At 71.6% G+C, this 228,874-nt stretch carries 201 protein-coding genes, 1 tRNA gene, 7 pseudogenes and 1 riboswitch (1 of these 210 cut by a window edge); of the genes and pseudogenes, 84 read left to right on the top strand and 125 right to left on the bottom strand.

Features of this window, described 5'->3' with window-relative positions:
- Positions 1-16: 16 nt before the first annotated feature.
- Positions 17-1,210, top strand: a complete 1,194-nt coding sequence (locus SXIM_RS20730; protein ID WP_046724851.1) for a GDSL-type esterase/lipase family protein — start codon at positions 17-19, stop codon at positions 1,208-1,210.
- A 56-nt stretch (positions 1,211-1,266) separates the two neighbouring features.
- Here SXIM_RS20730 and SXIM_RS20725 read toward each other — a convergent pair whose 3' ends face one another.
- From SXIM_RS20725 to SXIM_RS20715, 3 genes are read right to left on the bottom strand one after another with little or no spacing between them, the layout of a single operon-like run.
- Positions 1,267-2,460 (bottom strand): M24 family metallopeptidase, encoded by a 1,194-nt coding sequence (locus tag SXIM_RS20725; protein WP_053116268.1) that lies wholly within the window; start codon positions 2,458-2,460, stop codon positions 1,267-1,269.
- Positions 2,457-3,434, bottom strand: a complete 978-nt coding sequence (meaB, locus tag SXIM_RS20720) for a methylmalonyl Co-A mutase-associated GTPase MeaB (RefSeq protein ID WP_030733637.1) — start codon at positions 3,432-3,434, stop codon at positions 2,457-2,459. Before meaB ends, SXIM_RS20725 begins: the two co-directional genes overlap by 4 nt.
- Positions 3,431-4,639, bottom strand: coding sequence for an acetyl-CoA C-acetyltransferase (locus SXIM_RS20715; protein ID WP_174864331.1), 1,209 nt, complete (start codon positions 4,637-4,639; stop codon positions 3,431-3,433). Before SXIM_RS20715 ends, meaB begins: the two co-directional genes overlap by 4 nt.
- Before the next feature lie 166 nt (positions 4,640-4,805).
- Between SXIM_RS20715 and mce the strand changes: the two genes are divergently transcribed.
- The 7 genes from mce to SXIM_RS20680 all read left to right on the top strand — a co-directional run bounded on the left by mce (position 4,806) and on the right by SXIM_RS20680 (position 14,277).
- A complete protein-coding gene (mce, locus tag SXIM_RS20710) occupies positions 4,806-5,258 on the top strand; it encodes a methylmalonyl-CoA epimerase (RefSeq protein ID WP_046724850.1) in 453 nt (150 codons plus the stop codon).
- Between the two features lie 184 nt (positions 5,259-5,442).
- The gene (locus SXIM_RS20705; RefSeq protein WP_046724849.1) at positions 5,443-8,940 is read left to right on the top strand and encodes a large Ala/Glu-rich protein; all 3,498 of its coding nucleotides are present in this window, start codon (positions 5,443-5,445) and stop codon (positions 8,938-8,940) included.
- 324 nt (positions 8,941-9,264) lie between these two features.
- Positions 9,265-10,206: a coiled-coil domain-containing protein gene (locus SXIM_RS20700; protein ID WP_030733631.1), complete on the top strand. Its 942-nt coding sequence runs from the start codon at positions 9,265-9,267 to the stop codon at positions 10,204-10,206.
- A gap of 94 nt (positions 10,207-10,300) precedes the next feature.
- Positions 10,301-11,308, top strand: coding sequence for an ABC transporter ATP-binding protein (locus SXIM_RS20695; protein WP_046724848.1), 1,008 nt, complete (start codon positions 10,301-10,303; stop codon positions 11,306-11,308).
- Between the two features lie 3 nt (positions 11,309-11,311).
- Positions 11,312-12,079, top strand: a complete 768-nt coding sequence (locus SXIM_RS20690) for an ABC transporter permease (protein WP_046724847.1) — start codon at positions 11,312-11,314, stop codon at positions 12,077-12,079.
- A 72-nt stretch (positions 12,080-12,151) separates the two neighbouring features.
- Complete coding sequence (locus tag SXIM_RS20685; protein ID WP_046724846.1) at positions 12,152-13,192, top strand: ABC transporter ATP-binding protein; 1,041 nt, start codon at positions 12,152-12,154, stop codon at positions 13,190-13,192.
- Positions 13,189-14,277 (top strand): ABC transporter permease, encoded by a 1,089-nt coding sequence (locus SXIM_RS20680; RefSeq protein WP_174864330.1) that lies wholly within the window; start codon positions 13,189-13,191, stop codon positions 14,275-14,277. Before SXIM_RS20685 ends, SXIM_RS20680 begins: the two co-directional genes overlap by 4 nt.
- 18 nt (positions 14,278-14,295) lie before the next feature.
- On the opposite strand, the gene SXIM_RS20675 is transcribed toward SXIM_RS20680, so the two are convergent.
- Positions 14,296-14,625: a hypothetical protein gene (locus SXIM_RS20675; protein ID WP_030733627.1), complete on the bottom strand. Its 330-nt coding sequence runs from the start codon at positions 14,623-14,625 to the stop codon at positions 14,296-14,298.
- A 162-nt stretch (positions 14,626-14,787) separates the two neighbouring features.
- Here SXIM_RS20675 and SXIM_RS20670 point away from each other — a divergent pair, with 162 nt between their 5' ends.
- The gene (locus SXIM_RS20670; RefSeq protein WP_046724845.1) at positions 14,788-15,903 is read left to right on the top strand and encodes an LLM class flavin-dependent oxidoreductase; all 1,116 of its coding nucleotides are present in this window, start codon (positions 14,788-14,790) and stop codon (positions 15,901-15,903) included.
- Here SXIM_RS20670 and SXIM_RS20665 read toward each other — a convergent pair.
- Positions 15,872-16,264 (bottom strand): SCO5389 family protein, encoded by a 393-nt coding sequence (locus tag SXIM_RS20665; protein WP_030733625.1) that lies wholly within the window; start codon positions 16,262-16,264, stop codon positions 15,872-15,874. The two genes, SXIM_RS20670 and SXIM_RS20665, sit on opposite strands and share 32 nt — an antisense overlap.
- 268 nt (positions 16,265-16,532) lie before the next feature.
- On the opposite strand from SXIM_RS20665, the gene nucS reads away from it, so the two are divergent.
- Positions 16,533-17,204: an endonuclease NucS gene (nucS, locus tag SXIM_RS20660; protein WP_030733623.1), complete on the top strand. Its 672-nt coding sequence runs from the start codon at positions 16,533-16,535 to the stop codon at positions 17,202-17,204.
- 61 nt (positions 17,205-17,265) lie between these two features.
- On the opposite strand, the gene SXIM_RS20655 is transcribed toward nucS, so the two are convergent.
- The 12 genes from SXIM_RS20655 to SXIM_RS20600 form a co-directional block, all read right to left on the bottom strand.
- The gene (locus SXIM_RS20655) at positions 17,266-19,698 is read right to left on the bottom strand and encodes an ATP-binding protein (RefSeq protein WP_046724844.1); all 2,433 of its coding nucleotides are present in this window, start codon (positions 19,696-19,698) and stop codon (positions 17,266-17,268) included.
- 308 nt (positions 19,699-20,006) lie between these two features.
- Positions 20,007-20,300, bottom strand: coding sequence for an STAS domain-containing protein (locus tag SXIM_RS20650; protein ID WP_030733620.1), 294 nt, complete (start codon positions 20,298-20,300; stop codon positions 20,007-20,009).
- 164 nt (positions 20,301-20,464) lie between these two features.
- On the bottom strand, positions 20,465-21,313 hold the full coding sequence (locus tag SXIM_RS20645) for a 3-hydroxyacyl-CoA dehydrogenase family protein (RefSeq protein ID WP_030733619.1): 849 nt from the start codon (positions 21,311-21,313) through the stop codon (positions 20,465-20,467).
- A 203-nt stretch (positions 21,314-21,516) separates the two neighbouring features.
- Complete coding sequence (locus SXIM_RS20640; RefSeq protein ID WP_046724843.1) at positions 21,517-23,502, bottom strand: cellulase family glycosylhydrolase; 1,986 nt, start codon at positions 23,500-23,502, stop codon at positions 21,517-21,519.
- Between the two features lie 44 nt (positions 23,503-23,546).
- Positions 23,547-26,048: a beta-glucosidase family protein gene (locus SXIM_RS20635; RefSeq protein WP_046724842.1), complete on the bottom strand. Its 2,502-nt coding sequence runs from the start codon at positions 26,046-26,048 to the stop codon at positions 23,547-23,549.
- Positions 26,045-27,088 (bottom strand): ABC transporter ATP-binding protein, encoded by a 1,044-nt coding sequence (locus tag SXIM_RS20630; protein WP_046724841.1) that lies wholly within the window; start codon positions 27,086-27,088, stop codon positions 26,045-26,047. Before SXIM_RS20630 ends, SXIM_RS20635 begins: the two co-directional genes overlap by 4 nt.
- The gene (locus SXIM_RS20625) at positions 27,085-28,122 is read right to left on the bottom strand and encodes an ABC transporter ATP-binding protein (protein ID WP_030733614.1); all 1,038 of its coding nucleotides are present in this window, start codon (positions 28,120-28,122) and stop codon (positions 27,085-27,087) included. The genes SXIM_RS20630 and SXIM_RS20625 overlap by 4 nt, the downstream gene beginning before the upstream one ends.
- Positions 28,123-28,134: 12 nt before the next feature.
- Entirely contained in the window at positions 28,135-29,256 is a 1,122-nt protein-coding gene (locus SXIM_RS20620; protein WP_030733613.1) for an ABC transporter permease, read from the bottom strand.
- Positions 29,257-29,266: 10 nt separating this feature from the next.
- On the bottom strand, positions 29,267-30,247 hold the full coding sequence (locus tag SXIM_RS20615) for an ABC transporter permease (protein WP_262833888.1): 981 nt from the start codon (positions 30,245-30,247) through the stop codon (positions 29,267-29,269).
- Between the two features lie 49 nt (positions 30,248-30,296).
- Complete coding sequence (locus SXIM_RS20610) at positions 30,297-32,291, bottom strand: ABC transporter substrate-binding protein (protein ID WP_078846992.1); 1,995 nt, start codon at positions 32,289-32,291, stop codon at positions 30,297-30,299.
- A gap of 32 nt (positions 32,292-32,323) precedes the next feature.
- Positions 32,324-33,922 carry an FAD-dependent oxidoreductase gene (locus SXIM_RS20605; protein ID WP_030733609.1) on the bottom strand — a complete coding sequence of 533 codons (1,599 nt, stop codon included), beginning with the start codon at positions 33,920-33,922 and terminating at the stop codon, positions 32,324-32,326.
- Positions 33,919-34,938, bottom strand: coding sequence for a LacI family DNA-binding transcriptional regulator (locus SXIM_RS20600; protein WP_046724840.1), 1,020 nt, complete (start codon positions 34,936-34,938; stop codon positions 33,919-33,921). The genes SXIM_RS20605 and SXIM_RS20600 overlap by 4 nt, the downstream gene beginning before the upstream one ends.
- Before the next feature lie 254 nt (positions 34,939-35,192).
- Here SXIM_RS20600 and SXIM_RS20595 point away from each other — a divergent pair, with 254 nt between their 5' ends.
- Complete coding sequence (locus SXIM_RS20595) at positions 35,193-36,203, top strand: acetylxylan esterase (protein ID WP_046724839.1); 1,011 nt, start codon at positions 35,193-35,195, stop codon at positions 36,201-36,203.
- Between the two features lie 123 nt (positions 36,204-36,326).
- Positions 36,327-36,713: a hypothetical protein gene (locus tag SXIM_RS20590; protein ID WP_046724838.1), complete on the top strand. Its 387-nt coding sequence runs from the start codon at positions 36,327-36,329 to the stop codon at positions 36,711-36,713.
- Positions 36,714-36,768: 55 nt separating this feature from the next.
- On the opposite strand, the gene SXIM_RS20585 is transcribed toward SXIM_RS20590, so the two are convergent.
- The 3 genes from SXIM_RS20585 to SXIM_RS20575 form a co-directional block, all read right to left on the bottom strand.
- Positions 36,769-37,269 (bottom strand): GNAT family N-acetyltransferase, encoded by a 501-nt coding sequence (locus SXIM_RS20585; RefSeq protein WP_030733604.1) that lies wholly within the window; start codon positions 37,267-37,269, stop codon positions 36,769-36,771.
- 59 nt (positions 37,270-37,328) lie between these two features.
- The gene (locus SXIM_RS20580; protein WP_030733603.1) at positions 37,329-38,102 is read right to left on the bottom strand and encodes a putative protein N(5)-glutamine methyltransferase; all 774 of its coding nucleotides are present in this window, start codon (positions 38,100-38,102) and stop codon (positions 37,329-37,331) included.
- A gap of 131 nt (positions 38,103-38,233) precedes the next feature.
- Positions 38,234-38,908, bottom strand: a complete 675-nt coding sequence (locus SXIM_RS20575; protein ID WP_030733602.1) for a TetR/AcrR family transcriptional regulator — start codon at positions 38,906-38,908, stop codon at positions 38,234-38,236.
- An 81-nt stretch (positions 38,909-38,989) separates the two neighbouring features.
- Between SXIM_RS20575 and SXIM_RS20570 the strand changes: the two genes are divergently transcribed.
- From SXIM_RS20570 to SXIM_RS20560, 3 genes are all read left to right on the top strand, one after another.
- Positions 38,990-39,778: an ABC transporter ATP-binding protein gene (locus SXIM_RS20570; protein ID WP_030733600.1), complete on the top strand. Its 789-nt coding sequence runs from the start codon at positions 38,990-38,992 to the stop codon at positions 39,776-39,778.
- A 93-nt stretch (positions 39,779-39,871) separates the two neighbouring features.
- Positions 39,872-40,627, top strand: coding sequence for an ABC transporter permease (locus tag SXIM_RS20565; RefSeq protein ID WP_046724837.1), 756 nt, complete (start codon positions 39,872-39,874; stop codon positions 40,625-40,627).
- 17 nt (positions 40,628-40,644) lie between these two features.
- A complete protein-coding gene (locus SXIM_RS20560) occupies positions 40,645-41,217 on the top strand; it encodes a cob(I)yrinic acid a,c-diamide adenosyltransferase (RefSeq protein WP_030733598.1) in 573 nt (190 codons plus the stop codon).
- A 55-nt stretch (positions 41,218-41,272) separates the two neighbouring features.
- On the opposite strand, the gene SXIM_RS20555 is transcribed toward SXIM_RS20560, so the two are convergent.
- Positions 41,273-41,851, bottom strand: a complete 579-nt coding sequence (locus SXIM_RS20555) for a hypothetical protein (RefSeq protein ID WP_046724836.1) — start codon at positions 41,849-41,851, stop codon at positions 41,273-41,275.
- 231 nt (positions 41,852-42,082) lie between these two features.
- Here SXIM_RS20555 and SXIM_RS20550 point away from each other — a divergent pair, with 231 nt between their 5' ends.
- The 4 genes from SXIM_RS20550 (at position 42,083) to SXIM_RS20535 (ending at position 46,147) form a co-directional block, all read left to right on the top strand.
- Entirely contained in the window at positions 42,083-42,700 is a 618-nt protein-coding gene (locus SXIM_RS20550; protein WP_199811811.1) for a sugar O-acetyltransferase, read from the top strand.
- Positions 42,701-42,875: 175 nt separating this feature from the next.
- Positions 42,876-44,075, top strand: coding sequence for a sensor histidine kinase (locus tag SXIM_RS20545; protein ID WP_030733594.1), 1,200 nt, complete (start codon positions 42,876-42,878; stop codon positions 44,073-44,075).
- On the top strand, positions 44,072-44,761 hold the full coding sequence (locus SXIM_RS20540; RefSeq protein WP_030733593.1) for a response regulator: 690 nt from the start codon (positions 44,072-44,074) through the stop codon (positions 44,759-44,761). The genes SXIM_RS20545 and SXIM_RS20540 overlap by 4 nt, the downstream gene beginning before the upstream one ends.
- Positions 44,762-44,872: 111 nt before the next feature.
- A complete protein-coding gene (locus tag SXIM_RS20535; RefSeq protein WP_484422089.1) occupies positions 44,873-46,147 on the top strand; it encodes a glycoside hydrolase family 18 protein in 1,275 nt (424 codons plus the stop codon).
- A gap of 71 nt (positions 46,148-46,218) precedes the next feature.
- Here SXIM_RS20535 and SXIM_RS20530 read toward each other — a convergent pair whose 3' ends face one another.
- The 24 genes from SXIM_RS20530 to SXIM_RS20415 form a co-directional block, all read right to left on the bottom strand.
- Positions 46,219-46,665, bottom strand: coding sequence for a DUF2550 domain-containing protein (locus tag SXIM_RS20530; RefSeq protein ID WP_030733591.1), 447 nt, complete (start codon positions 46,663-46,665; stop codon positions 46,219-46,221).
- Between the two features lie 42 nt (positions 46,666-46,707).
- Complete coding sequence (locus tag SXIM_RS20525; RefSeq protein WP_030733589.1) at positions 46,708-47,091, bottom strand: F0F1 ATP synthase subunit epsilon; 384 nt, start codon at positions 47,089-47,091, stop codon at positions 46,708-46,710.
- Positions 47,092-47,187: 96 nt separating this feature from the next.
- The gene (atpD, locus tag SXIM_RS20520; RefSeq protein ID WP_030733588.1) at positions 47,188-48,642 is read right to left on the bottom strand and encodes a F0F1 ATP synthase subunit beta; all 1,455 of its coding nucleotides are present in this window, start codon (positions 48,640-48,642) and stop codon (positions 47,188-47,190) included.
- Positions 48,643-48,644: 2 nt separating this feature from the next.
- Positions 48,645-49,574, bottom strand: a complete 930-nt coding sequence (locus SXIM_RS20515; protein WP_030733587.1) for a F0F1 ATP synthase subunit gamma — start codon at positions 49,572-49,574, stop codon at positions 48,645-48,647.
- 2 nt (positions 49,575-49,576) lie between these two features.
- Positions 49,577-51,148 carry a F0F1 ATP synthase subunit alpha gene (gene atpA, locus SXIM_RS20510; protein ID WP_046724835.1) on the bottom strand — a complete coding sequence of 524 codons (1,572 nt, stop codon included), beginning with the start codon at positions 51,146-51,148 and terminating at the stop codon, positions 49,577-49,579.
- Between the two features lie 119 nt (positions 51,149-51,267).
- Positions 51,268-52,086 (bottom strand): F0F1 ATP synthase subunit delta, encoded by an 819-nt coding sequence (locus SXIM_RS20505; RefSeq protein WP_030733584.1) that lies wholly within the window; start codon positions 52,084-52,086, stop codon positions 51,268-51,270.
- Entirely contained in the window at positions 52,083-52,646 is a 564-nt protein-coding gene (locus SXIM_RS20500; protein ID WP_030733583.1) for a F0F1 ATP synthase subunit B, read from the bottom strand. Before SXIM_RS20500 ends, SXIM_RS20505 begins: the two co-directional genes overlap by 4 nt.
- 40 nt (positions 52,647-52,686) lie before the next feature.
- Positions 52,687-52,923 (bottom strand): ATP synthase F0 subunit C, encoded by a 237-nt coding sequence (atpE, locus tag SXIM_RS20495; RefSeq protein ID WP_019435880.1) that lies wholly within the window; start codon positions 52,921-52,923, stop codon positions 52,687-52,689.
- An 83-nt stretch (positions 52,924-53,006) separates the two neighbouring features.
- On the bottom strand, positions 53,007-53,813 hold the full coding sequence (gene atpB, locus SXIM_RS20490) for a F0F1 ATP synthase subunit A (protein ID WP_030733581.1): 807 nt from the start codon (positions 53,811-53,813) through the stop codon (positions 53,007-53,009).
- 276 nt (positions 53,814-54,089) lie between these two features.
- On the bottom strand, positions 54,090-54,515 hold the full coding sequence (locus tag SXIM_RS20485; protein WP_030733580.1) for a Cg1360 family ATP-synthase-associated protein: 426 nt from the start codon (positions 54,513-54,515) through the stop codon (positions 54,090-54,092).
- Positions 54,516-54,717: 202 nt separating this feature from the next.
- On the bottom strand, positions 54,718-56,082 hold the full coding sequence (locus tag SXIM_RS20480) for an MraY family glycosyltransferase (protein ID WP_107047027.1): 1,365 nt from the start codon (positions 56,080-56,082) through the stop codon (positions 54,718-54,720).
- Positions 56,083-56,151: 69 nt separating this feature from the next.
- Positions 56,152-56,817, bottom strand: a complete 666-nt coding sequence (locus SXIM_RS20475) for an arsenate reductase/protein-tyrosine-phosphatase family protein (protein WP_030733577.1) — start codon at positions 56,815-56,817, stop codon at positions 56,152-56,154.
- Positions 56,814-57,461 carry an L-threonylcarbamoyladenylate synthase gene (locus SXIM_RS20470; RefSeq protein WP_030733576.1) on the bottom strand — a complete coding sequence of 216 codons (648 nt, stop codon included), beginning with the start codon at positions 57,459-57,461 and terminating at the stop codon, positions 56,814-56,816. The genes SXIM_RS20475 and SXIM_RS20470 overlap by 4 nt, the downstream gene beginning before the upstream one ends.
- Before the next feature lie 19 nt (positions 57,462-57,480).
- Positions 57,481-58,374, bottom strand: a complete 894-nt coding sequence (gene prmC / locus SXIM_RS20465; protein WP_046725812.1) for a peptide chain release factor N(5)-glutamine methyltransferase — start codon at positions 58,372-58,374, stop codon at positions 57,481-57,483.
- A gap of 16 nt (positions 58,375-58,390) precedes the next feature.
- The gene (gene prfA / locus SXIM_RS20460; protein WP_030733574.1) at positions 58,391-59,461 is read right to left on the bottom strand and encodes a peptide chain release factor 1; all 1,071 of its coding nucleotides are present in this window, start codon (positions 59,459-59,461) and stop codon (positions 58,391-58,393) included.
- A gap of 118 nt (positions 59,462-59,579) precedes the next feature.
- Entirely contained in the window at positions 59,580-59,804 is a 225-nt protein-coding gene (gene rpmE / locus SXIM_RS20455) for a 50S ribosomal protein L31 (RefSeq protein ID WP_030733572.1), read from the bottom strand.
- Positions 59,805-59,925: 121 nt separating this feature from the next.
- Positions 59,926-61,047, bottom strand: coding sequence for an LCP family protein (locus SXIM_RS20450; RefSeq protein ID WP_046724834.1), 1,122 nt, complete (start codon positions 61,045-61,047; stop codon positions 59,926-59,928).
- Between the two features lie 82 nt (positions 61,048-61,129).
- Complete coding sequence (gene rho, locus SXIM_RS20445) at positions 61,130-63,127, bottom strand: transcription termination factor Rho (protein ID WP_030733570.1); 1,998 nt, start codon at positions 63,125-63,127, stop codon at positions 61,130-61,132.
- A 408-nt stretch (positions 63,128-63,535) separates the two neighbouring features.
- Positions 63,536-64,471 (bottom strand): homoserine kinase, encoded by a 936-nt coding sequence (gene thrB, locus SXIM_RS20440; RefSeq protein WP_030733568.1) that lies wholly within the window; start codon positions 64,469-64,471, stop codon positions 63,536-63,538.
- A gap of 205 nt (positions 64,472-64,676) precedes the next feature.
- Positions 64,677-65,750, bottom strand: coding sequence for a threonine synthase (thrC, locus tag SXIM_RS20435; protein ID WP_030733567.1), 1,074 nt, complete (start codon positions 65,748-65,750; stop codon positions 64,677-64,679).
- A 43-nt stretch (positions 65,751-65,793) separates the two neighbouring features.
- On the bottom strand, positions 65,794-67,086 hold the full coding sequence (locus tag SXIM_RS20430) for a homoserine dehydrogenase (RefSeq protein WP_030733566.1): 1,293 nt from the start codon (positions 67,084-67,086) through the stop codon (positions 65,794-65,796).
- 95 nt (positions 67,087-67,181) lie between these two features.
- Positions 67,182-68,576 (bottom strand): diaminopimelate decarboxylase, encoded by a 1,395-nt coding sequence (gene lysA, locus SXIM_RS20425; RefSeq protein ID WP_030733565.1) that lies wholly within the window; start codon positions 68,574-68,576, stop codon positions 67,182-67,184.
- 24 nt (positions 68,577-68,600) lie between these two features.
- On the bottom strand, positions 68,601-69,365 hold the full coding sequence (locus tag SXIM_RS20420) for an ArgS family protein (RefSeq protein ID WP_046724833.1): 765 nt from the start codon (positions 69,363-69,365) through the stop codon (positions 68,601-68,603).
- Positions 69,362-69,769 (bottom strand): response regulator, encoded by a 408-nt coding sequence (locus SXIM_RS20415; RefSeq protein ID WP_043177789.1) that lies wholly within the window; start codon positions 69,767-69,769, stop codon positions 69,362-69,364. The genes SXIM_RS20420 and SXIM_RS20415 overlap by 4 nt, the downstream gene beginning before the upstream one ends.
- A gap of 126 nt (positions 69,770-69,895) precedes the next feature.
- On the opposite strand from SXIM_RS20415, the gene SXIM_RS20410 reads away from it, so the two are divergent.
- Positions 69,896-69,967: transfer RNA gene (locus tag SXIM_RS20410), tRNA-Arg, on the top strand.
- Positions 69,968-70,207: 240 nt separating this feature from the next.
- Here SXIM_RS20410 and SXIM_RS20405 read toward each other — a convergent pair.
- From SXIM_RS20405 to SXIM_RS20370, 7 genes and pseudogenes are all read right to left on the bottom strand, one after another.
- Positions 70,208-71,592: pseudogene (locus tag SXIM_RS20405) on the bottom strand (tyrosine-type recombinase/integrase).
- Positions 71,589-71,804, bottom strand: coding sequence for a helix-turn-helix transcriptional regulator (locus SXIM_RS20400; protein WP_046724832.1), 216 nt, complete (start codon positions 71,802-71,804; stop codon positions 71,589-71,591). Before SXIM_RS20400 ends, SXIM_RS20405 begins: the two are co-directional and overlap by 4 nt.
- Complete coding sequence (locus SXIM_RS20395) at positions 71,794-73,164, bottom strand: replication initiator (protein ID WP_046724831.1); 1,371 nt, start codon at positions 73,162-73,164, stop codon at positions 71,794-71,796. The genes SXIM_RS20400 and SXIM_RS20395 overlap by 11 nt, the downstream gene beginning before the upstream one ends.
- 357 nt (positions 73,165-73,521) lie before the next feature.
- Positions 73,522-73,812 (bottom strand): hypothetical protein, encoded by a 291-nt coding sequence (locus SXIM_RS20385; protein ID WP_046724830.1) that lies wholly within the window; start codon positions 73,810-73,812, stop codon positions 73,522-73,524.
- A gap of 60 nt (positions 73,813-73,872) precedes the next feature.
- Positions 73,873-74,067 carry a hypothetical protein gene (locus tag SXIM_RS20380; protein ID WP_046724829.1) on the bottom strand — a complete coding sequence of 65 codons (195 nt, stop codon included), beginning with the start codon at positions 74,065-74,067 and terminating at the stop codon, positions 73,873-73,875.
- 14 nt (positions 74,068-74,081) lie between these two features.
- Positions 74,082-75,407 carry an FtsK/SpoIIIE domain-containing protein gene (locus SXIM_RS20375; RefSeq protein ID WP_246156912.1) on the bottom strand — a complete coding sequence of 442 codons (1,326 nt, stop codon included), beginning with the start codon at positions 75,405-75,407 and terminating at the stop codon, positions 74,082-74,084.
- On the bottom strand, positions 75,404-75,748 hold the full coding sequence (locus SXIM_RS20370; protein WP_046724827.1) for an SCO3933 family regulatory protein: 345 nt from the start codon (positions 75,746-75,748) through the stop codon (positions 75,404-75,406). The genes SXIM_RS20375 and SXIM_RS20370 overlap by 4 nt, the downstream gene beginning before the upstream one ends.
- 179 nt (positions 75,749-75,927) lie before the next feature.
- On the opposite strand from SXIM_RS20370, the gene SXIM_RS20365 reads away from it, so the two are divergent.
- From SXIM_RS20365 to SXIM_RS20350, 4 genes and pseudogenes are all read left to right on the top strand, one after another.
- Positions 75,928-76,668 (top strand): GntR family transcriptional regulator, encoded by a 741-nt coding sequence (locus tag SXIM_RS20365; RefSeq protein WP_046724826.1) that lies wholly within the window; start codon positions 75,928-75,930, stop codon positions 76,666-76,668.
- A gap of 266 nt (positions 76,669-76,934) precedes the next feature.
- Positions 76,935-78,707, top strand: coding sequence for an AIPR family protein (locus SXIM_RS20360; protein ID WP_148236144.1), 1,773 nt, complete (start codon positions 76,935-76,937; stop codon positions 78,705-78,707).
- Between the two features lie 262 nt (positions 78,708-78,969).
- A pseudogene (locus SXIM_RS20355) lies at positions 78,970-79,584 on the top strand (HAD family hydrolase); the annotation flags it as partial.
- On the top strand, positions 79,526-80,263 hold the full coding sequence (locus SXIM_RS20350; RefSeq protein ID WP_425473487.1) for a transposase: 738 nt from the start codon (positions 79,526-79,528) through the stop codon (positions 80,261-80,263). The pseudogene SXIM_RS20355 and the gene SXIM_RS20350, both read left to right, overlap by 59 nt.
- A 345-nt stretch (positions 80,264-80,608) precedes the next feature.
- Here SXIM_RS20350 and SXIM_RS28265 read toward each other — a convergent pair whose 3' ends face one another.
- The 5 genes from SXIM_RS28265 to SXIM_RS20330 form a co-directional block, all read right to left on the bottom strand.
- Complete coding sequence (locus SXIM_RS28265; protein WP_168222724.1) at positions 80,609-80,764, bottom strand: hypothetical protein; 156 nt, start codon at positions 80,762-80,764, stop codon at positions 80,609-80,611.
- Between the two features lie 550 nt (positions 80,765-81,314).
- Positions 81,315-81,521, bottom strand: a complete 207-nt coding sequence (locus SXIM_RS28260) for a hypothetical protein (protein ID WP_148236143.1) — start codon at positions 81,519-81,521, stop codon at positions 81,315-81,317.
- Between the two features lie 237 nt (positions 81,522-81,758).
- Positions 81,759-84,185: a DEAD/DEAH box helicase gene (locus SXIM_RS20340; RefSeq protein ID WP_046724824.1), complete on the bottom strand. Its 2,427-nt coding sequence runs from the start codon at positions 84,183-84,185 to the stop codon at positions 81,759-81,761.
- Positions 84,182-86,092, bottom strand: coding sequence for a site-specific DNA-methyltransferase (locus SXIM_RS20335; protein WP_168222785.1), 1,911 nt, complete (start codon positions 86,090-86,092; stop codon positions 84,182-84,184). The genes SXIM_RS20340 and SXIM_RS20335 overlap by 4 nt, the downstream gene beginning before the upstream one ends.
- A 519-nt stretch (positions 86,093-86,611) precedes the next feature.
- The gene (locus SXIM_RS20330; protein WP_053116265.1) at positions 86,612-88,978 is read right to left on the bottom strand and encodes a GmrSD restriction endonuclease domain-containing protein; all 2,367 of its coding nucleotides are present in this window, start codon (positions 88,976-88,978) and stop codon (positions 86,612-86,614) included.
- Between the two features lie 514 nt (positions 88,979-89,492).
- Here SXIM_RS20330 and SXIM_RS20325 point away from each other — a divergent pair.
- Positions 89,493-90,476, top strand: a complete 984-nt coding sequence (locus SXIM_RS20325) for a helix-turn-helix domain-containing protein (protein WP_030733560.1) — start codon at positions 89,493-89,495, stop codon at positions 90,474-90,476.
- A gap of 16 nt (positions 90,477-90,492) precedes the next feature.
- On the opposite strand, the gene SXIM_RS20320 is transcribed toward SXIM_RS20325, so the two are convergent.
- The 11 genes from SXIM_RS20320 to SXIM_RS20280 all read right to left on the bottom strand — a co-directional run bounded on the left by SXIM_RS20320 (position 90,493) and on the right by SXIM_RS20280 (position 97,248).
- Positions 90,493-90,774: a hypothetical protein gene (locus SXIM_RS20320; protein WP_030733558.1), complete on the bottom strand. Its 282-nt coding sequence runs from the start codon at positions 90,772-90,774 to the stop codon at positions 90,493-90,495.
- A gap of 77 nt (positions 90,775-90,851) precedes the next feature.
- Complete coding sequence (locus tag SXIM_RS20315) at positions 90,852-91,145, bottom strand: hypothetical protein (RefSeq protein WP_030733557.1); 294 nt, start codon at positions 91,143-91,145, stop codon at positions 90,852-90,854.
- A 100-nt stretch (positions 91,146-91,245) separates the two neighbouring features.
- Positions 91,246-93,111 carry an ABC transporter ATP-binding protein gene (locus tag SXIM_RS20310; protein ID WP_078635559.1) on the bottom strand — a complete coding sequence of 622 codons (1,866 nt, stop codon included), beginning with the start codon at positions 93,109-93,111 and terminating at the stop codon, positions 91,246-91,248.
- Positions 93,089-93,916, bottom strand: coding sequence for a class I SAM-dependent methyltransferase (locus SXIM_RS20305; RefSeq protein ID WP_030733555.1), 828 nt, complete (start codon positions 93,914-93,916; stop codon positions 93,089-93,091). Before SXIM_RS20305 ends, SXIM_RS20310 begins: the two co-directional genes overlap by 23 nt.
- Complete coding sequence (locus tag SXIM_RS20300) at positions 93,913-94,458, bottom strand: hypothetical protein (RefSeq protein WP_043177786.1); 546 nt, start codon at positions 94,456-94,458, stop codon at positions 93,913-93,915. Before SXIM_RS20300 ends, SXIM_RS20305 begins: the two co-directional genes overlap by 4 nt.
- Complete coding sequence (locus SXIM_RS28255) at positions 94,455-95,480, bottom strand: alpha/beta fold hydrolase (protein WP_246156911.1); 1,026 nt, start codon at positions 95,478-95,480, stop codon at positions 94,455-94,457. Before SXIM_RS28255 ends, SXIM_RS20300 begins: the two co-directional genes overlap by 4 nt.
- 48 nt (positions 95,481-95,528) lie before the next feature.
- Positions 95,529-96,362 carry a hypothetical protein gene (locus tag SXIM_RS28250; RefSeq protein ID WP_246156910.1) on the bottom strand — a complete coding sequence of 278 codons (834 nt, stop codon included), beginning with the start codon at positions 96,360-96,362 and terminating at the stop codon, positions 95,529-95,531.
- A gap of 94 nt (positions 96,363-96,456) precedes the next feature.
- A complete protein-coding gene (locus SXIM_RS20290) occupies positions 96,457-96,672 on the bottom strand; it encodes a hypothetical protein (protein WP_030733552.1) in 216 nt (71 codons plus the stop codon).
- A 26-nt stretch (positions 96,673-96,698) separates the two neighbouring features.
- Entirely contained in the window at positions 96,699-96,869 is a 171-nt protein-coding gene (locus SXIM_RS27540; RefSeq protein WP_168222784.1) for a hypothetical protein, read from the bottom strand.
- The gene (locus tag SXIM_RS20285; RefSeq protein ID WP_030733550.1) at positions 96,866-97,057 is read right to left on the bottom strand and encodes a hypothetical protein; all 192 of its coding nucleotides are present in this window, start codon (positions 97,055-97,057) and stop codon (positions 96,866-96,868) included. The genes SXIM_RS27540 and SXIM_RS20285 overlap by 4 nt, the downstream gene beginning before the upstream one ends.
- On the bottom strand, positions 97,054-97,248 hold the full coding sequence (locus SXIM_RS20280; RefSeq protein WP_030733549.1) for a hypothetical protein: 195 nt from the start codon (positions 97,246-97,248) through the stop codon (positions 97,054-97,056). The genes SXIM_RS20285 and SXIM_RS20280 overlap by 4 nt, the downstream gene beginning before the upstream one ends.
- Before the next feature lie 327 nt (positions 97,249-97,575).
- On the opposite strand from SXIM_RS20280, the gene SXIM_RS27535 reads away from it, so the two are divergent.
- The gene (locus SXIM_RS27535; RefSeq protein ID WP_158708039.1) at positions 97,576-97,749 is read left to right on the top strand and encodes a hypothetical protein; all 174 of its coding nucleotides are present in this window, start codon (positions 97,576-97,578) and stop codon (positions 97,747-97,749) included.
- Positions 97,750-97,885: 136 nt separating this feature from the next.
- On the opposite strand, the gene SXIM_RS20275 is transcribed toward SXIM_RS27535, so the two are convergent.
- Entirely contained in the window at positions 97,886-98,536 is a 651-nt protein-coding gene (locus tag SXIM_RS20275) for an ATP-binding protein (protein WP_030733548.1), read from the bottom strand.
- A gap of 174 nt (positions 98,537-98,710) precedes the next feature.
- Here SXIM_RS20275 and SXIM_RS20270 point away from each other — a divergent pair, with 174 nt between their 5' ends.
- Together SXIM_RS20270 and SXIM_RS20265 are read left to right on the top strand one after the other, a co-directional pair.
- Positions 98,711-99,580, top strand: a complete 870-nt coding sequence (locus tag SXIM_RS20270; RefSeq protein ID WP_030733547.1) for a helix-turn-helix domain-containing protein — start codon at positions 98,711-98,713, stop codon at positions 99,578-99,580.
- Positions 99,577-99,771: a DUF397 domain-containing protein gene (locus tag SXIM_RS20265; RefSeq protein WP_046724823.1), complete on the top strand. Its 195-nt coding sequence runs from the start codon at positions 99,577-99,579 to the stop codon at positions 99,769-99,771. Before SXIM_RS20270 ends, SXIM_RS20265 begins: the two co-directional genes overlap by 4 nt.
- Before the next feature lie 4 nt (positions 99,772-99,775).
- Here the strand turns inward: SXIM_RS20265 and SXIM_RS20260 are convergent, their stop codons facing one another.
- Both SXIM_RS20260 and SXIM_RS20255 read right to left on the bottom strand, forming a co-directional pair.
- Positions 99,776-100,567, bottom strand: coding sequence for a VOC family protein (locus tag SXIM_RS20260; protein ID WP_030733544.1), 792 nt, complete (start codon positions 100,565-100,567; stop codon positions 99,776-99,778).
- 112 nt (positions 100,568-100,679) lie between these two features.
- The gene (locus SXIM_RS20255) at positions 100,680-101,435 is read right to left on the bottom strand and encodes a polysaccharide deacetylase family protein (RefSeq protein WP_030733543.1); all 756 of its coding nucleotides are present in this window, start codon (positions 101,433-101,435) and stop codon (positions 100,680-100,682) included.
- A gap of 173 nt (positions 101,436-101,608) precedes the next feature.
- Between SXIM_RS20255 and SXIM_RS20250 the strand changes: the two genes are divergently transcribed.
- The 5 genes from SXIM_RS20250 to SXIM_RS20230 all read left to right on the top strand — a co-directional run bounded on the left by SXIM_RS20250 (position 101,609) and on the right by SXIM_RS20230 (position 115,254).
- The gene (locus SXIM_RS20250) at positions 101,609-101,971 is read left to right on the top strand and encodes a DUF6153 family protein (RefSeq protein ID WP_234306890.1); all 363 of its coding nucleotides are present in this window, start codon (positions 101,609-101,611) and stop codon (positions 101,969-101,971) included.
- Positions 101,972-102,031: 60 nt separating this feature from the next.
- Entirely contained in the window at positions 102,032-102,613 is a 582-nt protein-coding gene (locus tag SXIM_RS20245; protein WP_046724821.1) for a DUF305 domain-containing protein, read from the top strand.
- A gap of 382 nt (positions 102,614-102,995) precedes the next feature.
- Positions 102,996-112,361, top strand: a complete 9,366-nt coding sequence (locus SXIM_RS20240; protein WP_078847110.1) for a non-ribosomal peptide synthetase/type I polyketide synthase — start codon at positions 102,996-102,998, stop codon at positions 112,359-112,361.
- A gap of 44 nt (positions 112,362-112,405) precedes the next feature.
- A complete protein-coding gene (locus SXIM_RS20235; RefSeq protein WP_053116264.1) occupies positions 112,406-114,190 on the top strand; it encodes a phytoene desaturase family protein in 1,785 nt (594 codons plus the stop codon).
- Positions 114,190-115,254, top strand: a complete 1,065-nt coding sequence (locus SXIM_RS20230) for an MDR family NADP-dependent oxidoreductase (protein WP_030733536.1) — start codon at positions 114,190-114,192, stop codon at positions 115,252-115,254. Before SXIM_RS20235 ends, SXIM_RS20230 begins: the two co-directional genes overlap by 1 nt.
- A 132-nt stretch (positions 115,255-115,386) precedes the next feature.
- Here the strand turns inward: SXIM_RS20230 and SXIM_RS20225 are convergent, their stop codons facing one another.
- The 4 genes from SXIM_RS20225 to SXIM_RS20210 form a co-directional block, all read right to left on the bottom strand.
- On the bottom strand, positions 115,387-115,941 hold the full coding sequence (locus SXIM_RS20225) for a GNAT family N-acetyltransferase (RefSeq protein ID WP_267880998.1): 555 nt from the start codon (positions 115,939-115,941) through the stop codon (positions 115,387-115,389).
- A 13-nt stretch (positions 115,942-115,954) separates the two neighbouring features.
- Positions 115,955-116,317 carry a lasso peptide biosynthesis B2 protein gene (locus SXIM_RS28835; RefSeq protein ID WP_234306888.1) on the bottom strand — a complete coding sequence of 121 codons (363 nt, stop codon included), beginning with the start codon at positions 116,315-116,317 and terminating at the stop codon, positions 115,955-115,957.
- A 358-nt stretch (positions 116,318-116,675) separates the two neighbouring features.
- The gene (locus tag SXIM_RS20215) at positions 116,676-118,484 is read right to left on the bottom strand and encodes an albusnodin/ikarugamycin family macrolactam cyclase (RefSeq protein WP_046724820.1); all 1,809 of its coding nucleotides are present in this window, start codon (positions 118,482-118,484) and stop codon (positions 116,676-116,678) included.
- Positions 118,485-118,566: 82 nt separating this feature from the next.
- Entirely contained in the window at positions 118,567-118,698 is a 132-nt protein-coding gene (locus SXIM_RS20210) for an albusnodin family lasso peptide (RefSeq protein WP_107073948.1), read from the bottom strand.
- A 204-nt stretch (positions 118,699-118,902) separates the two neighbouring features.
- On the opposite strand from SXIM_RS20210, the pseudogene SXIM_RS28240 reads away from it, so the two are divergent.
- The 3 genes and pseudogenes from SXIM_RS28240 to SXIM_RS20200 form a co-directional block, all read left to right on the top strand.
- Positions 118,903-119,145 (top strand): annotated as a pseudogene (locus tag SXIM_RS28240) (helix-turn-helix domain-containing protein); the annotation flags it as partial.
- A 99-nt stretch (positions 119,146-119,244) separates the two neighbouring features.
- Complete coding sequence (locus SXIM_RS20205) at positions 119,245-120,210, top strand: transcriptional regulator (RefSeq protein ID WP_246156983.1); 966 nt, start codon at positions 119,245-119,247, stop codon at positions 120,208-120,210.
- 63 nt (positions 120,211-120,273) lie between these two features.
- Positions 120,274-120,618, top strand: a pseudogene (locus SXIM_RS20200) (MDR family NADP-dependent oxidoreductase); the annotation flags it as partial.
- A gap of 182 nt (positions 120,619-120,800) precedes the next feature.
- Here SXIM_RS20200 and SXIM_RS20195 read toward each other — a convergent pair.
- Positions 120,801-121,196, bottom strand: coding sequence for a DUF302 domain-containing protein (locus SXIM_RS20195; protein ID WP_030733531.1), 396 nt, complete (start codon positions 121,194-121,196; stop codon positions 120,801-120,803).
- 195 nt (positions 121,197-121,391) lie between these two features.
- Between SXIM_RS20195 and SXIM_RS20190 the strand changes: the two genes are divergently transcribed.
- From SXIM_RS20190 to SXIM_RS20175, 3 genes are all read left to right on the top strand, one after another.
- Entirely contained in the window at positions 121,392-122,756 is a 1,365-nt protein-coding gene (locus SXIM_RS20190; protein ID WP_046724817.1) for an MBL fold metallo-hydrolase, read from the top strand.
- A gap of 164 nt (positions 122,757-122,920) precedes the next feature.
- Positions 122,921-123,664: a sulfite exporter TauE/SafE family protein gene (locus tag SXIM_RS20180; protein WP_046725806.1), complete on the top strand. Its 744-nt coding sequence runs from the start codon at positions 122,921-122,923 to the stop codon at positions 123,662-123,664.
- A 137-nt stretch (positions 123,665-123,801) separates the two neighbouring features.
- The gene (locus SXIM_RS20175) at positions 123,802-124,377 is read left to right on the top strand and encodes a rhodanese-like domain-containing protein (protein WP_046724816.1); all 576 of its coding nucleotides are present in this window, start codon (positions 123,802-123,804) and stop codon (positions 124,375-124,377) included.
- 112 nt (positions 124,378-124,489) lie between these two features.
- Here SXIM_RS20175 and SXIM_RS20170 read toward each other — a convergent pair whose 3' ends face one another.
- Positions 124,490-124,771 (bottom strand): metal-sensitive transcriptional regulator, encoded by a 282-nt coding sequence (locus SXIM_RS20170; RefSeq protein ID WP_018845516.1) that lies wholly within the window; start codon positions 124,769-124,771, stop codon positions 124,490-124,492.
- 205 nt (positions 124,772-124,976) lie between these two features.
- On the opposite strand from SXIM_RS20170, the gene SXIM_RS20165 reads away from it, so the two are divergent.
- Entirely contained in the window at positions 124,977-125,459 is a 483-nt protein-coding gene (locus SXIM_RS20165) for a GNAT family N-acetyltransferase (protein ID WP_046724815.1), read from the top strand.
- Between the two features lie 84 nt (positions 125,460-125,543).
- Here SXIM_RS20165 and SXIM_RS20160 read toward each other — a convergent pair whose 3' ends face one another.
- Complete coding sequence (locus SXIM_RS20160; RefSeq protein WP_046724814.1) at positions 125,544-126,770, bottom strand: cytochrome P450; 1,227 nt, start codon at positions 126,768-126,770, stop codon at positions 125,544-125,546.
- Positions 126,771-127,001: 231 nt separating this feature from the next.
- Positions 127,002-129,020, bottom strand: a complete 2,019-nt coding sequence (locus tag SXIM_RS20155) for a glycoside hydrolase family 31 protein (RefSeq protein WP_043177774.1) — start codon at positions 129,018-129,020, stop codon at positions 127,002-127,004.
- Positions 129,021-129,093: 73 nt separating this feature from the next.
- On the opposite strand from SXIM_RS20155, the gene SXIM_RS20150 reads away from it, so the two are divergent.
- Positions 129,094-131,511 (top strand): phosphoketolase family protein, encoded by a 2,418-nt coding sequence (locus tag SXIM_RS20150; protein WP_046724813.1) that lies wholly within the window; start codon positions 129,094-129,096, stop codon positions 131,509-131,511.
- Between the two features lie 12 nt (positions 131,512-131,523).
- Here SXIM_RS20150 and SXIM_RS20145 read toward each other — a convergent pair whose 3' ends face one another.
- Positions 131,524-132,402 (bottom strand): helix-turn-helix domain-containing protein, encoded by an 879-nt coding sequence (locus SXIM_RS20145; protein ID WP_030733520.1) that lies wholly within the window; start codon positions 132,400-132,402, stop codon positions 131,524-131,526.
- A 124-nt stretch (positions 132,403-132,526) separates the two neighbouring features.
- A complete protein-coding gene (locus SXIM_RS20140) occupies positions 132,527-133,084 on the bottom strand; it encodes a DUF6328 family protein (RefSeq protein WP_107047026.1) in 558 nt (185 codons plus the stop codon).
- Positions 133,085-133,162: 78 nt separating this feature from the next.
- On the opposite strand from SXIM_RS20140, the gene SXIM_RS20135 reads away from it, so the two are divergent.
- The 4 genes from SXIM_RS20135 to SXIM_RS20120 all read left to right on the top strand — a co-directional run bounded on the left by SXIM_RS20135 (position 133,163) and on the right by SXIM_RS20120 (position 136,645).
- Positions 133,163-134,155 (top strand): NAD-dependent epimerase/dehydratase family protein, encoded by a 993-nt coding sequence (locus SXIM_RS20135; RefSeq protein WP_030733517.1) that lies wholly within the window; start codon positions 133,163-133,165, stop codon positions 134,153-134,155.
- 133 nt (positions 134,156-134,288) lie between these two features.
- Positions 134,289-134,846: an RNA polymerase sigma factor gene (locus tag SXIM_RS20130; protein WP_046724811.1), complete on the top strand. Its 558-nt coding sequence runs from the start codon at positions 134,289-134,291 to the stop codon at positions 134,844-134,846.
- A 682-nt stretch (positions 134,847-135,528) separates the two neighbouring features.
- A complete protein-coding gene (locus SXIM_RS20125) occupies positions 135,529-135,720 on the top strand; it encodes a hypothetical protein (protein ID WP_046724809.1) in 192 nt (63 codons plus the stop codon).
- A 73-nt stretch (positions 135,721-135,793) separates the two neighbouring features.
- Positions 135,794-136,645, top strand: a complete 852-nt coding sequence (locus tag SXIM_RS20120) for a DUF3152 domain-containing protein (RefSeq protein WP_052385308.1) — start codon at positions 135,794-135,796, stop codon at positions 136,643-136,645.
- On the opposite strand, the gene SXIM_RS20115 is transcribed toward SXIM_RS20120, so the two are convergent.
- From SXIM_RS20115 to SXIM_RS20090, 5 genes are read right to left on the bottom strand one after another with little or no spacing between them, the layout of a single operon-like run.
- Entirely contained in the window at positions 136,605-137,861 is a 1,257-nt protein-coding gene (locus SXIM_RS20115) for an L-histidine N(alpha)-methyltransferase (RefSeq protein ID WP_052385307.1), read from the bottom strand. The two genes, SXIM_RS20120 and SXIM_RS20115, sit on opposite strands and share 41 nt — an antisense overlap.
- A complete protein-coding gene (egtC, locus tag SXIM_RS20105; RefSeq protein ID WP_046724808.1) occupies positions 137,861-138,733 on the bottom strand; it encodes an ergothioneine biosynthesis protein EgtC in 873 nt (290 codons plus the stop codon). Before egtC ends, SXIM_RS20115 begins: the two co-directional genes overlap by 1 nt.
- Entirely contained in the window at positions 138,733-140,121 is a 1,389-nt protein-coding gene (egtB, locus tag SXIM_RS20100) for an ergothioneine biosynthesis protein EgtB (protein WP_030733508.1), read from the bottom strand. The genes egtC and egtB overlap by 1 nt, the downstream gene beginning before the upstream one ends.
- Positions 140,118-141,479, bottom strand: coding sequence for an ergothioneine biosynthesis glutamate--cysteine ligase EgtA (egtA, locus tag SXIM_RS20095; RefSeq protein WP_030733506.1), 1,362 nt, complete (start codon positions 141,477-141,479; stop codon positions 140,118-140,120). Before egtA ends, egtB begins: the two co-directional genes overlap by 4 nt.
- Positions 141,476-142,066: a DoxX family protein gene (locus tag SXIM_RS20090; protein ID WP_046724807.1), complete on the bottom strand. Its 591-nt coding sequence runs from the start codon at positions 142,064-142,066 to the stop codon at positions 141,476-141,478. Before SXIM_RS20090 ends, egtA begins: the two co-directional genes overlap by 4 nt.
- A gap of 145 nt (positions 142,067-142,211) precedes the next feature.
- On the opposite strand from SXIM_RS20090, the gene SXIM_RS20085 reads away from it, so the two are divergent.
- Entirely contained in the window at positions 142,212-143,519 is a 1,308-nt protein-coding gene (locus SXIM_RS20085; RefSeq protein WP_046724806.1) for an alpha/beta fold hydrolase, read from the top strand.
- A gap of 9 nt (positions 143,520-143,528) precedes the next feature.
- On the opposite strand, the gene polX is transcribed toward SXIM_RS20085, so the two are convergent.
- The gene (polX, locus tag SXIM_RS20080; protein WP_030733502.1) at positions 143,529-145,262 is read right to left on the bottom strand and encodes a DNA polymerase/3'-5' exonuclease PolX; all 1,734 of its coding nucleotides are present in this window, start codon (positions 145,260-145,262) and stop codon (positions 143,529-143,531) included.
- Between the two features lie 83 nt (positions 145,263-145,345).
- On the opposite strand from polX, the gene SXIM_RS20075 reads away from it, so the two are divergent.
- On the top strand, positions 145,346-146,527 hold the full coding sequence (locus tag SXIM_RS20075; RefSeq protein ID WP_053116263.1) for a site-2 protease family protein: 1,182 nt from the start codon (positions 145,346-145,348) through the stop codon (positions 146,525-146,527).
- 165 nt (positions 146,528-146,692) lie between these two features.
- A complete protein-coding gene (locus tag SXIM_RS20070) occupies positions 146,693-147,415 on the top strand; it encodes a TetR/AcrR family transcriptional regulator (RefSeq protein WP_030733500.1) in 723 nt (240 codons plus the stop codon).
- 122 nt (positions 147,416-147,537) lie between these two features.
- On the opposite strand, the gene SXIM_RS20065 is transcribed toward SXIM_RS20070, so the two are convergent.
- Positions 147,538-148,821, bottom strand: coding sequence for a YeeE/YedE family protein (locus tag SXIM_RS20065; RefSeq protein WP_030733498.1), 1,284 nt, complete (start codon positions 148,819-148,821; stop codon positions 147,538-147,540).
- Positions 148,822-149,104: 283 nt separating this feature from the next.
- On the opposite strand from SXIM_RS20065, the gene SXIM_RS20060 reads away from it, so the two are divergent.
- The 3 genes from SXIM_RS20060 to SXIM_RS20050 all read left to right on the top strand — a co-directional run bounded on the left by SXIM_RS20060 (position 149,105) and on the right by SXIM_RS20050 (position 151,143).
- Entirely contained in the window at positions 149,105-149,638 is a 534-nt protein-coding gene (locus SXIM_RS20060; RefSeq protein ID WP_030733497.1) for a CHAP domain-containing protein, read from the top strand.
- 31 nt (positions 149,639-149,669) lie between these two features.
- Positions 149,670-149,942, top strand: coding sequence for a hypothetical protein (locus SXIM_RS20055; protein ID WP_046724805.1), 273 nt, complete (start codon positions 149,670-149,672; stop codon positions 149,940-149,942).
- 76 nt (positions 149,943-150,018) lie between these two features.
- A complete protein-coding gene (locus SXIM_RS20050) occupies positions 150,019-151,143 on the top strand; it encodes a C40 family peptidase (protein ID WP_053116262.1) in 1,125 nt (374 codons plus the stop codon).
- A 193-nt stretch (positions 151,144-151,336) separates the two neighbouring features.
- On the opposite strand, the gene SXIM_RS20045 is transcribed toward SXIM_RS20050, so the two are convergent.
- Together SXIM_RS20045 and SXIM_RS20040 are read right to left on the bottom strand one after the other, a co-directional pair.
- Positions 151,337-151,801 (bottom strand): roadblock/LC7 domain-containing protein, encoded by a 465-nt coding sequence (locus tag SXIM_RS20045; protein WP_030733490.1) that lies wholly within the window; start codon positions 151,799-151,801, stop codon positions 151,337-151,339.
- Entirely contained in the window at positions 151,798-154,233 is a 2,436-nt protein-coding gene (locus SXIM_RS20040) for a sensor histidine kinase (protein ID WP_168222782.1), read from the bottom strand. Before SXIM_RS20040 ends, SXIM_RS20045 begins: the two co-directional genes overlap by 4 nt.
- Before the next feature lie 306 nt (positions 154,234-154,539).
- Between SXIM_RS20040 and SXIM_RS20035 the strand changes: the two genes are divergently transcribed.
- The 6 genes and pseudogenes from SXIM_RS20035 (at position 154,540) to SXIM_RS20010 (ending at position 162,671) form a co-directional block, all read left to right on the top strand.
- Positions 154,540-155,337, top strand: coding sequence for a protein phosphatase 2C domain-containing protein (locus SXIM_RS20035; protein WP_030733487.1), 798 nt, complete (start codon positions 154,540-154,542; stop codon positions 155,335-155,337).
- A gap of 139 nt (positions 155,338-155,476) precedes the next feature.
- On the top strand, positions 155,477-156,190 hold the full coding sequence (locus SXIM_RS20030) for a spermine/spermidine synthase domain-containing protein (protein ID WP_030733484.1): 714 nt from the start codon (positions 155,477-155,479) through the stop codon (positions 156,188-156,190).
- A 120-nt stretch (positions 156,191-156,310) separates the two neighbouring features.
- Positions 156,311-157,182: pseudogene (locus SXIM_RS20025) on the top strand (response regulator transcription factor).
- 4 nt (positions 157,183-157,186) lie between these two features.
- Positions 157,187-158,272, top strand: coding sequence for a sensor histidine kinase (locus SXIM_RS20020; RefSeq protein ID WP_030733481.1), 1,086 nt, complete (start codon positions 157,187-157,189; stop codon positions 158,270-158,272).
- Between the two features lie 301 nt (positions 158,273-158,573).
- Positions 158,574-162,325 (top strand): annotated as a pseudogene (locus SXIM_RS20015) (multifunctional oxoglutarate decarboxylase/oxoglutarate dehydrogenase thiamine pyrophosphate-binding subunit/dihydrolipoyllysine-residue succinyltransferase subunit).
- A gap of 91 nt (positions 162,326-162,416) precedes the next feature.
- Positions 162,417-162,671, top strand: coding sequence for a DUF4158 domain-containing protein (locus SXIM_RS20010; protein WP_148236142.1), 255 nt, complete (start codon positions 162,417-162,419; stop codon positions 162,669-162,671).
- Positions 162,672-162,746: 75 nt separating this feature from the next.
- On the opposite strand, the gene SXIM_RS20005 is transcribed toward SXIM_RS20010, so the two are convergent.
- Positions 162,747-163,574, bottom strand: coding sequence for a helix-turn-helix transcriptional regulator (locus tag SXIM_RS20005; protein ID WP_078635552.1), 828 nt, complete (start codon positions 163,572-163,574; stop codon positions 162,747-162,749).
- A gap of 125 nt (positions 163,575-163,699) precedes the next feature.
- Here SXIM_RS20005 and SXIM_RS20000 point away from each other — a divergent pair, with 125 nt between their 5' ends.
- Together SXIM_RS20000 and SXIM_RS19995 are read left to right on the top strand one after the other, a co-directional pair.
- Entirely contained in the window at positions 163,700-164,143 is a 444-nt protein-coding gene (locus SXIM_RS20000; protein WP_046724803.1) for a nuclear transport factor 2 family protein, read from the top strand.
- Positions 164,143-164,985, top strand: a complete 843-nt coding sequence (locus SXIM_RS19995) for an NAD(P)H-binding protein (protein ID WP_046724802.1) — start codon at positions 164,143-164,145, stop codon at positions 164,983-164,985. Before SXIM_RS20000 ends, SXIM_RS19995 begins: the two co-directional genes overlap by 1 nt.
- Before the next feature lie 191 nt (positions 164,986-165,176).
- Here SXIM_RS19995 and fxsT read toward each other — a convergent pair whose 3' ends face one another.
- The 8 genes from fxsT to SXIM_RS19955 form a co-directional block, all read right to left on the bottom strand.
- Entirely contained in the window at positions 165,177-168,206 is a 3,030-nt protein-coding gene (gene fxsT, locus SXIM_RS19990) for an FxSxx-COOH system tetratricopeptide repeat protein (RefSeq protein WP_030733473.1), read from the bottom strand.
- Positions 168,207-168,309: 103 nt separating this feature from the next.
- Complete coding sequence (locus tag SXIM_RS19985) at positions 168,310-169,671, bottom strand: aKG-HExxH-type peptide beta-hydroxylase (RefSeq protein ID WP_246156909.1); 1,362 nt, start codon at positions 169,669-169,671, stop codon at positions 168,310-168,312.
- Entirely contained in the window at positions 169,668-170,882 is a 1,215-nt protein-coding gene (locus tag SXIM_RS19980) for an FxsB family cyclophane-forming radical SAM/SPASM peptide maturase (protein WP_199811808.1), read from the bottom strand. Before SXIM_RS19980 ends, SXIM_RS19985 begins: the two co-directional genes overlap by 4 nt.
- Positions 170,879-171,109, bottom strand: a complete 231-nt coding sequence (fxsA, locus tag SXIM_RS19975) for an FxSxx-COOH cyclophane-containing RiPP peptide (RefSeq protein ID WP_246156908.1) — start codon at positions 171,107-171,109, stop codon at positions 170,879-170,881. Before fxsA ends, SXIM_RS19980 begins: the two co-directional genes overlap by 4 nt.
- A 67-nt stretch (positions 171,110-171,176) precedes the next feature.
- The gene (locus SXIM_RS27530) at positions 171,177-174,521 is read right to left on the bottom strand and encodes an SAV_2336 N-terminal domain-related protein (RefSeq protein WP_046724800.1); all 3,345 of its coding nucleotides are present in this window, start codon (positions 174,519-174,521) and stop codon (positions 171,177-171,179) included.
- A 4-nt stretch (positions 174,522-174,525) separates the two neighbouring features.
- A complete protein-coding gene (locus SXIM_RS19965; protein WP_030733464.1) occupies positions 174,526-175,566 on the bottom strand; it encodes an AAA family ATPase in 1,041 nt (346 codons plus the stop codon).
- 80 nt (positions 175,567-175,646) lie between these two features.
- Positions 175,647-177,779, bottom strand: a complete 2,133-nt coding sequence (locus SXIM_RS19960; RefSeq protein WP_052385304.1) for a VMAP-C domain-containing protein — start codon at positions 177,777-177,779, stop codon at positions 175,647-175,649.
- Positions 177,776-178,186, bottom strand: coding sequence for a CU044_2847 family protein (locus SXIM_RS19955; protein WP_043177768.1), 411 nt, complete (start codon positions 178,184-178,186; stop codon positions 177,776-177,778). Before SXIM_RS19955 ends, SXIM_RS19960 begins: the two co-directional genes overlap by 4 nt.
- A 147-nt stretch (positions 178,187-178,333) precedes the next feature.
- Between SXIM_RS19955 and SXIM_RS19950 the strand changes: the two genes are divergently transcribed.
- The 3 genes from SXIM_RS19950 to SXIM_RS19940 all read left to right on the top strand — a co-directional run bounded on the left by SXIM_RS19950 (position 178,334) and on the right by SXIM_RS19940 (position 180,495).
- Positions 178,334-178,516, top strand: coding sequence for a DUF6104 family protein (locus tag SXIM_RS19950; protein ID WP_046724799.1), 183 nt, complete (start codon positions 178,334-178,336; stop codon positions 178,514-178,516).
- A gap of 141 nt (positions 178,517-178,657) precedes the next feature.
- A complete protein-coding gene (locus tag SXIM_RS19945) occupies positions 178,658-179,536 on the top strand; it encodes a DUF4097 family beta strand repeat-containing protein (RefSeq protein WP_046724798.1) in 879 nt (292 codons plus the stop codon).
- A gap of 11 nt (positions 179,537-179,547) precedes the next feature.
- A complete protein-coding gene (locus SXIM_RS19940) occupies positions 179,548-180,495 on the top strand; it encodes a PadR family transcriptional regulator (protein ID WP_030733454.1) in 948 nt (315 codons plus the stop codon).
- Between the two features lie 314 nt (positions 180,496-180,809).
- On the opposite strand, the gene tkt is transcribed toward SXIM_RS19940, so the two are convergent.
- The 7 genes from tkt to SXIM_RS19905 are packed head-to-tail and all read right to left on the bottom strand — an operon-like array spanning position 180,810 to position 188,890.
- Positions 180,810-182,858, bottom strand: coding sequence for a transketolase (gene tkt / locus SXIM_RS19935; protein ID WP_030733451.1), 2,049 nt, complete (start codon positions 182,856-182,858; stop codon positions 180,810-180,812).
- Complete coding sequence (locus SXIM_RS19930) at positions 182,858-183,721, bottom strand: phosphogluconate dehydrogenase C-terminal domain-containing protein (protein ID WP_030733449.1); 864 nt, start codon at positions 183,719-183,721, stop codon at positions 182,858-182,860. Before SXIM_RS19930 ends, tkt begins: the two co-directional genes overlap by 1 nt.
- Positions 183,718-184,521, bottom strand: a complete 804-nt coding sequence (locus SXIM_RS19925; RefSeq protein ID WP_046724797.1) for a sugar phosphate isomerase/epimerase family protein — start codon at positions 184,519-184,521, stop codon at positions 183,718-183,720. The genes SXIM_RS19930 and SXIM_RS19925 overlap by 4 nt, the downstream gene beginning before the upstream one ends.
- The gene (locus SXIM_RS19920; protein ID WP_046724796.1) at positions 184,521-185,282 is read right to left on the bottom strand and encodes a triose-phosphate isomerase; all 762 of its coding nucleotides are present in this window, start codon (positions 185,280-185,282) and stop codon (positions 184,521-184,523) included. The genes SXIM_RS19925 and SXIM_RS19920 overlap by 1 nt, the downstream gene beginning before the upstream one ends.
- Positions 185,282-185,761: a ribose-5-phosphate isomerase gene (locus tag SXIM_RS19915; protein WP_030733443.1), complete on the bottom strand. Its 480-nt coding sequence runs from the start codon at positions 185,759-185,761 to the stop codon at positions 185,282-185,284. The genes SXIM_RS19920 and SXIM_RS19915 overlap by 1 nt, the downstream gene beginning before the upstream one ends.
- A gap of 1 nt (position 185,762) precedes the next feature.
- Positions 185,763-187,508, bottom strand: coding sequence for a dihydroxyacetone kinase family protein (locus SXIM_RS19910; protein ID WP_046724795.1), 1,746 nt, complete (start codon positions 187,506-187,508; stop codon positions 185,763-185,765).
- Positions 187,505-188,890: an MFS transporter gene (locus SXIM_RS19905; protein WP_030733438.1), complete on the bottom strand. Its 1,386-nt coding sequence runs from the start codon at positions 188,888-188,890 to the stop codon at positions 187,505-187,507. The genes SXIM_RS19910 and SXIM_RS19905 overlap by 4 nt, the downstream gene beginning before the upstream one ends.
- A gap of 234 nt (positions 188,891-189,124) precedes the next feature.
- Between SXIM_RS19905 and SXIM_RS19900 the strand changes: the two genes are divergently transcribed.
- Positions 189,125-189,883, top strand: coding sequence for a FadR/GntR family transcriptional regulator (locus SXIM_RS19900; RefSeq protein ID WP_046724794.1), 759 nt, complete (start codon positions 189,125-189,127; stop codon positions 189,881-189,883).
- Positions 189,884-189,943: 60 nt separating this feature from the next.
- Here the strand turns inward: SXIM_RS19900 and SXIM_RS19895 are convergent, their stop codons facing one another.
- A complete protein-coding gene (locus tag SXIM_RS19895) occupies positions 189,944-190,882 on the bottom strand; it encodes a zinc-binding dehydrogenase (protein ID WP_030733434.1) in 939 nt (312 codons plus the stop codon).
- Positions 190,883-190,985: 103 nt separating this feature from the next.
- Between SXIM_RS19895 and SXIM_RS19890 the strand changes: the two genes are divergently transcribed.
- Positions 190,986-191,525, top strand: coding sequence for a hypothetical protein (locus tag SXIM_RS19890; protein ID WP_052385303.1), 540 nt, complete (start codon positions 190,986-190,988; stop codon positions 191,523-191,525).
- Here the strand turns inward: SXIM_RS19890 and SXIM_RS19885 are convergent.
- Positions 191,509-191,922: a DUF2000 domain-containing protein gene (locus SXIM_RS19885; RefSeq protein ID WP_030733429.1), complete on the bottom strand. Its 414-nt coding sequence runs from the start codon at positions 191,920-191,922 to the stop codon at positions 191,509-191,511. The genes SXIM_RS19890 and SXIM_RS19885 overlap by 17 nt on opposite strands.
- A gap of 72 nt (positions 191,923-191,994) precedes the next feature.
- Here SXIM_RS19885 and SXIM_RS19880 point away from each other — a divergent pair, with 72 nt between their 5' ends.
- From SXIM_RS19880 to SXIM_RS19870, 3 genes are all read left to right on the top strand, one after another.
- A complete protein-coding gene (locus SXIM_RS19880; RefSeq protein ID WP_046724793.1) occupies positions 191,995-192,840 on the top strand; it encodes an AraC family transcriptional regulator in 846 nt (281 codons plus the stop codon).
- 108 nt (positions 192,841-192,948) lie between these two features.
- Positions 192,949-193,506: a Uma2 family endonuclease gene (locus SXIM_RS19875; protein ID WP_246156907.1), complete on the top strand. Its 558-nt coding sequence runs from the start codon at positions 192,949-192,951 to the stop codon at positions 193,504-193,506.
- 43 nt (positions 193,507-193,549) lie between these two features.
- Positions 193,550-194,341, top strand: coding sequence for an SDR family NAD(P)-dependent oxidoreductase (locus SXIM_RS19870; protein WP_046725798.1), 792 nt, complete (start codon positions 193,550-193,552; stop codon positions 194,339-194,341).
- Positions 194,342-194,369: 28 nt separating this feature from the next.
- On the opposite strand, the gene SXIM_RS19865 is transcribed toward SXIM_RS19870, so the two are convergent.
- The 3 genes from SXIM_RS19865 to SXIM_RS19855 form a co-directional block, all read right to left on the bottom strand.
- On the bottom strand, positions 194,370-195,122 hold the full coding sequence (locus tag SXIM_RS19865) for an amino acid ABC transporter ATP-binding protein (protein WP_030733422.1): 753 nt from the start codon (positions 195,120-195,122) through the stop codon (positions 194,370-194,372).
- Between the two features lie 71 nt (positions 195,123-195,193).
- Positions 195,194-196,153, bottom strand: a complete 960-nt coding sequence (locus SXIM_RS19860; protein WP_376048858.1) for an amino acid ABC transporter permease — start codon at positions 196,151-196,153, stop codon at positions 195,194-195,196.
- Positions 196,146-197,096 (bottom strand): ABC transporter substrate-binding protein, encoded by a 951-nt coding sequence (locus tag SXIM_RS19855; protein WP_030733416.1) that lies wholly within the window; start codon positions 197,094-197,096, stop codon positions 196,146-196,148. Before SXIM_RS19855 ends, SXIM_RS19860 begins: the two co-directional genes overlap by 8 nt.
- Before the next feature lie 488 nt (positions 197,097-197,584).
- Here SXIM_RS19855 and SXIM_RS19850 point away from each other — a divergent pair, with 488 nt between their 5' ends.
- Positions 197,585-198,811, top strand: a complete 1,227-nt coding sequence (locus tag SXIM_RS19850) for an NAD(P)-dependent malic enzyme (protein WP_030733413.1) — start codon at positions 197,585-197,587, stop codon at positions 198,809-198,811.
- A 114-nt stretch (positions 198,812-198,925) separates the two neighbouring features.
- On the opposite strand, the gene SXIM_RS19845 is transcribed toward SXIM_RS19850, so the two are convergent.
- The gene (locus SXIM_RS19845; RefSeq protein ID WP_030733411.1) at positions 198,926-199,690 is read right to left on the bottom strand and encodes a class I SAM-dependent methyltransferase; all 765 of its coding nucleotides are present in this window, start codon (positions 199,688-199,690) and stop codon (positions 198,926-198,928) included.
- 86 nt (positions 199,691-199,776) lie between these two features.
- Here SXIM_RS19845 and SXIM_RS19840 point away from each other — a divergent pair, with 86 nt between their 5' ends.
- The gene (locus tag SXIM_RS19840) at positions 199,777-200,400 is read left to right on the top strand and encodes a CGNR zinc finger domain-containing protein (protein WP_030733409.1); all 624 of its coding nucleotides are present in this window, start codon (positions 199,777-199,779) and stop codon (positions 200,398-200,400) included.
- Here SXIM_RS19840 and sodX read toward each other — a convergent pair.
- Entirely contained in the window at positions 200,313-200,732 is a 420-nt protein-coding gene (gene sodX / locus SXIM_RS19835; RefSeq protein WP_046724792.1) for a nickel-type superoxide dismutase maturation protease, read from the bottom strand. The two genes, SXIM_RS19840 and sodX, sit on opposite strands and share 88 nt — an antisense overlap.
- A gap of 171 nt (positions 200,733-200,903) precedes the next feature.
- On the opposite strand from sodX, the gene sodN reads away from it, so the two are divergent.
- The gene (sodN, locus tag SXIM_RS19830; protein ID WP_030733403.1) at positions 200,904-201,299 is read left to right on the top strand and encodes a superoxide dismutase, Ni; all 396 of its coding nucleotides are present in this window, start codon (positions 200,904-200,906) and stop codon (positions 201,297-201,299) included.
- A 114-nt stretch (positions 201,300-201,413) separates the two neighbouring features.
- On the opposite strand, the gene SXIM_RS27525 is transcribed toward sodN, so the two are convergent.
- The gene (locus SXIM_RS27525; protein WP_168222780.1) at positions 201,414-201,563 is read right to left on the bottom strand and encodes an MFS transporter small subunit; all 150 of its coding nucleotides are present in this window, start codon (positions 201,561-201,563) and stop codon (positions 201,414-201,416) included.
- Positions 201,523-202,923: an OFA family MFS transporter gene (locus tag SXIM_RS19825; protein WP_030733402.1), complete on the bottom strand. Its 1,401-nt coding sequence runs from the start codon at positions 202,921-202,923 to the stop codon at positions 201,523-201,525. The genes SXIM_RS27525 and SXIM_RS19825 overlap by 41 nt, the downstream gene beginning before the upstream one ends.
- Positions 202,924-203,132: 209 nt before the next feature.
- On the opposite strand from SXIM_RS19825, the gene SXIM_RS19820 reads away from it, so the two are divergent.
- On the top strand, positions 203,133-205,568 hold the full coding sequence (locus SXIM_RS19820; protein WP_030733399.1) for a SpoIIE family protein phosphatase: 2,436 nt from the start codon (positions 203,133-203,135) through the stop codon (positions 205,566-205,568).
- A gap of 18 nt (positions 205,569-205,586) precedes the next feature.
- Here the strand turns inward: SXIM_RS19820 and SXIM_RS19815 are convergent, their stop codons facing one another.
- Positions 205,587-206,009, bottom strand: coding sequence for a four-helix bundle copper-binding protein (locus SXIM_RS19815; RefSeq protein WP_030733396.1), 423 nt, complete (start codon positions 206,007-206,009; stop codon positions 205,587-205,589).
- Between the two features lie 78 nt (positions 206,010-206,087).
- Here SXIM_RS19815 and SXIM_RS19810 point away from each other — a divergent pair, with 78 nt between their 5' ends.
- Positions 206,088-206,552: an NUDIX domain-containing protein gene (locus tag SXIM_RS19810; RefSeq protein WP_030733394.1), complete on the top strand. Its 465-nt coding sequence runs from the start codon at positions 206,088-206,090 to the stop codon at positions 206,550-206,552.
- Here the strand turns inward: SXIM_RS19810 and SXIM_RS19805 are convergent.
- A complete protein-coding gene (locus SXIM_RS19805; protein WP_246156906.1) occupies positions 206,530-208,803 on the bottom strand; it encodes a HelD family protein in 2,274 nt (757 codons plus the stop codon). The genes SXIM_RS19810 and SXIM_RS19805 overlap by 23 nt on opposite strands.
- Before the next feature lie 209 nt (positions 208,804-209,012).
- Here SXIM_RS19805 and SXIM_RS19800 point away from each other — a divergent pair, with 209 nt between their 5' ends.
- From SXIM_RS19800 to SXIM_RS19790, 3 genes are all read left to right on the top strand, one after another.
- The gene (locus SXIM_RS19800) at positions 209,013-209,981 is read left to right on the top strand and encodes a 1-aminocyclopropane-1-carboxylate deaminase/D-cysteine desulfhydrase (protein ID WP_046724790.1); all 969 of its coding nucleotides are present in this window, start codon (positions 209,013-209,015) and stop codon (positions 209,979-209,981) included.
- 162 nt (positions 209,982-210,143) lie between these two features.
- Positions 210,144-210,557 carry an ATP-binding protein gene (locus SXIM_RS19795; protein WP_030733385.1) on the top strand — a complete coding sequence of 138 codons (414 nt, stop codon included), beginning with the start codon at positions 210,144-210,146 and terminating at the stop codon, positions 210,555-210,557.
- A gap of 38 nt (positions 210,558-210,595) precedes the next feature.
- On the top strand, positions 210,596-211,471 hold the full coding sequence (locus SXIM_RS19790) for an RNA polymerase sigma factor SigF (RefSeq protein ID WP_030733382.1): 876 nt from the start codon (positions 210,596-210,598) through the stop codon (positions 211,469-211,471).
- 84 nt (positions 211,472-211,555) lie between these two features.
- Here the strand turns inward: SXIM_RS19790 and SXIM_RS19785 are convergent, their stop codons facing one another.
- Positions 211,556-211,972 (bottom strand): hypothetical protein, encoded by a 417-nt coding sequence (locus tag SXIM_RS19785; protein ID WP_043177762.1) that lies wholly within the window; start codon positions 211,970-211,972, stop codon positions 211,556-211,558.
- 74 nt (positions 211,973-212,046) lie between these two features.
- Between SXIM_RS19785 and SXIM_RS19780 the strand changes: the two genes are divergently transcribed.
- Complete coding sequence (locus SXIM_RS19780) at positions 212,047-213,015, top strand: diacylglycerol/lipid kinase family protein (protein WP_030733377.1); 969 nt, start codon at positions 212,047-212,049, stop codon at positions 213,013-213,015.
- A gap of 329 nt (positions 213,016-213,344) precedes the next feature.
- The gene (locus SXIM_RS19775; protein WP_019433310.1) at positions 213,345-213,602 is read left to right on the top strand and encodes a WhiB family transcriptional regulator; all 258 of its coding nucleotides are present in this window, start codon (positions 213,345-213,347) and stop codon (positions 213,600-213,602) included.
- A gap of 201 nt (positions 213,603-213,803) precedes the next feature.
- On the opposite strand, the gene SXIM_RS19770 is transcribed toward SXIM_RS19775, so the two are convergent.
- From SXIM_RS19770 to SXIM_RS28595, 7 genes and pseudogenes are all read right to left on the bottom strand, one after another.
- A complete protein-coding gene (locus SXIM_RS19770; RefSeq protein WP_046724789.1) occupies positions 213,804-215,297 on the bottom strand; it encodes a sensor histidine kinase in 1,494 nt (497 codons plus the stop codon).
- A 547-nt stretch (positions 215,298-215,844) separates the two neighbouring features.
- A complete protein-coding gene (locus SXIM_RS19765; protein ID WP_046725797.1) occupies positions 215,845-216,870 on the bottom strand; it encodes an SIS domain-containing protein in 1,026 nt (341 codons plus the stop codon).
- Positions 216,871-216,893: 23 nt separating this feature from the next.
- On the bottom strand, positions 216,894-218,462 hold the full coding sequence (locus tag SXIM_RS19760; RefSeq protein ID WP_046724788.1) for a glycoside hydrolase family 3 protein: 1,569 nt from the start codon (positions 218,460-218,462) through the stop codon (positions 216,894-216,896).
- An 8-nt stretch (positions 218,463-218,470) separates the two neighbouring features.
- A complete protein-coding gene (locus tag SXIM_RS19755; RefSeq protein WP_107047024.1) occupies positions 218,471-219,379 on the bottom strand; it encodes a carbohydrate ABC transporter permease in 909 nt (302 codons plus the stop codon).
- The gene (locus SXIM_RS19750) at positions 219,376-220,347 is read right to left on the bottom strand and encodes a carbohydrate ABC transporter permease (protein WP_030733361.1); all 972 of its coding nucleotides are present in this window, start codon (positions 220,345-220,347) and stop codon (positions 219,376-219,378) included. Before SXIM_RS19750 ends, SXIM_RS19755 begins: the two co-directional genes overlap by 4 nt.
- A 47-nt stretch (positions 220,348-220,394) precedes the next feature.
- Positions 220,395-220,994, bottom strand: coding sequence for an extracellular solute-binding protein (locus tag SXIM_RS28600; protein WP_281289057.1), 600 nt, complete (start codon positions 220,992-220,994; stop codon positions 220,395-220,397).
- 89 nt (positions 220,995-221,083) lie between these two features.
- Positions 221,084-221,542: pseudogene (locus SXIM_RS28595) on the bottom strand (extracellular solute-binding protein); the annotation flags it as partial.
- Here SXIM_RS28595 and SXIM_RS28230 point away from each other — a divergent pair.
- The 7 genes from SXIM_RS28230 to SXIM_RS19715 all read left to right on the top strand — a co-directional run.
- Positions 221,502-221,678: a hypothetical protein gene (locus tag SXIM_RS28230; protein WP_246156997.1), complete on the top strand. Its 177-nt coding sequence runs from the start codon at positions 221,502-221,504 to the stop codon at positions 221,676-221,678. The pseudogene SXIM_RS28595 and the gene SXIM_RS28230 overlap by 41 nt on opposite strands.
- 262 nt (positions 221,679-221,940) lie before the next feature.
- Positions 221,941-222,750, top strand: a complete 810-nt coding sequence (locus SXIM_RS19740; protein WP_030733356.1) for a GntR family transcriptional regulator — start codon at positions 221,941-221,943, stop codon at positions 222,748-222,750.
- 103 nt (positions 222,751-222,853) lie between these two features.
- Complete coding sequence (locus tag SXIM_RS19735; RefSeq protein WP_376048843.1) at positions 222,854-225,112, top strand: carbon starvation CstA family protein; 2,259 nt, start codon at positions 222,854-222,856, stop codon at positions 225,110-225,112.
- Positions 225,109-225,354 (top strand): YbdD/YjiX family protein, encoded by a 246-nt coding sequence (locus tag SXIM_RS19730; RefSeq protein WP_030733349.1) that lies wholly within the window; start codon positions 225,109-225,111, stop codon positions 225,352-225,354. Before SXIM_RS19735 ends, SXIM_RS19730 begins: the two co-directional genes overlap by 4 nt.
- Before the next feature lie 82 nt (positions 225,355-225,436).
- A complete protein-coding gene (locus SXIM_RS19725; protein ID WP_046724787.1) occupies positions 225,437-225,937 on the top strand; it encodes a GNAT family N-acetyltransferase in 501 nt (166 codons plus the stop codon).
- Between the two features lie 30 nt (positions 225,938-225,967).
- A riboswitch (cobalamin riboswitch) is annotated at positions 225,968-226,126 on the top strand.
- Between the two features lie 137 nt (positions 226,127-226,263).
- Positions 226,264-228,654: a ribonucleoside-diphosphate reductase subunit alpha gene (locus SXIM_RS19720; RefSeq protein ID WP_030733345.1), complete on the top strand. Its 2,391-nt coding sequence runs from the start codon at positions 226,264-226,266 to the stop codon at positions 228,652-228,654.
- On the top strand, positions 228,654-228,874 hold the start of the coding sequence (locus SXIM_RS19715; protein ID WP_174864329.1) for a ribonucleotide-diphosphate reductase subunit beta. The gene runs 802 nt beyond the window's last position; the window shows 221 of its 1,023 coding nt (coding positions 1-221); the start codon lies at positions 228,654-228,656; the stop codon falls past the right edge of the window. The genes SXIM_RS19720 and SXIM_RS19715 overlap by 1 nt, the downstream gene beginning before the upstream one ends.

Genomic DNA, 228,874 nt, shown 5'->3' with positions numbered 1-228,874 from the left:
GCAAGGCTTTGAGGCAATGAGCATCGAACAGAACCTGATCACCACCCCCGTCACCGCCGACCTCCTGCACGGCCATCTCGACGTGGAAGAGACCGCCCACGGCCTGCTGCCACACCGGCTGCCCGCCTGGGCGCGCCGCCAGATCCCCGACGACCTGCTGTCCGTGGCCGAGGCCCAGCCCTCCGGTGTCCGGCTGGCCTTCCGTACCAGCGCCACCACCGTGTGCCTGGACACCCTGCCCACCAAACGCGTCTACCAGGGCTTCCCGCCCCCGCCGGACGGCGTCTACGACCTCCTCGTCGACGGCCGTCTCACCGCCCGGGCCACCGTGGACGGCGGGAACCTGCGCACCATCACCGACATGCGGACCCAGACCGCGGAATTCACCCCGGGCCCCGCCGGCACCGCCCGCTTCACCGGCCTCCCCACCGGCGAGAAGGACATCGAGATCTGGCTCCCGCACGCGGAGATCACCGAGGTCATCGCCCTGCGCACCGACGCCCCCGTCGGGCCCGCCCGCGACAGGGGGCGCCGGAAGTGGCTGCACCACGGCAGTTCCATCAGCCACGGATCCAACGCCGTCTCCCCCAGCACCATCTGGCCCGCCCTGGCCGCCTCCGCGGGCGATGTGGAGCTGATCAACCTCGGATTCGGCGGCAGCGCCCAGGTCGACCCGTTCACCGCGCGCGCGATGCGCGACACCCCCGCGGATCTGATCAGCCTCAAGCTCGGCATCAACGTCGTCAACAGCGACGCCATGCGCCTGCGCGCCTTCGCCCCCGCCGTCCACGGCTTCCTCGACACCATCCGCGAGGGCCACCCGACGACCCCCCTGCTCCTGGTCTCCCCCATCCTGTGCCCCACCCACGAGAACACCCCCGGCCCTCTCATGCCGGACCTCTCCGGTGGAACCCTGATGTTCAAGGCCACCGGGGATCCGGCCGAAACCGCCGCCGGACGGCTGACGCTCACGATCATCCGCGACGTCCTGGCCGACATCGTCGATCAGCGGTCCGCCGAGGACCCCGACCTCCACCACCTCGACGGACTCGACCTCTACGGCGAGAGGGACCACGACGTCTTCCCGCTGCCCGACGGGATCCACCCCGGTCCCGAAGGACACCGCCGCATCGGCGAGAACTTCGCCCGGCTCGTCTTCGCGGACAACGGGCCCTTCGCCCGCACCGACCAGCCGCCGGGCCCGCGGTAGCGCCGCGCGGGCGGGCGCGGAATGACCGCCGGGCGCGCGCCGCGCCCGGACGCGGCTCACTCCGGGTGCGGTGTCCGGGTGAGGACCTCGCAGCCGTCCTCGGTGACCAGGGCCGTGTCCGAGAAGGCGTACGTGCCCAGCGGCGTGTCCAGCAGCCAGGACTGGATGTGGAAGGTCATGCCCGCCCGCAGCTCCATGGTGTTGCCGGGGCGCAGGGTGCGGGTGCCGCCCATCCAGCCCGGCGGGAAGCCGATGCCGACCAGGTAGCCGCAGTGGTGGCGCTCGTACGGGATGCCGGTGGCCCTCTCGATGACCGCGCGCCAGGTGTGGAAGACGCGCTCGGCGGTGGCGCCCGGGCGCAGCGCCGCGCACAGCGCGTCCATGGCGGCGCGCGAGGTCTCGGCGGCCCGGCCCCCTTCCGGGGCGCCGGATCCTGGGGCGGGGCGCAGCCGGGCGAGGGGGGCGTGGTAGCGGCCCCTGGCGGCGGAGAGTTCGAGGAAGACGCCGTCGCCCGGTCCCAGTCGCCGCCGTGACCAGGTGAGGTGTTCGCGGTCGAGGCGGCCGGTGTCGCGCACCAGCGGGGCGAAGGCGGGGAGGTCGCCGCCCGCGGTCAGCATGGCCGCGTAGACGGCGGCGGCGATCTCGTGTTCGCCCGCTCCGGCGCGGGCGGCGTCGAGACCGGCGGTCATGGCGGTGTCGGAGAGCCGGGCGGCTTCGCGGACGCGGGTGATCTCGCGGGGGGTGTGGACGGCGCGCTGGCCGCCCAGCAGGTCCTGGCAGTCGGTCCACAGGATGCCCGCCGACGTCCGCAGCCGGTCCCAGGCGGTGGGCGGCAGGCTGAGGGAGTCGGCCTGGTAGCCGACGACGGGGGCGTCCGGCAGGAGCGGGGTGAGCGCCTCCAGCAGGGCGTCGGCCGGGTCGCCGGCGTCGTCGTAGCCGTGGTGCGCCACGCCGTGGGTCTGGGCGAGGGCGGTGGGGGTCTCCATGGCGCGTTCGAGCAGCACGGGCCTGCCGTACAGCGGCACCAGCAGCGCGGTGAGCGCGAAGTGGCCCTGGTGGTCCAGGCCGCACAGATAGTGGATGTCCTCGGGCGCCGTGACGAGCAGGGCGTCGAACCCGCGCCGTTCCATGGCGGCGCGCGTGGTGAACAGCCGCTGCGCGTACTCCTCGGCGGGGAAGGCCGGCTCGGCGAGGGTGGCCGGTCCGCTCGCGGGACCGGCCACCCCGTGGGCGGCGGGGTCCGCCGTCACCGGCCGGTCACCTCCGCCAGCAGGGCGTCGGCCGCCGCGTACGGGTCGAGGTCGCCGGCGACGATGCGGGCGGAGAGGGCGGCCAGGCGGCGGTCGCCGCTCAGGTCGGCGATGCGGGCGCGCAGGGCGGTCAGCGCGACGGTCTCGATCTCCTTGGCGGCGCGGCGGGTGCGGCGGGCGGTGAGTTCGCCGTGTTCCTCCATCCAGGCGCGGTGTTTCTCCAGCGCCGCCACCACGTCGTCCACGCCCTCGCCGCGCGCCGCGACGGTCTTGGTGACGGTGGGGCGCCAGTCGCCGGGGCCGCGCGGGGCGCCCAGGCCCAGCATGTGGTTGAGCTCGCGCACGGTGGCGTCGGCGCCGTCCCGGTCGGCCTTGTTGACGACGAACATGTCGCCGATCTCCAGGATCCCGGCCTTCGCGGCCTGGATGCCGTCGCCCATTCCGGGCGCGAGCAGCACCACGGTGGTGTCGGCCTGGGAGGCGATCTCCACCTCCGACTGCCCGACGCCCACGGTCTCCACCAGGATCACCTCGCAGCCTGCCGCGTCCAGCACCCGGACCGCCTGCGGGGCCGCCTCGGCGAGGCCGCCGAGCCGGCCCCGGGTGGCCATGGAGCGGATGTAGACGCCGGGGTCGGAGGCGTGGTCGTTCATCCGTACCCGGTCGCCCAGCAGCGCGCCGCCGGAGAACGGGGAGGACGGGTCGACGGCCAGCACCCCGACCCGTTTCCCGGCCCGGCGGTAGGCCGTGGTGAGCGCGGAGGTGCAGGTGGACTTGCCGACGCCGGGCGAGCCGGTGAGCCCGATGACGTACGCGCCGCCGCTGTACGGGGCGAGGGCCGCCATCACCTCGCGCAGCTGGGGGGCGCCGCCCTCCACCACGGAGATCAGCCGGGCCACCGCGCGCGGGTCGCCGCGCCGGGCGCGGGCCACGAGATCGGGTACGTCCACGGTGCGTGCCCCCGCCCCGCTCATCGGCGCGGCACCCGCAGGATCAGCGCGTCGCCCTGGCCACCGCCGCCGCACAGGGCGGCGGCACCGGTGCCGCCCCCGCGGCGGGCGAGTTCGAGGGCGAGATGGAGGACGATCCGCGCCCCGGATGCCCCGATCGGGTGACCCAGGGCAATCGCTCCGCCATTCACATTCACCCTTTCGTGGCCAATCCCGAGATCCTTCATTGACTGGGCCGCCACGGCCGCGAACGCCTCGTTGATCTCCACCAGATCCAGGTCGCCGGCCTCCAGCGACTCCTTGCGCAGCGCGTGCAGGATCGCGTTGGAGGGCTGCGAGTGCAGCGAGTTGTCGGGACCGGCCACATTGCCGTGCGCGCCGATCTCCGCGATCCACTCCAGGCCCAGTTCCTCGGCCTTCGCCTTCGACATGACCACCACGGCCGCCGCGCCGTCCGAGATCTGCGAGGCGGAACCCGCGGTGATCGTCCCGTCCGGGCGGAACGCGGGGCGCAGCCGCCCCAGCGACTCCTGGGTGGTCTCCGGACGGATGCCCTCGTCCTCCTCCACGATCACCGGCTCGCCCTTGCGCTGCGGAACCGGCACCGGAGTGATCTCCTGCGCGAAGAGTCCGTTCTTGCGGGCCTCGGCCGCCCGCTGGTGGGAGGCCGCCGCGAGGGCGTCCTGCTCGGCGCGGCCGATGCCCAGCCGGATGTTGTGCCGCTCGGTGGACTCCCCCATGGCGATGCCCTCGAAGGCGTCCGTCAGCCCGTCGTGCGCCATCGCGTCCAGCATCTCGATCGCGCCGTACTTGTAGCCCGAGCGCGACTTCGGCAGCAGATGGGGGGCGTTCGTCATGGACTCCTGGCCGCCCGCCACGATCACGTCGAACTCGCCGGCCCGGATCAGCTGATCGGCCAGCGCGATGGCGTCGAGCCCCGACAGGCACACCTTGTTGACGGTCAGCGCGGGGACGTTCATCGGGATGCCGGCGTGCACGGCGGCCTGCCGCGCGGGGATCTGACCCGCCCCCGCCTGGAGGACCTGGCCCATGATCACATACTGCGCCTGGTCACCGGAGATCCCCGCCCGCTCCAGGGCCGCCCGGATCGCGAAGCCGCCCAGTTCGGCCCCGCTGAAGTCCTTGAGCGAGCCGAGCAGGCGCCCCATGGGGGTACGGGCTCCCGCGACGATCACGGAGGTGACGGGGGAAGCGTTGGCAGACATCATGCGGCTCCTTTGCCCTGGAACATGTCCTCGCGAACCTGCCGTCGTGAACGCGCGTTCACATCACGGTGTAGTCACTGTACGCAGCGCCCCCTCCACCGGTCACCGTCACGGAAATGTGACGGTGGGCACGTTGCGTGGTCACCGCGCGTGGCGGTGCACTGGACCCATGCTGACGCGTATCGATCACATCGGAATCGCCTGCGCCGACCTGGACGCCACCGCCGCGTTCTACCGCGCCACGTACGGCTTCGAGGTCTTCCACACGGAGGTCAACGAGGAACAGGGGGTACGCGAGGCCATGCTGCGGATCAACGGCACCGACGACGGCGGGGCCTCCTGGATCCAGCTCCTCCAGCCCCTGGACCCGGAGAGTCCGGTCGGTAAATGGCTGGCGAAGAACGGTGAAGGAGTGCATCACATCGCCTTCGGCACCGCCGACGTCGACGCGGACGCCGAAACCGCCAGGCAGGCAGGGGTACGGGTGCTCTACGACACCCCCCGCACCGGCTCCATGGGCTCCCGGATCACCTTCCTGCACCCGAAGGACTGTCACGGAGTGCTCACAGAACTGGTCACCGCCGCCCCTCCCAAGGGTGTTGAAGGCCCCTCGGGCCACTGACGCAGGCTGCCCCGGCCGGTAGAGTGGCCGAGCCGGGGCATGGGGATCACACCTGACGCCCTTTCCCGGCGAACAACTCCGACCGGCGGCGACCCGTACTGGCGCTCCACTCCACGCTCCGCACGGACAGCGGCCGGACCCGGATCACCCTTAACCACGACCAGGGGACGGATGGGACCGCGCGGTGCGGGGCTACGACAGCGTGCAGGCTGACGACCACCTCTCTCGTTTCGAAGCCGAGATGGAACGGCTGAAGAAGGAACGGGAGAAGGCGGTCGACCATGCCGACGACCTCGGCTATCAGGTCGAGGTGCTGCGCGCCAAACTGCACGAGGTGCGCCGCGTGCTCGCCGTGCGACCCGCCTACGCCGACCCGGCCGGCCACGCCGAGCAGGTGCTGCGCAACGCCCAGCACCAGGCCGACGCCATGCGGGTGGAGGCCGAACGCGAACTGCGCGAGGCCAGGAGCCGCTCGCAGCGGGTGCAGCAGGAGCAGTCCGAGGCGCGCGCCCGGCTGGAGGGCGAACTGCACGCCGAGGCGGTCGCCCGCCGCCAGCGCCTGGACGAGGAGCTGGCCCAGCGCCGTTCCACCGTCGAATCCCACGTCAACGAGAACGTCGCCTGGGCCGAGCAGCTGCGCGCCCGTTCCGAGGCGCAGGCCCGCCGGCTCATGGAGGAGACCAGGGCCGAGCACGAGCGCACCATCGCGCAGGCCCGCTCCGAGGCGCACCGGCTGACCGAGGAGTCCCGGCAGCGCGCCGTCATGGAGGAGCGCACCGCCCGCGCCGAGGCCGAGGACCTGCTGCGCCGGGCCCGCGCGGACGCCGAGCGGCTGCTGGCCCAGGCCACCACCCAGGCGCAGGAGGCCACCGAGAACGCCGAGCGGCTGCGCACCGCCACCGCCCAGGAGGCGGAGACCGGGCGGCGCGAGACCACCGCGCTGGTCCGCAAGGCCGAGGAGCGTCTGGAGCAGGCCAAGTCGGTGCTGCGCACCGCCAAGGAGGACGCCGAGCAGCTGCTCGCCGAGGCCACCGAGGAGGCCGAGAAGCGGCGGGCGGCCGGCGAGAGCGAGTACGAGCAGCGCTCCGCGACGGCCAAGGCCGAGGTCGCCCGGATGGTCTCCGAGGCGACCCGGGACGCCGAGCGGCGCCGCGCCGAGGCCGAGCAGGTGCTGGCCGACGCGCGGGCCAAGGCCGAGCAGCTGACGTCCGAGGCCGCGGAGGAGGCCCGTTCCAAGGCCGCCGAGGAGTACGCGGCGCAGCTCGCCGAGGCCGCCCGCACCGCCGAGGAGGTCCTGAACAAGGCCGCCAAGGAGGCGCAGGAGACCACCAAGGCCGCCACCGAGGAGGCCGAGCGGCTGCGCGAGAGCGCCGAGGCGGAGGCCGACCGGCTGCGCGCCGAGGCCCACGACGTGGCCGAGCAGCTCAAGGGCGCCGCGCAGGACGACACCAAGGAGTACCGCGCCAAGACGGTCGAGCTTCAGGAGGAGGCGCGGCGGCTGCGCGGCGAGGCCGAGCAGTTGCGTGCCGAGGCCGTCGAGGAGGGCGAGGCCATCCGCGCCGAGGCCCGCCGCGACGCCGCGTCCCGGATCGAGGAGGCCGCCGCCTCCGCCGAGGAGCTGCTGGCCCAGGCCAAGTCGGACGCCGAGGAGACCAGATCCGGCGCCACCGCCGAGAGCGAGCGGGTACGCACCGAGGCCATCGAACGCGCCACCGCGCTGCGCAACCAGGCCGAGCAGGCGCTCACCAGGGCGCGCGCCGAGATCGAGACGCTGACCACCGAGGCCGTCGAGGCGGCCGACCGCACCACCAAGGACGCCGAGGACGCCGCCCGCAAGCTGCGCGAGGAGACCAAGGAGGCCGTCCGCGCCGAGCGGGAGGCCGCCCAGGCCGAACTCGACCGGCTGCGCGAGGAGGCCGGGAGCCGGGTCGCCGCCGCCGAGGAAGCGCTGGCCGAGGCCAGGGCGGAGGCCGAGCGGCTGCGCGCCGAGGCGGGGTCCGAGGCGGAGCGGCTGCGCGCCGAGGCCGCCGAGCGGATCCGGCAGCTGACCGAGCAGGCCGAGGCCGCCGCCCAGCAGTTGCGGGACGAGGCCGCGGCCGACGCCGCCCGGGCACGCGCCGAGGGCGAGGACTACGCGGTACGGCTGCGCGGCGAGGCCACCGCCGAGAGCGAGCGGCTGCGGCAGGAGGCCGAGATCGCCGCCGACCGGGTACGGGAGCGGGCCGCCGCCGCGGCCGAGCGCACCGCGACCGAGGCCGCACAGGCACTGGCCGCCGCCCAGGAGGAGGCCGCCCGGCTGCGCGCCGAGGGCGAGCGGCAGCTGGCGGAGGCGCGCGACGCCGCGCACCGGGAGCGGGCGCAGGCCCGCGAGCAGAGCGAGGAGCTGCTGGCCGCCTCCCGCGCCAAGGTCGACGACGCCGAGCGGCGTGCCGAGACCCTGGTGGCCGCGGCCGAGCACAAGGCCCAGCGGGAACGCGACTCGGTCGCCGGGCTGCGCGAGGCCGCCGAGGCGGAGATCGCCACCCACCGCGCGGAGGCCGAACGCGAGGTGGCCCGTGTGCTGCGCGAGTCCGCCGAGGAGAAGGAAGCCGCCTCGGCGCTGGCCGAACACACCGTCAAGGAGGCCATCGCGGAGGCGGACCGGGTCCGTACCGAGGCGGAGGCCGCCGCCGAGCGGACCCGTGCGGACGCCGACGCGCTCGCCGACAGCGCCCGCCAGGAGGCCTCCCGCAAGCGCAGCGAGGCCGCCGCCCAGGCCGACGAGCTGCTCTCCAAGGCACAGGAGGAGGCGCAGCGGATCAGCGCGGACGCCGACGCGCTCGCCGACAGCGCCCGCCAGGAGGCCTCCCGCAAGCGCAACGAGGCCGCCGCGCAGGCCGACGAACTGCTCTCCAAGGCACAGGAGGAGGCGCAGCGGATCAGCGCCGCGGCCGAGGAGCAGTCGGACACCATGGTCGGTGTCGCCCGCAAGGAGGCCGAGCGGCTCATCGCGGGGGCCCGGGAGAGCGGCAGCGAGCTGGTGGAGACCGCCCGCGCCGACGCCAACACGCTGCTGGAGGAGGCCCGCCGGGACGCCGCCGCGATCCGCGAGCGCACCGAGGAGCTGCGCTCCCGGGTCGAGGCGGAGGTCGAGGCGCTGCACGACCGGGCCCGCCGGGAGTCGGCCGAGCAGACCAGGGCCGCGGGCGAGCGCGTCGACAAGCTCATGCGCGCCGCCGACGAGCAGCGGGCCGAGGCCCGCCGGGCGGCGGAGAAGCTGCTGGAGGAGGCCAACTCCGAGGCGGGCAAGGTCCGTATCTCCGCGGTGAAGAAGGCCGAGGGGCTGCTGAAGGACGCCGAGCGCAAGCGCTCCGAGGTGCTGCGCGAGGCGCAGAAGGTACGCGCCGACGCCGACCGGGACGCCAAGCGTGCCGTCGAGGAGAGCAAGCGCGAGCTGGAGAAGCTCAGCCGCCGGCGCGAGGACATCAACGCCGAGATCTCCCGGGTCCAGGATGTGCTGGCGGCACTCGATTCCTTCGGGGAGCCCAAGAGCGCCGCGAAACCGGGCGGGAAAACCTCCGGCGGCGGTGGCAAAAGCGGTAAGGGGTCCGGTGGTTCGGGCGGGCACGGCCCGCTCGGCACGGTGACGGCCGGCGCCGGCTCCGCGCCCCGGCCCGGCGGCGGAAAACCCTCCCGGGGCTGAACCGCCATGAATCCCTCACCACTCGATCGAGCGTTTGGGGCGAACATTCTCCACACCAAAGCCCGGATCCACTCGAAGACACGCCGCTTCGCCCCCTAGGATTGCTGAACGCCCAGGCCTATCCCCTGGGCCTGGCCGGGTGGTCTTCTCGGATCAGCCGGCGGCGTCGGGTGCGGTGCATCGCGAGGCGCCGGATCTCCCCCGTACGGCATGTACTCGGGAATCCGGTCACCCAGCGAGGTGCCGCGGCCGGCGTCGCGGGCCCGAGAAGACCACGCGGCCAGGCCCGAATCTGACGCACCCGTCTGAATCGACAGGAACCCCATGAGCGACACTTCCTCCCCCTTCGGCTTCGAGCTCGTGCGGCGCGGCTACGACCGCGGGCAGGTGGACGACCGGATCACCAAGCTCGTATCGGACCGCGACAGCGCGCTGGCCCGTATCACCTCTCTGGAAAAGCGGATCGAGGAGCTGCACCTCGAAACGCAGAACGCCCAGGCCCAGATCACGGATTCCGAGCCGTCGTACGCCGGTCTCGGCGCCCGTGTCGAGAAGATCCTGCGCCTTGCCGAGGAAGAGGCGAAGGATCTGCGCGAGGAGGCCCGCCGGGCCGCCGAGCAGCACCGCGAGCTGGCCGAGGGCGCCGCGCAGCAGGTGCGCAACGACGCCGAGGCCTACGCGCAGGAGCGCAAGGCCAAGGCCGAGGACGACGGCGCCCGCATCATCGAGAAGGCCGAGGACGACGCGGCCGCCACCCGGGCCGAGGCCGACAAGAACGCCGCGGCCAAGCGGGAGGAGGCGGACGCCCTCTTCGAGGACACCCGCGCCAAGGCCGCGCAGGCCGCGACCGACTTCGAGACCAACCTGGCCAAGCGCCGCGAGCAGTCCGAGCGCGACCTGGCCTCCCGCCAGGCCAAGGCCGAGAAGCGGCTCGCGGAGATCGAGCACCGCGCCGAGCAGCTGCGCCTTGAGGCCGAGAAGCTGCGCACCGACGCGGACCGCCGGGCCCGCCAGACGGTGGAGACCGCCTCTCGCCAGGCGGACGACATCGTGGCGGACGCGAACGCGAAGGCCGAGCGGATCCGTACCGAGTCCGAGCGTGAGCTGGCGGCGCTGACCAACCGTCGCGACAGCATCAACGCCCAGCTGACCAACGTCCGCGAGATGCTGGCCACCCTGACCGGTGCCCAGATCGCGGCGGTCTCGCTGGACGACGACGAGGACGAGGGCCTGAGCAAGGGCGTCCCCGCCCAGCAGTCCCGCTGACCCCTCGCGCACCGCGCACGGCAGCATCACCTGAACGGCGCAGCCGCCGCCGCCCCACCGGGCGGCGGCGGCTGCGCCGTTCTAGCGTCGATCCATGATCGAGCTGGCGGGGCTGACCAAGCGGTACGGCGGGAAGACGGCCGTGGACGATCTGACGTTCTCGGTACGGCCCGGCATCGTCACCGGCTTCCTGGGCCCGAACGGGGCGGGCAAGTCCACGACGATGCGGATGATGCTGGGCCTTGACCACCCCACCAGTGGTGAGGTCCTCATCGACGGCGAGCGGTATGACCGGCTGCGCGATCCGCTGCTGGCGATCGGGGCGCTGCTGGAGGCGAAGGCCGTGCACCCGGGCCGTACCGCGTACAACCATCTGCTGTGCCTGGCGCAGAGCAACGGCATCGCGCGCGAGCGCATCGATGTGGTGCTGGATCTGGTGGGTCTTGGCGCGGTGGCCCGCAAGCGGCCCAAGGGGTTCTCGCTGGGCATGGGGCAGCGTCTTGGCATCGCGAGCGCGCTGCTGGGCGATCCGCGGATCCTGATGTTCGACGAGCCGGTGAACGGGCTCGACCCGGAGGGCATCCACTGGATCCGCAATCTGATGAAACGACTGGCCGCCGACGGCCGTACGGTCTTCGTCTCCAGCCATCTGATGAGCGAGATGGCGCTGACGGCGGAGCACCTGGTGGTGATCGGTCAGGGCAGGCTGCTCGCCGACACCTCGATGGCGGACTTCATCCGGGAGAACTCCCGCAGCTTCGTCCGGGTGCGCGGTCCCGAACCCGAGCGGCTGCGCGCGGTCCTGGAGCGGACCGGCGGCGGGGTCACGGTGACGGAGACGGCGGAGGGCGCGCTGGAGGTGGAGGGCACCGAGGCGGCCCGGATCGGTGAGCTGGTGGCCGGTCAGGGCCTGGTGCTGCACGAGCTGAGCCCGCAGCAGGCCTCGCTGGAGGAGGCGTTCATGCGGCTGACGCACGGCTCGGTGGAGTACGAGGCGCACAACGGCGGCGAGGGGCCCGGTGCGCCGGACCCGCCCGGGGCGCCGCCGGCCGCCGGTGGCTGGGGCGCGCAGTGGGACTCCCGGCGCGGAAAGGGCGAGTGAACCATGGCACAGACGGCCCGGGCACTGCGCTCGGAATGGACCAAGATCCGCTCGGTGAGGTCCACGGTGTGGACGCTGACCGCCGCCGTGGTGGTCACGGTGGCGCTGGGCATCCTGCTCAGTCTGGTGGTGCGCAACACCTTCACGGATCTGTCGGCGCGGGACCAGCTGACCTTCGACCCCACCCTGACCAGCTTCGCCGGGATGATTTTGGGTCAGCTGGCGATGATCGCGTTCGGCATCCTGGTGGTCTCCAACGAGTACAGCACCGGCATGATCCGGGCCTCGCTGGCGGCGGTGCCGCAGCGCGGTGTGTTCATGGCCGCGAAGCTGGCGGTGGCCACCGTGCTGGCGCTGGTGGTGGGCATGATCACCAGCTTCGCCGCCTTCTTCACCGGCCAGGCGGTGCTGGGGCAGTACCGTACGACGCTGGGCGCGCACGACGTCCTGCGGGCGGTGATCGGCGGCGGGCTCTACATGGGCCTCATCGCGCTGTTCGCGATGGGGGTCACCTGGATTCTGCGCAGTCCGATGCTGTCGTTCGGGATTCTCATCCCGTTCTTCTTCATGATCTCCAGCATTCTCTCCAGTGTGAACGCCACGAAAAAGGTCGGTGACTATCTCCCGGATGTCGCGGGGCAGCGGATCATGGCCGTGGTGGACACCGGCGACCGTCCATACGGGCCGTGGGGCGGAATGCTCATCATGCTGCTGTGGGTGGTCGCCGCGCTGCTCGCCGGATACGGGGTGCTCAAGAAGCGGGACGCCTGAGCCCGGCGGGAACCAGAAGGGCCCCTGCCGTGGTCTTAGTGCGGAACAACCGACCGAGCAGGGGCACCCAGCATGATCGAGGCCGTCGGCCTGACGAAGAGCTATGGCTCGAAGACAGCCGTGTACAACCTTAATTTCCAGGTCCAACCGGGGAAGGTCACCGGATTCCTGGGCCCGAACGGCGCCGGCAAATCGACCACCATGCGGATGATGCTGGGCCTTGACCGGCCCACCAGCGGCACGGTGACGATCGCCGGCCACCCCTACCAGCGGCTGCCGAACGCGCCGCGCCAGGTCGGTGCCCTGCTGGACGCCAACGCCAAGCACGGCGGCCGCAGTGCCCGCTCCCATCTGCTGTGCCTGGCGCAGCTGTCCGGGATACCGGCGAGCCGGGTGGACGAGGTGCTGGGCATCGTCGGCCTCCAGCAGGTGGCGGGCAAGCGCTCCAAGGGCTTCTCGCTGGGAATGGGCCAGCGGCTGGGCATCGCGGGCGCGCTGCTGGGCGATCCGCAGGTGCTGCTGTTCGACGAGCCGGTGAACGGTCTGGACCCGGAGGGCATTCTGTGGGTCCGCAATCTGATGAAGCGGCTGGCGTCCGAGGGCCGCACCGTCTTCGTCTCCAGCCATCTGATGAGTGAGATGGCGCAGACCGCCGACCATCTGATCGTGATCGGGCGCGGCCAGCTGATGGCCGACCAGCCGGTGGCGGACTTCATCGCGCACAACTCCACCGGCTTCGCCCGGGTGCGCACCCCCGACGGCGAACCGGAGGCGCGGGAGAAGCTGACGCGGGCGCTGGCCCAGGCCGGCGGCCAGGTGCTGCCCGAACAGGACGGCGCGCTGAAGGTCATCGGCGTGGAGCTGCCCAGGATCAGCGATCTGGCGCACGCGGCGGATGTCCGGCTGTGGGAGCTGTCGCCGCACTCGGCCTCGCTGGAGGAGGCGTACATGCGGATGACGCAGGGCGCGGTGGACTACCGCTCGACCGACGACCCGCGCGCCGCGGCCGCCGCGGCGGCGGCGATGGCGCAGCAGCAGCCGCAGTTCGCCCCCGGCCCGCACGTTCACCAGCAGCCCGCTCAGCCCGCGTACACCCCCGAGGACGCCCGATGACCACCCCTCCCCCGCCGCAGCACACCCCCCATCAGGCTCCGCCGCAGCAGCCGCCGCAGCCCTACGCGCCGCCGCAGGGGCAGCCGTACCAGCAGCAGCCTCCGCAGCCGTACCAGCAGGGCCCGGTTCCCCCGCAGGCGGCTGCGCACCAGCAGCCCCCGGCGTCGCCGCAGGGACAGCCGCACCAGCAGCAGCACCACCAGCCCTCGCAGCAGCACGCGTACCAGCAGCAGCCGGCCGGGTACGCCTCGGCGATCCCGGTGCGCAGCGCGCACCTGGGCCACGCTCTGCTGTCGGAGTGGACCAAGATCCGCACCGTGCGCTCCACGATGTGGACGCTGGCCGTCATGTTCGTGCTCACGGTCGGCATCGGATCGCTGTTCGCGCTCGCCCTCAGCGGTGAGGAGTATGTGGGACTGCCGCTGCTGTCCGGCACCTTCTTCGGGCTGATGCTGGGCCAGATCTGTGTGATGACCCTCGGCGTGCTGGTGATCAGCTCCGAGTACGGCACCGGCATGATGCGCACCACCTTGACCGCGAGCCCACAGCGGGGCCGGGTGCTGCTGGCCAAGGTGCTGGTGTTCTTCGCCGTCTCCTTCATCATGACGCTGCTGGCCACCGGGCTGAGCGGGCTGATCCAGTCCTCGCTGCTGGGCGATCAGACGACGGCCGACCGCTACATCGAGTCCTACATGGAGACGTCGATCGAGAACGGCACCGTGGTGGCCACCGGCGAGCACTGGATGGACGCCACCGTGGGCGCGGCGCTGTTCGTCTCGCTGCTCGGTGTGCTCGGCCTGGCCATCGGCGCCCTGCTGCGGCACTCGGCGGGTGCCATCACCACGATGATGGCGCTGGTCCTGGTACCGCTGATCGCCGCCATGTTCATGTTCGGCGAAAGCCTCGCCTCGCTGCGGGAGTTCCTGCTGGAGTACTCGGCGCTCAACGGTCTGGCAACCCTGTTCGGCATGCCGATGGGCAACGAGGACGCGATGTCCGGCTGGGGCCTGCTGGGCGTGCTGGCCGCCGTCACGGTGGCGGCGCTGATCGCCGCCTACGCCAAGCTCACCACGACCGACGCCTGAGCAACGCGCCGCGCCGGCTCAGTGCCGCGGCGCGTTGCGGGACCGCTGGGTGCGCACGCCCCGGCGGTCCCGCGCCTCCCAGCACGAGCGGTGCCAGTGCCGCCGGTCGTCCACCGCCCCGGCCCGCGGCCAGCTCACCACGTGCGGCACCCCGGGCGGAATCTCCTGATCGCAGCCGGGGCAGCGGTAGTGCTTGACCGCGGCGCCCCCGCTGATCCGGCGCACCACCCACTCCTCGCCCCGCCAGTCCTCGGTGCTCTCCAGGCCGTACCGGTTCCCGCCCTCTTCCTCGCCTGACCGGCGAGCGGGCTGCTGCTGACCGCGTGAGCGGTTGCGACGCGGGGACACGTTCAACACCTCGGAGTGGATCGGCACCGTCCTGGGGACAAAGTCTACGCATCCCCCCGGCCGGGAGATCATCGGAAAAACCTCCCGCTGGACCGTGCCTTTGGCACGTGTCAGGCGTTAATGCCCACAGGGACGGAGCTCCACCGGACGAAGGGCAGGACCATGCGGATTGGCACCTTTGTACTCGCCGGCCAGTACCCCGGGCAGTCGGAGAGCGAGGCCCTGCAGCGCGCCGTGCGCTCCGCCGAGGTCGCCGAGGAGGCCGGGCTCGACGCGGTCTGGCTCGCCGAACACCACTTCGTGCCGTACGGGCTGTGCCCCTCGGCGGTGACCCTGGCCGCGCTGCTGCTGGGCCGCACCCGGCGGATCGGGGTCGGCACCGCCATCTCCGTCCTGCCCACCGCCCATCCGGTGGCCCTCGGCGAACAGGGCGCGCTGCTGCACCTGCTCACCGACGGACGCTTCACCCTGGGGGTGGGGCGGGGCGGGCCGTGGGTCGATCTGGAGGTCTTCGGTGCCGGGGCCGACGCGTACGAACGGGGCTTCCCCGAATCACTGGACCTGCTGCTGCGCTGGCTGGGCGAGCGCGAGGTCGGCGCGGACGGCGACCGGTACCGCTTCCGCGAGGTCTCGGTGGTCCCCTCGGTGTGCGGCGCCGGCCCACCCGTGGTGGTGGCCTGCACCTCGCCCGGCACCGTACGGCTGGCCGCCGAGCGCGGACTGCCGATGCTGCTGGGCATGCACATCGGGGACGAGGAGAAGGCGCAGATGGTGGGCCTGTGGCGCACCGCGGCGCGGGAGGCGGGGGTAGACGGCGAGGTCATCGCCACCGCCGGCCATGTGTCGGCTGGGGTGGCGCAGGTCGCCGACAGCCACACCGAGGCCGTGCAGACACTGCGCCGGACACTGCCCGGCTGGCTGCGGCAGGGGCTCGCCGCGCACCGCACGCTGGACGGCGCACAGCGCCGGATGCGGGACCCGCTCGCCTACACCGAGCTGCTGTGCGAGCTGCACCCGGTGGGTACCCCCCAGCTGTGTGCGGACCGGCTGGCGGCCACGGCGGAGCGTACCGGCATCAGCCGTTTCGCCCTGGTGGTGGAGGGCTCGGGCCAGACGGGGGCGACGGAGCACAATGTGCGGCGGCTGGCCGCGGATGTGGTGCCGCTCCTCCCGACACCCCCGGGAGGAGCGGCAGCACCCGGCGGTCCGGCCAGTGCCTCAGCCGGGCCGTCCGTGGCGCCGGTGTTCAGCAATCACGCAGCTCCGGCGACTGGTTGAGCAACTGCCCGCGTACCGAGGTGAACTTCTCCAGCCGGTCGTCGGCGGAGGCGTCGAGCGGGAACACCGCGACCCGGTGGCAGTTCTGGAAGGCCAGGCGGACGCCGAAGTGCCGCTCCAGGGCGCCGCGAATGGCATCGGAGGCGAGGGCGCGCAGCAGTTGGCCACGGGCCTGCTCATCCGGCGGCGGTGTGGTGTTGTCCGCGAACTCACCGCCGTCCACCTTGAGCTGGGCCACCAGGGAGCTGATCATCTGCCAGGCGAAGGGAAGGGAGGTTCGGACGCAGTCGACGAAGTCGGCCTCGTCGACCTCGCCTCGCTCGGCCTGTTCGAGCAGCGCCGGTGAGACGTCGAGCGACATGGATCTCTCCTTTCGCAGCCCCGGGAGGGGCCGGGCGAACGGGACACAGGGGCCCCGCCACCACCGCCACCGCGTCTGAACCGAGGTGTACCCGGACGGCGACGCCCCCTGAGGACCACCGTATGCCTCCTGACCCGCACACGTCAGTGGAATGAGCGCATAACCGGCCACTCACCGGATCCCAAGAATCCCTCCCATACCGTCAGCCATCGCCTGCCCCGAGGACCACGTCGCGCGCTGCCCCCGCGGCCCGGTAGCGTGATCGACCATGCGTCTCGTCATTGCCCGCTGTTCCGTCGACTACGCCGGCCGGCTCACCGCTCACCTTCCGTCCGCGCCCCGGCTGATCCTCGTCAAAGCGGATCAGTCCGTGTCGATCCATGCCGACGACCGGGCCTACAAACCCCTGAACTGGATGTCGCCGCCGTGCGTGCTCAAGGAGAGCGACAGCAACGGTCACACCGTGTGGACGGTGGAGAACAAGGCAGGCGAAAAACTCATCATCACCATGGAGGAGGTCTTGCACGACTCCTCCCACGAGCTCGGGGTGGACCCCGGCCTCATCAAGGACGGGGTGGAGGCGCACCTCCAGGAGCTGCTGGCGGACCGCATGGAGACGCTCGGCGAGGGCTGGAGCCTGATCCGGCGGGAGTACCCGACGGCGATCGGCCCGGTTGACATCCTGGGCCGGGACGCGGACGGTACGACGGTGGCCGTGGAGATCAAGCGGCGCGGGGAGATCGACGGGGTCGAGCAGCTGACCCGCTATCTGGAGCTGCTGAACCGGGATCCGCACCTGGCGCCGGTGAAGGGTGTGTTCGCGGCGCAGGAGATCAAGCCGCAGGCGCGGGTGCTGGCCACCGACCGCGACATCCGGTGCGTGACCCTGGACTACGACGGGCTGCGCGGCATCGAGGACGACAAGCTGCGGCTGTTCTGACGGGCGGGAACGGGGGCGGGGCGGGACGGATCACCGGATCCGCCCCGCCCCGTTCGCCGTCTCAGGCCGTGGTGCTCGCGCTCGGCGAGGGGTCGGGGTCCTCGGTGGGCGGGGGCGAGGAGGCGGTGGTGTTACCCGCCGAGCTGTCGCCCGCGGCACCGTCGGTGGGGTCACCGTCGTCGCCGCCCGCCGGGTCTCCGGAGTCACCGCCGCCGCCGGCCGCGTCCTCCCCGCCGCCGTCCGTCTCGCCGGTGCCGCTGTCCGCGCCGCCGTCCTGACCGGCGTCGGCGCCGCCGTCACCGGGGCCGGAGCCATTGCCGTTGGAGGCGCCCCCGTTGCCGCCGGGGCCGCTGCCGCCGGGACCGCTGCCCGCGCTGCCGCCCGTGGCCGGGTCCTGGCTGGTGGGCGGGGGCGGCTCCGGGCTGCCGGTGGCGCTGCCGTTGTCCGGGGTGCCGCTGGTGGAGGGGTCCACCGGCTCGCCGGTCTCCGGGTCGGTGGGGGTCTCCTGCGGCGGTTCCCCGGTCTCCGGGTCCGCGTCGGCGGTGGGGGTGCCGGGGTCGGTGGAGGGCTCCTCGCTCTCCTCGGCCGGCTCCCGGTCCCGGTCGGTGACCACCGGGCGGGTGGTCCGCTCGTCCTCGGGCCCGCCGGGGTCCTCGTCCGAGGACATGCCGAGCGCGACGACGGTGCCCAGCACACCGATGAGCAGGACCCCGGCGCCCGCCGCGGCCATGGTGCGGCGTCCGCTCCGGCCGCCGTCCCGGGCGGGGCGCGGCCCGGCCGGCTGTTCGCCGTGCGGCATGAGCGGGGGCAGGACGGCCGTCAGTTCGCCGGTGGCGGCCAGGTCGGCGTGGCGCGGGATGGCCTGGGTGCCGGCCTCGTCCGGGGCCTCCTCGCGGACCGGCGCGGCGGGCAGGCCCAGCGGCGGGGTGGTGGCGCCCAGCGCGGTGGGGGTGGGTCCCGCGGTCAGCGCGGGCGGTCCCGACAGGTCGCGGACCAGGGCCAGGGCGCGGCGGCCGGCGGTCACGCCGCCGGCGTCGGCCAGGACGCCGCGCAGCGCTATCGACGCCTCAAGTTCGGCACGGGCCCGGTCCAGGCGGCCCTCGCAGATGGCGTGGATGCCCAGCTCGTGGTGGAAGTACGCCTGCTGGTCGACCTCGCCGGCCGCGCGGGCGGCCTCCTGGCCCGAGCGCAGTACGCGTTCCCACACCGACCAGCGGCCGGCGGCGGCCAGGGTCGGGGCGGCGCTGTGCGCGAGGTTGGCGGCGGCGGCGGAGTGGCCGCCGCGGTGGGTGGCCTGGATGACGGCGAGCAGGACGTCGCCCTCGGCGGCGGCGCGGGCGGCACCGACGGAGGGGTCCACCAGCCACCAGGTGTAGTGCTGGGCGGTGGCCAGGCCACGGGAGCCGGCGCCTTCCTCGAAGCCGATGGCGGCCAGCGCGGGTGCCACTCCCTCGGCGAGGCGCAGCCGCCCGCCGGCGGCGGTGAGCAGCCCGGTCTCGGCGAGTCGCTCGTGGCCGGTGACGGCGCCGCCGGTGAGGGCGGGCAGTTGCTCGGGGCCCGGCAGTTCACCGGCGAGGGCGACCGCGAAGCGCAGGGTGTCCCGGTCGGGGTCCGGCAGCGCGGCGGCCAGGGAGGCGATGAGCATCTCCTCCTCCGGCAGCGGTCCGGTGGGGGCGCCGGAGGCGGCGGTGAGGTCGCGGGCGCGCAGCAGGGCGGCGGCCTGGACGAAGCGGCGCGGGCGGCCCTCGGAGGCGATCCACAGGTCGGCGGCCCAGTCGGTCTCCGCGTCGGTGAGCGGGCGGGCGGCGGCGAACTCCAGGAGTTCCAGGGCGGCGGTGCGGCTGAGTCCGGAGAGGAAGACCTCTTCGATCCGGGAGGTGCTGGTGGGGGCCGTGGTGCCGGGGTGGGCGGAGAGCAGGAAAGCGCACTCGGGGGTGGCGTCGAGCAGTTCGTCCAGGGCGGTGCCGCCGAAGTCGATGTCGTCGACGATGACGACGGCGCCGATCTCGCGCAGTCCGGCGTGCAGTTCGGTGGGTCCTGGCCGGTAGCCGGGGGTGTGCCGGACGGCGGCGTACAGCTCGTGCTGGAGGTCGGAGGGGGTGCGGCGGTGGCCGCTGAGCCGGATGACGCCGTCGGGGGCGAGTTCGGCGCAGTCCTGGGCGAGGGCGTTCAGCAGCGCGGTGCGGCCGGTTCCGGTGGGCCCGGTGAGGCGGACCGAACGGCCGCGGGCCAGCAGCCGGTAGAGGCGGCGGCGTTCCTCCTCGCGTTCCAGCAGGGGCGGGGCCAGCGGGTCGCGGGTGGTGTCCTGGCCGGTGCCTCTGGGCGCCTTGCGCGGGGATATGGGGCGCCGGCCGGGCGGGCAGGAGGCGATCTCGCTGCCGTCCACCGGGTTGATGGTCAGCAGGAAGTCGCCCGCGACCAACTCGGTGGTGCGTCCGGTGCCTCCGGGCTCCCGGGGCTGGTCACCGTGCGGGGCCGGCTGGCTGGACTCCATCAATGTGTCCTCTGGGTGCGGCGGGGGCGGGATGGGGTGCGGCGGGGACGCCGGGCAGCTTCCACGCTACTGGCCCGGCTCCACCGGCATGGTAGGCGGCCCCGCGCACCGGCCTCATCCGTCCCGCCGGACCCGGGCGTCCCGGACGTCTCGGGCGTCGCGTGGCGTGCGTGGCGTCGTGGCGGAGCCGCCGGGGCGGCCTCCTCCCGGTGTCGCGGGGCTGTGCGACCCGTGAACCGTGACCGTGACCGGTGGTGTGATCGGTGACCCGTGACCGGTGATCGGTGCCCCGTGATCCGGGAGGAGGCTCAGGACGCGATGGTCAGGATGCGGTGCAGCCGGGTGGCCACCAGGACCCGCTGCATTTGCGGGGGCACATCGCGCAGCACCAGCCTGCGGCCGCAGCGGCCGGCCCTGCGGTGCACCCCCATGATGACTCCGAGACCGGTCGCGTCCCAGGAGTGCAGGGCCTTCAGATCGAGCACGAGATCCCCCTGCCCGGAGTCGACGGCGTCGTGCAACGCCGTACGGGCGTCCGCGGCGCTGCGGACGTCCAGGCGGCCTTCGACGACCAGCTCAGCGTGGTCGCCTTTGATGTGCATATAACACTCCCCGGAATTGCTTTCGTGTTGACTTCAACTGTCTCTCCACCTGACGGCTTCTATCCCCCGTCCGGTTGCCCTGGGTGAGGGATCTGCGGCGAATTCACCCATGGGGGTGAGTGTGCGCCTACCGCGGCCCGCGGCCCCCGCCCGCCCGAACCGGGTCAGTAGCTGTGGAAACCGCGCCCGGTCTTGCGGCCCAGGTCACCGGCGTCCACCATGCGGCGCATCGACTCCGGCGGGGCGAACTTCTCGTCGCGGGACTCGGTGTAGATGTTCTCGCTGGCGTGGGTGAGGACATCGACACCCGTCAGATCGGCGGTGGCCAGCGGGCCCATGGCGTGGCCGAAGCCCAGCTTGCAGGCGATGTCGATGTCCTCGGCGGTGGCCACGCCCGACTCGTGCAGCTTGGCGGCCTCCACGATGAGCGCGGAGATGAGGCGGGTGGTGACGAAGCCCGCCACGTCACGGTTGACGACGATGCAGGTCTTGCCGGCGGACTCCGCGAACTCCCGGGCGGTGGCCAGGGTCTCGTCGCTGGTGTGCCGGCCGCGCACCAGCTCGCACAGCGCCATCATCGGCACCGGGGAGAAGAAGTGGGTGCCCACGACGCGTTCGGGGCGGGAGGTGGCGGCGGCCAGCTTGGTGATGGGAATGGCCGAGGTGTTGGAGGCCAGCACGGTGGTGTCCTTCACCAGGCCGTCCAGGGTGGCGAAGATGTCGCGCTTGATGTCGGCCTGCTCGAAGACGGCCTCGACGACGAGATCGGCGTCGGCGGCGGCGTCGAGTTCGGTGCCGGTGCTGATGCGCCCGAGCGTGGCCCCGGCGTCCTCGGCGCTGATCCTCCCCTTGGCCGCGAACTTCTCCAGCGACGCCTCGATGCCGCCGCGTCCCCTGGCCAGTGCCTGCTCGGTGGTGTCCACCAGCGTCACGGTCCAGCCGCCCTGGGCGGCGACCTGTGCGATGCCCGAGCCCATGAGTCCGGCTCCGACGACGGCGAGGTTCCTGGCCACGTGTGATCTCCTTTGATCCTCAACGGCGACCCCCGGAGGGTCGCGTTCCCGGGGACCCTAGACCTTAGTGTCCGTCAGGTACCCCGTGGGGATGAAGAGACGCGCATCACGCCGGGGCCCCCGGTGCGGCGGATGCCGTACCGGAGGCCCGTGGTGCGGGTGGTTCGGATGGTGCCGCAGATGTGGGTGGGGTCGGTGTGTCGTCAGTTCCGCCGGGTCAAAGAAGCCCCGGCGAGGCAGAAGGTGTACGGCTGGGCCTGGCCGCCGAGCTGGAAACGCAGCCGGGCGGCGTCCAGTGAGTCGGTGGGGCTGAAGACGTAGGTGTAACGCTGCTCCTCGCCGGTGAGCCGGGGATAGGCGTCCAGTTGGGTCGGATGCGGGAAGTCGGTGCTCTCGACGGCGGCGCGTACGGTGTGCGCCGCCGGTGCCGAGGTGCTGGCGGTGAAGCTCAGCGCGTACTGGCCGCCGCTGGTGAGCGGGATGTTGTCCTGGCCGATCAGGGCGTCCCAGGTCTGGGTGGTGCCGCCGGCCACCGCCGTGCACAGCTCACCGCCCGCCGGGGTGCCGGGGGTGGCCCGGCCGATGCTGTACCAGGGGTCGAGACCGGCCGCGAAGTCTCCGTTGACCAGCAGTTCCTCACCGGTGCCGGGGTCGGTGCCGTCGGCAGGCTCGAAGAGCACCGCGTCGGCGATGGTGTAGCCGGGGCTGTCGGCCGACAGGGTCAGCTTCTGTCCGGCGCCCGCGGTGAAGTCGTACGTGCCCAGCAGCCCCCAGTCGCAGCCGCCCGTGCGCTGATCGACCGTCAGCGCGGCGGTGCCACCGGCGTGGGTGATGCTCACCGGGGCGGCCGCGGTGCGGTTGCTGTTGGGGGACCACCACAGGTAGACGTTGTAGCGGCCGGAGGCGGGCAGGTCGGGGGTGAAGGTCGCGGTCTTGGCGGAGGCGGTGCCGGAACCGTCGTGCTTGTAGTCGACGCCGTGGAAGCCGTGCGCGGTGTCGGCCGTGGTCCAGTCGCCGCTGTCGCTGTAGCCGGGCGAGGTGTTGTCCACCACGATGCCCGTCCGGGACGGCGGCACGCCCAGATCGTCGCCGGCGCCCGGCGGGTTGTCGGTGCCCGGCTGGTTGTGGTCCTTCAGCTGGCCCAGCCAGTCCTTGACGAACTGGCCCTGGTGGTCACCGCCCAGCAGATTCCAGTTCTTGTCGAACATCTGGGGCTTCCAGTAGTTGTCGAAGACCCAGGCGGTCCAGCTGATCCAGGGGCGCTCGTCCAGATAGTTCCGCAGTCCGTTCCCCCAGCACTTGGTGGTGCCCTGGGTGACGGCCGGGTCGGTGAACTCACCCGCCGGGTTCCAGCCGAACTCGGTGAGGATCACCGGGATGGACCGGGACGCGTTGCCGAACTTCTGGTCGAGGTTGGCGACGCTGGAGGGCCCCTGGTTGGGATAGAGGTGATAGACGTACGCCGTGTTGGCGTCGTCGATCGGGTCGGCGGCGGCCTCATTCACCATGGTGGACCAGTTGGGGCTGCCCATCAGGATGAGGTTGTCCGGGGCCACCTGCCGGATGGAGTCCACCACCGGGGTGATGTAGCTCTTCCAGGTCGCCCAGTTGGTGGGCGCCAGCGGCTCGTTGTACACCTCGAAGATCACATTGGGGACGCCGGCGTACCTGGGCGCGACATAGTCCCAGAACTCCTTGACGATGGACTGCGGAACGCCGCCGTTGCCGTCGCCGTAGTTCTGCACCCGGTGGAAGTCGACGATGACATAGATGCCGAGGTCGATGGCCTGCTGGACATACGGGTCGACATGCCGGGCGAAGTTCTCCGCCAGCGGCAGCGAGTCGTTCGGCGCCCATTCGGTCACCGGCAGCCGCAGCACCTTGGAGTGCCAGCCTCCCCCGGCCGCGTCCACCGACATGTCGATGAGTTCGGAGATGGGCTTGGGGTTGCAGTCGCCGCACTCGGCGTTGTGGCGCGGGGCCAGCACCGAGACCCCGCGCAGGGTGACGGGACGGCCGTCCTCGTCCCGTATCTGGTTGCCGTCGACGGACAGCCACTGGATGGCGTCGGCGGCGGGCTGCGCGGCGGGCTCCCCGGCGCGCGCGGCGGAGGCCGGGCCGGCGAGGAGAGTGAGCGGGATGGCGAGGGCGGTCAGGGTTCTCAGAAGCTTCTTCGCTGTACTGAGCACGCGGCTCTCCTTGTGGAGTGGGGGGTGTGTGCCGGGTGGTGCGGTCACGCCTCCTCTTTTGTGATGGTCAGATCGACGGCCAGCGGCAACTGCCGGCTGTCGAAGCCGAGGTGGGCGCGGAAGACGCCGGGTTCGGTGCGCCAGCCGCCTCCCCCGGACTCCGTCCGGGAGGTGCCCCCACCAGCCCAGTGCTGGAAGGCGCGGGCCGGCAGCGGCAGGGTGACGGTGGTCTCCTCACCGGCGCCCGCGCGTACCGGTGCGAAGCCCGCCAGCCAGCGCACCGGGCGGTCGATCGCCGACTGCGGACGGGAGAGATAGACCTGGACGACCTGCTTGCCGGCCCGGGCGCCGGTGTTGCGTACGGTCGCGGTCAGCTCCGTACCTTCCGCGTGCGCGCCGGTCAGCTCCCAGTCGGTGTAGCCAAGACCGAAGCCGAAGGGGTACGCGGGTTCGGTGCCGGCCTTGAGCCAGGCGCGGTAGCCGAGGTGGATGCCCTCGGTGTACGGGAGCGCGCCGTCGCGCGGGGTGGTGTCGAGGACGGGTACGTCCCTCTCGCTCTTCGGCCAGGTGGTGGGGAGCCGGCCGCCGGGCTCGCGCAGGCCCAGCAGCACGTCGGCCAGCGCGTGGCCGAACTCCTGGCCTCCGAACCAGGTGAGCAGGATCGCGGCCACCTCATCGCGCCAGGGCAGCAGTACGGGGGCACCGGAGTTGACAACGACCACGGTGCGGGGGTTGACGGCGGCGACCGCGCGTACCAGTTCGTCCTGGCGGCCCTGGAGGGCGAGAGTGGTGCGGTCGAAGCCCTCGCTCTCCACCTCGGCACTGGTGCCGACCACCACGAGAGCCACCTCGGCGGCGCGGGCGGCGGCCACGGCGTCCGCGATGAGCCGGTCACCGTCGGCGGTCACCAGGTCGAAGCCGGCCACCAGGGTGACGCCGGACTCGGGGCCCTCGCGCTCCGGGATGGTCAGCTCGACGGTGAGATCGAGCGCGTTGCCCTCGGTGAGCTCGACGGCCGTGGAGACGGTGGGCGGGGCCACCAGGCCGCCGCCGAATTCCTCGCCGTCGTGGATCAGCTCGGTGGCGACCGCCTCGGTGCCGTCGAGCAGCAGCCGCAGCCGCCCGGCGGTGGCGACACCGATCCGGGCCGGGCCGCTGTATGTGGGGGTGTAGCGGGTCCGCAGTTCGATGCGGGTGGCGTCCGCGAGCCGGGCGGTGCCCAGACGTACCAGGTTGGCGTCCCGGCGGCGTTCGTCGATGACGACGGTGCCGTCCGCGCGGCGGGCGACCAGTCGGACCCCGCGCTCCCCGCTCACCGGGTCGGTCAGGTCGGTGCCGGCGAACGGGGCGATGCCGCGCTGCGCCTCGGCGCCGATGTGCCAGCTGATGTCGGCCCCCGGCAGGGCGGCGCGCAGCCCGTCCAGCGGGGAGATCACATGGTCGGGCTCGACGGAGGCGCTGCCGCCGCCCTGGGTGCGGGCCAGATACGCGTTGTGCCCGATGACGGCGACGGAGCTCAGGGAGCCCGGCGCCCAGGGGAGTTCGGCGCCCGCGTTGCGGACCAGCACGATGCCTTCGGCGGCGGCCTCGCGGGCCAGCGCCGGGCCGTCCTCGGCTGCGGGCGGGGCGGTGACGGCGGGGGTGAAGCCGTCCAGGGCGCCGACCCTGGCGGCCATCCGCAGGATGCGCAGCACCTTCTCGTCGATGTCGGCCTGCGGCACCCGCCCTTCGCGTACGGCGGCCACCAGCTTCTCGCCCCACGGTCCGTCGGGGCCCGGCATCACCAGGTCCTGGCGGGCGAGTGCGGCCGGTTCTGTGGTGCGGGCGGCCCACCAGTCGGAGCAGACCACGCCGTCGAAGCCCCATTCGCCGCACAGGGGTTCGGCGAGCAGCGGGTTCTCGGTCATGGTGGCGCCGTTGACCGAGTTGTAGGCGGACATCACCAGCCAGGGCCGCTCGTGGACCACGGTGTCCTCGAAGGCGGCGAGATACACCTCGCGCAGGGTGCGCTCGTCGATCCGGGCGTCGTAGGTGAAGCGGTCGGTCTCGGAGTCGTTGGCGACGTAGTGCTTGGGCGTGGCGCCGACGCCGCCGGCCTGGACGGCGCGGACATAGGCGGCGCACAGCCGGGAGGTGAGCAGCGGGTCCTCGGAGTACGCCTCGAAGTGCCGGCCGCCCAGCGGGCTGCGGTGCAGGTTGATGGTGGGGCCGAGGACCACGTCGGCGCCCATCCGGCGGGCCTCCACGGCGAGGACGGCGCCGTAGCGGCGGGCCAGATCCGGGTCCCAGGAGGCGGACAGGGCGGTGGCGGAGGGCAGGTTGAGGGCGGAGAAACGGCCGTCCCAGCTCTCGCCGCGGATGCCGCTCGGGCCGTCGGAGACGACGATGCGGCGCAGGCCGATGGCGGGTTCCGCGTGCAGGCTCCAGCTGTCGGCGCCGGTCAGCAGCCGGACCTTCTGCTCCAGTGTGAGCCGGTCGGCGAGGGCGCGCAGCGCGGCGGTGTCGGTCGCGTCGCTGGTGGCGGGGGTGGTGGTGCGGGGCGTCATGGTGTCGGGGCTCCTGTCGGTTCGACGCCGGTCAGTTCGAGTGCGGTGGTGCGGTGGCAGGCCGCCAGCCGGCTGTCCCCGGTCCCGGCCAGGGCCGGTGGCGCTCCGGCGATGTCGCAGACGCCGGGGACGGCGTAGCGGCAGCGGGTGTGGAAGGAGCAGCCCTTCGGCGGATGGGCGGGGTCGGGCAGGTCGTCGGTGAGCCGGATGCGGCGCCCGGTGTCGCGCAGCCGGGGGTCGGGGCGGGGCACGGCGGACAGCAGCGCCTCGGTGTACGGGTGGTGCGGCCGGGAGTACAGCTCGCCGGTGTCGGCCACCTCGGCGATCTTGCCCAGGTACATCACGGCCACGCGGTCACAGACGCTTTCGACGACGGACAGGTCGTGGGAGATGAAGAGGTAGGTGAGACCCAGCTCTTCCTGGAGGTCGCGCAGCAGATTGAGGATCTGGGCGCGGACGGAGACATCGAGGGCGGAGACGGGTTCGTCGGCGATGACCAGGCGGGGGCGCACGATGAGGGCGCGGGCGATGTTGACGCGCTGCCGTTCGCCGCCGGAGAAGGCGTGCGGGTAGCGGTGCAGATAGCGGGGGGAAAGGCCGACACGGCGCAGCATCGCCGCGACGCGGTCCTCCAGTTCGCCGCCGGTGGCGATGCCGTACGAGCGCAGCGGGTCGCCGATGATCTGGAGCAGCGTCATGCGGGGATTGAGGGAGGAGAAGGGGTCCTGGAAGACGACGCGGACCTCGCGCCGGTAGTCGCGCAGGGCGGCGCCGGAGAGGGTGGCGACGTCGACGGAGGTGCCGTCCGCGCGGCGGTAGGCGACACGGCCGGCCGTCGGGGCGAGGATCCGGGCCAGGGAGCGGCCCAGCGTCGTCTTGCCGCAGCCGGATTCCCCGACCAGGCCCAGGGTCTCGCCCTCCTTGACGGCCAGGTCGATGCCGTCGACGGCCCGGATGTGGCCCGTGGTGCGCCCCAGCAGCCCGCGCTTGACGGGGAAGTGGACCCGTACCCCTTGCACGTCGAGCAGCGGCGCGCTCATGCGGGTGCTCCTTCGGTGCGCGGGGCGTGCAGAACGCAACGGACCCGGCGGTCGGGCGCGGTAGGGACCTCGGGTGGTTCGGCGGTGTCGCACAGCCCGGGGCGGGCGCGGTCGCAGCGGGGGTGGAAGGGGCAGCCCGCGGGGCGTTCGGAGGGGTGCGGGACGTTGCCGGGGATGGTGGTGAGCCGCTGTCCTGTGCCGGCGCCCATGCGGGGGACGGAGCCGAGCAGGGCGCGGGTGTAGGGATGCTGCGGGTCGTGGAAGATCGCGTCGACGGGCCCCTGTTCGGCGACCCGGCCCAGGTACATGACGACGACCTCGTCGGCGATCTCGGCGACCACGCCGAGGTCGTGGGTGATGAAGAGGACGGACATGCCGGTGTCGGCCTGGAGTTCGCGGAGCAGGTCGATGATGCGGGCCTGGGTGGTGACGTCCAGCGCCGTGGTGGGTTCGTCGGCGATGAGCAGGGCGGGGTCGCAGGCCAGGGCGATGGCGATCATGGCGCGCTGGCACATGCCGCCGGAGAGCTGGAAGGAGTAGGCGTCCATGCGTTCCTCGGGGCGCGGGATGCCGACCTTGCGCAGCAGGTGCACGGCGCGTTCGCGGGCGGCGGCGCGGCCCAGCGGCAGATGGAGCCGGATGGCTTCGGTGAGCTGGTCGCCGATGGAGTACATGGGGGAGAGCGCGGCCATCGGCTCCTGGAAGACCATGGCGATCTCGCCGCCCCGCACGGCGCGCAGTTCGGGTCCTGTGGGGTCGAGGGCAGCGAGGTCGACCGGGTGTTCGCGGCTGCTCGGGTGCCAGTGGATGGTGCCGGCCTCGATGCGCCCGGGTTCGTCGACGAGGCCAAGGACGGAGCGGGCGGTCATGCTCTTGCCGCAGCCGGATTCGCCGACCACGCAGACGATCTTGCCGCGCGGCACGGTGAAGCTGACGCCGTCGACGGCGCGTACGGTGCCCTCCCGGGTGTGGAAGTGGGTCTTCAGCCCGGCGATGTCCAGCAGGGGGGTCTGTTGTGTCGGTGGAGTCGTCATGGTCCTGCTCCGCTATTTCTTGTACGGGTCGGCGGCGTCCCGCAGTCCGTCGCCGGCGAAGTTCAGCGCGAGGACGGCGAGGATGACGGCGAGGCCGGGGATCATCAGCCAGGGGGCGGTGGACAGCACGCGGATGTTCTGGGCGTCCTGGAGGAGGACGCCCCAGCTGACGACGGGTGACTGGAGGCCCAGGCCCAGGAAGCTGAGGGAGGTCTCGGCGAGGATCATCCCGGGGATGGACAGCGACAGGGACGCGATGAGGTGGCTGGAGAAGGAGGGCAGCATGTGCCGGAAGATCACCCGGGGTTGCCGGCAGCCGTCCAGCCGGGCCGAGGTGACGAAGTCCTCGCCGCGCAGCGAGAGGAACCTGCCGCGTACCACCCGGGCCAGATCCGTCCAGCCGATGATCGCGAGGATGACGGTGATGGCGAAGTAACGCTGGACGGGCCCCCAGTCGTACGGGAGGGCGGCGGCCAGGCCGAGCCACAGCGGCAGGGTGGGGACCGACATGAAGAACTCGACGAGGCGCTGGATGACGGTGTCGGTCTTGCCGCCGAAGTAGCCGGAGACGCCGCCGAGGGCCACCCCGAGGGCGAAGGCGAGGGCGACGCCGACCAGGCCGATGGTCATCGAGACGCGGGTGCCGTGGATGAGCAGGGACAGCAGGTCGTGGCCGGTGCGGTCGGCGCCCAGCAGGTAGACGGGGGCACCGGGTTCGGTGGGGCCGATGAGGTGCCGGTCGAAGGGGATGAGGCCGAGGATCTTGTACTCCTCGCCCCGGACCAGGAAGCCGACGGAGATCCGCTGTCCCGGGTCTTCGGTGTAGGTCTGCTCGTAGGTGTCGTTGTCGATGGTGGCGGTGTAGCCGTTGACGTAGAGGCCGTCGCCGTCGAGATGGAGCGTCTGGGGCGGGGCGTAGGTGTAGTCGCCGTTGAAGTGTTCGGTGCCGTAGGGGGCGAGGAACTCGGCGAACAGGGCGACGAAGTAGAAGAGGAGGGTGATGACGGCGCCGGCCATGGCGAGCTTGTGGCGGCGGAACTTCCACCAGATGAGCCGCCACTGGGAGGCGGTGAACCGCTTGTCGGCGGTGTCGTCGGAATTCTGGGCGGCGGGTGTGGACAGATCGGCTGACATGGCGGGCCCCCTACCGCTGTCCGAGCCGGACCCGGGGGTCGAGCCAGGCGAGCAGGATGTCGGAGAGCAGCGTGCCGATCACGGTCAGCACACTGACGATGAGGATGATCGAAGAGGCCAGGTACATGTCCTGGCTGCGGAGCGCGCCCAGCAGCAGCGGTCCTGTGGTGGGCAGGGAGAGCACCTGGGAGACGATGACCTCGCCGGAGACCAGGCCCGGCAGCACCCAGCCCACGGTGGAGACGAACGGGTTGAGGGCGACCCGCAGCGGATACTTGCGGACCAGTCGGCGTTCGCTCATGCCGCGGGCGCGGGCGGCCACCACGTACGGCTTGCGCAGTTCGTCGAGGAGATTGGCGCGCAGGATGCGGATGAGCCCGGCGGTGCCGGCCGTACCGAGCACCACGATGGGCACCCACAGATGGCCGAGCAGATCGAGGAACTTGCCCAGGTTCCAGGCGGCGTCCTCGAATTCGGGTGAGAAGAGGCCGCCGACGCTCATACCGAAGACGCTGTAGCCCAGATACATCAGCACCAAGGCGATCATGAAGTTGGGGATGGCGAGTCCGAGGAATCCGATGGTGGTGGCGAGGTAGTCGCCGGCCGAGTACTGCCGGACCGCCGAGTAGAGCCCGATGGGGAAGGCGATGATCCAGCCGGCGAGGAGGGTTGTGACGGCCAGCAGGATCGTCATCGGCAGCCGGTCCATCACCAGGGAGGAGACGGTCTTGCTGTATTCGAAGGACTGGCCGAAGTCGCCGTGGAAGAGGATGTTGCCGATCCACTTCAGATATTGCTGGTACATCGGGTCGCCCAGGCCGTAGCGTTCACGCAGGGCCGCCATCTGGGCCTGGTCCATGCGTTCGCCCTGGTTCTCCATCCGGGCGACCAGGGTGGTCAGAAAGTCGCCCGGCGGCAGTTGGATGATGGCGAAGGCCACCACCGATATCCCGAAGAGCGTCGGGATCATGTAGAGGCACCGTCGTGCCACATAGCTCAGCACCGCAGACCGTCCCGTCAGTCTTTCCGGATGTCAGGTGTCAGGAGTCGGAATCGAGGTAGTACTGCTCGGGGTTGGTGACACCCGGATAGGGGAACTTGCCGGCGAAATAGGTCTGCTGGACCATGTTGCGGAAATGCTCGCCGACGATGCCGTAGCCGGGCAGCGCGGTGGACACGCCGATCGTCCAGAACTGTTCCTTGGCGATGTCGAGGATTTCCCGCATCAGGGCGTTGCGGCGCTCGCGGTCCGGCTCGGCGGCGATCTGCTCGTGGTAGATCCGGTACTGCTCCTTGGCCGGCTCCGGGGGCTCCTGGCCGTCGGCCCCTTCCGTTGCCAGCCAGGTGAACCAATCCGGGCAGAATGCCGAATTGTCGCCCCATTCCGGCATGAAGAAACCGGGGGTGTTGACCGTGTCCAGGCCACCGTCGCCGTCCCAGACCAGCGCCTGGTGCTCATTGGCCTGGATGAGCTGGGTACGCAGCGTCTCGTCCTCGTTCTGGACCCGCATGTCGACCCCGACCGTGCGCCAGCCCGGGCGGATCAGTTCCAGCGCGTCCGCCAGCTCCGGCTTGCCGGCCCCGGTGCCCACCAGCACCCGGAAGGAGATCGGCCTGCCGTCCGGGCCGAGCCTGATGCCCTCGCCATTGCGCCGGGTCCAGCCGGTGCGGTCCAGATACTCATTGGCGAGATCGAGATCGAATGCGGTGTACTGCTTGGCCATTTCCTCGTCGAACAGCTCTGACTCCCGCAGCGGCGCCACCTGCCAGGGCTCGCCCTGGCGGGCGTGCACGGTGGTGATCAGTTCCAGCCGGTTGATGGCGTGGGAGAGCCCGATCCGGAAGTCCCGGTTCTGGAAGACCTCCCGCTTCGCCTCGTCCTGGCAGGTGAGATTGAGCATGATGGTGAGGGTGTTGAGCTTGTCCGGCACCAGATCGAAGAACCGGTACCCGCCCGATTCCCGTTCGGCTGCCAGCACCGGCTTGTTGCGGGTGGTGTTGACATGCCGGTCCAGCATGTCGATCTCGCCCTGGAGCACATTGAGCAGCAGCACCTCGGAGTCCTGCACCATGGCGAAGTCGATGCCGTTGAGGTACGGCAGCTGATTGCCCGCCGTATCCACCTTCCAGTAGTACGGATTGCGCTGGAACCGCATCCTGGTGCCGTCGCCGACCGCGTTCCCCGGTATCCAGGCGTGCAGCCGGGGCAGCGCCGGATTGGTCCACAGCGCGCCCGCGTACATGGCGTCCTGGAGCAGTTCCATGGCGCCCGAGTAGTCCAGGTCCCTGGCGGCCTGCTCGGCGTCCTCGGCGTAATCGGGGTGGAACTGGCTCAGATAGTGCCTGGGCAGCCGGGTGAGCATGTCGCTGGGCCCGCTCGCCAGCTGTTCCAGGAACAGCGCCCGGGGCGCGGCGAAGGTGAACTCCAGGGTGAGATCGTCGATCCGCTCCAGGCGGGCCGGTTCACCGTCCACCGACAGATGGCCCGGGGTGTCGGGGATGACGGCCTTGTTCATGGCGATGTCGTGGAAGGCGAACAGCACATCGTCCACCGTGAACGGCTCGCCGTCGGACCACTTCATGCCCTCCCGCAGCACGAAGGTGAACCGGGTGGCGTCCTCGTTGACGGTCACCGACTCGGCGACGTTGGGCACCGTCGCCTTCCAGTCCAGGTCCCAGCGCACCAGGTTCTCGTACCCCAGGGTGAACTGGAGCCGGAAGGTGTCACCGGCGCCGATCAGCGCGTTCCGCCAGGTGCCGCCGTACCGGCCCACCTCGTCCACCGGGGTCACCACCAGCGGCTTCGCGGGGATGCGCTCGGCCAGCGGCGGCAGCTTGCCCTCGTCCACGAGCCGCTTCAGCTCGGGCGCCTCTCCCTCGGCGTCGGTCGTGCCGCCGTCACTGCCGCCGCCCTCCGGGCTCAGGGTGCAGGCGCTGAGCGCACCCAGCGCACCGGCCCCCAGGGTGACGGCGCCGCCGGCGGCGAGGAATCTTCTTCGGTCGAACTGCCAGGACCTACGCGTCATTGCGTTCATGTTCTGTCTCTCCCTGGTGGGACGGGGGGTGCTCAGTAGCCGTGGACCTCGGGCCAGGCGAGTTCCACGCCGTGGCCGGTCAGCAGGCGGCGGTAGTCCTCGAGATGGGTGGCGTCCTCGCGGACCTGGTGCGGGGTGGCCCGCTCGCGCAGGCAGTAGACGGCCAGCAGCCCGGCGGCCTCGCCGATGTTCCACTCGACGGGGTGCAGCCGGTAGCAGCCGTTGGTGATGTGGGTGGTGCCGATGTTCTTCGCGGCCGGCAGCAGATTGGTGATCCGCCGCGGCAGCAGCGCCCCCAGCGGGATCTGGAAGGGGCAGGAGCCGACATCGATGTAGTTGTCGCCGCCGGTGGAGGGGTGCAGGTCGATGCGGTACGAGCCGATGCCGACCGAGTCCGGGTGCGGGACGGCGCCGCGCTCGCCGCGTACCGCGAGCGACACCTCCTGCTCGGTGATGGTGTGCACGGCCTGGATACGGCGCGACTCGCGGTGGTAGGGACCCATGGTCAGCCCGTCCGCCGTCCCCACCACATCGGGGCGGGTGCGCAGCCCGGGCAGCCCCGTACCGCCGTCGGCGCGCGGCAGTTCGGTCTGCATCCAGTACAGGAAGCTGCGGCTCATGGCGCGGGCGCCGGCCAGATGGCGGGCGTCCTCCTCGGGGCCGCCGCCGAACAGCGGGCCCTCGACGTAGTCGATCATCGGCCAGTTGACGATGATGACGTCGGACTCCAGGGCGCCGGGGGTGAAGTTCTCCCGGGCCAGGATGCGGCGGAACGCCCACAGATCGAGGTCACCGGCGAGGGGCGGCGACCCGGCGGCCGGGTCGGGGTTGGGTTCCAGCAGCCGCCGGGTGGGTTCCAGGGTCTGCGGCTTGGGGGCGAGCAGGCCGAAGAACGGTCCTGGCCAGTACGGGGGCTGGTAGTCGCGCCAGAATCCGTAGTCGTCCGGCTTGTCGATGGTGTGGTCCTCGCCGGCCCGGTGCTCCAGGGCCAGGCACCAGGAGGCGGCCTGGATGTTGTGCGGCTGGGCGGTCGCGGGGGCGCTCGGCTCGCCGGTGACCTCTCGGGACTCGAAGCCGGTGACATGCTCGGTGCCGGTCAGCGGCAGCAGCTCACCGGTCTCGGTGGCGTCCAGGATGTACGGGGCGGTGACGGTGAACGGCTCCCCCTCCCGTACCGGATCGAGCGTCACACTCGTGACCGTGTCGCCGTCGGTGGTGGCCGCCACCGGCCGGTACCCGGTGCGCAGGTCGAGCCGGCCGGCGGCCTGGTGCGGGGCGAGCAGCGCGCGCAGCACGTCGTGTGCCACCCGCGGCTCGGCGCACAGCGCGCTGACCCGGCCGTTGCCGGGGTTCAGGGCGCGGTCGGCGCGGGCCTCGGCGGTGAGCGGATACCAGCGCCGGTAGTAGTCGCGGATGCCCTCGCGCATCGCCCGGTAGGAGGCGGTGGAGCCGAACTGCTCGATCCACGGGTGCTCGTCGGGCGGGGTGCCCTGCACGGTGAGCTGGCCGCCGACCCAGTCGTACTCCTCGGTGAGCACCACCCGCAGCCCGCTGCGGGCGGCGGCGAGGGCGGCGGCGACCCCGCCGAGGCCGCCGCCGATGACGGCGATGTCGGCACTGATCCGGGTCATGACACTCCCTGGCGGGTGGGCGGCGCGGCGACGGTGGAGGGCGCGGGCGGTGCGCAGGCGAGCAGGAGCTGCCGGGGGCGCGGGGTGTCGGGCTCGTGCAGCGTCTCGACGAGCAGCCGCACGGCGGCGCGGCCGATCGCGTTGCGCGGAATGCCCAGCGAGCTCCAGGGGGTGCCCGGGTACGGGCCGCCGCTGGTGTCGCGGAGGGTGACGACGGAGAGGTCGGCGGGGATGCGCAGGGCGCGGTGCGCGGCGAACGCGGCGATCCGGTCGGTGAGGGACTCCTCCTCGGCGACGAAGGCGGTGATACCCGAGCCGATGGCGAGGTCGAACCACTCCTGTTCCAGGTCGTGCGGGTTCATCAGGACGGGCAGCGGCGGGATGCCCGCGGCGGCGCAGGCCGCACGGTAGCCCGCCTCGCGGTCGGCGAGCGGTTCGGTGCGGTCGGTGAGCCCGAGGTAGCCGATGCGGGTGTGGCCGGCGTCGATGAGGTCCTGGACGGCATCCCGGGTCCCGGCGGTGTAGTCCGCGCTCACCCAGGCGATGTCGGCGCCGGAGACGGCGCGACGCCCGATGTGGACGAAGGGGTAGCCGTCGCGGCTGAGCCGGGCCACATCGGAGTGGTCGTGGGTGATACCGAGCAGCACGCTGCCGTCGGCGACGTTCAGGCGGTTGGTGCCGTCGCGGTAGAGGCGGCGTTCGCCGTTGTCGTCCTCGGTGGAGGTGAACAGGACCAGGTCGTAGCCCTCGGCGACGGCCTGCTCCTCCACTCCGATGAGGAACCCGTGGTAGAAGTCGCGGCTGCTGATCGGGAAGACCGCCTCGAAGGTGTGCACCCCCAGCAGCCGGTTTCCCTTGCCCTTCAGGGAGCGGGCGGCGGGATTCGCCGCATAGCCCAATTCGCGGATGGTGTCCTTGACGAGCCGTTCGGTTTCGGCCGGGATACGGCTGCTGGCTGCCCGGCCGTTGATCACGGCCGACACGGTCGCCTGCGACACCCCTGCGCGGCGCGCCACATCCGACTGCGTCGGCGCCTGCCGGTGGCGTTTGACTGGCACTGCGTCCCCTTGCTGTTTCGTATCAGCAACTGATGAGCAGCAACAATGAGTTGTCTGCTGATTCGTTGCAGCGACCGTAGGGACCGCTGTGACGAGCGTCAAGGGAGCGGGCTGAAAAAGTTTCGAGCCGAGAACGGGAGGGATGCTTGAGCCACTCGGAAGCTCATCGCCGCCGGCCGGAAAGGCCCGCCCCGCACATCCGTGAGGAACTCATGACCCCGCAGCAGGAATTGACGAAGGCAAACACTCAGCGCGTGGACCTGCGCCATGACTTCCCCTTCGATCCGACGTACGGCTACGACCTGGACGCCCTGCTGGCGGTGGGCGCCCCGCCGGCCCCGGAGGACTTCACCGGATTCTGGCGGGCGCGGCACGCGGCGGCGATGGAGGTGCAGGTGGCCCCGCGCCTGGGCCCGGTGGAGCACGAGGCGGGCGGCATACGGGTGCACCGCCTCGACTACGTCTCGGTGGGCGGCCGGCGGATCGGCGGCTGGCTGACCGTCCCGGCCGACGGGCGGGTCACCCGGGGCTGTGTGGCCACCCACGGCTATGGCGGTCGCGAATTCCCCGAACCGCTGCTGCCGCCGCCCGGCGCGGCGGCCATCTGGCCGGTGCTGCGGGGCCTGGGCACCGCCAGCCGCTTCCCCGACATCCCGGAGCGGGGCGGCGAGCACGTCCTGCACGGCATCGAGGCGCGCGAGAGCTATGTGCACGGCGACTGCGCGGCGGACATCTGGTGCGCGGCGACGGCGCTGCTGGAGCTGATCCCGGAGGCGGCGGCCGGACTCTCGTACCACGGGGCGAGCTTCGGCGGCGGGATCGGCCCGCTCGCCCTGCCCTGGGACGACCGCTTCCGGGCGGCAACCCTGGTCGTACCGAGCTTCGGCAACCATCCACTGCGGCTGACCCTGCCGTGCGCGGGCAGCGGGGAGGCGGTGCGGGAGCGGCACGTCCGTGATCCCCGGGTGGCCCGGGTGCTGTCGTACTTCGACGCGGCGACGGCCGCCGGCCTCCTGGACATCCCGGTGCACGTGGGCGCGGCGATGTTCGACCCGGTGGTCCCGCCGCCGGGCCAGTTCGCCATCCACAACGCGCTGCCGGGCACCCGGGAGCTGTTCGTGCTGACCGCGGGACACTTCGGCCATCCGGCGGCGGAGGTGGAGGCGAGCGCGCTGATCGCGGCGCAGCACCGGTTCCTGGACACCCACCGCCAAGAGGGCTAGCACAGGCATCCCGCCCTTCCCCCGTGCGGGCGACACACACCCACAAGGGGACGGCCGGGCGGCGTGCGTCGGGTACCTCTGAGGCTGTCTCATCCCCACCCTCGGAGAATCGGGAGAATCCCCATGACGCACGCCAGCCTCCGCGCCGGTGTTCTGGGCGCGGTCGCCGCCGCCACCCTCACCCTCGGCGCCGTTCCGGCCCTGGCCCTCGCGCCGGTGGCCGCGGACGCCCCGCGCACCCTGCCGATCGCCGACCCGGGCATCGTGCAGCCGGCGGAGGGAACGATCGAGGAGGCTGCCGCCGAAGCGCCGCACACCCTGCCGATCGCCGACCCCGGCATCGTCCGGCCCGGGCGCGGAGCGGTCCACGGGGCAGGCGCCACCGAGGTGCCGCGTACCCTGCCGATCGCCGACCCGGGCATCGTCCAGCCGGCGTGGGGGACGACCGCCGCGCCGCACGGCACCGGTGTGACGGGGGCCCCGCACGTGGCGGTGCACTCCCTCGACTGAGCCGTGCCGTGGCCGCCCCCGGCAATCCCGGTGGCGGCCACGACCCGTTTCCGTCTCAGACCGTGAAGCCGATCCAGGTGTCCGGGGGCGACTGCGGCCGGCCCGGAACCGGGCGGTGCTCCTCGGTCCAGTCCCGGCCGGCGAGTTCACCGGCCACCCGGCGCCAGAACCGTGCGGCGGTGTGGTTGTCGTCCTGGAAGGGGATCTCCCAGCGCCCCGGGTGCTGGGCCACCACCTCCCGGACGACGGTCATCCCCACCCCGGAGCGGCGGGCGCCGCGTACCACGAAGAAGGCGTTGAGCACCCGGACCGGGGTCTCCAGCGCCCGGACGAGGGCGAAGCCGGCCGGCCGGTCCCCCCGCAGCGCCAGGTAGGCGGCCCAGCCGGGGTCGCGGAACGCGGCCGTCAGCCGGTCACTGCGGAAGGTGCCGTCCGGGTCGGGAAGCTGACCGCGCACCTCGGAGAGGTCGTGGCGGAACATCGGCCACAGTCGTTCCAGGACGGGGAAGTCGTCGGCGCCCGCGCGGCGCACGCGCACATCAGGTGTGTATGTCATGAAAGAAAGCCTCCCGGCCTCAGAACAACCGGCCGGGAGGCTTGCACGCTGCCGTCATGCTACCGGGTGCCGATGACCACGGTGGCGTTCCCGTCCTCGTCGGCCGCTGTCCGGGCCGTCAGCCCGTGCCGGGCGAACACCATCGCCGCCCGGGCCGCCTGACGCTCCGTCGTCTCCACCAGCAGCCGCCCGCCGGGGGCCAGCCACTCCCCCGCCCCGGCGGCCACCCGGCGCAGCACGTCCAGACCGTCCGCGCCGCCGTCCAGCGCCACCAGCGGCTCGTGGTCGCGGGCCTCGGCCGGCAGCAGGCCGACCTCCCGGCTCGGCACATAGGGCACGTTCGCGGCCAGCACGGCCACCGTTCCGCGCAGCCGGGGCGGCAGCGGCGCGTACAGATCGCCCTCGTACACGCGCCCCGCGGCGGCCGCCACATTGCGCCGGGCGCACCGTACGGCGGCCGGGTCGATGTCGGCGGCGTGCAGTTCGACGCCCGGTACGGCGGCGGCGATCGCGGCTCCCACCGCCCCCGAGCCGCAGCACAGGTCGACCACCACGTCCCCGGCCGCCACCGCGCCGCCGGTCACCGCCTGCCGCACCAGGAACTCGGTGCGCCGCCGGGGGACGAACACCCCCGGCTCCACCACGATCCGCAGGCCGCTGAACGCGGCCCACCCCACCACCTGTTCCAGCGGCAGCCCGGCCAGGCGCCGGTCCACCATGGCGGACAGCTCGGCGGCGCCACGCGCGGCGCCCATGATCAGCCGCGCCTCATCCTCGGCGAACACACAGCCGGCGGCGCGCAGCCGCTCGACGATCTTCCCGTCCTGCATCATCAACAGACGACCTCTCGGAACACCCCGGGGGCGCCCACGGCGACACCCCACCTGCCACTGCGGTCACGGGGGTCTCACCTCCTTCGTCCGTCGTACCGGCTCCCAGTATGCGCCGGGCGGCATCCATTCGCTCAGCTCGGGCCGCCGGGGCCGCCGGGCGGCGTGTCCGGGGCGGCCGGGCGGCGCGCGTAGTCGAGCAACCGCTGGGACAGCAGCGACTGGGCGGCGTCCAGCTTCTCCAGCGCCAGGTCGGCGATCTCGTCCAGCGGGCGTCCCTCGATCATGCGGTGCCCGACGGTGCGGAAGATCATCGTCCGGATGGCCAGCAGTTGGCCGGCGATCAGCTCGGGCAGATGGTCGCGCTCGTCGGCACCCGCCGCCTCCCGCAGTGTCTCGGTCAGGCGTTCCCCGGTCCGCTGGTGGATCTCCATCATCCGGCGCCGCAGCGACTCGGTGCCGAACATCACCTGGATGAAACGGCCCATGCCCTCGGCCATGCCGATCCGCGCGCCGCGGCTGATGATGTCCTGCCGGATCGCGCCGAGCACCGCCTCGGCCGCCGACTGTCCCGGGGCGCGCTCGCGCACCAGCAGGGAGGGGTGGTCGATGGCCTCCTCCTGCCGGTCCAGGAACAGGTCCTCCTTGGCCGGGAAGTAGTTGTAGACGGTGTTGACGGAGACGTCCGCCGCCTCCGCGACCTCCGCCACCGTCACCTCGTCGAAGCCCCGTTCCAGGAACATCCCGGTGGCCACGTCGGAGATGTGCTGCCTGGTCTGCTGCTTCTTGCGTTCCCTGAGCCCGGCCATGACCCCATCCTAAAGGTTCCTTGACCAACTTAAAACTTGGGGCGATTGCATTTTTTAAGCGACCCTGCTTTTGTGTCAGGCATGGCACCGATCCTCACCACGCACGACCTGGCCCTCACGTACACCACCAAACGGGGCACGGTGGACGCCGTGCGCGGCATCGACATGAGCGTCGAACCCGGCGAGATACTCGGGTTCCTGGGCCCCAACGGAGCGGGCAAGTCCACCACCCTGCGGATGCTCACCACGCTGCTCGCCCCCACCCGGGGCACCGCCACCGTCGCCGGGCACGACCTCGCCACCGAGCAGGCCGCCGTCCGCCGCGCGATCGGCTACGTCGCCCAGTCCGGCGGCACCGACCCCCACGAGACGGTCCGCGACGAACTCACCCTCCAGGCGCGGCTCTACCGGCTCACCAGGGCAGAGGCTCACGCCCGGGTCGCCGAACTGGCCGAGGACCTCGACCTCACCGACCTGCTGGACCGCAAGTGCGCCGCCCTCTCCGGCGGCCAGCGGCGGCGCCTGGACATCGCCATGGCGCTCACCCACCGCCCCCGCGTCCTCTTCCTGGACGAGCCCACCACCGGGCTCGACCCCGGCAGCCGCGCCGACCTGTGGAACCTGATCCGCCGCATCCGCTCCCAGGACGGCACCACGATCTTCCTCACCACGCACTACCTGGACGAGGCGGACGCCCTCTCCGACCGGCTGATCGTGGTGGACGACGGGCGCGTCGCCGCCGAGGGCACCCCGGCGGAGCTGAAGACCCGGTACGGCGGCTCCCCCGACGCCACCCTCCAGGACACCTTCATCGCCATCACCGGACGCGGCCCCCAGCCGGAGCGGGACCCGGCCCCCGTCGCCGTCTGACCGGGCCGACACCACACCGCACGGCACCGCGCCCGACCGCGCTCAAGCCCACGCCCACGCCCACGCCCACGCCAGACAGGAATCGAACCCACCATGTCCACCGTGCTCCCGGACACCGGACTGATCTTCCACCGCTACCTGCGGCAGACCCTGCGCTCCCGGATCAGCGTCGTCTTCGGGCTGATGCAGCCCCTGCTCTTCCTCGCCTTCTTCGGCCCCCTGCTCCAGGACATGCCACTGGGCGGCGAGGGCGACTCCTGGCAGACCCTGGTCCCCGGCCTGCTGATCCAGCTCGGGCTGTTCTCCGCCGCGTTCGCCGGCTTCGGCATCATCATGGAGAAGCAGTTCGGCGTCGTGGAACGCATGCGGGTCACCCCCGTCAGCCGGCTCGCCCTGCTGCTGGGCCGCATCCTGCGCGACGCCCTGCAACTGCTCGTCCAGTCCTGCCTGGTCGTGGCGGTCGGGCTGCTGCTCGGACTGCGCGCCCCGGTGCTCGGCGTCCTCGCCGGCTTCCTCATCGTCGGCCTGCTGGGCATCTCGCTGGCTTCTCTGTCCTACGCGCTGGCCATGCGGGTGACGACCATGCAGGAGTTCGCCCCCGTCATCAACTCCGTCAACCTGCCGATGATGCTGCTCTCCGGCATCCTGCTGCCGATGGCCCTCGCGCCCACCTGGCTGAACGTCATCTCGCACTTCGTGCCGTTCCGCTACCTGGTCGAGGCCGTCCGCGCCGCCTTCGTCGGCAACTACGGCGACGGCACCCTCCTGCTGGGCACCGGCATGGCCCTGGCCCTGGCCGCCGTCACCCTCACCCTCGGCACCCGCCTCTTCACCAGGGCCGGCGCCTGAGCGCTAGTCTCGGCCGCATGGTCAATCTCACCCGGATCTACACCCGTACCGGAGACAAAGGCACCACGGCGCTCGGCGACATGAGCCGCACCGCCAAGACGGATCTGCGGATCGCCGCCTACGCCGACGCCAACGAGGCCAACGCGGTGATCGGTACGGCGCTGGCCCTGGGCGCGCTGCCCGAGGAGGTCGGCGCCGTGCTGATCCGGGTCCAGAACGATCTCTTCGACGTCGGCGCCGACCTGTGCACCCCGGTCGTCGAGAACCCGGAGCACCCCCCGCTGCGCGTGCGGCAGAGCTACATCGACCGGCTGGAGGAGGACTGCGACCGCTTCCTCGCCGATCTGGAGAAGCTGCGCAGCTTCATCCTTCCCGGCGGCACCCCCGGCGCGGCGCTGCTGCACCAGGCCACCACGGTCGTACGCCGCGCCGAGCGCTCCACCTGGGCGGCGCTGGCCGAGCACGGCGACACGATGAACGAACTGACCGCCACCTACCTCAACCGGCTCTCCGACCTGCTGTTCATCCTCGCCAGGACGGCCAACAAGGCGCAGGGCGACGTGCTGTGGGTGCCGGGCGAGAACCGCTGAACCGCCACGGCCGCCGCGACCGCCCGTTCCCGGGCGCCTGACGGGGCGCGGGTGCTCAGCCCACCGGTGTCTCCCGCCGCTCCGCGGCCGGGGCGGCGGACACCGGGGGGTTCTTGCGCCAGATCGTGTAGCTGAGCGCGATGATCCCGTGGATGCCCAGGATCCGCACGGCCGCCCACTGGGCGCCGCGCAGGGGTTCCGCCGCCGCCGGCCGGTCGATCAGCCAGAGCATCAGCTGCGCCACCACCAGCGAGAGGCCCATCCCCACCAGCGTCATCCGCCACAGCCACCACTCGTGGCGGGCCCGCGCCCAGCCGTACCGCGGGGGCTTGGCCGGGCGCGGCGCGCCGCCCCAGCGGTGCGCGGCCCAGCCGTCCGCCCAGTGGATCAGATAGTGGCCGTAACCCACCGTGAAGCCCAGGTACAGCACGGCCAGCGCGTGCGACATCGCGGGCTCCGCGCCACCGCGCAGGTCCAGGACCGTGGCTGTCAGCAGCAGCACGTCGATCAGCGGCACGCACAACAGCAGCGCCCCGCCCACCCGGGGCCGGCGCAGTCCGTACCGCACCGCGAGGCCGGCCGCCAGGACCACCCAGAAGGCGATCTCGGCAGCGATGATCAGGTACACGATCACAACGGGGGCTCCTTCCGCACCCCTCAAGACTGCCGCCCGCTGCCCCTCCCCGCGTCGTCATCCGTGAGGAGATCGGCCTCGCCCGGCTACACACTTCGATGTAGCGGGCCCGCAGCTGCTCAGCCGCCATATCTGCGCAGGTCACGGGCCGGTCGACCATGCCGCACCCCCTCTTGACGGAAGCGATCCGCGTCAATATGTTAAGCGCGTTGACAAATAGGGAGGCGGGGCATGACCCAGCGCGAAGGCGGACTCGCCGGCGAGAGGATGGCGGCCCTGCTCGCGACCGATGAGGACTTACAGCGCCTGGTCGCCGGCGACTGGATTCGCTACCGCACGTCCCCGGCGCTCCAGGAGCTCTCGTGGGCAGCGCACTCGACATGCGCGAGAATCAACCGGATCTTCTACGACGACCCCGCCGAAGCACGGCGGCTGTTCCGCGAGCTCGTCCCGGGCGCAGGCGAAGGCATCGACTTCCGGCCGCCCATCAGCATCGACTACGGGACGCGCCTCGTCATCGGTGACCGGACGTTCCTCAACGCCGACTTCCTCGTCATCGGTGGCGGGCAGGTCACGATCGGCGCGGACTGCCTCATCGGACCGCGCTGCGGCATTTACACCCCCAACCACGCCCAGGACATCACGCGCCGCCTCGATGGGTGGGAGCTCCCGGAACCGGTCGTGATCGGCGACAACGTATGGCTCGGGGGATCGGTCACCCTCACCCCCGGCGTGACGGTCGGCGACAACAGCATCGTGGGTGCCGGTTCGGTCGTCACGAAGGACATCCCCTCCGGTGTCGTCGCCGTGGGCAATCCCTGTCGCCCCCTCCGGCCCATCGACGCATAGGTGCATCGACCACGAGCGTGTCGACGGTGGACCGGAATCCGTCCTCCACCGCCACGGCGACCCGGCCACCACCGAGGCCGCGAGCCCGGCCCGGAACACGCGCGTTGCCGCGGTGTGCCGGATTGCGGCGCCGACCACACCTGATGCGGGACACCGGGCGTGCTGTGATGGTTCCATGCCCCTGCCGCTGATCCGTCCGCACCGCTACGACATCGGTATCGCCCTCGTCGGCCTGGCCGGTGGGCTGACCGGGGTGCGGTACGACGTCTTCTCGGTGGTCAGCGTCGGCCCGTACTCGCCGGTGGCGCTGATCGGGCTGCTCGCCATGTGCGGCGCGGAGCTGCTGCGCCGCGGCGCCCCCGGGTGGTGTCTGGGCATCGGCACCGCCGCCGTGCTGTGGGACTCGCTGACCGGCGGGCTGCTGGCGGTGCTGCTGATGTTCACGGACGTGGTGTACGCCGCCGTGCTGTACGGCGGCCCGCGGCTGAGCCGGGCGGTGCTGCGCGGCAGCGTCGCCCTCACCGTCGCCGTCACGGTGGGCGCCCTGGCCTGGCTGCGCGACCCGCAGGCGCTGGCACTGGGGGTGCTGGCCGCCGCGGTCACCGCCACCCCCGCCTGGACCGCCGCCATCGTCCGCGGCCACCGCGAGAGCGCGGCCCACGCCCGGCTGCGGGCCGAACAGACCGCGCTGCTGGCCGAGATGGACCGGGTGCAGGCCGTCACCGACGAACGCGCCCGGATGGCCCGTGAACTGCACGACGTGGTCGCCAACCACCTCTCGGCCATCGCCATCCACTCCACCGCCGCCCTCACCCTGGACGATCCGGACGCCGGACGCGACGCGCTGACGATCATCCGGGAGAACAGCACCCAGGGCCTGGCCGAGATGCGCCGGCTGATCGGCATCCTGCGGGCGGACGATCCGGACGCGGCCCCCGAGGCGCTGCCCGGACTCGACTCGCTGGACGCGCTGATCGCCCGCGCCGCCCGCAGCGCCGCCGGCCGGCTGCGCATCACGGCGGAGGACCGGCGGGCGGACCTCCCCCGGCCACCCGCGCCGGTGGACCTGGCCGCGTACCGTATCGTCCAGGAGTCGCTCACCAACGCGCTCAAGCACGCCACGCCCGGCGAGGTCCGGGTCCGGCTCGACCAGGACGACGCACAGTCCCTGACGGTGTGTGTCACCAGCCCGAACGCCGCCGCGGGCCACGACACCTCCCGCCCCCGGGCGCCGGGTTCGGGTGCCGGGCTGACCGGGATGCGGGAACGGGTGGCCCTGCTGGGCGGTACGTTCAGCGCGGGCCCGCACGGCGAGGGTGACCGCTGGCAGGTGCTGGCCCGTCTTCCGCTCACCGAAGGGACCACCACCGCGTGACCATCCGGGTCGTCATCGCCGAGGACCAGGCAGCCGTCCGCCTGGGCCTCGTCCTCATCCTGCGTTCCGCCCCCGACATCGAGGTGGTCGGTGAGGCGCCGGACGGTGTGGAGGCCGTCCGCCTGGCCCGCGAACTGCGCCCCGACGTGGTGCTGATGGACATCCAGATGCCGCGCCTGGACGGGGTGTCGGCGACCCGGGAGATCACCGCCGAGGGCACCTCGGACGTGCTGGTGCTCACCACCTTCGACCTCGACGCGTACGTCTTCGGCGCGCTGCGGGCCGGCGCGGCGGGTTTTCTGCTCAAGGACAGCGACGCCGCCACGCTGATCGAGGCGGTGCGCACCGTGCGGGCGGGCGAGGGCATGATCGCGCCGGCCGTCACCCGGCGCCTGATCAGGGAGTTCGCCCGTTCCTCGCGGGCCCCGGCGGTGTCCTCGGTGGACCCGGCGGCGCTCGCCTCGCTCACTCCCCGCGAGCGCGAGGTGCTCGCCCAGCTCGGCGCCGGACGCTCCAACGCCCAGATCGCCGGCGAGCTGGCGATGGCGGAGGCCACCGTGAAGACCCATGTCAGCCGGCTGCTGGGCAAGCTCGGACTGCGCAGCCGGGTGCAGGCCGCGGTGCTCGCGCAGGAGTCCGGGATTCACCCGGCCGCCCCCGACCGGCCGTCCTCAACGCAGACTTAAGGGCACCGCAAGCCAGACTTTCCTTGGTACGGACCCCATTGACCACTGGTCCAGACCTCTCTACGCTCCCTGCTCAGTTCCCCCCACCTCTCCGCGACCAAGGAGCGACCCGTGAGCAAGGGGCTACACCGCACCCTGAACAGCACCAAGCGCAAGGTCGTCGCCGTCACGGCGGCGCTCACCCTCCCCCTGGGAGGCATGCTGGCCTTCGCCTCCACCTCCCAGGCGGAGGAGGACAAGACCCCCACCCCCGTCGCCGCCACCACCGCGGCCGGTGACGTCAAGCTCGGCTACTTCGCCGAGTGGGGCGTCTACAACCGCAACTACCACGTCAAGAACATCGTGGACTCCGGCTCGGCCGACAAGATCACCCACATCAACTACGCCTTCGGCAACGTGCAGAACGGCGAATGTACGATCGGCGACTCCTACGCCGCCTACGACCGCGCCTACAGCGCCGCCGAATCCGTCTCCGGCGAGGCGGACACCTGGGAGACCGGCGCGCTGCGCGGCAACTTCAACCAGTTGCGCCAGCTCAAGGAGATCAACCCGGATCTCAAGGTGCTGTGGTCCTTCGGCGGCTGGACCTGGTCCAAGGGCTTCGGCGAGGCCATGCAGAACCCCGAGCGGTTCGCCCAGTCCTGCTACAACCTGGTCAACGACCCCCGCTGGGAAGGTGTCTTCGACGGCATCGACCTGGACTGGGAGTACCCCAACGCCTGCGGTGACAGCTGCGACACCAGCGGCCCGACCGCCTTCGGCGACATGATGCGGACCTTCCGCGGCGTCTTCGGCGACCAGCTGGTCACCGCCGCCATCACCGCGGACGCCTCCGACGGCGGCAAGATCGACGCCGCCGACTACGCCACCGGCGCCGAGTACGCCGACTACCTGGCCGTCATGACCTACGACTTCTTCGGCGCCTGGGAGGCGAGCGGACCCACCGCCCCGCACTCCCCGCTGGAGAGCTATGACGGCATCCCGCAGGACGGCTTCAACAGCGCCGCCGCCATCACCAAGCTCAAGGCGGAGGGCGTGCCCAGCGAGAAACTGCTGCTGGGCATCGGCTTCTACGGCCGCGGCTGGACCGGCGTGAGCCAGGCGGCGCCCGGCGGCACCGCCACCGGCGCCGCACCCGGCACCTACGAGGCCGGCATCGAGGACTACAAGGTGCTCGCCGCCAACTGCCCCGCCACCGGTACGGTCGCCGGCACCGCGTACGCGCACTGCGGCAGCCAGTGGTGGAGCTACGACACCCCGCAGACCGTCACCGACAAGATGGGCTGGGCCAAGGACCAGGGCCTGGGCGGCGCGTTCTTCTGGGAGTTCTCCGGTGACTCCGCGGACGGCGCGCTGGTAGACGCCATCCACACCGGCCTGAACTGACCCACCGGCAGGGCACGCGCACAAAAGCGGCCGGGGAACGGATCTCCGTTCCCCGGCCGCTCGTGCCGTTTCTAGGCCACGTTCACCCGCTGGCCGGGCGGTGCCGCCTCCAGCCAGGCGAGGAAGCCGGTCAGCGCGTCCTCGCTCATCGCCAGCTCGACATCGTCCCCGTCGTGCCGGCAGGAGAGCACCACGGCGCCGGACAGCAGCGCCAGCTCCTCCTCGCCCTGCGGCTCGCGCCGCTCCCGCACCTGGATGCGGTCGCGCTGCAGAGCACGACGGGGCCGCACCGCGTACGAGAAGACCCGGAACCACTCGACCCGGTCTCCGTTGTAGCGTGCGACCCCATAAATCCAGCCCTTGCCCAGGGACTGGCCCGGTTTCGGCGCCCGGAAGCGCGCCGAACAGTCGAAGGTGCCGCCCAGCCGCTGAATCAGCCGCCTGCGCACCCCGAAACCGAGCAGTCCCAGCACAACCAGCGCCAGCACGGCGCCGACCACAACCAACGCGAGGACCATCTCAACCGACCTCCTCGCCCCGTTGTGTGTCCGTCGTGCGGATCAGCGCCCCGCCGCGACGGCGCGCAACCGGACATCCGCGCGCCGTTCGGCGGCGGCGTCCGCGTCCGCCTTGGCCTGCTCCAGGGCACGCTCCGCACGCTCGACGTCGATCTCGTCCGCAAGCTCGGCGATCTCCGCCAGCAGCGACAGCTTACCGTCGGTGTACGACAGGAATCCGCCGTGCACCGCCGCGACGATCGTGCCGGTCCCGCTCTCACCCGTGGTACGGATGGTCACCGGGCCCGTTTGCAGCACACTGAGCACCGGCTGATGCCCGGGCATGATCCCGATGTCACCCGAAGTGGTGCGCGCGACGACCAGGCTGGCCTCGCCCGACCAGACCTTGCGGTCCGCGGCGACCAACTCGACGTGCAGCTCAGCCACGATGGCTCCTCATCCCCTGGATATGTGAAGAATAGATGGCCGGTGCACCGGAGGCGGGGGCACCCCCCGCCTCCGTGCGCACCACGGGCGTACCAATCAGGAGACGCCCAGCTCCTTGGCCTTCGCCTTCAGGTCGTCCAGACCACCGCACATGAAGAACGCCTGCTCGGGGAAGTGGTCGTAGTCACCGTCGGCGATGCCGTTGAACGCGGCGATCGACTCGTCCAGCGAGACGTCCGACCCGTCCATGCCGGTGAACTGCTTCGCCGCGTGGGTGTTCTGCGACAGGAAGCGCTCGATCCGCCGCGCGCGGCTGACCGTGAGCTTGTCCTCCTCGCCCAGCTCGTCCATACCGAGAATGGCGATGATGTCCTGGAGGTCCTTGTACTTCTGGAGGATCCCCTTGACCCGCATGGCGGTGTCGTAGTGGTCCTGCGAGATGTAGCGCGGGTCCAGAATCCGGGACGTCGAGTCCAGCGGGTCCACCGCCGGGTAGATGCCCTTCTCGGAAATGGGCCGGGACAGCACCGTGGTGGCGTCCAGGTGGGCGAAGGTGGTGGCCGGCGCCGGGTCCGTCAAGTCGTCCGCGGGCACGTAGATCGCCTGCATCGAGGTGATGGAGTGACCACGGGTCGAGGTGATGCGCTCCTGGAGCACACCCATCTCGTCCGCCAGGTTCGGCTGGTAACCCACGGCCGAAGGCATCCGGCCCAGCAGGGTGGACACCTCGGAACCGGCCTGGGTGAAGCGGAAGATGTTGTCGATGAAGAACAGCACGTCCTGCTTCTGCACATCGCGGAAGTACTCCGCCATGGTCAGACCGGCCAGCGCGACCCGCAGCCGGGTCCCCGGCGGCTCGTCCATCTGACCGAAGACCAGCGCGGTCTGCGGCAGCACGCCCGAGTCGGCCATCTCCTCGATGAGGTCGTTGCCCTCACGGGTACGCTCACCGACACCGGCGAACACGGAAACACCCTCGTGCAGCTTCGCCACACGCATGATCATTTCCTGGATCAGCACGGTCTTGCCGACACCGGCACCACCGAACAGACCGATCTTGCCGCCCTTGACGTACGGGGTCAGCAGGTCGACGACCTTCAGGCCCGTCTCGAACATCTCGGTCTTCGACTCGAGCTGGTCGAACGCCGGCGCCTTGCGGTGGATCTCCCACCGGTCGGTGACCTCGGCCTCGGCCTCGGGCTCGTTCAGGATCTGGCCCAGGGTGTTGAACACCCGGCCCTTGGTGACCTCACCGACGGGCACGGTGATGCCCTTGCCGGTGTCGGTCACCGGGGACTGGCGGACCAGACCGTCGGCCGGGCCGAGCGCGATGGTGCGCACCATGCCCTCACCGAGGTGCTGGGCGACCTCGAGGGTGAGGGTGTTGGTGGTGCCCTTGATCGCGGGGTCCTCGACCTCGACGGTCAGCGCGTTGTAGATGTCAGGAATCGCGTCGACGGGGAACTCCACGTCGACGACCGGGCCGATGACCCGTGCGACCCGACCCGTGGCTGCGGCCTGCTGGGGGGCCGCCTCAGCAGCAGTAGTCATGATTATCGGTCACTTCCCGCGGTCGCGTCGGCCAAGGCGCTCGCGCCACCGACGATCTCGGTGATTTCCTGGGTGATTTCGGCCTGACGGGCCGCGTTGGCAAGCCGCGACAGCGACTTGATGAGCTCCTCCGCGTTGTCGGTCGCCGACTTCATCGCCCGCCGGGTCGCCGCGTGCTTGGACGCGGCGGCCTGGAGGAGGGCGTTGTAGATACGGCTCTCGACGTACCGCGGGAGAAGGGCGTCAAGCACCTTCTCGGCCGTGGGCTCGAAGTCGTACAGGGCGTGCGCCTGCGCGCCCTTGGCGAAGACCGCCGCGGACTCCTCCGCAGACTTCTCGAAGGTCAGCGGAAGCATCCGCCGCTCGACGGGGGTCTGCGTCATCATCGACACGAACTCGGTGAAGACGATGTGCAGCTCGTCGACCCCACCCTTGTCGGTGTCCCGCTCGATGGCCTCGATGAGCGGCTCCGCGATCATCTTGGCGTCGGCGTACGTCGGGCTGTCGGTGAAGCCGGTCCAGGAGTCGGTGATGGCCCGCTCCCGGAATCCGTAGTACGCCACACCCTTGCGGCCGACGATGTACGTGTCGACCTCCTTGCCCTCACTCACCAGTTCGCTGGTCAGATGCTCCCCGGCCTTGATGGCATTCGAGGAGTATCCGCCTGCCAGACCGCGGTCGCTGGTGATCAGCAGGACCGCGGCCCGGCGCGGGCGCTCCACCTCGGTCGTCAGCGGGTGCTTGACGTCCGAGCTGTGCGCCACGGCGGTGACCGCGTTGGTCAGCTCGTCGGCGTACGGCGCGGACGCCGCCACCTTGCGCTGCGCCTTGACGATGCGCGAGGCGGCGATCATCTCCATCGCCCGGGTGATCTTCTTGGTGGCGGTGACGGACTTGATCCGGCGCTTGAGGACACGAATCTGAGCGCCCATGATCAGCCCTCGCCCAGCAGCTTGCCGCCCGAGGTCTCGAACTGCTGCTTGAAGGTGGACACGGCGCCGGCGATCGCCTGGAGCGTGTCCTTGCTCATCTTGCCGCCCTCACGGATGGAGGTCAGCAGATCCTTCTTCTCGCGGCCGAGCCAGTCCAGCAGCTCACGCTCGAAACGGCGGATGTCCTCCACCGGGATGTCGTCCATCAGACCGTTGGTGCCGGCCCAGATGGAGACAACCTGGTGCTCCGTCGGGTACGGGTTGTACTGCTCCTGCTTGATCAGCTCGACCATGCGCTTACCGCGCTCCAGGGCTGCCTTGGAGGCCGCGTCCAGATCGGAACCGAAGGCGGCGAACGCCTCCAGCTCGCGGTACTGCGCGAGGTCGACGCGGAGGGAGCCGGTGACCTGGCGGATCGCCTTGTGCTGCGCGGAGCCACCGACACGGGAGACGGAGATACCCACGTTCAGCGCGGGCCGCTGGCCCGCGTTGAACAGGTCGGACTCCAGGAAGCACTGGCCGTCGGTGATGGAGATGACGTTGGTCGGGATGAACGCCGACACGTCGTTCGCCTTGGTCTCCACGATGGGCAGGCCGGTCATGGAGCCGGAGCCCATCTCGTCGGACAGCTTGGCGCAGCGCTCCAGCAGCCGGGAGTGCAGGTAGAAGACGTCACCGGGGTACGCCTCGCGCCCCGGCGGGCGGCGCAGCAGCAGCGACACGGCGCGGTAGGCGTCGGCCTGCTTCGACAGGTCGTCGAAGATGATCAGGACGTGCTTGCCCTCGTACATCCAGTGCTGGCCGATGGCCGAGCCGGTGTAGGGGGCGATGTACTTGAAGCCGGCCGGGTCGGACGCGGGAGCGGCGACGATCGTCGTGTACTCCAGCGCGCCGGCCTCCTCCAGGGCGCCGCGCACGGACGCGATGGTGGAGCCCTTCTGGCCGATAGCGACGTAGATGCAGCGGACCTGCTTCTTCGGGTCGCCCGAGCGCCAGTTGTCGCGCTGGTTGATGATCGTGTCGATCGCCAGAGCGGTCTTGCCGGTCTGCCGGTCGCCGATGATCAGCTGACGCTGGCCACGGCCGATCGGGGTCATGGTGTCGACGGCCTTGTAGCCGGTCTCCATGGGCTCGTGCACCGACTTGCGCTGCATGACGTCGGGCGCCCGCAGTTCCAGGGCACGGCGGCCCGAGGTCTCGATCTCGCCGAGGCCGTCGATGGCGTTGCCCAGCGGGTCGACGACCCGGCCCAGGTAGCCCTCGCCGACGGCGACGGAGAGCACCTCACCGGTGCGGCGCACCGGCTGGCCCTCCTCGATGCCACTGAACTCGCCGAGGACGACGGCGCCGATCTCCCGCTCCTCAAGGTTGAGGGCGAGGCCGAGGGTGCCGTCCTCGAACTCCAGCAGTTCGTTCGCCATGGCCGAGGGGAGGCCCTCGACCTTCGCGATGCCGTCACCGGCAACGCTGACCGTCCCGATCTCTTCCCGCGAGGCCGCGTCCGGGGTGTACGACTGGACGAAATCCTCCAGTGCGCTCCGGATCTCATCCGGCCGGATCGTGAGCTCCGCCATCTGGGTTCCCTGCTCTCCTTGTTGGGCCCGTAAGTTCGTGCGCTACGGCCCAACTCGGGCCGCTCGTCATGCTTCTTGAGTTGGTGGTGTGCCACGGGCGCGGGGCGCCCGCGGCGGAGTCAGCCGCCCAGCCGCCGGGTGACCTCGTCCAGACGGTCGGCGACGGTGCCCTGGATGGCCTCGTCCCCGATCCGGATCGAGATCCCGCCGAGGACCGCCGGGTCGACGTCGAGGTTCAGCTGGACCTCGCGTCCGTAGAGCTTCGCCAGCGCCCGGCCGAGCCGGTCCCGCTGGGCGTCGCTCAGCGGCACCGCCGAGGTGACGACCGCGACCGAACGGTTGCGGCGGGCGGCGGCGAGCGTGTACAGCGCCTCCAGCCCCTGGTCCAGGCTACGTCCCCGCGGATGTTCCACGAGGCGGATGATCAGCCGCTCGGTGACCTGGTCGGCCCGGCCGCCCAGCAGCCGGCGCACCAGCTCCTTCTTGGCCGTGAGGGACCGCTCGTCCTTCGTGCCGATCGCGGCGCGCAGCTCCGGGGAGCCGGACAGGATCCGGCTGAACCGGAAGAGCTCGTCCTCGACCGTGTCCAGGGTGCCCGCCCGGTCGGCCGCGATGAGGTCGGCGGAGTCCGCCAGCTCCTCGACCGCGTCCACCAGGTCCCGGGAGGCGGACCAGCGGGACCGCACCAGGCCGGACACCAGGTCGACGGTGGGCCCGCCGACCTGACCGCTCAGCAGGCGGGTCACCAGGTCGGCCTTGCCCTCGCCCGGCTGGGCCGGGTCGGTGAGGACACGGCGCAGGGAGACCTCGCGGTTCAGCAGCACGGTGACGGCGGCCAGGTCTTCGGCCAGGGCGGCGGGATCGGTGGCCGTACTGTCGGTCAGTACGTTCAGCCGCTCCCGGCCGCCCTCCAGGGCCTCCCGGCTGGCGCCGATCACCGCGCGGCTCCGGCGGCGTCACCGGAGGGAGCCGCGGCGGCCTTGCCCTCCAGCTCCTCCAGGAAGCGGTCGATGGTACGGCTCTGCCGGGCGTTGTCCTCCAGCGCCTCGCCGACCAGCCGGCCGGCCAGCTCGGTCGCGAGCCGTCCGACGTCCTGGCGCAGCAGTTCGGAGGCCTGCTTGCGGTCCGCCGCGATCTGGGCGTGACCCGCGGCGATGATCTCCTCGCGCTGGCGCTGGCCCTCCTCGCGCATCTCGGCGATGAGCGCGGCGCCCTGCTCCTTGGCCTCCTGGCGCAGCCGGGCGGCGTCGTGACGCGCCTCGGCCAGCTGCTCCTTGTAGCTCTCCAGCGTCTGGCGGGCCTCGGCCTGGGTGGCCTCGGCCTTCTCCATGCCGCCTTCAATCGCCTCGCGACGCTCGTCCAGCACCTTGTTGATGGAGGGGAGGAGCTTCTTGTAGAAGGCGAAGAAGATGATGCCGAAGCAGAACAGTCCGATGAAGACCTCGGGCCACACCGGCAGCAAGGGGCTCTGGGGCCCCTCGGCAGCCATGTTGATCATGATTGTGGACCTCTCGTCGGTAAGGGCTTCGATGGGACGCTCAGCTGAGGGCGAACGCCAGCACGAAGCCCATCAGCGCCAGCGCCTCGATGACGGCGAAGCCCAGCAGCATGTTCTGCCGGATGAGGCCGGCGGCCTCGGGCTGGCGGGCGATCGCCTGGACACCGTTACCGAAGACGATACCGACGCCGACACCGGGGCCGATCGCCGCGATACCGAAGCCGATGGTGTTGATGTTGCCGTTGACGGCGGCGAGGGTGTCGAAAGCTGCGGACATGTCCGTTGGTTCCTTCTCTGTGGTGGGCCGGCGGAGGTGTGTCCACCGGTGTCATGCGGTCGGTCGTGAGGGTCTGTGTGCTCTCAGTGCGCTTCTTCGAGCGCCTGGGAGAGGTAGGTGGCGGTCAGCACGACGAACACGTAGGCCTGCAGGGCCTGGATGAACATCTCGAAGACCGTGAGGACCAGCGCCAGGGCGAACGACGTGATCGAGTAGAACGTGCCGACGACGGTGCCCAGCGTGTACCAGGTGCCGATGATGAACAGCAGCAGCAGCAGGTGGCCCGCGAACATGTTCGCGAAGAGCCGGACCGCCATCGTGAAGGGCCGCAGAAAGACGTTGGAGATGAACTCAATGGGCGTGAGGATCACGTAGATCCCCTTGGGCAGCCCACTGGGCACACACAGATTGCGCAGGCCGCCGACGAAACCGTTCGTCTTGAAGGTCACCGTCATGTAGGTGACCCACACCACGACGGCGAGACCGGCGGGGAACGCGATGGCCGAGGTCACCGGGAACTGCGCGAGCGGCACGACCGCCCACAGGTTCATGACCCAGACGAAGAAGAACAGCGAGACCAGCAGCGGAACGTACGGCTCGCCCTTCTTGCCCATGATCTCGCGGGCGACGCCCTTGCGGACGAAGTCGTAGCCCGCCTCCGCCACCATCTGCAGCTTGCCGGGCACGACCTTCGGCCGGGCGAAGGCCGCCCAGAAGAAGGAGAGGATCGCCACGGTGCCGAGCAGCGCGAGCAGCATGGCCTTGTTGAAATCGATCGGCCCGACGCTGAAGAGCGGATCGAAGATGAACGACCACACGGACGGAGCGGGGAAGCCGCATTCCTGGAAAAGGTGACAGTCGGTCTCGAAGGCGAGCACCTGGTCATTCATCACCGTGAGCTCCTTCGGCGTGACGCATGGATACGGCAACCTCGGTGTGTCGGCGTGACCGCAGGCCACAGGACGGCACTGGACTGGTGGGGACGGGAGAGAGACCGGTCCGGCGGGGTCCGCGCGGTCCGGCGGGATTCAGGGCGAAGTGCTCGGCTGTCCCGCACAGCCGGTACACCGCGATCCACTCAGCTCTCGGCGAGGGACGATAGCAGTCCACGATGACAGCCCGTATGCCGCCCCCGGTTTGACCGGACTGCCGTACGGCACCGGAGATCACATCGGACCGCCGGATGACGACGAGGAGGATTCCGGTACCACGTAAAGGATCTTGAGATTCATGTGCGCGCGCACCTGCCCGGCCAGCCACACGGCCGTTCCGACCAGCACTCCCGCCGCGAAGGCCCGCCCGTGCAGGAAGGCCGCGTCCCGGAGCAGTATGAGCACCACGAACAGCACGCCCATCTGCGAGGTGTATATCACCATGGCGGCGCCGAAGAACAACTCGGGCCAGCGGTGGTTGACATAGCCCAGGGCCAGCAGCCCCAGAGCGAAGAAGGCGGCGGCGATGAAGACCCCCAGGGCGACGCTGTACGCGCCCTCCGCCCCGGAGAGAAAGGCTCCTGTCGCGGTGGCCAGCACTCCGGCCACGGCAGTGGGAACCGCGGCGCCTCGGAGTATCCGGGCGTCGTTGGACTGCATGGAAATGTTCTCCGGCGGGGGCTTCAGGGACTGTCGTCATTGACGAGTGAGCGAACGACCCGTCCCGGACACGGAGTGCTCGGGCCGAGTACTCGTGAACGCTATCACAAACTTTTTGATGAGGTCTTTACTCATTTCGTGTGTAGGGCCTCACACAAGTGGGTGAATCGGGCGCCCGTCACTTGACCACGTCTGTGTTGGGTCAAAACCTGGTATCGATCTTGCGGCGCAGCGCGAAACGCTGCCGCTCGCCCACCGCGGTGGCCCCGTTGAGACCGTGCTCACGGGTCGCCGTGGCCACCGCGGAGCCCTCGCCGGCCGGTTCCGTGCCCGGCGCCTGGGGACCCCCCACCGCGGCACCGGCGTCGCCCTCGCCACCCCGGGGGGCCGGTGAGAGGGCACCCGCCGGCTCCGGACGCCGCCACCGCGCGGGCGGCTTGAGCGGGAACCGGGGCAGCAGCAGCACGATCAGCCCGAGCGCGCTCAGCCCCACCACACCCGGCACGATCCACGCGCCGACCCCCTGCACCGAGAACCCCACCACACCGAAGGCGATCAGGCCCGACCAGAAGTACATGACCAGCACCGCGCGGCGGTGCGAGTGGCCGATCTCCAGCAGCCGGTGGTGCAGATGCCCCCGGTCGGCGGCGAACGGCGAATGCCCGTTCCAGGTGCGGCGCACGATCGCCAGCACCAGGTCCGCGAACGGCACCGCGATGATCGTCAGCGGCAGCAGCAGCGGAATGTAGACCGGAACCATCTCGTGGACCGCGCCGCGCACCGAGCCGGTGAACAGCTTCATCGCGTCCGGGTCCACCTGGCCGGTGATGGAGACCGCGCCGGCCGCCAGGATCAGCCCCAGCAGCATCGACCCGGAGTCGCCCATGAAGATCCGCGCCGGATGGAGATTGTGCGGCAGGAAGCCCAGGCACATGCCCATCAGCACCGCCGCGAACAGCGTGGCGGGCGCCGCCGCCTCGATCGCGTAGCCGTACCAGACCCGGTAGGCGTACAGGAAGAACGCCGCCGCCGCGATGCACACCATGCCCGCCGCGAGACCGTCCAGGCCGTCCACGAAGTTCACCGCGTTGATGGTCACCACCACCAGCGCCACGGTCAGCAGCGTGCCCTGCAACGGGGTCAGCGCCACCACCCCGACGCCCGGCACCGGCAGCCACAGGATCGTCAGCCCCTGCAGGACCATCACGCCGGCCGCGACCATCTGCACGCCCAGCTTGACCAGGGCGTCCACGCCCCACTTGTCGTCCAGCACCCCCAGCAGCCAGATCAGCGCCGCCGCGGACAGCAACGCCCGCGGCTCGTCCGACAGCCGGAACACCTCGGAGGTGTTGGAGAGCTGGGAGGCCACCAGCAGCCCCGCGCACAGCCCGCCGAACATCGCGATGCCGCCGAGCCGCGGCGTCGGCTCCCGGTGCACGTCACGGGCGCGCACCTCGGGCATCGCCCCCGCCGCGATGGCGAACTTCCGTACCGGTCCGGTCAGCAGATACGTGACCGCAGCCGCGACACAGAGCGTCAGGAGATATTCACGCACAGGCTGCCCCAGAAGTCTCGCCGGTCCTCAGCGCCATACCTTCTCATGCCCGCTGACCTCCTCAGGCGCTCAGGGCACCCCCTACGGAGCCGGGACCCCGGTCAGCGCGGTGACCACCGGATCCAGCGCGGCCCGGATCTCCTCGCCGATGCTACGGAAGTACGGGATCGGGGCGCCATAAGGATCCTGCACCTCGTCCGCCTCCGCCGTCGGCGCCAGCAGCCAGCCGCGCAGCGCCGCCGCCGCGCTGGACAGCGCGCGCGCACGGTGCACCAGCGCCTCCGGCGAACCCCCGGCGGGCAGCGTGCTGACGTCGATCGCCCGCACCAGCCGGGTGAACTCCTTGAGCGTGAAGGTCCGCAGGCCCGCCGAGTGCCCCATGGCGATCACCTGCTGCCGGTGATCACGGGTGGCGGTCAGCACCAGATCGGCGTGGATGACGTGTTCGTCCAGCAGCTCACGGCCGAAGAACCCCGCGGCGTCCGCCCCGTACTCGGACAGCACCTGCGCGGCGTGCTCCTCCATCGGGGCACCCTCGTGCCCCCACGTGCCCGCGCTCTCCACCACCAAGGCGTCGCCGAACCCGCCCAGGCGCTGGTCGAGCGCCTGCCGGGTGAGGCGTTCGGTGATCGGTGAGCGGCACACATTCCCCGTACTGACATGCAGTATCCGGAAGACCGGGCGGACCCCGCCGGCCGGCTCGGTCGGCTCCGGCTGCCGTATGCCACTGTCCGCAAGCGCGGTCAATGGGAGATCTCCAGGTCGGGCACGACTTTGCGCAGTTCCTCCTCGCTCACCGCACCGGCGCGCAGCAGCCGGGGAACCGGCCGGGTGACATCGATGATCGACGAGGGCACGATGTCGGGCGTCGGGCCGCCGTCCAGGTAGACCGCGACCGAGTCGCCCAGCATCTCCTGGGCGGCGTCGCAGTTCTGGGGCGCGGGGTGGCCGGTGAGATTGGCGGAGGAGACCGCCATCGGGCCGAAGTCCTTGAGCAGTTCGAGGGCGACCGGGTGCAGCGGCATCCGCACCGCCACGGTCCCGCGGGTCTCCCCCAGGTCCCAGGTGAGGGACGGCTGGTGGCGGGCCACGATGGTCAGCGCGCCCGGCCAGAAGGCGTCCACCAGCTCCCACGCCTGCTCGGAGAAGTCCGTGACCAGGCCGTGCAGCGTGTTCGGGGAGCCGACCAGCACCGGGGAGGGCACCCCGCGGCCACGGCCCTTGGCCTCCAGCAGATCGCCCACCGCGGTGGTGCTGAACGCGTCCGCGCCGATGCCGTACACCGTGTCCGTCGGCAGGACGACGAGATCGCCGCGCCGTACGGCGGACGCCGCCTCGCGCAGCCCGTGCTTGCGGTCGACCACGTCCGTGCAGTCGTATCGCCGTGCCATCAGTGAACGTCCTCCTCGGTCATCGATTGACCCTGCGGGCGGTGGCGAACCGCGGCCTGTTGTTGAGATCGGGATGGTCGGCGGCGTCCGCCCAGCCGCGGTCCTCGGTGAAGATCCACGGCACCTGACCGCCCTGGCTGTCGGCGTGCTCGATGACCACGATGCCGCCCGGCCGCAGCAGCCGGTGCGCGGTGCGCTCCAGGCCCCTGATGGTGTCCAGGCCGTCCTCGCCGGAGAACAGCGCCAGCTGCGGGTCGTGGTCGCGCGCCTCGGGCGCCACGTGCTCCCACTCGGTGAGCGGGATGTAGGGAGGGTTGGAGATCACCAGATCGACCTGCCCGCCGAGCTGCGGCAGGGCGCTCAGGGCGTCCCCCTGGTGCAGGACGACCCGGGACCCCTCGGCGTTGCGCCGCGCGTACTGCAGGGCCCGTTCGTCCAGCTCCACGCCGTGCACCCGGGAGCGCGGCACCTCCTGCGCCAGCGCCAGCGCGATCGCGCCGGAACCGGTGCACAGATCGACGATCAGCGGCTCGGCGACATCCATGGCCCGTACCGCGTCTATCGCCCAGCCCACCACCGACTCGGTCTCCGGACGCGGCACGAACACCCCGGGCCCCACCTGGAGTTCCAGGTACCGGAAGAACGCCCGCCCGGTGATGTGCTGGAGCGGCTCGCGCGCCTCGCGGCGGGCGATCGCCTCCCAGTAGCGGGCGTCGAACTCGGCGTCCGCGACCAGGTGCAGCCGGGGACGCTCGGTGCCGTGCACGTACGCCGCCAGTTCCTCGGCGTCGAAGCGTGGTGAGGGCACCCCGGCGTCCGCCAGCCGCTGGGTGGCGCGGGCCACCTCGGCGAGCAGCAGGGAACGGGGGTACGAGGAAGGCCCGGTGGCGGATGACCCGGATGATGACGTCACGATCCCCACCCTACGATCACTGCGCCGCCGCGAGCTTGGCGGCGGAGTCGGCATCGACGCAGGCCTGGATGACGGCGTCGAGCTCGCCGTCCAGGACCTGGTCGAGGTTGTACGCCTTGAAGCCCACGCGGTGGTCGGAGATGCGGTTCTCGGGGAAGTTGTAGGTGCGTACCCGCTCGGAACGGTCCACGGTGCGCACCTGGCTGCGCCGGGCGTCCGAGGCCTCCTTGTCGGCCTCCTCCTGGGCGGCGGCCAGCAGCCTGGCGCGCAGGATGCGCAGCGCCTGGTCCTTGTTCTGCAGCTGGCTCTTCTCGTTCTGGCAGGAGACGACGATGCCGGTGGGCAGGTGCGTGATGCGCACCGCGGAGTCCGTGGTGTTGACGGACTGCCCGCCGGGCCCCGAGGAGCGGTAGACGTCGATCCGCAGCTCGTTGGGGTTGATCTCCACCTCGACGTCCTCGGCCTCGGGCAGCACCAGCACCCCGGCCGCCGAGGTGTGGATGCGGCCCTGGGACTCGGTGGCGGGCACCCGCTGCACGCGGTGCACCCCGCCCTCGTACTTCAGGCGGGCCCACACGCCGGTGCCGGGCTCGGCGTTGCCCTTGGTCTTGACGGCGACCGAGACGTCCTTGTAGCCGCCGAGGTCGGACTCGTTGGCGTCGATCAGCTCGGTCTTCCAGCCCAGGCGCTCGGCGTAGCGCAGATACATGCGCAGCAGATCGCCGGCGAACAGGGCCGACTCGTCGCCGCCCTCACCCGCCTTGATCTCCAGGATGACGTCCTTGTCGTCGCTGGGGTCGCGGGGCACCAGCAGCAGCCGCAGCCGTTCGGTGACGGCCTCGCGGGCAGCGGTCAGCTCCTTGACCTCGGCGGCGAACTCGGGATCCTCCTGGGCGAGTTCCCGGGCGGTCTCGATGTCCTCGCCGTACTGCTTCCAGGAGTGGTACGCGGCGATGATCGGCGTCAGCTCGGCGTACCGCTTGCTCAGCTTGCGCGCGGTGGCCTGATCGGCGTGCACCGCGGGGTCGGCGAGCCGCCGTTCGAGGTCGGCGTGCTCGCCGATCAGTTCCTCGACCGCCTCGAACATCGTGTACTCCTGGGAGAAGGATGGGACCGGGGGACAGCGGGTGGAGCGGGGACATGAAAGGCGCCGGTCCGGCCGCCTCCGCGAGGGGGTGTGACCGGGCCCGGCGCCAGGGGTGGGGCTACTTCTTCGCGGCCCCGGCGTTCTTGCCGAAGCGCGCCTCGAAGCGGGCCACACGGCCACCGGTGTCGAGGATCTTCTGCTTGCCGGTGTAGAACGGGTGGCACTCGGAGCAGACGTCGGCACGGATGTTGCCCTCGGTCATGGTGCTGCGGGTGGTGAAAGACGCCCCACAGGTACAGCTGACCTGGGTCTCGACGTACTCCGGGTGAATGTCGCGCTTCATGGTCTCTCCTTGCGTTCTGGAGGGCGCCGGGTCGGCACACCCGATGCGTGCCGTGAACCGGAGCCAGCGGTTCAGTCTGCCAGCACTGTCCGCTCCGTCCAAAACGAGGGTGCCCAGACCGTTATTCCCCGCCCTCAGGCGTCCCCGGGGTGACCTCCGCGCCGGGCTGCTGCCGGTCGGCCGCGGAGCCCTCGCGGGCCGCCTCCGGCACCGGCTCGTCCCGCCTGAGCGCCTCCCACAGCCGCTCGCCCTGCGGTGACAGGGGCACCACCCGGTTGGGATCGTGCTCGTCGTGGGCGATCGGCAGCGTGATCATGTCCAGCTGGTCGGGCCCGATGTTCTTGAGGGTACGGGCCAGGCCGGTCAGCTCGGAGACGGAGGCCAGGGCGGAGTCGGTGGTGAGGGAGGAGGTCGCGGCGTCGGCCAGGTCGTACAGCTTCTTCGGGTTGCCGAACAGGCCGATGCTGCCCACCTGTTCGGCCAGGGCGCGGACGAAGGTGTGCTGGAGCCGGATGCGTCCCAGGTCGCTGCCGTCGCCGATGGCGTGCCGGGTGCGGACCAGGGCCAGGGCCTGCGCCCCGTCCAGGGTGTGGGTGCCGGCGGCGAGGTCGAGACGGCTGTCGGGGTCGCGCAGATCCTCGCGGGTGGTGATCTCGACGCCACCCAGGGTGTCGATGATCTTCTCGAAGCCCTTGAAGTCGATCTCGATGTAGTGGTCCATCCTGATGCCGGTCAGCGACTCGGTGGTCTTGACGGCGCAGGCGGGCCCGCCGATCTCGTACGCCTCGTTGTACATGGTGCGCGGGGCCTCGGGGGCGGTGGTGCCGTCGGCCCGGTCGCAGGCGGGGCGGGTGACCAGGGTGTCCCGGGGGATGGACACCACGGTGGCGGCGTCGTGCTCCTCGTTGATGTGCACGATCATCGCGGTGTCGGCGCGGGCACCGTCCTCGGAGCCGTAGACGCCGTTCCCGCCCGCCCGGGAGTCCGAGCCCAGGACGAGGATGTCCAGGGAGCCGTGCGGGGCGTCCTCGGGCCGGTCCCCGCCCAGTGCGGAGTCGATGTCGAGGCCCGCGATGTTGCCGTCGAACTTCACGTACAGGGCGACCCCCGCCGCGGCGGTCAAGGTGAGCGCCGCGGCGGTGGTGAGGGCGGCGACGCGCAGCCTGCGGCGCGCGCGGCGCGTACGTGCGGTCAGGGCCGACGCGCCGGGCGGCAGAGCGTCATCCGCGGAGTCATCCGCCATTGCCCCAGTTTCACCCGATACGGCGAGGGCCGCATCACCACAATGGGTGATGCGGCCCTTACACGGGGGATCCGGATCCGGGTCAGTCCTGACCGTTGGGGGTCGGGGTCGTCTTCTGGATCTGGAGCAGGAACTCTGCGTTGGACTTGGTCTGCTTCATCTTGTCCAGCAGCAGTTCCACGCCGGACTGGGAGTCCAGGGCGTGCAGCACCCGGCGCAGCTTCCACACGATGGCCAGCTCGTCGCTGCCCATCAGCAGGTCCTCCTTGCGGGTGCCGGACGCGTCCACGTCCACCGCCGGGAAGATCCGCTTGTCGGAGAGCCTGCGGTCCAGCTTGAGCTCCATGTTGCCGGTGCCCTTGAACTCCTCGAAGATCACCTCGTCCATCCGCGAGCCGGTCTCGACCAGCGCGGTGGCCAGGATGGTCAGCGAGCCGCCGTCCTCGATGTTGCGGGCCGCGCCGAAGAACTTCTTCGGCGGGTACAGCGCCGCGGAGTCGACACCACCGGACAGGATGCGGCCGGAGGCGGGCGCCGCCTGGTTGTAGGCACGGCCCAGACGGGTGATGTTGTCGAGCAGCACCACCACGTCGTGCCCCAGCTCCACCAGCCGCTTGGCGCGCTCGATGGCGAGCTCGGCGAGGGTGGTGTGGTCCTCGGCGGGACGGTCGAAGGTCGAGGAGATGACCTCGCCCTTGACGGCCCGCTGCATGTCGGTGACCTCTTCGGGGCGCTCGTCGACGAGCACGACCATCAGATGGCACTCGGGGTTGTTGCGGGTGATGGCGTTGGCCACCGCCTGCATGATCGTGGTCTTGCCGGTGCGCGGCGGGGCCACGATCAGACCGCGCTGACCCTTGCCGATGGGCGAGATCAGATCGATGATCCGGGTGATCAGCTGGTTGGGCTCGGTCTCAAGGCGCAGCCTGTCCTGCGGGTAGAGCGGGGTCAGCTTGTTGAACTCGGCGCGGGCGCGGCCGTGTTCGGCGGCCATGCCGTTGACGGAGTCCAGCCGCACCAGCGCGTTGAACTTCTCGCGCCGCTCGCCGTCCCGGGGCTGGCGGACGGCGCCGGTGACGTGGTCGCCCTTGCGCAGGCCGTTCTTGCGGACCTGGGCGAGGGAGACGTACACGTCGTTGGGCCCGGGCAGGTAGCCGGAGGTGCGCACGAAGGCGTAGTTGTCGAGGATGTCGAGGATGCCCGCGACGGGGATCAGCACATCGTCGTCGGCGACCTGCGGCTCGTTGAAGCCGGATTCCTCGCGCCCGCCGCGCCGGCCGCGCCGGTCACGGTAGCGGCCGCGGCGTCCGCGCCGCCCGTCGCCGAACTCGTCGTCGCCGCCACCGCGGTTGTCACGGTCACGGTCGCGGTCACGCCCGCCGTCGCCACGGCCACCGCCGTCACGGTCACGATCCCGGTCGCGGTCCCGGTTGCCCCGGCCGCCGCCCTGACCCTGGCTCTGGCCCTGCTGGTTCTGGTTCTGACCCTGCTGGCCCTGGCCGCCGCTGTTCTTGCCGCGGCGCTCGCGCTCCCGCTTGGCGGGGCGCTCACCGCCGGAGCTGTCGTCCTTGCCCGCGGTGTCGGCGTCCTTGGCGGGGGCGGTACGCCCGCTCTTGCCGCCGCCGTTGCCGCTGTCCGCGGTGGCGGCGGAGCCCTCGGCCTGGCCGGGGATGTCGATCTGCTGCTGCCGCTGCGCCTCGGCGGCCTCACCCGTACGCGCCCGCGAGGTGGTGCGGCGCTTGGGCTTGTCCGTGCCGTTCGTGTCGTCCGGGTCGGACGCGGCGGCCTTCTTGGCCTCCGCCGCGGGGGCGGAGGCGGGGGCGCCCGAGGGGGCGGCCTGCTTCTCCTTGATGACCTCGATCAGCTGGCTCTTGCGCATCCGCGCGGTGCCCCTGATCCCGAGGCCCGAGGCAACCTGCTGCAACTCGGCCAGCACCATGCCGTCGAGGCCGGTGCCGGAACGCCGGCGCCGGGGCGCGGCGGAGGCGGCGGGAGCGTCCGTGGCGGAGGCTGTGGCATCACCGGCGGTCTTGCCGGCGCTGTCGGCACTCACACCCATCAGATCGGTGGTGTCGCTCACGAAGGGTCCTTCCCTGGAGCGGACGTCGGCCTGTCTGGCTCGGCGACCGGTTGTGCTGTCCGGCTGCGGTCCCCTTGGCGCGGGCCGGCCGGGCGGTGGTTCCGCCGATGCGACATGGCGGAAGGAATCAATGCAACGTGCGATGCGGGGGAATCACGGAGAAGCACGGGGAATCGCCGCGAAACGACGCCGCACCCATTCCGGAGCGGACTCGACATGCCCGGCAGGCTGCTCAGGCAGATGAGTGAAGGCTCCCGGAAGAATCGGATGGTCCCGTGGACGGGACCCCGGAATACCGTGCCCCTGGAGAAATCCATCGGGACGGTACGTGCAGACTTGAGATTAACACTACCGGATACTGCCTTCATTCCCCCACTCCTGCTACGGAAATCCCGTGCCCGGCGTCCCTCACCGCTCGGGCCCGGCGGATCCGGCGAGCGGCAGCACACTGGCCCCCGACAGATCCAGGGCCAGCCGGTTCGCCGTCCAGCCCGCACCGGCCAGCCGCGCCGTCTTGTCCGCCGCCTCGTCCCCCACCAGGGCGAGTACGGTCGGCCCGGCGCCCGAGATCACCGCGGGTACGCCGTCGGCGCGCAACCGCTGCACCAACTCCATGCTCTCGCTCATGGCCGGCGCCCGGTACTCCTGGTGCAGCCGGTCCTCGGTGGCGGGCAGCAGCAGCTCGGGGCGCCGGGTCAGCGCCTCGACCAGCAGCGCGGCGCGCCCCGCGTTGAGCGCGGCGTCCGCGTGCGGCACCGTGCGCGGCAGCAGACCGCGCGCGGTGGCCGTCAGCAGCGGCTTCGACGGCACGAACACCACCGGCACCAGGTCCTTCGCCGGCTCCATGCGGATCGCCCGCACCGCGCCGGTGTCGCCCCAGGCCAGGGTGAAACCGCCCAGCAGGCAGGCGGCGACGTTGTCCGGGTGGCCCTCGATCTCGGTGGCCAGTTCCAGCAGCGCGGCGTCGTCCAGCCGGCTCTCACCGCCGGAGGTCACCGCCCGCGCCGCCATCAGACCGGCGCAGATCGCGGCCGAGGACGAGCCCAGGCCCCGGCCGTGCGGGATGCGGTTGGCGCACACCACCTCCAGGCCGCGCGGCTGGCCGCCGAGCGCCTCGAACGCGGTGCGCAGGGAGCGGACCAGCAGATGCCGCTCGTCGCGGGGCAGTGTGTCGGCGCCCTCCCCGGCGATGTCGATGTGCAGCCCGGATTCCGCCACCCGGACGACCACGTCGTCGTACAGCCCCAGGGCCAGCCCGAGGGCGTCGAATCCGGGGCCGAGATTGGCGCTGGTCGCCGGGACCCTGACCCGGACGGCGGCGGCGCGGAAGGCGGGATGGGCCATCGCTCGATGACTCTCCTTGGTGAGATGTGCGGTACGCCCCGGAGGCCGACCTGTCTCGCGATCGCGCTGCACGGGGTTGAATACCAGCCTATCGAAGGAAGGTTCAGACGCGATACAGGGAGGAGGGGTGTCGCCCCCCGGGATGTACGGTGCGTGACGGCAACGGGCCGAAGCCGGGCGGAACCCGGCCCCGGCCCGCGCGGCATCAGGCCAGCCCGAGCCGTTCGGCGGCGGCGTCCGCGTCCACCGGCACCGTGACCGGCTGCGGCGCGCCGGCCACCGCCCAGTCCGGGTCCTTCAGGCCGTTGCCGGTGACGGTGCACACGATGCGCTGCCCCGGGTCGACCTTGCCCTGGTCGGCGGCCTTGAGCAGTCCGGCGACCGAGGCGGCCGAGGCCGGCTCGACGAACACGCCCTCACCGGCCGCCAACAGCCGGTAGGCCGACAGGATCTGACGGTCGGTCACCTCGTCGATGAGGCCGCCGGACTCGTCCCTGGCCCGCTCGGCGAACGCCCAGGAGGCCGGGTTGCCGATGCGGATCGCGGTGGCGATGGTGGTCGGGTTCCGTACCGGCGCGCCGCGCACGATCGGCGCCGAGCCGGAGGCCTGGAAACCCCACATCCGCGGGGTGCGGGAGGCGGGCCCGTCCGCCGCGTACTCCTGATAGCCCTTCCAGTACGCGGTGATGTTGCCGGCGTTGCCGACCGGCAGGACGTGGATGTCGGGGGCGTCGCCCAGCATGTCGACGATCTCGAAGGCAGCGGTCTTCTGCCCCTCGATACGCACCGGGTTCACCGAATTGACCAGCGCCACCGGGTACTTCTCGGACAGCCCGCGGGCCAGTTCCAGGCAGTCGTCGAAGTTGCCCTCGACCTGGAGGATCTTCGCCCCGTGGACGAGGGCCTGGCCCATCTTGCCCAGCGCGATCTTGCCCTGCGGGACCAGCACCGCGCTCACCATGCCCGCCCGGACCGCGTAGGCGGCCGCCGAGGCGGAGGTGTTGCCCGTGGAGGCACAGATGACGGCCTGCGCGCCGTCCTCCTTGGCCTTGGAGATGGCCATCGTCATCCCGCGGTCCTTGAACGAACCGGTCGGGTTGGCGCCCTCGACCTTCAGATGCACCTCGCAGCCCGTGCGCTCGGACAGCACCTGCGCGGGTACGAGCGGCGTGCCGCCCTCGCGCAGCGTCACCACGGGCGTCGCCGCGGTGACCGGCAGCCGGTCGCGGTACTCCTCGATGACCCCACGCCACTGACGGCTGGTGCTGGTCGCGTCCAAGATGCTCACGGTCGTGTCCTGTTCACTTGCGGAAAAGAGGCGGCTACTCGCCCTCGACGCGCATGATGCTGGCCACATCATGCACGGTGTCCAGTTCGCGCAGGGCCGCGACGGTGGCGGTCAGCGCGGCGTCCGGGGCCCGGTGGGTGACGACGACCAGCGAGGCCTCGCCGTCCTTGCCGGACTGCCGGACGGTGTCGATGGAGACGCCGTGGTCGGCGAAGACCAGGGCGCACTGGGCCAGTACGCCCGGTTTGTCGGCCACGTCCAGGCTGATGTGGTAGCGGGTGACGACGTCGCCCATCGGGCTCACCGGCAGCTGGGTGTACGCGGACTCGCCCGGCCCGCGCCCGCCGCCCAGCTTGTTGCGGCACACCGCGACCAGGTCGCCGAGCACGGCGGACGCGGTGGGGGCGCCGCCGGCGCCGGGGCCGTAGAACATCAGCTGCCCGGCCGAGTCGGCCTCGACGAAGACGGCGTTGTAGGCGCCCTTGACGGAGGCCAGCGGGTGGCTGAGCGGGATCATCGCCGGATGCACGCGGGCGGTGACCGAACGGCCGTCCCCGGCGCGCTCGCAGATGGCCAGCAGCTTGACGGTGCAGCCCATCCGGCGGGCCGAGGCGATGTCGGCGGCGGTGACCTCGGTGATGCCCTGCCGGTGCACGTCGTCCAGCCGCACCCGGGTGTGGAAGGCGATCCCGGCGAGGATGGCGGCCTTGGCGGCGGCGTCGAAGCCCTCCACGTCGGCGGTGGGGTCGGCCTCGGCGTACCCGAGGGCGGTGGCCTCGTCCAGAGCCTCGCCGTAGCCGGCGCCCGAGGACTCCATCCGGTCGAGGATGAAGTTGGTCGTGCCGTTGACGATGCCGAGCACGCGGTTGACGGTGTCCCCGGCCAGCGACTCGCGCAGCGGGCGCAGCAGCGGGATGGCCCCGGCGACGGCGGCCTCGTAGTAGAGGTCGGCGCCGTGCTCGGCGGCTATGGCGTGCAGGGCCGGGCCGTCCTGGGCGAGCAGCGCCTTGTTGGCGGTGACGACCCCGGCGCCGTTCTTGAACGCGGCCTCGATGAGACCGCGGGCGGGCTCGATGCCGCCGATCATCTCGACGACCACGTCGACGTCGTCCCGGGTGACCAGGCCCTCGGCATCCGTGGTGACCAGCGCCGGGTCGATGCCGGCCCGCACCCGGTCGGGGCGGCGCACGGCCACCCCGGCGAGTTCGAGCGGGGCGCCGATACGGGCGGCGAGATCCTCGGCGTGCGTCGTCATCAGGCGAGCCACCTGGGAGCCGACCACGCCGCAGCCCAGCAGTGCCACCTTCAGCGGACGCGTACGCACCATTCGACCTCGCCTTTCCATGTGTCTTACGGCCCTCAGTCTTATGCAGGCGGGGGCCGGCCCCCGCCTGCGTTCAGTATGCGGACTCGGCGGTGGACTCAGCCAACGTCGAGCCGCAGCAGATCTTCCTCGGTCTCCCGCCGGACGATCACCCGGTCCTCACCGTCGGTGACGGCGACGACGGGCGGGCGGGTCACGTGGTTGTAGTTGCTCGCCATCGAGCGGCAGTACGCGCCGGTGGCGGCGACGGCGATCAGATCGCCCGGCGCCAGGTCGGCGGGGAGGTACGCGTCGCGCACCACGATGTCGCCGCTCTCACAGTGCTTGCCGACGACGCGGCTCAGCATGGGCAGCGCGTCCGAGGCCCGGGAGACCAGCGCCACCGAGTACTCGGCGTCGTACAGCGCGGTGCGGATGTTGTCGGACATCCCGCCGTCGACGCTGACGTACGTCCGCAACCCCTCCAGCGGCTTGACGGTGCCGACCTCGTAGAGGGTGAACGCGGAGGGCCCGATGATCGCGCGCCCCGGCTCGACGGACAGCCGGGGGGCGTCCAGGCCGGCCGCCGCGCACTCGCGCTCGACGATGTCGCGCAGCGTCCTGGCGATGTCGAACGGCTCCAGCGGGTCGTCGGTGGAGGTGTACGCGATGCCGAGCCCGCCGCCGAGGTCGATCTCGGGCAGATTCACCCCGAACTCGTCACGGACGGTGGCCAGCAGTTGCACGACGCGGCGCGCGGAGACCTCGAACCCGGCGAGGTCGAAGATCTGCGAGCCGATGTGCGAGTGCACGCCCAGCAGTTCCAGGCTCTGGGGCTCGGCCAGGACGCGGCGCACGCCGTCCAGGGCGGCGCCGCCGGCCAGCGCGAGGCCGAACTTCTGGTCCTCGTGGGCGGTGGCGATGAACTCGTGGGTGTGCGCCTCGACCCCGACGGTCACCCGCACGAGCACCGGCTGCCGTACGCCGTGCTCACGGGCGATCCGCGCGACGCGGTCGATCTCGTCGTAGGAGTCGACGACGATGCGCCCCACGCGGGCCTCGACGGCCCGGCGGATCTCGTGCTCGGACTTGTTGTTGCCGTGGAAGGCGATGGACGCCGCGGGCATACCGGCCGCCAGGGCGGTGGCCAGTTCGCCGCCCGAGCAGACGTCGAGGTTGAGCCCTTCCTCGCGCAGCCAGCGCACGACGGCGCGCGAGAGGAACGCCTTGCCGGCGTAGAACACGTCGGCGCCGTCGCCGAACGCCTGCCGCCAGGCACGGCAACGCGCCCGGAAATCGCCCTCGTCCAGGATGTAGGCGGGCGTTCCGTGGGTGCGGGCGAGCCGGTCGACGCCGATGCCGGCGACGGTGACCACGCCGTCCTCGCCGCGCCGCACGGAGTGGGCCCAGACCTTGGGGTCCAGGGCGTTGAGATCGGTGGGCGGGGCGCTGTAGTGACCCTCGGGCAGCACATCGGCGTGACGGGGCCCGGCGGGGTGGGCGGAACGGCTCATGGAAGACCTCTGGTGGTGCGAGAGCTACAGATGACGGGGGGCACTGACACCCAGCCGGGACAGACCGCCGGCGAGCACCGTCGCGGTGGCCTGGGCGAGGGCCAGCCGCGCGCGGTGGGCGGTCCCGGGTTTCTCGTCCCCGACGGGCAGGGTGGCCCGTACGGACTCCGCCTCCAGCCAGGCACCGGCTATGGCGACCAGCCGCTGCGGGCTGTTCCCGGCGGCGGCCCACTCCCCGAGGGCGTCGAGCAGGGTGCGCTCGGCGGGGTGCGCGGCGGGGGCGGGCTCGGCGCTCAGACCGAACCGCGCGGAGTGCCGCAGCAGGTGCCGGCACCTGGCGTGCGCGTACCGGACCCGGAACAGCGGGTTCTCCACCCGCTGCACGAGCAGCGCGGCCCGGTCGCCGCCGGTGGCCTCGCTCCAGCGCGCGATGTCGCGCCGGGTGTCCTCGGGTACGGAATCGGGCACCGGGTCGGCGGTCAGCGCGCGCAGCAGGGCGGTGTCGCCGTCCCCGTGCAGCCGGACGGTGAGAAACCCGTCGCGTACCGACGCGCCGGTGATCCCGTCCTGCGCCAGCAGGGCGTCCCGCAACAGCGCGGCGACCTCGGCGGCGGGCCGCCCGGCGGGGCGGGCGAGCTGATGGGCGACAGCGGTGGACCATCCCGGCTCCCCGTGCGGGGCGCGCCGGACCACCACCCGCGCGGGAACGCCGGCACCGGGCAGCTGGCCGCTCTCGACGGCCTGGCGCACACAGCGCAGCACGACGCGGGACAGCTGGTCGGGGGTCACCTGGTCAGGGTACGAGAGGAGGCGGGCGCCTGCTGCCCCCGCCCCTGGTCGCGCAGCCGCCGCACCTCGCGAACCAGCGCGGTCGGCTCGAAGGGCTTGCCCAGCACGGCGTCCACCTCGGCGGGCGGGTCCTGATCGGTGCTGGCGCTGACGAGCACCAGCGGGATGTGCCCGGTGCGCGGGTCGGTCCGCAGCCGCGAGACGGTGCGCAGCCCGTCCAGCCGGGGCATGGCCACATCGAGGGTGATGACGTGCGGCCGGAAACGGTGCACGGTCTCCAGGCACTCGGCGCCGTCGGACGCGGTCATGACCTCGAAGCCGTCGAGTTCGAGGTTGACCCTGATGAGCTGCCGGATGACCTGGCTGTCGTCGACGACGAGGACCCGGCCGGTAGCGCCTGGCACCCCGCCAGGGTAAGCGCGTACCCCGCTCCCCGTCCGGCCCTTTCGCAAACTCCCACCCCGTGGAACCCGGTACGGAGGTCCGCCGGGGAGCTGGTAATGTTCTCGATGTCGCCAAGGCGACGCCAAGCCCCCGTAGCTCAGCGGATAGAGCATCGGCCTCCGGAGCCGTGTGCGCAGGTTCGAGTCCTGCCGGGGGCACCTTGCATGAGGTGCCCAAAGACCCCGCCACCAGCGAGTTCGCTGGAGTCGGGGTCTTCGCGTATGTGCAGGCGGATGCCGCCGAAAGCAGTCGTTTGCCAGTGATCACGTAATGACGACGTAATGATCTTGGGCGTCGTTCGCGCAGGTGGGGGGTGTTTTCGGTTGCCCGCGCGGACACGGCGAAGGCCCCGGAGCGCGACACCGCCCCAGGGCCTCCGAGTGAGGCGTGTACGCCTGTCACGGCGTGCCGTCGTCCTCCCCCAGCCCTTGCATGATCCGGTCGTTCATCTCCGCTTCCTGGCCGTCGATGCACTTGGCGTAGATCTTGAGGAGCACATCCACCGAGTGCCCGGCCCGAGCTGCCACCTCCGGTGCGGGGACGCCGGAGTTGAGCCACTGGGAGACGCCAGCGTGCCGGAGGTCGTAGGGCCGGGCCGCCATGACTGACGTGACCTGATGCGGCAGGAGAGCCAGTTCCCGCGCTTGCTTCCACACGCGGGAGTACGAGGACGCGGCGATGACGTTGCCCCGCTCGCTGGAGAACAGCCGGCCGTCTTCCGCCGTGCCGAACTCCTTGACGTGGTCGAGGAGCAGGCGGACGAGCGGGGGCGGGATGGGGACCGTCCGTACTTCGCCCGCTTCGCGTTGCTTGAGGCCCCGACGGTCGTGCGCCTCCCCGGAGTCCGTCCACGCCTTACCAGCCGTGGGCCGCGTCTCGGTCAGCTCGATACGGCCCCATCCCTTCTCCGGGAGCGTGCAGTCCGACCGGCGCAGGCCTAGCACTTCACCGGGCCGCATGGCCGAGTAGTACAGGCATCCGAAGAACGCCCTCAGTCGTCGACCGCTCGCCCGGTCGTAGCCGCCAACGTAAGTGAGTGCGGTCAGCAGCTCCCGTGCCTGCCGGGGGTTGACCACCACCCGCCGGTCGACTTCCTGCACGGCCCGTTTCCCCCGCCTCCTGCGCACCTGGGAGAGCGGGTTGGCGTTCAGGGCGCCCAGTTCGACCGCGTACTGCAACACGTTGAAGACCACCGCCCGGCGACGCCGGTAGGTCTGCGTCGCGGCCGACTTGCCGTCGAGGCGACGAGTCAGGGCGTCCACCAAGTCCTGTGCACGGCTCCCCTCCGACAGTTCCGCCACAGGAAGGGACGCCTTGGACAGCCACGTCAGTGCGGCGGCGATCTCCTTGGGGCGCTCCCTCTCCCGGCGAGGAGGAGGCAGCAGGTACGACCGCGCCGCGCGGCGCAGGACCGTGGGCGTCGGCCGTCCGCGCACAGCCCTGACGGGAACCGCCAGGACGGTGGAGAGCGCGCGGTCATGCTGTCGCGTTGCTTCGCCGACGCCTCCGCCCACCGGGCATCCAGGTACTTCACCGCCAGCTCTACGAAGCTGAGCGCGACCTTGCCGCCCCGGAGAGAGTCGGGCAGTCCGGTCACGGTGTCGAAGGCTTCGCCCTTGTCGGCGGCGCGCAGGAGCTTGGCGCGGAAGCGGTCGGCGAGAGCCTTGGTCCTGTGCGACTCGTGGAAGGGCCCGCCATCGACCGACCAGCGCACGAGGTGGGTCGGCTTCTTGGCGGACCGGTTGACGCTCAGCTTCCAGATGACGACCTTGTACGACTTCACCGGACACCACCGCCCGTGCCCTCCGCGCGCTCCTCCACCCACGCGTCGAGCGCGTCACGCCGGACCCGGAGTTCACCGTTCGGGAGCCGGATGCAGGCGGGGGCGAGGTGGAGTTCACGCCAGCGGTAGAAAGTGCGGCGGGAGACGCCGCCCAGTTCCTCCAGCACTTGGCGCACGGTGAGCAGCTCGACACCGGTCCGGTCACGCGCCACGGGGAACACCGTCCTCCCTTACCGAGGCCGCGAGGAGGGCGGCTTCCGGGGAGTAGCCGCGTCCGGCGTACCGCCGCTGGCCGACGTAGGCCACGGGATGGCCCTCCAGGCCCAAGGCGGCGCGCTGCTCCTGGGCGCGGTGCTCGGCGCGGGCGCGGCGGAGTTCGCCGAGGGTGGTCGAGTAGCGGCGGGACTTGGTGGAGAAGTGGCCGCCGTAGCCGAGCATGTGCGCCCAGCGGCGTAGGCCGAGGCCCGCGAAGGCGGGGAGGCCGCCGAGCCACCAGCACGTACCGATCATGCGCAGCACGTGCGCCCGCACCGGCAGAAGGACCATTTCCCGGGCGGACCGGATACGCCCGTCGACCGCGCCGGCCGTCTCGGCGCCCTTGGTGGTGTACTTGGCGATGTACCCAGCCACCGCGCCCGGCGCAGGCCGCTCCCCCGCAGGTGAGGCGACGACCGGACGTACGTCGACCTGAGCGCCGAAGCGCAGCACACGCGTCCCGACGACCGCCGAGCCAGGCGCCTGGAAACGGACCCGGGCGACGGCCGCAGGGACGGCATCGGCGAGCAGAGCGGCGCTCGCCCAAGAGGGCGGTGGCGAGTCCGGCCCGTCCGGGCCGTCGAGGCGGACCACAGCATGGAAGTGGACCAGGCCGCGCCGCTGGTACTCGGCGACCTTCGTATACGAGAGCCGGGCAACGTCCGCCAGCTCGGCACGGGACAGCCCGGCCCGGCGGGCGATCTCCCGCCGCAGCTCGATTCCGAAGCGGTGCCAGAGCAGACCGGCGCAGGACTGCCAGAGCACGGCCCCGGCGTAGTTGTAACAGCGGGGGCAGAGGGGTTCGCCGAGGCGGGGGTCATCCGGCGCGTGCCGCTCGGAGCAGCCGAGGGGCACGCCGTGCGGGCAGTTCTTCGCATCCCGGCGGGGACGGCACGGGCGCACGCGGCCCGACTGCTCCCGGCGGGTGTGGACCGGCCCGAAGCCGGGAGCGGTGAGGGTGGCGAACACTCGGGGGTGCTCGCTCACCGAATCCGGTACCGCCTTGCCGCCGACGAGGCCGGCGCGTACGAGTTGGTAAGTGTCCGCCTGGTACACGCGAGAGCAGGCGGGGCAGACCGAGGCACGGCGGTTGCCGCAGGCGGTCAGCAGACGTCTGCCGTTCGGGTCGGAGCCGTCGACATCGGTCAGGGCTTCCCCCGTCGCCGTATCGACCAGGACGGCGGAGCCGACGAGGTGGACCGGGTTGGTGCAGCCGCCGAGGCGGATGACGGTACGGCGCCAGTCGGGAATGTCGGGCCGGGCCGCACGGTCCAGCAGCGCGGCCACGGCGGGCGCGAGCGGCGGCGGCGCGTTCATCGGCGCCCTCCGTTCCCGGGGCCGAAGGCGTACCCCATGACGGCGGCGATGGTCTCCGGTCGGGTCTTTGCGCTGAACCGGTGCGTCGGGTCCGTCAGCCAGACCGCTGCGGCGTGGCCGGGGCAGAGACGGCGTTCGGTGTTGTCGAGGGCGACCAGGACGACCTGTTCGTGGCCGGCGCAGGTGGCCGGGTGGTCGTCGGGCGCCCCGAGGTCGCAGTCCGACGCGTGGGATTTGCGCGGACGGTGGACACAGTATGAGTGCTCCTTTCACAGCTCATGTGGCGGAGGGAGTGGGCTCCTGGCGGGGTCGGGTTTGGCGACTTCGCGCCCCGTCGGGAGCCCGCGGAACGGGCGGTCACTTCTGGTCCTCGGGCGGAACGCCGACGACCAGGTACGAGATGGGGCCGAACTCACGGCGGGCGTCGAAGTAGCCCACGCCGAGGTCGGCGACTGGGATGCCGAGCGCGGAGGCAGCGGATTCCACCCCGGCCCGGCGGGCGTCGGAGTCGTCCGCGTCGACCAGGACGGCGAAGGACGGGCGGCGCGGTACGAGGACGGTCGGATTGGCGGTCAGGAAGTCGGTCAGCTCCCGCAGGCCGGCCAGGAAGGCGGCACGGTCACCGGAGCGGATGGTGTAGTCGGACACGGACGGATGCCTTTCGTTCGGGTCGTTCGTCGGGGCACGCCGCGGCGCGGTGTGGAGGGCTCAGAAACGCATCTGTCCGAGCAGGCCGTTCACCTCGGAGAGCAGGAGCGAGACCAGCGGCGCGGCGACGGTGCGGGAGAGCAGGAAGCCGAAGGCGCCGCAGAGCAGCACATCCAGCCAGCGCAGGTAGCGGATGCGCAGGAGGAACCAGATCGCGAGGCCGAGCAGCAGCACGGCCGAGGCGGTGACCAGCACGGTGACGCTCCTTGTCAGGCCAGGGCGGCGGACAGTTCCGGCAGTGCGGGGGTCAGATGCGCGTGGGCGGTGGCAACGGCTTCGGCATCCGCCTCGGTGACCAGGTGGGACCGACCGCGCTCCCAGCCGTCGCCGGAGGCGAGCACGGCGGTGCCGGCCTGTTCGGGGGTGATGGCTTGAGCGGCCTTGAGGGCGTGCGAATTGAGGTCACCGAGGGTCATTCCCGCAGTGCCGGGGTCGGCGACGCGGTGGCAGACCCGGCCGGCGAATTGGGCTCGGAGCGCGGTGACGCCGGGCCCCAGGTCGGAGCCGACGCGCTGCCCGGCGACGACGAGGAAGACGCCGAGGGCCGCGCCGAGCTGGGCGAGCCGGATCAGGGCGGTGCCGGCCGCATGGGCTTCGTCCTTCTCGTGGCGTCCGGCGACGAGGAAGAGTTCCGCGATCTCGTCCACGATGACGACGACCGGGACCGGCCGTTCCTTCTCTGCGAGGCCCCATATGTTGCGGACCCCGGCGGTGCGGCAGACCGTCATGCGGGCAAGGGTGAGGTCTACCAGCGCGGACAGCAGCCGTTCCGCCTGTGCCCGGTCGATCGCGAGGGCGGAGAGGCGGGCGCTGTAGAGGGACAGTTCCATGCCGCCCTTGCAGTCGATGCCGACGAGGGCGACCGGTTGCGGGGCGAGTCCGGCGACGAGGGCGTGGATCAGCGTGGACTTGCCGGAGCGCGTAGCGCCGACGATCAGCCAGTGCGGAATGCGGCGCAGGTCGATGACCCAGGGCGCCCCGGTTCCCAGCGTCCCGACGACGACCCGCAGCAGCCGCACCGGCCCCCGGGTACGGGGCACCCGAGGTGCGGCGAGCGGATCGGCGTACAGGGCGGCGATCCGTACGACGCCGGGCCGTAGGGAGGTGACGCGGACCGCGTGGACCTGCCAGTCCTCCGCCATAGCGGAGGCCGCCTTCACGAAGTCGTCGGGAAGTTGCCCCGGCAGCAGCCGTGCCACGAGTTCGAAGCCGGCCCCCGTGGGCCGGATGAAACCGTGCCGGGGGACGCGCGGTTGGGGCGGCGAAGCGCCGTTCCCGACGAGCCCGGACACCACGGTCAGCGCCGGGCGACGGCTCACGGCGAGTCCGCACCCGGCCATCAGCGCCCGCCAGGTGCGGGCGACGTGAAAGGCGGACGCCGGGTAACCGAGTAACAGCCACCAGGCCGCCGGGGACCTCCGGCGCAGCGCCGGGCCTACGATCAGCAGGCCCGACGCGACGAGGGCGGCGACCACGAGGACCCGCCCTGGCCAGGTAGCCCCGGCCGACGGGTCGGAGGACGCCAGGATCGTCACTGTCCGGCCCCCTTGGCGGCGGAAGCCGCGTGGAGGGGACGGATCTCGGCGGCGCGGTAGGCAATGCCGTGCCGTCCCTCGTTCTCCCAGGGAACGGCGACCAGGTCCCGCACGGTGACGGGGGTTCCGACCTGCACGCCGGACGGCTCACCGGGGACGCTCACGTTCACCACGTCCGCCGAGGTGCCGGCCATCAGGCACAGACCCACCTGGTACAGCGTCTTGCCGGTGTCGCGGTCGACCCGCACCTGCCCGGACTCACGGTTCACGAGCCGCGGAGTCGGGGGCACGGCGCAGATGATCCCCGTGTACTTCGCGGTGTCGATCGGAAGGGTTGCCACAGTTCTGGACTCCTCACATCTGGATGACGAGCAACCGCAGGACGGCCCTACGGACTGCTAGACCACCCGTAGTACGGGCTGTCAACCGGGTTGGGGATGGGAGAAGCTATCCACGTTCGTGGATAGAGCGTTCACGACGACGAGCAGGCCGCAGAGGCCGAGGCCACGGAGGACAGGGCATGCCGCCGAAGAACACGCAGCCGAAGTACCGGCAGATTGCCGACTACCTGCGCGAAGGCATCCTTGACGGCACCTTCCCCGCCGGCCAGCCGCTCCCGTCGGAGGAGGCGTTGGCCAAGCAGTTCGGCGTGACACGCCCCACAGTCCGTCAGGGACTCACCGAGCTACGGGCGTCCGGCCTGGTCGAGGCCATCATGGGCCGGGGCACGTTCGCCCGCTCCCCCTACAACCGCCCCAGCTTCACCTACCCGCGAGGCGTTCGCCGCTCGCCCGACGGTCAGTACACCGAGGCCGACGGCATCCGCTGGACCGACGCCGAGAAGCCGACGGCAACCCGCACTGACGCCCCACTCGCGCTCGCCGACCTGCTGCGCATCCCGCCGGGGGAGCCACTGTTCACGTACGACGCTTTGCAGACCGCGGACCAGGGCTACCTACGCCAACTGCACCGCACCTACGTGCCGTTCTCGGTACTCCTCGGCACCAAGTACGAGGAGACGCCCCCGCCGCCGGCTCCGCAGCTCTACAACGCCCTGGCCGAGCTGGGCCACGAGCTGCACTTCACGGAGTACGTCCGCACCCGCATGCCCCTGCCGGACCAGGCCCAGGCGCTCCGGCTTGCCGACGGGGTACCCCTGCTGCATGTTCTGCGGGTGACGCTCACGACCGCCGGCAAGCCGCTTACACTGGAGGAGTTGCACCTTCCGGGGCATGACTTGGAGCTCGCGTTCGGCCTATAGCGAGGACTCTTGAAACGCCGCGCGGTTCAGACTTTCTCTACTTCATCAAGGCGGCTCGCTCCGCTCACCGCGCGCGGCCCAGCCCCCGGCCGTGCCTGCGCTCCTGTCTCCGCCCCGCTCCAGCCCGGCCGACGCCCGTGCCACGCGCACAGTAGTCACCGACCTGGACCCCCGCAGTCGGCCCCGGACGATAACCGATTCTGAAGACATCATCTGGTTTCGCACGTAAACTATGGACCTCTTGCCGCCTGCCAGGGGGATGGAAAGTGTCCGGAGCGCAAACCCTGATCACGACTGTCTACGAACAGTGGAAGAGTCAAAATGCCGCCCATATGTCAGATGCCGATGCGTGGGAGATTTTTCTTGCCTGGCTGCTTTTGCGTGACAAAGATGTAACCCTTGACGCTATCAGCGATGGAGTCGTTGACGGGTCGAACGACGGTGGCGTTGATGCCATCTACACCATTCTAGAGGGCAGCATTCTGCCGATTGACCATCAGGTAGTCGAAGAGCCGCAAGCAGCGCGAGAGCTGCCAGAAGGCCTTGAACTGGCACTCTACGTTATTCAATCAAAATTCAGTCAGAGCTTCACCCAAAATTCCGTCTCGGCGCTCCAATCCGTCTTGCCTTCCGCTCTTGATCTGGGGAGCCGGCTTGAGGAACTGTCTGACGAACTCAACGAGCAAGTCATCGAAAAGCTGACTGTATTTCGCTCTGCCTACAAGAATCTTCTCGTTAGGCGACCGAAGGTCTTCGTGAAGGTGGTACTCGGAAGCCGAGGGCTCACAGAGCAAGCCAACATCAACGTGACCAGCAGAGCAGAGCGACTGAGAGAGGACATCCTCCTTAAGATCCCATCTGCAGATGTCACCGTTGACCTACTTGGCGCTGACGAACTTTGGCGTATGTACGACACCCGCAAGGCTGAAACCCTCACGCTCGAATGCGATGAAGTGTTGACGAGCGGCGAGTCATACGTAGCCTTGGCTCGACTGTCAAGCTTCGTTAGGCTAATTACCGATGACAATCTCACACTGCGAAGGCATATCTTCGAAGCCAACGTCCGGGATTACCAGGGACAAGTTGCCGTCAATAAGGAAATCTTGAGCTCGCTGAACGAGAGCGCTAGCCCGGACTTCTGGTGGCTAAACAACGGTGTAACCATTGTATGCGATGAGGCACATAGCGTAGGAAAGACTTTCGCACTAAAAAACATTCAAATCGTCAACGGTCTCCAGACTTCGCACACCATTTTCAATTGGCACAAGGAGCGGGCAGAGAAAGGCGAGAGCCTTCCCGCCGATGATCGGAAAATTCTTGTACGCGTCATCAAGGCAAGCAACGACGCTGTGCGCGACAAGATCATCCGAGCAACGAATAGGCAAACACCCGTTCCGGATGCTTCACTTCGAGCGACGGACGAAATCCAACGCAGAATTGAAGCCTACTTTGGAGCTAAGGGCCTGTTCTATGATCGCCGCAAAGGGTACTACCGAAATCTCGGGAAAGATCCCGGCAAGATCGTGAGCATTCCTTACCTTGGTCAAGCAATGTACGCCATTGCCTACGGTCGGCCGGAAGTGGCTCGCGGTAAGCCCAATTCGCTACTAGCGGAGGATGCCCGCTATCGGCAGGCCTTCGACCCTAAAGCAAGCCCTCAGGTCTTCTACTGGGCTGCACGAGTCCTACGCCAAGTCGACGAGTACCTACAGTCAGGAAAATCGCAAACCAGGTATCCGGAGCGACGATATTTGGCTCCTTTCGTCGCCTTCACGTTGGTCATGAAGACCATCGGGAAAGACCCCTCACACTGGCGAGAAATTGCTCAACTCGCGGAGCAAGACCGGGAGTTCACCGACGAAGAACTAGAGGCATCAGGGACCAAGGTCAAGGAAGAGCTTGATAAGTATACCGCTCAGTCGAAGAGTTCGTCCTCAGATGCCACCAAACGGCAGCCCTTCACCAGACACCTTATTGCGAGCATGAACTTCACTCACAATCCCACCGCGAAGAGCCGCGGGACGGGAAAACGCCCCTAAGGGTCAGCAGCGGCGAAACTTGTAGGGGCGTCCATACCCGTCCAAGGCCAGCAATGTCCATGGACGGGGAAAAAAACCTACAGGTGAGCCCCGGAACCGCCCGCTAATGGTTCAAGCCACCTGAGGGCGGCTCGGGGCACCATCATCACGTGCCGGCCGTCGGCGCTTGCTCTGATCGACAACCTAAGAGCTGTCCCGCAACTGCCTGCCCGCTGCCTGGCATGATCGACGCGTGACCAGCGAACCTGGGCGGCAGGGCCGCATGAAGTACGTGCTGTTCGATGTCGACGGCACGCTGATCGACGCGGTGAGCAACCAGCGTCGGGGCTGGGAAACCTGGGCGGAGCGGTACGGGCTGGACGCAGATGAGGTCTACCAGGTGGCTCTACGGACGCGGCCGATGGAGACGTTCGCACACGTCGCTGCGGACCACGATCCGCGAGAGTGCCTGACCGCACTGCACGAGCTGGAAGACGAAGACGTCCGCTCCGGCGTCTATTCGGCTTTCGATGGCGCGTCGGAACTGTTGCACGGCCTGCCGCTGACGTCCTGGGCGCTGGTGACCTCGAACTACGAGCACCGGGTGCGCGGCCGTTTCATGCGAACGGGTTTGCCCGTGCCGGGCGTGATCGTGGACGCGGCCGCGGTCGAGAAGGGCAAGCCCTCTCCCGTCCCCTATCTGCGAGCAGCTGAGCAACTCGGCGCGAGCCCGGGAGACTGCCTGGTCATTGAGGACGCCCCGTCCGGAGTGCGGTCCGGGCTGCGGGCCGGGATGACGGTGTGGGGTGTGAACGCCACCGTCGCGGTGGAGGGCGTGCATCGCCACTTCGTCAGTCTGTGCGAGGCGGTCCCTCACATCCTGGCCTTCGCGTCCGGACCCGACGGGAGCGCCGCAGTCCGAGACTGCCCGCCGGCCGTGGAGCCTGCCGCTGGAGGACCGGGTGCTGCTGGTCGCCGCATACTGGCGCACCAACCTCACGCTACGTCAGCTGGCACCGCCGTTCGGGGTATCGAAGTCGGCGGCGGACCGCATCATCGACCATCTCGGGCCGTCGCTCGCACTCCAACAGCGCAAGCTGTTCCGCAAGGACGCCGTCCTGATCGTGGACGGCACCCTGGTGCCCACTCGCGATCACACCATCGCCGAGCAGTCGAAAAACTACCGGTACTCAACCAACCACCAGGTCGTCATCGACGCTGACACCCGCGCGGTCGTCGCCGTCGGCCGGACCCTGCCGGGCAACCGCAACGACTGCAAGGCATGGGAACTGTCTGGGGCGAAAGCCGCCGTCGGTGCGGCCACCGTCATCGCGGACGGCGGTTACCGGGGCACCGGCCTGGTTATCCCACATCGCCGGGAGAAAGGCCAGAGCGAACTACCGGCTTGGAAGGAGGAACACAACGCCTCCCACCGCAAAGTCCGCGCCCGCGTCGAGCACACCTTCGCCCGTATGAAGACCTGGAAGATCCTTCGCGACTGCCGCCTCAAAGGCGACGGCGTGCACCACGCCATGCTCGGCATCGCCCGCCTACACAACCTCGCCCTCGCCGGGTGACCCAGGAGACAAGCAAGTCAGACAGCCCGCCGTAGATCATTTACGGGACAAGACTTAGCAGGGGCGCGACGTTTAGACTCATGCCCGAAGGGCGAGCGACGGACGATACGGAGGACGAAAAATGAGCGCAACCGGAACCCGCACTTGCTCTTGGTGCGGCGAGGGAGGGCACGACAGACGGTCGTGCGACGTATCTCCCAACGCTGGGAAGTGCAGCGTGTGCGACTACCACGGGCATGAGAAACGTAACTGCCCGCGTAAGTAAGAGAGCGCGCCCCACGTGCGGCCCAAAACGAGGAAGGCCCCTGACGAAATTCCTGGGGACTCAATCTCGGGCGGGCCAACTCACCCGTACTCGCGAAGCGGATCCTCGATACACCGGTTGGCGTCGTCCTGTCGTCCGTCGAGGCACTTCGCGTAGCGGGTGAGCAGAACCTCGACGCTGTTGCCGGCCCGCTCGGCCACCTCGGTCGCGTCAAGACCGGCGATGAGCCACGTCAACAGCGCTAGAGTGCCAGAGGTCGTACGGCCGAATCGCGAGCAGTGAGGAGGCCGCGGACGGAGGAAGTGCAAGGAACCGGGCTTCCTGCCAGACGTAGTAGTAGGTCGAGGACGGGACGACCGAGCCCTTTCTCGCTGAAGAAAGGCCGTCCGTCGTCCGTTGTGCCGAAAGTCGCCAGGTGCTCGTGGAGCACAGCGACGAGATGGGGCGGGATCGGCACCCGTCTAACGTCCTCAACAGGCCGGTCCTTCAGACCACGGTCGTCGTAGGTCTCCCCCGAGTCGGTCCGTTGCTTGCCAACAGACGGACGCGTCCGGTGGAGCAGCACCGATCCCCAACCCTGTTCGGGAAGGTTCAGGTCCGTCTTGACGAGGCCGACCGCTTCAGCCGGCCGGAAGCCACCGAAGTACATGGAGACGAAGAGATCCACCAGGCGCCGACCACGGGCATGCCGGTAGCCGCCTGCGCAGGAGATGGCTGCCAGGAGACTGCGAGCCTGCTCAGGGTTCGCGACTACACGGGGGGCAACCTGGTTGGAGACCTTCTGCTTCAGCCAGCGAACAGCAGTGATCGGGCTTTCACGCAGCCCTTCAGGTCGACCGCATAGTTGGCAGCGTTGACCAGAGTCCGCCGCTTACGCCGCACGCTTTCGGCTGCTGCGGCCGTGCCGTCGAGCCGTAGTTTCAGTGAGTCCAGCACCGCACGGGCCATGGCCGGTTCAGCGAGATCCGCAAGCAGCCGCGGTGCCTTCGACACCCAGTGGAGGATGTTCCGCACATCGTCCGGAACATCTCGGTCGTCGGGCCTCCGGCAGGACGAAAGCCCGGCTGCGCGGCACCTTCCGAATGGCCTGCTCGGACGGCCGTCCAGCCCGCTCGTCGTGGAGCTCCGCGGTCACGCTGGTGAGCGATTCGTTGATGCCGTTGCGCGTATTGGATCGGCACCCCCCGGGTCTTTCAGGCCCCGCAAGTATGAATACGCTTATGTCGGCGATCACTGTTTGATGAGGTCCAGCCAGCGCCCGTTGGATACCTTTATGGCCGTCTCTGTTGCGAAGAGATACCTCCACTGACCATACGCACCTACTTCATTGACCTGCTCTACCCACGCCTCGGCAGCCTTGCGCTTAGCCATCACGCTCTCGTCGTTAGCGTCATCATCGGCCTTACCTTCAATCAACCAGTAATGCCCATTGGTATCGATGGCAATGAAGTCAGCGAAGTACCGCCCGCCCTCCCACTCAATCCATGCTGGACCATTGGTGTAAATGCGCAGCCACCACTTGACATGTGCAGCGGAGTCAAGCATCTGCGCCAATGAGAACTCTGTAGTACGGGCATCAAAGCTCGAGACGTTTTCGACACTCTTCTGCCAGTCGCCATACCAGACGCCCTTTGCGAAGTCGGCCCACTTACTCAGTATTGGAGAGGGCATTGGGCGTGAGGGCGGCAGGACCGGAACTTCGACGACATTGAACTCCCATGTGGGCGTGGTGGCGCGCAGTTCGTAGGCCTTGATAATCATAGCTTCAATGGCTCGGGTTGCGAGCGCTGTGCGCTTCACGCTCCACCGAACGTGTTCATCACCGGTTACTCCTGCGCCATCGAGGAACCATCCGATGACATTACTTGCAGCTTGAAACTCGGTGAGTGTAGACGTAATCACGCTGAGTCCAAGCACCTTGGTCTCGAGCTGCTTCTTAACCGTGGACCACGGCAACGTCTCAATGTGAGCTTTTTCTTCCTCTAGGAAGCGTTCACCGATTACTACTTCGCCATCGATGCCGCGTTCGGCGTCGAGCGCCACACGCTTCATATACACCGATTCATCGGAGAGATACTTACTTCCGAGATCTCGGGATTGTTGCTGTGTGATGCAACTCAGTGAAAATTTTGTAGGAATAGCCTGGCGCTCTAGTCGCGGGAACTTAATACGAGGAGCGTTGTTGACTGGGGATACGAACTGAACGGTGGCGGCAGTGCCCTTCTCCTGCTGCTCTACCGTGGTGTTGTATTCCTGCACCATGAGAAGCACCGAGGGATCGACCACCTCGCCGCCGTGGGCGTCATCGAAGACGAAGGTCAGTCCCCGCTGTGTCATCGCAGAGGCCACGGGTCCCTGTGGTTGCTCACCCGACGCCTTTACCGCCGACGTGGTACTCAGCTCCTTAGCAGCAACGGCACGCTCCTCAAGCACTTGCTCCAGAAGTGCCTGCTTACTCGCGAGCAACTGTCTGTAGGACTCGTGAGCAACAATGTCCACAGTATCGATAGCTTCAATGCTGGTGCGCTCGCCGAAAGGTAGCCGCAAGCCTCGGCCAAGCACCTGCTCCGTAAGAGTGGCAGACAGCAGCGGGCGAAAGCTTACGATGACGCCGATGTTCCGAACGTCCCACCCTTCCTTGAGCTTGTCGACGCTGACCACAGCGCGGACAGGCGAGGTGGGATCTTCGACAGCCTTCAGCGAACGCAGTGCCTTATCACTCGACCCACCGGTGATGAGCAAGACTTGATCGGGCTCAGTCAGAAACTCCGCACGGAGTGTCTCGGCAATTTGCTCCGCTTTCTTGACTTCCTCGCAGACCACGAAGAGGACAGGGACAACCGTCGCCTTGGCGCTGGCGCGCGCGTAGGCTCGCCACGCAGCCTCCTTGACGTCCCGCAGGTGACAGGCGTCGGCAAGTTGCGAGCGCGTGTCCTTGGTGCCGTCCTCCCGATACACCACAACGGGAATTTTCACGAGGCCATCTGCGATGGCTTCCGCGAGCGTATAGCGGAAGACGACCTTACCCGCCCTCACATCGGCCTTATTAGGAGTCGCTGTCAGTCCAACGATGGCACGAGCGCCCAAATCACGAATGGTGGCCCCATATTTCTCCGCGTCACCGGAGTAGACGTGGTGCTCGTCAGCCAGCACCACAAGGTCATCGAGCCACTGCAAGTGAGCGTAAAGCGCCTCTCCCATGCTCTCGTTCTCATCATGAATCTTTCGGCGCATGTCATCGCTCGGCTTGAGGAGCGTCTGCACCTTGAAGATGAACAGCTTAAGCTTGGTAAGGTCGTTCATGTCATCTACGTGCTGCCTAAAATTCTCAGCAGTGACGACGACAGGCTCCCATACCGCGCCTTCAATGTACTTTCGGCTACCAGGAGTGAAATTTTGGATAGTCTTTTCGTAGATGGCGTCCAGTGGCACGATCATGACGACATTACGAATACCCGCTTCGGCAAGATACTCAAGGACGCCTGCGGCGAGGTACGTTTTGCCTACGCCAGTAGCAAGGTCGCAGATGAACTCACGCCCATCACCCTCCACAAGGTGCTCCGCAACCTCGTGTAGCGCTCGCCTGTTGGCGTCACGAAGGTCCAGCCGTGCTGCGATCGCTTCGACCCTCTGCGGCTCGTATTCAATCCAACTCATCGGATCACCTTTGACTGCTTGAAGAGACCGTTCGGCACCTTAATGACTCGCGAGCCAACCAACATATTTGCGAGCAAGGAGGTGGCGTCAGGGTGCACGGCGACACCGGCGAGGGTGAGTGTCTCGTCATCATTGAGCAGAGAAACAGCATGTGCAATCTGCGCTTCATCAACCATGCCGTCGACGACCACGAGAACATCGCGGTTCTTCAGCCCAACAACTCCGCGCCTATCGAACGTGAGCGTGTAACCGAGCTGGGCAGCGACCCACCGCCCCAGGTTGGGCGCACCCTCTACAAGGAAAGCTCGGTTGCCGGCAACAACAGTCCTCGGTTCCTCCACCCGCAGTGTACGGAAGCCCCCGCCTCCGTGCCACAAACGCTCCTTTGTGGGCTTTGTCTTCATCTGCTTGATGAGTGAAGCGAGCGTATCAGGGTCAGCCTGCAGCACCTTGGCTTTAACAAGCTTATCGAGTACCTTGCGCGCCTCATCGAGCATGGACACTGTCACACCATCCGGAAGGGAAATATCGGCGACACGTTCCTTGGGCTGCGTAACGCCACCCATGTCAGAACCATCCACCACCTTCGCCAGTCGTGGTGCCGTGAAGTTATCTACCGTGTTTTTTACAGTCTCGACTGTAATCCATCGCCGACCGAGCTTGTGCGCAACTGCGGCGGTAGTACCGGATCCCGCAAAACAGTCGACCACGATCTCCCCTGGCCGAGTGCTCACCTCGATGATCTTACGCAGCAACCTCTCTGGCTTAGGCGTGGAGAAAGGATTCACGCCCGGGAAGAGAGCCTTAATCTCCGCCTTGGCCTCGCGATTGTGACCTACTTCCGAGTTGAACCACATGGTTCGCGCATTAGAGCCCTTATCCGGCTGAATTCTTTTCCGGCCAATTGAACCCTTAGGGCGGATAATGTACTCCGGCCACATACCTGCAGCCTTACGCTTATCTGTCAGTTCTCGGGCTTCCTCAAGAGGTACGTCTAGCAGCAGTGCTGGAATTCCCTTGCGCAGCTCCGCAACAGGGACGCCGCACACCTCTGCCCGCCTCTCATCATCGTCGATGACCACTTGCTTATAAGGCGCGTATTCCGACAGAGCGGCAAGTACCGTCTCCTGCTTCGTGCCCCAACACCGCCCATTAGCCGGGTACATGAGATCACCGGTGATAGGCGACTGAATAGCGTACACCCAGGTCTGGTTACGGTGCGCAGACGGCGCGGTAGGATTATCGTCGTACCAAGGGCGGGGATCGCCATCTACGGACTTGTAAATAGAGTTCAGAGACTCATCGCGTGCAGACCGGATGAGCTTCGCCTCGGACGTCTTTCCGTAGACGAGCAAGGTGTCATGATCCGGCGAGAAGTTCGGAAGGTCATTCCGCGGCCCATCGGCCTTTTGCCAAACCACCGTTCCCAAGTGGTTGTCGATTCCGAATTCTGCATCCAGAACCATTCGCGCACGGTGAACTTCGGCATCATCGAGATGCACCCAGATGACGCCGTCATCGCTCATCAGATCGCTCAACTGCTTGACTCGGTCTCGGAATATGGTGAGCCAGACAGAGTGATCAAAATTATCGTCGTAGAACTCGCCAAACGTCTGCTCGGTATTGAATGGGGGATCAATATAGACCAGCTTGACTTTTCCCCTATAGTTTTGTGCATATTCGGGGATCGAGTTAAGAGCGTGTAGGGCCTGGTAAGAGTCTCCGACAATGAGCAGGTTGTCAGCACTAGTACCGGTCACCTCACCCACACGGCCAGTCTCGCGCAGCAGCCGGACTTCCGTAATACGGGGGTCGTTCCGCTCGACCCACTCATAGCCGCCCGCCGGCAACGGCAGTAGCGCCTTGTCTTGATTGAACCAAGTCAACGCCAACCGCTTGCTCGTCACCCGCACCGTCTCCGTCAACCACCGCGCTGGCCCATCCAGCGACAGACCAACACTAGTCGCCATCGCCCACAGTTCATGGTGGGATGCACGACCAGATGGGGCCACCAGCAGCCCCAGAGAGCGCGTTGCGCCATCCTGAGCCATGGGAGACGCGACAGTGTCGCTCGTCACTCCTCACCGCGACCGCCGCGGTGACTCGTCTGTCGTGGACCATTCTATGGACGGTCTCCAGGCGGTTGAGCGCTCAGGAGGCACCAGCAACTTCTCCTAAGAGCGACAGGGCCTCCGGAGCCGTGTGCGCAGGTTCGAGTCCTGCCGGGGGCACTTTTTCATGCCCGGCTGGATTCTGGCGTCGCCCGGCAAGAACGTCCGGGTTGAGGGCGGGACCCCGTCTCACGGCGTCCCGCCCTCTCTCGTTGTCTCTCAGCGTCCACGGACCATTACCGTCCCGGTCCCGCGTGACGCGTGACGCTCCGGTCGCGCCGGCGCGGTCGGGTTTTCAGCGTCCCTCGCGGTGTGTCACAGGCTCTGCTGCCGGAACCATTCCAGGGTCTCGGCGAACCGGGTCAGGCCGTCTCCCCGCAGGGTGTCCAGCGGGAAGCTCGGTCGTCTCCTCGGCAGTTGCGCATCCGGCACCTCCAGCTCCACGCCCGGGATCGTCCGCAGGCGGTCGCGGAGTTCGGCGAGCAGCTCCGGCCTCGTGAACGGTTCCCGTCGCGCGAGGTGTGCGAAGACGACCTCGACGAGACCCGATCGCGGATACACGTTGACCGGCCACAGGGAGCCGTGCGGGCCCCTCCCCTCCCGCAGGACCGGTGAGCAACTGGTTTCGTCGGCGGCGCCGTAGCCCAGTCGCCCGCCGTCCTTCCGCCACTTCTCCAGCAGGGGCAGCAGTCCTTCGGCGACGCCGGGGTGGTGGGCGAGGAGCAGCGTGCGGAAGCTCGCCGCCCGATCGGCGCCAGCACCACCGGGCAGGGAGGGTGCCTCCTCTTCCGGTTCGTGCGACCGGTCCAGACCGGCGAGTTCGGCGATCTCCACGGGGGACAGTTTCCGCGCGCGGTCCGCCGCCGCGCCGTGGAAGGCGATTCCTTCCCGTTCCAGCGCCTCCTGCTGGGTCTCGGTCCGGCCGTCGAGCCAGGCGAATTCCGGTGCGGAGGTGCCGTCGGCGCGCAGGACCCGGTGCGCGTTCAGCAGATCGGTGCGCTTGGCAAGGTAACTGCCCACGGTCTGGGGTGATCCCGCTCCGGTCACCGCCGCGAGGTCCTTGTACGTGGTCCACTTCCCGGACGGCAGAGCGGCCAGCACCTTGCGCAGCCGCTGCCACTCCGAGCGTTCGCCGGACGGGCCGTGGTCCGCCGCGAGGGGGCCGGGCCAGATGCGTACCGCGCGCTCGGCGAGCCCGTCGGCCCGGGCCAGGATCTCCGTCCTCCCCCAGCGACCGGCTGCGGCGATCTCCCGGTTCATCCGCAGCGCGCTCTGGTCGAGGATCTGCTGCTTGCGTTCATAGGGGTGGTTGGACAAGCGGGAGTTCTCACCGGTCAGGGTCAGATTCCCCAGGGTGTGGACGAGCGCCTCGTGGAGTTCCTGCGGCTGCTCGCCCTTCCCGGCGTCCTCGGCGTCCTCGGCGAGCATGGTGAGCCACTCCTCGCCGGCCCGCTGCGGAAGAACGTGCTCGACGGTCGCCCAGCCCGGGGAGAAATCGACCGGCTCGGGGGCCGCGTAGTCCTCCTCCAGCCGCCTGAGCACATAGAGCCGGTGCCGGCCGCTGCCCTGCCAGTAGAAGGGCTGGGTGCGCACCGCCTCGCGCACGTCCTCGTCACGTGGCCAGCCCCGCCGTGCCGTGGACAGGTAGCGGTGTACCGCCTCCGGCAGCGGATGGTCCCGCTCGATCCCCGAGGGCAGCCCGGCCAGGAGCTGGCGGACGCTGTGCGAGGGTTCGCGGCAGATCATGCGGCGCACGAGGAAGCTCTCGACGAACGTCAGCGTCCGCACGGCCTGTTCCGCGTCGACCGCGCCCCGCTCCATCTGGTCCAGCGTGTGGAGAGCGGGCGGGAAGTGGGCCTCGCCGCCCCAGCGCGCCAGCCGCCCCAGCACCACCCGCAGTCCCTTGTCGGGCTCGCGTTCGGGTTCCAGGACCCGCAGGAAGAGGTGGCCGAGACGGCGCAGCCCTCTGAGATCCTCGCGCAGCCCTTCCTCTCCCCCGGCTGCGACGATCCGCTCCATCCTGCCGCGCTGCCCCTGGTAGACCTCGCCCAGGTTCGCCCGGGCCTGCCCGCGCAGAATGAGGTCCAGCCAGGCCAGGGTCGTCAGCCGCTCCGGTCCGAGTTCGCTCTGCAGGGGCAGCCAGATCTTCTCGTACACCTGCTCACCCAGACGCGGGAGTTGCATGAAGACGTAGTTGCGCAGCAGATCGGCCTGGCTCAGCGGTTTGCCGGTGTTGTTCAGCGACTCGAAGATCCGGAAGGCGTTGTCCTGCGGACCGGCGGTGATCGTCACCAGGGTGAGCCGGTGACGCAGTGCCTGATCGATGTGGCGCACCCGTTCCCACTCCCCCACCGGGTCGTACTCCGCCAGCGCGGCCAGGAAGAAGCGGTAGGCCACACCGATGCTGTCCTCGCCGCCCGCGCGGGGGTCCCTGTCGAGGCAGGCGAGGTAGGAGGGCCGGTCGGCCTGGGTCGGAAGCAGGCGGTAGGCGTCGAGCCCGCTGTGGTCCTCCTCGTTGACGAGGTAGCGGCGGTGGATGAGGCTCGCCTTGGCGCTGTCGAAGGCCCGCACGTGATCACGGAGGGCGCAGGCCAGCAGCATCAGCGTCGTCAGGCGCTGCTGCCCGTCGATGACCACCCAGCGCTGCACCGTGTCCGGCAGGGGCGGACGGGGGTCGAGCACCAGCGAGCCGAGGAAGTGTCCGCCGAGGGGGGGAAGGCGCTTGTTCCGTACCGGCCCTGGCCTGTTCCAGCAGGTCCTTCCACAGTCGTTCGTGTTCTTTCGCCTCCCAGCTGTACGTGCGCTGGTACAGCGGGATCTGGAACTGGTTGTCCCCCTGGATCAGCTTCTGGAACGTCGTCTCCCGCGCTTCCACGTGTCCTCCCGCCCCGGTGCCGGGCCTGCGGCGTCTCCCGGTGCTCTGCTGTGCGCACAACCTAACGAGTGGGCGTGACCGGGGAGATCGATTCGCGCGATCTTGCCCACGATCGGATGGCCGGCCCCGGTGCCGGGGCCGGAGGTTCCGAGGGGGCACGGGCGGGGGGGAGGACGGCGTCCACGGGCCCGCCTCGCTGTTTTGCCTCCGCTTGGCTCTTCGCAAGGCGACCGTCGCACCATAGGCTTCGCCCTGTCGCTCGCGACTCGAACGCATCGTGCGCGGAAGGTTCACGGGGAGGGCGTATTGCACGCATACGCGATGTCGGTGCTCGGGCTGTCGGCGGCCGAGGAAGAGATCTACCGGCACTTCCTTCGCAACCCCCGCACCTCACCGCGTGAGATCCACGTCGTACTGCGCACCGGCCGGAGCCAGGCGCAGGAGGCGGTGGACCGGCTGCGGGAACTGCGGCTGCTGCTCGGTGACGACGAGCACACCTGGGCCGCCGAGCCGGACAGCGCGGTGCCCCGGCTCGCCGAGGACCGTCTGGAGCGGCTCCACCAGGAGATGCGGCAGCTGACCCAGACCAGGACCATCGTCGACTCGCTGCACCGTGAACGGCCGGTGCCCGCGGCGCCGGACGCGGCGGCGGGCGGCATCGAACGGCTGGAGGATCTGCGGCTGGTGCGCAGCCGCATCGACGATCTGTCGTTCTTCGCGCACTCCGAGGTGCTGTCGGCCGAGCCGTACACCGCGCTGTCCAAGGAGAACATCGAGCACGCGCGGCCGTTGGACCTGCGCTGCCTGCGGCGCGGGGTGCGGATCAGGAACCTGGTGCGGGCGGAGGCGCTGCGGGACGCCCCCACCCTGAGCTATCTGCGGGAACTCACCGCCCACGGGGCGCAGATCCGCATCGCGGAGGATTTCTCGGAGCTGATCCTGGTCTACGACCGGCACACCGCGCTGGTTCCGATCGACCCGGCCAACACCTCGCGCGGCGCGCTGTGTGCCCGCGAGAGCGCCCTGGTCGGCAACATCATCACGCTCTTCGAGCGGCTGTGGGACGCGGCGCGGGACTTCGGCACGCTGGTGGACTCCCCCGACCGGCGGAACCCCGAACTCTCCGAGGCGCAGCGGCAGGTGCTGCAGCGGATGTGCACCGTCAGCAAGGACGAGACGGGGGCCCGGGAGGTGGGGGTGTCGCTGCGCACCTACCGGCGGCACATCGCCGACCTGATGCAGTTGCTGGGGGCGGAGAACCGCGCGCACGCGGCGCTGCTGGCGCGCGACCGCGGCTGGATCTGAACCGGCCGCGGCCCCTTCAGTCGCTGTCCGGCAGCCACCCGCGCAGCGCGGGGTCGGCCAGGGCGGCGCGGAGCGCGGCGTGCACGGCCGGCGCGCCCGCCGGGGTCCGCACCCACAGCATGATGCGGGCCGCCGTCACCCGGTGCCGGTACGTCCAGTGGCCGGGCAGCAGGCTCAGCAGCCGGACGAGGGCGATCTCGCCGTCGTGGGCGCGCGCGGCGGTCAGTGTCAGTGCGATCTCCCCATCCAGCCCCTCCCCTTGACCCTCCCCGTCCCCGTGCCCCGCCCCGTCCGTCATCGGCCCCCCGTGCCGGGCAGGGCGGGGGCGGACGGGCCCGCGCCGCCGCCCCCGTCGCCCCGTTCACGCGCGGGGTCTCACTGCCAGCCGTTGGCGCAGGGCTGCTGCCAGTCCTCGCGGTTGCACTTCTCCGGATCGGGCTCCGGGGGCCGGGGGGTGCCGGGCTCGGGGACGAGCCGGTCGGCGGGGTCGGTGAACGCTGTGCCGGCGACCTGCGCCCAGCCGCCGGAGGCGCCGCCGCCCCCGCTGCTCCCACCGCCGCCCTCGTAGGCCGTCGCCGTGGTGGCCGTCCCGCCGGCCGCCAGCAGTGCGGCCACGGCGAGTGCCGTGACGCGTGCGGCCGTACGCCGCCGGTGCGGTGTGGCGTTCATCTACCGACCTCCGTAACTGTGCTGTCGGTGCGCCGTGTTCGTGCGCACCCCGTGAATCTGTCATGCGCCGGTCGGCGCCGGGAAGGCGCGGGATGGCAACTCACTGCACCCGTCCCGCAGGATCCTGTCGTCCGGCGGCCGGCGCCGTGTCCGCGACCAACTGGGTGGTGGCCAGCCGCCGGTACAGCGCGTCGCGGGCCATCAGCTCCGGGTGGGTGCCGCGATCGCGTACCCGTCCGTCCTCCAGGACCACGATGTGGCCGGCGTCCACCACGGTGGAGATGCGGTGGGCGATGGCGATCACCGCGCACCGCTCGGCGACCCGGGCCAGCACCTCGCGCAGCGCGGCCTCGGTGTCCGAGTCGAGGTGCGAGGTGGCCTCGTCGAGCAGCATCACGGCGGGCCGCTGGAGCAGCGCGCGGGCGATGCACACCCGCTGCCGCTGCCCGCCGGAGAGCCCGGTGCCGCCGTCGCCCAGGACGGTGTCCAGGCCCTCGGGCAGGTCCGCGACCACCTGGCCCAGGCCCGCCATCTCCACGGCGTCCCACAGTTCGGCCTCGGTGGCGTCGGGGGCGGCGTAGGTGATGTTCTCGCGCAGGGTGCCGCGCATCGCGGCGCTGTCCTGCTGCACGTAGCCGACCCGGCCGCGGACGGCGGACAGCGGGAGGGTGGCGATGTCGCGGCCGTCCACCAGGACGGCGCCGCCGCGCGGCCGGTAGAAGCGTTCGATCAGCTGGAAGGCGGTGGTCTTGCCGGCGCCCGACGGGCCGACCAGGGCGGTCAGTCCGCGCGGCGGGACGGCGAAGGAGACGCCGTCCAGCACGTCCCGGCCGTCCTCGCCGTATCCGAAGCGCACGGCGCGGAATTCCACGGCGGGGGGTGCCGTACCGGTGAGCGGGTCGGGGCCGGCGGCCGGTTCCGGGGCCGTGGCGGGGCCGTCCTCCTGCGGCAGGTGGACGAGTTCGTCGACGCGGGCCATCGCGGCCCGGCCCTGCTGGTAGGCGCCGATGCTCATGAACACCAGCACCAGCGGCGACACCAGATAGAAGAGGTACATCACGAACGCCGTGAAGTCGGCCAGGCCCAGCGAGCCGGTCGCCGCGCGCGCCATGCCGGCGCCGACCACGGCGGCCAGTGAGGCCTGGAGCCCGACGTTCATGGTGGGGGTGAGCACCGAGGCGTACGCGGTCACCCGGATCCCCGAGTCGCGCGCCCGCTCCGTCAGCAGGCCGATGCGGTGCTGTTCGCGGTCCTCGGCACGCGCCGCCTTCACCGTCGTCAGGGCGCCGAGCACCCGGTGCAGGTCGGCGCCGAAGTCCCCGGTGTCCTCCCGGTTGCGCACGGCGGCCACCCGCAGCCTGCGGGCCAGCCACAGGGAGACGGCGCTGGCCACGCCGATGCAGCCCAGGGCGATGAGCAGCAGCCAGATGTCGATCCACGCCATCATCACCACGCAGCCGATGACCACCAGGCCGTTGACGATGATCTGGGCCAGGCTCTGCGACAGCGCGATCTTCACCAGGGAGGTGTCGGACACCAGCCGGGTGTGGACGTCGCCCTGCCGTCTGGCCTGGTACGCCGCCAGGTCGGCGCGCAGCACCCGGCCGGTGAGGAAGGTGCGGGAGTCGCGCACGATGTTCTCGCCCGCCCGGCCGATCAGATAGCCCTGGGTGGCGGAGAGCGCGGCGTCCGCCAGCAGCAGGGCGCCGAGCAGCACGATGAGGAAGGCCACCGCCTCGCCGGCTCCGGCCGCCTCGATGAGGTCGGAGACGATCACCGGCTGGGCGAGGGTGGAGGCGACGCCCACCACGCCCAGCAGCACCCCGGAGCCGAGCAGCAGCCGGTGGCGGCGGGCGATGCCCCAGATGGTGCCGGGGCCCGGCCCGGCGGGGCGCTCGGCGGCGGGTTCCGTCACGGGCTCTGTCGCGGGCCCGGTCGTGGGCTCAGCCGTGCTGACGGTCGTCATGATCCGCACCACCCGTTCCCCGGTCGTCGTGCGCATAGCGGCTGATGCACAGCGGGCTGTCCTCGCGGAACGGGCCGCCCAGCCAGTCCGCCTGCCGTCCGGCGGGCACCAGTCCGGCGGCGGCGGCGTACCCGTCGGTCTCCTCCGGCGTCGTCAGCCGGCTGATCTCGCTGCCCACCCGGGTGCCGCTCGGCTCGTGCCACAGGTGCTGGGCCTGCCACAGGGAACTGCCGGGGACGAGGGTGGAGTACGTCTGGAGTCCCGTGTCCGGCTCCGGGTAGGGCGTGAACCAGGAGGTGGAACGGCGGCCTTCGTGCAGGGCGTGCACGTACGCCGGGTTGTGGGTCTCCACCACCAGCGTGCCGCCGGGTGCCAGCCGCTCCGCCGCGCGGGCGATCGCCGCCCGCTGCTGCTCGGGCGTCAGCAGGATCGAGAGGGTGGCGCACACGCAGTAGACCAGCCCGTACCGGCGTTCGTCGGTGTACGTCCTGATGTCGCCGTGCACCCCGGTGACGGGCACGCCGCGCTCGCTGACGGCGGCGCGCAGCAGGGCCAGCATCTCGGGCGAGGAGTCCACCCCGGTGACGGGCCCGGCCAGGGCCGCCAGCGGGATGGCGATCCGTCCGGTGCCCACCCCGAACTCCAGGGCGCCGCCGCCGGGGTGCCAGCCGGCCAGGACCTGGGCGCTGAGGGCGGCGTACGGGTCCTTGGGGAAGATCCGGTCGTAGAAGTGGGCGAAGGCCCGCCCGTACGCGGAGCTGTTGTCGGTGGCGCCGCCGGGTCCGTGCTCGGCCGTGGTCGTCATCGTGCCGTCTCCCGGTTGTCCCGCAGGGGGTTGTAGGGGGAGACGAAGACGATGTCCGGCTCCTCCGTCTCGTCGTAGCCGGCCACCCGGACCATCGTGAACTGGAAGCCCTTGACGGTGTCCGCCTGGGCCGAGCGTTCGATCCGGTCCCGGAAGAAGGCGCTCAGCAGCCGGTAGGCGGGCTGCCGGGTGACCACGTCGAATCCCTTGTCGAGCGCCATCATGATCTCGCTGCCGACGTCGAAGACGGCCTTCTCCGGGCGCCGCCCGGGGAACCAGAGGATCTGCCGCGGGTGGCGGCCCTGGATGACGTCCACCGGCTGCCAGGAGGAGGTCTCCCCCGCCTCGTCGAGCGTGCGGTAGAAGAACTCGAAGTCGTGCTGGGCGGGGTTGGGGGCGAAGAAGCGCCAGTTGGGGAACGCGGAGCTGAACCGGTCCTTGCGCATCACCCGGTGGAAGGACATGTGCGGGTGCTGGCTGGCCAGGGTGCCCAGCAGCATGAGGCCCACGGCGACCCGGACCGCGCCGTCCGCCGCTCTCATGACAGCTCCCGGGCGGCGTCGGCGCGGGCTGCGGCCGGAGCCGTGACCGGAGCCGGGGCGGTCTCGCGCAGGAAGTCGAGCAGGTGGTCCCCGGTCCGCAGCGCGAACTCCGCCTTCGTCAGCAGGGTGTCGTGGTCGGATCCCTCGATCACCAGCTCACGGACGATACGCCCGGCGCCCCGGTGCGCGTCGGCCAGCTCGCGGTGCATGAGCAGTTGTTCCGGGTCGCGGTCCACGGTCTGCTGCGCGGAGACCACCAGGGCGTGCGCGGCCAGCGGCGGCAGCCCTCCGTCGTGGCCGCGGAAGTCCTCCTCGGTCGCCCGCCATTCGCGCATCCCCGCGGTCCACATCCGGGCATCGGCGTAACTGTGCATGGCCTTGGCCCGGAACGGGCGCGGCAGGTGGTCCACCCACTCCGGGCGGGTCATCAGCACGCCGAGACCGGCCCGCAGGCTGACGGTGAACGTCCGGATGGCGCTGGTGAGCCGCTCGGCGGACTCGCTCTGCTGCTCGGAGCGGGACAGCTCCCCCGGGTGCGAACTGTCCAGGTAGACCAGGGCGTGCAGCCGTCCGCCCAGCGTGGGGGCGGCGCGGCGGGCGAGTTCGCCGCCCAGTGAGTGCCCGGCGAGGACCACGGGGCGGCCCTCGGGCACCGTCTGGTCGATCAGGTCCAGCAGGTCCTCGACGGACTCCTGGAGGGTGTACGGGCGGGCGCCCGCGTACCGGCTGGGCCCGTAGCCCGCCCTGCTGTACGTGAGCAGCTGCGGTCCGCCGCGGGTGCGCAGCGCCTGGGTGAGCCAGCCGAAGTGCTCGGGCAGCGCGGTCAGTCCGTGCACGAAGACCACCACGGGGCCGCTGCCCTCGGGGGTGATGGTGGTGTCGTAGGCGAGGGTGTTGCCGTGCCGGGTGCGCACCGTACGGGTGCCGTACCAGCCGTCGGTGACGCGCATGCGCCGGGTGGCGGCGAGCGCGCCCGCGACGGCGACGCCGCCGGCGGCCACCGCGGCGACGGTGCGCAGCACGCGGTCGTCGCGGCCGGCGATGGCGGGGTGGTCCTTGGGGGCGCTGGTTTAGGCGACCATCGGGTGCATGGCGGCGAAGGCGGTGACGAACCGGCCGAGCCCCATGACGAAGCCGTTGGCGACGTGGAAGGAGACGGTGGCGGCCAGCACGGGCCGGGCCAGCACGCCGCCCTTGAGGTAGATCACCGGGAACAGGCACTCCAGGGCGAGCACCCCGTGGGCGAGGGCCCGGCCGGTGCGCGGGTAGCGCTGGGTGAGCCGCCACAGGTGTTCCTCGCCGTACGTCCTGGTGCGCAGGACGCCGCCGAGCGCCGTGCCGCTGCGCCAGTCGGCGCCGAGCAGCTTGACCCAGCCGGAGACCAGGTAGGACATGTTGGACTGGAGCGCCACGTACCACAGCAGCGCGTCCTGGGTCCGTTCGGAGGTGGAGAGCCGGGCGAGCCCGGTGGCCGTCTGGACCATGCCGGACGCCTGGTCGGAGCCGTCGGAACCGAGCCGGTGCAGCGGGTACATCGCGGCGCCGGACAGGCCGAGGAAGAGGTTGGCGGCGCCGCGCCAGCGTCCCTCGCCGGGCAGCATCAGCGCGGCACTGGCGGCGGCGCGGGCGGCGTACAGGGCGGTGGTCGTCCGCTCGTGGGCCAGGACGTCGAGCATGGCGCGGGTGGGGCGCGAACAGTCCGCGTACAGCTCGCGGTTGATCGACCAGTCGCTCAGCCCGCCGCGCCGGTGGTGGCGGCGGTCGCTGAGGAATTCGAGGGAGGCGACCAGGGTGGTGGCCGCGGACAGTCGTTCCGACAGGCCCATCGCCCGCCGGCGGCCGACGGTGACGGGCCCCAGCAGTGAGGCGAACAGTTTCTTCGGCTTGGTGGAGGGGAGTCTCATCAGCTCATCAGGGCCTTCCGGGGGTGGAGGGGCCCGGCCGGGCGGGGCCACGGGGCACCGGCCCGGCCGGGGGCACGACCTGGCGTCGGAACGGTCAGGTCATGATCGGTTCGGTGGAGCTGCCGGCGGTGCGTCCCGCCTCGAAGGCGGCGACGATGGCGCTGCCCGCCGCCACCCCCGCTCCGAACGCGACGATGGTCACCGGGGTGGCCAGCACGGGCCGGGCGGGCGAGACCCTGCCGGTCCGGTCGAGCACCGGGATGGTGGCCAGCACGGGTGAGTCATCCAGATAGGCGGCGATGCGCGACATGGGGATGCGATGTCCTTCCTGACCGGTCACAGCGAGGGGAGGGAGGGTTCGGTGTCGCCCACCACGGACACGGCGATGTAGGCCGAGGTGTGCAGGCAGAGCACGACGGCGCGCGGCGCGCTCGCCCGGCCCCCGTCCTCCTCGTTCAGTTCGCCGATCTCCCCCAGGACGGCGGGGATCCGGTCGACGGCGGTCACTGGATCACCGGCTCGGTGGTGCCGCACACCATCCGGCCGACCTCGAACGCGGCGTACGCGATCACGATCATGGCCGCCGGGGTGGGCGTGGCCAGAACGGCGGTGGCGCTGCCGGGCGCCTGGCCGGGGGAGTTCTCGGTCAGGGGGCTGAGGTCCCGCAGGGCGGGGACGCGGTCGGCGGCGGTCACTGGATCACCGGCTCGGTCTCGCTGCCGATCATGCGGCCCACGACGTACGCGCCGACGACGATGCCCATGCCGGCCGCGAAGGCGGACGGCGTGGCCAGTACGGGCGAGGCCGCCCGTCCGACCTCCCCCGGGGAATTCTCGTGCAGCGGGCCGAGATGGGCCCACTGTCTCGCAAGGCTGGGTCCCGCCATGGGGATCCTCCTCCGTCTTGTCGGCGGCGGCCTGTCCGCCGCCGACAAGACGATCCCGTGCCGGGTGAGCGTGTGGGCGGCTCGGCGATGGCACGAGGCTGCAGCCGAACGGCAGCATCGTGCACGGCGGTCGCGTACCTTCCGGCGCTCCCGCGGGTGCGGCGGGCGGCCCCGGGCCGGGGGCGGATCACTCGGGTGGCCGCGTCGGGCCCGCCCATCCGTACGGCGCCGCCGGCCCGGCCCGTCCCCGCTCGGCGGCCCGGCGCGCGCGGTCCGCGACCGGGGCGCCGACCTGCGAGAACCCCGCGCCCGGGATGCAATGGGGGCATGGGTGACTTCAACGGCTCATGGGCCGCGCGGCTGATGGAGTGGTCGAACGGGACCATCGACGAGCAGCGCGCGCGGACCCTGGTGACGGAGATCTACGAGGCGGCGGCGGAGCGCGCCGTGCGCCTGCACGAGGAAGAGGTCGCGCAGCGGGAGGCCGAGCGCGAGGAGTGAGGCGCGCGAAGCGGCCCCCGCCGGGGGCCGCCCCTCGGCCGGGTGGCCGACGCGATCCTCTACCCGGACACGGAGGCCGGCCGCAAGATCCGTGGTCTGACGGCCTGATCGGTCCGCGAGCGGCGGGCGGTGCGGGCTAACCCATGGCTGCGTCCCGCCCGTCTTCACCGGCGCGGACGGTCAGTTGCTCGCCGGCGTGCAGGCGCAGGGGCGGGGTGCCGTCGTCGAAGGCCAGGACGATGGCCGGGCCCTGCGCGGCGTAGCGGGTGGACCGTACGGTGCGGACGGTGTGCCAGCCGTCCGCCGTCCTGACGCGCTGGCCGGGCTGTACGCGGACGGCCGTCATGTCCGTGGCGGGCGGTCGCGGGGGCTCGCCCGGGACGATGATGACGGCCCACACCGTCTTGCCGATCCCGCCGTCGCGCGGCGCGCATCCCCAGTAGTCCGCCAGTGCTTCGACCAGCAGCAAGCCCCGGCCGTTCGGTTCGTCCTCGTCGGGAACCCTGACCAGCGGCTTGCCCGGGCCCGCGTCGCTCACCTCCAGGAGCAAGCGCTGGTCCGCGTGCGGGCGTACGAGCCGCATCTCCACGAGGCGGTCGCCGGGGACACGCACCCTGATGGCGTTGGTGACCAGTTCGGAGATCACCAGTTCCGCCCGGTCCGTGACGTCCGGATCGATGGTCCAGTCGGTCAGGACGGATCGCGCCAGGCGGCGAGCGCGCGGGACGCTGCTGCGGCGCCGGAAGAGACGGACGGTGACGTCGGACGAGTCGCGGTGCTCGGTCATGAGGACCCCCAGAGGATCGCTTCGCTGTGACACAGCGGAAGTCAGAGCTCACATCGAGTAGCAGACTTCCGGCTGAAGCCCTCTCCGCGCAACGTTGAATGGATACACAGAGCACGATTCACCCATTCGGGTAATCCGGAGTCGCCACATCCTCAGCCCTGATAGGGAGGAGACATGCCGAACGTCAAGCCTTCCACCGTGCTGGGGCGCCAACTCGGTGACGAACTGCGCCGTTTTCGCGAGCAAGCCGGTTTCTCCACTGCCCAGTCAGCTGAGGTTCTCGACTGCACGAAGGGAAAGATCAGCCGCATCGAGAACGGTCATGTCCCAGTTCGCACACCCGACCTGACCGCGCTGCTCCAGGCATACGCGGTGACGGATCCGGAGGCCCGCGAGCGCCTTGGAGCCCTGGCCCGCAGAGCCAATCGGCGACGCCGTGACGGCTGGTGGCATCAGTACGGCTCGGTTCTCGGGGACGCGTACCGCGACCAGATCGAGTTGGAGGCCATCTGTGACTGCGTCAAGACCTTTCAGGTGCAGCTGGTGCCAGGGCTTCTCCAGACTCCCGAATACGGGCGGGCGATCACGGTTGCCTCCCGGGCGTGGCAGACCCCTGAACAGATTGAGCAGTTCGTGCAGGTGCGGCTGGCCCGGCAGCAACGGCTCGCCGGCGAAGGCGCGCTGGAGTTCTGGGCCGTACTGGCCGAAGGAGTACTTCGCCAGCAGGTAGGAGGCCCGACTGTGATGCGCGATCAGCTGGAGCACATCGCCGTCATGGCGGAGCGGCCGAACGTCACCGTACAAGTCTTGCCGTTCTCGCGCGGAGCGCACTCCGGTATGTTCGGCCCGTACCTGCTGCTGGGATTCCCCCAGGTGTCCGCGCTGGGCCTTGTGTTGACGGAAACGCCCACCGGAAACATCTGGCGGGAGTCGGAAACCGAGGTCACGTGCTATCGAGAGCTCTTCGACGATGCACGCACTTCCGCACTGCCGCCCACGGAATCTCTTGAGCTGATCCGACGCACCGCCAAGGAGTACAGATGATCAACACGTTGGCCGGAGCTGTCCCTTTGACGTGGCGGGTCAGTAGTTACAGCGGCGGACAGGGCGATTGTGTGGAGGTCGCCGATGACATACCCGGGGTCATACCCGTGCGGGACAGCAAGCGGCCCGCCGGGCCCGTGCTGGTGTTCCGGCACGGGGCCTGGCGGGCCTTCGTCGGCGCCTTGAGGTGATACCTCAGGTCTCCGGGGTCAGCAGGACGAAGTCCGCGCCGTTGGGGTCGGCGCACACGGAGAGGCGGCCGACGCCTTCCGCTGTTTCGGGGCCCATCTGGACCGTGCCCGCGTTCCGGGTGACCGTGGCCGTGGCCGCGTCGCAGTCCGTCGTGGTGAAGACGGGGTGCCAGTACGCCGCGCCGTTCGTCAGGGTCAGGGCGTCGGGGGGAAGTTGCATCAGCCCGCCCTGCATGCGGCTCTCGTCCGCCGTGGCCGGGGTGATCAGGGAGTACGTGCCGCTTTCGCCCGGCAGGGGCATCTCGGAGTACTGCCAGCCGAACACCGCCGTGTAGAAGGTCTTCGCCGCCGCTCCGTCCGGGGTGTACAGCTCGGTCCAGGACAGGGAGCCGGGGACGTCCACCGCCTCCACGCCCCGGTCGTCGCGGGGTTCGAAGACCGCGAACTGGCCGCCCTGGGGATCGGTGAACTGGGCCATGCGGTGTTCGTCGTCCATGCCGGTGGGGGCGACCCGGACGGTGCCGCCCGCGTTCGTCACGGCGTCGGCGGTGGCGTCCGCGTCGGTGGTGGCGAAGTAGAGCATCCACGCCGAGCGGGCGCCCTCCTCCGTGAGGCGGCCCAGGCCGGCCACCGTGCGGCCCTCGCTCTGCAGGACCCCGTACCCCGAGCCCTCCGGACCCATGGGCCGGAAGGTCCAGCCCAGGACCGCGCCGTAGAAGGCGGCGGTCGTCTCCGGGTCCGGGGCGCCGAGGTCGAGCCAGCAGGGGGAGCCGGGGACGAAGTCGGTGGTCAGCACGGAGTCCTCCCTTGTCACGTCAGCCTCACCAGCCAGCGTGACACCGGCCGCCCCCGGCCGCCACCGCTCGGGGCGGCTCACAGCCGGTCGGGGGGCGCGGCCACCGGATCGGTCAGCGGTAGACCTTGCCCGGTTCGGGTACGCCGGGCGCCATCAGCTGGGAGACGGTGACGAAGGTGTATCCGTCGGCCTTCAGCGCCTCGATGATGCCGGGGACCGCGGGGACGGTGCCCTCGTAGATGTCGTGCAGCAGGATGATGCCGTCGCGGTCGACCTGGTCCAGGACGCGTTCGGTGATCAGGTCCGAGTCGTTAGTCGAGTAGTCCTTGGCCGTGACGGACCACAGGACCTGCGCCAGGCCCAGCTCCTCGCAGACCTCGGCGACCGTGTCGTCGGTGCGGCCCTGCGGCGGGCGCATGAGGGTCGGGGTCTGCCCGGTGAGTTCCTCGATGGCCTCGTTGGTGCGCAGCAGCTGGTCGCGCACCTCGTCCCGGTCCACCTCGGTGAGGCGGGGGTGGGTCCAGGTGTGATTGGCCAGCTCGTGGCCTTCCTCGGCCGAGCGCACCACGAGTTCGGGATAGGTGTCGATGTGCTTCTTGCCGAGCAGGAAGAGCGTCGCGGGGACCTCTTCCTCGGCCAGGATGTCCAGCAGTTCGGCCGTGTACGGGCCGGGGCCGGCGTCGAAGGTGAGGGCGACGCACTTGGCCTCGCGGCAGTCCACCGAGCCGAACGCGCCGCCGGACTTCTCGTCGGCCTTGTCGCGCACGCTCTCGGGCGATATCCGCTCCGCCGAGCAGCCGGTCAGGGCGAGCGTCACCGTCAGGGTCAGGGCCGCCGCGACGGCGGTTGCGGGCTTGTTGAGTCGCATGGAACGGGAATCCCCCCCAGGTGGAACGGTCGTCTTCTCCCCCACGCCCGGGCCTGCCGGACGGTCGGACAACTCTACGTTCCGTGTATAGCGGCACCGTGGGCGGTACCCCTTACCGCTCCTTCGGACCCCCCTCGGGTACCCACCGGGGGTACCCCCGTAGGATGGTGGGCGTGAACCGGGTCCGTGGCGCGCTGCTGATCCTGGCGGTACTCGCCGGGGTGTTCGCCATGCACGCGCTCGCGCCGGGGGTCGTCATCTCCCCCGCGCATCACACGGAGGCCGCCGCGCCCGCGCACGACGCCGGTGGCGCGGCGCATCTCGACCACGCCGATCCGGACTGTGTGGCGGGTGGGGTCGGCGGGGCGCCGTCCCCGGTCGGCGCCGGGGCGGGGGTGACCAGTGGGGTCACGGTGCCGCCGGTCGTCGCCGCGCGGGAGTTCGCCGGGCCCGGCCCGCCCTGGGGGCACCCCCGGCCGGAGGCTGGGGGCGGCGCGCCGCCTTCCTTGAGTTCTCTGCAGTCGCTGCGCATATAGGCGCGTCGTGCACCGACGCGTCCGACACCTCAGCACTGCACAGAAAGCTGTTTCACCACCATGACCTCGTACCGTTTCGCGGCGCGGGCGCTCAGCGCCGCCGCCGTCACCTCCGCATTGCTGTTCACCGCCGGCTGCGGGAGCGATTCCGGTGAGCCGGGCGGACATTCCCAGCACGGCGGCGCACCGGTCTCCGACGCCTTCAACGCGGCGGATCTCGCCTTCGTCCAGGGCATGATCCCGCACCACGAGCAGGCCATCGAGATGTCCGAACTCGCCGCCGGGCGCGCCGGCTCGGACGCGGTGCGGGATCTGGCCGCCGTCATCGAACAGGCCCAGGGGCCGGAGATCGACACGCTCCGGTCGTGGCTCTCCGACTGGGACGCCGAGCCGGCGGACCACGGCGGGCACGACATGACCGGCATGATGTCGGACGAGGAAATGGCGGAGCTGGAAAGCTCCTCCGGCGCGGAATTCGACGCCGCATTCCTGCGGCTGATGATCGTGCACCACGAGGGCGCGGTCGAGATGGCGCGGGAGCTGGAGCGGCAGGGGTCCTTCGCGCCCGCTCTGGAGATGGCGCAGGACATCATCTCCTCCCAGTCCGCTGAAATCGATCAGATGACCGAACTTCTGAACTGATATTCGCACCCGAGGGGTGGGCGATCCGAAATCCGGAACGCCCACCCCTTTTGTATGACCGGTAGCGCGCAAAGGCGCTCCGCGCGCCCCCCGCGTAACCCTATTGGCCTATTCGATCTTCATAAGGCAGGCTTCAACCGCGCAGCCGCAACACACAATCCCCATAAACACCTACGGGGCTGTCATCGGCCTGCGCCTGTCCACGAGGGGGGTTCTCGTTCCGCGTTCCGCCATGCCGTTCGTCAGCGGCATTCGCATATCTGTTCTTCAGACTTCTCTGTCCTTACCGCGGCGCTGTCCCCCAACGGGCTGACCAGGATTCCCGCTCGAATCGCCTGATCCGCCCACGCGCCATCACCCAAGGATTCTCACGATGGATTCCATGCATCACCCTGCCCCCGTCCCCGTACCCGAAGTCCCCACGCCCGTCCCGTCCCAGGACGACGCGTTCGCCATCGTCGGCATCGGCTGCCGCCTGCCCGGCGGCGCCAGCGACTACCGGACCTTCTGGCGCAACCTCCTCGACGGCAAGGACTGCATCACCGACACCCCCGCCGACCGCTACGACACCCGCACCCTGGGGAGCGGCGACAAGGCCAAGCCCGGCCGGCTCGTCGGCGGACGCGGTGGATACATCGACGGCTTCGACGAGTTCGACCCCGCCTTCTTCGGCATCAGCCCGCGCGAGGCCGAGCACATGGACCCCCAGCAGCGGAAGCTCCTGGAGGTCGCCTGGGAGGCGCTGGAGGACGGCGGCCTCAAGCCCGCCGAGCTGGCCGGCACCGATGTCGGGGTGTACGTCGGGGCGTTCACCCTCGACTACAAGATCCTGCAGTTCGCCGACCTCGGCTTCGAGACCCTGGCCGCGCACACCGCCACCGGCACCATGATGACGATGGTGTCCAACCGGATCTCGTACTGCTTCGACTTCCGCGGACCCTCGGTCTCCGTCGACACCGCGTGCAGCGGCTCCCTGGTCGCCGTCCACCTGGCCTGCCAGAGCCTGCGCCGCGGCGAGACCTCCGTCGCCCTGGCCGGCGGCACCCTGCTGCACATGGCGCCGCAGTACACCATCGCCGAGACCAAGGGCGGGTTCCTCTCCCCCGACGGCCGCTCCCGCGCCCTGGACGCCGCCGCCAACGGCTATGTGCGCGCCGAGGGCGTCGGCATGGTCGCCATCAAGCGCCTCGCGGACGCGCAGCGCGACGGCGACCCCATCCACGCCGTCATCATCGGCAGCGGCGTCAACCAGGACGGCCGCACCAACGGCATCACCGTGCCCAACCCCGACGCCCAGGTCGCCCTGATCGAGCGGGTCTGCGCCGGCGCCGGCGTCACCCCCGGCAGCCTCCAGTACGTCGAGGCGCACGGCACCTCCACCCCCGTCGGCGACCCGCTGGAGGCCAACGCCCTCGGCCGCGCGCTGTCCATCGGCCGCGAGCCGGGCGCCCGGACGTACGTCGGTTCGGTGAAGACCAACATCGGGCACACCGAGTCGGCCGCCGGCATCGCCGGGCTGATCAAGACGGTGCTCAGCCTCAAGCACAAGATCATCCCGCCGCACATCAACCTGGAGAAGCTCAACCCGCAGATCGACGAGGCGTCCCTGCCGTACGAGATCCCCCGCGAGCCCACCCCCTGGCCCGAGCACAGCGGGCCGGCCCGCGCCGGCGTCAACTCCTTCGGCTTCGGCGGGACCAACGCCCACGTCCTGCTCCAGGAGGCACCGCCGGCCGTCGAGGAGCCCGCGCCACCGGCCGCCGACGGGTACTCCGTGCTGCCGCTGAGCGCCCGCGACCCCGAAGCCCTTCCCGCCATCGCCGCCGGCCTGCGCGAACGTCTCGCCGAGGGCCTGCCGGTGGGCGACGCCGCCTACACCCTCGCCCACCGGCGGCAGCATCTGGAGCAGCGGCTGTCCGTCGTGTACGACTCCCCCGAGGCCCTCGACGAGGTGCTCGGCGCCGTCGCCCGCGGCGAGAGCCATCCGCGTGCCGTCGCCGGCACCCAGCGCGAGGGCCTGGACCGGAGGCTGGTGTGGGTGTTCACCGGCATGGGCCCGCAGTGGTGGGCCATGGGCCGCCAGCTGTACGCGAGCGAGCCCGTCTACCGCGAGGTCATCGACCGCTGCGACCAGGAGATCGCCGCGCTCACCGGCTGGTCCCTCACCCAGGAGCTGAACGCCGACGAGGCCGACTCCCGGATGAGCGAGACCTGGCTCGCCCAGCCCGCCAACTTCGCCGTGCAGATCGCCCTGGCCGCCCTGTGGCGCAGCAAGGGCATCCAGCCGGACGCCGTGACCGGGCACAGCACCGGTGAGGTCGCCGCATTCTACGAGGCCGGGGTGTACACCCTCCCCGAGGCCGTGAAGATCGTGGTGCACCGCAGCCGGCTCCAGCAGAAGCTCATCGGCACCGGCTCCATGCTCGCCGTCAGCCTCACCGAGGCGGAGGCCGCCCGCCGGGTGCGCCCGCACGGCGACCGGGTCTCCATCGCCGCCGTCAACAGCCCCACCTCCATCACCCTGGCCGGGGACACCGAGGCGCTGGAGGTGATCGCCGCCGAGCTGGGCGCGGAGGACATCTTCGCCCGGTTCCTGGAGGTCGGCGTCCCGTACCACAGCCCCCGCATGGAGCTGATCAAGGACGAGCTGCTGACCTCGCTCGCCGATCTCAAACCGCAGCAGGCGAAATTGCCGCTGTACCTCACCGCACTGCCCGGCACCGTCGCGCAGGGCACGGAGCTGGACGCCGACTACTGGTGGCGCAATGTGCGCGAGGCCGTGCACTTCCGGGCCGCCGTGGACCGGCTGCTGGACGACGGTTACGGCGTCTTCCTGGAGATCGGCCCGCACCCCGTGCTCGCCCACTCCCTGCGCGAGTGCTGCGAGGCCCGCGACGCGCACAGCGTCACCCTGGCCTCCATCCGCCGCAAGGCCGATGAGCGCGAACGCCTCACCCTGTCGCTCGCCGCGCTGCACAGCCTCGGCTTCGCCGTGGACTGGCACGCCCTGCACCCCGCCGGACGCCCGGCCGAACTGCCGCGCTACCCGTTCCGGCGCGACCGCTACTGGGTCGAGCCGGCCCCGGTCGCGCAGATCCGGCTCGGCCACCGCGACCACCCGCTGCTGGGCCGCCGCACCGCGAGCGCCGAGCCGGTGTGGGAGGTGAAGCTGGACGCGGAGGCCGCCCCGTACCTGGAGGACCACCGCATCCAGGGCACCGTGCTGTTCCCGGCCGCCGGCTATCTGGAGATGGCCGCGCAGGCCGTGCGGTCGCTGACCGGTGGTGAGCACAGCACCGCCGCGCTGGCCGGAGTAGAGCTGCGCAAGGCGCTGTTCCTGCCGGACGGCGAGCCGCAGACGGTGCAGTTGTCCTTCTCCTCCGACGCCGCCGCGTTCTCCATCGCCACCGTGGGCGCCGCCGGCGCCGAGCCGACCGTGCACGCCACCGGTACGGTACGGGCCGCCCAGCGCCGCCGGCTGATCGCACCGCTGGACACCGTCGCCGTCCGGGCCCGCGCCGCCCGCCATCTGAGCGGCCCCGACTGCTACGCCGAACTGGCCGCGCTCGGCTACCACTACGGCCCCGCCTTCCAGGGCATCGAGGAGGTGTGGATCGGCGAGGGCGAGGCCCTGGCGCGGATCCGGCCGCCGCAGGGGCTCGCCCCGGACGCGGCGGCGCACCACATGCATCCGGTGCTGCTCGACTCCTGCTTCCAGTCGCTGCTGACCCCGCAGTTGCTCACCGCGCCCGCCGGGCCCGGGGGCACCGGCATCCGGCTGCCGCTGTCCATCGCCGAGGTACGGCTGGACCCGGTCGGCGACCGCGAACTGTGGGTGCACGCCACCGTCACCGGCGAGGACGAGGACGAACTCACCGGTGACATCGCCGTGTACGACGGCGCCGACGGTACGCCGCTGGGCCGCATCGCCGGATTCCGCGCCGCCGACGTGGAGAAGGCCGCCACCACCGTGGGGCTGTCCACCATCGACAGCTGGCTCACCGAACTGAGCTGGGTGCCGCGTCCCCTGCCCGAAGCGCCGTCCGCCCTGCCGGCGGCCGGGCGGCACGTGCTGTTCGCCGACGCGGGCGGGGTCGCGCAGCGGCTGGCCGCGCTGATCGGCGAGGCAGGCGGCGAGGCGCTTCTGGTGCGGCCCGGAGCCGCGTACGGCCTGGACCGCACGGCGAGGACCGCCACCGTCGTCCCCGGATCCGCCGACGACCTGCGGCGGTTGCTCGCCGATCTCGGCCCGGTGGACGGCGTCGTCCACCTGTGGAACCTGGACCGGCCGGCGCTGGCCGACGCGCCGCGCGGGCGGTTCGCGGACATCGCCTCCACCGGCGCGTACGCCCTGATCGCCCTCACCCAGGCGCTGCTCGCCGACCCGGAACGGCACGGCGGCACCCCCGTGCACATCGTCACCAGAGCCGCCCAGTGCGTGCTCCCCGGTGAGCCGGTGGAGCCGCTGGGCGCGCCCGCCTGGGGCATCGGCCGGGTGCTGTGGCAGCAGGAACTGGCCGGGCGCGGCGGCAAGCTGATCGACCTGGCGGCCGACGGCGGCGTCGAGGAGGACGCGTCCGCGCTGCTGCGCGAACTGGCCGACCCCACCGGGGCCGCCGAGCGCGAGGACGAGATCGCGCTGCGCGCCGGGGAGCGGCACACCAGCCGGCTGGTGGCCGCCGAAGGGCTGAGCAGGCCGCTGCCCCTGCGGCTGCGCCCGGACGGCAGCTACCTGGTGACCGGCGCGTTCGGCGCGCTCGGCAGGCTGCTGTGCCGCACGCTGGTCAGGCGTGGGGCGCGGCGGCTGATCCTGGTGGGCCGCACCCGGCTGCCGGAGCGCGAGCGCTGGGCCGACCAGGACCCGAACTCGCCCGCCGGGCGGCACGTGGCCTTCCTCAAGGAACTGGAGGCGCTGGGCGCGCAGCCGATTCTCGCGCCGCTGGACATCACCGACGAGGACGCGCTGGCCGGCTGGCTGGCCGGGTACCGGCGTGCCCAGGGCCCGCCGATCCGCGGGGTGTTCCATCTGGCCGGGCAGGTGCGCGACACCCTGGTGCCGGAGATGGACCGGGAGGTGTTCGACGCCGTCCACGACCCGAAGGTGGTGGGCGCGGCGCTGCTGCACCGGCAGCTGAGCGGCGAACCGCTGGAGCACTTCGTACTGTTCGCCTCGGTCGCGGCCTGGCTGACGACGGCCGGGCAGACCAACTACGCGGCGGGCAACGCCTTCCTGGACGCGCTGGCGCACCACCGCCGCGCGCAGGGCCTGCCGGCGCTGGCACTGGACTGGGGCCCGTGGGCCACCGGCATGATCGAGGAACTGGGCCTGATCGACCACTACCGCAACAGCCGGGGCATGTCCTCGCTGGCGCCCGAGGCGGGCATGGCGGTACTGGAGCGGGTCATCGGGCAGGACCGGGCGCAGCTGCTGGTGGCCACGGTCGTGGACTGGCCGGTGTTCATGTCCTGGTACGCCTCGCCGCCGCGGCTGGTCACGGAGCTGGCGGCCACCGCCCAGGGCCCGGGGTCCGAGGGCGACGGCAGTTTCCTGGACGCGTTCCGGGAGGCGACCGCGGACAAGCGGCGGCTGCTGCTGACCGAGCGGTTCACGACGCTGGTGGCGGGTGTGCTGCGGGTACGGGCCGAGCAGGTGGATCCGGCGGTCAGCCTGAATCTGCTGGGGCTCGACTCGCTGCTGGCGATGGAGCTGCGGGCGCGGGTGGTGGCCGAGGTGGGCATCGCGCTGCCGGTGGTGGCGCTGCTGTCCAGCGCGCCGGCCGGGGACCTGATCACCCAGTTGCACGAGGGCCTGGAGGAGTTGCTGGCCGAGGAGGGCAGCGGCGCCGCCGTGACGGCGGTGGAGCGGTTCGAGGACGAGGCCGAGTTCCCGCTGACGCAGAACCAGAAGGCGCTGTGGTTCCTGAAGCAGCTGAACCCGGACGGTTACGCGTACAACATCGGCGGCGCCGTCGAGGTGCGGGTGGAGCTGGACCCGGACCTGATGTTCGAGGCGTTCCGCCGGCTGCTGGCCCGGCATCCCGTGCTGCGGGCGAACTTCCTGCTGGTGGAGGGGCAGGCGGTGCAGCGGATCTCCCCGGAGATCAAGGAGGACATCGCGCTCTTCGACGTCGGGGACCGCGCGTGGGACGACATCTACCGGATGATCATCGAGGAGTACCGCAAGCCGTACGACCTGGCGACCGATCCGCTGATCCGGTTCCGCCTCTTCCGGCGCGGCCCGGACCGCTGGGTCATCACCAAGGCCGTCCACCACATCATCTCGGACGCCATCTCCACCTTCACCTTCATCGAGGAACTGCTGTCCCTGTACGAGGGGCTGCGGCAGGGCCACGACGTCGAACTGCCGCCGGTGTCCGCCCGCTACCTGGACTTCCTCAACTGGCAGAACGCGTTCCTGGCCGGCCGCGAGGCGCAGAAGATGCTCGCGTACTGGCGGGGGCAGCTGCCCGACGAGGTGCCGGTGCTGGCGCTGCCCACCGACAAGCCGCGCCCGGCGGTGCTCACCCACAACGGGGCGTCCGAGTTCTTCGCGCTGGACGCGGAGCTGAGCGCCCGGGTGCACGCGCTGGCGCGGGAGCACAACGTCACCGTCTTCATGGTGCTGCTGAGCGCCTACTACCTGCTGCTGCACCGCTATTCGGGGCAGGACGACATCATCGTCGGCTCCCCCGTCACCGGCCGCACCCAGGAGGAGTTCGGCTCCGTCTACGGGTACTTCGTGAACCCGCTGCCGCTGCACGCCTCGCTGGCCGGTGACCCCACGGTGGCCGAGCTGCTGGACCAGGTGCGCACCACCGTGCTGGGCGGCCTGGATCACCAGGAGTACCCGTTCACGCTGCTGGTGGAGCAGCTGGGGCTGGCCCACGACCCGAGCCGGTCGGCGGTCTTCCAGGCGATGTTCATCCTGCTGCACCACAAGGTGGCCACCGAGAAGTACGGCTACAAGCTGGAGTACATCGAGCTGCCCGAGGAGGAGGGCCAGTTCGACCTGACGCTCTCCGCGTACGAGGAGGAGGCGGACGGGCGGTTCCACTGCGTCTTCAAGTACAACACCGACCTCTTCGAGGCGGAGACGATCCAGCGGCTCGCCGGGCACTACACGCGGCTGCTGGAGTCGCTGACCGCCGCGCCCGCCGACGCCGCCACCGGCGGACTGCGGATGCTGTCGGGCGGCGAGCGGGAGCGCATCCTCGCCGAGTGGAGCGGGGCCGGAGTGCGCGGGGAGGACGCGCCGGTGCCGGTGCACCGGCTGATCGCCGCGGCGGCGCACCGTACCCCGCAGGCCGTCGCGGTGGCCGCGCCCGCCGAGAGCGGGGAGACCCGGCGGCTGACCTACGGCGAACTGGAGGAGCGCGCGGGCGAACTGGCCGGGCGGCTGCGGGCGCGCGGCGTGCGCGAGGGCACCGTCGTCGCGCTGTGTCTGGAGAAGTCGCCCGAGCTGATCACCGCCCTGCTGGCGGTCCTCAAGGCGGGCGGCGCCTATCTGCCGCTGGACCCGGACTATCCGGCCGACCGGCTCGCGTACATGGTGCGCAACGCCGGGGCCTCGCTGGTGATCGGCGGGACGGGCGGCGCGGCCGAAGGGCTGCCGGGCACCGTGGTCAGCCTGGAGGAACTGCTCGCGGGCGAGGCCGGCGAGGTGGGTCCGGACGCCGAGCCGGGGCCCGACTCCCCCGCCTACGTCATCTACACCTCGGGCTCCACCGGGCGGCCCAAGGCGGTCGCGGTCAGCCACCGCAACCTGGCCTCCGTGTACGCCGGATGGCGCGACGCCTACCGTCTGGAGGAGGGAGACATCCGGGTCCATCTCCAGATGGCCAGCCCTTCCTTCGACGTCTTCACCGGCGACCTGACCCGCGCCCTGTGCTCGGGCGGCACGCTGGTGCTGGTCGGCCGGGAGCTGCTGTTCAACACCGCCCGGCTGTACGAGACGATGCGCGCCGAACGGGTGGACTGCGGCGAGTTCGTACCCGCCGTGATGCGCACCCTGGTGCGGCACTGCGAGGACACCGGGGCCCGGCTGGACTTCCTGCGGCTGCTGATCGTGGGCTCGGACTCCTGGAAGGCCGAGGAGTACGAGCGGCTGCGCGCGCTGGGCGCGCGGCGGCTGGTGAACTCGTACGGGCTCACCGAGGCCACCATCGACAGCGCCTGGTTCGAGGGTCCCGCGGACGACCTGGAGGGCGGCCGGATGGTGCCCATCGGGCGGCCGTTCCCCGGCAGCGCGCTGTACATCCTGGACTCGCGCGGCGAGCCGGTGCCGCCCGGTGTCCCCGGTGAGCTGTGGATCGGCGGCGCCGGTGTGGCGCTCGGCTACCTCGGCGACGAGGAGCTGACCGGGGAACGGTTCCGCACCCGCGCCCTGGCCGGCGACGCTCCGGTACGGCTGTACCGCACCGGTGACCTCGCGCGGTGGGACGCGGCCGGCACCGTCCATCTGCTGGGCCGGGCCGACTCGCAGATCAAGGTGCGCGGGCACCGCATCGAGATCGGGGAGATCGAGTCGCAGCTGGCGGCCTGCCCCGAGCTGGCCCAGGCGCAGGTCACCGTACGGCCGGACGCGGGCGGCGAGAACGTGCTGTGCGCGTACGGGGTGGCGGCACCGGGCGCCGTGCTGGAGTGGCGCGAGGTGCGCCGGCGCCTGGCGGACTATCTGCCGACGTTCATGATCCCCACCCACTTCACCGAGCTGCCCGCCCTGCCGCTCACCCCGAACGGCAAGGTGGACGTGGCGGCGCTGCCCGCCCCGCGCGCCGGCGACGGCACGGACGGGCCGGTGTACGAGGCCCCGGTCACGCTGTACGAGACGCGGATGGCCGAGCACTGGCAGCGGCTGCTGGGCATCGAGGCCCCCGGGCCCGGTCTGGGCCACGACTTCTTCGAGACCGGCGGCAGCTCGATCCGGCTGATCGAGCTGATCTACCACCTGCAGGCCGAGTTCGGGATCTCCATCCCGGTCAGCCGGCTGTTCCAGGTGACGACGCTGCACGGCATGGCCAAGACGGTCGAGCGGATCGTCACCGGGGAGATCGAGGGGTCGCTGCCGTATCTGCGGTTCAACGAGAACGCCGCGGCGGGCACGGTCTTCTGCTTCCCGCCGGCCGGTGGCCACGGCCTGGTCTACCGGGAGTTCGCGGCGCGGCTGCCGGAGTTCGAGTTCCTCGCCTTCAACTACCTGATGGGCGAGGACAAGGTGAGCGGGTACGCCGATCTGGTGGCCGGGCACCGGCCGGAGGGCGAGATCGACCTGCTCGGCTACTCGCTGGGCGGCAATCTCGCCTTCGAGGTCGCCAAGGAGCTGGAGCGGCGCGGCCGCACCGTGCGGCACGTCGTCATCATCGACTCGCTGCGGGTGACGGAGTCCTACGAGCTGGGCCCGGAGCACCTGGCCGTCTTCGAGCGCGAGCTGGCCGGGCATCTGCGCAAGCACACCGGCTCGGCACTGGTCGCGGAGAAGACGCGGGAACAGGCCAAGGACTACCTGGAGTTCACCGGCCGCACCGCCAACCCCGGGACCACCGGCGCCCGGATCGCGGTGATCAGCGACGAGGAGAACGCCGCCGCGTACGACAGCGGCGCCGAGGGCAGCTGGCACGGCGCCTCCCGTACCGGAACCGAAGTGCTGCGCGGGGTGGGCCGGCACGCCGACATGCTCGATCCGGGGACGGTCGAGCACAACGCGCGCCTGGCGCGCGGCATTCTCACCGGCGGTGATGGCGAGGTATGACGCCTTTCGTTCAGCCGGCGGTCGACACCAAGGAGCACAGGGCCATGTCATCCCCCACCACCTCCGGCACCCCGGGCAGGCAGTCGATGATCATCATCGGCGGCGGCCTGGGGGGCCTGTCCACCGGCTGCTACGCGCAGATGAACGGCTACGCGACGCGGGTCTTCGAGATGCACGAGATCCCGGGCGGTTCCTGCACCGCCTGGGAGCGCGGGGACTTCACCTTCGACTGGTGCGTCAGCTGGCTGCTCGGCAGCGGTCCCGGCAACGAGATGTACCAGATCTGGATGGAACTGGGGGCGTTGCAGGGCAAGGAGATGCGCCAGTTCGACGTCTTCAACATCGTGCGGGTGCGCGGCGGCCAGCCGGTGTACTTCTACTCCGACCCGGACCGGCTCCAGGCGCACCTGCTGGAGATCTCCCCGGCCGACGCCCGACGCATCAAGAACTTCTGCGACGGGGTGCGCACCTTCCAGAAGGCGCTGGCCGTCTATCCGTTCCTCAAGCCGGTGGGGCTGATGGGGCGGTGGGAGCGGTGGAAGATGCTGGCCTCGTTCCTGCCGTACTTCAACGCCATCCGCAAGTCCATCACCGAGCTGATGACGGACTACGCCGAGAAGTTCCAGCACCCGGTGCTGCGCGAGGCGTTCAACTACGTGCTGTACGAGAAGCACGCCGACTTCCCCGTCCTGCCGTTCTGGTTCCAGCTGGCCTCGCACGCCAACGGCTCGGCGGGGGTGCCCGAGGGCGGCTCGCTGGAGCTGGCCCGCTCGGTGGAGCGGCGCTACACGGGGCTCGGCGGGGAGATCACGTACAACGCCAAGGTGGAGAAGATCCTCGTCGAGCACGACAAGGCGGTGGGGGTACGGCTCACCGACGGCCGCGAGTTCCGCGCGGACATCGTGGTGTCGGCGGCCGATCTGCACACCACCGCCATGGGGATGCTCGGCGGCCGGTATCTCAACGACACCTGGCGCAAGCTGCTCACCGAGACCATCGACGAGGTGGGCACGATCTCCCCCGGCTACGTCTCGCTGTTCCTGGGGCTGCGCCGGCCGTTCCCCGAGGGCGAGCCGTGCACCACGTACGTGCTGGAGGACAGCATGGCCGCGAAGCTCACCGGCATGCGGCATCCCAGCATGAACGTGCAGTTCCGCAGCTGCCACTACCCGGAGCTGTCGCCGCGCGAGACCACGGTCATCTTCGCCACGTACTTCTCGGAGGCCGAGCCGTGGCGGGCGCTGCGCGACGACGTGCCGGAGCAGGCGGGCCGGGTGCGGCGCGGCCAGGTGCTGCACACCCTGCCGGTGAAGCACGGCAAGGCGTACACGCAGGCCAAGCGGCAGGCGCGGATCACCATCGAGAACTTCCTGGACGAGCGGTTCCCCGGTCTCAAGGACGCGGTCGCCGTGCGGGACGTGTCCACGCCGCTGACGCAGGTGCGCTACACGGGCACCTACAACGGCGGGTTCCCCGGCTGGCAGCCGTTCGTGGACGGCGGGGAGACCGTGGAGGTGGAGATCAACAAGAACGGCCCGGTGCTGCCGGGGCTCTCCAACTTCTATCTGGCCGGGGTGTGGGTCACCGTCGGCGGGCTGATCCGGGCGGTGGCCTCGGGCCGGCAGGTCACGCAGGTGATCTGCCGGGACGACGGCCGGGAGTTCACGGCGAGCGTGGACGAGAGCGCGCCGCCGCCCACCCAGGTCTCCATCGCGGTGGGCAAGCAGCCCGGCGTGCCGGATCTGGCCGCCGGGTTCCCCGCCCAGACCACCGGCGGCGACACCGCCGCCCACACCGACAACACCGTCACATCGTCGAGGAGCGTGTAGTGCAGGTACACACATGGGTGATCGCCGAGCACATCCCGGGGGTCCCGGACACCGACCGGATCTACCGGAAGGTGACGCGGGAGTTCGATCCCGCCTCGCTGGCGGACGATCAGATGCTGCTGCGCACCCGGTACGTGTCGGTGGACCCGTATCTGGTGGGGCTCTCGCTCCAGACGCCGATCGGGGACACCGTGCGCGGTGACTCGATCATGGAAGTGGAGGTGGCGGGGCCGCGCGCCCGCTTCCAGGTCGGGGACCTGGTGCAGGGGTACGGCGGCTGGTGCAGCCATCTGGTGTCCACCGGGGGGCCCAGCGGGTGGGACGACGAGGGCGCCGAGTTCGCCGTCCAGTTGCCGCCGTTCCGCAAGCTGGACCCGCGGCGGTACGACGAGGTGCTGCCGCTGTCCACGGCGCTGGGTGTGATGGGCACCCCGGGCATCACCGCGTTCGGAACGCTGAAGACGTTCCTGACGGTGGGCTCCGAGGACACCGTGGTGATCAGTGGCGCGTCCGGGACGGTGGGCACCCTGGTGGGTCAGCTCGCCAAGCGGGCCGGGGCCCGGGTGGTGGGCACCACCTCCTCGCCGGGGAAGGCCGCGTATCTGACGCAGCTGGGCTTCGACGCGGTGGTGCACTACCGGCAGGGCGACGACACGGACACGGTGCGCGAGGCCCTGGCGGCGGCGGCGCCCAACGGGATCGACAAGTACTTCGACAACCTGGGCGGCACCGTGACGGACGCGGTGTTCACGATGCTCAACGTGCACTCCCAGGTCGCGGTGTGCTGGCAGTGGGCGACCACGGTCAACGGGGACTGGACGGGGCCGCGGCTGCTGCCGTACATCATGTTCCCGCGCACCACGATCCGGGGGATCTTCGCCGACGAGTGGTACACGGAGGAGATGGTCGAGGCGCTGCACGAGGAGGTGGGTGGGCTGATCCGCAAGGGTGAGCTGGTCTACCACCAGACCATCCACCAGGGCTTCGACGCGCTGCCGGGCGCGTACCGCTCGCTGTACACCGGCCAGGAGGGCAACCGGGGCAAGGTCCTGGTCGCGCTGTAGCCGCCGGCGCCCGTACGGCGGCCCAACACGCTGGCCCTTTCCGCTTTCTTCACACGCGGAAAGGGCCGGCGCTATGCGCTGCCGACCGCGCGGATGTGCTGTCGTGCGCAGGATCGCGGTGAGGCCCCGATCTCAAGAAGGCTGTGCGGGGTCGGAGATGACGGAGAGACCCGTGAAGTCCGATGCGAGGGCGTCCATGATGATCTCGTCGCACGGCTTGCCTCGCCAGTACCCGGCCTGACGAAGTCGGCCGGCCGGTTGGAAGCCCGCGTTCTCGTAGGCGCGGATCGCGGCGGCGTTCGGGGCGAGGACGGAGAGCCAGACCATCCGCAGGTTCGTGACGTGCCAGGCGTAGTCCAGAACGAGCCGGGTGGCGGCCGTCCCCAGGCCGTGCCCGCGGAACTCGTTGCCGAGCATGACGACATACTCCGCACAGCGGACGCTGTGGTCGGGCAGCAGAGTGGCCACCCCGGCCGGCGTCGGCTCACCGCCGGTGGTGAGGTCGTAGAGGGTGAAGCGGATATTGTCGCCGCCCTGCTGCCGGCGCATGCCCTCGGTCCTGGCGTCGAGACTTTCGGGGGCCTGGCGGCCGTATCCGATCATGAGGGCTGGGTCCTGCTCCCACCGCCAGTAGGTCTCGACGAGGTCGGTACGGTACGGGCCGAGGCCGCACTTCTCGTTGCGCAGCCACAGAATCGGGTCAGTCGGGGTGCTGATGGCGGTCTCCGATGGTGAGGACGGGGGTGTAGGCGCCGGTGGACCCCGGCTCGGCGACGGTGGCGCCGTCCACAGTCTGCACCCAGGCATGGAGCCGCACCGGGTCTGGCGCGACGCCATGACACCACTGGGCCCTGCGGCCCTGAGCGGCCAGCAGCAGCAGGGCGGCAGCCGACTCCTCCAGACACGCGGTTCTGCCCGGCGAGTACCAGCCTGCCCGGCGGACCGCCTGCACGGCGGCGGTGGCTTCGGCCTCGGTAGCCGGGCGGTTGCAGCGGACATTGGTGTTGGCGTAGTTGAGCAGGGAGATGATCCGCTGCATGCCCTGAGTCCCCCTGGTGACCATGAAGACCCGGGCGAGAGCCGCGCCCGCTCGGACAACAGAGCGCAGAGGGACATGGGCCGGCCGGACGATACCGGCGCGGTGCTCGTCGCCGCCTCCACCGACTCGGGCAGTGGCCGGGATGGGGACGGGCCACGGCTGGGGGTGCTCTGTGGGAACAATCAGACCCAGGTCGAGCAAACGGCTGGTGAGCGTGTCTCCGAGTGGGGTGAGGTCGCCGGTACGGGCTGCGGCACACCACCGCGGCGCAGCGGCGGGCAGGAGGCATTGTGCCCTGCCAGAACGGTAGTTGATGAGAACCAGGACATGCCCGAGGTCCACCGCGCGGACGCTCGGGGGACAGGTGGCATGCGCGGGCGGATCAGACATGGGCGTTTTCCTCCCGGGTCCAGACAAGGGCCGGGGCACGGTGGAGGGCGTGCAGCCATGCCTCGGTCGTGAGGAACTGTTCGATCGCTGCGAGTGGCATGGGAACGCCGGCGGCTCCCTGGGCCAGGTGCGTGCGGAGCAGACCCGGCTCGATGATCCCCAGCCCGGCCAGATGTCCCTCGGTGAGGTCGGTCAGCGCCGGCAGGTTCGCGCGCATCCCGGTGTAGTGGGCTGTGTTGAAGCTGCCCTTGGTGGTGCGGGCAGCGAGCTGGGGCGGCAGTACACGGCACATCGCCCGGCGCAGGACGGGCTTGTAGGCGTACAAGGGCGGGCGGGACCGCAGCTCGGTCCGCAGCACGGCATCGACAACGTGCGCGTCCAGAAACGGATTGTGCAGCTCAACGCCCTGCTGGTCGGCCAACTGGGCGTCGGCGGCCGCGGTACGGGCGAGCTCCCGGATCTCATCCACCAGGACCCGGGGCCCGAGGTCCAGACCGGGCAGTGGGTCCGCTTCGGTGGCGGCGCGCCGGAGTCCGCCGGCAAGCAGGCTGCGGGCCTTCTCGGTGATCCACGGTGGCATCGGTAGCTGCGGCACCCAGGTGACATCACCCCGGTCCTCCCCGGCGGGGTGGCCGGCGCTCTCCACGGTGTGCGCGAGGTCGGCGAAGGCATCCGCCCGGCTGACACCGGCCAGCCGACGGGCATCGTTCAGCAGTGGCAGGACGGCGGTGTGCCGCAGCCGGGCCCAGCCCGTCGCTTCGCTCACCGCCCGTGCCCACCGGCGATGCCGCAGCAGATCGGCGAGGTGAGCGGGCGGTACGAACAGCACACTGTCTCCGCCGTCGCCGGTCATGTGCGTGCGTGTGCCGAACTCGGACTTCATCCAGGCGAGTTGGTATTCCAGACGGGCGCGGGCCAGGGTGGAAGGGGCGGGCTCGTCGGTGGCTGGCACCGCGGTGATGTCCGTGTAGGGCAGTTGCTCGGTGCCGAGGGAGAGCAGGTGGTGCGCGATCCGGGGGTCGCGGGCGGCCGCCAGCCGCGCGTAGTGGAGGTCGGCACCGCTGGTGTCGTCGTCCGGGTGGACGGTGACGCCGTTCAGGTGGCCCTCGGCGGGACGGGCCGCAGCGGCGAGCAGTGCCAATGTGCTGGAATCCAGCCCGCCCGACAGATCGCACGACACCTCTGGGTCCAGGACCGTCCGGTACTCGACCGCGGCCTGGAGCACGACCCGGAATCGGCGGGCCGGATCACCGGGCACCGGGTCCGGCCGCCACACGGTTGTACAGCGTGGCGTGCCCCCGTCCGAAGGCAGCCACACCCGCGAGCCCGGTGCCAGCAGCCGTACACCGGTGAAGAAGGACCGAGCACCGGCCGCCGGAACGTACGAAGCGAAGACCGATACCGCCAGGCGTTCCGCGCTGAGAGCGGCCCCGGTCAGCGCGGCGAGAGCCCGGGTCGAGCTCGACCAGGCCCAGCCGCCCCCGAACTCCGCCGCGTAGAGGGGCATGGCCCCGGCCGGATCGGTATGCAGCACGACGCCTTCGGCCCGGTGCTCCACGACGGTGTAGGTACCGGGCCACCGCCAGGTCACATCCTCCGGCAGTGGCCCGCCGGCCACCGTGCCCAGCTCGGCTTCGGACGCACCGCAACGCCCCAGCACCATCACCGTGCCACCGTCTGCTCCGCTGACGGCCCGGACCATCATCGGGTCGCTCCACACGGAGCGGGCCGCGTCGGCGTATTCGGTGCCATGAGGGCGGAGCCCGTCACTACAACCGACCGTGAATCCTCCGAAGAACATGCGTCTCCTTCCGGGTCTGGGACCTGAACGGCGGAGGGTGCGGCACCCGGGTTGGGGGCCCGGGTGCCACACCTTCACGGGATCAGTGGTGGTTGTAGGCGCGACGCTTGTCCTCGCTGCTGCCCTTGCCCTGGCCGAGGGTCAGGGCGACCAGGTCGCCGAGGTCAACGACCATCGGCGCCTCGATCTCGTTCGTCTCGGTGTGGATGTCCATCACAGTTCTCCTTCCGCATGCGCTTCGGGCCAGGTTGCCCGGGGTCTGTGCTGCCCTCCCATCACACCGCCGCCCCGGCCGGCCACCGAGGGATTTCCCGGGCCGTGCACACCGCGTGCGTGCTGCGCATACGGCCTCGACCCGGCCGCGGCCGGCTCGCTACCGTGGATCAGTTGATGTCCCGCTGCGTTTCTGGGGGCGGTCATGCAGGCACAGCCACTCGTACCTGACTGGTACTCCGCACGAGCCCGGGCGCTCATCAAGGGGGGCGACATCGCCGGGCTGATCCGCTGGGCCCGACAGCAACGCGGCTGGAGGCAAGCGGACCTCGGCAAGGCGGCCGGGTACTCCGCCTCGGCCGTCAGCCGCCTGGAGACGGGCGTACGCCCGGCGACCGACATCGACATGCTCAACCGGCTGACTGACGCCCTCGCCATCCCACAGAGCCTGTTCGCCGCAGCACTCGGAATGGCGCCCGACGCTCCTCCTCGCACTACAGTTACCCCCACCCATCAGGGGGGCCGCGGGGGTTTTGAGGAGGATCCGATGAAACGCCGGTCCGTACTCGGCGCCGGTGCCGCCGCCGTACCGCTCAGTGTCCTCACCGCTCTTGATGACGCGCTGGACGTCTCGCCCGCACCACGAGCCGCCCCGACCCCTGACCGCGTTGTCACCGAGTACCGCCAGGCCCGCGCGCTGTTCGACGGGGGCGATCACCCCCGGCTCATGCGGGCGCTGCCGGACCTCCTGGCCACCGCCGAAGCCCGTGCGGACACCGGCGAGGGCGCCGACTACGCCCGGCTCGCCGCCTGTTACGACCTGGCCACCGAAGCCCTCTCCAAGATCGGACAGAGGCGCTCCGCCCGGATCACCGCCGACCGCTCCACCATCTACGCCCGCATCTCCGGCTCCCCACTCGCTGCCGCGTCGTCCGCGCGAGCACTCAGCATTGTCCTGCGGCACGAAGGCCGCGCAACCATCGCCCAGCACGTCACTCTTCAGGCTGCCGCCGCCCTCGACGCTGCCGGCCCGTCGACCCCCGCCCAAGCGGCGGCCCTCGCACAGATGCTGTGCACCGCCTCATACGCCGCAGCAGAAGCGGGTGACCGCGAGCGGGCGCTGGAGATGATCCACGACGCCGAACGTGCCGCCGCGCAACTACCCAGCATGCGCTCCTGCCACATCTCCACCGCCACTGTCACCCTCTACAAGGTGGGCGTGCTGTGGTCCCTCGGCGACGCCGGGGCCGCCGTCGCCGCAGGCCGCACTCTCAACCCGGCTCAGTTCTCCACTGCCGAACGCCGGGGCCGCTACCACACCGACATGGCCCGGGCATGGTGGCGATGGGGCAAGCCCGAGGAGACCGCCCAAGCACTCCTTGGCGCCCACCACATCGCCCCGGCCGAAATCCGCGACCGGGCCTCGATCCGCGCCATCGTCACTGAACTCTCCCAACGTCACCCCCGTGCCGGCGGCGTCCGCGAACTCCTCACTCTGACCAGACTTCGGTGAGGGACGTTGCGCATGGATGAGCCAGAGAACGGAGTGACCGATTCCGGCCGGACGGATATCTGGCTGGGCGGCACCGTGACGGACGCGGTGTTCACGATGCTCAACGTGCACTCCCAGGTCGCGGTGTGCTGGCAGTGGGCGACCACGGTCAACGGGGACTGGACGGGGCCGCGGCTGCTGCCGTACATCATGTTCCCGCGCACCACGATCCGCGGGATCTTCGCCGACGAGTGGTACACGGAGGAGATGGTCGAGGCACTGCACGAGGAGGTGGGCGGGCTGATCCGCAAGGGTGAGCTGGTCTACCACCAGACCATCCACCAGGGCTTCGACGCGCTGCCGGGCGCGTACCGCTCCCTGTACACCGGCCAGGAGGGCAACCGCGGCAAGGTCCTGGTCGCGCTGTAACGGCCGGCGCCCGTACGGCGGCCCAACGCCATGGCCCCTTCCGCGTTCGGTGAGCGTGGGAGGGGCCATCGGCGTGGAGAGGGGCCCGGGAGACGACCGGGGTGTTCTTCCCGGTTGTCCCTTCGCCCGGACGCCGATGGCGTCGCGTGCCGGGGTCGGCCGGATGCCGAACCGGGGAGAGGTCAGGTGGCGGCCAGGGCGCCGAGCGCGGCGTCGAGCCGGGCGGTGGCCTCGTCGGCTACGGGTTTGAGGGAATCCAGGCCGGTGAGGGTGACCATGGTGTCCGGGTCGAGTGCCTGGACGAGCACGTGGTCGCCGTCGCGGCGGACGACGACGTTGCAGGGCAGGAGCAGGCCGATGGAGCGGTCGGCCTCCAGGGCCCGGTGGGCGAGCGGCGGGTTGCAGGCGCCCAGGATGAGGTACTCCTCCATGTCGTGGCCGAGCTTGGCCTTCAGCGTGGCCCGGACATCGATCTCGGTGAGGATGCCGAACCCCTGGTCGGCCAGGGCCTGGCGGACGGCGGTGGTGGCGGCGTCGAAGTCGGTGACGGCCAGGCGGACGGTGCGGTCGTAGGGCACGGTGCGCTGCTCCTTCGGTGAGGCGGAGAACCCGGCTCCTTGATACTGCGCCGGGTACCCGGCGCGGTGGACGCAATGCCGCACCCGGGGTTCCGGGGACGCCCAGCACCACAGGAATACCCCCCGGGGTACCCCTGTTAGGGTGGGTACCGAATACCCCCCGGGGTACACCATTCCCGTGGAGGAGCGGCAGTCGTGTTCTTCGTCGACACCCTTGAGTTCGAGGGTCTGGGCAACCGCAGCTACCTGGCCGGCGGGGCCGCTGCCGCGGTGGTCATCGATCCGCCGCGCGACATCGACCAGGTGATCGCCGCCGCCGCCAGGCGCGGGGTGACCATCGCGTACGTGGCGGAGACCCACATCCACAACGACTACGTCAGCGGTGGCCTGGAGCTGGCCCGCGTCACCGGCGCCTCCTATCTGGTGCCGGCCGCGGCGCACGTGTCCTTCGCCCGCACCCCGGTCGGCGACGGGGACACCGTGGACGTGGACGCGGATCTGGTCCTGCGGGCGATCGCCACGCCCGGACACACCCCGCACCACACCTCCTACGTCCTGGAACAGGACGGGCGCGGCGTGGCGGCGTTCACCGGCGGATCGCTGCTGATCGGCACGGTGGGCCGCCCCGACCTGGTGGAGCCCCGGCTGACCCAGCAACTGGCCCGGGCCCAGCACGCCTCCGCCCACCGCCTGGCCGACGAGCTGGACGACGAGGTGCCGGTGCTGCCCACCCACGGGTTCGGCAGCTTCTGCTCCTCCGCCCAGGCCGAGGGGGACGCGACCACGATCGGCAGGGAACGCACCAGCAACGACGCGCTCACCCTGGACCTGGACACCTTCGTTCAGCGGATGCTCGCCGGGCTGGAGGACGTGCCCGCCTACTACGCGCACATGGGCCCGGCCAACGCCGCCGGCCCCGCCCTCCTCGACCTCACCCCGCCCGAGCGTGCGGACGCGGGCGAGATCTCCTCCCGGCTGGCCGCGGGCGAGTGGGTGGTGGACCTGCGCAGCCGCACGGCCTTCGCCGAGAGGCACGTGGCCGGCTCGTTCAACTTCGAGGGCGAGGGCAAGCTCGCCACCTACCTGGCCTGGCTGATCCCGTGGGGCAAGCCCGTTACCCTGCTCGCCGACACCCCCCGGCAGATCAGCGCCGCGCAGCGGGAGCTGGCGCGGGTGGGCATCGACCGCCCGGCCGCCGCCGCCACCGGCGACCCGGCCGGCTGGATCCGGGAGGGCGAGCAGCTCGCCTCCTTCCCGCGTGCCCGCTTCGCCGACCTCGCCCGGGTGCGCGAGCGCGGCGACGAGGTGGCCGTCCTGGACGTGCGCCGGGACTCGGAGCGCGTGGGCGGCTACATCGACGGCTCGGTCCACATCCCGATCCACGAGCTGCACGGCCGTATCGGCGAGGTTCCGGACGGGACGGTGTGGGTGCACTGCGCGGGCGGGATGCGCGCGGCGATCGCCGCCTCCCTGCTCGATGCGGCCGGCCGCGACGTGGTCGCCGTCGACGACGGTTTTGACGCCGCGACGGATGCCGGGCTGCCCCTGGCCTCCGCCTGAGTTCGGCCGTCCCCCTCGCAAGGAAGGAAGCGTGTGATGTTCTGCTCCCGCCGAAACGGGCCCCGTGTCACGGTCGACGAGGCGCGCCGCACCAGCGGCATGAACGCGTGGGCCGCCGCCGGACACCCCGTCGTCGACCAATGTGGGAACAGCGGGCACACAGCGTGACGGTCCTCATTCTCGCCCTCATCGCCGGGGCCGTCATCGGTCTGGCCCTCGGCGCACTCGGCGGCGGCGGCAGCGTCCTTGCCGTACCGGCGCTGATCTACCTGCTCGGTTTCACTCCGGCTGCCGCCACCACCGCCAGCCTGATCATTGTCACCGCCACCTCCGCCACCGCCCTGTACGCCCACACCCGCGACGGGAACGTGGCGTGGAGGACAGGGGCGCTGTTCGCCGCCGCGGGCATCGTCCCCGCCTTTCTCGCGGGCGCAGTCGCAGGGCGCCCGCCCGCAGCGGTACTGACGGCGGCGTTCGCGGTCATCGCCGCGCTGGCGGCCCTGCGCATGCTGCGCCCGTCCGCGTCCGAGCCGCCGGACCGGATCCGTCCCGGCAAGGCGGCCGGCGCCGGTGCCGGACTCGGCGCCGTGACAGGCCTGCTGGGGGTCGGCGGGGGATTCCTCGCCGTGCCCGCCCTGGTGAGCGTCCTGGGGCTGGCCATGCGCCGGGCGGTGGGCACCAGCCTGCTCGTCATCACCGTGAACTCGCTCGCCGCGCTCGCCGCCCGCAGCGGCACCACCGGCGAACTCCACTGGGAGGTCATCGGCCCCTTCACCGGAGCCGCGATCCTCGGCGCCTGGGACGGCAAACGCCTCGCGACGAAGATCTCCGGCACCACCCTGCGGAAGATTTTCGCCGGCCTCCTGCTGGCGGTCTCGGCCTTCATGCTCGTCGACGTGATCGTCTGAACACGAGGGCCGCCACCGGCTCGGACCGGGGAGCAGGAGAAGCTTCTCCGGCCGGCCGCGCGTCTCGGGGGCCGGCTCCGGTCCGGCTCCCGTCAGATCAAGCTCAGCACACCCACCACGCAAGGATCACCTCTGCCATGACCACACCCACGGCCCTCGCCACCGACGAGGCGCGCACCCGCCTGCACGAACTGACCATCATCGACGTGCGCACCCCGGGCGAATACGCCGGCGGCCATCTGCCCGGCGCGCTCAACATCCCCCTCGACCGGATACGGCGCGCGCTGCCCGACATCCGTCACGCCTCCGACCGCGGCGACATCCTGGTCGTCTGCGCCTCCGGCGCCCGCTCCCAGAACGCCTGCACGATCCTCGCGGAGAACGGTGTCACCGCTGCCACCCTGTCGGGAGGAACCGGCGCCTGGGCGGCGGACGGCCACGAGCTCCACCGCCCTCAGGGCGCCTCCCGTGCCGTCTGGGGAATGGAGCGGCAGGTGAGGCTCACCGCGGGAGTGATCGTGCTGCTCGGCCTGCTGCTCGGGCTCGTCGTGCACCCGGCCTTCCAGTTCCTCTCCGCCGGCATCGCGGGCGGTCTGGTCTTCTCCGCCCTGACCAACACCTGCGGCATGGCCGCCATGCTCGCCAAGCTCCCCCACAACCGCCCCCGCGCCGCCGACCTCGACAACACGCTGGCCGCACTGCGCGACCGCTGAACCACACCACAAGGGGAGGGACCCGAATCAGGGCCCCTCCCCTTGTACATGCCGGGCCGGGTGGCCGGCCGCTCCGGACAGGGCGGGTGATCCGGCGTCGCGGCACCCCGGCTCAGGCCAGAGAAAGGAACAGCTTCTCCAGCCGAGCCCGCATCTGCTCCCGGTCACCGGAAGCAGCCATGTCCGCATCGGTCAGGCAGTGCTGCAGCCCCGTGGCGATGATCGCGAAACCGGCCTTGTCCAAAGCCCTGGACGCCGCGGCGAGCTGGGTGACGACGTCCTCGCAGTCCCGCCCCTCCTCGATCATCTTGATCACCCCGGCGATCTGGCCCTGCGCCCGGCGCAGCCGGTTGACCACTGTCTTCAGTTCCTCGGCCGCCATCGCCAGTTCCACAACCCACACTCCTCAGAGATACCCCCTTGGGTATCCTATCGAAGGGGTAACCCCAACCGGGCGAAGAAAAATCCCCGCCGCTCCCCCACCACCGCCCGGCCGGCACCGGGGCACGAGCCGGGGAACCCTCTACAGCCGACTGAACCGAGCCCTGGCGGCGCGTGCTTCCTACCCGACTGCCGGCCCGTGCGGCACACTCCCCCGCATGGTGCGTCTGCACATCATCACGTCGGATGACTGGCCGCTGTGGCAGGAGGTCCGCGTCGCCGCGCTGACCGATGCGCCGTATGCCTTCAAGGCCCGGCTCGCCAACTGGGACAGGGGCGGCCGGGAGCAGTGGCGTGCTCGTCTGGATCTGCCCGGCTCCCACAACGTCGTCGCGCTGCGCGGAGACCTGCCCGTGGGCATGGTCAGAGGCATCCGCGGTGACCGCGGGACGAGCGAACTCAGGTCGCTGTGGGTCAGCCCCGCGGCACGGGGTGAGGGTGTCGGAGACCGGCTGATCGAAGCGGTGGCGTATTGGGCACGGCAATCGGGCGCCACCACACTCGGGCTCGCGGTGATCCCGGGAAACGCGTCCGCCATCGCCCTCTACCGACGCAACGGATTCGTCGCCACCGGAGAGCTGGGGGAGCTGTTGCCCGACGGTGTGACCAGGGAGCAGGTATTGGCCAGGAGGCTTCCCTGATCCGTGTCACTTCCAGACGCCCGCACAGGCCACTTCTCGTGGCTCCGCCCCGCCGACCGCACGGTCGGCGGGGCCGCCTTTCCGCTACCAGGCGACGGGCAGTTCGTGGAGGCCGTTCATGAAGTGACCCTGCTTCCACTTGAGTTCGTTCTCGGGGACGCCGAAGCGCAGGTCGGGGAAGCGCTCGGTGAGGGCTTCGAGGACCACCTGCAGCTCGACCCGGGCCAGATGGGCGCCGATGCAGAAGTGCGGGCCCTGGCCGAAGCCCAGGTGCGGGAGCCCGTTGCGTTCGAGGTCGAGGCGGCCGGCGTCCGGGTAGACGTCGGGGTCGCGGTTGGCGGCGGCGATCACCGGGATGACGGCCTCGCCGCGGCGGACGGTCACCCCGCCCAGCTCCAGGTCCTCGGTGGCGTAGCGGGGGAAGGAGAAGCCGCTGAGGATCGGCACGTGGCGCATGAGTTCCTCGACGGCGGCCGGGATCTGCTCCGGCTTGTCCACCAGGGGCTGGAGCCGTTCGGGGCGGGCCAGCAGCATGGCCGTGAAGTTGGCGATCTGGTGGGCGGTGCTGACGAAGCCGGCGCTGAGCAGGTCGGAGGCGAGCGCGTGCATCTCGATCTCGGTGATCCGGCCCTCCTCGTCGCAGGCCCGCACCAGCATGCCGAACATGTCGTCGGTGGGGCGGGCGCGGCGCTCCTCGACCATGGCGCCCATGTAGGCGGTGAACTCCTGGTAACGCCGGATGAGGTCGTCGGGCGTGGTGTCGTTCGACAGGATCGTCTCGGCCCAGCCCCAGAACAGGTGGTGGTCGGGCTCGGGCACGCCCATCATCTCGCACACCACGGCGGTGGGCATCGGCACGGCGAGGTGGGCAACGAGATCGGCGGGGGACCCGGCGGCCTCCATGCGGTCCAGACACTGGTCGGTCAGCTCCCGCACCCGCTCGCGCAGCTTCTCCACCCGGCGCGGGGTGAAGTCCCGGCCCAGGACGGAGCGCAGCCGGGAGTGCTGCGGGGGGTCGAGGGAGAACAGGCCATTGCCGACGCGGGCCCCGGCCCGGGTGCGTGGCTGGTCCTGGCCGAGGGAGGCGACGATGGAGAACCGGGAGTCGGACAGCACGGTCTTCACATCGGCGTACCGGATGGCGAGATAGGCGTCGTCGCCGTACGGGAGCCGGACCTTGGTGAGCCGCTGCTGGTACAGCTCGTGGTAGACGGGGGGAAACTCAAGGCCCGTCGAGGGGAAGGGGAAGGTGAGGAGTTCCTGCTGCTCCGGGTGCTCCGACGGTGCCTGCTGTTCCTGCTGTCCGGGCATGGGGGCGGTGTTGCCTTTCGTGGCTGGGACATGGTGAGGGCGTGTGCCGGCCGGCACGGTGGCGGAGGGGGAGGGGCACCGGTGCCCGTGGGACGACGGGCCGGCTGGGATGCCGGGCGGCACACGCCCTGTCCAGCATGCGGTTCCGGGCACCGCCGACGGGCGCTCGGACCACCAAGATCACTCCATTGAGCGAGCGTGCGCATACATTGCGTTACGCGCGCCGGTGCTTCACAGTCCTATTTCCCGCCCGGCGCGCACATAGCCGGGGAACTCCGCCGGCCCGCACCGCACTTCCCGCCAGCCCGGCCCCGTCAGGGAGCCCTCGCCCAGCAGTTGCCGCCACTCCCCCGGCGGCACGTACAGATCGCGGCGCCCGCCCCGCTCCAGCACCGGGGCCACCAGCACGTCAGGACCCAGCAGGTACTGCAACTGCGCGTCGCGGGCGCACCGGTCCTCGGGGAAGGCGAGCGGCATCGGCCGCATGAGGGGCATCCCGCCCTCCGTGGTGGCCTCGGCGGCGCAGCCGACGATGTACGGGGCGAGCCGGTGCCGCAGCCGGCACGCCGCGATGGCGGCCGACCGTACCGGCTCGGGGTAGGCGGTCGGCTCCCTGCGCCCCATCCCGTGGAACCGCATGATCGGGGAGAACGCCGCCCACTGCACCCACCGCCCGTACAACTCGGGCTCCACGTCCGTGGGTACGGCGTCCGGTGTCATCCGCCGCCGCACCACGGAGGCCGCTTCGAAGGACTCGGGCGTGTAGTAGCCGCCCGCGTCATGGGTGACCACCGAGCAGCCGCTGAGCGCCATGGACTCCACGGCGCGCACCGTGGACGCCAGTCCGCTCCAGCTGGAGGGCATGTCACCCGCCCAGTGCGCCGGGTTGCGTTGCGAGCCCGCCGTGCCCGAGCGGGCGATCGCCGTGAAGTCCCCGGCGCGGGCGCGCAGTCCCGCCTCGCGCACCACCTCCTGGTAGATCAGCCCGTAGGCGTTGCGCAGTTGCGAACCCCGGCTGCCGTCGGCGAAGACCGCGTCGGCGGGGATCTCCTCGCCGAAGTCGGCGAGCACGGCGCTCGCGTGTTCCTCGCGCAGCGCGTCGGCCAGCCGCTCGCACCACCATTCGCGGGCCTCGGAGTGGGTGAAGTCGACGACGAGGGAGTCCGGGTTGTCGGCGGTGGGCGCCGGGGCGCCGTACACGTCCCGGACGAGGTAGCCGCGCCGGGTCAGTTCGTCGCCCAGCGGAGTGCCGCGTTTGACGTACGGGTTGATCCACAGGCTGGTGCGCACCCCGCGCTGGGCCAGCTGCCGGGACCAGTCCCGCGGAAAGCGGCGCCGGTCGGGCCCGTACGTCCAGGCGGCGGCCTCCAGGACGTTGCCGGCCAGCCACTCGTCGACGTGCATGACGTCCACCGGGCAGCCGGCGGCCTGGAGTTCGTCGACGGTGCGGACCATCTCGTCCGCGGTGAAGTAGGAGGAGCGGCTCATCCACACCCCGAACGCCCAGTCGGGCAGCGGGTGCGGACGGCCGGTGAGGGTGAGGTAGCGGTCCAGGATGGTGGGGGCGTCGCCGCTGATGAGGAAGAGGTCGAGGTCATCGCCCTCGATCTCGATCCGGGCGGCTTCGGCGTGGGTGGCGCCGATGTCGGCGTCGACGGGCCCGCCGGTGTGCGCGAACAGGCCCCAGCCGGCGTCCGACCACAGCAGCGGCACATTGAGGTAGGCGGTGTCGCGCCCGGCGGCGCGGTTCTCCTCGGTGTTGCGCAGGGTGCGGCGCCGGCCGCGCAGGTCGATGCCCTGGTAGCTCTCGCCGCCGCCGTAGACGCAGTGGCCCGGGTTGAGGTGGATGGTCTCCACCCAGGAGGCGGTGCGGTGGTGCCGGGTCGCGGGCCGGTAGCCGGAGCGGAACGGCGCGATGCCGGCCTCGGGCTCGCTGAAGCGGTGGTAGGTGCCGAAGTGGAAGCCCTGCCCCGACCCGCGTTCCCACAGCGCCCGCACGCCGGGCCCGGTGATCTCCACCCCCTCGGGTGTGGCGTGCAGCCGCGCCGGGCGGCGGGGGGCGTCCAGCAGCACCGGCGAGTCGTGGTGGTGGACGGTGGCGGGGCGGTCGGCGAGCCGCAGCCGCAGTACCCCGTCCAGCGGAACGGTGCACTCGACGCGGACGGTGGCCCCGGAGGCGAGCGTCACCCGCAGGAACGGGCCGTCCGCCTCCGGACCTGCGGCCGCGTACGGGTCGGTGTGCCTCGACATCCGCCGCGGGTACCCGGCCCCCAGGGGCGAAAACCGGCGTTTGAGGCGCACCCGGCCCGGCTACCCGGTGCGCATGACACTCACGGTGGAACGGCGCGCCGCCGTCCTGGGCGCGGACGAGCTGGCGGCCTTGGACGCGCGCTGGCGGGCGGCGAACTATCTGACCGCCGGGCAGCTGTACCTGCTGGGCAATCCGCTGCTGACGGAGCCGTTGCGGCCCGAGCACATCAAGCCGCGCCTGCTGGGACACTGGGGCACCTCACCCGGTCTCAATCTGCTGCACGCGCACCTGAACCGGGTGATCCGGGCCCGCGACCTGGACGCGATGTGCGTGTGGGGCCCCGGGCACGGCGGCCCCGCGGTGGTGGCGGGGACCTGGCTGGACGGCACCTGGAGCGAGGTCTACCCGGATGTGCCCCGGGACGGGGCGGGGATGGCCCGGCTGTTCCGGCAGTTCTCGTTCCCCGGCGGGGTTCCCAGCCATGTGGCGCCCGATGTCCCCGGCTCGATCCACGAGGGCGGCGAGCTGGGCTACAGCCTGGCGCACGCGTACGGGGCGGCGCTGGACAATCCGGGGCTGCTGGTGGCGTGCGTGATCGGGGACGGGGAGGCGGAGACCGGGCCGCTGGCCGGCTCCTGGCACGCGAACAAGTTCCTGGACCCGGTGCACGACGGGGCGGTGCTGCCGGTGCTGCACCTGAACGGCTGGAAGATCGCCAACCCGGCGGTGCTGGCCCGGCTGCCCGAGGAAGAACTGACACAGCTGCTGCGCGGGTACGGCCACGACCCGCTGTTCGTCTCCGGCGACCGGCCCGAACTCGTCCACCGGGAGCTGGCCGGGGCGCTGGACGAGGCGGTGGAACGGATCGGCCGGCTCCAGCGCGCGGCACGCGGCGGCGCGGCGGGCGGGGTGCGGGAGCGCCCCCGGTGGCCGGTGATCGTGCTGCGCACGCCCAAGGGCTGGACCGGGCCCGACGAGGTGGACGGGTTGCCGGTGGCCGGGACCTGGCGCTCCCACCAGGTGCCGCTGGACGGGGTGCGCGAGAACCCGCGTCATCTGCGGCAGCTGGAGACCTGGCTGCGCTCGTACCGCCCCGAGGAGCTCTTCGACGAGCTGGGCCGGCCCCGGGACGCCGTACTGGCCCAGGTGCCGCAGGGCACCCGGCGGCTGGGCAGCACGCCGCACGCCAACGGCGGGCTGCTGCTGCGGGAGCTGCCGGTTCCGCCGCTGGAGGCCGCCGCGGTGAAGGTGGCGCGGCCCGGCAGCACGCTGCACGAGCCGACCCAGGTGCTGGGCACGCTGCTGACCGAGCTGATGCGGGCCACTGCGGCGCGCCGCGACTTCCGGCTGATGGGCCCCGACGAGACTGCGTCCAACCGTCTTGACGCGGTGTACGAGGCCACCGGCAAGGAGTGGGAGAGCGCGGTGCTGGAGGTGGACCGGCATCTGGAGCACGGCGGCCGGGTGATGGAGGTGCTGTCGGAGCATCTGTGCCAGGGCTGGCTGGAGGGCTATCTGCTCACCGGGCGGCACGGCCTGTTCTCCTGCTACGAGGCGTTCGTCCACATCGTCGACTCGATGGCCAACCAGCACATCAAGTGGCTGCGCTCCGCGCGGCGGCTGCCGTGGCGGGCGCCGATCGCCTCCCTGAACTATCTGCTGACCTCCCACGTGTGGCGGCAGGACCACAACGGCTTCTCGCACCAGGACCCGGGCTTCGTCGACCATGTGCTGAACAAGAGCCCGGAGGTGGTGCGGGTCTATCTGCCGCCGGACGCCAACACGCTGCTGGCCTGCGCCGATCACGTGCTGCGCAGCCGGGACTACGTGAACGTGGTGGTGGCCGGGAAGCAGCCGTGCTTCGACTGGCTGGATCTGGAGAGCGCGCGGGCACACTGCGCGCGCGGCGCCGGGATCTGGGAGTGGGCCGGCACGGAGTCGGCGGGCACCGGGCGGGAGCCGGACGTGGTGCTGGCCTGCGCCGGGGACGTCCCCACGCAGGAGACGCTGGCGGCGGCGTGGCTGCTGCGCCGGGAGCTGCCTGGGCTCTCGGTGCGGGTGGTCAATGTGGTGGACATGGCGCGGCTACTGCCCGCCGAGGAGCATCCGCACGGGATGTCGGACGGTGAGTACGACGCGCTGTTCACCCGCGACCGGCCGGTGATCTTCGCGTACCACGGCTATCCGTGGCTGATCCACCGGCTGACGTACCGGCGGGCCGGGCACGACCAGCTGCATGTGCGCGGCTACCGCGAGGAGGGCACGACCACGACGCCGTTCGACATGGTGGTGCGCAACGATCTGGACCGCTACCGGCTGGTGATGGATGTGATCGACCGGGTGCCGGGGCTCGCGGTGCGGGCGGCGGGCGTACGGCAGCGGATGGCGGATGTGCGTTTCCGGCACGAGCGGTGGATCCGGGAGCACGGCGACGATCTGCCGGAGGTGTCCGGCTGGCGGTGGGACGACGGCGAGGGCGGTGGATCGTGACCGGCGGGCCGGTCACAGGACGTTGCCCGCCTCCTTGATCAGCCGGAGCGACTGCTGCTGGTCGAGGGCGCTGGAGAGCAGGTCGCTGAAGGCGTCTGCGTACTTCTCCACGTCGTCGGGGCGGCGGGTGATGCCGGAGCCGGCGAGGTTCTCCAGGTAGACGATGGGTCGCATGCCCGGCTGGCGGAAGCGGATCACCACGAACGGGCCGCTCATCCCGGCGTGCGCGCCCGCGCTGAACGGGACGACGAGCACCCGGATGTGCGGCTGCCCGGCAGCCAGCGAGGCGATGTGGTCGAGCTGGGCGCGCATCACCTCGCGACCGCCGACCGTACGCCGCAGCACCGCCTCGTTGAGGATGGCGGTGAGCTTGGGGGCGCCCTCGCGGCACAGCACCTCGCTGCGGGTCATGCGCACGGCGGTGAGGCGCTCGACCTGGTCGGCGGAGAGGTCGGCCGGGCCCAGCCGGTGGACGGCGCGGCTGTACTCCTCCGTCTGCAACAGCCCCGGCACGTACTCGGACTGGTAGCTGTGCAGCTGGGCGGCGCTGGCCTCCAGGGCCAGGTACGCCTGGAAGCCCGGTGAGATCACCGAGCGGTACTCGGGCGACTGCCACCAGTCCTTCTTGGTCTTGGTGACCACGGCGTAGCTCTCCAGGCGGGCGGCGGTCTCGGCGTCCGCCTGGTACAGGCGGCACAGCAGCATGACGTCGGAGGGCTTGACGACGCCGTCGCTGCCGGTCTCCAGACGGGTCATCTTGGAGGCGGCCCAGTGGAAGCGGCGGGCGACCTCGCCGGCGGTGAGGCGGGACTCCTCGCGCAGCCGGCGCAGTTCGGTGCTCAGGTGCAGCCGGCACAACGCGGGTGACGCGGATTCGATGGTGCGGACCATGCGGCCTCCTCGGTATGTGCCGGGCGTGCCTCGCGGTCGCGGTACGGAATCCGCGCCGGAGTGCTTCCGGGAGTATGCCGAGGCGCCGCGCGATTCTTCCAACGGATTGCGAGGGAACAGCAGTTCAGGTGTGATGCCGGGGCGGCCGGCCAGGACGCCGGGCGCGGAATTCCGTGCCGTGCATTCGGCGGCGGTGGCCGGGGCGCGGCGGCAGCCGGCGGGCGAGCACGGCGGGCAGCAGCAGCCACAGCCCGGCGCACGCGGCGAAGGCACCGGCCGCGGCGATCACCCCGGCCGTACGGGAGACCACCACGTCCACCACCAGCAGGAGCGCGCCGGTCAGGGCGAGGGCGAGCGTCACCAGGCCGAGGGCGGCCAGGCGGGAGGAGACCTCGACGATGCGCCGCTTGGCGCCGCGCCGGAACAGCGCCCGGTGCAGCGCGGCGGGGGCGGTGAACAGGATGCTCGCGGCCATCGCCAGCAGCAGCGTGGTCAGGTACGTGCCCCGCTGGAAGGCGTCGAGCACCGGGAAGCGGGCGGTGAAGACGAGGGTGAGCAGGAAGGCGAAGAGGATCTGCACGCCTGTCTGGGTGACCCGCAGCTCCTGGAGCAGTTCGGCGAAGTTGCGGTCGTCGCGCTCGCGCGGGGTTTCCCTCCTGCTGTGGGCCGGTGCTCCCTCCATGACAGCCATTCTTCCGTCCCCCGGCCGGGCCCGCAGGCGCAGCGCGCGGCGGTCTGCGGCAGGATGCCTCGCATGCGTATGCGGATTCTGGTGCTGGGCGGGACATGGTTCCTGGGGCGCGCGGTCGTCGCGGAGGGCCTGCGGCGGGGGTGGGAGGTCACCACCTTCAACCGAGGCCTGTCCGGGGCCGACGTCCCCGGCGTGCGGCCGGTGCGCGGGGACCGCGGGCGGGTCGCCGATCTGCGGCGGCTGGCGAGTGAGGGGCCCTGGGACGCGGTGATCGACAGCTCGGCCGCCGACCTCGACCCGGCGGCGGTCGCGGCGGGCGCCGAGGCGCTGGAGCCGGTGGCCGGACGGTATGTGTTCGTCTCCTCCGTCAACGCCTACCGGGGCTGGCCGGCCGAGCCGCTCACCGAGTCCAGCGAGCTGTTCGCGCCCGCCGGGACGGGGTACGGGCCGCGCAAGGCCGCCGCCGAGCGGGCGGTGGGCGACCGGTTCGGCACCGGGCGCACCGCGGTGCTGCGGCCCGGCGTGATCCTGGGCCCCGGCGAGTACGTGGGCCGGCTGCCGTGGTGGCTGCACCGGGCGCACCGGGGCGGGCCGATGCTGGCGCCCGGCAGCCCCGGGCGGACCATCCAGCCGGTGGACGTTCGGGATGTCGCCGCCTTCGCCCTGCGGCTCGCGGGCGCCGCGGGCCCGGTCGGCGGGGCGTACAACGTGGTGGCGCCGATCGGGCGGGAGACGATGGGCGGGCTGCTGCACGACTGTGTGACGGTCACCGGGCGGCGGGCCGAACCGCGCTGGGTGGCGAGCGAGGTGCTGCTGGCGCACGGGGTGCGGCCGTGGACCGAACTGCCGCTGTGGCGGGCGATCGACGGCGGCTGGGAGGTGGCCTCGGACGCGGCGCAGGCGGCCGGGCTGATGTGCAGGCCGCTGGCGGAGACGGTGATGGACACCTGGGCCTGGCTGAACGGCGGCGGTCTTCCGGTGGACCATCCGCGCCGGGCCCAGCACGGGATCGACCCGGCCAAGGAGGCGGCGATCCTGGCCTCGCCGGGCGGGGCCGGCTGACGGAGTGCCCCGCCCGCCCGGGCCCGGAGCCCGCGCGCCGCGCCGCCCCTTCGCGTGTTTCTCCCCGCACCGGGCCCGCCGATGCAACCTTTCCGGCGGGCGCTCCGTGGTGGGGGGTGAAAGGGGGGCCTGAATGCGCCGCCACGAAGAACAGCACTTCCGGGACTTCGCAGCACAGGAGGCCGCCGCACTGCGCCGCACCGCCTACCTGCTGTGCGGGGACTGGCATCTGGCGGAGGATCTGATGCAGAGCGTACTGATCAAGGTGTACCGGCACTGGTCACGGCTGGAGCGGCGCGACGCGTTGCAGCCCTTCGTCCGGCGGGTGCTGCTGCGCACCTGGCTGGACGAGAAGCGCAAGCCGTGGCGCCGGGCCGAGCAGAGCTTCGCCACCCTGCCCGAGGTCATCGACCCGGCACCGGGCCCCGACCAGGCCGCCGACCGGATGCACACCCGGGCCGTGGTGCGGCACGCGCTGCTCCAGCTGCCGCCGGGGCAGCGGGCCGCCCTGGTGCTGCGGTTCTTCGACGATCTGTCGGTCTCCGACACGGCCGCCGCGATGCGCTGTTCCGAGGGCAACGTCAAGAGCCAGACGGCACGCGGTCTCTCCACGCTGCGCCGGCATCTGGGCCTGAACCGCAACCCGCAGCCGGCCGCCGGCGGCGTGTGGCAGCACGGGTGGGCGTCATGACGGAACGGGGCCAGGAGGAGGTCCGCCACATCCTGGCGAACGCCACGGCGGACGAGCCGCCGCTGCGGCTGGACATGGACGAGCTGGTCGGACGGGCCCGCCGGGAGCGCAGACGGCGGCGCACCCTGGTGGGCACGGTGGCGGCCACCGCCGTCATCGCCGTGTCGGGCACGCTGCTGCCCGCCCTGCTGTCGCCGTCCCCGCCGCTGCCCCCGCCGGGGCCCGCCGCCCCCGACGCCCCGACGACGGCCCCTGCGGCCACCCCCGACGCCGTCGAGCCGGATCCGGTGGACCCGGAGTCGGCGCCGGCGTCCGGGCTGTGGCCCGCACCGGCACCGGTGGACTACGACCGGGACGCGTTCGCGGCGGTGTCGGCGTACGCCACGCACCGGCTGGCGTCGGTACCGGACGCCATCGGGGACGGGGGCGCGGACGCGGACGGGGAGGGCTTCACCCTCGGCGCGCTCACCGACCGCAGCGTGTATCCGGGACGGGGACAGAAGGTCTTCTCCTGGCACTTCACCGCGGCGCTGCGCACCGCGCGGGGGAGTTCACCCTCGGCATCCGCCTGGACAGCCACTCCACCGCCTTCCCGGAGCCGCTGTCGTGTGCTCCCGGGACCGCCAAGGACGGACCGTGCCGGATCGGGGAGCCGCAGGCGCACTCCCTCCCCGACCCGGCGGTGGGCGGGGACGGGGACGGGGACGGGGCCAAGCCCTCGTCCCGGATCGAGATCGCGGGGGTGGTGTCGACCCTGGAGTTCCGGCTCAGCGACTTCCAGAGCGTCACCGTCACCGTCACCGGCGACCAGCGGACCCCGGTGCCGCTCACCCAGGGCCAAATGGATGACATCGCCCGCCGTCTCATCGCATAGCGCTACCAACGGGCAGTCGACAAAGAAGAGTATCGGTGACGGCTCGTCGACCGAGGGACGGTGAACGCCCCCCATGAAATCCCCTCAGCGCAGACTGCGGATCGGCTGGTTCCTGGGTGCCTCGGCGGCCTCGGCGGTGATATTCCTCGCCCTCGCCGGACCGTCCGCGGGACTGCTGCCCGAGGAGACGCACGGGGCGAAGAACGGCACCGGGGACCGTACCGTCGAGGCGTCGGCGCCCCGGCCCGGCCCCCGGGGCGGCGCCACCCCCGCCCCCGGGCGGGAGGACGCCGGGCAGCGGGACGCCGACACGGCCGGGTACGAGGAGCTGCTGGAGACGGTCATCGAGATCGACCCGGGGCTGACCGGTTCCGGCCGGCTGGACCCGGTGCCCGGCAGCGACCCGGCGGCCGAGCCGGACGCGACCCGGGTCTACCGCTACCGGGTCGATGTGGAGCGGGGCCTGCCGGTGGACCCGGAGTTCTTCGCCGAGGTCGTGCACCGCACCCTCAACGACCCGCGCAGCTGGGGCAACGACGGGCAGCGCGGCTTCGCCCGGATCTCCGCCGGTTCCCCGGACTTCGTCATCACCCTGGCCAGCCCGGGGACGACCGCCGAGTGGTGCGCCAAGGTCGGCCTGGACACCTGGGAGGACAACGTCTCCTGCGACGTGGCCTACACCGAGCGCGTGATGATCAACGCGTGGCGGTTCGCCCAGGGCTCGGAGACCTTCGGCGAGGACATCGCCGGCTACCGCCACATGGTGATCAACCACGAGGTCGGTCACCGCCTCGGCCACGGCCACCACATCTGCACGAAGGAAGGCGCGCTCGCCCCGGTGATGATGCAGCAGACCAAGACCCTGACCACCCCCGGCACCGGGGTCAGCTGCCGTCCGAACCCGTGGCCGAACCCGGGGAAGTGACCAGCAGCATCGCGAAACGGTCCTGCGGATCGGTCCACCAGTGGTCCACCGCGAGACCCGCCGCCAGCAGTTCCTCGGTGAGGGTGGCCCGGCGGAACTTGGTGGAGATCTCCGTACGCGTCTCCTCGCCCCGGCCGAAGTCCACCGTCATGCCCAGCGCCGGGATCCTGACCGTCTGGGAGAAGCGGGACCACAGCCGCATCTCCATCCGCTCCTCCTCCTCGTTCCACACCGCGCGGTGGTCGAAGTCGTTGAGGTCGAAGTCCGCCCCCAGCTCCCGGTTGAGGACCCGCAGCACGTTCTTGTTGAACTCCATGGTGACGCCCTGCTCGTCGTTGTAGGCGCGGCGCATCGTGGCCGGGTCCTTCACCAGGTCCACGCCGAGCAGCAGGGCGTCGTCCGGTCGCATCAGCGCGCGCAGTTCGGCGTAGAAGGCGGCGCGGCGGGCCGGGTCGAAGTTGCCCAGGGTGCTGCCGAGAAAGGCGATCAGCCGGGGCCCCGGCAGCTCGGGAAGCACCAGACCGGTGTCGAAGTCGGCGACGGTGGCGTGCACCCGCAGCTCCGGATAGTCCCGGCACAGCGCGTCGCCCGCCTCCTGAAGGGCGCTCTCGCTCACATCGATGGGGGCGTACAGCTCCAGCGTCCCGGCGGGCACCGCCGGGGAGCCGGCCGCCGGCGGGACGCTCGCCCCGTTCCCGGCGTCGTCGGCGACCGGCGCGTCCGCGGTCATGGTGTCGGTGCCCGGGGCGGCCGGCTCCGCGCCCCGCTCCTCCGCCGCGCGCCCCTCCCCGGCCAGGCCCTTGCGGCGTTTCCTCCCGCCCCGCCCCATGGCCCGCGGCAGTCCCAGGGCCACGTCCATGGCCGTGCCCAGGTGCGGCCCCGCCGGGCCCGCCGCGGCCACCCCGCTCAGCGCGTCCACCAGCATCCGGGTCTTGCGCGAGGAACCCGAACCCAGCTCCACCAGGACGCGGGCCGCGGTGAGTTCGGCGATCTCGGCGGCGCGGGCCCGCAGGATCTGCCGCTCCGCCCGGGTCAGGTAGTACTCGGGCAGCCGGGTGATGCGGTCGAAGAGTTTGCTGCCCCGTTCGTCGTAGAACCACTTGGGCGGCAGCGTCTTGGGCGTGCCGGACAGGCCACCGCGTACGTCCTCGGCCAGCGAGGTGGCCCGGTGATCGGCGGGCAGCAGGTTCTCCAGGGTGAAGCGCGGGGTCTCCATCACGGGTTCGTCCCTTCCACGGTGAGCAACGGTTCGGGTGCCGGGGCGTGGGCGCCGGAGCGGGCACGGCCCCGGCCGGGGCCGGCGGCGGGCCCGGGCGGCAGCGGGGCGCTGCGCACCCCGGCCCGGGTCGCCAGCACCAGCGAGCCCTCCGGGATCTCCCGCCAGTCCCCCGCTCCCCCGCTGGTCAGCCCGGGGGTGGGTTCGGAGGCGACCAGCACCCGGCCCGGAGTCTGCGCGTACCACAGCGAATCGCCGTGCCGGGTGGCGATGACGGTGTCCCCGTCGGTGAGCAGCAGGTTCAGCCGGGCGGCGGGACGTACGGCGGCGACGGCCGTCACCAGCTGGGCCACCGCGTCCACCGGCGGCCGGCCGGCGTTCAGGGCGCGCGCCAGCAGGGTCCACAGCAGGGCGGAGTCGCAGCGCCCGGCCCCGGCGAGCAGATCGGCGGAGGTGATCGCACCGGCGGCCGGGCCCAGATCCTGGGGCAGCCGCTCCCAGGCGTCGACGGCCCCGTTGTGGGAGAACAGCCAGCGGCCCGAGCGGTACGGGGCGGTCACCGCCTCGTCGGGGCTGCTGCCGGGGGTGGCCGAGCGCACGGCGGCCAGCACGGCGGTGCTGGAGATGGCGGCGGTCAGTTCGGGCAGGTTGCGGTCGTTCCAGATCGGCAGGGCCCGCCGGTAACGGGCCGGCTCACCGCCGTCGTGCGGATCGCCCGGGTACCAGCCGATGCCGAACCCGTCGGCGTTGACCGTGCCGTGCAGCTGCTTGCGCGGCGCCCAGGACTGCTCGTACAGGCTGCCCGGCGGGGCGGTGAGCAGCTCGGCCAGGGAGATCGGGGCGATGCCCAGGTAGGCGAGGTGGCGGCACATCAGGGTCTCCCCTCGTCGGCGGGCGCGGCGTCCCGGCAGGTGCGGAAGCCGGCGAAGATCTGCCGGCGGACCGGGTGGTCCCAGTTGCGGAAGGTGCTGCGGCAGGCCACCGGGTCGGTGGCGAAGGAACCGCCGCGCAGCACCTTGTAGGCGCTCGCCGCGCCGGGCGCGGGGAAGAACACCTCGCTGTACTCGCGGTACGGGAAGGCCGCGAACCCCGGGTACGGCGTGAAGTCGGAGGCCGTCCACTCCCACACGTCGCCCAGCAGCTGGCGCGCCCCGCTGGGTGCCGCGCCCGCCGGGTACGAACCGGCCGGGGCGGGCTGGAGATGGCGCTGCCCGAGCCCGGCCTGCCCCGGCTCGGGGCCGTCGTCGCCCCACGGGTAGCGGGTGCCGCGCCCGGTGGCCGGATCGTGCCGGGCGGCCTTCTCCCACTCGGCCTCGGTGGGCAGCCGGCGGCCGGCCCAGCGGGCGTACGCGTCGGCCTCGTACCAGCACACGTGCAGCACCGGCTGCTCGGGCGGTACCGGCTCCACGCGGCCGAAGCGGCGCCGGTACCAGGACCCCGACGCGCCGTCCCGCCGCCAGAACCGGGGCGCCTCCAGCCCTTCGCGCCGCCGGTGCTCCCAGCCGTCGGGGTGCCACCAGCGGGCGTCGTGGTAGCCGCCCTCCTCGATGAACCGCTGGTAGGCGGCGTTGGTGACGGGCACGGTGTCGAGCCAGAAAGGCGGCAGTTCGACGGTGTGGGCGGGCCGCTCGTTGTCCAGCGCCCAGGGGTCGGTGCTGGTGCCCATGGTGAACGGGCCGCCGGGCACCAGGACCTCGGCCGGCAGGGTCGCGGCGTCGGAGGGGGCCGGCGGGGGCGGCGGCGCGTCCAGGACGGGCGGGCCCGAGCGCAGTTGGTGGGTGGCGAGCATGGTCTCGTCGTGCTGCTGCTCGTGCTGGGCGATCATGCCGAAGACGAAGCCGCGGCGCAGCAGCGGGTCCTGCTCCTGGTCCGCGGCGCGCCCGGAGATGGCGTCCAGCACCTCCAGGGCCTGTTCGCGGACCTCGCCCAGGTAGCGGCGGGCCCGGTCGGGGCGCAGCAGCGGCAGGGCGGGCCGGTCGGCGCGCGGATGCCGGAACGCGTCGTACAGGTCATCGAGGTCCGGGCGCAGCGCCGGGCGGCCACCGGCCCGGCGCACCAGCCAGATCTCCTCCTGGTTGCCGATGTGCGCCAGGTCCCAGCCCAGCGGCGACATCAGCGGCGAGTGCTGGGCCATGAGCTCGTCGTCGTCCAGGCAGTCGGTGAGTGCGAGGGTGCGGCGCCGGGCGGCTTCCAGGACGGCCTGCGGGGCGAGGACGTCGGCGTCGTGCGCGCGGTCGCGGGGCAGGGTGTACTCGCTCATGGCCGGAACCGCCCCTCGATGGGCGGATCGGCCGGCCGGTCGGCCTGGTGGGTGGTGTGGTGCCGCTGGACACGGCGGGCGGGGGCGGCGGCCGTCCGGTCGGGGTCGGGATGGTCGTCGGCGGGGCACCGGCCGCGCCGCGGGTAGCGGTCGGCGAAGTCGGCGAGCACGCGGCGCAGCCCGGCGGCGTGCGGATCGCGGGCCAGGGCCCGGTCGGCGGCGGCGAAGCAGGCGCGGGCGGCGCGGCCCAGTTCCGGGTCGGCGGGGCCGCGCTGGGCGGCGCGCAGCCACACGGCGGCCGGCGGGTGCGCACGGCCGCCGGTCAGCGGCTCGGTGGCGGCGTACGCGGCCTCGGCGGCGACGGGGTCGTCCATGAGCACGGCGGCCAGGACGAGCGGGACCACCCAGCGGTCGCCGCTCTGCGCGTCCACCATGCGCAGTTCCAGCCAGCCGCGCGGGCGGATCGGCGGGAACAGGGTGCTGAGGTGGTAGTCGAGGTCGTCCGCGCGCGGCCGGTGCTCGCCGAGCGCGCCGCGCAGCCAGGAGCGGAACGTCACGCCGCCCGGCGCGTCCCAGCCGGCGGGCGGGGTGCGGCGTACGCACATCAGCTGCGCGTCCAGCGCGTAGCGGGTCCACACGGCGCGCGGGTCGGCGTCGGTGGGGTGGTTGTCGGGCGGGCGGGTCCTGGTGGGGTCCATCCGGGCCCACACCGCCTGCCGGGTCGACACCCAGCCGGTGCGGCGGCCGCGCCACAGCGGGGAGTTGGCGAACGCGGCGAGCAGCACCGGGCCCAGCCGGTGGGCCAGCCGCCAGCGGTAGCGGTAGCCGGCCGGGCCGGTGGACTCGTCCCCGGCGTCGAGGTTGATCTGGACGGAGGCGGTGGCCCGCATCATCAGCCGGCCCCACGGGCCGACCCGGTCGAAGTAGGACTCCATGGCGCCGTAGCGGGGGTCGTGCAGCACCCGGGGCGGGTCGCGGAAGGGCTCCAGGCCCAGGCCGCCGGTGGTCAGGCCCTCGCCGGCCAGGGCGGAGCGCAGCACGGTCAGGTCGGTGGCGGTGGCGCGCACCGCCTCGATGAGGGAGGCGGCGGGAGGGGTGGACAGTTCGATCTGGCCGCCGGGCTCCCGGGTGAGCCGGCTGCCGCCGGGCAGCGCGGTGGACCCGGGCTGCTCCAGCGCGGCGAGCGCGGCGTCGACGCGGCGGGCGGGGACGACGCGGCGCGGCTCGATGCGGTCGTGGACGAGCCACTCCAGTTCGACGCCGACGCGTCCGGGCGGGCCGGTGGTGAAGCAGGCGCCGCCGATGCGGGCCTCGGCGTCGGCCTCCCGCAGGGGGACGGCGGCGGGTGCGGTGGTCATGACGTCTGCCCTTCGTCCTGGTGCGGGTGCTGATGCGGGTGCCGGTCCTGGCCTTGGTCCTGGTCCTGGCGCAGATCCCTCCGCTGGAGAACGGCGGCACGCCGACGCAGCACCGCGCAGGTGGCGGCCGTCGTCCCGAGAAAGGCGAGGGCGGCCAGCCGGGGCCGGTTCAGGCGGTGGCCGGTGAGATGGTCGGCGGAGTACCGGCCGGGCCCGGAGACCCCGAGCGCGGCGGCGGCCCAGCCGAGGAACGCGGGGAACTCGTAGCCGCCTGCCAGTGCGAAGAACCCGGCCGGCGCGTGCACGGCCGCAGCCCCCGCCATCGCCCCGGCGGCCACCGCGCCGGCGACGGGCGTGGCCAGGCCGGCCGCGAGCAGCGTGCCGCTGACCACCTGGCCGCCCCCGGCCACCAGCGCGCTGGGGCGGCCGGGGCGGAACCCCATCCGTTCCATGCCGACGGAACTGGCGGCGAGACCGGGCCCGCCGAACCAGCCGAACACGATCTGCGCGCCGTGTGCGAAGAGCACCCCGCCGGTCCCGGCCCGGAGGACCAGCAGCCCGGCGTCCTGCCGCCGCGAACGCCCCATTCCCACTCCTTGTCTGACAAACCCCTCGCTCAGTCTCGGCGCCGCGACCGCTCAGCGCCGCCGTAGCTGACCCATCCGGGCGGGGTGTGCGGAAAGGGGGGCGAAGTGGTGCCATGGAAGAGGGGAGCGCGAGGAGGTGTGAGCCATGACGTTCGTGAACCGGCTCGACGCGGGACGGCGGGTGGCCGCCGCCGTGGCCCATCTGCGGGACGAGGACGTGGTCGTCATCGGCCTGTCCCGGGGTGGGGTGCCGGTCGCCGCCGAGGTCGCCAAGGCCCTGTGGGCGCCGCTGGACGTGGGAGTGGTGCGCAAGCTGGGCGTGCCGTTCCAGCCGGAGGTCGCCATGGGGGCCATCGGGGAGGACGGTGCCCGGGTCATCAACGACCAGGTGATCCGCGGCGCGCACATCACCGACCGTGAGCTGGCGGACGTGGAGCGTACGGAGCGCGTCGAGCTGGAACGGCGGGCCCACATCTACCGGGGCGGAGCGCGGCGGCTGTCGCTGCGCGGCCGGACGGCCCTGGTCGTGGACGACGGCATGGCCACCGGGGCCAGCGCCCGCGCGGCCTGCCGCTCGGCGCGGGAGCGCGGGGCGGCGCGGGTGGTGCTCGCGGTGCCGGTGGCGCCGCCGGACTGGACGAGCCGGGTGGGGCGCGACGCGGACGAGATGATCTGCCCGCAGACCCCGGTGGACTTCGCGGCGGTCGGGCAGTTCTACGAGGACTTCGCGCCGACGACGGACCGGGAGGTCATCGCGTGCCTGCGGCACGCCCGTCCGGAGCCGGGCGGCATCCCGGTGGAGGACCTGGCGGGCGGACAGCGCACGTTGAAGGGTGAACTGCTGGTCCCGGTGGGCGCCACCGGGGTGGTGATGTTCGTGCACGGCAGCGGCAGCAGCCGGCTCAGCCCGCGCAACCGCATGGTCGCCGAGGCCATGCGGCAGGCCGGCTTCGGGACCCTGCTGTTCGACCTGCTGACGGGCGAGGAGGAGTCCGACCGCGCGAACGTCTTCGACACCCGGCTGCTGGCCCGCCGGTTGCGCGAGGCGACCGACTGGCTGCGGGAGCGCCATCCGGAGCTGCCGATCGGCTACTTCGGCGCCAGCACCGGCGCGGCGGCGGCGCTGTGGGCGGCGGCCGAACGGGACGACGACGCGATCGCGGCCGTGGTCTCGCGCGGCGGGCGCCCGGACCTGGCGGGGCCGCGCTTGTCGGCGGTCAGGGCACCGACGCTGCTGATCGTCGGCGGGCGGGACGAGACGGTGATCGAACTGAACCGCCGTGCGCAGGAGCGGTTGCGCTGCGAGACCCGCCTGACGGTCGTCCCCGGGGCGACCCACCTCTTCGAGGAGCCCGGCGCCCTGTCGGAGGTCGCGGAACTCGCCCGTGACTGGTTCCTGGCCCACCTCCCAGGGGCGGCGGGCGGCAGCGGCGCGGTGGAAGAGGCGGCCTAGCCGTACTGACTAGCCGCGCCGTTTGCGGGACAGGAAAGCCTTCAGGCGCTGCCACGTCCAGGTGTTGATCACGTCGTCCGGGGTCAGCCAGCCGCGCTGCGCGGTGCCCACGCCGTAGCGGGTGTGCGCCAGGTGAGTGGTGGAGTGGGCGTCGCTGTCGATGGCGAAGACCGCTCCGTAGTGCTTGGCCCGCAGGATGTGCTCGTCGTTCAGGTCCAGGCGGTGCGGGTGGGAGTTGATCTCCAGCGCCGTCCCGGTGCGGGCGCAGGCCTCGAAGACCGCGTCCAGGTCGGCGTCGATGGGCGGCCGGCGGCCGATCTGGCGGGTCGTCGGGTGGCCGATGATGTTGATGTACGGGTTCTCGCACGCCCGGATCAGCCGCCGCGTCTGCGCCGTGCGGTCCAGGGTGAAGTGCGAGTGGATCGAGGCCACGCACAGGTCGAAGTCCGCCAGGAACTCCCCCGGCCAGTCCACTTCGCCGTCCGGGTCGATGTTGAGTTCCGTGCCGTGCAGCAGCCGCAGCTTCCGGTGGCGGGCGGCCAGCGCACGCAGCTCTTCGCGCTGCCGCAGGATCTTCTCGTCCGTCATCCGCTGCATGTACAGCTTGGGGGCGTGGTCCGTCACCGCGTAGTACGTGTAGCCGCGCCCCGCCGCCGCGGCGACCATGTCCGCCAGGGAGGACAGCCCGTCGGTGAGGTCGGTGTGGGTGTGCAGATCACCGCGCAGGTCGGCCTCGGTGACCAGGTCCGGCAGTTCGCCGCGCAGCCCCGCCGCGACCTCGCCCCGGTCCTCGCGCAGGGTGGGCGGAATCCAGGGGAGGCCGAGCGCCGCGTAGATCTCCTCCTCGGTCCCGGCGGCCTTTCTGCGCCCCGACTTCGCGTGGAACAGGCCGTACTCCGAGAGCTTCAGCCCTTTGCGGACGGCGATTTCCCGGGTCCTGATGTTGTGGGCCTGCGAACCGGTGAAGTATTGCAGCCCGGCGCCCCAGGAATCGGGGGGCAGCACGCGCAGGTCGAGTTGCAGGCCCTTCACCGTACGGACCGATGTCTTCTTCTCGCCGTGCGCGATCACCTCGGCCGTGTGCGGCAGGGCGATGAACGCGTCCATGACCGCGGCGGGTTCCTCCGAGGCGACCAGGATGTCGATGTCGCCGATGGTTTCCCGCATCCGCCGCAGCGAGCCCGCGTACACGCACCGCCGCGGGTCACAGCCGGTCGCCTCGCGCAGCGCGGTCACCGTCTCCTCGGCGATGTCCGTCGCGGCGCTCAGCAGGATGCGGTCCCCGGCCTGCTGCATGAGTTCCACCCCGTGCAGGATGTTGTCCTGCGTCTTGCGGCCGAAGCCCTTCAGGTCCCGCAACCGGTCCTGCTCGATGGCCCCCACCAGCGCGTCGATCGAGGAGATGCCCAGTTCCTCGTAGAGCAGCATGGCCTTCTTCGGGCCCAGGGTGGGGATGGTGATGAGTTCGCGGACCCCGCCGGGGATGGCGGCGCGGCGTTCGTCCACCGTTTTCATGTGGCCGGTGCGCAGATACTCCTCGACCTTGTCGGCGATGGACTTACCGACACCGGGAATCTCCCGCAGCCCTTTGCCGTCCAGACGCGAGATGTCCGTGTGGTAGCCGCCGACGGCGCGTGCCGCCTTTTCGTAGGCGCGTGCCTTGAACGCGTCTCCGCCGGTGATGGCGAGCAGGTCGGCGTACTCGTTGAGCAGCGCCTCGACCTCCTCATTGGGCCGGGCCACGATTCCGAGTCTAGGCAGGTGCGTGGGTTTTCGCAGTGCGGGTACCCGGCCGTTTCCTGACCGGGTACGGAAGGAGGCAGGCCGTGCGGGCGACCTTCCCGCTGGGGCGGATTCTCGGGATCAGGGTCGGAGTGCACTGGAGTGTGGTGCTGATCTTCGCCCTGATCGCGTTCGGGCTCGCGGCCGGGCGGCTGCCGCAGACCCACCCCGGGCACGCGTGGCCCCTGTACACGCTGATCGGCCTCGTCACCGCCGTGATCTTCTTCGCCTCGCTGCTCGCGCACGAGCTGGCGCACGCGGTGGTGGCCCGGCGCAACGGGGTCGCGGTCGACGACATCGTGCTGTGGCTGCTGGGCGGGGCCACCCGGATCCGTACGGAGGCGCCGAATCCCGGCGCCGATCTGCGGATCGCCGGGGTCGGGCCGCTGGTGAGCCTGATCCTGGGCGGGGTGTTCGCGCTGCTGGCGTGGCTGCTGTACGCCCTGTCCGGGTCAGGTCCCGTGGTGGAGGGCGTGGTCTGGCTGGCGGCGATCAACATCCTGCTCGCGGTCTTCAACGCCATCCCGGCCGCCCCGCTGGACGGCGGGCGGCTGCTGCGGGCGTTCTTGTGGCGGCGCGGCGGCGACCGGCTGCGGGCGACGGAGGGCGCGGCACGGGCCGGGCAGGTCTTCGGCTGGCTGCTGGTGGCGTTCGGTCTGGTCTCCTTCCTGTTCACGACCTACTTCGGCGGGCTGTGGCTGGCGCTGATCGGCTGGTTCCTGGTGATGGCCGCCTCGGCGGAGGGCCGTCAGGCGCGGCTGCGGGAGGTGCTGGCGGGCGTGCCGGTGCGGCAGACGATGTCACGCGAACCGGTGACCGTACCGGCCGGGATGCGGGTGTCGGAGTTCCTGTCGGATGTGCTGATGCGCTCACGCCACTCGGCGTTCCCGGTGGTGGAAGTGGTGCCGGAGGGCGGGCCCGGCCGGCCGGTGGGTCTGGTGACCCTGGAGCAGGCGGGTCAGGTGCCGGCGCAGGAGCGGGAATCCACGACGATGGCGGAGATCATGCAGTCGATGGAGAACACGCAGGTGGTGGGGCCCGATGAGCCGATCTCCGATGTGCTGCCCCGGATGGAGAACGGTGCCGCGCGGCGGATCGTGGTGGTCGACGACGGCGTGGTGGTGGGGATGCTGTCGCCGTCGGATGTGAGCCGCATGGTGCGGATGCTCACGTCGCAGCAGGGGCATCCGGCGCCCGGCGGGTGGGGGCAGGGGCCGGGCGGCTAGGTCGGGGACGAGAAACGCGCCGGTCAGGGGTGGGAGCGCTTCCATTCCTGGCGCCCCCTCAGGTCGCCACTGGGCGCGGGTATGTCACGAGAGAGGGTCCGCCGGCTGCACCGGGGATCGGAACCGGGGCCCCTGACACCCTTTCAGCGGACTACTCTTCAGGTTATGAACAGCCGCCCCGCCCTCACCGGACCGGCCTATCGCAGACTCAGCATCGAGGAGCGTCATGCACAGCTGATCGCCAGCGCCCAGCGGCTGTTCGCCCGCGCCCTGCCCGAGGATGTCTCGCTGGACGACGTGGCCCGGGAGGCCGGTGTCTCCCGGCCGCTGGTCTACCGCTACTTCCCCGGCGGCAAGCAGCAGTTGTACGAGGCGGCCCTGCGCAACGCCGCCGAGCAGTTGGAGGAGTCCTTCGCCGTACCGCAGGAGGGGCCGCTCAGCCGGCGGCTCGGGCAGGGCCTGGACCGTTATCTGGCCTTCGTCGACCAGCATGACGAGGGCTTCGTCGCGCTCCTCAAGGGCGGCAGCGTGGTGCGCACCTCCCGCACCTCCGCGATCGTGGACCGGGTACGGCTCGCCGCCGCCCGGCAGTTACTCCTGCACATGCAGGTCGCCGAGCCGGGGCCACGGCTGCTGATGGTGGTGCGCACCTGGATCACCACGGTGGAGGCGGCCTCGCTGATCTGGCTGGACGAGGAAAAGGAGCCCGAGCTCGATGAGCTGCGGGACTGGCTGATGGACCAGTTCGTGGCCCAGTTGCTGGTGACCGCCGGCCGGGACGAGCAGACCGCGAGTGTGCTGCGCGGGGCCGCAGCGCTGGAGCCGCCGGGCGGCCAGCTGGAAGGGCTCATCGAGCGGACGTTCAGCGTCATGTCGCCCAGCGGCTGATACCGGGAGACCGGTCGGGGGGGCGGCGCGGCGAGGGGCCGGACGCCACCCCCACGGGTCGGGTTCGAGGTCGGGACGGGAAGCGGATGCGGATGCGGAACAGCTCCGGGAGCGGCCCCGGTTCAGCAGACGCTGTCCTTCGGCCGGGGGTTGGCCAGACCGAACACCGGCCGCAGCTTCAGCCCGGCCCAGGTGCCCAGCAGGGCGACCGCGCCCCAGATCCAGCCGTGCAGACTGCCGGAGGCGATGCCCGCCAGGTAGGCGCCGATGTTGCAGCCGCCGGCCAGCCGGGCGCCGATGCCCATCAGGATGCCGCCGAGTACCGCCGCCAGCGCCGTCCGGGCGGGTATGCCCCGGTGCAGGGCCCAGGTGCCGCCGAGCGCCGCCGCCACACCGGCGCCGAGCATGATGCCGATGTCGGTGAGGCTGTTCTTGTCGGCGAGCACCGGATTGCCGTACGTGCCCTGCTGCTGCCAGAAGCTCCAGTTCTCCGGGCTCCCGCCGAGCGCACCGACGATCTTGGAGCCCCACAGCGCGAAGGCGCTGGTGATGCCCCAGGCGCCGCCCGAGACCAGCAGCACTCCGGCGCCCAGCACCGCCAGCACCAGGGCGCCGGCCGCCAGCGGCCACGAACCGCGCACCGTACGGGCCAGGCCCCTGGAGGTGGGCACCACGCCCACCGGCGGCGGGTTGCGGCGGGCCTGGACGAACCGGGTGAGGGCCACGATCGCGCCGAGCGCGGCGAGCGTGATGGCCCACGATCCGAGCCAGCCGACGTGGTCGGAGAGCAGCACCGCGTCGTAGGCGGGCAGGTCGCGCCACAGGTCGAACTGCCAGGCGGCGAGGGTGGAGCCGACGATGAAGCCGCCCAGGGTGAGCACGATGGAGGACTGTCCCGAGCCGACCGCGAACAGCGTGCCGGAGGCGCAGGCGCCGCCCAGTTGCATGCCGATGGCGAAGACGAACGAGCCGATCAGCAGCCCGAGCCCGATCTTCCCGGCGGACGGCGCGGGCACCGAGCCGAACAGCCCGGTGCCGGTGCCGATGATGACCGCGAACAGGGTGGCGGTGGTGCCCAGCAGCAGCGCGTGGGCCCGCAGCCCCGCGCCGTTGCCGACCGCCACCAGCTGGCGCCAGGCGGAGGTGAAGCCGAACCGCGAGTGGAAGAGGGCGAAGCCCAGACCCAGACCGAGCAGCAGCAGGACGCCCTGCTGGGCGCCGTGCTCGGACCACACGTAAGCGGTGAGGGCGGCGCCGATGACGCCGAAGGCGGCCAGCGGGCCGCGGCGCACCGACGGGGCCTCGGGGGCGGGCGGCGTGGGGAGGGAGGTGGGAGCGGGGGTGAGCCAGGTGGTGGCGGGGAGGGTCCGCGGTCCGGGTTCGGCCTCGGGCGGGGCGGTGGTCACAGTGGTCTCCGGGTCGTACGGGGCGCCCGCGCCGCCGGGCGACGGCGGCGGTGCGAGGGGGAGCGGGGCGCGAAAGGAGCGGCGGGGGGGGTGCGCGGGGGCCGGGAAAGGCGTCAGCGGCTACACAGACCGTCGTCAACGCACCAGGCCGAGTTCGCGAACAGCGCGAGGCGCAGTTTGCGGGCGGGTGCGGACATACGGACGAGGGTAGGCTTCGGCGCCCGCTCAGGGGAAGGGGTGGTGACGGTCATCACCCCGCACGGGAAGGAGCTGGTCACCCTCTATGCGCAAGCCCCGTACGGTCCGCCGCCGGATGGTGGCGACCCTCCTCGCGGTCACGGCGTTCACCTCCGCCGGCGTCACCACACTCCCCGCCACCACCGCGATGGCGGCATCCGCCACCGCGTCGGCCGCCACCCTCGCGGATTCCTTCCACTATCCGTGGCGGGGCGACAACCCCCGCAGCACGGACGGGCACGGCTACTACCGGGCGTCCTGCGTCTCGTTCACGGCCTGGGCGATACGGTCGGACGGCCTGGCGCGCCGGGCCTCGCCCGACTTCCTGGGCGACGCCGGCGAGTGGACGGCGCCGCGCACCACGGCCACGCCCCGGGTGGGGGATGTCGCGCAGTGGGCGGCCCACCACGCCGGGGCCGGCTCGGCGGGGCATGTCGCCTATGTGACGGCGGTGCACGGTAATGGCACGGTCGAGGTGCACGAGTACAACTGGCGCAGTTCGTTCAACAACCAGCAGCCGAACCGGCTGAACATCCGCACCATCCCGGCCTCCGAGCCCACCCGCTATCTGCGGTTCTGAGCCGGGACGGCCGGCTGGGAGACTGGCCGGTGTGAAGAGCGAGGAGACCGCGTTCGTCGGTGGGCCCCTGGACGGCCGTACGCTGCCCGTGCTGCTGGGGCCCACCGGCAAACCGCCGAAGACGTACGAGGTGCCGGTGCCGGACGCGGACGGCGGGCCGACCGTGGTGCACGTCTACCGGCTGGAGGCCGCCGGGTACACCAAGCGGCTGCGGGTGCCGCGCGGCTGGATGTACGTGTACGACCCCGAGGGCCGTCCGTCCGGCGGCCCGCGCTGGCCGTGGCGGCGCCGCTCTGCCCCCTGACGCACCGTAGCCGCCCGCTCACTCATCCGGACCTGTCCGGCGGGCCGCGCCCGCGTCGGCGGCCGATGATCGGGCCATGACGCTCAGGTCCCGGCCGCTGTTCTCCCTGGTGCTCGCCGTCCTCACCCTGGCCGCCCCGGTCGCCCGCGCCGAACCGGTGGACGCCGGTCCGCCGAGTGTGAGCGCGCTGCTGGCGGAGCTGCGCACGCTGTACGAGCGGGCCGGCGCGGCCACCGAGGCGTACAACGCGACGGAGGAGCGGCTGCGCGACCAGAGCGAACGGGTCGCGGAGCTGTCCCACGAACTGGCGGACACTCGTACGGAGCTGGCCGCCACGCATGAGGCGATCGGAGCGCTCGCCCGCGAGCAGTACCGGGGCGGTGGCCTGGTGCTCCCCGCCCACCTGCGGCTGCTGCTGGGCGCCGACCCGGAGCGTGAGCTGGCGGGCGCGGCCACCGTGGCCCGGGCGGCGGATCAGGCGGCGGCGACGCTGGAGCGGCTGGAGAACGGCGAGCGGCACGAGGGCGAGCTGGCCGGCGAGGCGCGGGCGGCGCTGGACGCCCAGCAGGCGCTCGCCCAGGAGCGGGAGCGGCAGCGGGACGAGGTGACGGAGCGTCTCGACGAGGTCGAGGCGCTGCTGGTGGGGCTCTCGGGTGACGAGCTGTCCGAACTGGCGGCGCTGGAGCGCTCCGAGACGCAGCGCGCCCAGGAGCGGCTGCTGGCCGGTGGCACGCTGGGTGAGGATCTGGGGCGGGCGCCGTCCGCCCAGGGTGCGAAGGCGCTGGAGTACGCGATCGAGCAGCTCGGCAAGCCGTACGAGTGGGGCGCGGAGGGCCCGGACTCCTTCGACTGCTCGGGGCTGACCATGCAGGCGTGGACGCTGGGGGCGGGGTTGGCCGTTCCGCGCACCTCGCAGCAGCAGTGGGGGGAGCTGGAGCGGGTGGAGCTGGACGCGCTGCGGCCCGGTGATCTGGTGGTGTACTTCGAGGACGCCACCCATGTGGGGCTGTACGCGGGGGACGGCATGGTGATCCACGCGCCGCGGCCGGGGGCCGAGGTGAAGGTGTCGCCGCTGGCGGCCAATCCGCCGCTGGGCGCGGTGCGTCCGGATCCGGGGGCGGAGCCGTTGTCGTCGTGGACGCCGCCAGACCTGCCCGCGTGGGCGAGCGAGGGTGCGGACAGCGGCTACGACCACGCGTGAGGCGCTTCTGCTGACCGTTGCTCCGGCCCGACCGGGCGGGGAGACCGGCCGGGTTGCCGCCCGCCCCGGGCCCGCCGGGGCCCGGGGTGATGGCGGTCCACCGGGCCGCACGGGCCCGGAGCCGGGTACGGCCCCGCCCCTCGTGGGGCGCGGGCCGCCCGTGCGGGCGGCCCTGCCGGGGCCCTTCGCCGGTTTACCTGGCCGTGGTGCCCGGGGCCGTGCCCGCGCGGAGTTCGGCGCGCAACTGGGGGGTGAGCAGGTGGCCGGCGCGGCCCACGAAACGGGCCATGTGGTAGGTCACCATGCTGATGTCGGCGTCCGGTGCCGCGTAGACGCCGAGCAGCGAGCCGTCGCTGATGGACATCACCACCAGGCTGCCGCCCGCCATCGCGACCAGGGTCTGCCGTACCTCACCACCCTCCATGAGGGAGGCGGCGCCACGGGTGAGGCTGCCGAGTCCGGAGACCACGGTGGCGAGATCGGCGGTGGCGCCGTACGGGCCGGCGTAGCCGCTGCGTGCCGCCGCGTCGGGCTGGCTGGACAGCAGCGGCAGGCCGTCGGCCGAGACCACGGCCACCGAGCGCATGCCCGGCACCTCTTCGACCAGCCGCGTCAGCAGCCAGCGCAGATCGCTCATCGGGGTTGTCGGGGTTGTCATGCGGGACCGTCCTCCTCCGCGGCGGCATCCCGGTGCCCGGCGCGGGCGCCGCGCTGGAAGCCGCCGAGCCGCCGCCGTAGTTCCTCGGCGTCCGTGCCCCGGCTGGGCGTGAGATCCGGCGTTTCGGACGCCGGCAAGGAGCCTACGGGGGTGACACCTCGGGTGCGCACCGGCAGGCCGTTCTCTGTCTTCTCCGGGGTCCAGGAAGCAGCTCCCGGGGCGGCCGAGTCCGGCGCCCTGGTGTGCTCCTGGTGGCTGGGGTGAGTGGGGGGAGCGGGCGCGACCGCCGAGGCGTCGCGCTGGGCGGGAACCGGGGCGACGGGGTCGGCCGGCGCGGCCGGGGCCGTCGACGGATCGGCGGGGGCGACCGTGGGGATCGCCTGGGTGCCGGCCACCGCGGGGGTGGCGCCGGTGCCGTCGACCGGCGCGTAGCCGGTGGGGGTGGACTCCACCAGCGCGGCCGGGACGATGACCTCGGCGACCGTGCCGCCGCCGGGGCGGGCGTGCAGCCAGCAGCCGAGCCCGTGCCGGGCGGCGAGCCGCGCGACCGTGTACAGGCCCATGCCGATGCCGGGGCCGAGGTCGGCGCCGGCCGGCGGGGTGGTGGAGTCACCGAGGCGGGCGTTGAGTTCGGCGATGCGCTGCTCGGACAGGCCGGGGCCCTCGTCCTCGACGTGCAGGGTGAGCACCTGGCCGGCGCCGGGGCACCAGCCGGTGAGCCGGACCCGGGCCCCGGAGGGTGAGAAGGCGGTGGCGTTGTCGAGCAGTTCGGCCAGCAGGTGGCTGAGGTCGCGGGCGGCGACGCCCAGGATGCGGACGGCCGGGGGCGGGGTGGTCTCGACCACCTCGTACCGCTCTATCTCGCTGACCGCCGCCCGCAGGACGTCGATCAGCGGCATCGGCTCGGTCGGCATGACGGCGGGCTCGGCGCCGGCCAGCAGCAGCAGGTTCTCGCCGTGCCGCCTGACCCGGGCGGCCAGGTGGTCCAGGGAGAACAGGACGGCCAGCTGGTCGGGGTCCGTCTCGTGCTCCTCCAGGCCCTCCAGGACCGAGAGCTGTTCGCTGACGAGGATGAGGATGCGTTCGGCGTGGTCGGCGAACATGCCGTGCACGGCGCCGTGCAGCTGGTGCAGCTGGGCGCCGAGCTCCTGCTGTTCGGCGAGGAGCCGGTCGCGTTCGGCGCGCAGTCCGCCGCTGTCGCGGGACGCCTCCAGGGCGCGCTGGTGCAGGTCCAGGGCGCGGGAGTGCAGCGCGTTGACGGCGGCGACGACCTCGGCGAACTCGTCGTTGCGCCCGGTGTACTTGACCGGTTCCTGGGTGGTGGGGTCGGCGGCGACCCGGCTGCTGCCCAGGCGTACGGCGGCCAGCGGGCGGGTGAGCGAGCGCGCGGTCTGCACGGAGACGGCCAGGACCAGGGTGAAGGCGACCAGCACCACACCGGACTTGATCTGCAGTGCCATCAGCTCGCTGTCGCGGGCTTTGGCGAGCCGGGCGGTGTGTTCGGCGCTGAGGTCGGCGAGCACGGTGCGCTGGGCGTCGGTGCGGGCGGCGAGGGTGTCGTGGATCTCGACGCGGTCCAGGGCGCGGTCGGTGGCGGTGAAGCCGCTGCCGGCCGCCAGGACGGCGAGGTACTCCTCGGCGGCGGCGATCTCGTCGCCGGCGACGGTCTCGGCGTAGGCGTCACGGGCGCTGGGCCCGGCCAGCGCGGTGAAGTCGGCGAGGGCGGCCTCCTCGCGGGCCCGGGCGGTGTGGATGAGGCGGGCCAGTTCGGCCTGTTCGCCCTCCTCGACCAGAGCGGCGAGCAGCAGACCGCGGGTGGCGGCGGAGGAGTCGACGGCCCGGATCAGGTCGGAGAGCGCGTCGGCGGTGGGGTCGGCGGCGTCGGGCGGGGTGGCGCGGGCCGTGTCCCGGGTGAGGTCCTCCAGGGCGGCGATCATCACGGTGTAGCCGGCGTTGATGTCCAGCGGGGTGGCGTCACCGGCCTCCGCCGCCTCGCGCAGCACGGTGAGGTCGGTGAGCGCGTCGCGGGCGCCGGTGGGGAGTGCGGCGCGCAGCTCGGTGATCTTGCGGTCGGCGCGGGCCCGGTTCTCCGGGGTGAGGGCCGCGTCCAGGGGCTGCCGGCTGCCGCTGACGGCGGCGGCGGCCACCGCCGCGGTGAGGGTGTCGCGCTCGTCGGCCAGGGTGTGGGCGAGGGCGAGGGCGCGTTCGGCGACGTCGGTCTCCTCGGCCAGCCGCTGGGCGTCCTTGTAGTCGGTGCCGGCCGAGATGACGGTGGGGGCACCGGCTCCGAGCACGGCGATTCCGCTGAGGAAGACCCCTATGAGCAGCCTGCTGCGGACACGGCTGCCGCGCCGTCGGCGATTGCCGCGGGGGGATGCCGGATCGGCGGGATCGCGCAGTGTCGTGTTCCGCACCTGTGCTCGCATTCTCATCCTGGCGTCCGGCGAGCGGCCGGCTGGGTGGTCCAGCGTGTCGGGGGGTACGCCGGCCCGCGTGGGGTCAGCACGACCTTGCCAGCGCTGACGGGGCGGTAAGGCGGCGTCCCTGAACCGGCCACCCGAAGGAGTGAACAACACCCGGGGTTGGTGGACAAGCTGAGGATAAGGCCCCATCAGGGCAACGCACGATTCGACTGGAATTCCGCCGGGGGTCCTGACAAGATCTGCTGGAGCCAGGGTACTTAATGGTTCATTGCACCAGATGGGCCGACAAATCCCGGACCACGGACGGCTATTGCCATGTACATTCAGTCAGCATCCGAACCGGGTGATTCCGGCCGCCCCAATGAGGACTTCTGCGGAACGGCCCAGCCCGCCTCCGGGCACGGGGGAACGCTGGTACTGCTGGACGGGGTGACCCCTCCCCCGGGTGACGACGGCTGCGCGCACGGGGTGCCGTGGTTTGTCTCGCGGCTCGGCGGGGCATTGGTCGAGCTGTCCGGTTCGCTGGCGGATGTCCCGCTTTCCGAGTGTCTGGCCCGGGCCATCACCCGTACCGCCGCCCTTCACCACCGCACGTGTGAACTATCTCACCCACGCACCCCGCAGGCCACGGTGGCCTGCGCGCGCTGGTCGGCGCGCACCGTGGAATACCTGGTGCTGTGCGACTCCCCGCTGCTGATCAGGGGTCAGGACGGCGTGGTGCGACCGGTGCTGGACGACCGGCTCGACCAGGTGCTGCGCGCCGCGCGCGAGGCGCCCGCCGGACGGCGGGCGGCCCGGATCGAGGGGCTGCGCAACGCGCCGGGCGGTTTCTTCACGGCCGCGGCCGATCCGCAGGTGGCACCTCTGGCGGTGACCGGGGAGCTGCCCCGCTCGGAGGTGCGCGCGCTGGCGGCGCTCACCGACGGCGCGAGCCGGTGGACGGAGATCTTCGGACTGGGCGACTGGACCGCCCTGTTCGACACACTGGAAAGGTACGGACCACGGGCACTGATCGGTCAGGTGCGGGCGGCCGAGCGGGCCGATCCCGCCGGAACCGCCCACCCGCGGGGCAAGGCCCACGACGACGCCTCGGCGATTCTCGCCCTGCCCTGAGGATCCGGCCTCTCCCCCGGCATCTCCCTTGGCCACGCCCCTTCCTCCCCGCACGGCCCGCACCGTCCGCACCCGAGGACGGCCCCGCCCCTCCAACGGGCCACCCCGCCGCGCGGACCGCTGCGCAAGGATGGGGCTCATGACTGATCACCGCCACGACAGCCACGACGACCGGCCCCGGGTACTGGACCGCCGGGTGGGCCCGTACGGCGAGGTGGTGCTGCGGCGGCACGGCGAGCTGCTCCAGATCATCGCCAACGGCACCTTCTTGATGGACACCTCGGACGGCCGCTCCGAACGCCTGCTGATCCGCGCCGCGCTCGCCGCCCTGGACACCACCCGCACCCCCGCGCCCGCCCTGCTGATCGGCGGACTCGGCGTCGGCTTCTCCCTCGACGAGGCCGCCCGCTCACCCCGCTGGGGCTCGATCACCGTCGTCGAACGCGAGGCCGCCGTCATCGACTGGCACCGCGAGGGACCGCTGCGCCCGCTCACCGCGACCGCGCTCGCCAACCCCCGTACCGAACTCGCCCACACCGACCTGCTGGACCACCTGCGCGCGACCCCCGGCCGCTACGACGCGCTGTGCCTGGACATCGACAACGGGCCGGACTGGACGGTCACCGAGGACAACGCGGGCCTCTATTCCGCCGCCGGGCTCGCCGCCTGCCGCGCCGCCCTCACCCCCGGCGGCGTGCTGGTCATCTGGTCCGCCCAGCCCTCGCCCGCTTTTGAGCGGCACCTGCGTGATGCCGGATTCACGGCGGTAAGGACCGAAGAGGTGGCGGTTGCCCGAGGCGTCCCCGACGTGCTCTTTCTCGCCAGCCATCATTACGCCAGCCCATCCGCGTAGCCGCATGTCAGGTCCGGGCTCTACGCTGCACGTACTACCCAGCGTTTCACCTGAAGACAGTGACACCCATATGAGCGCCGGCACCAGCCGGCCGGCAACGGACCTTTCCGGGGGCGGAAGATGACCCAGACACACACCCGTACGGCCGACCGGACGACGACCGGTGAGCCGGCACACGAGGGCGGCACCCCCGAGCAGGACGAGCAGACCCACGAGCGCGCCGCCGGCCACACCGCCGCCACCGCCAGCACCCCCGGCGCCCAGCGCCGGGTCCTGGTGGTCGAGGACGATCCGACGATCGTGGAGGCGATCGCCGCCCGGCTGCGCGCCGAGGGCTTCCTGGTGCAGACCGCCGCCGACGGCCCCGCCGCCGTCGAGACCGCCGCCTCCTGGCATCCCGACCTGCTGGTCCTGGACGTCATGCTGCCCGGCTTCGACGGCCTGGAGGTCTGCCGCCGGGTGCAGTCCCAGCGCCCGGTGCCGGTGCTGATGCTCACCGCGCGGGACGACGAGACCGACATGCTGGTCGGTCTGGGCGTCGGCGCCGACGACTACATGACCAAGCCGTTCTCCATGCGCGAACTGGTCGCCCGCACCCATGTCCTGCTGCGCCGCGTGGAGCGGGCCACGGTGGCCGCCACCACCCCGCGCCCCGGCAGCGTGCGGCTCGGCGATCTGGAGATCGACCGCACGCAGCGCCGGGTCCGCGCGGCGGGCAAGGACGTGCACCTCACGCCCACCGAGTTCGACCTGCTCATGTGTCTGGCCCGCTCCCCCGGGCGGTGCTCACCCGCGAACAGCTGCTCGCCGAGGTCTGGGACTGGGCGGACGCCTCCGGCACCCGTACGGTGGACAGCCATGTCAAGGCACTCCGCAGAAAGATCGGAGCCGAGCGGATCCGTACCGTCCACGGTGTCGGGTACGCCCTGGAGACTCCCCCCGGATTCGCCGCGGAACCCACGGTCGCCCGGCAGGCGCCCGTCGAGGGCTGAGCCGGTGCCCGACCCGGCCTCCGCGCCCGGGACACCGCTGACCCGCCGGGCCTGGTCGCTGCTGCGACCGCTGGACCCGTACCGCTCGGTCAAGGCCGCCCTGGGCTGGCTGGTGATCGTCTCGGTCGGCATCACCACCGTGCTCATCCTGATGGCCTACCGCTCGGACATCGAGCTCCAGGTCATCGCGATCATCGCGATCATCGCCTCACTGCTGGTCACCCAGTTCGTGGCGCACTCGCTGGCCGCGCCGCTGCTGGAGATGACGGCCGCCTCGCGGGCGATGGCGCGCGGCGACTACGGGCGGCGGGTGCACGTGGCGCGCCGCGACGAGCTGGGTGACCTCGCGGACGCCTTCAACCGGATGGCCGCCGACCTCCAGGCCGTGGACCGGCACCGCAAGGAGCTGGTCGCCAACGTCTCGCACGAGCTGCGCACCCCGATCGCGGGGCTGCGCGCCGTGCTGGAGAACGTGGTGGACGGCGTCTCGGAGGCCGATCCGCAGACCATGGCCACCGCGCTGCGGCAGACCGAGCGGCTCGGCCGGCTGGTGGAGCAGTTGCTGGACCTGTCCCGGCTGGAGAACGGGGTGGTGCCGCTGGCGGCGCGCTCCTTCCAGGTGGAGCCGTATCTGAACGCGGTGATGGACGGCGCGCACATGGCGATGGGCCGCGGCCACTCCCGCACGGATGTGCGGCTGCGGCTGGAGGTGGCGGCCGGGCTGCGGGCGCACGCCGACCCCGAGCGGCTGGATCAGGTGGTCACCAACCTGGTGGACAACGCGATCAAGCACAGCCCGCGCGACGGCACGGTCACCGTGCTGGCCGGGCCGGGACAGCAGCCGGGCGGCCTGGTGCTGGAGGTGCTGGACGAGGGTCCCGGCATCCCGCCGGCGCAGCGCGATCTGGTCTTCGAACGGTTCGGCCGCGGCACCAACGGCGTCACTCAGCGTGACGGCGGTACGGGTCTGGGGCTGGCTATCGCGCGCTGGGCGGTGGATCTGCACGGCGGCACGATCGGTGTGGCCGAGTCCATACGCGGCTGCCGCATCCGGCTCACTCTCCCGGGTAATAGCCAGGTAAAGGGTTGACGTAGGCTCGCCCTGGGCGGAGCGGCCCGGACACCCATCGACCGCAGGTCGGGTGGGGTGGGGCGGCTCCGGTCGGAAAACGTCGGAGAACGGAGTCGCGCCGCGGCGGCAGCCGTCACTTTGTCGTTCCCGGATCGTGCCGAACTTGGTTCGATTCCCGCACAATCGAGTGCCGAAACCCGACCGGGAATGTGACGTACGCGACTGCTGGCCCCACAGGACTGCGGAGGAGGCCCTTTCAGGCGTAGCCTTGATTCCCGCTGTCCATTACCTTGCGAAGCGGAAGAGGGCGGTTGCCGCCGTGTCGCCACAGTCCACGGACACCTCGGGTGTCGAGACCGAACAAGCCGGATCTCAGAAGAGCCCTGCCGCCGGCTTCGGTGCCAACGAATGGCTCGTCGACGAGATCTATCAGCAGTACCTCCAGGACCCGAACTCAGTAGACCGGGCCTGGTGGGACTTCTTCGCCGACTACAAGCCGGGCCAGGCCAAGGAGACCGGGGACGGCTCGCCCGCCCCCGCCAAGGCCCCGCCGACGACCGCGGGTCAGGCTCCCGCGGCGCCCGCGGCTCCGGCCGCACCGGCACCGGCCGCTGCTCCGGCCCCGGCGGCACCCGCCGCCGAGCCGGCCGCCGCGGCTCCGGCGAAGGCACCGGCCAAGGCCCCGGCCAAGGAGGTGTCCGAGGGCCCCGAGCTGATCACGCTGCGCGGTCCGGCCGCCGCGGTCGCGAAGAACATGAACGCCTCCCGCGACCTGCCGACCGCCACGTCGGTCCGTGCCGTCCCGGTGAAGCTGCTGTTCGACAACCGCATCGTCATCAACAACCACCTGAAGCGCGCGCGCGGCGGGAAGGTGTCCTTCACGCACCTCATCGGCTACGCCATGGTGCAGGCGCTGAAGTCGATGCCGTCCATGAATTACTCCTACGCGGAGAAGGACGGCAAGCCGACCCTCGTCAAGCCGGAGCACGTCAGCCTGGGCCTGGCCATCGACCTGGTCAAGCCCAACGGTGACCGGCAACTGGTGGTGGCCGGCATCAAGAAGGCGGAGACGCTCACCTTCTTCGAGTTCTGGCAGGCGTACGAGGACATCGTGCGCCGCGCCCGCTCCGGCAAGCTGACGATGGAGGACTTCTCCGGCGTCACCGCCTCCCTGACCAACCCCGGCGGCATCGGCACCGTTCACTCGGTGCCGCGCCTGATGCCCGGACAGGGCGTCATCCTGGGCGTCGGCGCGATGGAGTACCCGGCGGAGTTCCAGGGTTCCTCGCAGGCCACGCTCAACCGCCTGGGCATCTCCAAGGTGATGACCCTCACGAGCACCTACGACCACCGGGTCATCCAGGGTGCCGCCTCCGGTGAGTTCCTGCGCCAGATCTCGCAGTTGCTGCTCGGTCAGCACAACTTCTACGACGACATCTTCGAGGCGCTGCGGATCCCCTACGAGCCGGTCCGCTGGCACCAGGACATCGACGTCAACCACGACGACGAAGTCACCAAGGCCGCCCGGGTGTTCGACCTGATCCACTCCTACCGGGTGCGCGGCCACCTCATGGCCGACACCGACCCGCTGGAGTACAAGCAGCGCAAGCACCCCGACCTGGACATCACCGAGCACGGCCTCACCCTGTGGGACCTGGAACGTGAGTTCGCGGTCGGCGGCTTCAACGGCAAGTCGATGATGACGCTGCGCGACATCCTCGGCGTGCTGCGCGACTCGTACTGCCGCACCACCGGCATCGAGTACATGCACATCCAGGATCCCAAGGAACGCAAGTGGATCCAGGACCGCGTCGAGCGCGGGCACACCCCGCCCGAGCGCGAGGAGCAGCTGCGCATCCTGCGCCGGCTGAACGCCTCCGAGGCGTTCGAGACGTTCCTGCAGACCAAGTACGTGGGCCAGAAGCGGTTCTCGCTGGAGGGCGGCGAGACCGTCATCCCGCTGCTCGACTCCGTGCTGGACGAGGCCGCCGCCGCGTCCCTGGACGAGGCCGTCATCGGCATGGCCCACCGCGGCCGGCTCAACGTGCTGGCCAACGTCGTCGGCAAGTCCTACGCGCAGATCTTCCGCGAGTTCGAGGGCAACCTCGACCCGAAGTCGATGCACGGCTCCGGCGACGTGAAGTACCACCTGGGCACCGAGGGCACCTTCACCGGCCTGTCCGGCGAGCAGATCACCGTGTCGCTGGCGGCCAACCCCTCCCACCTGGAGGCGGTCGACCCGATCGTCGAGGGTGTCGCCCGCGCCAAGCAGGACATCATCGGCAAGGGCGGCAAGGACTTCACCGTCCTGCCGATCCTCATCCACGGTGACGCGGCGTTCGCGGGCCAGGGTGTGGTCGCCGAGACGCTGAACATGTCGCAGCTGCGCGGCTACCGCACCGGCGGCACCGTGCACATCGTCATCAACAACCAGGTCGGGTACACGGCGACGGCCGCCGCCGCCCGTTCCTCGATGTACTGCACCGATGTGGCTCGGATGATCGAGGCCCCGATCTTCCACGTCAACGGCGACGACCCCGAGGCCGTGTGCCGCGTGGCGCGGCTGGCCTTCGAGTACCGGCAGGCGTTCAACAAGGACGTCGTCATCGACCTCGTCTGCTACCGGCGCCGCGGGCACAACGAGACGGACAACCCGTCCTTCACCCAGCCCCTGATGTACGACCTGATCGACAAGAAGCGTTCGGTGCGCAAGCTGTACACCGAATCGCTCATCGGGCGGGGCGACATCACCCTGGAGGAGGCCGAGCAGGCGCTCCAGGACTTCCAGGGCCAGCTGGAGAAGGTCTTCAAGGAGGTCCGCGAGGCCACCGGTTCGCCGGCCCCCGCCGAGGTCCCGGCCCGCAGGCGGAGTTCCCGGTGGCGGTGGAGACGGCCGTCAGCTCCGAGGTCGTCAAGCGGATCGCCGAGTCGCAGGTCAACATCCCCGACCGGATCACCGTGCACCCGCGTCTGCTGCCGCAGATGCAGCGCCGCGCGGCGATGGTCGAGGAGGGGACGATCGACTGGGCGATGGGCGAACTGCTCGCGGTCGGCTCGCTGCTGATGGAGGGCACGACCGTCCGCCTGGCCGGCCAGGACTCGCGGCGCGGCACCTTCGGCCAGCGCCACGCGGTGCTGATCGACCGGCACACCGGCGAGGACTACACCCCGCTGCTGTACCTGAGCGAGGACCAGGCCCGGTTCAACGTCTACGACTCGCTGCTGAGCGAGTACGCGGCGATGGGCTTCGAGTACGGCTACTCGCTGGCCCGCCCGGACTCCCTCGTGATGTGGGAGGCGCAGTTCGGTGACTTCGTCAACGGCGCCTCGACCGTCGTGGACGAGTTCATCTCCTCGGCGGAGCAGAAGTGGGGCCAGACCTCCGGGGTCACCCTGCTGCTGCCGCACGGGTACGAGGGCCAGGGCCCGGACCACTCCTCGGCCCGCATCGAGCGGTTCCTCCAGCTGTGCGCGCAGAACAACATGACGGTCGCGGCGCCGACGCTGCCGTCGAACTACTTCCATCTGCTGCGCTGGCAGGTGCACAACCCGCACCACAAGCCGCTGGTCGTCTTCACCCCGAAGTCGATGCTGCGGCTGAAGGCGGCGGCCTCCAAGGCGGAGGAGTTCACCACCGGTGGCTTCCGGCCGCTGATCGGTGACGCGACGGTGGACCCGGACCAGGTGCGCAAGGTGGTGTTCTGCTCCGGCAAGGTCTACTACGACCTGGAGGCGGAGCGCGCCAAGCGCGGGGTCACGGACACGGCGATCATCCGTCTGGAGCGGCTCTACCCGCTGCCGACGGACGAGATCCGCACCGAGATCGCCCGGTACCGCAACGCGGCCACCTACGTGTGGGCGCAGGAGGAGCCGGCCAACCAGGGTGCGTGGCCGTTCATCGCGCTGAACCTGGTGGACCACCTCCAGCTCATCATCGGCTCGGACTCCGTGGCGGGCGCCGACCGGCTGCGGCGGGTGTCGCGTCCGGCGTCGTCCTCGCCCGCGGTGGGTTCGGCCAAGCGGCACCAGGTCGAGCAGCAGACCCTGCTGAACGAGGTGTTCGAGCTGTAGCAGCGGCTCGCCCGGCCCGGTGCCGGGCACGCGGACAGCGAGGCGGCGCCCGCCCCCGTGAAGGGGGCGGGCGCCGCCTCGCGGTGTTGAGGTGCCGTACGCAGTACGGCCGGTTCCCCGGGGCTGCGCCGAGTTGGCGCATGAGACGGTGGAGTTCATCGCCCGGCAGGTACAGGTACCCGCCTCGGAGCGCCACCGGGCGCAGATCCGGCAGCACCTCGGCTTCCGTGAGTGCGGCGTCGTGGACGCGGGGAAGCTGACGGCGTATCCGGCCGAGCACGTTGCGCACAAGGAACGCGGGCCCGAGCAGGTCCGGGTGGAACTGCCGGCACGCTGCCGGCACTGACCGCCCTGGTCTCCTCCCCGCTTCCCGTGGAGAGCGTGGAGCGGACCGTGGCTCTGATGGCCGGCGGTCAAAGGGTCAAAGGCTCTTCAGAGCAGCGGCGCTTGGGCTGCCGGCTTCTGCCGTGTACATCACCAGGGAAAAACCTGAGCCGGGCAGGCTGAGGGTGTGCCGGTCGATCTCCAGCTCGCCCAGTGTGGGGTGACGCAGGTTTTTTCGCACGCTGGGTATGGGGCGCACAGCGTGGTGACGCCAGCTGTTCGCAAAATCTGGATCGTGGGTTGCGAACTCGTTGATCAGCTCTGCGAGCACGCTATCTGTGGGGTTCCGAACGCTGGCTGCGCGCAATTGAGCGGCTATCTGCTGAGAGAAATCGGACTCCGAACCGGGCGCGCCGGTGCAGAGGGTGTCACGGAATCTCGTCGAGATGCGCGTGAGGTTGCGCTGGTCAGGTGGGAGACGAGAGAAGTCCGTCATCAGGGCTGCGGCTGCTGCGTTCCAGGCGACGACATCTTGCCGGTCGTTGACGATGTAGGCAGGGATGCCGTCAAGTCTGCCGAGTAGCTGTTGGGCGTCCTCGGGTACGTGCTCTGGTACGCCGCCGTTCTCTGTCGGCAGCACTTGTCCGGCCAGGCGGGCCAGATGGTCACGCTCTGCGTCAGTGAGCTGGAGAGCCGTCGCCAGCGCAGACAGCACCTGCGGTGAGGGCCGGGGTGCCCGTGCCTGTTCCAGCCGTTCGTAGTAGCTCACCGACATCTGTGCCAGGGCAGCCACCTCTTCGCGGCGCAGCCCGGGTGTGCGACGGGCGCGCCGGCTTGGTGGACGCGTCGCTTCGGCGGGCACGTCTTCTGGTTGCAGATCCTCGCGGCGGCGGCGGAGAAAGTCTGCGAGTTCCTGACTGCTCACTCTTCCATGCTGTCACAGGAGGGACAGCTGAGCCTCGCACTGTTGGTCCGGGGCTCAGCTGTCCGTTCCGCGGCCACAAACTTCTGTGCATGGTGGTCCGGTCGGTTTGTTGACCACGAGGAGAAATGATGTCCAGCACCCCTGAGGAGATATTTCGCCGCATGCTCGACCTGATGCTGGCCAAAGACATGAGTGCCGTGGCAGATCTGTGGGCGCCTGACGGGATTGCGGAATTCCCTTTCGCAGCCGGGAGCTCCCCTCGCGTTCTTCGCGGACGTGAGGAGGTACGCGCCTACCTCGCTCACTATCCGGAGTTGATGGACATGAAGGAGGTGGCCGCGCTCACCGTGCGGCCCACGGATCAAACGGACACCGTCGTGGTGGAGTGGACCGCCACCGGCCGCACCGTGGCCACCCGCCAGCCCTACCGTCTGGACTACATCGTGGTTCTCACGGTCCGCGACGGGCTGATCGCTCTGTTCCGGGATTACTGGAGCCCGCTGTCGGCGGCCGCCGCTGCCGGCGATCTCGGCAGGCTGATCGACTCGCTTGAAAGGAGGGACGCCTGATGTCCGGAGTGCTCGTGACCGGAGGGACCGGCACAACCGGCAAGTCGCTGGTGCAAGTGCTCCGTAAGGCTGGTGTGCAGGCTCGGGCAGCCAGCCGGAACCCGGCCGCAGCCGATCCTGACGCGATCCGCTTCGACTGGAATGACCCGACCACATATGGACCCGCGCTCGACGGGATGGACCGGGTCTTCCTGCTTCCGCCGGTGGAGAGTGTGGACCCGCTGCCGCTGGTCGAGCCCTTCCTGCGCCAAGCGCAGCTGGCCGGTATCCGGCGCCTCGTGATGCTCGGCTCCGCCATCGTGCTGCCGAACGCGCCCAGCGCTGTGGAGATGGCCGCTCAGGTTCAGGCTCAGCCCGGAGGTGTCGTACTCCGCGCGTCTGGCTTCATGCAGAACTTCCTGCGCCCGCACCCACTGGCCGAGGACATCCATCGACTCGGCGAGATCCGTACCGCGGCCGGTGACGGCGAGCTGGGATGGGTCGATGCGCGGGACATCGCGGCCAGTGCTGCCGCGCTCTTGGCTGACCTGGGGGTGGATGCTCGAAGCGACTACCTGATCACCGGACCGCACGGGATGAGCTATCCGCAGGCCGCGCAGATCATCACCGCGCAGACCGGCAGGCAGGTTCGGGTGAAGCATGCTACGGAGCAGGAACAGGCTGCCGCCTACCGTGCCTCCGGAATGCCGACGGAGTTCGCTGACGCTCTCGCCGCCGTCGAGCGCGGAATCAAGGAGGGACGCGAAGACCAGGTCAGCACTGCGGTGCTCGATCTCACCGGCCGTCCGCCGCGCGCCTTTGCCGAATTCGTCTCTGATCACGCTGACGAGTGGACGCAGTAGGGACCGAACAGCCGTGATGTGCGGTCGAGTAGAAACCACGCAAAGAGTGCTGCGGCAGGGCGGGCGGGACGATCGAACCGGTGTCGACGCCGTCGCCCGACACGTCTCCGGACATGACCCTCGCCGTTTGCGGCTGGTGACAGCGTTCTTACCGGCACCCCGTGTTCGGGCGCGGTGCGCGGTGCACGCTCTCAGGGCAGCAGCACCTCGAAGTCCCAGTAGACGCGGGAGCGGGAGCGGGCGGCGACCGTGTGGGTGTGGTGGGTGCCCAGGGAGGAGATCAGTCCGCTGAGCGCGGCCTCCTCCACCTGGTCGGCCTCCTGCCGGCGGCGCAGTCCGCGCAGGTCGGAGGCGAGCGCCAGCTGGCTGGTCAGCGACAGCGGGTGCTCACGGCCCAGGACGGCGGCCGAGCGGCGTACGTTCTCCCGGCTGAGCTCGGCGGCCCGTTCCAGATCGTCCTCCAGGTTACGCCCCACGGCGGTGTTGAGGGCGATGCCCAGGGTCCACGGGTGGTCGGGGCCGAGCGCGGCGGTCATCTCCTCCAGACAGCGCTCGATCAGCCACTGGGACTCGCGCCGCTCCCCCGCCACCCGCAGCACCAGCGCGTGGTTGGCGGTGGCGCCGATGGTGTACGGGTGCCGGCTGCCCTGGAGCCGCTGGTAGCTGTGCATGGCGAACTCGCCGATCTCGCGGGCGTGGTCGAGATCGCCGGTCTCACGCTGGACGAAGGCGTAGTCGGTGGCGACCTTCAGGTGCAGCGGGGCCTCGCCGCCGAGCACCGCCTCGGTGCGCTCCAGCAGCCGGGCGAGCAGGGCGCGGGAGCCGGCCCGGTCGCCCGTGCGGTGCAGGCACAGCGCCAGGTTCAGCTCGGTGGTGAGGGTGCGCGGGTTGTCGGGGCCCAGCACCAGGCGGTGGGATTCGACGTTGCGTTCCTGGAGGGAGAGCGCCTCGTCGTAGCGGCCGAGCAGCCGCAGGTCCAGGGCGCAGCTCAGCTCGGAGGACAGCGTCCAGGGGTTGCGGGAGCGCAGCACCTCGCGGCGCATCTCCAGTGTCTTGCGGTCGAGTTCGAGGGCCTCCCCGTAGCGGCCGAGCAGCCGCAGGGTGACCGCGATGTTGTTGTGGGTGTTGAGGGTGCGCACATCGCTGTCGCCGACCAGTTCCTGGTACAGCTCCAGGGCCCGGCGGTCCTGGTCGAGCGCCTCCTCGTAGCGCCCGAGGCCGCGCAGGTCGGCCGCGAGACCGCCGTGCGCCCGCACCACGCCCAGGTCCTTGGGGCCGCGGGCGGCGGAGAGCCTGTCGATGATCTGCCGGTTCATGCGCTCGGTCAGGGTGTACTCGCCGACGGCGCGCAGCAGGGTGGTGTGCTGGGAGGCCAGCTCCCACAGCAGCGGGTCGTCCTCGCCGTAGACCTCGCGCCAGGCGGCGTCGGTGGCCTCGGCCAGCTGGATGCCGGCCCGGTACTCGCCGGAGCGGTAAAGGTAGGTGAGGGAGTGGAAGACCAGCCTGCGGGTCTCGGCGTGGGTGCTGCGCAACGCGCCGGACGCCTCCAGGTGGGGGACGAGTTCGGCGTAGCGGGACCACAGCCGGGTGTCGTCGGGGCGGCGCGGGTCGGCGGCGGTCAGGGCGCGGCGCACCACGCGGGAGAACGTCGCGGCGTCGGCGTCGGACATCCCGGCGCGCACCGCCTGGTGGACCATGCGGTGCAGATGGATGGTCTCGGTGTCGGGGACCAGCCCGTCCTGCCCGTGCCGACTGCCGCCGTCCGCTTCGGTACCGGGGTCGTCGGGGCGGATGACGGAGTACTGGACGAGCTTGCTGAGGGCGGCGTTCCACAGCAGCGGGTTGTCGATGAGGTGGGCGAGGCGTTCGGGCAGGTCACGGGCGGGGACGTCGCGCAGCAGCCGCAGCGGTACCGGCCCCGGCGCGAACCAGGCGCACAGCCGCAGCAGGTCCACTGCGGCGGGCTCGGTCTCGCGCAGCCGGTTCAGCACTATCGAGAACGCGGTGAGGTATGTCATGGGGAAGGCCGCCGAGACGCGCAGACCCATCTCGATGTCCGCGCCGGAGCGCAGCAGCTGGATGTAGTCGGTGACCGCCATGGGCGAGTCGGACAGGGCACCCGCGGTCTGGTCGAGGGCGAGCGGCAGGTCCTCCAGGGCCTCGGCGAGTTCGTCGGCCTCGGTGGTGGTGATCCGGCGGGCGCGGCGGCGGACGAAGGCGATGGATTCCTCGCGGTCGTAGACCGGGACCTCCCACACGGCGGTGTTGTGGTCGCCCCATTCGCGGTTCTGGGAGGTGATGAGCACGTGTCCGGTGCCGGTGGGCACCAGGTCGGCGATGGCGCCGGGATCGTCCGCGCCGTCCAGGATCAGCAGCCAGCGGGAGTACGGGTCGCCGCGGCGCAGCGCGTCGCGTACGGCTCGCAGCCGCTCGCCGTACTCGATGCCGGTGGTCAGGCCGAGCGCCGGGGCGAGTTCGGCGAGCCGCTGGCGCAGGGTGCCGCGGGTGTCGGCGGGCACCCACCACACCACGTCGTACGCGGAGCCGAAGCGGTGCACGTACTCGGCGGCGGCCTGCGTCTTGCCGACGCCGGACATGCCGAGCAGGGTGACCACGGCGGAGCCGGGGTCGGCCTCGGAGAGCCGCTGGTAGACGGCCTGGAGGGTGGTCTCGCGGCCGGTGAAGCGGATGTTGCGGCGCGGGACACCGCCCCACACCCGGGGCTGGTCGTAGGGGAAGCGGGCGCCGGAGCGCAGGCCGACGGTGGTGGAGGAGTCCGCCTCCTGCCCGCCGAGGCCGAGCAGGTGAGTCAGCCGGCGGTGGGCCTCGCGGGCGCCGACGCCCCACAGTTCGGCGGCCCCGCCGAAGGCCGCGACGGCGGGCGGCAGCGCGGCGGAGGTGACGGAAACGGCCGAGAAACGGCGGTGGTTGGGGGCGACGACCGCGCGCAGCGCCTGGTTCCACTCCTCGGTGGAGCGCGGCCCCATCTGGAAGTACCAGTCGCTGAGGACGACCAGCACCCGGCCCTCGGTCAGCAACAGGTCGCTGAGGGCCTCCACCAGCGGGACCTCGGTGGCCGGGTCCCAGCGCTGGAGCGCCACGTCGCAGCCCTGCTGCTCCAGGCGGTCGGCGATCCAGGCGGCCCAGGGCCGGTTGAACCCCGCGAAGCTGATGGTGATCTTCTGCCGCTCGGCGGGTGTGGTCCTGCGCAGTCCGGCCATCCGACAGCTCCCCTTCGTTGTGGAAACGGACCCCCGCGCCGTGCCCGCGTCCCCTGGCGGCCCGTCAGATGTTGGTGGTGTTCAGGCTAACCGCTGGCGTGGGTCATTGCGGGTGATGGCGGTGCCACAGTGAGCGCGCCGTGTCCACGTAGGCGGCGGCCCGCACCCGGTGTTCGCGGGGCGGTGGGTGATCGGCGAGCCGGGAGTGACGGGCGGTCATGGCCTTGACGAAGGCCCGGCCCGGGTCGGTGAGGGGGCGTGCGCCGCGCAGGACGGGGAGTACGGCGCCGACCTGGGCCGCGCAGCGGGCGTGGGCGGCCCAGGCGTCGTCGCGGGCGAGGGGGTTCTCGCGGGTGAGGGCGAGCCGCTGCCAGAGGGCGGCGAGGGCGAGGTGGGCGTACGCGCCGTGCAGCAGGCCGTCGAACGGGCGCGGGTCGGGACGCCAGGGGGCCCAGTGGCGGGGCGTGTCGTCGGCGGTGTGCAGGGCGACGAGTTCGGTGAGGGCGGCGAGTTTGGCGTGCTGGAGTTCATGGACGAGCCCGGCGGCGAACAGTTCGGGGCTGGGGGGCGGGCTGGCGAGGACGGCGCCGAACGCCCCGTCGCGGGTGTGACTGGTGTGACGGCCGGTGGCGGTGGGCCCCGGCAGGGGGACGACGCAGTCCAGCAGGGCGAGATCGGCGGCCCGCGCGGCGCCGCCCAGGCGCAGCAGCGGCAGGGCGCGCCGCCACATGGCGCGCCAGTGGGCGCGCTGGTGGGGCGGCCCGGCGGGGGTGGCGGCGCCGGGGGTTGCGCGGCAGGGGTCGAGATCGTCGAGGAGGACGGGGCGGGGGCCGCCGGACAGGGTGGGCAGCGGTGACCAGCGCGGGTCGTGGGAGTGCCAGTGGCCGGCCGCGTCGCGGCGCAGTTCGGCGGGGCGGGCGCCCAGGGGTCGGATGGTCAGGGTGTCGCGCCGGCCGTGGAGTTCGGCCCAGCGGGCGGGCCCGGCGTGCCGCAGCAGGCCCAGGGTGGGCAGGGCGATGCCGTCGTGGTGCGGGGTGACGCGGGTGCGGAAGGTGAGCCCGGCGCGGGCGGCAGCGGCAGCGGCGACCGGCCCGAGGTGGTCGATGTCGCGGTGGTCGGGGGTGCCGCGGTCCAGCTGCCGTACGCAGGTCTCGGCCCAGGGCCCGGTGAGCGGGTAGAACATCACCCGGCGGGCCTGCCGGGGGGCCGCGCGGTCGGCGGCCTCCAGGAGCGCGCCGTGTTCGCGGGCGGCGGCGCGCCGGCCGGGGGGCAGGGCGTCGCTGTCCAGGGCATCGAGCAGCACCCGGAAGAGCAGGAGCCGCCGGGTGTGCGCCCCGTCGGACAGGGCGCCGAGCGCCTCGGCGCCGGCCTCGGTGCTGCCGAGTTCGGCGATCGCCGCGTCGGACAGGGCCGTTCCCGGGGCGGGCACGGTGGGGGCCCGGCCGGGGGTGGGGGTGCCGCTCAAGCGGACACCACCGTGGCGGTGGCCACCCGGTGGGCGATGTGGTGCAGGAGCCGCTGGAGGTCGGCGCAGTAGACGGAGGGGTGGTGGAAGCCCTCGCCGGCGCGGTAGCGATGCGCGTAGTTCCCGCCGCCGCAGACGGTGACCAGGGGGCAGGCGCGGCAGGTGGCGGACAGGGCGGCGAGGCCGGCCTGGCGGGCGGCGACGCCGGGGTGGTCCAGTGCGGCGTCCAGCGGGTGGCGGTGGATGTCCAGGCCGGTGGCGGCGGCGCCCTCGTAGGCGGTCTTGAGGGCGTCCATCTGCTCGATGGCGCCGTCGGTCTCGATCACCACGGCGGTCACGGGCCGCAGACCCAGGGATTCGGTGGCGGCGGGGGCGCCCAGCAGCAGGGCGATGGCTTCCTGGAAGAGCCGGATGCGGGTGCGGCGGCGGCCGGCTTCCCACCACAGGTCGAAGACGGTGGCGAGCCAGTCGCCGTACCGGCCCGGTGGCGGCGGGTTGCTCCAGTTGGCGTGCGGCAGAAGGAAGTTCAGGGCGGGCGGGTCCAGGTCCAGGAGCGAGCGGTAGACCTGTTCGGGGTCGCTGGCCGGGTCCACGACGCACAGCACGCCGCCGTAGGTGTGCCGGTACGGCCCGGCCAGCAGCGCGGCGGCGCGGCGGATCGCGGGCCAGGCGGGGCGCCCGGCGTGGTCGGCGCGCTGGGCGTTGTGCTCCGCGAGCCCGCCGTCCAGGCTCAGTCCGACGCCGATCCGTGCGGCGGCCAGCTCCCGCAGCCGGGCGGCGGTCAGCAGGGTGCCGTTGGTCTGTAAGGCGGCGTGCACCGCGCAGCCGGCGGGCACCAGCTCGCGTATCCGGGCGACGAACCCGGCGAGGGTGGCGGTCCCGGCCAGCAGGGGCTCGCCGCCGTGCAGCACGACGGAGACGGCGGGCAGCCGGTGCGCGGCCGCGTGTTCGGCGATGCGCCGCGCGGCCCGCTCCAGCACTTCGGGGCTCGCGGTCACCGGCTGCCGGCGCCATCCCCCGTCGGCGGCGAAGTACATGTAGCAGTAGCGGCAGGCCAGGTTGCACCGGCTGTGCACCTTCACCACGAACTGGTCGAAGGGCACCGCCGCCACCCCACGGTCCCGTAGCCGCGCGACGGAGAATTCCGTCAGCGGCCAGGGCGCGAACACGTCCGGTTCCGGGCCCACCGGGGCCGGAATCCGCTGGTTCACGCGGCGCCCCCGGATTCATCGCCGGGCGCGAACTCGTCGAAGGCCCACAGAGCCACGGTGGGCTGTCCGCTGACCCGCGCCCGCAGGTCGGCCAGCACCTCGCTCAGCACCGGATGTTGGAGAGCGCGCAGGTCAGCGAGGCCCAGGGTGAGCAGGTCGGGCAGTTCGGGCAGCTCGGCGACACCGGCTGATTTGTCGGAGCACATCGTCGTCCCACCACTTCTCACGCGGTCATCCGCCCGGTCGGCCCACACGGTCCCCCCTCGCCGACCGGCCCATCCGGGATTCCCGCCCCTACCCCCGGGGAAACGTCAGCTCCGCCAGCGCCTGGGCGCTCCGCTCGCCGTCCTCCCCCTTCGGCAGCCGCCGCCACTGAGCCAGCGCGGCCCGGAACGCGTCCTGCGCGGCGCGCGGCCGGCCCGCCGCGCGGTAGACCGTGCCGCGCTGATGCTGTGCGGTGGCGGCCAGCCTGATCGGGACGGCCGCCCGCTCCGAGGTGCTGCCGTCCGCCACGCGCAGCGCCTCGGTGGCCGCTCTGCGGTACGCCTCGGCCGCCTGCTCGGGGCGCTCGGGGCTGCCGCTGTGGCCGAAGATGTGCTGGTGCGCGCCGCCCAGTTCGTACCAGCCCCACGCGCGGGTCAGGGCGTCGTCCGCGCCGGTGGCCGTGAGGGAGAACAGGTGCTCGGCCTCGCGCAGATCCACCAGGTCCACGGTGGCGCGGTAACGGACCATCAGGGCCCGCCCCAGCATCAGCAGCCGCCCGGGCAGCCGCGGATCACCCGCCGGGGTCTCCATCCGGCAGTCCCGCAGCACCCGGATGGCCTGCCCGGTGTACGGGCCGCCCTCCGGGAGCTGGGCCCGCTCCAGCAGCACCTGGCCCCATTCGGCGATCAGATCGCTGTAGTCGGGCCGGTCGCGCGGCACCGCCCGGGACGCCTCGGCGAACCGCAGCGCCGCCTCCTCCAGATGGCCCGCGCCGCTGTCGTTCGCCGAGAGGTCCCGGGCGTGGAAGCGGCGCACGCTCAGCCGCCCGGCGCGCATGAGTGCCTCGGCACGCTGCCGCCGGTCGTCCGTGAGCTGCTGGGCCAGGGTGATGTGCCGGCCTGCCTCCTGCCAGCGGGTGGCGGTCAGCAGCAGCGCGTCGACAAGTCGCAGCGTGGTGCGGACCCGGGCGGGCACGGGGGCGGATTCGGCACGCTGGGCCGCCCCGGCACGCTCCAGCGAGCGGGCGGCCTGTTCGGCGTACACGGCGGCGCCCTCGGTGTTCTTCTCGCGGTCCGCCGCCTCGGCCAGCCGCAGCAGCACCCGGCCGTGCGCCAGCGACAGTCCGCTGGGCTCGGCGCGGCCGGCCGGCCAGGCGTCCGCGATGGCCTCCAGCATGCCCACGCACTCCTGGAGCAGCGCCGGGTCCCGGCCAAGACGCCACTGCTCCTCCAGCACCCGCACCCGTTCCAGGGCGATGCCCAGCGCCTCGTCGGGCGGCAGGCCGGGTGTGGCGCACACGGCGGCGAACTCCCGGTCCGCGCCGCGCCACAGCTCCAGCGCGGCTCCTTCGTCCCCGGCCTCCTTGCGTTCGGCGGCGGAGGCGTGCAGGACGCGGGCCAAGATGGTGCGGGCGGGCAGCGAGTCGAGGTGGGAGGCTGCGGTGCGGGCGGCGCGGCGGGCGCGTTCCAGCAGTCCGGCCTCGCCCTGCTGGCGCCACAGGCGCAGCAGTTGGGCGGCGAGTTCGCCGTACAGCTCGGGGTCGGTGGAGCGGCCGGAGAGCCACTGCTCGTCGGTGGCCCGCTCCAGCTGCCACACGGCGTCCAGCAGGTGCTGGAGGGCGCCGTCGTCCTCGAAGCGGCGGGTCAGCTCGCGGGAGCGGCGCAGCGCGTCGGTCACCGCCTTGGGTGGATCGGGGCGCGGTCCGCTGTGCGGGGTGCCCGGCAGGAAGCGGCTCAGCACCCTGGCGGCGACCTCGGCGAACGGCTGTGGTGAGCGGCCCTGGTCGGCCTCTCCCGGCTCCCCCTCGCTCTCCAGGTCGCCCTCGGCCACCGGTACGGGGGTGAGCCGGCCGCCGGAGAGCTGGGCGAGGGCGAGGGCGGGGAAGTTGGGGCCGCCCTTGCCGAACCGGGCCTCGACGTAGGCGGAGCAGTGCTTGAGCACCAGCATCGCCTCGTCCTGGCCGAGGGCCTGGAGCAGTTCCTCCTGGACCCCGTCGGCGAACTCGTACCACAGGCCGTCCGCCCCGGCGCCGGTTCCGGCGCGCCGCAGCAGGCCGCTCAGCAGCACCTCGGAGAGCTCGGCGGGGCCGGTGCCGGGCAGCATGGTGCGCTGTATGAGCTGCATGACCGGCAGGAAGAGCGGGGCGGCGGCGAGGTGGACGGCGAGCCGGATGGCGCCGGGTGAGGCGGTGGCCCGGAAGCGGGCGATGAGTTCGCCGGCGGGCCGGGAGCGTACGCCGGGGTGCGCGGGGGGTGCGGCGGGCTGGTCGGGGCGTACCCAGCCGACGGCCGCCGGGACGGCGGCCGAGCCGCCGCCGGACAGCAGCCGGGCCCAGGCGCCGAGCGCGGCGGCGGTGGGCGGCAGCACCGGGACCGGGACGGCGCCGGACGGGGGTCGCCGGCCCGGGTCGTCGGGGGTGAAGCCGAGCCGGGCCCCGGCCGCCGGCCCCTCGGCACGGGTGAGGACGCCGTGGCTGGCGGGCAGCCGGGTGCGCGCCCACAGCCGGGCGGGCAGCGGCTGCACCACGGCGGCCGGGGCGTGCCGGGTGATGCGGTGCAGCAGCCGGTGGGCGGCGCCGTCGCGCCACAGCGGGCCGACGCAGTCGCTGACCACGACGGTCAGCCGCCGCCCGGTGGGGTCCAGGAGGCGGCGTTCGGGGTGCAGCACGGTGTCCGGGCCCGCCGGGTCGGTGTCGAAGTGGCCGCTGACGCCGACGGAGCCGTCCGGCAGGGCGTGCAGGTAGTGGACCTGTATGTCGCGGAAGGCGCCGACCCTGCCGAAGACATCGGTGAGCTCGCCCAGCAGCCGCTGCCACACCCGCATGGCGGAGGTGGCGTCCATGAGCAGTTGCAGCTCCATGTCGCGGCGGCCCGTGGCGCGGAAGGCGGGCAGCAGCAGGCCGCCGGCCCGGGCGGTGTCCTCGGCGGTGCGGCGCTCGTCGAGCGTGAGGTGGGCCGGGCCCGGGACGGGCCGGGCGGCGGGGCGGCAGCGCTGGAGGGGGCGCAGGGCGCGTTCGAGTTCGAGGAGGGAGGGCAGGGCTCTGGCCTCGGGCACGCCGACGCGCAGGGCGTCGCCGGGCCCCGGCCGCTGGGTGGTGGCCTGGACGTGGTCGGGGTAGAGCGGCACCGGCTCATCATCCCGGTAGGCCCGGCGCTCGGCGCGATTTCCGGCCTCGGGCGGAGGGTCGCCACTCCACGGATCGTGGCGGCCGCCGGCCGTGGTCCCGCGGTCCCACAGGGCGGCGGCCTCCCGCGGGGCGCCGTCCGTGGCCTCCTGGGGACCCCGGTCGGCCGGTGCCGGTCCCGACTGCAGATGGGTGGCCAGCCACAGGGCCTCGGCCAGCTCCCGGGAGCCGGGTTCGAGGCCGGCCCGGCGCAGTGCGCCGATCAGCTCGGCCAGCTCGTCGCGCCGGCGGCCGCCTCGCTTGTTCCCCATGACGTCACCTCGGCCGGTCGAGGCGCTGGATGAGCAGGTCGGCGAGCCGGTCGCGGGTGGGCTGCTCGGCGTGGTGGGTGAGGTAGATGGCGTTCAGCAACTGATCGGTGGCCAGTTGTTCGGTGCGCGAGCGCTCCAGGAAGCGGGTGATGACGTCGTCGCCGAGGTGCGCGAGCCGGTCACCGAGCTGGGCGCGGACGACGGAGGCGAGCCGCTCGTGGTCGGGTTTGCTCAGCTCCAGGTGGATGCAGCGGCGCAGCAGGGCGGCGGGGAAGTCGCGTTCGCCGTTGCTGGTGAGCACGATGAAGGGGAAGGCGTTGCAGCGCACCCGCCCGTCGCGCACGGTGACCTTCACGTCGTCGTCGTTGAGGACCTCGACCTCCGGCTCGCGGTCGGCGACCCGCTGCAGTTCGGGGACGTCGTAGGAGCCCTCCTCCAGGACGTTCAGCAGGTCGTTGGGCAGGTCGATGTCGCTCTTGTCGAGCTCGTCGATGAGCAGCACGCGGGGGGTGGCGGTCGGCAGCAGGGCGGTGCCCAGGGGGCCGAGCCGCAGATAGCTGCCGATCCCGCCGACGCGGGGCGCGGGCACCCCGGCGGCGCGGCTGCCGGCGGCGATCTGGGTGTCCTGCAGCCGGGCGATGGCGTCGTAGTGGTAGAGGCCGTCGCCCAGGGTGGTGCGGGAGACGATGGGCCAGCGCAGCACCCGGCCCAGGCCCAGTTCGTAGGCCACGGCGTGCGCGAGGGTGCTCTTGCCGGTGCCGGGGCTGCCGGTGACCAGCAGCGGGCGGCGCAGGTAGAGCGCGGCGTTGATGATCTCCAGTTCCTCGGCGCTGGGCCGGTGCATCTCGGCGAGATGCCGGTAGGCGCCCAGGCGGCGGGTGGAGACGCTGTCGGTGTCGGGCCCCGGGGCGACCAGCGGCTGGCCGTCGAAGTCGCGCCACGGAGGCGGCTTGGGCAGCGCCCGGATGCGGTCGTGCGGCTCACCGGCCCCCCGGTAGATCAGCCATTCGCGTTCGGGGTCGGGGGTGCGGTCGGTGGCGGCCACGGCACTCTCCTCGTCACGGTCACTCGGTCGGCCAGGTGGTGTGCTGTGGGGGCGGTGTCCCCGGAGGGGCCTGGGGCCGCTCACGGGATCTCCAGGGGTTCGTCGTACCCGGCGTGGCCGGGGTCGGAGTACAGGAGGGCGAGCCCCCGCGACCATTCGGCCTCGGGCGCCTCGGCGGCGGCCTGCGCGCGCAGCCGCCACAGTGCGGTGGGCAGCGCGGCGGCCCGGCGGACGCCGGTGACCGTACGGGTGACGCCGCCGTGGAAGTCCGTGCAGGTCAGCTCGCGGGCGGAGATCTCGCGGCGCCACAGCACCACGTCGTAGCCGGCGGCCAGGACCTGGTGCAGGTCCCGCGGGTCACCGTCGGGTGCGCCGGTGCGGCACAGCACGGGGACGGTCTCCGGGGGCCGGCCGGCGAGTGCGGCGGGAGTGGGCAGCGGGGCGGGGCGGTGGTCGGCGCAGTCCAGGACGTGCGGGCGCATGGGGCCGCTGTGCACGGCGGCCCAGCGGGTTTCCCGGGTCAGGCCGTGCTCGTGGCCGGTGTCGGGGTCGGGTGCCGGGGAGGGCCGGTCGGCGCAGCGGACGACGACCGGGCGCTGCTCACCGAGCTGCGGGCCGTCGTACGGCAGCCGCCACTCGTCCACCGGGAAGTCCAGCAGCGGGTAGGGCAGGGAGACCTGGAGCGGCACGGGGCGGCCGGGTTCGTCGCCGCGGCGGAACGCCTCGGTGAGCACCGAGCGCAGCCGCGCGGAGGGTTCGCCGGGGCCCAGGACGCGGTCCTCGCCGTCGATGGGGGTGCGTTCGCCGGTGGGCCCGGTGACGCACACCCGCCAGTCGTAGCGGTTGCGTTCCCAGCCCTGCTGGACGATCTCCAGCAGGACGTACGGGCGTGGGGCGTCGTCGGCGGGGTCGGGCAGCACGGTGGCGGCGGTGGTGTGGGGGCCGATTTCGGCGGGCCAGGGGTCGTGCTGCCAGGCGCGGCGGGTGCTGAGACGCTCGGTCCACTCCTCGCGCAGCCGGCGGCGGGACCAGCGGTCGAGTTCGGCGCCGGCGGCGGTGGAGCTGATCCATTCCCACAGCCGGCGCTCGCTGCCCCGGGGCGCGGCGTAGGGGCGGTCGGCGGTGGCGGCGTACACGGCGTAGCGCAGCACGGCGTCGAGTTCGCGCAGTCCGGGGCGGGGGTCGTAGAGCATGCCCAGGCCGTCGCGCCAGCCCCGGGGGGCGGGGAGTATGTCGTCGTAGCGGCGGCCGGCGATGTCGCCGATGATCTCACCGAGCCGGGCGGTGGACAGCGGGGGCGGCAGTTCGGCGAGCAGGCCCAGCAGTTCGGCGCGGCGGCCGGCGGTGAGCGCGCGGTGGGCGGTGGCGCGCAGCGGGCCCTGGAGGTCGGTCCAGGTGTCGCGGGTGGTCTCGTCGTCGCGGTGCCGCTGGGCGTGGTAGCGGTCATGGGCGTGCATGACGTGCTGGTAGGTGTCCTCGGTCTCGGCCGCGAGGGTGCCCGAGGGCTGGGTGATGTGGCGTAACTGGAGGATGGAGGTGGCCAGTCCGCCGTCGCGGCCGGCCGAGCGGGACGCCTTGACGACGCCGATGACCTCGCCGCGGTTGAGGTCGACGACGGGGCCGCCGGAGACGCCGTGCGGGATCTCGTCCTGGTTGCCGAGCTTGAGCCAGCCGTCGGCGCCGTACTGGCCGGTGACGGTGCAGCGGCCGTCGACCGGGCCGACCGGGCTCGCGGAGCCGGCCAGTTGGCCCCAGCCGAAGAAGTAGACGTCCTGGAGGGTGAAGCGGGCGGTGCGCTCGCTGAGCCAGACGCAGGGGTGGGGCGGCGGGTTGAGCACGCGGACGAGAGCGAGGTCGGGGCCCGGCCAGATGTCGCCGGCCGGGCTGTGCTCGGGCTGGGCCCACTCGACGATCCCGCGCACGGTGTGCGTGGCGGTGGCTCCGCCGTCGCCCATCTCCTCGAAGCTCAGGCCCACTTCGCGCTTGCCTCCCTCGCCGCTTCCCCCGCGAAGTGCGACATGGGCGCAGGTGAGCACCCATCCCGGGGCGACGAAGAAGCCGCTGCCCCAGGGTGTCGCGCCGGACACGCCCTCGGCATACCCCTCGGGCGCGGCATGGATGCGTACGGTGGCGGAGCTGAGCAGCCGGAACAGGGTCTCGATGCGGGGTACGTCCTCGCCCTGTGCGCCCCCCGTGCTGTCGTAGGGGCTCATGGGGCCTCGCCCTGGCGCCGGGCGGGCGGTACGGGGGCGGGCTCGGGGCCGGCGGGCGGGGTGCCGTGCCAGGACAGGGTGACGGTGAGGGAGCCCTTGGTCTCGCCGTCGGCGAGCAGCCCGACGATCTTTCCGGCGCGGGCGGTGAGTTCGACGCCGAAGGTGACGGAGACCTCGTCGGGGCGCACGCCGCGCAGTCCTTCGGCGAGGGAGGCGGCGACGCCGCCGATGAGGCCGCGCAGGCTGTCGAGCTGGGCGGCGGCGCGGTCGGCGATGCCGGTGTCGACGTAGCCGGTGTCGGTGTAGCCGCCGGGCGCGGTGGGGCGGTGCAGCTCCTCGAGGCCGGAGACGCGGGCCAGGACGGGGGTGCCGTCCGGCAGGCTGATCTCGGTGATGCCGTTGCTCATCGAGGCCCCCGTGGTCGCTCGCGACTGCTGGTGCCTTGCAGGTTAGCGGCCCCCACCGACAGGCGCGAGTGGCTTGGGAAAGCCCGCCTATCCTGGTGGTTTCGTTCGGTTTTTCTTGTCTTCTTTCTTTCTCTCACTGGAGTGGGCGTGTACTTCACCGACCGGGGCATCGAGGAGCTGGCGCGGCGGCGCGGCGAGGAGGAGGTCAGCTTCGAGTGGCTGGCCGAGCAGTTGCGGACGTTCACCGATCTGAACCCGGACTTCGAGGTGCCGGTGGAGCGGCTGGCGACGTGGCTGGCCCGGCTGGACGACGAGGACGAGGACGAGTGAGCCGGCGGGCGCGGGCGCGGACGGGTCGCTGAACCGGGTGGTGTCTCGCGACAGGTCTTGACTTCCCCTCAACGCGATATATCGTGTCTGGAGTAGCGACACGATATATCGTCGTGCGCCGTGATGCATGGAGGAGAGCCCATGGCCGCCACATCCCGGTGGGAGGTCTCCGGTGCGCAGACCCTCACCTTCGAGGAGCACCCCGTCCGCGAGCTGCGCGTCCGCCTCGTCGGCGGCACCGTCAACGTGGTGGGGACGAGCGACCCCACCGCCGAGGTGGAGATCACCGACGTCCGGGGCGAGCCGCTGATCGTCGAACAGGAGGGCGGACTGCTGACCGTCGGCTACGAGGACCTGCCCTGGCAGAGCTTCCTCAAAGGCTGGCCGAAGCGGCCCCGGAAGCTGATGAGGCGCGAGGCCGTGGTGTCGATCAGGGTGCCGGCCGACTGCCGGCTCTCCGCCGGCACCGTGAGCGCGGCGGCCGTCGTCAGCGGCCTCACCACCGACGCCGAGGTGCGCGGCGTCACCGGGCAGACCACCCTGGTCGGCCTGGCCGGCGCCGTGACCGCCGACACCGTGTCGGGGCGCGTGGAGGCCCAGTCGCTCGGCGGCCCCCTCGCCTTCACCTCGGTCTCGGGCGGACTGACGGTGGTGGAGGGCCGCGGCGCCTCGCTGCGCGCCGACACCGTCAGCGGCGAACTGACCCTGGACCTCGCCCCGCCCGGCGACCTCGCCGACATCACCATCACCTCGGTCTCGGGCGACGTGGCCCTGCGGCTGCCCGACCACATCAACGCCGCGGTCGCCGGGAACACCGTGAGCGGGGCCGTCTCCAGCGCCTTCCCCGAGCTGTCGTCCCACGGCCTCTGGGGCCCCAAGCAGCTCACCGGCGTCCTCGGCTCCGGCGGCGGGCGGCTGACGTGCAGTACCGTCTCCGGCGCCATCACCGTGCTGCGCCGTCCCCCCGGCGTCCACGAACAGGGCCCCTCCCCCGCCCCCGCTTCGGCTTTCCCCGCGTAAAGGACCCCCTCATGCCCCCCGTCTTCGGTCACGGCCGCCTGCGGCTGTACCTGCTCAAGCTGCTCGACGAATCACCCCGGCACGGCTACGAGGTCATCCGGCTGCTGGAGGAACGGTTCCAGGGCCGGTACGCCCCCTCCGCCGGCACCGTGTACCCGCGCCTGGCGAAGCTGGCGGCCGAGGGCCTGGTCACCCACACCGAGGAGGGCGGACGCAAGGTCTACTCCCTGACGGGGGAGGGCCGCCGGGAACTGGCGGACCGGGCCGACGAACTGGCCGCGCTGGAGCGCGAGATCAACGCCTCGCTGACCGCGCTGGCGGACGGCATCCGGGAGGACGTCAGCGGCTCGGCGCACGACCTGCGGCAGGAGATGCGGCAGGCCACGGCCCGAGCGAGGGGGGCCGGTGCGGGCGCGGGCGCCGGCGCGGGCAGCGCGGCGGGCTGGCGGGACGAGGCCCGCCGGGCCCGCCGGGAGGCCAAGCAGGCGCGCGAGGAGGTCCGCACCGAGTTCGAACAGGCCGCCCAGCGCCTCCAGGAACAGGTCCGCTCGCACGCGGCGGCCGGCGACTGGCAGGGCGCGGTCCGGGTGGGCCTCGACGGCCTGAGCCACGGACTGAACGGCTGGGGCCACGGCTTCTCCACCGGGCGCACCCCCTGGATGGGCGGCCACGAAGCGCCCTCCGGGCCCACCGAGCACGCCGACAGCGCCGAGAGCGCACAGCGCACACAGAGCCGGGAGAGCGGCGCGGAGCGCACCGAACCGGCACACGTCGCGGACCCGGCCCGCGAACTGGAACGCCTGCTGGACAAGTTCCGCGACGACATCCGCGACGCGGCCCGCGACCACGGCGTCACCCAGACCCAACTGGCCACCGCCCGCACCCGCCTGGCGGACACAGCCACCGAAGTGCTGTCCCTGCTGCGCCACTCGGACGCGGGCCGCGACAGCACGCGGTGAGGCAGCCGCGCAGGCCGGATCAGCCGGGTGCGGCCGGAAGGGGCCGGGGCCCGCGCGGTCTTCTCCCAGAAGTTCCGACGGCCGCCTGGATGGCCTTTCTCCGTGGTATGCGCCGGCCCGGTTGGAGAGAGGCAGTAGCTCCGAGAACGACGGAAGCCTGGCAGCGGCTGGGCGGAGGCGTGGGGGCCGGATGTCTCGGCGGAGTGCGGGGGGAAGGGGACACCGGCAGGTGATCGACGCGATCGTGTTCCTGTCCGGAGGTTGGACCGGGCGCCCGCGCAGCGAGGGACGCGGTGCGCGGGCGCCCGGGGTTCTCAGTGGGTGTCGGCGAGGGACTCCCGTGCCGCCTCGGCCACGGCCTCCGCCGTGAAGCCGTATTCGCGGAACAGGATCGCGCCGTCCGCCGAGGCACCGAAGTGCTCCAGGGAGACGATCCGTCCCGCGTCACCCGTGTACCGGTGCCAGGTCAGGCCGATGCCCGCCTCGACCGCGACCCTCGCCCGTACCGCCGGGGGCAGCACCGCGTTCCGGTAGGCGCGGTCCTGTTCCTCGAACCACTCCACGCACGGCATCGACACCACGCGGGTGGCGGTGCCCCGGGCCTCCAGCAGGTCGCGGGCGGCGACCGCCAGCTGGACCTCGGAGCCGGTGGCGATCAGCACCACCTGCGGCGTGCCGCCGCTCGCCTCGGTGTGGACGTAACCGCCGCGGGCCGCGTCCTCGTTCGGCGCGTACACCGGCAGGCCCTGGCGGCTCAGCGCCAGCCCGTGTGGGGTGCCCCGGCGCAGGGCCTCGCGCCAGGCGATCGCCGTCTCGTGGGCGTCGGCCGGGCGGACCACGTTCAGGCCGGGGATGGCCCGCAGCGAGGCGAGGTGTTCCACCGGCTGGTGGGTGGGGCCGTCCTCGCCGAGGCCGATGGAGTCGTGCGTCCACACGTAGGTGACCGGCAGCCCCATGAGCGCGGACATCCGTACCGCGTTGCGCATGTAGTCGGAGAACACCAGGAAGGTGCCGCCGTACGCGCGGGTGTTGCCGTGCAGCGCGATCCCGTTCAGCGCAGCCGCCATGGCGTGCTCGCGGATGCCGAAGTGGATGGTGCGGCCGTACGGGTCGGCCTGCGGCAGCGGGTTGCCCGCCGGGAGGAAGGACGAACCGGCGTCGATCGTCGTGTTGTTCGAGCCGGCGAGATCGGCGGAGCCGCCCCACAGTTCGGGGATCACCGGACCCAGCGCCTTCAGTACGGCACCGGACGCCGCGCGGGTGGCGATCTTGCCGCCCACCTCGAAGGCCGGGAGTGCGGATTCCCAGCCCTGCGGAAGGTCGCCCGCCGTGACGCGGTCGAACTCCGCCGCCCGCTCCGGCTGCGCCGTGCGCCAGGCGGCGAGGTCCTTCTCCCAGGCCAGCCGCTGCTCGCGGCCCCGCGCGACGGCGCCGCGCGCGTGCGCGATCACCTCGTCCGCGACCTCGAAGGACCGCTCGGGGTCGAAGCCCAGCACTCGCTTGGTGGCCGCGACCTCCGCCGCGCCCAGCGCGGCGCCGTGCGCGGCCTCGGTGTTCTGGGCGTTCGGCGCGGGCCAGGCGATGATGGTGCGCAGCGCGATCAGCGAGGGCCGGTCGGTGACGGCCTGCGCGGCGCGGATGGCCTCGTACAGCGCGGCGGGGTCCAGGTCCCCGTTCTCCCGCGGCTCCACGCGCTGCACGTGCCAGCCGTACGCCGCGTAGCGCAGTTCGGTGTCCTCGGAGACGGCGGTGACGGTGTCGCCCTCGATCGAGATGTGGTTGTCGTCCCACAGCATGATCAGGTTGCCGAGCTTCTGGTGCCCGGCGAGCGAGGACGCCTCCGCCGCGATGCCCTCCTGGAGGCAGCCGTCGCCCGCGATCGCGTAGATGTAGTGGTCGAACGGGGAAGCACCGAACGGCGTCTCCGGGTCGAACAGGCCGCGCTCGTAGCGGGCGGCCATGGCCATGCCCACCGCGTTCGCGACGCCCTGCCCCAGCGGCCCGGTCGTGGTCTCCACTCCGGCCGTGTGCCCGTACTCCGGGTGACCGGGGGTCAGGGAGCCGTGCCGCCGGAACGCCTTCAGGTCCTCCAGTTCCAGGCCGAACCCGGCCAGGTACAGCTGGATGTACAGCGTCAGCGAGGCGTGGCCGGCCGACAGCACGAACCGGTCGCGGCCACTCCACGCGGGGTCGGCCGGGTCGTGCCGCATCACCTTCTGGAAGAGGGTGTAAGCGGCCGGCGCCAGCGTCATCGCCGTACCGGGGTGGCCGTGACCCGCGTGCTGCACGGCGTCGGCGGCCAGGATCCGGGCGGTGTCCACCGCCCGGCGGTCCAGGTCGGACCAGGTGAACTCGGCAGTCATCAGCGCTTGATGTCCTTGATCTTCAGCATCCGCGTGATGACCTTGTCCAGTTCCTCGTCCTCGAAGACCTTCTTCCAGTCGTCACGGACGATCGACTCGCGGCCGTAGTCCATGGCGATCAGGCAGGCGTCCGAGAACGGGTTGGAGCCCTTGAGGGTGTTGGCCAGCGCGACCTGGGTGTGGCCCAGCAGCATGGCGCGGGCGGCCTTCTCCGGGACGCCGACGGTGTGCACGGTCTCGTGCAGCGCCTCGGTGAGCAGCGCGCCGACCATGCAGGCGATGGTCTCCACCAGGGTCGGCTCCAGGACGGCGAGCTGCTTGACCGTCACCCAGTGCACGTCCACGACCGGCGCGTACATGACGCGGATGACGGCCTCGGCCAGCTCCTGCTTGGCGGCGTCGCCGCCCTCGTACGCGGCCACGACCTCCTGCGGGGCGGCGATCCCGCCGAAGGTGTCCTGCCACTCCTCCTTGGTGGTGCGCTCCAGGAAGACGGAGGGGTGGCAGGGGTGCGCGCACGCGTAGTGGATGTCCTCGCGCTCGTGCAGCAGGCCGGCGTAGGCGGCGGCCGGGTCCAGGGTGAGGACGATGGTGCCCGGCTTCATCAGCGGGACGAGTTCGGCGGAGACGGTGCCCAGGACGACGTCCGGGACGGCCAGGATGACGACGTCCGCCTGCGCGGCGGCGTCGGCGGACTCGGTCAGCTCGCGGCCCAGGCCGGTGATGAGCTCCTGGCCCTTGGGGGACGCCTCGCTGAACAGCACCCGGAAGTCGCTGCGCACGAGGTTGTTGGAGACGCGCTGGCCCATCTTGCCGGCGGCCCCGATGACGGCGACGGTACGGGTGGGGGTCTCGGTGGTCATGACGCGCTCCTCAAAAGGGTGGTGATGCTGTGCCGGGTCCACCGCTCCTCGATGCGGGCGGTGGCGTCGAAGCCCTCGTCCTGCCAGGGGAGCCAGTGTTCGACGATCTGGTTGATGCCGCGCTGGTGCGGCCGCACGGCGGCGATCATGCCGTCGTAGTCCAGGAGTCCTTCGCCCAGCGGGCAGCCGGCGTAGGTGAAGCCGACCCAGCCGTCGCGGCGGGTGAAGGAGAAGTCCTTGACGTGGATGTTGACGACATACGGGGCGGTGGCCGCCACGACGTCGACGGGCCGCTCCAGGCGGGCCACGCTGTTGCCCGGGTCGAGGACGACGCCCAGCTGGGGGCGGTCCACGCCGCGTACGACGGTGAGCAGGTCGTCGGTGGAGACCTGCTCGTACGTCTCCAGGCCCAGCGTCACCCCGGCCGCCGCGTACCGCTCGACGGCGGGGCGCAGCAGGGCGATCGCCTCGTCGGTGCCCGGCCGGTGGTCGGCGGTGTTGAGCATGGAGCGCACCAGGGTGACGCCGAGGGCCTCGGCGATCTCCAGGTAGCGCGCCAGGTGTTCGGTGCGGACGCCGCGGGTGCCGAGTTCCAGGGTCAGGCCCAGGTCCTCGGCGGTGGCCCGCAGGTCGGCGAGGGCCGCCGCGTCGTACTCCTCGATGAGCGGGTAGTCGCAGATCTGGAAGACCTGGCCGCCCAGGGCGTGGGTGTCGGCCAGCATCTCGGGGAGGGTCAGCGGGCGCGGGGCGCGGGGCGAGATGCGCCAGAAGTACGCGTAGGTGCTGATGCCGTACGCCATCACGCCACCTCGGCCAGTTCGTCGAGGATGCGCTCGATGGCGGTGACCTCGTGGGCGAAGCGGCCCAGGAACAGGCCGCCGGCGGCGGGCGCGATCCGGGTGAGCAGGCCGGGGCCCGCGCTGCCGCCGTAGATGACGGTGGAGCCGGCGTGCTGCGGCTGGGCGTCCAGCCACTGGCGCAGCGCGCCGCACACGGTGGTGATGTGGGTGGCGGAGGCCGGTTCGGGCGCGCCGATGGCCCACTGCGGCTCGTAGGCGACGGTGACGGGTCCGGTCAGGCCGTGCAGCAGCCGCTGGGTCTCGGCGACGGTGCGGCGGGCGGCCTCGGCGGGGTCGGCCTCGTCGCGTTCGCCGACGCACAGCACGGGGGTGAGGCCGTTGCGCAGTGCGGCGGCGGTCTTGGCGGCCACGACGGTGTCGCCCTCGCCGTACAGACGGCGGCGTTCGGCGTGGCCGACCTCGGCGTAGCGGCAGCCGATCTCGGCGAGGGAGGGGCCGCCGACCTCGCCGGTGTACGGGCCGCTGTCCTCGGTGGCGATGTCCTGGGCGCCGACGGCGACGCCGCTGCCGGCGAGGAGGCCGGCGACGGGGACGATCGCGGGGAAGGCGGGCAGCACGAACATCCGGGCGGCGCCGCTCGTGGTGACCGGGTGGCGGGTGGCGAGTGCGGCGACCTGTTCCGCCCAGCGCAGTGTCTGCCGGTGGCCGAAGTACATCTTCAGGCTCACCCCCAGCAGCACGGGCGCGTCAGGGGTGGTCATCAGGCGGCCTCGCTGTCCTGCTGGTCCTCGTAGTCGCACATCAGCTGGACCTTGCCGGCCGACGCCGATGCGGTGTCGAAGCGGTAGGTGAGCCATTCGCGGGCCAGGCGGCGGGCGAGTTCGAGGCCGATGACGCGCTGGCCGAAGGTGAGGACCTGGGCGTTGTTGGAGAGGATGGCGCGCTCGACGGAGAAGGAGTCGTGCGCGGTGACGGCGCGGATGCCCTTGACCTTGTTGGCGGCGATGGCCACGCCCAGGCCGGTGCCGCACACCAGCAGCGCGCGGTCGGCGTCGCCGCGCGCGACGATCTCGGCGGCGGCTATCGCGATGGTGGGGTAGGCGGTGTGTCCGTCGGCGTCCACGCCCACGTCGGTGACCGAGGCGACCAGGCCGGACGCCTCCAGGTCCTTCTTGAGGGCTTCCTTGTACTGGTAGCCGGCGTCGTCGCAGCCGACGACGATGCGGAGCTTGTCGGTCATCTCAGTTTTCCCCGGTGGTGTCGGTGAGGACGCCGTGCACGGCGCGGACGATGAGGGCGAGCGAGTGGGCGCCGGCGTCGGGAGTGCCGAGGGACTTCTCGGCGTGCGGGCGGGCGCGGCCCATCTGCGGCAGCAGATCGGCGGTGGCGGCGGCGGCCGTGGTGGCGGCGGTCGCGGCGCGGTCCCAGGCGGCGGCGGTGCGGGCACCGGCGGCGGTCTCGACGGCGAGCGTGTCGGCGAACGGGACGAGGACATCGACCATGGTCTTGTCGCCGACCTGGGCTCCGCCGATCCGCCGCACCTCGTCGCAGGCGCGGGTGACGCCGGCGGAGACGGTGGCGGCGGTGGGCCGTTCGGTGTCGCCGAGGGCGTCGCCGACCGCGTGCAGGATGGTGCCCCACAGGGCGCCGGAGGTGCCGCCGGCCCGGTCGGCCCAGGCGTCGGCGGCGCGGTGCAGGACGGTGCCGGCGCCCGCGCCGCGCTCGTGCGCGGTGCGGGCGGCGGTGTCGGCGGCGGTGGCGCCGCGCAGCATGCCGATGCCGTGGTCGCCGTCGCCGGCGACGGCGTCGATGCGGCCGAGTGCGTCGGCGTGCTCCTCGACGGTGGCGGCGATGACGCGCAGCGCGGCGGCGGCGGTTTCGGCGGCCTGCCGGGAGGCGGGGGTGGCGTCGGGGATGACGTCCTCGGTCTCGGCACCCTCGGCGGGTTCGGCCGCCGCGGCGGGCTCCGTGGGGGCGGCCACGGCTCCCTTGCGGTAGGCGGGGGTGTCGGCGGGCGCGGTCCACAGCGTTTCGAGCCGCTCGTCGAGCCAGGTCAGGGTCAGCGAGACGCCGGCCATGTCGAAGCTGGTGACGAGTTCGCCGACCTCGGGCTCGACGGCGGTGACGCCGGCTTCTTCCAGGAGCTGGGCGACGCGGTGGTAGACGACGAACAGCTCTTCGTACTTCACCGAGCCGAGCCCGTTGAGGATGACGGCGGCGCGGCGCCCGCGCGGGGCGTCGACGCCGTCGGGGAGTTCGTTCAGCAGGCTGGCGACGAGCAGTTCGGCGGCCCGGTCCGCGCTGGGCAGAGCCTCCTCGCCGATGCCGGGTTCGCCGTGGATGCCCAGGCCGACCGCCATCCGCCCCTCGGGGACGGTGAACAGCGGCTGGCCGGCGCCCGGCAGGGTGCAGCCGGAGAAGGCTATGCCGAAGGAGCGGGTGCGGGCGTTGGCGTGCGCGGCGACCGCGATGACCTCGTCCAGCGGCAGCCCGGCCTCGGCGGCGGCGGACGCCGCCTTGAAGACGGGCAGGTCGCCGGCGATGCCGCGCCGCTTGGTGTGCTCGGCGGCCGGGGCGCTGGAGATGTCGTCGGTGACGGCGAAGGTCTCGGCCCGTACGCCCTCGGCGGTGAGCCGGTCGGCGGCCTGCCCGAAGTGCAGGACGTCCCCGGCGTAGTTGCCGAACATCAGCAGCACGCCGGCGCCGCCGTCCGCCGCCTTCGCGACGGTGCGGATCTGCTGCGCGGAGGGCGAGGCGAAGACGTTGCCGACCGCCGCGCCGTGGGCCAGGCCCGCGCCGACCAGGCCGGAGAAGGCCGGGTAGTGACCCGAGCCGCCGCCGATGACGACCGCGACCTGCCCGGCCGGGGTGCCCCCGGCGCGGACCACCCCGCCCGTCACCGGGCGTACCCAGCGGCGGTGTGCCGCGACGAAGCCCGCGAGGGCCTCGTCCGCGAAGGCGGCGGGGTCGTTGAACAGTCGGGTCATCGGGCGGCCTCCACTGGCTCACGGTCGCCGCCGCCGTCCCCGTCGCCGGCCACCTGGTCGGTGGTGCGGCCGTCACGGGCGGCGAGGGAGATGATCAGTACGGCGGACAGCAGCATGAAGAAGCCGACGACGTACAGGGACGCGTAGTAGCTGCCGGTCCAGTCCCGGATCCAGCCGGTGAAGTAGCTGGCGCCGAAGCCGGCGATGTTGCCCATCGTGTTGATCAGCGCGATACCGGCCGCGGCGGCGGCACCGGTGAGGAACCGGGAGGGCACGGACCAGAACACCGGCAGGGCGGCGAAGATCGCGCACGCGGTGATGGTGATCACGGCGACGGTCGCGGCGGGCGAGCCCATGTACAGGGCCAGCGGGATGGAGAGACCGCCGACGATCGCGGGCCCGGCGATGTGCCAGGTGCGGGTGCCGTGCTTGGTGGCGTGCCGGGTCCAGAAGAACAGGGCGACGGCGGCCGGCAGGTACGGGATGGCGGTGATCCAGGCCTTGTCCATCACGGAGAAGGTGGTGTCGTACTGCTCCTGGAAGCCGCTGATGATCGTCGGCAGGAAGAAGGCGAGCGCGTACAGACCGTAGATGAAGCCGAAGTAGACCAGGCCGAGCACCCACACGCGGGCGTTGGTGAAGGCGGCCTTGAGGGCGTCCTTGCCGTGGTTCGCCTTGGCGCCGGTCTTGCCCTCGCTCTCCTCCTCCAGCTTGGTGGTCAGCCACTCCTGCTCGGCGGGGGTGAGCCACTTCGCCTCGGCGGGCCGGTCGCTCAGGTAGAACCAGGCGACGATGCCGAGCACGATGGCGGGGATCGACACGAACAGGAACATCACGCGCCAGCCCTCGAGGCCGAACAGCCCGTGGTGGCCGATGAGCCAGCCGGCGAGCGGGGCGCCGAGAACGGTGGTCAGCGGCTGGGCCAGGTAGAACAGCCCGAGGATCTTGGTGCGGTGGCGGCCGGGCACCCACTGGCTGAGGAAGAGGATCGCGCCGGGGAAGAACCCGGCCTCGGCGACACCCAGCAGGAAGCGCAGCACGTAGAGCTGGCCGGTGCTGTCCACCCAGGTGAACAGCAGCGAGACGACGCCCCAGGTGACCATGATCCGGGCCAGCCAGCGGCGGGCTCCGAACCGGTGCAGGGCCATGTTGCTGGGCACTTCCAGCACGATGTAGCCGAGGAAGAAGATCCCGGACGCGAAGCCGAACTGGGCGGCGGTGAGGGCCAGGTCGTCGCCCATGCCGTTGGGCTCGGCGAAGGATATGGCCGTCCGGTCCAGATAGTTCACGAAGAACATCAGTGCCACGAAGGGCACCAGACGGATCGAGATCTTCTTGATCGCAGATCTCTCCACTGGCGTGGTGTGGGCGTCAGCACCCATGGTGACTCCTCGGCTCGCCGGACAACTCCGTCCGGGTGGGTCCTTCCGGCAGTGCCATGAGCGGCGGCTCTCTGCCGGACTGCGGACACGCTAAGCCTCAACTGGTAAATTGGTCACCAATTCATCGGAGTGATGAATATCACATAACGGGCTGTATCCCCACACTTGACGTTCCGCTGAACATTTCGGATGGATCGCGGCCGTCGCTGCGCACGCCGTCCATCTGGTGTACTGGTGTGCGTGACCACCCAGTCAGATCAGCAGCCCGCCGCCACCACCGACTTGGCCCAGCTCCTGCGCCCCGTGGTGCGGGAGTCCTCCGTCAGCGAGGTCGCCAAGCGGCTGCTCGACCATCTGACCTCCGGCGACATCCGGCCCGGCACCAGGCTGCCCGCGGAACGCCAGCTCGCCGAGGCGCTGGGCGTCGCCCGCTCCAGCGTGCGCGGCGCGCTGTCCGCGCTGGACGTGCTCGGCATCATCGAGATACGTCCCGGCTCCGGCTCGTACGTGCGCGAGGGCACCTCGGAATTCCTGCCCCGCGCCATCAACTGGGGCCTCATGCTGGGCCAGCGGCGCACCCGCGACCTGGTCGAGGTCCGCACCCACATGGAGGCCGTCTCGGCCCGGCTGGCCGCGCAGCGCACCTCGGACGCGGACGTCGTCCTGCTGGAGGAGCACCTTCAGCACATGCGGGACGCGGGCGGCGACGCCAAGGCGTTCATCGAGGCGGACATCGCGTTCCACCTGGAGACCGCGCGGATCGCCGGGAACACCGTCCTCAGCGACATCCTGCACAGCATCCGGGCGCTGCTCCAGGTGTGGATGGAGCGGGTCAGCGACATCGAGGGCACCGTCAGCGGCACCCTGTGCGAGCACGACGCCATCCTGAAGGCCATCCGCGACCGGGACCCCGAGGGCGCCGACCGCGCCATGGCCGAACACATGCGGATGGCCAACGAGCGGCTCAGCGCGGCGATGGAGCACGCGAGCTGACGGCGGGGCCCGTTCGGCCCCACTCCGGCTCCATCAGGCCCCGCCGCGCCGCGCACCGCCTCAGACCGTGAACACGATCTTCCCGTAGAGATCACCGGCGGCCATCCGCGCGAACCCCTCGCGGGCCCGGTCCAGCGGCAGCACCGTGTCGATGACGGGCCGCACCCCCTTGGCGGCGCAGAAGCCGAGCAGCCCCGCCAACTCCTCCCGCGTGCCCATCGTGGAGCCTGCCACCGTCAGCTCCAGGAAGAAGATCCGCTGCAACTCGGCGGCCGGCGGGTTGGGCCCGCTGGTGGCCCCGGAGATCACCACGGTCCCCCCGGGCCGCAGGGACTTCAGCGAGTGCGACCAGGTGGCGGCACCCACCGTCTCCAGCACCGCGTCCATCCGGTGCGGCAGCCGGACGCCCGGCTCGAAGACCGCCTCGGCGCCCAACTCCAGCGCCCGGCGCCGCTTGTGCTCCTCCCGGCCGGTCACGAACATCCGCAGCCCGGCCGCCGCGCCCAGCACGATCGCGGCCGTCGCCACTCCCCCGCCCGCGCCCTGCACCAGCACGCTGTCCCCCGGCCGCACCCCGGCCTTGGTGAACAGCATGCGGTACGCCGTCAGCCAGGCCGTGGGCAGCGCCGCGGCCTCCTCGAAGGACAGCGCGGGCGGCTTGGGCAGCACATTGCCGGCCGGCACCGCGACCCGCTCGGCGAGGGTGCCCTGGTACTTCTCGGACAGCAGGGTGCGGCGCGCGCCGCCGATCACCGGGTACACCACCACTTCGTTGCCGTCCTCGTCGACACCGGCGCCGTCGCACCCCAGGATCATCGGCAGCGACCCGGCGTCCAGCCCCACCCCGCGCAGTGACCACAGATCGTGGTGGTTGAGCGCCGCCGCCCGCAACCGCACCACCGTCCAGCCCGGCGGCACCTCCGGCTCGGGCCGCTCCCCCAGTTCCAGGGCGGACAGCGGGTCTTCGGCATCCAGGCGTGCTGCGTAGGCGGCAAACATGAGGTCAACGCTATCCCTTGGCCGTTCCGCAGGGAGGTACTTCGGTGGGACGATGAGAGGTCGCCTCCGACCAGGAGGCCCACAGCAGTTCGGGGAGGCACAGATGGGCATGGTCTTTCTGCGGCGGCTCAGCCGGTGGCAGGCGGAGTCCCAGCGCGAGCAGATCGCCGACATCCACAACGCGGCCTACCGCGACGCGTTCGGCGAGGTGCCGCTGGAACGGCAGGATTTCATCCGGCGGCTGACCGACCACGACGTCCAGCAGGAGGACTTCGACCTGCTCCTGGCCAGCGATCCGGCGCTGGTGGGCGCCGCGTACGGGTACCGGGTGGAGCGCGACTCGGCCTGGTGGCGGGAGTTCGAGGATGTCCCCGTCGAGATCGACGAACTGGCCGGCTCCCGGCAGGTCTTCGTGGTCGCCGAGCTGATGGTGGTCCCCTCGCGCCGCCGGGAGCGGGTGGCCTCGCGCATGCTGAGCGACCTGCTGGCCCGCGCCACCCCCCAGGTGGCGCTGGCCCTGCTGGCGCCGGGAGACACGGTGGCGCGCACCGCGTACCAGTCCTGGAACTGGACCAAGACCGGTCAGCTGACGCCGCACGACGCGCCCCCCAAGGAGGTCTGGTCCACTACCCGTGCAGCGTGAGGCCCTTGACCACCTTGTCGACCGGGGTGCGCGGCCCGTAGAGCCCCAGCCCGACGAGGTTCAGCTTCCCGGCCTCGACGGAGCGCACCGCCGCCCGGTTGTCGGCGTCGTTCCCGGTGGCGAACATGTCCTCCGTGTACACGGCGACGGCCAGGCCCCGGGAGAGCGCCCGCGCGTGGGTACGGGCAAGGGCGGCGCCGTCCGCCGCGAAGACGAGCACCGGCTCGCGCAGCAGCCGCAGGTACTGGTTGCCCGAGGCGTCCGCGTAGGCCTCGGAGCCCATGACGTCGTCGGTGGCGTGCGCGATGCCGGAGGAGAGGAAAGCGGTCACATTCAGCTTCTGCCAGTCCGCGAGATCCTCGCGGACCACCACGGCTGCCTTGGTGTCGAAACGCATGCCGGTGATCCTGCGGCGTCCACCGGCCGGACGTCTTGAACGCTGGTGCGCGCCGGGCGGCACACTCGCGGGATGAGCACGACCCCGACCGGCGCGCCGGAGCAGGACTGGGTCCGCTACTGGCGGGACCCCGAGCGCCCGCTGGAGGCGATGCGGGCCCACTTCACCCGCCACGTCTTCCACCGGCACAGCCACGACGCGTACTCCTTCGCGGTCACCGAGTCCGGCGCGCAGCGCTTCCGCTGCCGGGGTGCGGAACACACCAGCAGCGCGGGCATGGTGATGGCGTTCAACCCGGACGACCCGCACGACGGGCGGACCGCGGCGGAGCTGGGCTTCACGTACCGGATCATGCATCTGCACCCCTCGGTGGTGCGCGAGGTCCTCGCGGACGCCGGGGGCGGTACAGAGCGCGGACTGCCGCTGTTCGACCGGCCGGTGCGGCACGCCCCGGCGCTGTACCGGGCGCTGCTGGGGCTGCACCACGCGCTCGTCGCCGGGGCGGGAACGCTGGTGCGCGAGGAACGGCTCAGCTCGGTGGTGACGGCCCTGGTGCGCGAGGCCGCCACCGCCCGCCCGAGGATCGCCACCGCCCGGGCCGGCACGGACGCGGCGCGCCGGGCCAGGACGCTGCTGGACGACAGCTGGCAGCGGGACATCGGCGCGGACGAACTGGCGCGGGCCGCCGGATGCAGCCGGTACGCGCTGTACCGGGCCTTCCGCGCGGCGTACGGGATGCCGCCCAGCGACTACCAGCGCCTGCTGCGGCTGCGCGCGGCCCGCCGCCTGCTGGCCACCGGCACCCCGCCCGCCGAGGCGGCGGCCAGCTGCGGCTTCGCCGACCAGCCGCACCTGACGCGGTGGTTCACCCGCGTCTACGGCATCACCCCGGCGACGTACCGCGCTGCGGCGGGCTGAGTAGCGTCGATGCGGAAAAGGACCGACAGGGAATGAGGCGCGTCCGCCACCTGTGACAGACCGGGTCGTTGAACTCAACGGCACCGGTAGTAGGATGCCATGACACCCATGACCGCCAATCCCGGGATGACTCCGCTGCGGCGCGCCGCCGAGGCCGCGGAGGATGCCTCAGGTCTGCGTGCTGAGATCATCCGAGGAGTCCTCATGATGTCGCGGACCCCGTGCGGGAAGCACAACGGGATCATCACCGACCTCTTTCGCCAGCTGATCCCGGCCCTTCCGGAGCACCTGCTGCCTTTCCAGATCTCGTCCGTCGCGCTGCCGCACGATCCCGATGACTACGCCACGCCCGACGTGATGGTCTGTGACGCCGCCTTCGAGGGCTCCGACGACTGGCTGGCGGAACCGGGCTCGGTGGAGTTGGTGGTCGAGGTCGTCTCCAAGGGCAACAGCAGCAAGTACACCCGCGACATGGTCAGCTGGTACGCGGACGCGAACATCCCCGTGTACCTTCTGATCGACCCCCGGGAAGGCAACTGGACGCGGTACACGGTGCCGCGCGACGGCGAGTACCAGGGAGTGCTGCACGGCCTGTACGGCGAGGATGTCGAACTGACCGGGCTCGGCCTCAAGATCACCACGGCCCGGTTCCCCCGCTACTCCTGAAACCCGTTGCGGGAACGCGGCGCGCTGGGGCAGCGTGCTGGGCATGATCGATACCGGGCTCAGTGACAGCGTCGTTCTCGTGACCGGGGCGCACCGCAACATCGGGCGGGAGATCGCCCTCGCCTTCGCCGAGCAGGGGGCCGCGGTCGCCGTGCACTACTACGCGGGGAACTCCTCCGGCCTGCCGGAGGGGGTGGAGGCCGGGCACTACGTGGGGGACGCCCGGGCCGCCGAGGAGACCGTGGCGCGGCTGCGCGAGGCCGGGGCGCCGGACGCGTGCGCCGTGGCCGGTGACCTTGGGGCGCCCGACGCGCCCCGCGCCCTGCTGGACGCCGTCGAGGCGTGGCTGGGGCCGGCCGGGGTGCTGGTGAACAACGCCGCGCACACCGAGGTCCCGGACGGGGTGCTGGATCTCACCGCGGAGAGCCTGCACCGCAACTACACCGTGAACACGTTCGCCCCGGCGCTGCTCACCGCCGAACTCGCGCGCCGCTCCCCCGCCGGGGCGGCCGTCGTCAACATCTCCACCGACGCCGCCCGCGCCTTCTCCGGCCAGCTGGGGTACGGCACGTCCAAGGCCGCGCTGGAGGCGTTCACCCGCGCCGCCGCCATCGATCTGGGGCCGCGGGGGGTACGGGTCAACGCGGTTGCGCCCGGGCCGGTGCAGACCGGGTGGATGTCGCCGGAGCTGATCGACCGCGTGCTGCCGGACATCCCGCTGCGCCGGGTGGGCACGCCGCGCGACATCGCGGACGCGGTGGTGTTCCTGGCGTCCCGGCAGGCCACCTGGATCACCGGGCAGGTGATCCAGGTGGCCGGCGGGCACGTGCTCTAGACCGCTCCGGGCCTCGGGACGGCGGTGTCTACAGGACCTTCGACAGGAAGGCCTTGGTCCGCTCGTGGCGGGGGTTGGTGAGGACCTCGCGCGGGTTGCCGGACTCCACGACCACGCCCTCGTCCATGAACACCAGGGAGTCGCTGACCTCGCGGGCGAAGCCCATCTCGTGGGTGACCACGATCATGGTCATGCCGTCCTCGGCGAGGCCGCGCATCACATCGAGGACCTCCCCGACGAGTTCGGGGTCGAGCGCCGAGGTCGGCTCGTCGAACAGCATGAGCTTGGGTTCCATCGCCAGCGCCCGGGCGATCGCCACCCGCTGCTGCTGTCCGCCGGACAGCTGCGCCGGGTAGTGGTCCGCGCGGTCGCCGAGCCCGACCCGCTCCAGCAATTCCTGGGCCTGTTCCCTCGCCTGCGACCGGGGGACGCCCTTGACCTGGACCGGCGCCTCCATGACGTTCTCGGCGGCGGTCATGTGCGGGAAGAGGTTGAACCGCTGGAAGACCATGCCGATGTCCCGGCGCTGGGCGGCCACCTCGCGCTCGCGCAGCTCGTACAGCTTGTTGCCGCGCTGCCGGTAGCCGACCAGCTCGCCGTCCACGTACAGCCGCCCGGCGTTGATCTTCTCCAGGTGGTTGATGCAGCGCAGGAACGTCGACTTGCCCGAGCCCGAGGGCCCGACCACGCAGAACACCTCGCCGCGCCGCACCTGGAGGTCGATGCCCTTGAGGACCTCGACCGGGCCGAAGGACTTGTGGACGCGCTCGGCCTTCACCATGGGAAGGTCCGTGACCGCTGCTTCGGCCGTCGCCACCGCGGTGGCACCGTCCGTGCCGGTCGCCTCGTCGCTCATACGGTCTCGCCCCCCACCTTGCTCTTGGTACGGAAGGAGGTGAGCTGCTGACCGATGCGCCGCAGCGGGGTCGGCGGCTGCTCACGGTCGGTGCCCTTGGCGTAGTACCGCTCCAGGTAGTACTGGCCGATGCTGAAGACCGTGGTCAGCAGCAGGTACCAGACGCTCACCACCATCATCATCTCCATCACCGCGAGGTTGCGGGAGGAGATGGTGTTGCCGGCCCGGAAGAGTTCCTCGAAGTAGATCACCGACGCCAGGGACGATGTCTTGAGCATGTTGATGAACTCGTTGCCGGACGGCGGGATGATCACGCGCATCGCCTGCGGCAGCACGATGCGGCGCATCGTCTTGGCGCCGTTCATGCCCAGCGCCTGCGCCGCCTCGGTCTGGCCGCCGTCCACCGACTTGATGCCGGCGCGGGCGATCTCCGCCATGTAGGCGGCCTCGTTCAGGCCGAGCCCCAGCAGGGCGGCCAGGAACGGGGTCATGACGTCGTTCATCTCGTTCTTGTAGAAGCCGAGATTGAGCGTGTCGAAGATGTAGGAGAGGTTGTACCAGAGCATCAGCTGCACCAGTACGGGCGTGCCGCGGAAGAACCAGATGTAGGCGTACGCGACCGAGGACAGCACCGGGTTGTCCGACAGCCGCATGACCGCCAGCAGCATGCCCAGGACCAGGCCGAGCACCATGGCGCACACCGTGATCCACAGGGTGTTGAGCGCGCCCTCCATGATGCGGTCGTAGGTCAGGTAGTCGCCGACCACACCCCAGTTGATCTTGGCGTTGGCGAAGGCCCACACGATGAGGCCGAGCACCGTGAGCACCAGGACGGCGCTGATCCAGCGGCCCCAGTGACGTACCGGGACCGCCGTGATCGCTTCCGGCGGGACCTCACCGGCGGGCGGGCCGCCGGGGTCCTTGTCGAGATCGAGGGACACGGATCCGTCACTCACCCGCGTTGACGGTGGCCTCGTCGATGGCGCCGGTCTCGGCGTTCCACTTGGCCAGCACCTCACCGTAGGTGCCGTTGTCGATGATCTCCTGGACGGCGGCCTGGAGGGCGTCGCGCAGCTCGGTGTTGTCCTTCTTGACGGCGATACCGTACGGGGCGGCGTCGATCTGCTCGCCGACGACCTCGAAGAGGTCACCGCCGCCCGCGTTCAGCTCGTTGTACAGCGCCACCGGGAAGTCGGTGATGACGGCCTGGGCGCGGCCGCTCTGGAGGGCGGTGATGGAGTCGGAGTCCGTCTCGTTGATCATCGGGCTGATCGCCTCGTCGCACGTCTCCTGCTGGGCGTCCAGGAGGTACTCGTTGGCGGTGCCGCGCTGGGCGGCGACGGTCAGCCCGCACAGGTCCTCCACGCCCGCGACGCCCTCGGGGTTGCCCTTGGCGACGAGGATGGCGGAGCCGGCCTGGAAGTAGTTGACGAAGTCGGCGCCGCCCTCGGCGTCCTCGCTGATGCCGTTCTGGCGGTCCTTGGTGTCCGTCATGGCCGACATCACGATGTCGTGGCGGCCGTTGTTCAGGCCCAGGACCAGGCCGTCGAAGGTGCCGTCGCTGAAGGTGAGGTTCACGCCGAGGACCTCGCCCAGGGCGGCGGCGATGTCCGGGTCGATGCCGGCGATCTCGTCGTTCTCGTCGAAGAACTCGATGGGCGCGTAGTCGATGTTGGAACCGACCTTGATCTCGCCCGCCTCCTGGATCGCCTCGGGCAGCAGGTCGAACAGCGGGGCCTCCGCGTTGGCGCCCCCGCCTCCGCCCGCGCCGGAGGAGCCGGATCCGTCCGACCCCTTGTCCCCGTCGGTCTGGTCGCCGCAGGCGCTGAGCAGCAGCACCGAGGCGGCGGCGAAAGCTCCCAGGACCGTACAGCGGGAGCGGCGGGTGAGGCTGGTCATGGCGTGGTCCTCCTGGGGGTGGGGAGTATCCGAGGCCGGGCACACGTCTTCGAGTGTCACGACTGTGTTTGTTACTTGTGCATGGGACGAGTAGGCATCCTGCCATCCGCAGGTCGAGTTGCGTCCACCGCTGCGTCCCGATCGGATAACGGACATCCAGCACCGGTCACCGGGAGTGACGAACTGCCCCGCCCTCGTGGGCACGTGACCTGCGTGTAACACGGGTGAGAGATCCGTCACCCAGGATGGTCGCCGGGTCCGTGGCCAACGATCGGGCGTGCGCACGGACCGGCCATCAGGTAGAACGATCCGTTACACCCCTCACCCGGGGACCTGGGCGCGTGTGCGGCGCGTCCGGCGTCCGCGCCACTCCCCTACGGCGGCCACTCGCCGGCCGGGACGCGGACGTGGTGCCCGCCCGCCTCCCGACCGGAAGGCGGCCAATCCTCGTGAACTCGCAGCAGTGCAGCAAAAAGGGGTCAACTCTCGTGACATCGGAGATCATCAATCCTCACGCCGCGACCGCCGTGACCGGCGTGCCCGGCGTGGACAGCGACGACAACCTCCTCGACCCGGTCTTCGCCCTGCACCGGGGCGGCAAGATGGCCGTCACCTCGACCGTGCCGGTGCGCGACGCCGCCGATCTGTCCCTCGCCTACACCCCGGGCGTCGCCACGGTGTGCGCGGCGATCGCCGAACAGCCCGAGCTGGCGCACGACTACACCTGGACCTCGCAGGTGGTGGCCGTGGTCACGGACGGCAGCGCGGTGCTGGGCCTCGGGGACATCGGGCCGGCCGCCTCGATGCCGGTGATGGAGGGGAAGGCGATCCTCTTCAAGGAGTTCGGCGGGGTGGACGCGGTGCCGCTCGCGCTGGAGTGCCGCGAGGTGGACGAGATCGTGGAGACGGTGGCGCGGCTGGCCCCGTCGTTCGGCGGCATCAACCTGGAGGACATCGCGGCGCCGCGCTGCTTCGAGATCGAGCGCAGGCTCCAGGAGCGGGTGGACATCCCGGTCTTCCACGACGACCAGCACGGTACGGCGGTGGTGACGCTGGCGGCGCTGCGCAACGCGGCGCGGCTGAGCGGGCGCGGCCTGGCCGAACTGCGGGTGGTGATCTCGGGCGCGGGCGCGGCCGGGGCGGCGATCGCGAAGATCCTGCTGGGCGCGGGCATCGGCGATGTGGCGCTGTGCGACCGCGGGGGCGTGCTGTCGGTGGACCGGCCGGGGCTGACCGGGGTGAAGGCGGAGCTGGCGGCGGCGACCAACAAGGCGGGGCTGAGCGGCTCGCTGGCCGACGCGCTGGCCGGCGCGGACGTGTTCGTCGGGGTGAGCGGGGGGACGGTGCCGGAGGAGGCGGTGGCGACGATGGCGCCGGGTGCGTTCATCTTCGCGATGGCCAACCCGACGCCGGAGATTCACCCGGAGGTGGCGGGGCGGTACGCGGCGGTGGTGGCCACCGGGCGCAGCGACTTCCCGAACCAGATCAACAACGTGCTGGCCTTTCCCGGGATCTTCGCGGGTGCCCTGCAGGTGCGGGCGGCGCGTATCACGGAGGGCATGAAGCTGGCGGCGGCGGAGGCGCTGGCCGCGGTGGTGGCGGACGAGCTGTCGGCGGACCGGGTGATCCCCTCCCCCTTCGACCCCCGGGTGGCCCCGGCGGTCGCGGCGGCGGTGGCGGAGGCGGCCCGCGCCGAGGGCGTGGCCCGCAGGTAGCACCGGCCCGGGGCGTGGGGGGAGGCGCTGTCGCGCACCCCGCACGCCCCGGTGGACCGGCCGCGCGCGGAGCCGGGCGGGGACACCGGTGCCCGGCGCACCGCCCGGCAAGGGCTACCGCAGCGCCAGGACCGCCGCGTCGGTCAGGGAGGCCCAGGCCGTCGTGGCCTCGGCGAAGCCGACCTCCCGCAGGGTCCTGATGTGCCAGTCGATGGGGTGGGCGCCCGCGTCGTCGTGGTCGCCCTCGGCCTCGGCCGGGTTGCCGAAGATCGCGAACCGTTCCGCGACCACGTCCCTCAGCTGCGGATCGGCGGCCAGGTCGGTCCACCACTGCGGCCAGTCCACGGCGCCGGCCGCCTTCGCCCGCTCCTGCCGGGCACGGGTGAACGCGTGCTCGGCGGCGTTGATCCGGGGGGCGTCGGGGTTGGGCATGTGGTCGGCGTTGACGAACACCCCGCCGGTCCGCAGCACATCGGCGAGCTGCGCGTACAGCGCGCGCAGCTCGCCGGTGCCCAGCCAGTGCAGGGCGGTGGAGGTGAGGACGGCGTCGTACGTCTCGTACGGGAGCTTCTCGGTCCACCGCTCGTCGCGCAGGTCGGCGGTGACGAAGGTGACCCGGTCATCGCCCTGGAAGGAACCGCGAGCGATGGTCAGCAGGGCCGGGTCGAGGTCCACGCCGGTGCTGGTGGCGCCGGGGAAGCGGCGCAGCAGCCGGGCGCTGATGCTGCCGGTGCCGCAGGCCAGGTCCAGGACCCGCGGTTCGGTGCCGGTCAGGGCCTCGACCCCGTCCAGCATGGTCCGGAACCGCTCCTCGCGGTCCGGGAGGTACCACTCCTGCTGCCGGTCCCAACTCTCCTGCCACTGCTGCCAGGACACCATGCGACACTCCCCTGGTAACGGGTAACACCATCTGTGACCCTTACAAGTACAGTGTCACTCTAAAGGGGCGCAGGTAAGGAACACAAGTGGAACTGACCTATTACTCAGACTTCGCGGTGCGGCTGGTCAACAGCGAGGAGCCGCTGCGCAACAAGGACTCCCTCACCTCGGTGGAGGCCGTCCGCGCGTTGTTCGGCCCCATGCAGACCCTCGCCCGCCGGGCCGGCGACGCGGACGTCACCCGCCTCAAAGGGGTACGTACCCGGCTGCGCGCCGTCTTCACCGCCGCCGCCGAGGGCGACGAGGGACGGGCGGTGGATCTGCTGAACGCCCTGCTGCTGGAGTACCCGGCCAGCCCGCAGATCTCCGGCCACGAGCACCGGGACGACGACACCGGCCGCCCGCTGTGGCACCTCCACCTGGCCGAGCACCCCTCCAACGCGACCGCCGGCTACGCCGCCATCGCCTGCATGGGGCTGACCTTCCAGCTCACCGATCTGGGGGTGGACCGGCTCGGCGTCTGCGAGGCGGAACCCTGTCGCAACGCCTATATCGACACGTCAACAAACCGCTCCAAACGCTACTGTTCGGACCGCTGTGCGACGCGCGCGAACGTCGCCGCCTACCGGGCCCGCAAGCGGCGCGAACGCGAACTGAGCGGCCGCACCGCCGACGGCAGCCAGCCGAGCAGCGCCAGCGGCGAACGCTGAAGCCCGCGCGGCGACCGCAGCCGCAGCAGCGCCCGTGCCACCACCAGCTCGTCCGGCACGGCCCCGAACTCCCGGCTGTCATTGGTGACCGCCGGGTTGTCACCGACCACCCACCAGCCCGTGCCGCGCCGTTCCACGGCGCGCTTGACGATCAGCAGATCGTGCTGGAACGGATGCCGCAGCACCACCACGTCCCCCGGCCGCACCCGGGACCCGTACCGCAGCAGCAGCTGATCGCCGGCCCGCAGGGTGGGCAGCATCGAGGGGTTGTACACCTCGGCCAGGCCGATCCGCCCCGTACCGCCCGTACGGCCCCGTGCCCGCTCCGTCATCCCGCCGCTGCCTCTTTCTCTGCTCGACCGGCCGCCGCGCTGGGCCGGTTGGCCCGCTCGCATCGGACTTTGGATGTAAGCCGGACCGGGTGAACGGGGTCAACCGAGAAATGCCGCCCCTCACGGAGTAATGTCGCACGGGAGAAGACGATCACGAGGAAGGACGGCCCCATGCTCTCCCGCCTTTTCGCCCCCAAGGTGAAGGTCAGTGCCCACTGCGATCTGCCGTGCGGTGTCTACGACCCCGCCCAGGCGCGCATCGAGGCAGAATCCGTCAAGGCCGTACAGGAGAAGTACCAGGCCAACGAGGACCCGCACTTCCGCGCCCGCGCCACCGTCATCAAGGAGGAGCGGGCCGAGCTGGCCAAGCACCACATCTCGGTGCTGTGGAGCGACTACTTCAAGCCGCCGCACTTCGAGAAGTACCCGGAGCTGCACCAGCTGGTCAACGAGACCCTCAAGGCCCTCAGCGCCGCCAAGGGCTCCACCGACCCGGCCACCGGTCAGAAGGCCCTGGACTACATCGCCCAGATCGACACCATCTTCTGGGAGACCAAGAAGGCCTGACCTCGCGTCAGCCCTCTCACCGGTCCGCACCCGGCTCGCGGGACGCCCAGCACGGCGTTCCCGCGGCCCGGGTGCGGCGCTGTTTCCGGCGGTACCCGCCCGCCGGTGCGGGCCTCAGCCCGTGAACAACTGCGCCGCCTTGCGCACCAGCTCGTACAGCCCGTACCCGAGCGGGATCACCACCCACAGCCAGGAGAAGGCGATCAGCGGCCGCCGGCCGGGCTCACGCGGACTCGGGCTGCTGGGAGCGGCTGTCGGCTCCATGCGCGGCCTCCTTCGGTGCGGTGGGGGCGGGCAGATGGTGGCGGGGATGCACCGGGCGGACCAGCTCGTTGGCGATGAAGCCGACCACCAGCAGCCCGGTCATGATGGACAGCGACAACACGTACAGCTCGGGGCCGTCCTTGCCCGCCGCCGCCTCGCGGTCGGCGAGCCAGTTGACGATGAGCGGGCCGAGCACGCCGGCCGTGGACCAGGCCGTGAGCAGCCGCCCGTGGATCGCGCCCACCTGGTAGGTGCCGAAGAGGTCCTTCAGATAGGCGGGGATGGTGGCGAAGCCGCCGCCGTAGAAGGACAGCAGCACCAGCGCGCAGACCACGAAGACCGGCTTGGACGCCCCGCCGAACAGGACGATCAGCAGATACATCAGCGCGCCGACGCCCAGGTAGAGCCGGTAGACGTTCTTGCGGCCGATCAGGTCCGAGGTGGAGGACCAGCCGATCCGGCCGGCCATGTTCGCCGCCGAGAGCAGCGCCACGAAGCCCGCGGCGGCGGAGGCGGAGACCGGGGCGCTCGACCCGGCGAAGAAGTCCCTGATCATGGGGGCGGCCTTCTCCAGGATGCCGATCCCGGCGGTCACGTTCATGCACAGCACCACCCACAGGCACCAGAACTGCGGGGTGCGCAGCGCGCCGCGGGCGGACACGCGGATCTCCGGGCCCGAGGCCGCGCCGGGTGCCGGGTCCTTGGCCGTGGCGGTGGCGGTGGCGGTGGCGGTGGCCGCAGGTGAACCGGCCGCGGCGGGGCGCGGCACCCGGATCAGCAGCACACCCAGACTCATGAACACGGCGTACGTCAGCCCGTGCACCAGGAAGGCCGCCGCGATCCCGGTGTGGTCCTCGCCGAAGGACTCCAGCATCCGCGCCGACCAGGGCGAGGCGATCAGCGCACCGCCGCCGAACCCCATGATGGCGATGCCGGTGGCCAGCCCCGGCCGGTCGGGGAACCACTTGATGAGGGTGGAGACCGGGGAGATGTAGCCGATGCCCAGACCGATGCCGCCCACCACGCCGTACCCGAACACGATGAGCCAGAACTGCTGCGTGGCGGCGCCGAGCGCGGAGAGCAGGAAGCCGGAGGAGAAACACACCAGGGCAACCGTCATCGCCCAGCGCGGCCCGCGCCGTTCCACCATGGTCCCGCCGAAGGCGGCGGACAGACCCAGCATCACGATGGCGAGCTGGAAGGGCAGCGCGCTCTGGGTGCCGCTGAGGTCCAGGGCGGACTCCAGGGGCGGCTTGAAGACACTCCAGGCATAGGCCTGGCCGATCGAGAGGTGGACCGACAAGGCGGCGGGCGGCACGAGCCAGCGGCTCCAGCCGGGTGGGGCGACGGGGGCGCTCATGATCCGCAACGGTAGGAACGTGTGAGCCCCTTGGGAAGGGATCGGACGGAAAAGCACAGCCCGGGCAGCACAGACGTGCGAAACGGGCATGATCGGGCGGCGTCCCCACCCCCACGGTCGGGGCCCGCCCGGCACCGGGACGCCCCCCGCGCACCCCGACCGGCCCTCTGCGGTTGTCGGCCCCCTCACCGGTGCCCCAGGCTGGGGACGTGAGCACTGGCGACCCGGCGCGGCCCTCCCGGGGCGGGGACGACCCCTGGGGCCTGGTCCCGGACGAGGCGGCCACCGCCCGCGCCCTCCTGGACGACTCCGGCCGGATCACGCACTGGAACGACGGCGCCCGGCGTCTGCTGGGTCACACCGCGGCCGAGATGCTGGGCCGCCCGGCCGCCGAACTGCTCGCCGACCCCGTCGCCACCACCGCCCCGCCCGACGACGGGGGGCCGCTGCGCTGGAAGGGCACCGTGGACCTGCGGCACCGCGACGGCCGGCGGCTGACCGTACGGCTGCTGGCCCACCGGCTCCAGCAGCACGAAGGTCACCCGGACGGGTGGCTGATCGTCAGCCCGCTGGCCGGCACCGAGCGCACCGAGCAGGACGACCAGCTGCCCCGCTCGGCGTTCCTCTACGCGCCCAACGCCCTCGCCCTGTACGACACCGATCTGCGGCTGCGGCGCGCCAACCGCGCGATGGAGGAGGTCATCGGGCTCACCGAGGACGAGGCCCGCGGCCTGCGGCTGTCGGAGATAGGCGGCAAGCCGCAGAGCATCGAACTGGAGGAGCAGCTGCGCCAGGCGATGGAAAGCGGCAGGCCCAGGGACGTCCGCACCCGGCTGCGCACCGGCGGCGAGTCGCGCGAGCACGCCTGGCTGGGACGGATCGCCCCGGTGTGGGACGCGGAGGGCGAGCTGGTGGCCGTGGCGCTGGCCGCCGTGGACATCACCGGGGAGGACCGGGCGCGGCTCCGGCTCCAGCTGGTCAACGACGCCTCACGGCGGATCGGCTCCACCCTGGAGATCGGCCGCACCGCCCAGGAACTGCTCGACGTGTGCGTCCCCCGGCTGGCCGACTTCGGCAGCGTGGACCTGCTGGCCGCCCCGCACCCGCACGGGGAGGCACCGCCCACCATGGAGAACGGGATGCTGACGCTGCGCCGCATCGCGCACCGCTCGGCCACCCCGGGCGCCCCCGAGGCGCTGGTGGAAGTCGGGCAGCTGTGGGATCACGCCGTCTCCGCCTCCCCGGTGCGGGCGGTGCTCTCGGGTGAGGTGGTGGTGCTGCACAGGGACGACCCGGACTTCCTGGCCTGGGTGGAGCAGGACCCGGAGCGGGCCCGGCGGGCCACGGAGCTGGGGGTGCACTCGGGCCTGTCGGTCCCGCTGTCGGCGCGCGGGGTGACGCTGGGGGTCGCGCAGTTCGTGCGCTACCGGCGCCCGGATCCGTTCGCGCCGGACGATGTGCTGGTGGCGCGAGAGATCGTGGCGCGGGCCGCGGTGTGCCTGGACAACGCGCAGCGGTTCACCCGGGAGCGGGAGACCGCGCTGGCGCTCCAGCGCAGCCTGCTGCCGCAGACGCTGCCGCAGCGCAGCGCCGTGCAGGTCGCCTCCCGCTATCTGGCGGCTGCCGGGCAGACCGGGGTGGGCGGCGACTGGTTCGACGTGATCCCGCTGTCCGGGGCGCGGGTGGGGCTGATCGTGGGCGACGTGGTGGGGCACGGTGTGCAGGCGTCGGCGACCATGGGACGGCTGCGTACGGCGGTGCGGACGCTCGCCGATGTCGACCTGCCGCCGGACGAGCTGCTCACCCACCTGGACGACCTGGTGCTCCGGCTCTCCGAGGAGACCGGGGGCGAGGAGACGGCCGGGGACATCGGCGCCACCTGTCTGTACGCGGTCTACGACCCGGTCACCGGGAGCTGCACGGTGGCCAGGGCCGGACATCCGCCCCCCGTCCTGATCGACCCGGGAACGGGCGGGGTCACGACCATGGAGCTGCCCGCCGGGCCGCCGCTGGGCCTGGGCGGGCTGCCGTTCGAGTCGGCGGAGTTCTCACTGACCGAGGGCTCGGTGCTGGCGCTGTTCACCGACGGCCTGGTGGAGCGCCGCGACCAGGACATGGACGAGGGCTACCGCGTGCTGCACGAGGCCGTTGCCACCCCGGCCGTCTCGCTCGACGCCCGGTGCGAGGCGGTCATCGAGGCGCTGCTGCCCGGCGGGGCGCCGGGCGACGACGTGGCTCTGCTGATGGCGCGCACCCGAATCCTGGACGCGGCGCACGTGGTGACGTGGGAGATCCCCGACGACCCGGCGAGCTGCGGCATCGCCCGCAGGGACATCGCCGGGCAGTTGACGCGGTGGGACCTCCAGGAGGCGGTGTTCACCACCGAGCTGGTGGTCACCGAGCTGATCGCCAACGCCATCCGGCACGCGACCGGCCCCATCCGGCTGCGGCTGATCCTGGACCGCACGCTCATCATCGAGGTCTCCGACACCAGCAGCACCGCCCCCCATCTGCGGCGGGCGGCCGGGTTCGACGAGGGTGGGCGCGGGCTGATGCTGGTGGCCCAGCTGACCCAGCGCTGGGGCACCCGGCACTCCCCCAGTGGCAAGACCATCTGGGCGGAACTCCAGCTGCCGGACGGCTGACCCCGCGCCCCGGTGCGCTCAGCCCAGCACGGCCAGCAGCTCCTGGCAGGCCTCCTCGCAGCGCCGGCAGGCGTCCGCGCAGATCCGGCAGTGTTCGTGCATCGGCGCGTGCTTGGCGCACTCGTCGCCGCACGCCTTGCAGGCCGCCGCGCACGCGGTCAGCTGGGCGCGGGTGACGTTGGCGTCGTAGCCGGTGTGCCGGGACAGGACGCGGCCGGTGGTCTCGCAGATGTCCGCGCAGTCCAGGTCGGTGCGCACGCACTTGCCGAGGTCGGCCACCCGTACCTCGGACAGGCAGGCGTCCGCGCAGGCCGTACAGCTCTGGGCGCAGGCCACGCACTCCTCGATGCAGCGGGCGAGCGCCTCCTGGTCGACGTGCCCCAGGTCGGCGGGGTAGCTGCGCAGCATGCCCCGGACCATCGTCTCGTGTGCGGTGGTCATCGTCGTTCACCTCCATGCGATAGCTGTTGCTTCGGGTAGCCGGTGGGCGGCCGGGGAAACGGGATTAGGCTGCCGATCATGGTGAATTCAGGGGCGGCGCCGCCGTTGTCGGCGGCCGTGGTGGTGCACGACCGGGAGCGGGGCCGGGTGGTGCTGCTGCGGCGCGGCGCGGGGGCGAGGTTCGGGGCGGGACTGTGGGACCTGCCGGTGGGCAAGTGCGAGCCGGGCGAGCCGGTGACGCGGGCGGCGGTACGCGAGCTGTACGAGGAGACGGGGCTGCGGGTGGCGGCGGAGGACCTGCGGCTGGCGCACGTGGTGCACGCGGCGCCGGGGGTCGGCTCCGCCGCCGGGTTCCTCACGGTGGTGTTCGTGACCGAGCGCTGGAGCGGCGAGCCGGTGAACCGGGAGCCGGGCAAGCACGAGGCGGTGACCTGGGTCGCCACGGACGCGCTGCCGGCCGGTGAGATGGTGCTGTCCACCGACCGGATGCTGACGCGGGCGCTGGGCGGGCCGGCGGGGGTCAGTCTGCACGGCTGGGACTGAGCAGCCCCAGCCGCTGGGTGGCGCGGGTCAGCGCGACGTAGCGGTCGGCCGGGGCCATGGAGTGCGGGTCCACGACGATGACGATGTCGTATTCGAGGCCCTTGGCGGTGCGCGGGTCCACCACGCTCACCCGGGGCAGTGCGCCCACCGCCGCGGTGAGGGCGGGCAGCCACGCGGGCGGGGCGATGACGGCGGCGGTGCCGGCGGGGTGGGCGGCCCGCTCGCCGGCCACGGCGCGGGCCGCCTCGGTGGCGAGAGCGGCGGCGGGCACGGTGCGGTGCCACGGCGGCACCCCGGTGGACCGAACGGCGCGGGGGGCGCGCAGAGCCGGGTCGATGGCGTGCAGCACCTCGGCGGCCGGGGCGGCGATCTCGGCGGGCAGCCGGTAGTTGACGGTCAGCTCGGTGATGCGCCAGCGTCCGCCGAGGTGCGGGTCGAGGGTGTGCGCCCAGGAGCGTGCGCCGCCGGGGGCGCTGGTCTGGGCGATGTCGCCGACCAGGGTCATGGAACGGGCGGGGCAGCGGCGCACCAGCAGCCGCCAGGTCATGGCGGACAGCTCCTGGGCCTCGTCGACGACGATGTGGCCGAAGGCCCAGGTGCGGTCGGCGGCGGCGCGTTCGGCGGGGGTGCGGTGGTCCTCCTCGGCGTACCGGCCGGCGAGGGTCTCCGCGTCGAGGACGTCGAAGGCGTGCAGGGACTCGGGGTCGCTGCCGTCGTCGTGTTCGGTTTCGCGGGAGCCGTAGGCCACGTCCAGGGCTTCCTGGGCGAGCCGCAGCCGTTCGGCGTGCTCGGCCGCCGCCGCCTCGCGCTCGGCACGGTCGTCGGCGCCCAGGAGTTCGGCGGCCTCGTCCAGCAGTGCGACGTCGGAGGGCGACCAGCCGCCGCCGGGTGCGCGCAGCAGCAGCTCGCGTTCCCCGGCGGTGAGCTGCGGCGCGGCGGCGGCGAGCCGGTCGGGGGAGGCGAACAGATCGGTCAGGAGCCGCTGCGGGGTGAGCGGGGGCCACAGCCGGCGCAGCGCGGCGCTTACCCGCGGGTTGTCGCGCAGTTCGGCGCGGATGTCCTCGAGTTCGTCCTCGGAGATCAGCGGGGCGTCCTCCCGTGGCGCGTCCCCGTACGGGTCGTCCGCCGCCTCGCCGTCCACCGCCGGGGCCGCCGTCTGCGGGAGATCCGTCTCGGGGAGATCCGGCGCGAGGACACCGGCGCCGAGCCGGTCGGCGATGCCGTGGGCGAGCGCGTCGATGACCAGGGCGCGGTGCAGCGGCGCTGCCTCGTTGTGCGGCAGCCCCTCCTCCCGGACGCGCCGCCGCAGCCGTTCGGCGGTGGCCCGGTCCAGGCGCAGGATCTCACCCTCGTGGTCGATCTCCAGCACGTCCTCGGGGAGCCACTGCCGCTCGTGGAGGGCGGCGGCGATCACCCCGGCCATGGCGGCGGTGCCCTTGATCGCGGCGGTACGCGGGTCCTCGGGGCGGTCGGCGGTGATCCCCGGGTACAGCTCGGCCGGGGTGGCGAGCAGCATCCCGCTCTCCCCCAGCGAGGGCAGCACCTCCCCGATGTAGCGCAGGAACGCAGTGCCGGGGCCGACGACGAGGACCACCTCGCGGGCCAGCCGTTCGCGGTGGGTGTACAGCAGGTAGGCCGCGCGGTGCAGGGCCACGGCGGTCTTGCCGGTGCCCGGACCGCCCTGGACGACGAGCACGCCGGCCCGCGGGGAGCGGATGACGGCGTCCTGTTCGGCCTGGATGGTGGCGACGATGTCGTTCATCCGGCCGGTTCTGGGCGCGTTCAGGGCTTCCAGCAGCGCCGGGCCGCCGCTCTCCCCGGCGACGGCGCCCGCCCCGAGTTCCTCGTCCCGGACGGCGGTGACGGTGCGGCCGCTGGTCAGCAGATGGCGGCGGATCCTTACCCCTTCGGTGCGGGCCCCGGTGGCGGCGTAGAACGGGCGGGCGGCGGGCGCGCGCCAGTCGATCAGCGGCGGGTCGCTCTCGTGGTCCTCGGCGAGGATCCCGATGCGGCCGATGGCCAGGCGGCGGCCGTCGGTCATGGTGAGCCGGCCGAAACACAGGCCGTTCTCGACGGAGTGCAGCTGCCCGAGACGGCGGGAGAGTTCGGCGGCGGTGGTGTCCCGTTCGGACAGTCCCTGGTGACCGAGGCCGGCGGCGTGCAGCACCTGGTCGAGGCGGTCCTGGGTGTGCTCCCGCAGCCGGTCGAGGCGGGTGTACAGCGCGGTGAGGTATTCCTGTTCACCCTTCACGGCGGTTGACAAGCGATTCCCCTATTCGCTAAAATTCCTTTATCAGCGCGCTTTTTCATTCCCTTTGACGCGCACAGAACCAAGCAATATAGCGTTTATTTCCCCGCATTCCAAGGCGGGGTTTTTCTCTGCGCCCGAACCCGCCCGCGCCGCCCTGTGCGTACCCTGTGGATCATGACCGAGAACGGCGGCGAGCGGCGCGCGGCCCCATGACGAACGATCCCCCGGCGACCTCCGCCGATCCGCTCGCCACCCCACCGCCCTCCCCGCTCCAGGAGGTGCACGACGAGCGCTTCGCCCGGCACGGAGTGCGGCTGCTCCTCAAGCGGGACGATCTGCTGCATCCCGAGCTGATCGGCAACAAGTGGCGCAAGCTCATGCCCAATGTGCGCGCCGCGCGCGCCGAGGGGCACCACACGCTGCTGACGTTCGGCGGCGCGTACTCCAGCCATCTGCGCGCCACCGCCGCCGCCGGGCGGATCACCGGCCTCGCCACCGTCGGCGTGGTGCGCGGCGAGGAACTGGCCGACCGGCCGCTCAACCCCTCCCTGGCCCGCTGCGCCGCCGACGGCATGCGGCTGCACTTCGTCAGCCGCTCCGCGTACCGGCTGCGCGAGGCCCCGGAGCGGCGGGCGGCGCTGCGCGCGCGGTTCGGCCCCTGCTACGTCGTCCCCGAGGGCGGCAGCAACGCGCTCGCGGTGCGCGGCTGCGCCGAACTCGGCCGCGAACTGCGCGATGCACCGGATCCGCCCGATGTGGCCGCGGTGGCCTGCGGCACCGGCGGCACCCTGGCCGGCCTCGCCGCCGGACTCGGGCCGGGCCGCCGGGCGCTGGGCATCCCCGTCCTGCGGGGCGGCTTTCTGGGTGAGCGGGTACGCGCCCTCCAGGAGGAGGCGTTCGGCGCACCGCGCGGCGCCTGGACGCTCGACGAGCGCTTCCACCACGGTGGTTACGCCCGGGTACCGCCCGTACTGCGGGACTTCGCCGCCGACTTCGCCGCCCGGCACCGGCTGCCGGCCCTCGAATCGATCTACGTGGCCAAACTGCTGTTCGCGCTGACCGCGCTGGCCGGCGAGGGGGCGTTCGCGCCCGGCACCGCACTGGCCGCCGTCATCACCGGAGCCCCCGGGCCGGAAACCGTAACGAATCCCATCCAGCCCACCACAGAACGCACTTGATGCATTACGATGAGTAATACCGCTGAGGTGGCCGCGAAGATCCAGGCGACAGCACGCCAGTGATCGCGGTAGCGTCACTGGGCGTACGTTTCGTGTTGGCGCGCGGCACCCTCGGTGGTGCCGGGCAGCGCTCAATCAGTGACAGCCACTGTGGAGGTGAGGGTGTCCCAGTTCCCAGGTGAGCCAGGAGCGCAGGACTTCGTCGAGGTCCGGCTGCCCGCGGCGGGTGCCTATCTTTCGGTACTGCGCACGGCCACGGCCGGTCTCGCGGCCCGCTTGGACTTCACCCTCGACGAGATCGAGGATCTGCGCATCGCGGTGGATGAGGCCTGCGCGATCCTGCTCCAGCAAGCCATCCCGGGCAGCGTGCTGGAGTGTGTCTTCACGCTGGTCGGGGATGCCTTGCGGGTCACGGTCTCGGCGCCCACCACCGAGGGCCACGCCCCCGAGCGGGACACCTTCGCCTGGACCGTCCTGAGCGCGCTGGCCGGTGAGGTCGAATCGACCGTCAAGGACGACAAGACCGTGAGCATCAGCCTGCACAAGACGCGCGGCGCCGCCCCCGGAGCGCCGTGACCGGCGAACCGGGGCCGCCACCTGACGAGGGGGCCGACATGAACGACGTGGAAGCCGTGGAAGCCGTGGCGCGGGATCGATCCGCCGCGATTCCCGGCCAGCCCGAGCCATCGCCCGTACCCCCGGCCGCGACCGCCCCCCGGCGGGCGCTGCCCGACCCACAGGACCGCAGCGCGGCCCGCGAGCTGTTCATCGAGCTGCGCGAGCTGCCCGACGGCTCGCCGCAGCGCGCCGAGCTGCGCAACGCCCTGGTCAGAATGCATCTGCCGCTCGTGGAGCATCTGGCACGGCGGTTCCGCAACCGCGGTGAGCCGCTCGACGATCTGACCCAGGTCGCCACCATCGGGCTGATCAAGTCCGTGGACCGGTTCGACCCGGAGCGCGGTGTGGAGTTCTCCACCTATGCCACGCCCACCGTGGTCGGCGAGATCAAGCGGCACTTCCGGGACAAGGGCTGGGCGGTACGGGTGCCGCGCCGCCTCCAGGAGCTGCGGCTGTCACTGTCCACGGCGACCGCGGAGCTGTCCCAGCAGCACGGGCGTGCGCCGACGGTGCACGAGCTGGCCCAGCGGCTGAACATCTCCGAGGAGGAGGTGCTGGAGGGCCTGGAGTCGGCGAACGCGTACAGCACGCTCTCCCTCGACGTGCCCGACACGGACGACGAGTCGCCGGCCGTGGCGGACACCCTGGGCGCGGAGGACGACGCGCTGGAGGGTGTGGAGTACCGCGAGTCCCTCAAGCCGCTGCTGGAGGAGCTGCCGCCGCGGGAGAAGAAGATCCTGCTGCTGCGCTTCTTCGGCAACATGACCCAGTCGCAGATCGCGCAGGAGGTCGGGATCTCGCAGATGCATGTCTCCCGGCTGCTGGCGCGGACGCTGGCGCAGCTGCGGGACAAGCTGCTCGTGGAGGAGTGAGCCGCGGCGCACACCGCGGCGGAACGGTACGGGGCGGCCCGCCCCGTACCCCTCCGTGCGTCTTTCTTCTCGGCCCGGTGCCGCTCAGGCGCGGCCGGCGCCGATGCGCAGGGCCTGGGCCGAGGACTGGTTCATCAGGCAGATCAGCACCGCGAGCGCCGATCCGCCCAGCCCCAGCGCGGCCGCCGGCCAGGCCCCGCCGCTGGTGGCCAGCGTGCCGGCCACCGGCAGCATCAGCAGCTGGGTGATCACGGCCGGGCCCCGGCTCCAGGACCGCAGCCGCCACAGTCCGTGTCCGGCTGCCAGCGGAACCACGGCCAGCGCGAGCACGGTGAGGGCGATGGTGAGGGCCTGCAGCGGGTTCTCCGGGTCCCCGGTGACCGCCAGCAGCAGCATGTAGCCGCCCAGGGCGGCGGCGACCAGCCCCTGGATACCGGTGAGTGCGGCGGCCGTGGTCACCGGACGGGGCCGCTGGGCCTGCTGGGTGCTGTTCTCGCTCACGCGGCCAGGGTATAGCCCCCGCGACGGCCCACCCGTGGCGCCCGGAACCTCCCGCGCTGGGTACGCTGCACTCCATGCGCGCGCTTCTCGTGGTCAATCCGGTCGCCACCACCACCAGTGTGCGGACCCGTGAAGTGCTCACGCACGCACTCGCCAGCGATCTGAAGCTGGAGGTCGCCGCCACCGAACACCGGGGCCACGCCAGGGAGCTGGCCCGGCGGGCGGCGGAGGAGGAGAGCGCGGACATCGTGATCGCGCTGGGCGGCGACGGTACCGCCAACGAGGTGGTGAACGGGCTGCTGCACCACGGCCCCGAGCTGGACCGGCTGCCGCGCCTCGCGGTGCTGCCGGGCGGTTCCACGAATGTCTTCGCGCGGGCGCTGGGGCTGCCCAACGACGCGGTGGAGGCCACCGGGGCGCTGCTGGACGCGCTGCACAACGGGTCCGAGCGCACGATCGGTCTCGGTCTGGCGTCCGGGACACCGGATTCGCGGGACGCGGAGGTGCCCAGGCGCTGGTTCACGTTCTGTGCGGGCCTGGGCTTCGACGCCGGCGTGGTGGGCCGGGTGGAGCGGGAACGGGAGCGCGGCAAGCGGTCCACGCACGCGCTGTACGTACGGCAGGCGCTGCGGACGTTCGTCCGGCATCCGCACGGGGAGCGGGGGCCGATCACCTTGCTGCGGCCGGGCCAGGACCCGGTGCGGGAACTGGTGTTGGGCATAGTGTGCAACACCGCGCCCTGGACGTATCTGGGCAACAAGCCGGTGTACGCGGCGCCGCGGGCGTCGTTCGACACCGCGCTGGACGTGATGGCGATCTCCAAGATGTCTTCGACGGGTATGACCCGATATGTCACACAGTTGCTGCGCTCCTCGCCCGAGCGCGGGCCGCAGGGCAAGCACGTGGTCTCCCTCCACGACGAGACGGAGTTCACCTTGCAATCGCAGGTGCCACTGCCGTTTCAGCTTGATGGTGACCATCTCGGGGTGCGCACGAGTGTGACCTTCACAGGCGTTCGCCGTGCACTGCGTGTGATTGTGTGAGCGGAACAGCTAAAAGTCCTTACAGTCGAACGTTTAGCCCAGACTCCACCCAGGAGAAGTAGGGCTGTGAGCAACACGACACCAAGGATTCAAAAAAAACTTTCCGGAAGGGGTTGTATCCGCCGCTGAGGTTTGCGAACCTCTACATGGCGATCGGGACGGCCGAGACCTCGGCCCCCTTGAGAGCCCGAATCCTTCTTCCCCACCCAGTGGGATCCCTTCAAAGACATCCACCGCGGCGCAAGCAACGGCTCGTCTTTGTCGGGGGTTCGTGAAAGCGTTCACATTCACAAGCAATGTAACTGCAACGTGCAGGAGATGGAGCAGACATGGACTGGCGTCACAACGCCGTTTGCCGCGAGGAAGACCCCGAGCTGTTCTTCCCCATCGGCAACACCGGTCCCGCGCTGCTGCAGATCGAGGAAGCCAAGGCCGTCTGCCGCCGCTGCCCCGTCATGGAGCAGTGCCTGCAGTGGGCGCTGGAGTCCGGCCAGGACTCCGGCGTCTGGGGTGGGATGAGCGAGGACGAGCGCCGCGCCATGAAGCGCCGCGCCGCTCGCAACCGGGCACGGAAGGCCACCGCCTGATCCAGGCCGGCCCAGACCACGCCCGGCGGAAGCCACCCCGCCACTGCTGCCCCGAGCCGCAGCACAGCGCACCGACCGAAGGTGCCCACGCGAATACGCGATGAACGCGACCGAGCCCCGGACCACTTCAGGTCCGGGGCTCGGGGCGTTCTCGGTGGGTGCGCGCCGGCACGGGGATGCGCCGGCGCACAGCCGGGCGGTTCAGCGTTTGTGCGACTCCACGGGGAGGTCGAGGACGGCGCGGGTGCCGCCGCCCTCGGCCGGGATCATGTCGAAACGACCGCCCAACTCCCCCTCCGCCAGGGTCCGGACGATCTGCAGCCCGAGGCTTCCGTCGGTGTGCGGATCGAACCCCTCCGGCAGACCACGGCCGTTGTCGGTCACCGTGACCAGCAGCCGGGCCGAGCCGCGGCGTACCTCCGTACGGGTGGCGCCGACCTCGATCCGGCCCGTCTCGCCGGGGCCGAAGGCATGCTCCAGGGCGTTCTGGAGGATCTCGGTCAGCACCATGGACAGCGGGGTGGCGGTCTCGGCGTCCAGGATGCCGAACCGGCCCTTGCGGCGTCCGGTGACCCGGCCGTCCGGGGACAGCTCGGCGACCATCGTGATCACCCGGTCGGCGATCTCGTCGAACTCCACCCGCTCGTCCAGGTTCTGCGAGAGGGTCTCGTGCACGATGGCGATGGAGCCGACCCGGCGCACCGCCTCGTCCAGGGCCGCCCGGGCGTTCTCGTCGCCGGTGGCGCCGATGCGGCGGGCCTGCAGGCGCAGCAGGGCGGCGACCGTCTGGAGGTTGTTCTTCACCCGGTGGTGGATCTCCCGGATGGTGGCGTCCTTGGTGATGAGCTCGCGTTCGCGGCGGCGCAGTTCGGTCACATCGCGCAGCAGTATGAGCGAACCGATGTGCTCGCCCTTGGGCTTGAGCGGGATGGCACGCAGCTGGACCACGCACTCGTTGCCCTCGATCTCGGTCTCCCGGGGGGCGTAGCCGCTGGCCAGCTTGACCAGGGACTCGTCCACCGGGCCCCGGGTGGGGGCGAGTTCGGCGGTGGTGGGCCCGAGCGGCAGGCCGACGAGGTCGGCGGCCAGGCCCAGGCGGTGGTAGGCGGAGAGCGCGTTGGGGCTGGCGTACTGCACGATGCCGTCCGCGTCCAGCCGCATGAAGCCGTCGCCGACCCGGGGGGCGCGGTCCATGCCCACCTGCTGGCCGGGGTAGGGGAAGGTGCCGCCGGCGATCATCTGGGCGAGGTCGGAGGCGCTCTGCAGATAGGTGAGTTCGAGGCGGCTGGGAGTGCGGACGGTAAGGAGGTTGGTGTTGCGGGCGATGACCCCCAGGACCCGGCCGTCGTGCCGCACCGGGATGGACTCGACCCGGACCGGGACCTCCTCGCGCCATTCGGGGTCGCCCTCGCGGACGATGCGGCCCTCGTCGTGCGCGAGGTCCAGCAGCGGGCGGCGGCCGCGCGGGACGAGGTGGCCGACCATGTCGTCCTGGTAGGAGGTGGGGCCGGTGTTGGGGCGCATCTGGGCGACGGAGACGTAGCGGGTGCCGTCCCGGGTGGGCAGCCACAGGACCAGGTCCGCGAAGGAGAGGTCCGAGAGCAGCTGCCATTCGGAGACCAGCAGATGCAGCCACTCGAGGTCGCGTTCCCCGAGATCGGTGTGCTGGTGGACGAGGTCGTTCATGGAGGGCACACGGGGAGCTTACCGGCGGGTGTCCGGATGGCGGGCGGCGCGCACCGCGTGGTGTGCGCCGCCGCGATCAAGAAACGTCGGTATACGGGCAGATGACGGCGGCGAGGAGAGGAAATGCGTTCAGAGCATGGACACCCGCGACACGTGCGGTCAGAATGGAGCGGACCGCAGCTTTTTCTGCCTCTGCCTTCCCCGCACAGGAGGGCAGACGCGAGGCCCCGGTGCTCTCTGCCCTGACGGCGCCCGGGTCCGCGATCGCTCCGGGCTGCGGTGCCGGGAGGGTTGAGGGTCCCTCTCAGGCGCCGCGGCCCTGGGTGCGAGACGCCTCGCGCGCCGGCCCCATCCGCCGTTACGGTTTCGGGTCGCCGGCGACCGGCCAGGCCCGCTGGGCCGCTTCGGCCACTGCCTCCAGCTCTTCCCTGCTCGCCCCTTCGCGTGCCTGCCGGCTCATGCCGATGACCACCGACCGCACGAACCGGGCCGGCCCGTCGGTGTCGGTGCCCGCGGGCAGCTCCCCGGCGGCGACGCCCTCCCGCAGACGGGCGGGTCAGCTCGTCTCGGTGACCTTCGCCAGGGCGCGCGGGGCATCGGGGTCCTGGCCACGGGCGAGGGTGATCTCGTGGGCGAGCATCTGGAGCGGGATGATCTCCAGGATGGGCTGGAGGTTCTCCGGCACCCCCTCGGTGGCCAGGGCGAAGCCGGCCGAGGCGGCGTCCACCTGGGGCTTGGGGCCGACCACCATCAGATCGGCGCCCCGGTCCCGCAGCCGGTCGAGCACCGGTTGCAGCGCCTGGCCGCCCTTGCCGTCGGTGACGATGGCGATCACCGGGGAGATGTTGTCGACCATGGCCAGCGGGCCGTGCAGCAGATCCGCCCCCGAGTAGGACAGGGCCGGGATGTAGCTGGTCTCCATCAGTTTCAGCGCGGCTTCCTTGGCCGTGGGATAGCCGTAGCCGCGTGAGGTGAGCACCATGCGCTCGGCGAAGCGGTAGCGGGCGGCGAGCGTGGTGATCTCGGCGCGGCGCTGGAGGATCCGCTCGGCGAGTTCGGGCAGCGCGGCGGCGGCAGCCGTCCCGTCGGCGTCGCGCAGCCCCTGCACCAGGAGATACAGCGCCAGCAGTTCGGCGGTGTAGGTCTTGGTGGCCGGCAGGGCCTGTTCGGGGCCGGCCAGCACATCGATGTGGAACTCGGAGGCGGCGGCCAGTGGGGAGGAGGGGTTGTTGGTCACCGCGAGGGTGATCGCCCCGGCCTCGCGGGCGGCGCGGGTGGAGGCGAGCAGGTCGGGTGAGCCGCCGGACTGGCTCACCGTGATGACCAGGACATCGGTCAGATCGGGGGTGGCCGCGTAGGCGGTCGTGGTGGACATGGAGGTGAGGCCGCAGGGCTTGCCCAGCTCGATCTCCAGGAGGTACTTGGCATAGAGCGCGGCGTGGTCGGAGGTGCCCCGGGCGGTCAGCAGGACGAAACGGGGGCGGCGGGCGGCGATCGCGCGGGCCGTCTCCCGGATGGCGGGGGCGCCCTCGGTCAGCAGGCGGCGCAGCACGTCGGGCTGCTGGGCCATTTCGCCGGCCATGATCCGGCCCGGCTGGTCACTGGTCACTGGTCGCGGTCCTCCCCCACCGGTACCCCGGCGATGACCTCGGCGGCGGCCCGGCCGCAGACGCGGGCGGCGCCGTGGGTGGCGATGTACAGGGCCCCGGCGGGCGGGGACTCGGGCACGCCCATCTCCACCACGGTGGTGTCGGGCCGGGCGGCGAGCAGTGCGGTCAGGGTGTCGGCCATCCACGGGTGCCGGTGGGCGTCGCGGACCACGGCGACCACCGGGTGCTCCCCCGCCTCCTCCAGGATGCCGGCGGCCAGGGCGGCGGGCCCGGCGGCCCGGGCCTGGTCGGCGGTGTGGTCGGCGGAGCGGGTGCCGGGCAGCAGCCGTTCCAGTTCGGTGGCCACGCCCCAGGGGGTGTGGTGGCCCACGGCGATGTTGGCGACGGGATGGAAGGAGGCCACGTAGGGGGCCAGGGTCGGCGGGGTGGGTGCGGGGCTGCCCTCGGGGCGGGTCAGCCGCAGGGCGCGGCGGGCCGCGGCCAGGCCGATGTCCTGGGCCGGGCCGGAGGGTCCGGCGGTGGCCTCGGCACGGGCCCGGGCGGTCCAGCGGCCCAGGGCGCGGACGCGTTCGGCGGCGTCGTGGAGCCGTTCCTCGGACAGTTCCCCATCCCGTACCGCCTGGATGATGGCGTCGCGCAGCCGCAGCACCTCGGCCTCGTCGGAGGGGGTGCCGCCCACGCAGATGGCGTCGGCCCCGGCGGCGACGGCGAGGGCGCAGCCGCGGGCCAGGCCGTGCACGGCTTCGATGGCCTTCATCTCGATGGCGTCCGAGTAGATGACGCCGTCGAAGCCGAGGCCGCCCTGTGTCTCGGGGGCGCGCAGCAGCCCGGCGAGCACGCTGGGGCTGAGGGTGCCGGGGCGGTCCGGGTCCAGGGCGGGCAGCAGGATGTGGGCGCTCATCACGCAGCGGGTGCCGGCGGCGATGGCGGCCTTGAAGGGCACCAGTTCGCGGGAGTGGAGGGTGTCGAGGTCGATGTCGATCCGCGGCATGGCCAGGTGGGAGTCGACGCTGGTGTTGCCGTGCCCGGGGAAGTGCTTGACGCAGGCGGCGACACCGGTGCTCTGGAGCCCTTCGACGAAGGCCACGGTGTGCCGGGCGACCAGGGCCGGGTCCTGGCCGAAGGAGCGGACCCCGATCACCGGGTTGCCGGGGTCGGTGTTGATGTCGGCCGACGGCGCCCAGTTGACGGAGATGCCGCACTCGGTGAGCCGGTGGCCGATGGCGGTGGCCACCGCGCGGGTGAGGTCGAGGTCATCGGCGGCGCCCAGGGCGAGGTTGCCGGGGAAGGAGGAGCCGCCGATCAGCTCCAGGCGGGTGACGTCGCCGGCCTCCTCGTCCGTGGCGACCAGCACCTCGGGGTTGGCGGCGCGCAGTTGTCCGGTGAGGGCGGCCAGCTGTTCCGTGCTCTGCACGTTGCGGCCGAAGATCCCGACCCCGGTCATGCCGTTCTCCAGCTGCCGCAGCAGCCAGTCCGGAGCCCGGGTGGTCCCGGCGAAGGTGGGCTGGAGAACGGCCAGAGCGTCCCGGGTGAGGGTGTCGGTGGCGTGGTGGGCGGTGGTCATCGCGGGTGCTATCCCTTCACGGCACCCGCGGACAGACCGCCGGTGACCCTTCGCTGGAGGATGACAAAGACGATCAGCACGGGGACGGTGAACAGGGAGGAGGCGGCCATGGTGGCGCCCCAGTCGTTGCCGAAGTTGGTCTGGAACTGGGTGAGCCACAGCGGCAGGGTGGCCATGTCGGGGGCCTTGTTGAGCACCAGGACCATGGCGTACTCGTTCCACGCCATGATGAATCCGAAGAGCGAGGTGGCCATCAGTCCGGGGGCCAGCAGCGGGAAGATGATCCGCAGGAACGCCTGGGTGCGGCTGCAGCCGTCGATCAGGGCCGCTTCCTCCAGTTCCTTGGGCACGGCGGCGATGAAGCCGCGCAGCGTCCAGATGGTGAAGGGCAGCGCCATCACGAAGTAGATGACGGTCAGGGTGACCAGGCTGTTGAGCGCCTGGGCGTCCCGGGCGTTCAGGTACATCACGATGATCAGGATTTCCCAGGGGGCCATCTGGGCCATCATCACCACGAGGACCATGCCGCGCCGGCCGCGGAAGTTCAGCCGGGCGATCGCGTAACTGGCGGCCAGCGCCACGAGCAGGGCCAGGAACACGGCGGCGAGCGTCACCACCAGGCTGTTGCGCACATAGGTCCAGAACAGGTCCACGCCGGTGGCGGTGGTGTAGTGCTCGAAGGTCGGGGTGAAGAAGAAGACCGGGTCCTTCACGAGCACCTGGGAGTTGCTCTTGAAGGAGGTGGAGAACATCCAGTACACCGGGAAGAGGAACACCACGGTGAGCATGAGGGCCACCGCGTTGAGCCCGGCCCGGCTCAGCCGCTTGGCGCGGCGGGCGCGGGCGGAGGCGTTGGCCCGTACCGCGGGGCGCCCGGCTGCCGGGGCCTGCGCGACTGCCTGGTCGGTGGCGGTCATGACTGCGGCTCCTTCTCCTGCTTGAGGATCAGGCGGAAGTAGAAGGACAGGGCGACCAGCAGGATGATCAGCGTGAGCACGGAGATGGCCGCCGCCGTGCCGTACTGGTTCTGGCCCATGCCCTCGATGTAGGCCATGACCGGCAGGGTCTCGGACTCCCGGCTGGGGCCGCCGGCGTTCAGCGCGTAGATCTGGGTGAACGCCTTGAAGACCCAGATGATCTCCAGGAAGGTGGTGATGAGGAAGAACGGACGCATGATCGGGGCCGTGATGGACCAGAAGATCCGGGGGCCCGAGGCGCCGTCCATGCGGGCCGCCTCGTAGATCTCACCGCTGATGGTGGTCAGTCCGGCGTAAAGGTTGAGCGCCACGAAGGGCACCGAGGCCCACACGATCAGCAGCGTGACGATGGCCAGCGTGGAGAAGCCGCTGCCGAACCAGTTGTGCTGCTCGTAGCCGGAGAAGCCCAGACTGCGCATCGCCCAGTTGGCCACCCCGAACTGAGTGTCGAACAGCCAGCGGAAGACGGTGGTGCTGGCGATCACCGGCATCGCCCAGGCCGCCACCAGGGCGATGGACAGCACCAGCCGCATGGGCTTGCCGAGCCGGTACAGCAGCATCCCGATGAGCGTGCCGATGGCCATGATCAGCACCACGTTGGCCGCCATGAAGACGAAGGTGCGCACCAGGGAGGCCCAGAAGCGCTCGTCCTCCAGGACCCGGCGGTAGTTCTCCAGGCCCGACCACTCGGTGGTGTGGGAGATCAGCTGGCGGCGGCCGAACTCCTGGAAGGAGATGAGGAGGTTGCGCACCAGGGCGTAACCGAGGATGCCCGCGATCGCCAGCACGGCGGGCGTGATGAGCAGATACGGCAGCCAGCCGCCGGGCGGCGCGAACCGCCGGCCGGTCCGGCCGGCGGTCTTCACCGCCGAGCCGGGACCGGGTTCCTCGGTGTCCACGGTCAACATGGTGTGTCTTTCCTCATCCTTCGCTGGGAGGGCCGCCGCCGGGCTGACTACTCGCGGTTGATGCGGGTGGTGATCTCCGCGTCGGCCGCCTCGGCGGCGGAGGCGTAGTCGTCACCGTTGAGCGACTTGGTCATCAGTTCCTTGATCGGATTGGGGACGGTCTCCACGTTGGCCCATCCGGTGGTCAGCGGCGGAAGAAAACCGACATCGGCGGAGGCGACCATGGCCTCGGCGAAGGAACCGGCCTCCGGGCTGGCGGTCACATCGGTGCGGTTGGGCACCACGCCGCCGTTCTGGGCGTCGACGAACTTCTGGGCCCACTCCTGGGAGGTGGCCAGGGTCAGCCACTCCTCGGCCGCCTCCGGGTTGCCGGCGCGCTGGTTGATCGCCAGGTTGGAACCGCCCAGGAAGACGTGGCCGAGCTGGTCGGCGGTCTTGCCGGGGACCGGGAAGTAGCCGAAGTCGGCCTCTCCCTTCGAGCCGTCCTCGCCCTCGATGGCGGTGATGGCTCCGTTCGCCTCCCAGCCCAGACCGATCCACGAGGCCACGTTGCCGCCCGGCACGACGTCGATGGACTGCTGGGGCGATGCCTCGTCGTTGTCCTTGGGCGAGTCCGAGAAGGACTGGAGCTCGGCGTAGAAGTCCATGCCGGCCTGGCCCTCGGGGTGTTCAGCGAGCCCTTCCAGGCGTCACCGTCCTCGACGGCGAAGCTCCCGCCCTCGTCCGCGATGAAGCCGCCCAGCACGTAGTAGCTCTGGCCGGGCAGGTAGATCGGCTCGGCGTCGGTGTTGTCCCGGATCGTCTCCAGGGCGGTGACCCACTCGTCCCGGGTGGTGGGGACCTCGGCGCCGGCCTCCTCCCAGATCTTCTTGTCGTAGATGACCACCCGGTTGGCGCCGTACCAGGGCACGGCGTACAGGATGTCGTCGACCTCGGCGGCGGCCAGCATGTTCTGGTTCCACGGCTGGTCGGCGAAGGCGTCCAGCTCGGCCAGGCCGCCGGTGTTGGCGTAGCCGACCGTCTGAGTGTTGCCGATCTCCATCACGTCCACCGTGCCGTCCTCGGAGAGGGCGGTGGTGAGGCGTTCCTGGATGCCGTCCCACTGCTGGATCTGAACATTGACCTTGACGCCGTGCTCGGCCTCGAACGCCTGATTGAGCTCGGTCACCCACGACTCGGGCGCGGATCCGTCCATCAGCCAAACGGTCAGGGAGTCGGACGAACCGCCCCCGCCGCTCGAACCGCTGCCGTCGTCGCCGGTGCCGCAGGCGGCCAGCGCGGCGGTCATCGCCGTCACCGATACGGCGGCCATCAGCGTGCGCTTCACGTGACCCTCCTCGGGGCATCCGCCCCTTGACACCCGTGCCGGGAGCGGTGGTTAGTAGTGAAGGAACAAGAGGTGTAGACCAGTTGCACGGAGCCTGGACTAGACCAAGGAGAGGTGTCAAGGGTCCACAAGCGGGCCTCGTCCGTCCGTTACCGGACCGACACCTGTCCGCCGACACCGCGTCTGTTCGGACCGTGCCACGATGTCAGCTGCGAAAAACGGAGGAGCCGGTGACAGCACCGCACCACTACGGGGAAGGACGGGCCATGGCGGGCGAAGGAAGCACGGCACCGGCCGCCGGAACCGAGGGCACCGACCGGAACCGTACCGCGCGGGTCCCCAAGTACTACCGGCTCAAGCGGCATCTGCTGCGGATGACCGAGACCCTGCCACCTGGCACCCCGGTGCCGCCGGAGCGATCCCTCGCGATCGAGTTCGACACCTCCCGCACCACCGTGCGCCAGGCCCTGCAGGAACTGGTCGTCGAGGGACGGCTGGAGCGCATCCAGGGCAAGGGCACCTTCGTGGCCAAGCCAAAGGTCTCCCAGGCGCTGCAACTCACCTCCTACACCGAGGACATGCGCGCCCAGGGCCTGGAACCCACCTCCCAGCTGCTCGACATCGGCTACGTCACCGCCGACGAACGGCTGTCCCGGCTGCTCGGCCTGCCCGAGGGCGGCCGGGTGCTGCGCATCGAGCGGCTGCGGCTGGCCAGCGGCGAGCCGATGGCGCTGGAGACCACCCACCTGTCCCAGGAGCGGTTCCCCGCGCTTCGCCGCTCCCTGGTGCGGTTCACCTCGCTGTACACGGCGCTGGCCGAGGTGTACGGGGTGCACCTGGCGCGCGCCGAGGAGACCATCGAGACCTCGCTGGCCAATCCGCGCGAGGCGGGGCTGCTGGGCACCGATGTGGGGCTGCCGATGCTGATGCTGTCGCGGCACTCCTTCGCCACGGACGGGGAGCCGGTGGAGTGGGTGCGCTCGGTCTACCGGGGCGACCGCTACAAGTTCGTGGCCAATCTGGAGCGGCCAGCACCGCCCTCCCCCGCCCCTCCGGCGGCATCGTCCGCGTCATGAGTTCATGATCACGACGCGATGAGTCGGTGAAGACGCTCCTCAATCCCGCACCGCCCCATGGTCATCCGGCCGCCGCTGCCCTAGATTCGCCCTCTGTCGGGCGATGACGACCGGCACGGCGGCGCAGGGAGGCACGACGGTGGTGCGACAACTACGGCAGGCACGACCCCGTACGGTCGTCATCTGGACCCTGGTGTCCGTGGTGGCCGCCTGTGGCTGGGCCATGCTGGCGCTCTCGCGCGGCGAGGAGGTGTCGGCGGCCTGGATGGTGGCGGCGGCGCTCGGCTCGTACGCCATCGGCTACCGGTTCTACTCGCGTTTCATCGCGCACCGGGCGCTGGGTGTCGACAAGCGGCGGGCCACTCCGGCGGAGCGGCACAACGACGGGCTCGACTACCACCCCACCGACCGCCGGGTGCTGCTGGGCCATCACTTCGCGGGCATCTCGGGCGCCGGCCCGCTGGTGGGTCCGGTGCTGGCCGCCCAGATGGGCTACCTGCCGGGCACCATCTGGATCGTGGTCGGGGTGATCTTCGCCGGCGCGGTGCAGGACATGGTGGTGCTGTTCGCCTCCACCCGGCGCGACGGCAAGTCGCTGGGCCAGATCGCGCGCGAGGAGATCGGCCCGGTGGGCGGCGTCGCGGCGGTGATCGCGATCTTCACGATCATGATCATTCTGCTGGCGGTCCTGGCCCTGGTGGTGCTGAACGCGCTCGCCGAGTCCGCGTGGGGCACCTTCTCGGTCGGGATGACGATTCCGATCGCGCTGTTCATGGGTTTCTACCTGCGCTATCTGCGGCCCGGAAAGGTCGCCGAGGTCACCGTCATCGGCGTCTCGCTGCTGATGTTCGTCATCGTGGCCGGCCGCTGGGTGGCGAATTCCTCGCTGGGCGAGACCTTCACCCTGGAGCCGGGCACCCTGGTGATCTGGCTGGCGGTGTACGGATTCGCCGCCTCCGTCGTCCCGGTGTGGCTGCTGCTGGTCCCACGGGACTATCTGTCGACCTTTATGAAGATCGGTACGATCGGGCTGCTGGCGGCGGCGATCATCATCACGCTGCCCGGCCTGAAGATGGACGCGATCACGGACTTCGCCTCCAACGGTGAGGGCCCGGTGTTCGCGGGCTCGCTGTTCCCCTTCGTCTTCATCACCATCGCCTGCGGTGCCCTCTCCGGATTCCACGCGCTGATCTCCTCGGGAACCACTCCGAAGATGATTCAGAAGGAGACCCAGGTACGCACCATCGGCTACGGCGCGATGCTGATGGAATCCTCCGTCGCGGTCATGGCGATCACCGCGGCCTGTGTGCTGGATCCGGGCATCTATTTCGCGATGAACGCCCCGCCGGCGGTCATCGGGGACACCGTCCAGTCGGCGTCCGAGATCATCACGTCGTGGGGATTCACCGTCACCCCGGACCAATTGACGGCGGCGGCCGCATCGGTGGAGGAGGGCTCACTGCTCTCCCGGACCGGAGGGGCGCCGACCCTGGCGCTCGGCCTCGCCGCGATTCTCGCCGACATCCTCGGCGGCGAAGCGATGATGTCCTTCTGGTATCACTTCGCGATCATGTTCGAGGCGCTCTTCATCCTCACCGCGATCGACGCCGGAACCCGGGTGGGCCGCTTCATTCTTCAGGACGCCATCGGTGGCATGCACCCGCGCCTGGCCAAATTCCGTTCCACCCACTGGTGGCCCGGGATCTGGATCACCGGAGCGCTGGTGGTCGGCCTGTGGGGCGGGCTGCTGTGGATCGGCGTGCACGATCCGCTCGGCGGCATCAACACCCTCTTCCCGGTCTTCGGTATCGCCAACCAGCTGCTGGCCGCCATCGCCCTGGCCATCTGCACGGTGCTGCTGGTCAAGGGCGGCCGCTCCCGCTACGCGTGGGTGACCGGGGTGCCGCTGGTGTGGATCTCGATCGTGACCCTGACCGCGAGCTGGCAGAAGGTGTTCTCCGGCGACCCGGCGGTGGGCTTCCTCGCCCGCCGCTCGCAGTACCAGGACGGAATCGACGCCGGACAACTGCTGCCGGGCGCCAAGGACATGTCCGACATGCAGACCATCGTGAACAACGCCACCATCACCGCCGCCATCACCGGGCTGCTGGCGGTCCTCGTCCTGGTGGTCTTCGCCGACGCCGCACGGATGATCCTCAAGGCGCTGCGCGACCCGGGCTCGGTCTCCCTCCAGGAGGCCCCGTTCGTGGAGTCCCGGCTGATCGCCCCCGCCGGGCTGATCGCCACCAAGGAGGAGAAGGCCGAACTGGTGGCCGCCGGGCTCGGGCCCGAGGGCGGCATCCCGGCCGTCAGGGACGGCGAGGCGGGCGGCGAGCGCACCCCCGAAGGGGCCAGGGAATGACCGCGACGGACGGTACGACCGGCGCGGTACGGACTACCACGGTGGCCCGTACCGCGCGCCGGGTCGGCGGCTGGCTGCGCTGGTACGTGCGCGAGGTCACCGGCGAGAGCGCGTACGACCGCTACACGGCCCGCGCCCGGGCCCAGGACCCGACGGTACGGGTTCTGAGCCGGCGCGAGTTCGAACGGATGCGGATGGACGCCAGGGCCTCCGAGCCGGGCGCCGGCGCCGGCTGCTGCTGAGGCGCGTCCGCCCGCCCCGGGACCCCTGGCCTCGGCCGATATTGCCGTACGGGACATCGAACAGCCGCCACATACTGACGGCATGGACACCATGATCAGAGCCGCCGAGCCCGACGAACTGACCGAGCTCGGCGAGATGACCGCCACCACCTACCTCGATGAGGGTTTGCTCACCTACGGAGCCGCCGATCCGTATCTGAAGGTGCTGCGCGACACCGCCCGGCGGGCCGCGCACACCCAGATCCTGGTGGCGGCGGACACCGACGGCACGCTGCTGGGCTCCGTCACCCTCGTCCTGGACGGCGGGCCCTACGTCGATGTCGCCGACGGCCCCGAGGAGGCCGAGTTCCGGATGCTGGTGGTGCGGAACGAGGCACGCGGCCGGGGGATCGGCGAGGCGCTGGTGCGGGAGTGTCTGAGCCGGGCGCGCCGGGCCGGGAAACGGCGTGTCGTCATCTCCAGTTCGTCGCAGATGCACACAGCGCACAGACTCTACGGGCGGCTCGGCTTCGTTCGGGCCCCGGAGCGCGACTGGGACCCGTTCCCGGGGGTCACACTTCACGTGTTCGCATGTGAGCTGTGACCGTAAGTATGACGACGAACACTACATATGGTGGTGCTCGCTTCCCTCGGCACTAGATGTATGCTCGTGCTCGCTGTCGTCGCAGGGGAATCCGGTGTGATTCCGGAACTGTCCCGCAACGGTATGTGATGGGCTGATTTCAGATGGTCCGTCATGAGTCCGAACACCTGCCGTCAGTATCGAGAACGTCCGGGCCTCGTGGGCTGGGCCGGCGGACGCTGCGCGGTATACGTCATGTGAGCCTTTGCCTTGCTACACGTATGCCCGCATGCGCCCGTCGTGCGTCGCCCCTGAAGGTGTCCCTGCGATATGAGGGAGAGCATCGCGTGACCATCGCACCCGTCGCCCCAGCGGAGCCGGCCTCAGCCGAACTGCTGCGCACCGTGAGCGACCTCACCGCCGATCTGCCCGCCACCGACCCCGCGCGGGTCACGGCGGCCGTGATCCGCGGCCGGCAGGCCGACTCCGACGCGGCCGAACTCCGCTCGCTCGCCATCGAGGCCGCCGCCGGCCTCATCGGCGAGGAGCCCGAGTACTCGCGGCTCGCCGCCCGATTGCTCACCCTCGCCGTGCGCGAGGAAGCCGCCGGGCAGGGCGCGGTCACCTTCTCCGACTCGATCGCCGCCGGGCAGCGCGAGGGCCTGATCGCCGACACCACCGCCGAGTTCGTCGAACTCCACGCGGAACGGCTGAACGCCCTGGTGGAGCAGGCGATCGCGGACGGCGCGGATGACCGGTTCGGCTACTTCGGGCTGCGCACCGTCGAGTCCCGCTACCTGCTGCGCCACCCGCACACCCGCAAGGTGATCGAGACCCCGCAGCACTTCCTGCTCCGGGTGGCCTGCGGCCTCGCCGAGGACCGCTCCGAGCGCGCCCTGGAAGAGGTGGCACGGCTGTACGGGCTGACCAGCTCGCTCGCCTACCTGCCGTCCTCCCCCACCCTGTTCAACTCCGGCACCCGGCACCCGCAGATGTCCTCCTGCTACCTGCTGGACTCGCCGCTGGACGAGCTGGACTCCATCTACGAGCGCTACCACCAGGTCGCGCGGCTCTCCAAGCACGCCGGCGGCATCGGCCTGTCCTACTCCCGCATCCGGGCCAGGGGCTCGCTCATCCGCGGCACCAACGGCAAGTCGAACGGCATCGTGCCGTTCCTGCGCACCCTGGACTCCTCGGTCGCCGCCGTCAACCAGGGCGGCCGGCGCAAGGGCGCGGCCTGCGTGTACCTGGAGAGCTGGCACGCCGACCTGGAGGAGTTCCTGGAGCTGCGGGACAACACCGGTGAAGAGGCGCGCCGCACCCACAACCTGAACCTGGCGCACTGGATCCCGGACGAGTTCATGCGCCGGGTGGAGGCCGACGCCGAGTGGTCGCTGTTCTCGCCGTCCGAGGTGCCCGAGCTGGTGGACCTGTGGGGCGACGCGTTCGACGCCGCCTACCGCAAGGCGGAGGCCGAGGGCCGCGCCGCCAAGCGGGTGCCCGCCCGGCAGCTGTACGCGCGGATGATGCGGACCCTGGCGCAGACCGGCAACGGCTGGATGACGTTCAAGGACGCCGCGAACCGTACCGCCAACCAGACGGCCGAGGCCGGCTCGATCGTGCACTCCTCGAACCTGTGCACCGAGATCATCGAGGTCACGGACGACGGCGAGACCGCCGTGTGCAACCTCGGCTCCATCAACCTGGCCGCGCACCTGGGCGCCGACGGTGACATGGACTGGGAGCGGATCGACGCCACCGTGCGCACGGCCGTGACCTTCCTGGACCGCGTGGTGGACATCAACTTCTACCCGACGAAGGAGGCCGCCGCCTCCAACAGCCGCTGGCGGCCGGTGGGCCTGGGCCTGATGGGCCTCCAGGACGTCTTCTTCCGGCTGCGCCTGCCCTTCGACTCCCCCGAGGCGAAGGCGCTGTCCACCCGGATCTCCGAGCGGATCATGCTGGCCGCCTACGAGACCTCCGCCGATCTGGCGGAGCGGCACGGCCCGTTCGAGAACTGGGAGAAGACCCGGACCGCGCGCGGCGTCCTGCACCCCGACCACTACGCCGACGCCCAGGTGACCTGGCCGGAGCGGTGGGAGGCGCTGCGTACCCGCATCGCCGGCACCGGCATGCGCAACTCGCTGCTGCTGGCGATCGCACCGACCGCCACCATCGCCTCGATCGCCGGCGTGTATGAGTGCATCGAGCCGCAGGTGTCGAACCTGTTCAAGCGCGAGACGCTCAGCGGCGAGTTCCTCCAGGTCAACACCTACCTGGTCGAGGAGCTGAAGCGGCTGGGGCTGTGGAACGAGGCGACCCGGGGCGCGCTGCGCGAGGCGAACGGCTCCATCGACGGGATCGCGTCGCTGCCGGCCGAGGTGCGCGACCTGTACCGCACGGCGTGGGAGCTGCCGCAGCGGGCGCTGATCGACATGGCGGCCGCCCGTACCCCCTTCATCGACCAGGCGCAGTCCCTGAACCTGTTCATGGCCTCGCCGACCATCGGCAAGCTCAGCTCGATGTACGCGTACGCGTGGAAGAGCGGTCTGAAGACCACGTACTACCTGCGGTCCCGCCCCGCCACCCGGATCGCGGCGTCGGCGCGCGGCGGCTCCGCCGCGGCCACCGCGCCCGCCCCCACCATCCCCGTGCAGCAGCAGCCGGCCGCCGTCACCGAAGCCGACGCCGTCGCCTGCTCCCTGGAGAACCCCGAGTCCTGCGAGGCATGCCAGTAATGACCACCGAGGCACAGAAGACGAAGAACCTGCTCGACCCGGGCTTCGAACTGACCCTGCGGCCGATGCGCTACCCGGACTTCTACGAGCGGTACCGGGACGCCATCAAGAACACCTGGACCGTGGAAGAGGTCGACCTCCACTCGGACGTCGCGGACCTGGCGAAGCTGTCGCCGGGCGAGCAGCACATGATCGGCCGGCTGGTGGCGTTCTTCGCAAC

This window comes from Streptomyces xiamenensis (assembly GCF_000993785.3).
Lineage (GTDB): Bacteria > Actinomycetota > Actinomycetes > Streptomycetales > Streptomycetaceae > Streptomyces > Streptomyces xiamenensis.
The sequence above is the reverse complement of the archived record's forward strand: the minus strand, read 5'-3'. Positions and strand labels throughout refer to the sequence as shown.

Excerpts from the sequence above, each read along its gene's own strand:
- SXIM_RS20215 (WP_046724820.1), bottom strand. The coding sequence starts at position 118,484 with ATGTTCTTCGGAGGATTCACGGTCGGTTGTAGTGACGGGCTCCGCCCT.
- SXIM_RS28835 (WP_234306888.1), bottom strand. The coding sequence starts at position 116,317 with ATGGTCACCAGGGGGACTCAGGGCATGCAGCGGATCATCTCCCTGCTC.
- SXIM_RS20300 (WP_043177786.1), bottom strand. The coding sequence starts at position 94,458 with ATGAGAGCGGCGGACGGCGCGGTCCGGGTCGCCGTGGGCCTCATGCTG.
- SXIM_RS20165 (WP_046724815.1), top strand. The coding sequence starts at position 124,977 with ATGGTGCGTCTGCACATCATCACGTCGGATGACTGGCCGCTGTGGCAG.
- SXIM_RS20140 (WP_107047026.1), bottom strand. The coding sequence starts at position 133,084 with ATGGAGGGAGCACCGGCCCACAGCAGGAGGGAAACCCCGCGCGAGCGC.
- SXIM_RS19725 (WP_046724787.1), top strand. The coding sequence starts at position 225,437 with ATGGACACCATGATCAGAGCCGCCGAGCCCGACGAACTGACCGAGCTC.
- SXIM_RS19790 (WP_030733382.1), top strand. The coding sequence starts at position 210,596 with ATGAACGACGTGGAAGCCGTGGAAGCCGTGGCGCGGGATCGATCCGCC.
- SXIM_RS19735 (WP_376048843.1), top strand. The coding sequence starts at position 222,854 with ATGACGACCGGCACGGCGGCGCAGGGAGGCACGACGGTGGTGCGACAA.
- SXIM_RS19755 (WP_107047024.1), bottom strand. The coding sequence starts at position 219,379 with ATGACCGCCACCGACCAGGCAGTCGCGCAGGCCCCGGCAGCCGGGCGC.
- egtC (WP_046724808.1), bottom strand. The coding sequence starts at position 138,733 with ATGTGCCGCCACCTCGCCTACCTGGGCATCGCCCCGATCTCCCTGGCC.
- SXIM_RS20635 (WP_046724842.1), bottom strand. The coding sequence starts at position 26,048 with ATGACGCCCCGCACCACCACCCCCGCCACCAGCGACGCGACCGACACC.
- SXIM_RS20605 (WP_030733609.1), bottom strand. The coding sequence starts at position 33,922 with ATGACCCGGATCAGTGCCGACATCGCCGTCATCGGCGGCGGCCTCGGC.
- SXIM_RS20115 (WP_052385307.1), bottom strand. The coding sequence starts at position 137,861 with ATGGAGACCCCGCGCTTCACCCTGGAGAACCTGCTGCCCGCCGATCAC.
- prfA (WP_030733574.1), bottom strand. The coding sequence starts at position 59,461 with ATGTTCGAGGCGGTCGAGGAACTGATCGGCGAGCACGCCGACCTCGAA.
- SXIM_RS19905 (WP_030733438.1), bottom strand. The coding sequence starts at position 188,890 with ATGGGTGCTGACGCCCACACCACGCCAGTGGAGAGATCTGCGATCAAG.
- SXIM_RS20655 (WP_046724844.1), bottom strand. The coding sequence starts at position 19,698 with ATGGAGTCCAGCCAGCCGGCCCCGCACGGTGACCAGCCCCGGGAGCCC.
- sodX (WP_046724792.1), bottom strand. The coding sequence starts at position 200,732 with ATGACGGAGCGGGCACGGGGCCGTACGGGCGGTACGGGGCGGATCGGC.
- SXIM_RS20680 (WP_174864330.1), top strand. The coding sequence starts at position 13,189 with ATGACCACCCCTCCCCCGCCGCAGCACACCCCCCATCAGGCTCCGCCG.
- SXIM_RS27530 (WP_046724800.1), bottom strand. The coding sequence starts at position 174,521 with ATGGGGAACAAGCGAGGCGGCCGCCGGCGCGACGAGCTGGCCGAGCTG.
- rpmE (WP_030733572.1), bottom strand. The coding sequence starts at position 59,804 with ATGAAGCGCGACATTCACCCGGAGTACGTCGAGACCCAGGTCAGCTGT.
- SXIM_RS20595 (WP_046724839.1), top strand. The coding sequence starts at position 35,193 with ATGACCCCGCAGCAGGAATTGACGAAGGCAAACACTCAGCGCGTGGAC.
- SXIM_RS20305 (WP_030733555.1), bottom strand. The coding sequence starts at position 93,916 with ATGACGACCACGGCCGAGCACGGACCCGGCGGCGCCACCGACAACAGC.
- SXIM_RS20240 (WP_078847110.1), top strand. The coding sequence starts at position 102,996 with ATGCATCACCCTGCCCCCGTCCCCGTACCCGAAGTCCCCACGCCCGTC.
- SXIM_RS20685 (WP_046724846.1), top strand. The coding sequence starts at position 12,152 with ATGATCGAGGCCGTCGGCCTGACGAAGAGCTATGGCTCGAAGACAGCC.
- SXIM_RS20670 (WP_046724845.1), top strand. The coding sequence starts at position 14,788 with ATGCGGATTGGCACCTTTGTACTCGCCGGCCAGTACCCCGGGCAGTCG.
- SXIM_RS19955 (WP_043177768.1), bottom strand. The coding sequence starts at position 178,186 with ATGAGCAACGGCATCACCGAGATCAGCCTGCCGGACGGCACCCCCGTC.
- SXIM_RS20160 (WP_046724814.1), bottom strand. The coding sequence starts at position 126,770 with ATGCCCGGACAGCAGGAACAGCAGGCACCGTCGGAGCACCCGGAGCAG.
- SXIM_RS20120 (WP_052385308.1), top strand. The coding sequence starts at position 135,794 with ATGAAATCCCCTCAGCGCAGACTGCGGATCGGCTGGTTCCTGGGTGCC.
- SXIM_RS19890 (WP_052385303.1), top strand. The coding sequence starts at position 190,986 with ATGGGCATGGTCTTTCTGCGGCGGCTCAGCCGGTGGCAGGCGGAGTCC.
- SXIM_RS19960 (WP_052385304.1), bottom strand. The coding sequence starts at position 177,779 with ATGAGCCCCTACGACAGCACGGGGGGCGCACAGGGCGAGGACGTACCC.
- SXIM_RS20205 (WP_246156983.1), top strand. The coding sequence starts at position 119,245 with ATGAAACGCCGGTCCGTACTCGGCGCCGGTGCCGCCGCCGTACCGCTC.
- SXIM_RS27535 (WP_158708039.1), top strand. The coding sequence starts at position 97,576 with ATGGGTGACTTCAACGGCTCATGGGCCGCGCGGCTGATGGAGTGGTCG.
- sodN (WP_030733403.1), top strand. The coding sequence starts at position 200,904 with ATGCTCTCCCGCCTTTTCGCCCCCAAGGTGAAGGTCAGTGCCCACTGC.
- SXIM_RS20715 (WP_174864331.1), bottom strand. The coding sequence starts at position 4,639 with ATGATGTCTGCCAACGCTTCCCCCGTCACCTCCGTGATCGTCGCGGGA.
- SXIM_RS20585 (WP_030733604.1), bottom strand. The coding sequence starts at position 37,269 with ATGACATACACACCTGATGTGCGCGTGCGCCGCGCGGGCGCCGACGAC.
- SXIM_RS19915 (WP_030733443.1), bottom strand. The coding sequence starts at position 185,761 with ATGACCGACAAGCTCCGCATCGTCGTCGGCTGCGACGACGCCGGCTAC.
- SXIM_RS19865 (WP_030733422.1), bottom strand. The coding sequence starts at position 195,122 with ATGGTGAAGGCCGAGCGCGTCCACAAGTCCTTCGGCCCGGTCGAGGTC.
- SXIM_RS20650 (WP_030733620.1), bottom strand. The coding sequence starts at position 20,300 with ATGCACATCAAAGGCGACCACGCTGAGCTGGTCGTCGAAGGCCGCCTG.
- SXIM_RS20265 (WP_046724823.1), top strand. The coding sequence starts at position 99,577 with ATGATCAACACGTTGGCCGGAGCTGTCCCTTTGACGTGGCGGGTCAGT.
- SXIM_RS20085 (WP_046724806.1), top strand. The coding sequence starts at position 142,212 with ATGACGTTCGTGAACCGGCTCGACGCGGGACGGCGGGTGGCCGCCGCC.
- SXIM_RS20630 (WP_046724841.1), bottom strand. The coding sequence starts at position 27,088 with ATGAGCGCGCCGCTGCTCGACGTGCAAGGGGTACGGGTCCACTTCCCC.
- nucS (WP_030733623.1), top strand. The coding sequence starts at position 16,533 with ATGCGTCTCGTCATTGCCCGCTGTTCCGTCGACTACGCCGGCCGGCTC.
- SXIM_RS20090 (WP_046724807.1), bottom strand. The coding sequence starts at position 142,066 with ATGGGGCGTTCGCGGCGGCAGGACGCCGGGCTGCTGGTCCTCCGGGCC.
- atpA (WP_046724835.1), bottom strand. The coding sequence starts at position 51,148 with ATGGCGGAGCTCACGATCCGGCCGGATGAGATCCGGAGCGCACTGGAG.
- SXIM_RS19940 (WP_030733454.1), top strand. The coding sequence starts at position 179,548 with ATGCCCCCCGTCTTCGGTCACGGCCGCCTGCGGCTGTACCTGCTCAAG.
- SXIM_RS19920 (WP_046724796.1), bottom strand. The coding sequence starts at position 185,282 with ATGACCACCCCTGACGCGCCCGTGCTGCTGGGGGTGAGCCTGAAGATG.
- SXIM_RS19945 (WP_046724798.1), top strand. The coding sequence starts at position 178,658 with ATGGCCGCCACATCCCGGTGGGAGGTCTCCGGTGCGCAGACCCTCACC.
- SXIM_RS20695 (WP_046724848.1), top strand. The coding sequence starts at position 10,301 with ATGATCGAGCTGGCGGGGCTGACCAAGCGGTACGGCGGGAAGACGGCC.
- SXIM_RS20700 (WP_030733631.1), top strand. The coding sequence starts at position 9,265 with ATGAGCGACACTTCCTCCCCCTTCGGCTTCGAGCTCGTGCGGCGCGGC.
- SXIM_RS20620 (WP_030733613.1), bottom strand. The coding sequence starts at position 29,256 with ATGTCAGCCGATCTGTCCACACCCGCCGCCCAGAATTCCGACGACACC.
- SXIM_RS19815 (WP_030733396.1), bottom strand. The coding sequence starts at position 206,009 with ATGACCACCGCACACGAGACGATGGTCCGGGGCATGCTGCGCAGCTAC.
- SXIM_RS19810 (WP_030733394.1), top strand. The coding sequence starts at position 206,088 with ATGGTGAATTCAGGGGCGGCGCCGCCGTTGTCGGCGGCCGTGGTGGTG.
- atpD (WP_030733588.1), bottom strand. The coding sequence starts at position 48,642 with ATGACTACTGCTGCTGAGGCGGCCCCCCAGCAGGCCGCAGCCACGGGT.
- SXIM_RS27525 (WP_168222780.1), bottom strand. The coding sequence starts at position 201,563 with ATGGAGCCGACAGCCGCTCCCAGCAGCCCGAGTCCGCGTGAGCCCGGC.
- SXIM_RS20515 (WP_030733587.1), bottom strand. The coding sequence starts at position 49,574 with ATGGGCGCTCAGATTCGTGTCCTCAAGCGCCGGATCAAGTCCGTCACC.
- SXIM_RS19760 (WP_046724788.1), bottom strand. The coding sequence starts at position 218,462 with ATGACCACCGCCCACCACGCCACCGACACCCTCACCCGGGACGCTCTG.
- SXIM_RS20320 (WP_030733558.1), bottom strand. The coding sequence starts at position 90,774 with ATGACGGACGGGGCGGGGCACGGGGACGGGGAGGGTCAAGGGGAGGGG.
- SXIM_RS20565 (WP_046724837.1), top strand. The coding sequence starts at position 39,872 with ATGTCCACCGTGCTCCCGGACACCGGACTGATCTTCCACCGCTACCTG.
- tkt (WP_030733451.1), bottom strand. The coding sequence starts at position 182,858 with ATGACTGCCGAGTTCACCTGGTCCGACCTGGACCGCCGGGCGGTGGAC.
- SXIM_RS20690 (WP_046724847.1), top strand. The coding sequence starts at position 11,312 with ATGGCACAGACGGCCCGGGCACTGCGCTCGGAATGGACCAAGATCCGC.
- SXIM_RS20730 (WP_046724851.1), top strand. The coding sequence starts at position 17 with ATGAGCATCGAACAGAACCTGATCACCACCCCCGTCACCGCCGACCTC.
- SXIM_RS20235 (WP_053116264.1), top strand. The coding sequence starts at position 112,406 with ATGTCATCCCCCACCACCTCCGGCACCCCGGGCAGGCAGTCGATGATC.
- SXIM_RS20045 (WP_030733490.1), bottom strand. The coding sequence starts at position 151,801 with ATGACAACCCCGACAACCCCGATGAGCGATCTGCGCTGGCTGCTGACG.
- SXIM_RS20245 (WP_046724821.1), top strand. The coding sequence starts at position 102,032 with ATGACCTCGTACCGTTTCGCGGCGCGGGCGCTCAGCGCCGCCGCCGTC.
- SXIM_RS19925 (WP_046724797.1), bottom strand. The coding sequence starts at position 184,521 with ATGGCGTACGGCATCAGCACCTACGCGTACTTCTGGCGCATCTCGCCC.
- SXIM_RS20150 (WP_046724813.1), top strand. The coding sequence starts at position 129,094 with ATGACACTCACGGTGGAACGGCGCGCCGCCGTCCTGGGCGCGGACGAG.
- SXIM_RS20060 (WP_030733497.1), top strand. The coding sequence starts at position 149,105 with ATGCGCAAGCCCCGTACGGTCCGCCGCCGGATGGTGGCGACCCTCCTC.
- SXIM_RS20130 (WP_046724811.1), top strand. The coding sequence starts at position 134,289 with ATGCGCCGCCACGAAGAACAGCACTTCCGGGACTTCGCAGCACAGGAG.
- SXIM_RS20365 (WP_046724826.1), top strand. The coding sequence starts at position 75,928 with ATGCCGCCGAAGAACACGCAGCCGAAGTACCGGCAGATTGCCGACTAC.
- thrB (WP_030733568.1), bottom strand. The coding sequence starts at position 64,471 with ATGGCCCATCCCGCCTTCCGCGCCGCCGCCGTCCGGGTCAGGGTCCCG.
- SXIM_RS20530 (WP_030733591.1), bottom strand. The coding sequence starts at position 46,665 with ATGGTCCTCGCGTTGGTTGTGGTCGGCGCCGTGCTGGCGCTGGTTGTG.
- SXIM_RS20290 (WP_030733552.1), bottom strand. The coding sequence starts at position 96,672 with ATGTCGCGCATCGCCGCCTATCTGGATGACTCACCCGTGCTGGCCACC.
- SXIM_RS19730 (WP_030733349.1), top strand. The coding sequence starts at position 225,109 with ATGACCGCGACGGACGGTACGACCGGCGCGGTACGGACTACCACGGTG.
- atpE (WP_019435880.1), bottom strand. The coding sequence starts at position 52,923 with ATGTCCGCAGCTTTCGACACCCTCGCCGCCGTCAACGGCAACATCAAC.
- SXIM_RS19775 (WP_019433310.1), top strand. The coding sequence starts at position 213,345 with ATGGACTGGCGTCACAACGCCGTTTGCCGCGAGGAAGACCCCGAGCTG.
- SXIM_RS20485 (WP_030733580.1), bottom strand. The coding sequence starts at position 54,515 with ATGCAGTCCAACGACGCCCGGATACTCCGAGGCGCCGCGGTTCCCACT.
- SXIM_RS20070 (WP_030733500.1), top strand. The coding sequence starts at position 146,693 with ATGAACAGCCGCCCCGCCCTCACCGGACCGGCCTATCGCAGACTCAGC.
- SXIM_RS19995 (WP_046724802.1), top strand. The coding sequence starts at position 164,143 with ATGTCCGGAGTGCTCGTGACCGGAGGGACCGGCACAACCGGCAAGTCG.
- SXIM_RS20040 (WP_168222782.1), bottom strand. The coding sequence starts at position 154,233 with ATGAGAATGCGAGCACAGGTGCGGAACACGACACTGCGCGATCCCGCC.
- SXIM_RS19740 (WP_030733356.1), top strand. The coding sequence starts at position 221,941 with ATGGCGGGCGAAGGAAGCACGGCACCGGCCGCCGGAACCGAGGGCACC.
- SXIM_RS20155 (WP_043177774.1), bottom strand. The coding sequence starts at position 129,020 with ATGTCGAGGCACACCGACCCGTACGCGGCCGCAGGTCCGGAGGCGGAC.
- SXIM_RS20030 (WP_030733484.1), top strand. The coding sequence starts at position 155,477 with ATGACTGATCACCGCCACGACAGCCACGACGACCGGCCCCGGGTACTG.
- meaB (WP_030733637.1), bottom strand. The coding sequence starts at position 3,434 with ATGAGCGGGGCGGGGGCACGCACCGTGGACGTACCCGATCTCGTGGCC.
- SXIM_RS20325 (WP_030733560.1), top strand. The coding sequence starts at position 89,493 with ATGTCGGTGCTCGGGCTGTCGGCGGCCGAGGAAGAGATCTACCGGCAC.
- SXIM_RS19870 (WP_046725798.1), top strand. The coding sequence starts at position 193,550 with ATGATCGATACCGGGCTCAGTGACAGCGTCGTTCTCGTGACCGGGGCG.
- SXIM_RS20610 (WP_078846992.1), bottom strand. The coding sequence starts at position 32,291 with ATGAACGCAATGACGCGTAGGTCCTGGCAGTTCGACCGAAGAAGATTC.
- atpB (WP_030733581.1), bottom strand. The coding sequence starts at position 53,813 with ATGAATGACCAGGTGCTCGCCTTCGAGACCGACTGTCACCTTTTCCAG.
- SXIM_RS19855 (WP_030733416.1), bottom strand. The coding sequence starts at position 197,096 with ATGACCAGCCTCACCCGCCGCTCCCGCTGTACGGTCCTGGGAGCTTTC.
- SXIM_RS20050 (WP_053116262.1), top strand. The coding sequence starts at position 150,019 with ATGACGCTCAGGTCCCGGCCGCTGTTCTCCCTGGTGCTCGCCGTCCTC.
- SXIM_RS20570 (WP_030733600.1), top strand. The coding sequence starts at position 38,990 with ATGGCACCGATCCTCACCACGCACGACCTGGCCCTCACGTACACCACC.
- SXIM_RS19750 (WP_030733361.1), bottom strand. The coding sequence starts at position 220,347 with ATGTTGACCGTGGACACCGAGGAACCCGGTCCCGGCTCGGCGGTGAAG.
- SXIM_RS20430 (WP_030733566.1), bottom strand. The coding sequence starts at position 67,086 with ATGGTGCGTACGCGTCCGCTGAAGGTGGCACTGCTGGGCTGCGGCGTG.
- SXIM_RS20270 (WP_030733547.1), top strand. The coding sequence starts at position 98,711 with ATGCCGAACGTCAAGCCTTCCACCGTGCTGGGGCGCCAACTCGGTGAC.
- SXIM_RS20625 (WP_030733614.1), bottom strand. The coding sequence starts at position 28,122 with ATGACGACTCCACCGACACAACAGACCCCCCTGCTGGACATCGCCGGG.
- SXIM_RS20255 (WP_030733543.1), bottom strand. The coding sequence starts at position 101,435 with ATGCGACTCAACAAGCCCGCAACCGCCGTCGCGGCGGCCCTGACCCTG.
- SXIM_RS28250 (WP_246156910.1), bottom strand. The coding sequence starts at position 96,362 with ATGAGACTCCCCTCCACCAAGCCGAAGAAACTGTTCGCCTCACTGCTG.
- SXIM_RS20175 (WP_046724816.1), top strand. The coding sequence starts at position 123,802 with ATGACCACACCCACGGCCCTCGCCACCGACGAGGCGCGCACCCGCCTG.
- egtB (WP_030733508.1), bottom strand. The coding sequence starts at position 140,121 with ATGAGCGAGTACACCCTGCCCCGCGACCGCGCGCACGACGCCGACGTC.
- SXIM_RS20665 (WP_030733625.1), bottom strand. The coding sequence starts at position 16,264 with ATGTCGCTCGACGTCTCACCGGCGCTGCTCGAACAGGCCGAGCGAGGC.
- SXIM_RS19880 (WP_046724793.1), top strand. The coding sequence starts at position 191,995 with ATGAGCACGACCCCGACCGGCGCGCCGGAGCAGGACTGGGTCCGCTAC.
- SXIM_RS20035 (WP_030733487.1), top strand. The coding sequence starts at position 154,540 with ATGTACATTCAGTCAGCATCCGAACCGGGTGATTCCGGCCGCCCCAAT.
- SXIM_RS19800 (WP_046724790.1), top strand. The coding sequence starts at position 209,013 with ATGACGAACGATCCCCCGGCGACCTCCGCCGATCCGCTCGCCACCCCA.
- SXIM_RS20590 (WP_046724838.1), top strand. The coding sequence starts at position 36,327 with ATGACGCACGCCAGCCTCCGCGCCGGTGTTCTGGGCGCGGTCGCCGCC.
- SXIM_RS20280 (WP_030733549.1), bottom strand. The coding sequence starts at position 97,248 with ATGGCGGGACCCAGCCTTGCGAGACAGTGGGCCCATCTCGGCCCGCTG.
- SXIM_RS20470 (WP_030733576.1), bottom strand. The coding sequence starts at position 57,461 with ATGGCACGGCGATACGACTGCACGGACGTGGTCGACCGCAAGCACGGG.
- egtA (WP_030733506.1), bottom strand. The coding sequence starts at position 141,479 with ATGACCACCGCACCCGCCGCCGTCCCCCTGCGGGAGGCCGACGCCGAG.
- SXIM_RS20145 (WP_030733520.1), bottom strand. The coding sequence starts at position 132,402 with ATGGTCCGCACCATCGAATCCGCGTCACCCGCGTTGTGCCGGCTGCAC.
- fxsT (WP_030733473.1), bottom strand. The coding sequence starts at position 168,206 with ATGGCCGGACTGCGCAGGACCACACCCGCCGAGCGGCAGAAGATCACC.
- mce (WP_046724850.1), top strand. The coding sequence starts at position 4,806 with ATGCTGACGCGTATCGATCACATCGGAATCGCCTGCGCCGACCTGGAC.
- SXIM_RS19930 (WP_030733449.1), bottom strand. The coding sequence starts at position 183,721 with ATGACCACCGAGACCCCCACCCGTACCGTCGCCGTCATCGGGGCCGCC.
- SXIM_RS19895 (WP_030733434.1), bottom strand. The coding sequence starts at position 190,882 with ATGTTTGCCGCCTACGCAGCACGCCTGGATGCCGAAGACCCGCTGTCC.
- SXIM_RS19910 (WP_046724795.1), bottom strand. The coding sequence starts at position 187,508 with ATGACCCGACTGTTCAACGACCCCGCCGCCTTCGCGGACGAGGCCCTC.
- SXIM_RS20395 (WP_046724831.1), bottom strand. The coding sequence starts at position 73,164 with ATGAACGCGCCGCCGCCGCTCGCGCCCGCCGTGGCCGCGCTGCTGGAC.
- SXIM_RS20500 (WP_030733583.1), bottom strand. The coding sequence starts at position 52,646 with ATGATCAACATGGCTGCCGAGGGGCCCCAGAGCCCCTTGCTGCCGGTG.
- SXIM_RS20550 (WP_199811811.1), top strand. The coding sequence starts at position 42,083 with ATGACCCAGCGCGAAGGCGGACTCGCCGGCGAGAGGATGGCGGCCCTG.
- SXIM_RS20580 (WP_030733603.1), bottom strand. The coding sequence starts at position 38,102 with ATGATGCAGGACGGGAAGATCGTCGAGCGGCTGCGCGCCGCCGGCTGT.
- SXIM_RS28600 (WP_281289057.1), bottom strand. The coding sequence starts at position 220,994 with ATGGACTTCTACGCCGAGCTCCAGTCCTTCTCGGACTCGCCCAAGGAC.
- SXIM_RS19885 (WP_030733429.1), bottom strand. The coding sequence starts at position 191,922 with ATGCGTTTCGACACCAAGGCAGCCGTGGTGGTCCGCGAGGATCTCGCG.
- SXIM_RS20315 (WP_030733557.1), bottom strand. The coding sequence starts at position 91,145 with ATGAACGCCACACCGCACCGGCGGCGTACGGCCGCACGCGTCACGGCA.
- SXIM_RS20560 (WP_030733598.1), top strand. The coding sequence starts at position 40,645 with ATGGTCAATCTCACCCGGATCTACACCCGTACCGGAGACAAAGGCACC.
- SXIM_RS20340 (WP_046724824.1), bottom strand. The coding sequence starts at position 84,185 with ATGAGTTGGATTGAATACGAGCCGCAGAGGGTCGAAGCGATCGCAGCA.
- SXIM_RS19780 (WP_030733377.1), top strand. The coding sequence starts at position 212,047 with ATGCGCGCGCTTCTCGTGGTCAATCCGGTCGCCACCACCACCAGTGTG.
- SXIM_RS19845 (WP_030733411.1), bottom strand. The coding sequence starts at position 199,690 with ATGGTGTCCTGGCAGCAGTGGCAGGAGAGTTGGGACCGGCAGCAGGAG.
- SXIM_RS20135 (WP_030733517.1), top strand. The coding sequence starts at position 133,163 with ATGCGGATTCTGGTGCTGGGCGGGACATGGTTCCTGGGGCGCGCGGTC.
- SXIM_RS19825 (WP_030733402.1), bottom strand. The coding sequence starts at position 202,923 with ATGAGCGCCCCCGTCGCCCCACCCGGCTGGAGCCGCTGGCTCGTGCCG.
- SXIM_RS20575 (WP_030733602.1), bottom strand. The coding sequence starts at position 38,908 with ATGGCCGGGCTCAGGGAACGCAAGAAGCAGCAGACCAGGCAGCACATC.
- lysA (WP_030733565.1), bottom strand. The coding sequence starts at position 68,576 with ATGAGCCGTTCCGCCCACCCCGCCGGGCCCCGTCACGCCGATGTGCTG.
- SXIM_RS20275 (WP_030733548.1), bottom strand. The coding sequence starts at position 98,536 with ATGACCGAGCACCGCGACTCGTCCGACGTCACCGTCCGTCTCTTCCGG.
- SXIM_RS20210 (WP_107073948.1), bottom strand. The coding sequence starts at position 118,698 with ATGGACATCCACACCGAGACGAACGAGATCGAGGCGCCGATGGTCGTT.
- SXIM_RS19765 (WP_046725797.1), bottom strand. The coding sequence starts at position 216,870 with ATGGCCGGCGAAATGGCCCAGCAGCCCGACGTGCTGCGCCGCCTGCTG.
- SXIM_RS20545 (WP_030733594.1), top strand. The coding sequence starts at position 42,876 with ATGCCCCTGCCGCTGATCCGTCCGCACCGCTACGACATCGGTATCGCC.
- SXIM_RS20310 (WP_078635559.1), bottom strand. The coding sequence starts at position 93,111 with ATGACGACCGTCAGCACGGCTGAGCCCACGACCGGGCCCGCGACAGAG.
- SXIM_RS20450 (WP_046724834.1), bottom strand. The coding sequence starts at position 61,047 with ATGGCGGATGACTCCGCGGATGACGCTCTGCCGCCCGGCGCGTCGGCC.
- SXIM_RS20000 (WP_046724803.1), top strand. The coding sequence starts at position 163,700 with ATGATGTCCAGCACCCCTGAGGAGATATTTCGCCGCATGCTCGACCTG.
- SXIM_RS19875 (WP_246156907.1), top strand. The coding sequence starts at position 192,949 with ATGACCGCCAATCCCGGGATGACTCCGCTGCGGCGCGCCGCCGAGGCC.